Raw genomic sequence first — 192,216 nt, forward strand, 5'->3', positions numbered from 1 at the left:
GTGGAAATCCAGCTAGTGGTGAAGGCGGGAGCCTTGCCATGGGTTGCGAACGGGGCAACGCTTCGAGGCAAGGCCGGCGTGGAGTTGAAGGTGATCCGCGTGTGGCAACGAATGCCAATTCGAGGAGGAAACGACGGTCGAGTTGTTGTGGAAGCCGAGGCCTCACCAGAAACAACCCGAGGTCCCTTCTCCCTCAAGCTCTGGGAGGAAGACGGGCCGCGCACTGTCGTGTTTGGCAACGTGATGTTCCCCTGATGGAGCCCGTTGCTGAGTCCTGGCCGTTACCTGCTGTGCAGTAACGCAGCGGTAACGCAGTCGAGTGGACTGGTCTGGACGCGCCTGGACGCAGCAGGGTACGGTATCCGCAGGGCAGATGGGGCGTAACCCCTTGGAAACATTGGCGGTAGGGCACGGGAATCGAACTCGCCAGGGACTGCTCTCGCAGCCCCTCACCGGTTTTGAAGACCGGGCCGGCCACCAGGTCCGGAGGCCCTACCGCTTCCGATTACCGCCGCTCCGTGCCGGTCCGTCAACCACCGTCACGGCTTGCGCGCGAACACCACGGCGTATTCATCGCAGTTGAACAGGGCGGGCCACTGGAGCTGCTCCAGTGTCATCCGCATCGCCTTGTGCACGTCCGCGCGCACCTGGTGCAGGGAGGTGCTCCCCGGCCTCTGCTCCAACTGCGTCATGCCCCGCAGCGCCACCAGCGCCGTGTTCACCGCCGGGTACACGTCGTCCGCGATGGACTCCACCTTCGCGTCCTGGAACCCCGCACGCCGCAGCTCCGACAGGTAGCGCTCCGTCGACCAGACGTTCTCCTCCGGGAAGGCAATCCGCCCCCGCCAGTAGCGGTAGCGCAGCCGCGCGCGGAGTCCTGCTCCAGCTTCACGGTCCGTCTTCTGCGCCATGTCCGCCATCACCAGCCGGCCTCCCGGCTTCAACACCCGAAAGGCCTCGCGCAGGAAGTCCTGCCGCGTCCGGAAGTGCATCGCGGACTCCAGCGCGAACACCACGTCGAACGCGCCCGCGGGCCCCGGCAGCGCCGTGGCGGACCCCACCTCCAGACGGACCACGCCCTCCAGCCCCGTCAGCTTCACGCGCTCCCGGCCCACCTTCACCTGGTTCGGCGTGATGTTCACCCCGAGGATGCTCGCGGGTTTGAACTCCTCCGCCCACAGCAGGTCCTGGTCCGCGTACCCGAAGCCGCAGTCCAAGACGGCATCCCCGGGCCCCAGCTTCGCCGTCCTCGCCAACAGGCGCGCCATCTCCGCCTGCGCGGACCGGAACAGCTCCCCGACGCGCTCCACGTTGGTGTCGTCCACCTTCTCCACGTGCTTCCAGTAGCCCAGGTTGATCCAGAAGGGCTCCCGGCCCGTCGTCACCCGGATGTCCCGCGGCGCCGGCAGCCCCGCCACCCAGGCCCCCGTCTCGTTCGTGTAGAAGCGCTCCGGGTCCGCCAGGAACGCACTCTTCAGCCGCGTCGCGACCTGCCTCACGTTGACCATCCCAAGCCTCCTTGGACTTCGCGATGGCCGGGACCTTAGCGTGGAACACACTGGTTCCAGCCCTGGCGTGCATGTCTGGTTTTCACTGGTGAAAAGACGGACGCCGCCTGACGCCTACTGGCAGATGCCCGGGCAGTCCGCGCTGCCCCCGGGCTGGCACGTGTCGGAGGGATCATCCACGCAGGTGTTCCCGGACACGTTCCCCGCGCAGCCCCCGAAGAGCCCGCCACAGCACTCGACGTATCCCTCCGGCACGTCACATGGCGTGGGGAAGGACTTGCACGTCTCGGTGTCCGAGCGCGCGAACACCACCACCTGCGGACACGTGCGCGGCCCTTCGTCGTCGCCGCCGCCCAGGCAGCCCGTCAGGCCCAGCACCGCCATCAGCCCCAGCTTCGTCCATGCATGCATGGCACGCATCAGGGCAGGGGAGCGCGGCGCTAGTCCAGCCCCCGCTCCCACAGGTCGTCTTCATCCAGACCCATCAGGTGCCCGACCTCGTGCATCACCGTGATGCCAATCTGTTCGATGAGCTCCTCGCGGGTGCGCGCGAAACGCTCCAGGTTCCGCTGGTACAGCACGATGGAGGGCGGGAAGTGATCCGCCGCGTCCATCACGCTGCGCTCGCCCACCGGCGTGCCCCGGAACACCCCCAGGATGCACGGCGACAGCGGCGGCTGCTGACCCAGCAGGTCCTCATCCGACGGCAGGTCCTCCACCGCCAGCGTCACGTTGTCCATGTACTGCTTCACCTGCGAGGGCAGGGCGCGCATCGCGTCCTCCACCGCGCGGTCGAACGCCGCCTCCTCCAGGGCCACCGGCGGAGGCAATTCCTCCGGCGCCAGCGCCTGCGCCCGCAGGAAGCGCCGCTTCGCCTCCTTCGCGTCCCCGCGCCGCTCCGCGATGAGTCCCAGGTAGTGGTGCGCCCAGGCCTCGTCCGGCGCGTCCTTCAGCACCCGCTCGAAGGCCTCCTGCGCGGGCGGGAAGCGGCACAGCTCGAACAGCGCGATGCCCCGCTCCAACTGCGCGTCCGGAGAGCGCGGCATGTGCGTCAGCGCCTGGTCCAATATCTTCAGCGCGGACTCGCATTCCCCCAACTGGTTGAGGCCCATGCCCTCCAGGAGGAGGAACTCGTAGACGAGCTCCACGTCGTCGGCGCGCTGCGCCAGCTTCCGCCCCCGGCCGCACCACTCCAGCCCCTCCTCCACCGCCTCGCGGTCCTCGCCGGTGCGGCACACGAGGAACTCCGCCGCGCCAAAGAGGATCTCCAGGTCTTCCGGGGCCACCTTGAGGGCCGCGCCGTAGGCCTTGCCGGCGTCCTCCAGGCGGCCCACCTCCACCAGCGCGGCGGCCCGGTAGTGCAGGGCTTCTGGTGAATCCGGAACGTCCCGGAGCAGGGCGTCAACGCTGGCGATCGCGGCCTCGAAGTCCCTCGCCTCGAAGGCGTCCGCCACCCCCTCCAGCCGCGCGTCCACGTCCCGCGCCTCCCCTTGCTTCGCCGTGCGCTTCGCCATTCGGGCAGGCAGCTAAGAAGCCGCCCTTCGCGTTGTCAACGACCGGCGTCGCTGTTACCTTCCAGCGCCCCGTTTCGGCCCAAACCCCGTGAACATCCTGGTCGTCGACGACGATTACGAGCTGTGCACCATGCTCTCTCGCTACCTGGAGATGCATGGCTACACCGTGTTCTCGGCGTCGGACGCGCTCCAGGCCCTGGACATCATGGAGCGTCACCCCGTGGGGCTGGTCATCACCGACTACCTGATGCCCCACCTGGACGGCATCCACTTCACGGAGATGCTGAAGGCGGACCCCCGCTTCCAGAACATCTCCGTCCTGATGATGACCGCCAGCACGGACGCCAACATCTCCGACCGGGGCCTGCGCAAGGGTGTCGCCATCACCCTGCAGAAGCCCCTGGACATGGGGCAACTGCTCAACCTCGTGCGCTTCGCGGAGTAGGTCCTTCCCGGGCGTCCCGGGCCCCCCACCCGGGCGGGCCGGAAGGCGTCCTCAGGCCCACACGCCTGCCCCTTTCCGTTGACATCGTCGATGCGACCCTTATGTTGGCGCTCGACATGGCCGAGTGCTAACGGCCATCCCCATTTGTAGAAATTCCCCAAGTATTATCGGAGGTTACGATGGCAGCGAAGGAAATCTTCTTCCATCAGTCGGCGCGCGATTCCATCCTGCGCGGCGTCCGGGTCCTCGCGGATGCGGTCGCGGTGACGCTCGGTCCCAAGGGCCGCAATGTCGTCATCGAGAAGAGCTTCGGCTCGCCCACCATCACCAAGGACGGCGTCACCGTCGCCAAGGAGATCGATCTCGAGAACCGCTTCGAGAACATGGGCGCGCAGATGGTGAAGGAGGTCGCGTCCAAGACCTCCGACAAGGCCGGCGACGGCACCACGACGGCGACCGTGCTCGCGCGCGCCATCTATGAGGAGGGCCTGAAGCTGGTGGCCGCCGGCCACAGCCCCATGGACCTCAAGCGCGGCATCGACAAGGCCGTGGAGGTGGTGGTCGCCGAGCTGAAGAAGATGTCCAAGACGACCACGGACAAGCAGGCCATCGCGCAGGTGGGCACCATCTCCGCCAACGGAGACGAGACCATCGGCCAGACCATCGCGGACGCGATGGAGAAGGTCGGCAAGGAGGGCGTCATCACCGTCGAGGAGGCCAAGGGCCTGGAGACGACGCTCGACGTGGTGGAGGGCATGCAGTTCGATCGTGGCTACGTGTCGCCGTACTTCGTCACGAACCGCGACCGCATGGAGGTCGTCATGGACGACCCCTACATCCTCATCAGCGAGAAGAAGGTCTCGTCGATGCAGGACATGATCCCCGTGCTGGAGCAGGTGGCGCGCTCGGGCAAGCCGCTGCTCATCATCGCGGACGACATCGAGGGCGAGGCCCTGGCCACCCTGGTGGTGAACAAGATCCGCGGCGTGCTGAACGTGGCCGCGGTGAAGGCGCCGGGCTTCGGCGACCGCCGCAAGGAGATGCTCAAGGACATCGCCACGCTGACGGGCGGCATGGTGGTGAGCGAGGAGCTGGGTCACAAGTACGAGAACCTGACCCTCACGGACCTGGGCCGCGCCAAGCGCATCACGGTGGACAAGGACAACACCACCATCGTGGACGGCGCCGGCCAGAAGGCGGACATCGAGGGCCGCATCAAGCTCATCCGCACCCAGATCGAGACGGTCACCAGCGACTACGACCGCGAGAAGCTCCAGGAGCGCATGGCGAAGCTCGTGGGCGGCGTGGCGGTCATCAACGTCGGCGCGGCGACCGAAGTGGAGATGAAGGAGAAGAAGGCCCGCGTGGAGGACGCGCTGCACGCGACCCGCGCGGCCGTCGAAGAGGGCATCGTCCCCGGCGGCGGCGTGGCCTACATCCGCAGCCTCAAGGCGCTGGACGGCCTGAAGCTGGGCGGCGAGCAGGACTTCGGCGTGGAGATCATCCGCAAGGCGCTGCAGGAGCCGCTGCGCAAGATCTCCAGCAACGCCGGCATCGAGGGCGCCGTCGTCATCAACAAGGTGAAGGAAGGCACGGGCGCGTTCGGCTTCAACGCGCGCACGGAGGTCTACGAGGACCTGGAGAAGGCCGGCGTCATCGACCCGACGAAGGTCGAGCGCACCGCGCTGCAGAACGCCGCCTCCGTGGCGTCCCTGCTGCTCACCACCGAGGCGATGATCGCCGAGCGCCCCAAGAAGAAGGCCAAGGGCGGCGCGGGTGGCGGCGCCATGCCGGAGTACGGTGGCGACGACATGGACTACTGAGCCGGCGTGACGGCTCCGTAGCCCCGTAAGGGTTTTTCCGGCCCCGGTGGGCCTCGCGAGAGCGGGGCGCCCGGGGCCGGAGTCTTTTCAGGAGGCGGTCTTCTTGAAGGCCAGGGCCAGCTCGCGGCTGAGCGCCGGGGTGTCGGAGAGCAGCTTGGGCAGGCACGCGGCGGCCCCGGCGCGCAGCGACGCCAGCGCCGTCTCCATGGTGAGGTGCTCCGCCAGGACGACGAAGGGCGCGCCCTGGCTCAGGCCCCGGGCCAGCTCCAGCGCCTTCTTGCCGTAGGCCGGCGCGAAGTCCCACGACACCACCACGCCCACGGGCGGCTCCAGGGTGGCCACCTCCGCGCCCGCGATGATGCGCGCCTCCAGCCCCAGCAGCGACAGCGCCTCTGAAATCAGCCGCGCGGTGGCCGGGTTGTCCTCCAGCACGTCCACCCGGCGCACGCCAGCGCTGGGGGCCGGGGCGGGCGGCGCGGACGGCGTGTACAGCGCCTGCCGCAGCAGCGCGCGCACCTGGCGGATGTCGTCGAAGGGCTTGAGCAGGTAGTCCACCACGCCCAACTGGAGCGCCTGCTGCGTCGTCACCAGCGAGGGGTAGCCCGTCATCAGGATGACGCGCGACGCGGGGTCCAGCTTGCGCGCGTGCTGGGCCAGCTCCAGGCCGGAGATGCCGGGCAGGTTCTTGTCCGTGACGATGAGGTCCACGCGCGACGCGCGGAGGATTTCGAGCGCGGCCTCGCCCGTGGCCGCTTCGATGACCTCGCACTCCTTCACCATCAGGTCCTTGAAGACCATCCGGATGATGCCCTCGTCGTCCACCACCAGCAGGCGCTTGCGCGGCGGGCGCGGCGCGTCCGTGGGCGGGAAGAGCACGCGGAACACCGTGGCGGGGGGCGGCACCTCGCGCAGCGTCGTGGGCGGCACCAGCGCAATCTGCGCCTGGTGCTCCTGCGCGATGCGCCGGCAGACGGCGAGCCCCAGGCCCGTGCCGCGCTTGCTGGCGGAGACGTAGGGCTCGAAGATGCGCGTCTTGAGCTCGTCCGGGATGCCCGGTCCCCAGTCGGCCACGTAGAGGGCCGCGGAGTCGCCCTCGCGCGCGAGCGTCACCTTCACGCGGCCCCGGCCGGACATGGCGTCGCGGGCGTTGTTGAGCAGGTTGAGCGTGAGCTGCTCAATCAGCCGCGCGTTGCCCTGGATGGTGAGGTCCTCGGGGGCCTCCACCTCCAGGGAGATGCGCGCCGAGTCCGGGTTGACGCTGAACACCTTCGCCGCCGCCCAGATGGGCGCGGCCAGGGCCAGCCGCTGCTGCGGGGCCGGCCGCTCGCTGGCCAGGCGGATGAAGTCGGAGACGATCTGCTCCATCCGCTCCACCTGCGCGAGCAGCAGCTTCAGCGGGCCGCTGGAGCCCCCCTCCTCGGCCAGCAACTGGGCGTAGGCCTTCGCGCCCAGCAGGGGCTGGCGCAGCTCGTGGAGGACCTCCGCGGCGACCTGGTGGGTGTGGGCGTTGGCGCGTTGCAGCGCCACGGCCGCGAGCCGTGCCTTCTCCAGGTCCCCCGCGTCCAGGGCCTGGAGCAGTTGCGCGAGCGGCGAGGGGGTCTCCATGCGCGGGAGCATGACGGAGGCGGGTGTTCACGCGCAACGCACCCCCCGCGGGATTCGGTTGACCGCGCTCGCGGCCGAACGGATGCTCACGCACGCCCTCCAGCCCGGCCCTGGTCGCCGAGGTCCTCATGCCGCAGACGAACCCGTTCCACTCGCTGGTGCCCCGGAAGCTGACGGACTCCGAACTGGCCCGCTCCATCCGGCTCAACATCGAGGCGGAGCTGGACGCCATCAACCTCTACGCCGCGCACCTGGACGCGACGGACAACGAGGAGGCGAAGGCCATCCTGCGGCACGTCATGGACGAGGAGCGCGAGCACGCGGCCCTCTTCTGGCAGCTCATCGCGCGGTTGGATCCGGAGCAGGCCCAGCACGACCGCGAGGCGTCCCAGAAATACCGCCTCATCACCACCGGCGCGTCCCACGAGGAGGTGGAGGCGGTGGGTGAGGGCGGCGGCAGCGCGCCCGCGGAGGTGGAGCTGCCCAAGCGCCTCACCGTGGGCAGCCTGCGCAAGTAGCGCGCGGCCCGCTCCTCAGCCCTGGCCCTGCGGGGGCGGGGGATTCTGACGGCGCTCGGCCGGGGTGGCTTCCAGGTCCTGCGCCGCCATGTAGACGACGTTCCGGGTGCCCCGCTTGCCCCGGTACATGGCCCGGTCGGACAGGTCCAGCAGGTGGTCCTTGTCCTGGGCGTGCTCCGGGAAGCTGGCCACGCCGATGCAGGTGGTGAGCTTGAGCGCCAGCCCCTCGCGGCCCAGGAACTGGTGGGTCTCCATGGTGCGGCGGATGCGCTCGGCGACCTTCAGGGCCCCGCCGGAGTCCGTGCCGCGCAGGAGCACCACGTATTCGTCGCCGCCGAAGCGCGCCACCACGTCCGGGTCGCGCACGCAGCCCTTGAGCACGCGCGCGGCCTCCACCAGCACGCGCGAGCCCACCAGGTGCCCGTGCGTGTCGTTGATGGCCTTGAAGCGGTCCAGGTCCAGGAACAGCAGGGAGAAGGGGCGCTCCGTCTGGAGGGCCTCGTTCACCTCGCGGTCCAGCACCAGGTGCAGGTAGCGCGTGTTGAACAGGCGCGTGAGGTCGTCGACGTAGGCCAGGTCCTCCACGGCGGCGAAGCGGCCCAGGTTGCGCAGGGCCAGCGCCCAGTTGCGCACGAGGAAGCCCACCGTCTCCGCGTGGTGCTCCGCGGGCGCGCTGTCGTGGAAGAGCACCGCGTGGCCCAGCACCAGGTCGCCGTCCACGGCGGGGAAGGAGAGGGTGCGCGGCCAGGGGACCTGGAGTCCGTCGAGCGCCACGGGCGCGCGCGTGCCGGAGAGCCGCTCGATGAGCTGCGGCACCAGGGCCTCGTGCAGGTCCACCGGCAGCCCGCGCATGCCGTGCGAGCGGAAGCCCGTGCCGTTGGGGTCGCGCTCCAGGAGCATCACCGCGGAGGCGTTGGCCATGGACTCCAGCGCGTCCGCGGCGGCCGTGGACAGCCGCTCGCGATCGAGCGTGGTGGCGATGCGCTGGCCCGCCTCCAGGAGCGCGACGTGCTGGCGCAGGGACGCGTTCTCGCGCATCAGGTCGCGCGTGGTGAGCGCGCGGCGCAGCGCGTGCTCCAGGGCCTCCGGCGCCACGGGCTTGACCAGGTACTCCGCCGCGCCGCTCTTGATGGCGCGCACCGCGGGGGCCACCTTGTCCAGGCCGGTGATGACCAGCACCTCCACGCCGGGGTAGCGCTCGCGCACGTGGCGGAGGATCTCCATGCCGTCGCCGCCGGGGAGGATGAGGTCGGTCACCACCGCGTCGAACCGCTCCGCGGAGAGGGCGGCCTTGGCGTCCGCCACGGTGGGGACCGCCGTGACGAGGTGTCCCGCGGCCGTGAGGTAGTCGCCGTAGAGGTTGCGGGCGATCTTTTCGTCGTCGACGAGGAGCAGTCGCGCCATGACTGTTCAGGGCTTAGCACCCAACGCTGGAAGGCTGCTAGGGTCCCCGGCCGTGCCCTTTGAAAGCGGACGGCGGCTCTGCCTGCTGGTGGAGGCCGGTGAGACGCGCTACGCGGTGGAGGCCACGTCCGTCATCGAGGTCGCGATGCCGGGCGCGCGCGGTGCGAGCCTGCGCGGCGTACTGGAAGTGAAGGACCTCTCCACGCTGCTCGGCGGCCTGCCGGAGGACGTGCCGGGCATGGTCGTGGTCCTGGACGTCAGCCCCACGCTCGCGGTGCGGGTGCGCGCCGTGGTGGAGGTCGCGGATGTCGCGAGGGATCCGTTCTTCCTCTTGCCCCCGGGCCTGGCGGACTCGCTGGCGCCGTTGAGCCGGGGCGCGGTGCTGCACAAGGACCGGCTGTACCTGGAGCTGATCGTCGAGGCGCTGCCGCACCGGGCGGGCCCCCGCGCGGCCCCTCCGGAGCCCCGGCCCGTGCACTGGGCGGACGAGCCCCCGGAGCGGGCGCTGGTGCTGGAGTCCCAGGGGGTGCTGTTCGGCGTCCCGCTGGGGTGCGTCTCCCAGGTGGTGCCCCGGGGCGAGGCGTTCAGCGTGCTCCCGGTGCAGAGCGGGCCGGTGGCGGGCGTCTATCCGCACGCGCAGGCGCTGTGGCCCATCTGTTCGATTCCAGCGCTGCTGGGGGCGCCGGCCCGGGTGGAGGAGCTGTTCGTCCTCACGGAGATGGCGGGGCGGAACGTGGGGCTGGCGGCCACCCGGGTGCTCGGTGTGCTGCAGAAGTTCAAGCCGGCCGAGCTGCCCGGGACGTTCCGGGCGCCCGGGCTGCCGGATCCGGTGATGTTACTGGACCTGCAGCGCATGTTTTCTTGATCGGCCCAAAGCGCGAATCCTAAGCTTCTCCGATTGACACAGGGCGTGCAGGCAGGCTTGCTCGCCCGAAATCTCAAACGAATTCAGGGGGGTATGCGCCCCCCGAGGCCGGAGCCGATGCCCAAGAATCTACTGATCGCCGACGACTCGCTCACCATCCGCAAGGTGATCGGGATGATCTTCGCGACGGAAGACTTCCAGGTGACCGCGGTGGACAACGGGCTGGACGCCATCTCCCGCACGCGCGAGCTGCGTCCGGACGTGGTGCTCGCCGACGTGATGATGCCGGGCAAGAGCGGCTACGAGGTCTGCGAGGCCCTCAAGAGCGACCCCGCCACGCAGGGCATCCCGGTGCTGCTGCTGGCCGGCACCTTCGAGGCGTTCGACGAGAACCGCGCGAAGGCCGCCCGGGCGGATGATCACATCACCAAGCCCTTCGAGAGCCAGATCCTCCTGGACAAGGTGAAGGCCCTGGTGGGCCAGAAGTCCAACACGATGCCCGCGTCCGCCGCGACGCGCGTGCTGCCCCAGACCGCCGCTCCGGTGGCCCCGGCCGCCCCGCCGCCCGCCGCCGCCGCGCCTCCGGGGGCGCGTCCCGCGGGTGCGCCGCCGCCGGGCGCCATGCCTCCGGGCGCGCGTCCTCCGCCGGGTGCCGTGCCTCCGGGCGCGCGTCCCCCGGGCGCGGGGGTGCCGCCGCCTCCGGGCGCCGCGCGTCCCCTCCCGGGCGCCGTGCCTCCGGGCGCGCGTCCTCCGGGTGCGCCGCCGCCGGGCGCCATGCCTCCGGGCGCGCGTCCTCCGCCGGGCGCCGTGCCTCCGGGCGCGCGTCCTCCGGGTGCGCCGCCGCCGGGCATGGCCGCGCGTCCTCCGGGCCCCGGCGCCCCGAACATCCCGGGCGGCTTCCCGCGTCCTCCGGGCGCCGCGCCGCTGCCGTCCGCCCCTCCGCCCGCCGCGGTGCCTCCGGCCGCCCGGGCGCGGGATCCGTTCGGGCTGGGCGCTCCGGCCGCGCCCGCCGCGCAGGCCCGCACGGAGAGCATCCGCATCGAGGACTCGCTGCCCGAGCCCAGCGGCGCGGAGGAGATCTCCCTGGACATCGGCGGTCCCTCGCCGGCGACGCCGCCCGCGCGCGCCCGTCCGGCCGCGGACGGCGGCGAGGCGCTGCTGCGCGAGGCGCTGTCGAAGGCGTCCCGCGAGGTCATCGAGAAGATCGCCTGGGAGGTCGTTCCGCAACTGGCGGAGACCATCATCCGGGAAGAGCTGGAGCGGCTCATCAAGGACCGCGAGACCCAGCATTGATTCGCAGTCCCCCCTGATTCCCCGCCGGCCCCGTCGGGGGCCGGCCGCTTGCAATGACTGACACGACTGAACTGTCCAAGGCCTACGAGCCCTCCGAGGTGGAGGCGCGGTGGTACAACCACTGGCTGGAGCGTGACTACTTCCGCGCCCAAGCCCCTTCCTCCAAGCCGCCGTTCAGCATCGTGCTGCCGCCGCCCAACGTGACGGGCAGCCTGCACATCGGCCACGCGCTCACCGCGACCATCCAGGACATCCTCACGCGCTGGAAGCGGATGAGCGGCTTCAACGCGCTCTGGCTGCCGGGCACGGACCACGCGGGCATCGCCACGCAGATGGTGGTGGAGAAGGAGCTCAAGAAGACGGAGGGCAAGAGCCGCCACGACCTGGGCCGCGAGGCGTTCCTCGAGCGCGTCTGGACGTGGAAGGGCAAGTTCGGCGCGCGCATCGGCGAGCAGCACCGCTACCTGGGCGCGTCGCTGGACTGGAGCCGCGAGCGCTTCACCATGGACGAGCAGTCCTCGGCCGCGGTGCGCGAGGTGTTCGTCCGGCTGTACGAAGAGGGCCTGATGTACCGGGCCCAGAAGCTCATCAACTGGTGCCCGTCCTGCCGCACGGCCCTCTCCGACCTGGAAGTGGAGCACGAGGAGAAGAACGGCTCGCTCTGGCACATCCGCTACCCGGTGAAGGGCACGGAGCGCTTCCTCACCGTGGCCACGACGCGCCCGGAGACGCTGCTGGGCGACACGGCCGTCGCCGTGCACCCGGAGGATCCGCGCTACCAGGACCTCATCGGCAAGAGCGTGGCGCTGCCGCTCACCGACCGCGAGATTCCGGTCATCGCGGACGCCGAGCTGGTGAACATGGAGTTCGGCACCGGCGTGGTGAAGGTCACGCCCGCGCACGACTTCAACGACTACCAGACGGGCCTGCGCCACAAGCTGCCGATGCTGTCCATCCTGGACGAAGCGGCGCGGATGACGAAGGACACCGGCAAGTACGCGGGCCTGGATCGCGCGGAGGCGCGCAAGCAGGTGCTGGCGGACCTGACGGAGCAGGGCCTGCTGGAGAAGGAGGAGCCGCACAAGCTGAGCGTGGGCACCTGCCAGCGCTGCGCCACGGTGGTGGAGCCGCGCCTGTCGCCGCAGTGGTTCATCAAGATCGAACCGCTGGCCAAGCCGGCCATCCAGGCGGTGGAGGAGGGCCGCACGAAGTTCGTCCCCGAGTCCTGGACGAACACGTACTTCCACTGGATGAACAACATCCACGACTGGTGCGTGAGCCGCCAGTTGTGGTGGGGCCACCAGATCCCCGCGTGGTACTGCGCGGCGTGCACCCCGGCGGAGGAGCGCTCGAAGGACACGGCGGACGTCATCGTGTCGCGCACGGCGCCGGAGTCCTGCCCCAAGTGCGGCGGCAAGGAGCTGACGCAGGACCCGGACGTGCTGGACACCTGGTTCTCGTCCGCGCTGTGGCCGTTCTCCACGCTGGGCTGGCCGAAGCAGACGGCGGACCTCCAGACCTTCTACCCGACGTCCGTGATGGAGACGGGCCACGACATCATCTTCTTCTGGGTCGCCCGGATGATGATGATGGGCCTGCACTTCATGAACGACGTGCCCTTCCGCACCGTGTACCTGCACGCGATGGTGCGCGACGAGAAGGGCGAGAAGATGTCCAAGACGAAGGGGAACGTGATTGATCCCCTGGACGTCATCCTCGGCGCGAAGGCGGAGTCGCTGCAGCCGTCCCTGCGCAACCGCTTCCCGCAGGGCATGCCCGCGCACGGCGCGGACGCGCTGCGCTTCACGCTGGCGTCGCTCACGCAGCAGGGCCGTGACATCAAGCTGTCGATGGACCGCCTGGGTGGCTACAAGGCGTTCTGCAACAAGCTGTGGAACGCCAGCCGCTTCGCCCTGATGAACATGGGCGACTTCAACCTGGACAAGACGCCGCTGGAGGGCCGCAAGCTGACGCTGGCGGACCGGTGGATCCTCTCCCGGCTGCAGAAGGCGACCGCGGAGACGCGCGCGTCGCTGGAGGCGTTCGGCTTCGCGGAGGCCGCGTCCACGCTGTACCAGTTCCTGTGGGCGGAGTTCTGCGACTGGTACATCGAGCTGGCGAAGGGCTCGCTGTACGGCGACGACGCGGAGGCCAAGGACACCACGCGCGCGGTGCTGGTGACGTGCCTGGACCGCATCCTGCGGCTGATGCACCCGTTCATGCCGTTCATCACCGAGGAGATCTGGCAGAAGCTGCCGATGTCCCGGCCCACGGAGAGCATCTGCATCGCGGCGTATCCGGAGCCGGAGGCGGCGCGGGTGGACGCGGCCGCGGAAGGCGAGATGGCGCCGGTCATCGCGGCCATCGAGGGCGTGCGCACGCTGCGCGGCGAGAGCAACCTGCCGCCGTCCGCCAAGGTGAAGGCGGTGGTGCAGTGCCCGGACGCGACGACGCGCGAGCTCCTGGAGCGTTGGCGCGCGTACCTGCTGCCGCTCGCGGGCCTGTCCGAGGTGGTGGTGGGCCCCCCGGGCGCCAAGCCTCCGCAGGCGGCGGCGTTCGTGAGCGGCAACCTGGAGATCTACGTGCCCCTGGCGGGCCTGGTGGACCTGGACGCGGAGCGCGACCGCCTGAAGAAGGAGATCGCCCGCGCCGAGCAGGAACTCGCCGGTTTGCAGCGCAAGCTGGACAACCCGAACTTCGTGGCCCGTGCTCCGCTGGACGTGGTGGAGAAGGACAAGGCCCGGGTGGCGGAGCTCCAGGAGCGCACGGTCAAGCTGCAGGATCACCTCCAGCGCATCGCCCCGGAGCCCCCCATGTCCGAGACGCCGTCACCGTTACCGGGCAGCACCGAGTCCGAAGCCCCTGAAGCGTCCGAGTCCGTCGCGCCCGAGACCGCCCAGGTGAAGGTGGCCGCCGAGCCGCAGGCACCGAAGGACGATGCGGTGAACCTGGGCCAGGAGCTGAAGGGCGAGATTGAAGCCGAGGAGGCCGCGCAGGAGCCCCAGGCCGCGGATCCGGTGGTGGAGGAGGCGCTCAACAAGCTGCGCGAGGGCACGAAGGAAGGCCTGTCCGCGGCGGACCACCACGACCTCGGCGTCGCGTATATGAGCATGGGCCTCGTGGACGACGCGATGCGCGAGTTCGACCGGGCCAAGGAGGGCGGCGACACCCGCGAGGCGCCGGAGGGTGCGGCCAGGGCGGTGAAGAAGGCCCCGGCGAAGAAGGCCTCCGCGAAGAAGGCCTCCGCGAAGAAGGCGGCGGGCAGGAAGACGGCCGCGAAGAAGGCTCCGGCGAAGAAGGCCTCCGCGAAGAAGGCGGCGGGGAAGAAGTCCGCCGCGAAGAAGGCTCCGGCGAAGAAGGCTTCCGCGAAGAAGGCGGCGGGCAAGAAGACGGCCGCGAAGAAGGCGGCGGTGAAGAAGGCCCCTGCGAAGAAGGCTTCGGCGAAGAAGGCGGCGGGCAAGAAGTCCGCCGCGAAGAAGGCCGCGGCGAAGAAGACCACTCGGGGCAAGCCGGCTCGCAAGGCGCGCCGGTAGGAGGCGGAAGTGCAGCAGGATTATCTCGATCGGCTCATCGCGCTGTCCCTCGACGAGGACCTGGGTGCCGCGGGGGACGTCACCTCGCTGGCGGTGGTCCCCGCCGAGGCGGAGGGCAGCGGTGAGCTGGTCGCGAAGGAGCAGATGATCGTCGCCGGCCTGGACGCCTTCGTCCGCGTCTTCCACATGGTGGACGCGGAGGTGGAGGTGGAGGTCCTCAAGCGCGACGGCGAGGAGATCAAACCGAAGGTGGTCGCCGCGCGCGTCCACGGCAAGCTGCGCTCGCTGCTGGCCGCGGAGCGCACGGCGCTCAACCTGGTGCAGCGCGCCGCCGGCATCGCGACGCTGGCCCAGCAGGCGATGACCTCCGTGCGAGGCTCGAAGCTGCGGGTGCTGGACACGCGCAAGACGCCGCCGGGCATGCGCGGGTTGGCCAAGCACGCGGTGCGCATGGGCGGCGCGTCCAACCACCGCTTCGGCCTCTTCGACGGCATCCTCATCAAGGACAACCACATCGCGGCGGTGGGCGGAGACATCACCGAAGCGGTGCGCCGCGCGAAGCTGAACGGCCCCCGGCTGGTGAAGATTGAAGTGGAGGTCACCAACTTCAAGCAACTGGAGGAGGCCATCGCCGCGGGCGCGGACGTCATCATGTTGGACAACATGGACGACGCGCAGATCCGCGAAGCGGTGAAGCTGACGGCGAACCGCGTGCCCATTGAAGTCTCGGGCGGCGTCACGCTGGACCGGCTGCCGCGGCTGGCGAAGCTGGGCGTGGACTTCGTGTCGATGGGCGCGCTGACGCACTCGGCGCGGGCCATGGACCTGTCGCTGGAGATCGCGACGACGAAGAAGTCCGCGCGCAAGCCCCGCTCCGCGCAGGGCTGAAGCGACCGCGCAGGAGATGGGCAGGCGGGCCGGTGAAAGCCGGCTCGACCTGCCCTCTGCTTTTCAGCCCCGGGGGCCGCTCATCGCGCGCCTGTGAGCGCCTCCACGCGAGGCTTGCCCTCCGCCGACGCGGGCATCCCCATCTCCAGCAGCGCGGACAGGGTAGGGGCCACGTCCACGGGGTTGATCTCCTCCAGGTACAGCCCCGGCTTCACGCCCTTGCCCGCGAACACCACCGGCACCTGCGTGTCATACGAGTACGGCGTGCCGTGGTTCGTGCCGCGCGGATAGTCGCTCACGACCTGGAACGGCTTCGCCATGAACAGCACGTCACCGCTGCGCACCGGGTAGTAGCCACGGCGCGTCGCAGCCATGAGGCCTCCCGGGTCCGGTGCCGTGTCCAGGTCGTCCTTGGCCACCGCCCAGACGGCATAGGGCTGCTTCGCCAGCCACGCCGCCGCCGCGCGCCGCACCGCCGCCGCGTCCACCTTGCCGTCCTCCAGCGCCTTGCCGCCCAGGTACACGTCCAGCTCCAGCAGCTTCACCGTCACGTCCACGCCGAACTTCGCCTTCAGCTCCTGCGCCAGCCCCTTCGCCGCCTCCACCGGATTGAGCCGCGCCGCCGGCACGCCCGCCTGCGCCCATGCCTCCGGGATCTCCGCGCCGCCGTGGTCCGCCGACAGCATGATGACCAGGTTCGCCTTGCCCCCGGCCGCGCGCTCGGCGGCGGCGATGAGCTCCCCCATCGCCTGGTCCAACCGCAGCATCGTGTCCTGCATCTCCCACGAGTACGGCCCGAACGCGTGGAACACCGCGTCCGTCCCGCTGAAGCTCACCGCCAGGATGTCCGGCACGTCGTCCTTGCCCAGCCCCTCGCCCTCCAGCGCCGCCTTCGCCGCCTGCACCAGCAGGTCGTGCGAGTACCCCGACACCGCGAACGCCCGGTACGACGCCGGCCCGGGCGCCGGCTGCCCGCCCTTCAGCGCATGGGGGAACACGCGCCCCATGCCGTAGGCCTCCGGCTCCATGGGGCGGTCGTCCTCGCCCACGTACTCGGAGCGTGGGCGCAGCAGCTCCCACGTCTTGCTGAACCCCGCGTCCGCCAGCTTTCGCGCGTTGAACGCCTGCATCCACGCGGGCTCCGTCTGGGCGTACCAGGTGCTCGTCACCATCCGCCCCGTCGCCTCGTCGAACCACCAGGCCTGGCCCTGGCGGCCAGCCAGCGGGATGGCCGCCCGCGACTTGTAGGACAGCGCCACCACCTTGCCCCGGCCCTGCGTGGACACGCGCAGCCGGTCCGCCAGCGTCTCCGCCAACAGGTTCACCGGGCTGGTGTCCGACCCCGGGGGCGTCTCCCCATTGAGCACCGGATGCGTCGGGTCCGTGTAGACCTGCACCGCCTGCCCGGCCGCGCGGTCGTAGATGTCGTTGTCCACGATGCCGTGGCGCCAGGGGTTCGCGCCCGTGGCCAGCGTGGCGTGCCCCGGGGCCGTCCGGGCCTCCGCGTAGGCGTACCGGGCGTAGGGGTAGAACGCGCCCGTGGAGAGCAGCCGGCCCAGCCCCCCCGTGAGGCGCGGACGGTTTCGCAGCAGGACGTCGCTGCCCATGGCGTCCACGCTGATGAACAGCGTGAGCTTCGGAGCCTTGGCGGAGGCGGGCAGGGCGAACAGGACGAGGAGGGCGGCAATCAGGCGCGACATGGTGCGGCAGCCTCTCCGGCCGGATGCACAGAAGCAACCAACATGCGCGCCCGCCGCTTGGACACGTCACCCCGCCCTGATATGGGCGCCTCAATGGTCGAGGCACGGCTGCGCGTCATCTACGGCGACACGGATCAGATGGGGGTCGTCTACTACGCGAACTACTTCCGCTACTTCGAGTTCGCCCGCAGCGAGTTCTTCCGTGCCCACGGAGGCAGCTACCGCGAACTGGAGAGCACCGGGCTCCTGCTGCCCGTGGTGGAGGCCAGCGCCAACTACAAGGCGTCCGCGCGCTACGACGACATGCTCCTCATCCGCACCACCCTGGGCGGGTTGCGCCGCGCGTCACTCGTGTTCACCTACGAGCTGCTGCGCGACGGTGACTCCCCCACGCTGCTGTGCACCGGCCGCACCCTCCACGCCTGCGTGGGGCGCGACGGCAAACCCCAGCGGCTGCCCGAAGCCATCGCCCGCCTGAAGGCCGCGGACGACTCCGACACCTGACGCTTTTTCCCTTCCCGAAATCCCGAACGAGGAGCACCCGACAAATGGATCGCAACCTGGCAATGGAGGTCGTGCGCGTCACCGAGATGGCGGCCATCGCCTCCGCCCGCCTCATGGGCCGCGGCAACAAGGACGAGTCCGACCAGGCCGCCGTGGACGCGATGCGCCGCGCCTTCGACGCGCTGAACATCGACGGCACGGTCGTCATCGGCGAGGGCGAGCGCGACGAGGCGCCCATGCTCTACATCGGTGAGAAGGTCGGCCGCCGCGACGACGGCGCCCCCGCGGTGGACATCGCCCTGGACCCGCTGGAGGGCACCAACCTGTGCGCCTACGGCCGCCCGGGCTCCATCTCCGTCGTGGCCATGTCCAGCCAGGGCGGCCTGCTCAACGCGCCCGACACGTACATGGAGAAGCTGGCCGTGGGCCCGCGCGCCAGGGGCGCCATCGACCTGCGCAAGTCCCCCACGGAGAACCTGCACTCCATCGCGGAGCGCATGAAGCTCTACGTGGAGGACCTCACGGTCATGATCCTCGACCGCGAGCGCCACGCCGACCTCATCAAGGAGGTCCGCGCCGCGGGCGCGCGCGTGCGCCTCATCGAGGACGGTGACGTGGCGGGCGCCATCGCCACCTGCTTCGAGGGCTCCGGCGTGGACGTGCTCATGGGCATCGGCGGAGCGCCCGAGGGCGTCATCGCCGCGGCCGCCATCCGCGCCACCGGCGGCGACCTGCAGGGGCGGCTGGTGCCTCGCAACCAGGGGGAGATCGAGCGCGCCAAGAAGATGGGCGTCACCGACATCCACAAGATCTACACCGCGGAGGAGCTGGCCCGCGGCGAGGTGATGTTCGCGGCCACCGGCGTGACGAGCGGCGACTTCCTCAAGGGCGTGCGCTTCTTCGGCGGCGGCTGCGAGACGCACTCCGTCGTCATGCGCAGCAAGACGGGCACCGTCCGCTTCATCCAGTCCGTCCACAAGTTCGACAAGAAGCCGGGCTACGCGCCGTAAGCTGTCCGTCAGCCTCGTCCGTTCCCCACGCCTCCCGGAGACACCGCCATGGCCGGCGCCACGCGCACCATCACCATCAACGCCCCCGTCGAGAAGGTCTTCGACGTCATCACCAACTACGACCGCTACGGCGAGTTCCTCCCGGAGGTGAAGAAGATCTCCACCTCCCAGCGCCAGGGGAACACCGTCCAGGTGCACTACGAGGTCGATGTGGTGAAGCGCATCCGCTACACCATCCGCGTCACCGAGGAGCGCCCCAAGCGCATGTCCTGGACCTTCGTCGAGGGCGAGGTGATGAAGGACAACAAGGGCAGTTGGACGCTGGAGCCCGAGGGCGAGGGCAAGACGCGCGCGACCTACAACGTGGAGATGGCCCTGGGCGCCCTCATCCCCAAGGCCATCATCAACACCCTGACGGAGACCCAGCTCCCCAAGATGCTGGAGGCCTTCAAGCGCCGCGCGGAAGCCCCCTGACGGCTTTCGTCGACGCCCTCCGTCACCGCTGACGTCGCGCGTCAGCTCTCCGCCCGCCTGCCTGTCATCCCGTACGGCCCGTGCCGTGCAAGGGAGCAGGAGGGCGGGCGGGCCCTTTTCGGCTGGAGCCGTGCCACGCGAGGGGCGGGGGGCCACCTGAAATGAGTCGTGTTGCGGCGCGCGGTGGGCGCATTAGGATCAGGCGAATTTTGAACGTCCACGGACGCTCCCCTGACATCCGTGGCACGGTTGCCCTGTCCCGGATGTCGGGAGCTGGACGAGCAGCCATGCGGAATCAGGGTCGCGTCGCCAGAAAGAAACCGGGGTTCTTAATTTGCATCAAAGAGATGTGGAAGTGGTAAGGGGGCGGGACGGCGGGCGTACATTGGGGTACGTAGGCTGAGGGAGAAACCGAACCCATGCTCGACGCGTTCATCATTGAAGAGATCAAGCGCCGCGAGCGGCTCCGCCGCGAGGATTACGAGCGGCCGGTGGTGGAGCTCCCACTGCCTGCACCCGATGACCGTCCCCACCGGAGGACGGACACCGAGGAAGAGAAGCCGTCACGAGGCGTCGTCGTCATCGACCTGCTCGGCTGATGACCCATCCCACCCGTGGCCCCGGAGCCACGGCGTAGCGCCAGGCCCGCGGTCGGGCCGTCCCTCACCGGACGACCCCCGCGGGCTTCGCATTTGCGGGCTTCCTCTAGGCCGGGGCCAGGAGCAGCAGGTGCCGGGGGTGGTACACCTCCCACAGCACCGTCCCCTTCTGGAGGGGGTTGTAGGGCTGCAGGGCCAGGAGGACCTTCTCGCGCCACTCCTCCGGCAGCGCCCCCTCGCCGTGGAAGGCGCCCACCAGCGCCCCGGTGACGGAGCCGTGGACCTCCGTGTCTCCGCCCCGGTGGACGACGTCCAGGAGCGCCGCTTCCGCGGTGGGGACGTGGAGCAGCTCCCAGAAGGCCAGCCGGAACGCGGCACGCACCGCGTTATTGCCGGGCCGGTGCATGTGCAGCTCCGGGCCGTAGAGCTGCGGGTCGTCCTGGGCCGCCAGGGCCAGGTCCTCGCGCAGGAGCTTCGCGGCGAAGGTCACCTCCTGGACGTAGTCCTTCTCCTGCTTCCCCAGGGCGGCGGCGGCCAGGGAGATGCCCACCTCCGCGGCGGGCAGCAGGTCCGCGGCCTTCAGGTTCGGGCCGCCCGTCACCGCCTTGGCGATGGCCGCGCACAGCCCCGCGCCGGCAAGCTGGCTGCGCGGGTCGAAGTGGGTGAGGGCGGTGTCTTCCAGCGCCGCCTTCGCCAGGGCGAAGGAGTCCTTCGCCAGGTGCACGCCCAGGGGCACCACGCGCGGCAGGGCGCCCGCGGGGGCCAGGCGCCGGTGGTTCCTCTGCCACACGCGCTTGCCGGCGTCCTTCACCACGGGCGGGAGGCTCGCGTCGCACTCCTGGAACAGCTCCCGCATGGGCTCGCTGACGGAGATGGCGTGCGGCTGCCAGGCCCGGTAGCGCTTGAGGGCGTCCCCCGCGTCGTAGCGCTTCAGGTCCCGCAGGCTCAGGGCCAGCGCCACCGCGAGCTGGGTGGGCTCCGTCACCTGCCCCTTGCGCAGGTCATGCGGGCCGCCTCCGTGCATGCCCTGGTAGGGCCCCTCGGCGAGCTGGGGGAAGGCCGGCGCGTAGAAGGGCCTCCCCGCGGTGGGGACGGCGAGGGCGTTGCCGATGGCGAGGCCCAGGAGGGCGCCCCGGGCGCGCTGCCCGGGGAGCGGGTCGGGGCCGGTGGCGCGGCGCTTGGGAGGAGGAGGCATTCGACGGCTGGACACTGTAGCAGGCAGCCGGTGCGAGCGTGCTTGCCCGTTCCGCCCGTGCTTCGTACAACCGGCGCCCTATGACCGAGATCGCTCAAATCCTGGCGCGTGAAGTGCTCGATTCCCGTGGCAATCCGACCGTGGAGGCCGAGGTGCTCCTCGTGGGCGGCTCGCGTGGCCGCGCGACGGTGCCCTCCGGTGCCTCCACCGGCGAGCACGAGGCGCACGAGCTGCGTGACGGCGACAAGGGCCGCTACCTGGGCAAGGGCGTGAAGAAGGCCGTGGACCACGTGCGCGACACCATCGGGCCGGCGCTCATCGGCATGGACGCCGTGGAGCAGGTGGCCGTGGACCAGCGGATGATTGAGCTGGACGGCACGTCCACCAAGTCCAAGCTGGGCGCCAACGCCATCCTCGCCGTCTCCATGGCCACCGCGCGCGCCGCCGCGGACGCGCACGGCCTGCCGCTGTACCGCTACGTGGGCGGCCTGCAGGCGCGCACGCTGCCCGTGCCGCTGATGAACATCCTCAACGGCGGCGCGCACGCGGACACCCGCGTGGACGTGCAGGAGTTCATGGTGGTGCCCGCCGGCGCGAAGACGTTCGCGGAAGGGCTCCGCTGGGGCGCGGAGGTGTTCCACGCGCTCAAGAAGATTCTCAAGGGCCGCAAGCTGGCCACGGGCGTGGGCGACGAGGGCGGCTACGCCCCGGACCTGCCGGCCAACGAGGAGGCGCTCAAGCTCATCATGGAGGCCATCGACGCGGCGGGCTTCAAGGCGGGCGAGCAGTTGTTCCTGGCGCTGGACGTGGCCGCGAGCGAGTTCTTCGACAAGGGCTCCAAGAAGTACAAGCTCAAGGGCGAGGGCAAGGAGTACGACTCGCAGGGCCTGCTGGAGTACTACCGGGGCCTCACCCAGAAGTACCCCATCATCTCCATTGAGGACGGCATGGCGGAGGATGACTGGGAGGGTTGGAAGAAGCTCACCGACGCGCTGGGTGACAAGGTCCAGTTGGTGGGCGACGACCTCTTCGTCACCAACGTGGAGCGCCTGTCGAAGGGCATCGAGACGGGCACGGCGAACTCCATCCTGGTGAAGGTGAACCAGATTGGTTCGCTCACGGAGACGTTCGACGCGGTGCGCATGGCGCACAAGGCGGGCATGACGTCCATCATGAGCCACCGCTCCGGCGAGTCCGAGGACACCACCATCGCGGACCTGGCGGTGGCGCTGGACTGCGGGCAGATCAAGACGGGCTCGGCGTCGCGCTCCGACCGCGTGGCCAAGTACAACCAGTTGCTGCGCATCGAAGAGGAGCTGGGCGTCGGTGCGCGGTACGCGGGCCGCACCGCCTTCCGCTCGCTCGCGAAGAAGCAGTGACCGTGAGCACCTCTCGTCCCCGCATCCTCGTCTCCAACGACGACGGCTACTTCTCCGAAGGGCTGCAGACGTTGGTGGAGGCGGTGAGCCCCCTGGGCGAGGTGTGGGTGGTGGCGCCTGACCGCGAGCAGAGCGCCGCCTCCCATGCCATCAGCCTGCACCGGCCGCTGCGCCTCAAGGAGGTGCGCGAGCGGTGGTTCGCCGTGGACGGCACCCCCACGGATTGCTCGTATCTGGCGGTGAACCACCTGCTGAAGGACAATCGTCCCCAGCTCATGGTCTCCGGCATCAATCACGGCGCGAACCTGGCGGACGACGTCACCTACTCCGGGACGGTGGCGGCGGCCATGGAGGCCGCGTTCCTGGGCATCCCGGCCATCGCGTTCAGCCTGGTGTCGCGGGGGCCGTTCGACTTCGGGCCGGCGGGCCGCTTCGCGCGGGCGCTGGTGACGGAGGCGCTGTCGCGGCCCCTGCCGCCCCGGATGCTGCTCAACGTGAACATCCCGGGCGGGGTGGAGCCGGACGGCTACGTCATCACCCGGCAGGGGCGGCACTCCTACGGCAACAAGGTCGTGGAGAAGGAGGACCCGCGCGGCCGCAAGTACTACTGGATTGGCGGCACGGAGTACGCGCACGACGACATCCCGGGCAGCGACTGCAACACCGTCATCGACGAGAAGCGCGTGTCGGTGACGCCGCTGCACTTCGAGATGACCGACCACGGTCGCATCCCCGAGCTCTCGGGGTGGAACCTGCAGGGCTTCAAGCGGCACGGTTCGGGCGGCGGTGCCTGAGGTTGGGGCCGGGCGGCTCCAGCCGAGCGGGCAGGGCGCTCTGGGTGTTGCTCGCGGCCGCGCTGTTGAGCGGCTGCGTGGGCACCCAGGCCGCCTCCTCCTCCCAGTTGGACACGGCGGGCGTGCATCCCGAGTCCACGAGCAACGGCAAGCCGCTGTCCTTCGCGCTGAGGCCCACGCACGAGGAGCCGGAGCTGGTGGCGGTGCGCCACCGCGTGGCCGCGGGCGAGACGATGTACCGCATCGCCAAGACGTACGGCATCACGGTGGAGGAGCTGGCCCAGGCCAACGGCATCAAGGATCCGCGCGAGCTGGCGGTGGGCCGGGAGCTGCTCATCCCGGGCAGTGAGCCGCCGAAGTACGGCGACCCGGGGCCGCTGTCCGACGAGGAGCCGGAGCTGGTGCTCTCCAAGCCGGGGCAGGCGCCGGTGTCCACGCCGCGCCGCTCGGTGCCGGCGGTGTCGCGCCGCGAGGACCCGCCGCGTGCGCGCGTGGTGTCGGGGCGTCCGGGAGCGCCGTCGCGTCCGAGGCTCGCGACGCAGGGGATGCTCGACTGGCCGCTGCGGGGCGTGCTGTACGGCCGCTTCGGCAAGAAGGGCAAGGAGCCGCACGACGGCATCGACCTGGCGGCGCCCGCGGGCACCCCCGTCAAGACGGCGCAGGAGGGCACGGTCCTCTACGCGGGCGAGCAGAAGGGCTACGGCCTCATCGTCATCGTGGAGCACGCGGCGCCGCTGATTACCCTGTACGCGCACAACCGCGACCTGCGCGTGAAGACGGGGCAGAAGGTCCGGCGCGGGCAGGTCATCGCCACGGTGGGCGAGTCCGGCCGCACGTCCGGCCCGCACGTGCACTTCGAGGTGCGCGTGGACGGCAAGCCGGCGGATCCGCTGGAGTACCTGGGCGTGATGCCGTCCGCGTCGGATTAGGTCGCTTCGGGAGCGGGCGGTGTCGCGCGGGGCGGGTAGCCTCCGGCGTGACGCGCACGCTCGCGCACCAGGGCGAGGATGTTCTCGCAGGTGGGCATGGGCTTGCCAGTGAGTTGCCCCAGCTCCACGACGGCGCCCAGCAGCGCGTCGATCTCCATGGGGCGCCCGCGCTCCAGGTCCTGGAGCATGGACGTCTTGTGCGCGCCGACCTGGGAAGAGCCCTGGATGCGCTGGTCCACGTCGATGAGGAAGCGCGTGCCCAGCGTCTCCGCCACCGCCTGGGCCTCCAGCATCATCGTGCGGGCCACGGCGCGCAGGTCCGGCTGGCGGGCGAGGACGTCGAGCGTCGCGCCGGTGAGCGCGGACAGCGGGTTGAAGGCGAGGTTGCCCCAGAGCTTCACCCAGATTTCATCGCGGATGCGGGGGCGCACGGGCGACTTGAGCCCGGCCTTCATCATGAGCCGCGACAGGGCCTGCGCGCGCGGGCTCTTGCTGCCGTCGGGTTCGCCCAGCGTCACGCGGTCGTTGGACGTATGCACGATGACGCCGGGCGAGACGACCTCCGCGGCCGGGTACACCACGGTGGCGATGACGCGCTCGGGGGGCAGCGTGCGCAGGAGCACGCCGCCGGGATCCACGCTCTCGATGTGGCGGCCTTCGTATGGGCCTTCGAGTCCGTGGAAGTACCAGTAGGGCACGCCGTTGATGCCGGTGACGAGCGCCGTCTCCGGGCCCAGCAGCCGGGCGACTTGAGGCGCGGCGGCGGGCAGGGCGTGGGCCTTGAGCGTGAGGAAGACGTAGTCCTGCGGGCCCGCGTCGTCGGGCGAGTCCGTGCAATGCGGGCGCACCGTCACGGTCTCGCCGCCGCTGGTGAGCGTGACGCCGTGGGCGCGCATCGCGTCCAGGTGGGCGCCTCGCGCGATGAAGGTCACGTCCGCGCCGGCCTGGAGCAGCTTGACGCCCAGGAAGCCGCCGATGGCGCCCGCGCCGAAGATGGCGATCCTCATGACGTGAGCCCCAGCCGCTCCGCGAGCCCGATGCGCTGCACCTTGCCGGTGGGGCCCTTGGGTAGCTCCGTGAGGAAGACGATGCGGCGGGGCACCTTGAAGTCCGCCACGCGTGAGGCCACGAAGTCGCGCAGCTCGCGCTCGGTGGGCGTGTGGCCCTCGCGCGGGACGACGGCGGCGGCCACGTCCTCGCCGAGCTTGGGGTGGGGCAGGGCGAACGTCACGGCCTGCTGCACGGCGGGGTGATCCAACAGCACGGTGTCCACCTCCAGCGGGCTCACCTTCTCCCCGCCGCGATTGATCAGCTCCTTCAGCCGTCCGGTGAGCCGCAGGTAGCCCCGCGCGTCGAGCGTCCCCTGGTCGCCCGTGCGGAACCACCCGTGGGTGAAGGCGCGCGCGTTGGCCTCGGGGTTGTTCACGTAGCCGGACATGACGTTGGGGCCGCGGATGACCACTTCGCCTGGCGCGCCTGGAGGCAGCAGCGTGCCCGCGTCGTCCATGATGGCGATCTCCGGCCCGGCGGCGACCCCCACCGAGCCCGCGTACCGGGGACGCGGCGGCAGCGGGTTGGAGGCCATCTGGTGCGCGGCCTCCGTCATGCCGTAGCTCTCGATGACGGGCACGCCGAAGACGCGCTCCAGCTCCTCCATCACCTGCGGCGGCAGCGACGCGGAGGAGGACCGGATGAAGCGCAGGCGGTGGTCCTTGAGGCCGTCCGCGTTGCGGCGGGCGCGCTCCAGCAGCGCCTGATGCATGGTGGGGACGGCCGTGTACCAGGTGGGGCGGACCTCCTGGAACCAGGAGAAGAAGCGCAGGGCGTTGAAGCCGGGAGTGCACACCACGCGGCCTCCGGCCCCCAGGCTGGACAGCACCGCCGCCACGAGCCCGTGGATGTGGAACAGCGGCATGATGTTGAGGCACGCATCCGTGGGGCCCAGGCCCAACATCGCGCCGATATGCCGCGCGGAGGCGCACAGGTTCGCGTGCGTCAGCGGCACCTGCTTGGGCCGAGCCGTCGTGCCCGACGTGTGCAGCACCAGCGCGACGTCCTCCGCGCTCGCCGGCCCGGGACGGAGCGCCGTGCCCGAGAAGGACTGTCCGGCCACGAGCGTGAAGTGCCCCGCGGGCCCCTCCTGCGCCGGACGCAGCTCGATGAGCGGGAGTCCGCGTGCGCGCGCGACCTCGCGGGCCGGTCCCTCCGCTCCTTCGAGCACGATGAGGGCGCGGGCCTGGAGGTCATCCAGGTAGAACGTGAGCTCGTCCGCGCGGTAGGCGGGGTTGAGCGGCGCGGTCGTCGCGGCACCGGCCACGGCGAGGAAGGCCGCCGCCATCTCCGGCCCGTTGGGGAGCACGAGCGCGACGCGGTCTCCCTGTCCCAGGCCCCACGCATTCAGTTGCTCACGGACCCTGGCGGTGAGCTCCCGCAGCGCGCCGTACGTCATGCCCTGCCTGCCGGGCGCACCGAGCGCCACGTCCTCCGTCCGTCCGTGTGCGAGCAGCGCTTCGAGGGTGTCCATCCGCTCCATGCCGGGCTCCACGTCCTCGGGGTTCCCTTCCGAATATGGCCGGGGATCCCCCGGGGCAACCGCTTTGTGCTCGGGGCTGGGCCTCCTGTGCGCGAGCCCCAGGGGGGCTGCTATATCGGCCCTCCGGGAGGCATCACCATGTCGCGGAAAGTGGCGCTCATCACTGGCGCGTCGGCGGGGCTCGGAGAGCGGTTCGCGGAGAAGTTCGCGAAGGATGGGCACGACGTCATCCTCGTCGCGCGCGGCGTGGCGAAGCTGGAGGAGCTGGCCCGGAAGTTGGAACAGGCGCATGGCGTGAAGGCGCACGTGCTGCCGGCGGACCTGGGACTGCCCTCCGCGCCGGAGCAGCTCTTCGCTCGCGTGCGGGAGCTGGGGCTCGCGGTGGACTTCCTCGTCAACAACGCGGGGTTCGGTTCCTCCGGGCCGTTCCTGGAGCAGGACCTGGGGCGCGAGGCGGAGATGGTGGAGGTCAACTGCGCCGCGCTGCTCAAGCTCACGCACCTGTTCGCGCGGCCCATGCGCGAGCGCAAGCAGGGGCGCATCCTCAACATCGCGTCCACCGCGGGCTTCCAGCCGGGGCCGTACATGGCCACGTACTACGCGACGAAGGCCTTCGTGCTGTCCTTCACGGAGGCGCTCGCGGTCGAGCTGGAGGGCACGGGCGTGACGGTGACCTGCCACTGCCCGGGCGCGACGAAGACGGAGTTCGCCGGGCGCGCCGGCAACGCGGAGTCGCGCCTGTTCAAGCGGCCGGGCGTGGCGGAGGCGCCCGAGGTCGCGGGCCACGCCTACGCGGCGATGATGAAGGGGCGGGTGGTCGCCATCCACGGCGTGCTCAACTGGCTGGCGGCCTTCTCGGTGCGGATCAGCCCCCGCGTCGTGGTGCGTTCCATCGCGGCGAAGCTCAACCAGCAGGAGTGAGCGGGCAGGGAAGCGGCCACGGAAGGCCTGGGCGCGGGCCGGGAGGAGGGTAGAGTGTCGGCCGTGTCCCGCCTCCCCTGGCTTCTCCTGGTCTGTTTCATGTCGCTGGCGTCGCCTGTCTTCGCCCAGGAAGGGGCGGCCGTTGCCGAGTCCTTCACGGTGGCGGTGCTGCCCCTGGCGGCCAACGCGGCGGGGAAGGACGCCGCGCAGGGCATCACGTCGCTCATCTCGGGCCGGCTCGCGGAGTCACCCCGGCTGCGTGTGCTGTCCCAGCGGGAGCTCCAACAGCGGGTCGGCGCCGAGCGCCAACTGGAGCTGGTGGGTGACGGCCCTTGCGAGAAGGGCGAGTGCGTCCAGGCGCTGTCCTCGCTGACGGGGGCGCGCTACGTGCTTACGGGCCGGTTGGACCGCTTCGGTGGGCAGTACCTGCTGGCCGCGAGCCTCGTGGACACCCAGGATGGCCGCACCCTCGCCCGGCCGCGCGCGGAGGCCTCGGAGGACGGCGAGCTGTTGCGCACGGTGGTCGCCGTGTCCGACGAGCTGAGCATCGCGCTGGAGTCGCCCGGCGAGGTCGTTCCGGCCCGGCCGCTCCTGGGCGGCGCGGTCGCGTCGTCTCCGGGGGGCGGGCTCACGCTGGGGCTGCGCTTCAACAACAGCTTCATCGACAAGCTGTCGTCCCTGAACCCGGGCCTGGACCTGGAGCTGGGCTACTGGTTCCACCCGGAGTGGCAGGGCTTCGTCCAGGTCGGCTTCACCTGGGTGCATGCCGGCGGCAACGTGGAGGGCGAGCTCAACGTGCTGCCCAGCATCGTGGGGGCCCGGCACTATCACCGCCTGGAGAAGGACCTGCGGCCGTACTGGGGCTTCGGCCTGGGCGTGCAGTTGTCGTTCGGCGACTACGGCATCTTCCAGAGCACGGGGCCGCTGCCGTCCGTCGTGGGGTTCGTGGGGTTGGAGTACCTGCTGGTGGGCCGCGTGGGCTTCCAGTTGGAGCTGGGGACGAACATCGCGCAGGCGGTGCTGGGGCTCGCGGACGACGGCGCGGGCGACGGCCTCAACTTCGATGTCAACGCCGGCATCGCGTATCACTTCTGAGTCTTCCGGAGCCTTTCATGACCTCGCGTCTGCGTGCCCTGCCGCTCATCGCCCTGCTGGCCTCCGGGGCCTGCACCGAAACGCCGAAGCTCGACCCGAAGGACCAGGCGGAGGGGCTCTACCTCCAGGGCAACTCCGAGTACCTCAAGGGCAACTTCGACGCCGCGCTCAAGTCCTTCGACGAGATGAAGACGTTGACGCCGGCCGACCCGCGCCTGCCCGCCGCGAGGGGCGAGGTGCTCCTGTCGATGAGCCGGCTGGAGGAGGCCGCGAAGGAGTTCGAGGTTGCGCTGCGGCTGGACGCGAAGCGCTCCACCAACTGGAGCCGGCTGGGGTTCATCCAGGCGCAGTTGGGCAAGAAGGACGAGGCGCGGCAGTCGCTGCAGAAGGCGCTGGCGCTGCATCCGAAGGACTTCAACGCGCTGGAGCAACTGGGCGAGCTGGCCGAGGAGCGCGGAGACCACGACGAGGCGGTGCGCGACTTCACGCAGGCGGCGGAGGCCGCTCCGGATGCATCGAAGGCCGACCTGCTGGTGCGGGCGGTGGACGTGCTGACGAAGCAGGGGCGGCAGGACGAGGTGCTCGGGCTGTTGCGCAAGGTGACGGGGCAGGGCGTGCGCACGCCGGAGGTGCTGACGGCGCTGGGAGACGCGGAGGTGCGCGCGGGCCGGTTGCCGGAAGCGGCGGCGGCGTACGAAGAGGCCGCGAAGAAGTCGCCCAAGGATCCGACGCTCTGGGAGCTCGTGGCGGAGATCCAGCTCAAGTTGAACAAGCGCGAGGAAGCGCTGAAGGCCTACGGCGAGTCGCTGAAGGTGAAGGACCGCGCCGTCGTGCACGTGGCGCTCGCGAAGGCGCACCTGACGGTGGACGACCGGGCGGCGGCGGAAGGGGAGCTTCAGAAGGCCCTGGACACGGTGTCGGGCGCGGACGTGGGGGAGATGCAGGAGCTGGCGGACCTGCTGTCCGCGATGGGGCGCAAACAGGATGCCCTGCGCATCCTGACGAGCCTGGGCTCGGAGCCGGGACATGCGAAGAACATGGAGTTGCAGTTGTCCACCGCGAGGCTCGCGCGTGACCTGAAGGACACGGCCACCGTGCAGGCCGCGTGCGCCCGCGTGGCCTCGGCGGCGACGGATGGTGGCGTGGTGAAGTGCCCGTAGGCATGCGTCGTGGGTGGCATTGCCTGCTGTTGCTGGTCTTCCTGACGGGCTGTGGGGCCGTCCGGGTGGTGCGGTTGGACACGGGGCGTGCGGACCCGGTCGTCGTGACGCCTCGGGTGGAGGAAGAGGCTCCGTTGGAGGACGCGGAGCTGACGAAGGGCGAGTTCAAGAGGTCCATTTCGGAGCTCGCGCGGGAGGTCCGTCCGTTCGCGCATCCGCTGCGGGACGCGCGGACGTTGTTCGGCATGCCGGAGCGCAGTGGCGTGTTCGGCTACGAAGCGCGCACGCATCGGATCCATCCCCTGGGGGAGGAGGAAGCGCGGGAGCTGCACCTGCTGGACGATGCGTCGGCGGAGTTGACCCGCGGCTATGGGCGCTGGTGCGAGCGCAAGCGGCAGGGGCGGGACTGCCTGTCGTTGCTGGAAGAGGGGCCGCTGCTCGGAAGCGATGGGCGGTATGCGCTGGCCCTGGCGTTGGCGATGGACTCGGTGTGGGAGGAGACGGCGGAGGCGCTGCGGAGTGTGGTGAATCCGCAAGCGGTCCTGGCCACCGTGACAGCCTCGGTCACGGTGTACCTGCTGTTGTGGTCATTGCCGGAGCCGGTGTCGAAAGGCATCTCGGCGCTTTTGACGGCGACGGCCATCGCCTATCTGGGCGTGGACACGGTGTGGGGGCTGCTGAACGGGTGGTTGACGCTGGTGAAGCAGGCGGACCGCGCGCTGACGTTCGACGATTTGCGCGAAGCAGGGGAGGGGTACGGGAAGGTGCTGGGGAAGAACGCGGCGCGGGTCTTCGTGATGCTGGCCACGGCGGCGGTGGGAAACACGGTGGGGCTGGCGGCGAAGACGCAGGTGCTCCCGGGCTCCGCGCAGGCCGCGCTCACGGTGGAGGCGCAGGCGGGTTACGCGTACGCGAGCATTGGAGGCGTGCGGTCCGTGGCCATGACCGCGGATGGCTTCACCCTCGCGCTGGCGCCCAACGCGGTCGCCATGTCGTCACGCGATGGGAGCCAGAAGCACCATCTGGCGACCCTGCGGAACAAGGTGTCTACGTTGCGCGGAGGGCCGTGGACGCCCCGCTTCCAGCGCATCTTCAAGAAGGCGGGCATGGAGCTGAAGGACCCGCAGAACGTCGTCGAGGTTCCAGGGCATCGCGGACCCCATCCCGAGGAGTATCACCGCATCGTGTACAAGCGCTTGTACGAGGCGACCGACGAATGCCGCACGGTGACGACCTGCCGAACGGCACTTGAAGAGGCCCTCAGACGATTGGCCAGAGAGGTCGCGACTCCTGGAACCGACCTCAACCTTCTAGTGACACAAGGTGCTCGACCCTGACTGTCGCCATGACCTCACGCTTCTTTGAACTCTCGGATGACGTCTCCTGGCCGGGGCGCTGGCACCTGGATGACCCCATGGATGCGGGTCTGCAAGAGCTGGAAGATGCTCGGATCTTCAATCGCGGGCATCGCGTCCAAATCGAGGGGCGCCTTCGGATCCCTGTCGAACATCCCGGACAGGCGCTCGACTTCACCCAGACCGCGTCGATGGTTCCGGTGGTCGGTCGCCGTGTCGCGGCGATTTTCGCGGACATGGCCCCCAATGACGTTCAGCTCATTCTCGCCAACGTCGAAGGGGAAAGAGATCCCTTCCGCATCCTGGTGGCGACCCGGCTGATCCGCTGCATCGACGAGCCGCGCTCGCGGGTCCAATTCTGGACCGCCGAGGACGGACTGCCTGAGAAGGTCGGGAAGTACTACGCCGTGGATGATCTGCACATCGATCCAACCCGGGTCGGAGAGGCCAAGGTGTTCCGGCTGGAGGGATGGGCCGGAACCCTCATCGTCTCCGAGGACATCAAGCTCGCCCTGGAACGCATCCGCGCCACGGGAATGCAGTTCACCGAAGTCTGATTGCCGGGCGCTGCAGGGAATCTTCAGGGGGGATGGCTCATGCATTGGATAGGTCTACTGTTCCCGGGACTGGTGCTGAGGAGAGCATGCCGGACCTCTGTGGCGATGCAGTGCTCATAGGTGCGCGGATGCTTCGTGGATGGCTCTGCCTTCTTCTCCTCCTGACGGGCTGTGGGGCCGTCCGGGTGGTGCGGTTGGACACGGGGCGTGCGGACCCGGTCGTCGTGACGCCTCGGGTGGAGGAAGAGGCTCCGTTGGAGGACGCGGAGCTGACGAAGGGCGAGTTCAAGAGGTCCATTTCGGAGCTCGCGCGGGAGGTCCGTCCGTTCGCGCATCCGCTGCGGGACGCGCGGACGTTGTTCGGCATGCCGGAGCGCAGCGGCGTGTTCGGCTACGAAGCGCGCACCCATCGCATCCATCCCCTGGGGGAGGAGGAAGCGCGGGAGCTGCACCTGCTGGATGATGCGTCGGCGGAGTTGACGCGCGCCTATGGACGCTGGTGCGAGCGCAAGCGGCAGGGGCGGGACTGTTTGTCGTTGCTGGAAGAGGGGCCGCTGCTCGGAAGCGACGGGCGGTATGCGCTGGCCCTGGCGTTGGCGATGGACTCGGTGTGGGAGGAGACAGCGGAGGCGCTGCGGGGTGTGGTGAATCCGCAAGCGGTCCTGGCCACCGTGACAGCCTCGGTCACGGTGTACCTGCTGTTGTGGTCATTGCCGGAGCCGGTGTCGAAAGGCATCTCGGCGCTTTTGACGGCGACGGCCATCGCCTATCTGGGCGTGGACACGGTGTGGGGGCTGCTGAACGGGTGGTTGACGCTGGTGAAGCAGGCGGACCGCGCGCTGACGTTCGACGATTTGCGCGAAGCAGGGGAGGGGTACGGGAAGGTGCTGGGGAAGAACGCGGCGCGGGTCTTCGTGATGCTGGCCACGGCGGCGGTGGGAAACACGGTGGGGCTGGCGGCGAAGACGCAGGTGCTCCCGGGCTCCGCGCAGGCCGCGCTCACGGTGGAGGCGCAGGCGGGTTACGCGTACGCGGGCATTGGAGGCGTGCGGTCCGTGGCCATGACCGCGGATGGATTCACCCTCGCGCTGGCGCCCAACGCGGTCGCGATGTCGTCAAGCGGTGACAGTCAGAAGCATCACCTCGCGACCATCAGGAACAACGTGTCCACGAATCGTGGAGGACCGTGGACGCCCCGCTTCCAGCGCATCTTCAAGAAGGCGGGCATGGAACTGAAGGATCCGGAGAACGTCGTCGAGGTTCCAGGACATCGCGGACCCCATCCGCAGCGATACCATCAGCGCGTCTACGATCGACTGGAAGAGGCGACGCGCGGATGTCGCAGCGTCGAGCAGTGTCGCGAAACTCTTGTCGCTGAGCTCAGGAAGTTGGCACAGGAGGCCACAACGCATGGCTCAGGCCTCCACAAGCTGCTCATGCGAAGCGAGTGAATCCGGAGCCATCCATGCCACAGCGCTTCTTTCGCCTTCTTGATGACGTCACCCTTCTCGGGAGATGGGAACTGGGCATCCCTCTGGATGCGGGTGGGCGCGAGGTCGAAGACCCGTGGATGTTCAGGGAAGGCCGACCCGTTTCTCCTCAACAGGAGATGCTCGTTCCCGTGGAGCATCCGGGAACGCCCCTCGACTTCTCCCTGGCTGGGTTCAGTACGCCCGTCGTGAGCGCGCGGGTCGCAGCCGTTTTTTCAGAGCGGGCAGCGCAGGACATCCAACTCGTGCCCGTGGACGTCCAGGGACATGAGGGGCCGTACGTCATCCTCGTGGCGACCCGGCTCATCCGCTGCATCGATGACGAAGCCTCCGAAGAGGTGATCCGGTGGACGGCTCAAGATGGCCGGCCGGAGCGGGTAGGGCAGTATCGCGACGTCGATGGCATGCGCATCGACCCGGCCCAGGTCGGTGAGGCACAGGTGTTCCGGACGTGGGGCTGGTCCATCGCCCTCATCGTCTCCGAGGACATCAAGATCGCGCTGGAACGCATCCGCGCCACGGGAATGCAGTTCACGGAAGTCTGATTGTCATGCCGTGAAGGAGCGCCGAGGGGGAAGAACCATGATGCGGCTGTGCCATCTGCTGGTCCTGGGCCTGACGCTGGCTTGCGCCGAGCGACCACCCCCTCCTGGCACGGAGGTCGGCCTGTGGATGACCCTTCCCTGGGAAGGCCCGACCCTGTCTCGCGGGGCTGAGTTCAAGCGCGCGCAGGCTCGCGAGCTGGGTCCCAAGGGCAGGGGCGTGAACATCCAGACCCCCTCCGCTGAAGCCCCCGTCTCCTCCTACCTCTCGGTGAGAGTGCTCGAGGAGGCGGTCCGGGGCCGCTGGCCCATGAACGGCATCCACGCGCCCGAACTCTGCGCCAGCATCCACGTCGCCTGTGGCTTCAGGGAGACCGCGTTCGGCCGCATCGACTGCGGCGTCTGTCCCCAGGGCCAGACCTGCACCGCGGACAACACCTGCTGCACGCCCGCGACCTGCGCCTCGCTGGGCCGCTCCTGCGGCACCGTCGTCCCGGACGGCTGCGGCCATTCGCTCGACTGCGGCGCCTGCCCCGTCCGTTGACGCCTCCCGCCCGGGCTCACCGTGCCCGGGCGGCAGTGCCACGAGCTGCCTACGTCCGGCCGCCCTGCAGCTTCCGGTACACGCCCACCACCTGCCCCAGGATCATCGTGGAGCGGAAGTCCGAGCGGTTCACGTAGATGGGCTGCATCGTCGCGTTCGCCGGCTGGAAGCGGATGCGGTCCTGCTCCGGGTAGTAGCGCTTCACCGTGGCCTCGTCCTCGATGAGCGCCACGACGATCTCCCCCGGCTGCGCCGACGGCGTCTTCTTCACGAAGAGGTAGTCCCCGTCGTGGATGCCGTCGTCGATCATCGACTGGCCCTTGACCCTCAGCGCGAACACCTCCCGGCCGTTCACCCCGCCCAGGAGGAAGCTGTCGATCTTGACCGAGTCCTCCATGTGCTCCTGCGCCAGCGCCGGCGCGCCCGCCGCCACCTTGCCCAGCAGGGGGATTTCAATCATGCCGGACTCCCGGCTCTTCATCCCCAGGCCCAACAGCAGCCTCGCCCGCTTGGTGGGCACCAGCGAGCGGCTCTGCTGCTCGCCCCGCGTCAGGTAGCCCTTGCGCTCCAGGGCCTTCAGGTGGTCGTTCACCCCGTTGGTCGACCGGATGTCCATGTGCTCCCCAATCTCCCGGATGGTCGGGGGGAAGCCTCGGACCTCCGTCTCCTTCACGATGAAGGTCAGGATTTCGCGCTGGCGCTCCGTGAGCTCTTCCATGGCCGCACTCCTTCGCTCGGTCGCCCGCCTGCTCTGGCGGTGATGGGCAACAGAATTTCAGTGGCCCATGCTCCCTGAACATACGTGTAGAGTCAATCTGTTCAGTACCCCCACCCATACCCGCCGTGCAGCCCCCCGCCCGCCCTGCTCGCGGCTTGAGGAGGCGCGTTGATCTCGGCGTACACTTGGCGCCGCCGTGTCCGACCTCCGCCACACGCTGCTCTTCGTCGATGACGAGGCCGACGTCCTGGACATCCTCAGCCGGATGTTCCAGCGGCGTTACCGCGTCCTCACCGCCCCCCACGGCAAGGCAGCCCTGGAAATCCTGCGAACCGAGTCCGTGGACGTGCTCGTCACGGACCAGCGCATGCCGGAGATGACCGGCATCGACCTGGTCAACGCCGCCCGGGCGGAGGGCATCGACGTCACCACGCTGCTGCTCACCGCCTACACGGACCCGCAGGACATCATCGCGGCCATCAACCAGGGCCAGGTGTACCGCTACGTCACCAAGCCCTGGGACGTGAACGACCTGCTCATCACCGTGAAGAACGCGGTGGAGTTCGCCCAGCTCAAGAAGGACAAGGAGAAGCTCATCCGCCAGTTGCACCAGCGGGTGGAGGCCCTCTTCGTCCTCTACGAGGTCAGCCGCGCCAGCGCGAACGACCCCGCCAGCTACGACGCCATCATCGACCGCGTGCTCACCGCCGTGGCCCGCGTGCTGCCGTACGACTGCGGCGCGGCCCTCATCGCGCCGGACGGTCAGCGCGGCGCCACGCTGCGCCTGCGCTGCGTGGGCAACGTGGGGGAGGAGGCGCTCCTGGGCGTCAAGGAGTCCATGCTCGGCGCGTACCGCAAGAGCAGCGGCCTGCCGCTGCCGGAGGACCGGGTCATCACCCGCGTCACCGGCACCACCACCCAGGACTCCGCGTCCCCCGTCGTCTACCCCAACCAGCTCACGGTGAACCTCACCGCCGCGGGGAAGCCCGTGGGCATGCTGTCGCTGTTCTCCCACCGCGCGGACGCGTTCACGGAGGACGACGGGCTGCTCCTGGACGTGCTCGCCAACCAGACGGCGGACGCCATCCAGTCGCTGCGCTCCGCGGAAGAAGAGGCCCGCCACCGCATGGAGCGCATGGTCGCGTCCATGGCGGACGGCGTGGTGCTCACCGACGAGAAGAACGACATCGTGGTGATGAACCCCGCGGCCCGCCGCATCCTGCACGCGGGGGAGGAGGGGCAGGGGCCCTCCAACCGGCTGTTGGAGGAGCGCCTGGGCTTCCAGCCGTTCCAACTGGTCCGCAACCTGGAGTACAGCGGCCACCAGGTGCTGCGCGAGGACGTGAAGCTCTTCGACCGCACCGTGCAGACCACCGTGACGCCCGTCAACGACGCGCGCGGCACCCTGCGCGGCGTGTGCGTGGTGCTGCGCGACATCACCGACCAGAAGCGGCTGGAGGAGCGCAAGGACACCTTCGTCTCCATGGTGAGCCACGAATTGCGCACGCCGCTCACCTCCATCACCGGCGCGCTGGACCTGGTCCTCAACCGGATGGCGGGGGACATCAACGAGCGGCAGCACCGCTACCTGTCGCTGGCCAAGGACTCCGCGGAGAAGCTCAACAGCATCGTGGACGACCTGCTGGACCTGTCGAAGTACGCGCAGGGCCGGCTGAAGATGAGCTTCGAGCGCATCTACCTGGAGGAGCTGGTCCAGCGCGTGGTGGAGAAGTACGGGCCCGCCTTCGCGGAGAAGCGCATCCGCGTGGTGCCCCTGCTGCCGCAGCACCCGCTGCGCGCCATGGTGGACCCCAACCGCGTGAACCAGGTGCTCAACAACCTGCTCAACAACGCGGTGAAGTTCACGCCGGAGGGCGGCGAGGTGCGCGTGGAGCTGCGCGCCACGTCCAGCCTGCCCGGCTACGTGGTGCTCTCCTGCTGGAACAGCGGCGACCCCATCCCGGAAGAGAGCCTGGAGCGCATCTTCGACCGCTTCGAGCAGGCCCGCACGCAGGCGAACCGCACCGTGCGCGGCACCGGCCTGGGCCTGCCCATCTGCCGCAACATCGTGGAGGCCCACGGCGGCCGCATCTGGTCCGAGCCGTCCCACAGCGGCGTGCGCTTCATCGCCGTGCTCCCGACGGAGCCGCCCCAGGACGTGCTGTCCCAGGCGGCCGTGGACACGCTCCTGCCGTCGCCGCAGCCCATCCGCCCGGACTCGCGCGGCAAGGTGCTCATCATCGAGGGCGAGCCCGAGGTGGGCCACATCATGAAGGCGCTGCTGGGCGCCCGGGGCTACCGGGTGCGCCTGGCGGCCTCCGCGGAGGAGGGCCTGGCCGCCGCTCGCAACCTCCACCCGGACGTGGTGCTGGTGTCGGTGCGCCTGCCGGACGTGGACGGCCTGCGGCTGGCGGAGATCCTCCGGAATGATCCGGAGACGCGCCGCGCGCCGCTGCTGCTCACCTCCGCGTTCGACGAGCGCCAGCGCGCCTTCCGGGCCGGCGCGGACGCGTTCCTCGTGCGCCCCCTGGCGGGCGACAAGCTGCTGGCCACGGTGGACTCGCTGGCGCGGGGCCGCGCCGGGGCCCAGCACGGGCGCGTGCTGGTGGTGGACGACGACGCGAAGATCGCCTCCATCTGCCGCGAGGTGCTGGAGGGGCTGGGCTTCGAGGTCGGCGTCGCGCACACCGTGGAGGAGGGCCGCCGCTCCCTGCGCGAGCGCAGGCCGGACGCGGTGCTGCTGGACGTCACGCTGCCGGACGGCGACGGGTTCGCGTTCCTGGAGGAGATCAAGGCCGAGCGCGCCAGCGGCCACATCTCCGTCATCTTCATCTCCGCGCGCACGGAGACGTCGTCCAAGGTCCGCGCGCTGAAGCTGGGCGGGGACGACTACATCACCAAGCCCTTCGACGCGCTGGAGCTGGGCGCGCGCGTGGAGAGCATGCTGCGGCGCAAGGAGCAGGAGCTGTCCTCGTCGCCCACCACGCAGTTGCCCGGCTCCACCGCCATCGAGCGCGAGGTGCAGCGCCGGCTGGGCGCGCGCCAGCCGTTCGCGTTCTGCTACCTGGACCTGGACAACCTCAAGGCCTACAACGACTACTACGGCTTCGCGAAGGCGGACGGCGTGGTGCGCCAGACGGGCGACCTGATGCGGGAGGTCTTCCAGCAGGAGGGCGCCCCGGGGGACTTCCTGGGCCACGTGGCCGGGGACGACTTCGTCTTCATCACCTCCGTGGAGTCCGTGGACCGGGTGTGCCAGCGGGCGATTGAACAGTTCGACCGCATCATCCCGCTCTACTACGACCGGCAGGACCGGGAGCGCGGCCACATCGAGGCGGAGGACCGCTTCGGGGAGAAGCGCCAGTTCCCCATCATGAGCGTGTCCGTGGTGGCGGTGATGACGGACGGCGTGGCGCATGATCACGCGGAGCTGGCGCGCCGGGCCGCGGACATGAAGAAGAAGGCGAAGGCCATCTCCGGCTCCGTCTTCCTGCGCAGCGACCTGGAGCGCGTGGTCCGGTCCGTCACCGGATGAGGCTCTACCAGCAGCTCATCCTCTTCATGCTCGCCGCGACGGTGCTGCCCCTGGCCATCGTCGGCTTCCTGCTGTTGTCTCGCTCGGAGCACGCGCTGGCCCAGCGCATCGACGAGCAGCAGCGCGCGCTCGCCACCGCCACCGCCGAGGCCGTGGAGGCGAACCTGATGGAGGTCGTCAACGGCCTGGCCCGCTCCGCGGAGCTGCTGCCCTGGGAGCACGCCACGCCCGAGGAGGTGCGCGGCATGCTGATGCTCCTGTATGGCCAGTCCACCTCCGTGAGCGCGGTCATCCAGGCGGACGCGAAGGGGCAGCCCCTGGGGCCCGCCGTGTTCCGGAGCGCGGAGCCGCTCGAGCGCCACCCCGCGTTCGACGCCGCGAACGTGCGCCAGCTCGCGCACGCGGTGCCGGTGGAGAACTTCCGGGAGGGGGGCAAGGGGCAGGCGGCGCTGGGCAGCGCGTACGTGCACGCGGGCTCGGGCGCGGCCGCCGTGGCGGTGGCGGTGAAGCTGGGGGCCTCGGAGGAGGCGCCGTACGCCATCGCCGAGCTCGTCTTCACCCAACTGGAGGCGCTGCTGGCGCGGCGCGCGAACGAGGGGCAGCGCCTGGAGGTGGTGGACACCGAGGGGCGGGTCCTGGCCAGCTCCCAGCCCGCGCGGCGCATGGCGGTGCTGGAGCCCGAGCTCCGCGAGGCGCTGGAGTCCGCGGTGGATTCGGCGGGCGGGCGCAGCTTCCAACTGAAGGACCCCGCGCGCCGGGTGAGCGTGGCGTGGGTGAACACGCTGGAGATGGGCATCGTCGTGACGGAGGACGAGGCCCTGGCGCTGACGCCCGTGCGGGAGCTGCGCACCACGGTGCTCGCGTCCGTGGCGGGCGCGCTGGTGGTGCTCCTGGCGCTGGGCGCGCTCTTCACCCGGCGGCTGGACCGGCGGCTCGCGGAGGTGGTGCAGGGCGCGGAGGCCTATGGCCGCGGCGAGCTGGAGCGCCGCCTGCGCGTGGAGGGCCACGACGAGCTGAGCGAGCTGGCGTCCACCTTCAACCGCATGGGCGAGGAGCTGGAGGCGTCTCGCGCGCGGCTGATGAGCTGGAACGACGACCTGCGCGTCCGGGTGGAGGAGGCCACGGCGGACCTGCGCGCGGCGCAGCTCCAACTGGTGGAGGCGCAGAAGCTGGCGGCGGTGGGCCAGTTGGGCGCGGGCGTGGCGCACGAAATCAACAACCCGCTGGCCGGCATCCTGGGCAACGTGCAGTTGCTGCTGCTGGACCGCGCGCCGGACGACATGGACTTCGAGACGCTGCGCAAGATTGAACAGAGCGCCAAGCGCTGCAAGGACATCACCCAGAACCTGCTGCGCTTCTCCCAGCAGCGCGAGCGCCCGGACCTGCGGCCCGTGGACCTGAACGCGGTGGTACGCGACGCGCTGAGCCTCACGGAGAACCAGACGCGCGGAGAGGGCATCGACCTGGTGACGGAGCTGGGCGCGGAGCTGCCCCGGGTGAGGGCGGATCCCGGGCACCTGTCGCAGGTGGTGCTGGCGCTCCTGTCCAACGCGCGCACCGCGATGCTGAAGGTGCCGGTGAAGCGGCTCACCCTGCGCACGGGTGAGCGTGACGGGATGTGTACCCTGGAGGTCGAGGACACCGGAAAGGGCATCGCGGAGAGCATCCGGCCGCGCATCTTCGAGCCCTTCTTCACCACCAAGGATGTCTGGTCCAATGTGGGCCTGGGCCTGAGCGTCGCGTGGCGCATCGTCACGGAGGCCGGGGGGACGCTGGAGGTCCGCTCGGAAGAAGGGCGGGGGGCCCGGTTCACCGTGGTGCTGCCCCGGGCATGAAGCCCGCGGCGTGTGGTAGCTAGGACCTTCGCATGGCCGCTCCTCCCTCTCGCAGGCGACAGGCTCCGTTCCTCGCCGGGCTCGTGCTCATCCTGGCCGCGCTGCCGGTGGGCTGGTTCGTCTTCCTGCGGGAGCCCCCCGCGCCGCTGCCGCCCCCCGAGCCGCCCCGCGCCGCCGCGCCGGTGGAGGTCAAGAAGGCGGTGGAGCTGGTGCTGAGCTCCTTCGAGGGGACCGTGGAGGTGAAGCACGGCGAGGCCGGGGCCTGGGAGCCCGCGCGCAAGGACATGCCGCTGCGGCCCACGGACGTGGTGCGCACCGGTCGCGGCTCCTGGGCGGTGGTGCTCAACGGCGAGTCCGTGGAGCTGCGCATGGAGGCCGACACGGAGATCTCCGTGGAGGAGATCTCGAACGAGCTGTCCAAGGTGATGCTGGGCAGCGGCCTCGCCACCGCCACCGTGCGAGGCCGGCCCAACGTCCGCCACACCTTCATCCTGAAGGCGAAGAACGGCGACGCGGAGGCCAGCACCTCGCAGGGTACCTTCACCATGAGCAACAACGGCAAGGGCACCGTGAGCGTGGGCACGCGCGAGGGCGACGTGAAGCTGACCGGCAAGGAGGGCCGGTTCGTCATCGTCCGCGCCGGCCAGCAGTCCATCGTCCGCCCCGGCAAGGCCCCCACCGAGCCCGCCCCCATCCCCAGCAGCGTGTTCCTGAAGATGCAGTGGCCCAAGGGCAGGACGCAGCGCACGCAGGAGGTCGCCATCTCCGGCAGCACGGTTCCCGGCAGCCGCGTGACGGTGAACGGCGCCAGCGTGCTGACGGATGAAGAGGGGAACTTCAAGCTCGGGGTCCCTCTCGAGAAGGGCAAGAACACCGTCCATGTGAGCGCCGTGGGGGTGGGCGGCGCGCGCCAGGAGGAGCAGCGCGAGCTGGTCCTGGACACGCCCCCGCCGAAGAAGCCGGGGACGCTCAAGGTCGATACGAACGTCTTCCAGGAGCGCGTCGGCGGCACCTCGCCCTGATCCACCCGGCGGGCCCGCGGGTCGTCCAGGAGCGGGCCCACCCGCCGGGTGGGGTGGGATGCTGGAGGTGTCCGCGGGTTCGACGCAGGGGCCCTTCGCACGGCCAGCACTACCAAAGTGGTGCAGTCCCGGCGGAGGGCCTTGTAGAGTCGGGAAGCCCTGGAACGTCTCCTGCTCTCCGCGATGGTCTTGGTTTGTGCCCCGGTCTGGGCGGCTTCGCTGGAGCTGCTCGGCCCGGACGTGCCCGTGCCGCCCGAGGGCTTCACGGTCGCGGTGGTGCGCCGGGACGCCGGGGGACAACCGGTGGCGTTCACCCCGTCGTCGGTGACGGCGGAGGGCGCGGAGCTCAAGCCCGGACCGGAGTCCCCGCCGCTGCGCACCTACGTCGTCGTGCCCCAGGCCCGGGCGCGCGAGGTGGTGGTGCGCGTGAAGGGCGACGGCGAGGAGGCCCAGGCCCGCTATGACGTGGGGCCGCCCGCGAGCCGCATGGAGCTGTCGCTGGAGCCCGCGCTGCCGGTGAAGGGGCGCGACACGGAGGCGACGCTCACCGTGAAGCGGCTCCGGCCGGACGGGACGCCGGATGACAGCGGCGCGCCACCGGTGCTGCGCGCGAGCACCGGGCAGGTGGAGGGGCTCCAGCGCACGGGGCCGGGCACGTACACCGCCCGGTACGTGCTGCCCCCCACGCGCCTGCCCGAGGCGGCCATCCTCGTCGCGCTGTCCGCGTGGCCGCATCCGCAGTCGGTGCACGGGGCGTACGGGCGGCTGCTCGTGCCGCTGGCCACGTCGGTGAACCTGCCCGGCCAGAGCGAGCCCGGAGGCCAGGTGTCGCTGGAGGTGGCGGGGACGCGCTTCGGGCCCGTGCCGGTGGACGCGCAGGGGCGCTTCGTGCTGCCGCTGGTGGTGCCTCCCGGCTACTCGCTGGCGCGGGGCGAGGTGAAGGACGAGTCGGGCCACGTGGAGCGCCTCAGCATCGACCTCCAGTTGCCGCCCACGGATGGCCTTGCGTGCGTGCTCAACCCGCAGCGGCTGCCCGCGGACGGCGTGTCCCAGGCCCGGCTCCTGTGCGCGACGAGCGATCCGAAGGGGCAGCCCGTCGCCGACGCGCGCGTCACGGCGAAGGCGAAGTACGGCCGGCTGGAGGGGCCCCAGCGCGACGCGAACGGCATGCTGGAGTGGCGCTACACTGCGCCGCGCACGCTCGCGGCGGATGAGCGCATCGACGCGGCGTGGCCGCAGCGGGGCCCGGGCTCGCGCGAGTCGCTGCCGATGCAACTGGTGCAGGGCCCGGTCCGCGACGTGACGGTGTCGCTGCCCGAGCCGCTCGTGCACGCGGGCTCGGTGGCGCGGCTGGTGGTGACGGCGCGGGACGCGGCCGGACAGCCCCGGCCGGAGGCGAAGGTGGTGGTGACTTCGCCCCTGGGGACCCCCGGCCCGGCGGTGGAGTCCCCGCCGGGGACGTTCACCGTGCCGTGGACCGCTCCGGAGAGCGGGTGGGGTTCGAGCACGGACGTGACGGTGGCCGCCTATGGACCTGTCGGGACGGAGCCCGCGCGGCTCGCGGTGTGGGCTCGGGGACCGCTGCTCGTCGCGGGCGTGGTGGACCTGGCGGGCTGGCCGGTGCCCCGTCAGCCGCTGCGGGTGAACGGCTTGAACCGGTCCACGGGCGAGGACGGGACGGTCATCCTGGGAGGGCGGATGCCTGGCACGTTGCGCGTGTCGCACGCCGTGTGGCCGGGGCTCGACGTCACGGTGCACGTGCTGGGGCCGCAAGGGCCGGTGTTCCCGGACTCCGCGCCGCTGGTGCCCGCGCCCGTTGTGCAGCGCGTGGAGTTGGCGCCGCCGCTGCCGGTCAACGTGCGGGTGCGCGTGGAGGGCGCCCGGGTGACGTGCTGGGTGGAGGACGCGAGCGGGCAGGTGCTGAAGGACCGCCCGGTGCACATCGCCCTGTCGGAGGGCGAGCGCGGTGACCTGTCCGTGCAGGACGGGCTCACGCGCTTCACGGTGCAGGGCGTGAAGGGCCCCGTGAGCGTGTCCGTGGCGGACGTGCGCACCGGCGTGACGGCGGTGGAAGAGGTGCGGCCTTGAGCGCGGGGGCGTGGCGGAGGGCCGCGCTCCCAGGCGCGAGCGGGGGCTTCCTGCTCGCGCTGCTCCTGGTGTCGTCCGTGGCGTCCGCGCAGTCGCTGTCGTCGGACCTCCCGACCCAGGCCTCGACCGTCGCCGGGCGCGTCTGCGTGGACGTGGACGCGGACGGGCTCTGCGGACCCGACGAGCCCGGGCTCGGGGACGTGCGCCTGGTGCTGGCCACCGGCCGTGAGGTGCGCACGGATGCCTTCGGCCGCTACCACCTCACCGGCGTGGACTCGCGCGTGCCGGACCTGTCCGGCGGCCCGCACCTGCGCCCCGGCCGCCATGCGCTGAAGGTGGATCCGCGCAGCCTGCCGCCGTCCAGCCAGGTGTTCCCCCGCGTCGCGACCGTGGAGGTGCCCTGGGGCGCCGCCGTCCTCCAGGACTTCTGCGTGCGCCTGCCGCCCTCGCGGCCTCCCGCGGCCCCCGCCGCCGCCCCCGCCCGTCCCCCCGAGGCCCGCGCCGCCAACGGCGGACTGCGCTTCCTCATCAGCGGTCACGCCTCGCCCGGCGACCGGGTCCGCGCGGGCGACGTGGACGCGACCGTGGAGGACTCCGGCGCGTGGCTGGCGACGGTGCCGCTCCAGCCGGGCCCGAACGTCATCACCATCACCGCCACCTCACCGGGCGGCGCGGTGGAGTTCACCCAGCAGTCCTTCGAGGTGGTGCGGCGCGGTGAGCGCGGCTGGCTCGTCATCCCTCGGGAGAAGGCGCGCCTGGGCGCCGTGCGCGGGCTCTCCGCGGACGCGCCGCTGCCCGCCGGAGAGACCTTCCTGCGGCTGGAGGTGGCCCCCGGCACCGCGGTGTCGACCCCCGACACCCAGCTCGTCGCGGGGCCCGAAGGCGAGGTCCGCCTTCCCGTGCGGCTCGTGCCAGGGCGCAACTCCGTCCGCGTCTCGCTGGCGCCGCCAGGCCAGCCCGCGAGCGCCGTGACGGTGTCCGTCGAAGCGCGTGCCCAGCCCTTCGTCGTGGGCCTGCTCGACGTGGAGGGCAGCATCGCGCCCGCGGGCGGTGGCTTCCGGTTGAGGGGGCGCGGCGCGCTCCACGGCGAAGCCCAACTGGGGCCCGTGCAGGTGGTGGGCGAGCTGGACCTCACCGACACCGACCTGCGCCAGTTGGACGACGCGCCGCTCGCGGACTGGCTGCGTCCCCGGAGGCCCGAGCGCTTCGACCGCTGGCCCGACCCCGACCTCGCTCCGGCGGAGTGGGGCGACACTTCCGTGTCCCTCACGCCGAACCCCACGGAGGGGCGTCTGCGCCTGGAGGCCCGGCACGAGCAGTACGGCCGCGCGGGCTTCGGCACCTACCGCGCGCTGCTGCAGGACCGCGAGGTGGGCCGCTACCACCGCCCGCTCTTCGGCCCCTACGCGGAGCTGACGGAGCAACTGGGCCCCGTGAGCGTGGGCCTGGACGCGTTCGCCGGCGGGCTGGTGGACCCCACGCGAGGCCTGGCCGCGACGCCCGCGCACGAGGAGCTGCGGGCCACGGGCGGCAGCCTCTACTACCTGGGCGGCGGCACCGTGGCGGAGGGCTCCGAGCTGGTGCGCGTGGAGGTGCGCGACGGCGTCACCGGCCTGCCGCTGGGCGAACAGCACCTCGTCCGGGGCCGCGACTACGACATCGACTACCTCGCCGGCCGCATCCTCCTCGCGCGCCCGCTGTCGTTCCTCTCCGGCGCGGCGCTCCTGCGCACGGACGCGCTCACCGAGGCGCCGGAGCCGGTGCTCGTCGTGGACTACGCCGTGCTGCACGCGGGAGATCCGCGCGACTCGGTGGGTGGCGAGGCGTGGGCGCGCTGGCGCGACACCACCGTCGGGCTGTCCGCCGTGCGCGAGCGCCGGCTGGGGGCTCCCTTCCAGCTCCTGGCGGGGCGGGGCCAGACGCGGCTGGGGGGCTACTCGCTCCTCGCGGAGGCCGCGAGCAGCCGGGGCATCGCGGTCGAGCCCAGCGTCTTCGGCGTGTCGGACGACGGCGGCCTGTCCTTCCTCCGTCCTGCGGGTTCGCGGGACGACCACGGCGGCGCGGTGACCCTGCGCCTGAGCGGTCCCGGCGTGCTGGGGCCCGGCCATGGCGGCACCGTGGACGCCGCGTGGCGCGAACGTTCCCGGGGCTTCTCCGACGGCGCGCACCTGGACGCGGCCCGCTTCCGGCAACTGTCCCTGCGCGTGACGCAGCCCGTGGGCCCGGTGGCGCTCACGCTCCTGGGCGACGAGCGGCGCTCCGCGGATCCGCGCCTGCCCTTCGAGGACACGCCCTTCGGCGCCCGCACGCTGGGCGCCGCCGTGGCCTATGAGCGCGACGAGGGCGGCGTGCGCCTGGAGCTGCGCGATAGCTGGCTGCGCGCCACGGTGGTGCCCGGCCAGGGCGACGCGCTCGAGGGCGGCCGGACGTCCCTGGGCGTGGCGGGGCACTACGCGCTGAGCCCCCGCCTCACCCTGTCCGCGGGCCACCGGCAGCGGCTGCACGAGCGCGGCGATGGCCCGGGCCGGATGAACGACACGTTCACCTCCGCGGGCGTGGAGGTGAGGGTGGACAACGACGCGTCCGTGGGCGTGAAGGGCGGCTGGGGCCCGGAGCTGGGCCCGCAGGCCTGGCTGGACGCGCGCGTGCGGCGCGGGCGCGAGACGTACTACGGCGGCTACTCCGTGGACGTGGACGGTCCGGACTTCGGCGCGGGCCGCGCGGTGACGGGCGCGCGCACGGAGGTCGGGGACGGCACCACCGTGTTCGTGGAGGACGTGAGCGCGCACGACGCGCAGGCGATCCGGCGGGCCCGCGCCGTGGGCTTCCAGTGGGCGGCGGGACAGAGCGGCTTCAGCGCGGGCGCCCGCTACGAGCGCGGCGTGCGCAACCCGCTGGACATCCAAAGTGACCTCACGCGCGACGTGGCCAGCGTGTCCGCGCAGTGGCTGCGCGAGCGCTTCCGCGCGGACGTGCGCGCCGAGCTGCGCCACGAGGAGGGCACGCCCGCGCGCGGCGGCTCGGGCCCGGTGGACCGCACCCAGGTGGTGCTGGCGCTGGCCGCCGAGGGCCAGTTGATGAAGGACGTGACGGCCTCCGGACGGCTGGACTTCGCGCACACCGCGGGCCGGGAAGGGCTGGAGGCCCGGTTCGCGGAGGGGTTCGCGGCGCTCGTCTGGCGGCCCGGTCCCTGGCTGGTGGTGGCCCGCTACGGCCTCACGCGCGAGCTGTCCCCGGGCGCCCGCTTCGCCTTCGGGGACCGGGTGCTCCAGACGGTGTCGCTGATGCCGGCGGTGCGGCTGGGCGAGCGGCTCTCCGTGGCGTCCGGCCTGCACGTCGGACGCTCCAGCCTGGGCGAGTCCGCGCGCTGGGTGTGGACGGGCACGCTGCGGCCCTCGGTGCGGGTGCTGGGCGGACTGGAGGTCGCGGTGGAGGCGGCCCGGCGCACGTCGGCGGCGGACGACCAGGGCCTGACGGCGCTCCGGCCCGAGGTGGCTTACCGGCTGGACGAGCGCCTGCGGGTGGCCCTGGGGTACACCGTCCTGGGCTTCAGCGGTTTGGGTCTGGAGGCCGAATCGGACCATGCTCCGGATCGCCTCTATCTCCGGGCGGAAGTGGCCTGGTAGGCGCCGGGCGGAGGGACGTCGAACGTGCGAGTCGGGTGGATCATCCTGGGGCTGGGGTTGTGCGCGGGAGCGGCTCGCGCGGAGTGGACCTACATCCAGACCCAGGCGGGGACCCCGAGGGACGTGACCGTCTTCCGGCCCGGCTTCTTCGCCGTGGCGACCGACGGCCAGCTCTACGTGTCGCGCGATGGCGTCGTGACGACCGTGAACGTGGGCATGGCGGGCAGCTTCCTGCGCGGGGCCAACTGCGTGGTGGGCATCCGTCTGGACGGGACGCTCCAGAGCGTGGGCGGCTGCTCCCCCACGGATGACGGCAAGCGCCTGTTCCCCGACGACGGCAATGACTACGCGGTGCGCGCCGTGCGCGTCACGGCGGACGCGGGCGTGGGCTACGCCGTCGCCGCCGAGGGGCCCTTGCAGACGCCGCAGTTCCGCAGCTCGCTCCTCCCGAAGGAGGGCACGGCCGAGTGGGGCACCCTGATGACCCCGCAGACGGACCTGAGCGCCCAGCCGCAGCTCGCGGTGCTGCCCCCCCAGTCGGATGGGCTCCCCCAGGCGCTGTTCTCCGTCTCCGCAATCAAGGCGAACTTCCTCTGGTATCGGGGCACGGGCGCGGTGTCCTACATCGCCACGGGCATCGCCGCTCCGAACTGGGCCCGCAGCGTGGCCCTGCTGCCGGGCCCGGTGGCGGATCAGCCGCTCGCGTTCTTCGGCAACGATTCGGGGCTGTTCCGGGGCACGCTGGGCGGCTCCACCTATCCGTTCGATCCCATCCTGCTGGCGCCGGGTTCGGTCGACGCGCTCGCGCTCGACGTGGCGAGCGGCTCCAGCGCGGGGACGGGCTTCGGGCTGCTGCTGCTCAAGCAGAAGTCGGACGGCAAGGTGGCGGCGTACAGCGCGGAGCCGGTGGTTCCGCCCGCGCTCCCGGGCACGGTCTGGCGGCAGAACACGGAGCTGCCCGCGGGCATCACCCACTCCGCTTCGCGGATGGCCTGCGCGGACGCGTCCTACTGCGTCGCCATCCTCGACGGGCCCGCGCAGAACGTCCTCATCTACCGCAACGCGAGCCCACCCACCGTGAGCGAGCTGCCCGCCAGCATCAGCGTCGACGAGGGGACGACCCAGGACGTGCAGCTCAAGCTGCGCGATCCGGACGGCGACGCCGTGCGGCTGTCGGCCACGGTGCGCGCGCCGGGCAGCCCCATCACCGTCGTCCCGTCACCGCTCGACTCGCGCGAGGACAGCGGGCTCAAGCTGACGCTCACCGCGCCCTCGGGCATCTGCGCGTCCCAGACGTCGTTCCTGGACGTGGTGGCTTCGGACGGCCTGCTCGCGCACGACACGCCGAAGGCGGTGTCGCTGGTGCTGAACCACACCGTGAAGCCGGGCGCGCCCCAGGTGGCTGTCAACGCGGAGGACGGCAACGACTTCTTCATGGGAGGGCCCTCCGGCACCTTCACCGCCACGCGCGGCGCCACCGGCTGCGAGCCCGTCAGCTACACGTGGACGACGCCCGCCGGGGCACCCAGGCTGGACGCGAAGGCGGGCGTGGCCACGTTCACGCCTCCCTCCACCCGGGAGGACCGCTGCAAGCCGGGCACGGCCGCCTTCGACTACGCGGTGCGCGCGAGCGACGGCGAGCTGGAGTCCCCGTCCACGACCGTCCCGGTTCGACTCCATCCGTGGGGCCCCCCCGAGGCCCCGTTCAGCAGCGCCGCGCGTGACGTCTTCTCCGGCGCGGCCTTGATTCCCCAGGCGACCCACCTGTGCGGAGGCTCTCCCGGGACGCCAGGGCTGCCGCCGGTGTCCACGTTCTGGTCCGTCCTGGAGAACCCCGCGAACGTGTCGGTGACGGCGCTCCAGGGGAACGACCGGCATCCCGTGGGACAGAACCCCACCGAGGGCAACTCCGTGCTGCTCGCGGGGGCGACGTGCGTGGACACCCTGAAGCTGAAGCTGCGCGCCTTCAACCGCATCACCGTGGACGGCTTCGCGCTCGACAGCCCCGCGTCCGACGTGGAGGTCGCGGTGAAGCCGCGCTGGGTGCCCCTGGAATCGGTGAGGACCCTGGTGGAGCTGGCCCCCGCGGAGGAGCGCATGCTGCGCGGCCACGTGAAGACGGATCCGCCGCTCAACTGCACGGGCATGCGCCCCCTCACCACGGTGGTGACCCTGGAGGACCCGGCCGACCCCGGCAAGGTGTTCGACACGTGGACGTCCACCGGCGGCGGAGGCGACTTCGCGCTGGACCTGCCCCCCACGTGCGGCAGCGCCCACTACACCGTGCGGGCGCGCGTGCACGAGGCCCTGGCCGAGGGCGCCGTCATGGCGCCGGAGGCGACGACGGACTTCTCCCGCCTGGCGCGCGACGTGGTGCTGGGCGAGCTGAGCGGTGAGCTCATCGCCACCTGCGGCGTGGGCGCCCGGGGCACGCTGCGCCAGACGATCCCGGAAGGGGCGTGCTCGGCGGTGGACCTGACGTGGGCCCGTGGCGGAGGGCCGGAGCTGGAGCCGCTCGTCGCCGAGGGGGACTCGGTGTCGCTGGCCACGGTGGACACGCAACTGGAGTCCCTGGTGGGTGAGCTCGTCACGCTGAACGTGTCGGCCGTGGGCGAGGGCGCCAGCGGGGCGGCGCGCGAGCACTCGGTGCGCATCGGCGCGCGGCCCTTCGTGACGGTGGAGCGGCGCACGGAGACGGGCGAGGGCATCAACGCCGGCCAGGTGGGCGTCACGGTGACGCTGCGCAACGACACCGCATGCGACGTGAGCTCCATCCGCTACCAGGAGACCGTCACGGGCGCGCAGTGGGTGCCCCAGAGCGTGACGTTGAATGGCCGGCCGGTGACGCCGGCGGAGGCGTCCGCACAGCACTTCGCGGTGGAGCCGGTGCCGCTGCCCGCGGGCTCGACGGCGAAGCTCACGTACGTGGTGCGCACGGCGCTCCTGGCTCCGCCGAAGTACTCGGGCACGGCGTCGCTGCGCGAGGTCGTCGTGTCGCGCGCGGAGCCGCCGCCTGACTCCACGTCAGGGTGCGGGTGCTCCGGCGGGGGCTCGGGCGTGACGGCGTTCGGGCTGGGCGCGCTGGCGTGGGCCGCGCGGCGGCGGCGGGGCGTCAGAGCCCGAAGCTGATGCGCTGGCGGCGGTTGGGCGTCTGCTGCCGCTCCTCCAGCACGCCGGACAGCTCCAGGCCGCGCAGGGTGGACAGGGCCTCGCGCTCGGACAGGTCCGTGAGGGCGAGCAGGTCCTCCACCGTCTTCGTGCCGTCCGCGAACGCGAGCAGCATCGCCTGGGGCCCCGCCAGCTTCAGCTCGTGCAGGCCGTAGGGCGGATCCGCCGTGGGGAACAGGCGGCGTCCGGGCGCCATGCGCTGGCGCAGCGCCACCAGCGTCTCCGTGCGCGCGACCCCCTCCAGGATGAGGTCGCCGGGGAAGAGCGACAGCGGCACCAGGTCCGCGCGCTGCGGCCGCATGGGGCTGAAGCCGTAGCCGCCCTCCGTCCACGCGAACGTGGACCAGAGGATGTCCTTCACCTGCTCCTCCAGGAGCTGGCGGCGCTGCTTGGGGCTGAGCAGGCCGCGCTTGAGCAGGGCGTCGCCGGTGCGCAGCGAGTGCTCGCGCGCGTAGCCCGTGGCCTCCGCGAGCTGGGCCTCCGTGAGCGCGCCCTTGCGCAGGCAGAAGCGGCCGAAGCGCTCCGGGGCCAGGTTGGAGGCGGCGTACACCACGCGGCCCGCCTCGAAGTAGACGACCTTGAGCACGGTGCCCTGGCGCAGCTTCAGCTCGCCGTGGTGGCGCGCTTCGTAATAGGCGTTGAGCAGCCGCGGCACCGACGTGTGCGCCAGGTCTCCGCCGAGCGACCACTCCGGCAGTTGGCGCCGCTGACGCACGGGCGCGGGCGCGGCCTCCGTCCACACGGCGTCGCGCTGCGCGAAGGGCAGGGGCAGGGCCTCCGATACGCCGGGGGCCTCTTCCGGGGGCGCGGGTTCGGCGGGCTCGGGCGGGGAGAGGACGGACGCGAGCGCGGGGTCCTCCGCGGGCGGCTCCTGGACCAGCTCCTCCAGGACGAGCAGGTCCACCTCGTCGAGCAGCTCCCCGTGCGTCACGGGCGGCACGCCCGCGGCCTCCTCCAGCGCGCTGATGACGACGTCCAGCTCGAAGGGCTTCTCGAAGAAGGCGCAGGCGCCGTGGACCTTCATGGCCTCCTGGGCGAAGCGGTCGCCCTTGTAGACGCCGCTGACGGCGATGGCGGGGATGCCGTGCGCGCGCAGGGCGCCCAGCACCTCGCTGCCGCGGATGTCCGGCAGGAGCAGGTCCACCAGCGCGGCGTCGAAGCGCGAGTGGGGGCCCAGCGCCTCCAGCGCGGACTCGCCCGTGAAGACGGTGAGCGCCTCATGGCCCCGGGTCTCCGCGACCGTGGCGATGAGGGAGGCGAGTTCCTGGTTGTCCTCCACGATGAGCAGTCGCGCCATGGGCCGGCAGACCCTACCATCAACTCCATGACGGACGTTCAGGGCTTCCACCACGTGGCGATTCAGGCGAGGGACGTCGAGCGCGTGACAGCGTTCTATCGGGACCTGCTGGGCTTTCCGGAACTGAAGCGCCACCTGCGGGAGGACGGCACCCTGCGGAGCGTCTGGGTAGGCGTCCCCGGGGGCGCCTTCCTGGCCATCGAGGCGGTGGACGGGACGCCGGAGGTGGTGCCCTTCCGCCATCCGGCGCCGGGGCTGCTGATGCTCGTGTTCCGGATACCCCGCGAGGCGCGGGGTGGGGTGGTGGAGACCTTGGCCCGCGCGGGTGTGCCGTTGGAGCACGAGACGCGCTGGACGCTCTACGTGAGGGACCCGGAGGGCAACCGGGTGGGGCTGAGCCACCATCCGGACGACTAGGGGCGCGTGCCCGGCCGGGTGCTTGCGGAGGGTCACGGGGCATGGCTACAAGCGGCCCCATGCGCCTGGGTGAACTGCTGGTGAAGGACGGCCTGGTGTCGGCGGCGGGGCTGGAGGAGGCGCTGGAGTCGCAGGTGGTCCATGGCGGCCGGCTGGGGACGAACCTGGTGGAGCTGGGGCTGTTGTCCGAGCAGGACCTGGCCAAGGCGCTGGGCCGGCTGCACAACTGCGCCTACGCGTCCGGGGAGATGGTGCCCGACCCGAAGGCCGTGGCGCTGGTGAACCCCAACGAGGCGGACGACAAGGAGTACCTGCCGATGCGGGCGGACGCGACGCGGTTGAGCGTCGCGGTGGTGAACCCGCACGACTTCACGACGTTGGACGCCATCGCGTTCAAGACGGGCAAGCGCGTGGTGCCGGTGGTCATCCCGGAGTTCCGGATGAACCAGTTGCTGCGGCGGCACGCGAAGGCGTTCCGGCAGTTGCGGGCCATCGACATGAACGCCGTCCGCCCGAGGCCCGCGAAGGGCGCGGCGGCGGAGCTGCAGAAGGCCGCGGAGCGCCCGCCGGACCTGATGAGCGAGGAGGAGTTCCAGTCCGTCTACGCGCAGGCGCTGCGCGGCGGTTCGGACGCGGAAGCGGACGTGCTGGAGGGGGAGATCATCATCACCGGCGAGGAGGTGGTGGAGGCGCCCGTGACCGCGCCGCCCCAGGGCCGGCCCGCGATGCCGGCGCAGGCGCGTCCCACAGCGCCCGTGCCGCCGCGAGTGGACATCCCCGCGCACATCGCTCCGTCCGTCCCGGCGCAGGGAGTGCCCGCGCAAGCGGCCCGTGCCGCGAGCACGGCGGGGCAGGGCGCGGCGAAGCAGGGAGTGCCCGCGCACGTCGCGGCGCAGGCGGGAGCGCAGGGCGTGCCCGCGCACGTCGCGGCCCAGGCCGGTGCGGCGGGCGCGATGCCTCCGGGAGCCGCGCCGACTCCGCCCGTGGCCGCGAAGCCGGTGGCCCCTCCTCCCACGCCGCTTACGTTCCCGGAGGCCCAGGCGGAGCTGGGACGCAGCTCGGACCGCGAGGACGTGGCCCGCACGGTGCTTCGCTTCGCCATGGGCAAGTGGCGCCGGTGCCTGCTGCTGTCCGTGCAGGGCAACCTCGTCACCGGCTGGCACGGCATGGGGCAGGGCGTGAGCGACGAAGGCGTCCGCCGCATCGGCGTGCCGCTGCGGGACCAGAGCACGTTCCGCCTCGTGCGCGACCTGCGCTCCCACTTCGTCGGCCCGGTGAAGCGCGACGCGGCGATGGGCATGTTCTACCGCCTGATTGGCGGAGGCTTCCCCTCGACGGCGGTCATCCTGCCGCTGCTCGTGCGCGGCAAGGTGGTCCACCTGCTCTACGTGGACAACGGCGCGGAGCAGTTCACCCCGCCGGACGTGGGCGAGCTGCTCATCCTCTCCCAGGGCGTCGGCCGTTCGTACGAAGCGATGATGCGGCGTCGCAAGAGCGCGTAGCGCGGCCCCGCGCGAAGGCTCAATCGCTGCCGGTGGACCGCTCCGGCGTGCGGGTCAGTACGGGCAGCGCATCCGGACGGTCCCACAGGACGAAGTGGCTGCACCCGTCCAGCTCCACCACCTTGAGCCCCGGCATCGCGCGCCCGGCGCTCTCCCGCATGGACGCGGACTCCAGCACCCGGTCCTTCCCCGGGACGAGCAACGTGCCGCGCCGCACGTTGCCGAACAGGGACGCATCGCGTGCCTGGCTCCACGCTTCGATGTCCCGCAGGTTGGCCATCATCGTCGCCACCCGCCTGGGGTTGAACGGGAAGGCCATGATGAGCTCGCGTTTGCGAGCATTCTCCAGCGGCCCCCACGCGCCCCGGTTGTGCTTCGCGATGGGCGCGAGCCGCCACAGCGGGATGAGGAACGGCAGCAGCCACAACTGCGAGGGCGTCAGGCTCCGGTAGGGGCGGGCCTGCGGGAGCACGGGCGCCTCCAGCACCACCTCCACCCGTTCGAAGAGGTCCGGCCGCAGCTTCGCGGCCTCCAGCACCACGGCGCCTCCGCGCGAATGTCCATGGACGCGCACGACGTCCGTGCGGGGCAGGTGCTCCAGGGCCTGCACCAGCACCGCGGCGTCATGGGCGATGGTGCCCTCCGGCTCCACCGGCACCTTCGCCCAGGGGGCGGACGCCTCGCGAGGGTCGGTGATGGGCAGGTGGTAGTCGCAGCTCGTCAGCAGGATGAGCTGGAGGTCGGGCTCGCGGTAGTGGTGCGTGAAGTAGCGCATGTCCGCCACGAAGCCGTGCATGACGATGACCGTGGCGCGGGGCTGCTCGCAACGACGCTCCGCGATGACGGCCTTGCCCACCCGGTAGACGTGTCCGTCGAAGGGCTCGCTCGCGCGGGGCGTGCCCACCCGGTGCATCAACCACCAGCGCGCGGTGGGCACCAGCACGGCGGCGCCAGCGAGGACTCCAAGAGCGACGAACATGCATTCACCCGGGGCGGGAAGGGCAGCCGTGCCTCGCGGCGGACGGTCCCGTCACACAGCGGCCATCATAGAGGGGAAGGCCTCGCGCGCCCTACCTGACGACGCTGAGGGTCCGGATCTGCGCGTTGATCCACGGGATGTAGTTGGAGCCCCACTGTCTCGAAGGGGGCCTGCTCGGCCTCCAGACCACCGCACCCGAGAAGACCGACCGCTACGACGACTCCGCTCATGAAGCGCATGCATGCTCCTGTTCAAGTGCGGAGCGGGACCGCAATCTGCGTGCCGCGTTCATGCGCCCTGGACGTGCGACGGCCCGTCGCCGTGTGGCATGGCAGCGGAGGTTCATGACGCGTCAGCGGATGGCCAGACTCAGGGGGCCATGGGGAGGAGCGCGTCGCGTGCGAGGTCCCTGGAAGGCCCGCGCACCACCAGCCTGCGGGCCTTCTGGAACAGCGGCACGGGCGGATCCTCCACCACGTACACTCCCCAGTAGTACTCGCCGGGCGCCAGGCCGGGCAGCACCACCTGTTGAGGACTGCCCTCGCGCGCGAGCACCGGCTGCCGCAGCTCCCGGTCGCGCGCGACGACCAGCCGGTATCGCGGCGCTCCACCCGTGGACTGCCACGCGAAGACCAGGTCCTCGGAGGCCGAGCCAGCCGGGGCCACGTAGCCATCGCGTGGCGTGACGAGCAGCCCCCGGGGCCGCTGGCGCTCCACGAAGATGCGGCGGGCGAAGCCGGGCTCACTGGGCCGTCCCTCCGCGTCCAGCGCGGCCACGCGCCAGACGAACATGCCGGGCTCTGGCGGGACGAACGTGAAGTCCGAGCCCTGCACCTGCGCATCCACGATGCGTTGGGTGAAGCCCAGGTCGCGCGCCACCAGCACCTGGTAGCTCCGAGCGCCCTCCAGCGGCCTCCAGCTCAACGGGATGCGCAGCTCCGGACTCCACGCGATGCGCGCGTCCACACCCGGGGAGAGGCTGGTGGGGAAGGGCGGCCCGTCGTGTTCGGCGTCCTCCAGGCCGCGCGCGACGTCCAGCCAATTGCCGGCATCGAGCGTGCGGCGGTGCGCGCCCTCGGACAGCAGCAGCCGGCCTCGCGAGACGCTGAGGTGCATGCCGCGCGGGGTGCGGGTGACGCGGAACTCCGCGGGGCCGGCGTGCGCCTCCACCGTGAGCGCCACCTGCCGCCCGTTGTCTCCGCGAAGCACGAGCGGCCCGTCTGGCGGCGCGTCCTCGGGCAGCAGCCCCCGGGCCGTGCCTGACTCCAGCGCCACCACCGAGCCGCCGCCCGCCGGGGCCGAGGGCCGCTCCACCCTCACCACGGTGCGCTCCTCCAACTCGATGCGGCCACCGCCCCGAAGCTCGATGCGCGTGGACGCGTCCGGCCCGGTACGTACCCAGTCGCCGGAGCGGAACGTGGCGCCCGCCTCGAACGGCTCCCAGTACGCGTTCGTCGTGCGCAGCGTTTCGACCGGGCCGCGCGCGACAGCGCAGGTGGCCACGATGGCGGACAGCTCCCGCGATACGGCCTGCCCCGCACCTTCTTCGTCCGAGGTCCGCGAACAGCCCGCGACCATCAGAAGCAGGACGCACCCCAAGGCACTTCGACGCGGAGATCCCGACGCTCGCATGACCTCATGCCTACGGAAACCCGACGTCCGGCGGATCTCCAGCGACGCCGCGCCCTCATGCGCAAGGGGCAGGCTCATCGCCCCAGCCACCCCAAGGGCGTCTTGCCAGCCGGTTCGTCCAAGAACCGGCTCCGGCCGCGCGCAGTGCTCCGCTCCGGTCGCCGCGCCCGCATGGGGAGCGCTCATCGCACCCTCCAACCCGAAGGGGTCCTGCGCAGCTCCTCCTCCAAGAACCGAAGCTGGACGCGGGGCGCGCTCCGCTCGGGTGCCGCCTCCAGCGCGGCGCGCAGGTGCGCCATCGCCTCCGTGAGGTCCCCTCGCTGCGTGGCCTCCGCCGCCAGTCGCTCGAACGCATCCGCCAGCGCCGCCAGCCGCGAGCGCACGCGCGGATCCTCGGGCCGCAGCGCCCGCGCGGCCTGCAACTGCGCCAGCGCCGTGTCCTCCCCCGCGCCCGACAGCTTCGCCACCGCGATGAGCCGGTCCGCTCGGGACAGGCGCCCGGCCAGCTCCACCTCCCGCGCGCGCAGCGGCCACAGCAGCGCCGCGCCCGTCGCGCAGAGGACGGTGAGCGCCAGCGCGCCCCACCGCAGCGCGGTGCCATGCCGCGCGACCGCCAGCTTCGCGGCCACCGGGATGCGCTGCTCCACGGCGACGCGCCACCGGCGGTAGCGTGGGAACGCGTGCGGCCGGTCCCTGCCCCGCGCGGTCCCCATCAGCACCTCCGTCTCGCGCCGGGTCCGGTCCAGGGCTTCGCCGAACAGCTCGTGCATCGTCTGCACCAGGTCGAAGGGCGGCAGCGCGCTCCGCACGCGCTCCAGCGCCTGCCGCAGCACCTTCGCGCTGGGCGCCCGGGAGGACGGCTCCGGCGCGGTGGCCCACTGCACCAGCCGCTCCAGCTCCGGCGTCACCTGGAAGTTGAAGTGCGACGGCTTCAACAGCCCGGGCGGCCCCTCCGTGCCGCCGGCGGCCTCCGACGCCCGGTGCAGCGTGAGCAGCTCGTAGAGCACCAGCCCCATGCCGTGGATGTCCCACGCGGGATCCGGTCGCCCTCCGGCGGCCTGCTCCGGCGCCATGTACGCGCGCTTGCCCACCACCAGCAGATCATTCCCGCTGGCGATGCTGGCGGACGCCACCCCCATGTCCACCAGCTTCACCTCGCCGTGCAGCCCCACGAGCACGTTGCCCGGGCTCACGTCACGGTGCACCAGATGCAGCGGGCGCCCGTCCAGGTCGCGCTGCCCGTGCAGGTACTCCAGCGCCTTGCCCAGCTCGATGGCGATCGACACGGCCAACGCCACCGGCGGCGGACGCCCGCGCTGCCGCAGCGCCTGCACCAGGTCCGCGCCGTTGCGGCCGTGCACGTACTCCATGGCGATGAAGGGGCGGCCCGCCGCGCTGCCCACGTCGAACACCTGGATGACGTTGGGGTGCTGCAACGTGGCGCTCAGCCGCGCCTCGGTGAGGAACAGCTCCGACAGGCGCGGGTGCCGCGCGTACTCCTGGAACACCAGCTTGAGCGCGACCAGCTTGTCCACGCCCTCCACCATCGTGCGCCGGGCGAGGAGGACCTCCGCCATGCCGCCCGCGCCCAGCCGCTGGAGCAACTGGTACGGCCCGAACGCGTCGAACGGCCGCAGCCCGCCCTGCCACGCCTCCGGGTCGCGCGCGTGCAGGAGCTCCAGGTGCGAATAGTCATTCAGCGCGGACGCGCCATCCACCGTCGAGCGCGGCCGGATGCCCACCGGCGTCGGCTCCTCCCGCCATGACGCCTCGTTGCCTCCGGGCGCACCGTCGGACGTGCTCGCGGCGGGCGTCCCCACCGCCGAGGGCGCGGGCGGCTTGCGAGGGCTCAGGGGCAGCGGAAGGCTGCCCGCGTCCAGCGCGACGAACTTCACGAAGTAGCCGCGCACCCAGCCGGACACGCCGTGCTCCATCACCCGAACGCGGCCGGAGACGGCGGGCCCGTCCCCCAGGAAGGCCACCTGGAGCGCGAACTCCGTCCCGATGGGCCGTGGCGTGTCCGCGGGAACGAAGAGGCCGTGCTCCGTCATGCTCTTGCACAGCCGCGCGCGCGACTCCGGCGCATCCGCGAACGGCAACCGGAACAACCGGCCCTTCTTCTCTGGCAGCTTCACGCCGGTCCTCCCCCTTGGATTGACGGTGCGCTTCGCGTCACGGCCCGCGTCGCGTCACGGCGAAGCGGTCAACGTCACCTGGATGGGCTCTGGCCGGTCGCCCACCATCACCTCGGCCCGCCACGTGGCGTGGCCCTCCAGCCGGACGCTCACCTGGTGGACTCCGGGCGAAAGCGGCAGCAGCGTCCCCAGGTGCCGCGCGAGCCCCATCGCGCGGCCGTCCACGAAGACGCGCGCGCGGTCCGGCATCACGTCCAGGCGCAGCCCCGTCGTCACCGGCCGCTCCACCCGCGCCGCACGGGGCGCCGGCATCGGCGGGCGGATGGACTCCACCCGCAGGGCCGCCAGGGCCTCCACGTCCCGCGACACGGACGCGCGAGCACAGGCGCAGGTACCAGCCAGGAGGAACGTGATGAGCAGACGTCTCGCATGCGGAGGCATGACAGGGATTGGAGCGCGAGCGCGGGGGCCTCCGTCAAGGCACCGGCCCCCGCGTCGCAATCGCTGTTCCCACCCGTACAAGCCGGTGAAAGCAGCGCTCCCGGAGGTGTCTTCCAGACCCACCGGTCCGGGTCATTTCCGTGAGGGAGGCTGGGATGTCTCCAGGTGGACGGATGGCCTCCGTCCCAAGGCGTGTGTCCCCGCGCGCGGGCGTGACGGTGCGTGTGTGCCGGGCGACCTGGGAGGTGGCTGGGTTTGAGAGGCATTGCACCCGGGTCCGGGTCCGGGGGGATCCACGCATGTCAGACGGCACCCGTAGCCTGCGACACGTTCCAGCCCGACTCCCACCCATGACGACCCGACATCCCATGCCCGCCACCGCGCCACGGACACCGGCCCCGTCCCCGCCACCCAGACCCTTCACCTCCGCGCGGGACGGGCTCGTGCGCCGTCAGCCCCAGCGCTTCGCGGACATCCGGCCGCTCAAGCTGGAGGACTTCGTGTCCGGCACGCCGCGCCAGCGGGAGTCCTTCGCGCGGCGGCTCATCACGCACCTGTCCGAGCGCGGCTTCTTCTACCTGGAGCGCCCCACGGCCCTGCTGGAGCGCCACGCCCTGGCGGGGAGCTACGAGCGCTACGAGGCGACCTTCCAGCACGCGCTGCTGGCGCACCCGTACCTGCACGCGCTGCTGCCCGCGGCCACGGTGTTCGAGACGGGCTACAACGCCACCTGGTACCCGGAGTCGCCGGTGGTGCGGCAGCCCATCGAGGCCTTCATGGCCAAGCCCGCGACGTGGACGGTGTTCCGCCGCCGCGTGGTGCCGGAGCCGGTGCGGGAGCTCCTGGAGGCCTCGGAGGACGCGTATGACGCCTGCCACGCCGTGGGCGTCGTGCTCCTGGAGGCGCTGGAGCTGGGCTACGGCCTGCGCCCCGGGGGGCTCACGCGGCTGTTCCGCCGCCGCACGGAAGGGGCGGTGCGGTTCGTGAAGTACCACGCGCCCAGCACCGCGCGGCGCAGGCGGGAGGTGGTGGCGCACGCGTCGGAGCCGCACGCGGACAAGAGCTTCTTCACCTTCAACCTGGGGGAGTCCCGGCCGGGGCTGGTGTGGCTGGACGGGAACACGCCGCGCCTCATGCCCAACGACGCGGGGCACTGGCTCGTCACCTCCGGCCGCTTCTCCGAAGGGCTGACGCGCGGGCTGGACGCGCCGGTGCGGGCGTTCCGGCACACGGTGCACAACGACGGCGAGCGCGTGGTCGTCCTGGGCTTCGTGACGCCCGAGGGCGACCTGCATGACCTGCCGCTGGACGCGTGGCCCGCGCCGCCGCTCGCGGGAGGCACCCGTGGCTGAGCGCTCGCGCGACGCAAGGGACGAGGGGCCGGAGCACGTCTTCTTCTCCCCGCACCCGGACGACGTGGCGCTGGGGGCGTACGCGAGCCTGCTCGGCGTGCCCCGGGGCATCGTGCCCACGCTCGTCACGGTCTTCTCCCAGAGCTGCTGGGAGTTCGTGCTGCCGGTGGACCCGTCGCGGGCCATGGCGGTGACGTCGCTGCGGATGGGCGAGGACCGGAGGTTCGCGCGGGCGCACGGGCTGGACCTGGTGCACCTGGGCTTCCGCGACACCAGCCTGCGCACGCCACCGGGCGGCCCCTCGGAGCCGGAGGAGGCGCGGGCGGCGCTGGCCTCGCGCGTGCTGCTGGCGCTGGGCGAGGTGCTGGCGAGCGTGTCCCGGGACGCGGTCTGCTACGTGCCGCTGGGCATCTCCAGCCACGTGGACCACCTGATGGTGCGCGACGCGGTGCGGGCCCTGCGCGGCGGGCACAACGTCGTCTACTACGAGGACCTCCCGTACTCCGCGCACCACCCGGAGGATGAGATCGTCGACTACGCGTGGGCGCTCGGGCTGTCCCCCCGGTGCCTGGACGTGACGGGGCTGTGGCCCGCGAAGCTGCGCGGGCTGTCCTTCTACGCCAGCCAGCTCGAGCCCCGGACGCTGCCCGCGGTGGAGGCGCACGCGCGGCGGCTGGGCGCGGGCCGGGGGATGGCCGAGCGCGTCTGGACGGTGGCGCCATGAGCGCGCGCGAGCCGTGGGCGGAGGGGGACCTGCTGGTGCACCTGTCCTACGAGGCCACGCGCACGGTGGGCGGGATGGGCGTGGTGCTGGAGCACCTGCTGTCCGAGCCCGAGTACCGGCGGGCCTTCCCGCGCACGCTGCTGGTGAGCCCCACGGTGCGGCCGTGCGGCCTGGGGAGCTACGCGCCGGAGGAGTCGCTGGCGCGCGACCTGGAGGCGCACGGCGAGGTGTTCTACAGCGGCCTGCGCCGGGACAACCCGGAGCGGTGGGCGCGCGTCTTCCAGCCGGTGGAGGCACGGCACGACGTGTCGTTCATCTACGGGCGGCGCGACGCGCCGGGCGGTCCGGTGGAGGTGCTGCTCGTGGACCTCACGGACGTGCTCCGGGGCTACCGGGTGCGGATGGGCACGCTGCCGGGGTTCCTGGCGCGGCTGCACACGCTGCTCGGCGTGGACCTGCCGTTCGACTGCCGGGGGCCGCGTCCGGCGGCGTGGCGGGGGCTGTCGCGGGTGTGGCGCCAGCGCTTCGGCACGCGGCTGGGCGCGGCGCCCTGGGTCAACCGGCTGTTCCGCAAGGCGGTCCGTCACGGCCTCATGGACGCGCCCGCGCTGGACCATGACGCGATGCTGGCCATCGTGCTCGCGGAGCCTGTCTTCGACGCGCTGGAGCGGCTGCGCCCCAAGGACGGGGCGGGGACGGTCATCCTGGCGCAGGAGCACCTGTCGCTGCCGCTCGCGTACAAGGCGCTGCTCGACGGGCGGCGCTGGTGCCGCACCGTGTACTACGCGGGCGAGGTGCGCACGCCCCGGGTGCTCGTGGAGTACGGCGAGGGAGGGCAGGGGGCGTCCGACGCGCGCTTCTACAACATCCAGCGCCTGGGGCTGGAGCAGGGGCGGACGCTGGACCAGGTGTACCCCGTGGGCACCTGGCCCAACTTCCAGATCCTGCGCAACGGCCACCTGTGCGACCGCGTGGGCGCGGTGAGCGCGTCCGTGGCGGACGAGCTGCGGTTCCTGGACGCGCGCTACGCGCTCCAGCCGGTGACGGTGGTGCCGCACGGGCACCGGCCCGTCGACACGGGCTGGGACGCGAAGGAGGCCTCGCGGGCGAAGGTGCTGGCCCACGCGCGCAAGGCGTGGGGCAGGGACTTCCGCCTGCTGCTCACGCACATCGCGCGGGACGAGGTCTGCAAGGGGCTCTGGCGCGACGTGGACGTGTGCGAGCACCTGGCCCCGCGGCTGCCACCGGAGCGCAAGCCCGCGCTGCTGGTGATGGTGACGGAGTGGAACGAGGCCGAGCCGTCCGACAACCTGCGCGGCCTGAAGGCGCGGGTGGACGCGTTCAACGCGAAGGACACGGGCCTGCACATCGCGCTGGTGAACCAGCCCACGTGGCCCGAGGGCCTGGACTTCACGCGGGACGACCTGCACCGCGCCACGGACGTGTCCCTGGGGCAGTCGCTGTATGAGTCCTATGGCCTGGCGCAGTTGGAGGCCCTGGGCTGCGGCGCCATCTGCGTCATCTCCGGCGTCAGCGGCGCCCGGCGCGCCCTGAAGGCCGTGTGCGAGCGGCAGGGGCTGTCGGAGGCCGCGCATCCGAACCTCGTGGTGTCGGATCCGGTGGCGGATGCCCGGGCCGCGGGCCTGGCGGACTCGGTGGAGGGCTGGAAGGCGCTGCCCGCCAGCGTGCTGCGGGAAGAGGAGCTGCGCACCGCGGAGCGCGTGGCGGAGGAGGTGGTGCGCCGCCTGCCGCGCGACGCGCACGAAGGCCGCCTCCTGCTGGCGACCGGCTGGGCGCTGTCGGAGCGCCTGCGCTGGGAGCCGCTCATCCGCGAGCAACTGCTGCCGCTGCTGCGCTTCCCCAAGGAGGCGGCGGAGGAAGCGTCCGACTGGAGCGCGGCCCATGGCTGAGCCCCCACGCTCGCCGTCACGTGAAGCCGGGGCCGTGCTTCTGGAGCGCGTATCGCCCGGCGCCCAGGCCCCATCCCTTTCAGAGTGGAGCGCGGAACATGGCTGAGAACGAGCAGGCCCCGGCGCTCATCGTCGTGGCCCACCCGGAGGACGCGGTCCGGCTGTTCAGCACGGTGGCGCCGGGAGCGGACCTCGCGGTGGTGACGGAGGACGGGAGCGCCGGCCGGGAGCTGGAGGCCGTGGGCCGGGCCCTGGGCGCGAGGAGCACGCACCTGTTGCTGTCCCCGTCGGAGGTGGGGCCGTGGTGCCGCGAGCAGCGCATCCGAGGCGACACGCGCGTCTACACGCACAGCCCGCAGGAGGACGCCCCGCTGCACCGCGAGGTGGCGCTGCTCGTCAGCCGCGTCTTCGAGCGGCTGTGGGTGCCCGCCACGGGCGCCAGGCCCACGGCCTGCACGGTGCTGGACGACGCGGCCTGGCAGCGCAAGCTGGCGCTGCTCAACTCGCTCTACCGGGAGCGCCCGGACGGTGCCGCCTCCGGCGCGTGCACGGACCCCGTGCGTGACGGGCCCGGCATCGAGGCCTTCACCCAGGTGCGGGCCGGGGACGTGGTGCGCGCCCTGTCCCTCACGAAGCCGGAGGTCTTCGCGGAGCTCGTGGACCCCTGGGGCTTCGCCCATTCCACGTACGAAGGCGAGCGCTTCGCCCTCACCGCGAAGGTGCTCGGGGCGCTGCGCCAGGAGGGACCGCCCCGGCGCGTGGTGGACGTAGGCGCCTGCGAGGGGATGATGACGGAGCACCTGCTGGCGCTCTTCCCGGACGCGACCCTCCAGGCCGTGGAGTCGGAGCCCCGCTTCGTCGCGCGCCTGCGCGAGCGGCTGGGGCGCCACGCGCGCGTGCGCATCGTGGAGGCCCGCGCGGAGGACGTGGCGCTGGACGCGGACCTGGTGCTGCTGGCGGAGGTGCTCTACTACCTGTCCGAGGACGCCAGCCGGAGCCTGCTGGACCGCCTGCGCGCGTCCCACCTGCTCACGTCCTACGGCGGAGGCTTCGGCGCCCAGGTGCACGCCGCGCTCGCCGCGCGCGGCTGGAGGTGCGTCCGGTCCGCGACACTCCCGGGCCGCGTCGAGCCCGTGGACGGCGCCTCGAGCCCGCTGCTCGTGCGCCGCGCGGGCACCGAAATCCGGCTCTGGAAACGGTGATAACAAGAATTCAGGGTGGGGAGCCCCGGCTCGCCCGATGGGCGGGGGCGCTTCTCTCCCGGAAGGGGACGACACCTGGGTTTGTCGTCATTCCAGGTATCAGGTTTGTATAGCCTTGCCTGCTTGAATATGCGTTGCCATTGGCACGGGAACTCTTCAGCATGACCGTGCATGGCCTCCCCGGTTGTTTCGCATGACTCAGCGGATGCCCCGGCCCGGGCGTCCCCTGAGGCGGGTCTGAAACACGGCGCGCTCCGGCGCCGGGCGCTGCCGTGGTTGGTGGGCGGCTGGCTCGTGGCGAGCGTGCTGGGGCTGGGGCTCGTGTGGTCTCACGCGAACGCGGCGGGGCTCTCGGCCACGCCCCCTGTCCGGCTGCCGGAGCGGTTCGCGCGGGCGCCGGGCACGTGGACGCTGCTCGTCTTCCTCCACCCCCAGTGCCCGTGCTCCCGCGCGACGCTGGCGGAGCTGGCGAAGCTCCTGGACCGGCACGGCGCGCGGCTCTCCACGCGCGTGTTCGTCTGGGCGCCGCGTGAGGCCCCGCCGGGCTTCGAGCGCTCGGAGCTGTGGACGCGCGCCGGGGCCCTGCCTGGGGTGGAGGTGGTGGCGGACGTGGACGGGCAGGCGGCGCGCGAGCTGGGCGCGCGCACCTCGGGACAACTGGTCCTCTTCTCGCCGGACGGCGTGGAGCGCTTCAGCGGGGGCATCACCCCCGCGCGAGGCCACGAAGGCGACAGCGAGGGGGGCAGGGCCCTCCGGGCGCTCCTGGATTCGCAGGTCTCCAGCGCCGCCCCCGCGCCTGTTTTTGGCTGTGCCCTGGAGACACCCCCCGCCTCCGCCGGTGATGACACGTGATGAGAATCCAGTTGTCCGAAGCCGCCGTGTCCGAGCGCGCGAACCAGTTGTTCGCCGCGCAGTGTCTGTCATTGGGCCGGCGGACCGACCGGACCTTCGTGGTCCTGATGGTGTTGCAGTGGCTGGGCGGCGTCGCCGCGGCGGTGTACCTGTCGCCCCGGGCCTGGGAGGGCCTGGAGAGCACGGTCCACTCCCACGTGCTGGCCGCGGTGGGGCTGGGCCTGGTGCTGGGGAGCCTGCCGGTGGTGCTCGCGCTCACGCGGCCCGGCCGTGAGTCCACGCGGCACGTCATCGCGGTGGGGCAGGCGCTGATGTCCGGGCTGCTCATCCACCTGATGGGCGGCCGCATCGAGACGCACTTCCACATCTTCGGCTCGCTGGCGCTGATAGCCATCTACCGGGACTGGAAGGTGCTGCTCACCTTCAGCGGCGTGGTGGCGGCGGACCACTTCCTGCGCGGCATGCTCTGGCCGGAGTCCATCTTCGGCATGCACGCCCGCGAGTCCTGGCGGTGGATGGAGCACACCGCGTGGGTGGTGTTCGAGGACATCTTCCTCATCGCCTCCTGCGTGCAGGGCCAGCGCGACCTGAAGGAGGCCGCGCGGCGCGAGGCGCAGTTGGAGCTGTCGCGGAGCGCGGTGGAGGAGCAGGTCGTCCGTCCGCTGATGGGCTCCGCGGACGCGCTGCGCGACTCCGTGCGGACGCTGACGGAGTCCACCCGCGAGCAGCGCCAGGAGCTGACGCGGCAGGCCCGCGCGCTGGAGGAGACGCGGGTGACGGCGGAGGAGATCCGCCAGACCTCGCTCGTGGCCTCGGCGCAGGCCGAGCGGGTGCTGGAGGCCACGCGGGAGGCCGGGGACGTGGGCGCGGCGGTGGAGGAGGCCATCGGCCGGAGCGTGGAGGGGCTGGCGGACCTGCGCGCGCAGACGGCGGACCTCTCCGAGCGCGTCCAGGGGCTCGCCACGTACACCGAGCGCATCGCCGGCATCACCCGGACGGTGCAGGACCTGGCGGACCAGTCCAACGTGCTCGCCATCAACGCGGCCATCGAGGCGGCGAGGGCCGGGGAGGTGGGCCGGGGCTTCGCGGTGGTGGCGCGGGAGATGCGGGGCCTGGCGTCCCAGTCCGTGACGGCCACGCAGCAGGTGCGCGCGGTGCTGGAGGACACGCGCTCCCGAATCCAGGGGGTGGTGGATCTCACCCACCAGGGCGGCGAGCGCATGGGCCGGGGCATCGAGACCATCCGCGCCTCCGGCGAACGGCTGGGCATGCTGTCCGGGCTGGTGAAGGGCAACGCGGACTCCGTCCGCCAGATCTCGGCGTCGGTGAGCCAGCAGTCGGCGGGCGTGTCGCAGATCTTCAACGCCGTGTCGGACCTGAACGCGGTGATGCAGGCCTCGGTGGCCCGCGTGGAGGCCACCCACGCGGCGGCGGACCGCCTCCAGCAGGTCACCGACCAGGTCCACGGCGTCATCGCGCTGTATCAAGAGAGGACCTGAACGGTCACCGACACGCGGCCCGTCTTGGAGTACATGGACGCCATGAACTCCAGACTCCGTCGTTTTCTGTCGTTTTCCTCGGTTCCCCTCCTCCTGAGCTGCGGCGCCGCCGCGGTGTCGGACACCCCGGCCGAAGCGCTGGCGGTGCAGGCGCAGGAGCTGGCCACGGGCACGCCCGCGGGCATCGGGGTGGTGCTGTTCCTCAACGAGTACTCGCTGAGCTTCAACGTCCTGGACACGCAGGTGCCGCTCAACTCGCAGGCGGCGCAGAGCATCATCAACTACCGCTTCGGGCCGGACGGCATCCCGCACACGGCGGACGACAAGCGCTTCGTCTCCATCGAGCAGGTGGACGCGCTGCCCTACGTGGGGCCCGCGGCGCTGACGGCGCTGGAGACGTACGCCCGGGGCACGGGCCGGGTGGAGCTGCCGGTGGACGGCTGGGTGGGCACGTTCCAGGGCGTGTCCTTCAACGTGGCGGAGGCCCGCCGCGTGCTGGCGGTGGTGAACACGCAGCCGCTGGCGGCGCTGCAGTCCACGTACAACGTCCCCGCGGCGGCGGCGAACGCCATGGTGGCGGCGCGGCCGTTCTACGACATCCTCAAGCTGGGCCGGCTGCCGTCCGTGGACGCGACGGCGCTGCAGAACCTCAAGACGGCCACCCAGCAGGGCGAGGAGGGCGACCCGTGCACGGGCGCCGGGACGTGCGGGCCGAACCTCCACTGCGAGGGCAAGCCGTATGACGGCTCCAGCGCCTACGGCCGCTGTGTGACGACGGTGAGCATCCCGGGCGACGGCGCGTCGTGCTCGCGCTTCGTGCCGTGTGAGGAGGGGCTGGCGTGCCACGGCCTGGACTCGGGCGCGACGGAGGGCTGGTGCCGGCCGGCGTGGATGTCCGGCGAGTTCACGGCGTACGCGGACCTGACGCTGCAGGGGAACACGACGCCGCAGACGGCGACGCAGCCGGTGGTGGGTCTGGCGACGGTGCCGGAGGACATCACGGTGGAGCTGGACCTGGCGCACAACAACCCGTCCAAGCTGGTGCTGACGCTGGAGGATCCGGGCGGTGAGACGGCGCTCCTGTGGGACGGCCCCAACGAGGGCACGCCGCCCAAGCGCATCCCGGTGACGCGCGGCATCCCGCGTGACGGCTCCGTCAACGGCCTGTGGAAGCTGCACATCGTCAACCCGTCGGGCGTGGGCAACGGCACGCTGCGCGAGTGGAAGCTGAAGCTCACCAGCCGCTGGGACTGACGCGCGTCCTTCGAGCCCCTCGAAGGATGCGTTGACGCCCGCGAGCCCCGTGCTCGCGGGCGTTCTATCGGGGAATCCAGGCGACGCGACGGACGAGACCGGCCGCGACGTCATCGAACGGGGGGCTCCACCTTCGCGGGCGAGGAGTGAAGACATGCATCCAGTGACAGGGAACATGGGGCCTCCGCTCGTCGCGGGCGTCGTCTGGTATGCCATTGGACGCTTCTACGAGGCGCTCGATGGCACGGTGCAGGACGTGGGCTACTTCGCGCACCTGGGAGGCGTGGAGGGGCCGCTCTTCAACGGGCCGCCGGGGGAGGCCACGGCCTTCTTCACCTTCCGCGCCGAGCCCTTCACGCCCCAGCACCTGACCAACGGCGACCTCACCGTGGCGTTGGATCCGGTGGGCCGCTTCACGCTGTATTTCAACCCGGAGCCCCGCGGAGACTTCTCCGCGCCGGAGAGCTTCGCGGTGGGCCAGCCCATCGCGACGCTCCAGCGCCTCTCCACGGTGGTCGGGACGGCGGTGGGGCCGCTCTCCAGCAACCTCTTCTCCGCGGTGCTGTGCTCCAGCGAGGACTTCGTCTTCCGTGGCCGGACGTGGAACCTGGGGCGCTTCCTGCCTCGCGGCATCACCCAACTGGGGACCGGAAGCACCGCCGCGCTCCAGCCGACGCCCGAGGGCTACCGGAGCGTCACGGCCTTCGTCGGCTCGGCGATGGCGCTGGGCGGCGAAGTGCGCGCGCCATGAGCTCCCGCCGGAAGGGATTCTTCATCGTCCTCGGCGTGCTGGCCTGTTCGTGCCTGGGCGTGGTGGCCGTCAACACGGTCCGCCACTTCGTGCGCTTCGGTCAGCGCGCCCGCGCGGCCGAGTGCAGGTCGAACCTGCGGGCCTGGTACAGGCTCCAGCGCCGCCACTTCCAGGACACGAAGACCTACGAGCCCGTCTTCGCGAAGGTGGGCTTCGCGCCCGAGCGGGGCAACCGCTACGCGTACTTCGCGGGCCGGGGACCGATGGAGGTCCGCGACCGGGAGCGGAGCGAAGCTCCAGAGGGAGCGGTGGCCATCGGCGCGGACACCTTCCAGTTCACCTACCTGCGCCCCTTCGACGTGGAGGCGCTTCCTCCGTCATTGAAGGCCCGGCTCGGCGTCTCCGGCACGTGCCCCGCCTGCGCCATCACCCTGGCGTGCGTGGGGAACACGGACGAGGACGCGACGCTGGATGTCTGGGTCCTCTCCACCGGAGCGCTGGACCTCCAGGACGTGGACGGAGAGGCCGCCGGGCCCGGTGTCCCCGTGCAGCTCGTGGACGACACGAGGGACTGACGCCCCGGGGGTCGTAGCGGAAGGGCGGCCGGTATCAGCTCAAGGGGAACGCGGGGGGGACCATCACCCGCTGCGACAAGCCCTCGGCGTTCGACCTGACCTGGGAGATGAACGGCGGCATGAGCTGGGTGACGGTCCGCCTGTCGCCGGAAGGGAAGGGCACGCGGCTGACGCTCGAGCACATCGTGCACTCGGCGGACGTGGAGCAGTTCTGGAGCCAGTTCGGTCCTGGCGCCACGGGCGTGGGCTGGGACCTGGGCTTCCTGGGGCTGGGCCAGTACCTGGAGACGGGCAGGGACGTGGCCGCGGAGGCCGCTGCGTCCTGGGTCGCCTCGGATGAAGCGAAGGCCTTCATGCGCGCCAGCGCCCAGGCCTGGGCCGACGCCCACGTGGCGGGCGGAGAGGCGCCGGACGTGGCTCGCGGGATGGCCGAGCGCACGGCCGCGTTCTATACAGGGGGCTGATGCACGCCTTCGACGTCCTCGGCGATCCGGTCCGCCGCCGCATCCTGGAGCTGTTCGCGGAAGGCGAGCACGCTTCGGGCGAGGTCGTGGACGTCATCCAACGTGAGTTCGGCATCACGCAGTCCGCCGTCTCGCAGCACCTGAAGGTCCTGCGGGACAACGGCTTCGCGACGGTGCGGGTGGATGGCGCGCGGCGCCTCTACGCCGTGGACGCCGCGCCGCTGGCGGAGGTGGACGCCTGGTTGGAGCGCTTCCGGGCGTTCTGGACGCCGAAGCTGGACGCCCTGGCTACAGAAGTCGCGCGGGGGAAGAAAAAGCGGGGCGAGTAGGGCAGGCGACCTCCGCGGCCCACGCCGTGTCACTGGACGCGGCGAGCCGCCCTCGGCAGCTTCTCGCTCCGGCTCCCTTCCCCCTGGAGCCCAAGGAGTCTCACGGATGAAGCTCAAGGCGCTCTGCATCGCCGTATCGCTGCTGGCCGTCCCGGGCGTGGCCTCCGCGCAAAGCCCCTTCGATTCAATCAAGAAGGCCGCGGGTGACGCCGGCAAGTCCACCGTGGAGAAGCGCGTCAACACGAAGCTCACGGAGGAGGGCCGCAAGAACCAGTGCAGCTTCAAGACGGGCACCGCCGAGCTGGCCCCCGGCTGTGACGCGAAGCTCAAGAAGCTCACCAACGCGCTCGTGGACGCGAAGAAGCAGCTCGTCGCCGCGGGGGTCAAGAGCTACAAGTTCGAGGTCTCCGGCCACACCGACTCGACGGGCGACGCCGCGAAGAACAAGGCGCTCAGCGAGCAGCGCGCGGAGGCCATCGTCAAGGAGCTGATCGCGCGAGGCATCCCCCGCAACGAAATCACCGCCGTGGGCTATGGCTCCGAGCGCATGCTGGTGAAGCCGGACAACACCGAGGCGAAGAAGGCGCAGAACCGCCGCTACGAGCTCCAGGTCCGGCTGTAATCCCTCGCGGGCCGTGACGGAGGGCGGCGCCGGTGGCGCCGCCCCGTCACTCAGGCCTTCACCGCCTCGATGATGCTCGTCCCGCTCTGGGTGGGGATGAGGCGGTGGACCTTCCAGGCGGTCGCGCCGAGCAGCGCCTGGAACTCGTTGTAGGTGCGCTCGCGCCCGTTGGCGACCACCAGCATGTTGAGGTCCATCAGGTGGGTGATGTCGGGCGTCCGGTTGTCCGGGATGACCATCTCCACCACGAAGAGCCGCGCCCCGGCGGGGGCCGCCTCGTGGAGCCGGCGCAGGAGGGTGGTGCAGGCGTCATCCTCCCAGTCGTGGAGGATGTGCTTGAGCAGGTAGGCGTCGGCGGCGGGGATGCCGGGCTCGAAGAAGTTCCCGGTCACCACCTCCACCCGGCTGGCGAGGCCCCGGGACGCCAGGACGGGCTTCGCGCTCTCGGCGACCTGGGGCAACTCGAAGAGGATGCCCCGGCAGGAGGGATGGGCGCGCAGCACCTGCGCGAGCAGGTCGCCGTGGCTGCCCCCGATGTCCGCCACGCGGGCGAAGGCGGAGAAGTCGACGTGCCGGGCCACCTGGCTGGACACCATCTCGGACCAGTCCCCCATGGACCGGGCGAAGTGCTCCGCCTCGTCGGGGTTCTTGGCGAAGTGCTCCCAGATGTCGGAGCCCAGCGCGGCCTGGATGGGAGCGCTCCCGGTGCGGATCGCCTCGGTGAGGTGTCCCCAGGGCAGCCAGTGGGAAGGGCTGCTCTGGATGATGGCCAGCTCCCGCAGGGAGCCAGGGGTGTTCGAGCAAAGGCCCTCGCCCATGGGGGTCAGGGCGAAGGTCCGCTCGGCGAAGGCCACGAAGATGCCCGTGGCGAGGCCGGCGCGCATCAGCCGGAACAACGCCTCTGGGTGGACGCTCAGCTCGCTCGCGAGCGAATCACTGTCACGGGCCCCATCCGCGAGCAGGTCCGCGATTCCCAGACGGGCCACGGTGCCAATGACCTGGGTGCGCCAGTAGCTGGTGATGGCCAGGTGGAGCTGCTGCGTAGGGGAAGGACTCTCGCCATGCGCGTTTTCCATGGCGCGAGTCTACCGCCTCAGCGGCCCTGGAATTTGGGCGGGCGGCGCTCAGCGAAAGCGGAAAAGGCCTCCGTCAGGTCCAGCGACTGGAGGAACGCCGAGTTCCACACCGCCACGTAGCGCAGCCCGTCCGCGATGGACTTGTCCGCGCAGTACTCCATCACCTGCTTGGCGCCCTGGACCACGAGCGGCGGGTTGTCCGCGATGCGCCTCGCCGTCGCCCTCGCCTCCGTGAGCAGGGCCTCGGGGGAGGGGAAGACCTCGTTGACCAGACCCATGCGCAGCGCGCGCGCCGCGTCCACGTCCCCGCCGGTGTAGGCCAGCTCTCGCGTGTTCCCCTCGCCGATGATGCGTGGCAACCGTTGGAGCGCGCCCAGGTCCGCGACGATGCCGACCTTCACCTCGCGCAGGGAGAACTTCGCCTCCTGCGAGCAGTACCGGAAGTCACACGCGGCGATGAGGTCCATCCCTCCGCCAATGCACCAGCCATGCACCGCGGCGATGACGGGCTTCCTGCACCGGGCCATCCCTTCCGTGGCCTGCTGCATCTCCCCAATCAGCTTGAGCAGCCGGCTGCGCTCCAGCGCCAGGTTGCTCTCGCCGGTCAGCAGCGGCCCCAGGGACTCCATCATCCCCATCAGGTCCAGGCCGTAGGTGAAGTTCTGGCCCTCACCGCGCACCAGCAGCACGCGCACGTCGTCGTCGGCGTCCAGCGCGCGGAGCGCCTCGGGCATCTCCCGCCAGAAGTCGGGGCCCATGGCGTTGCCCTTGCCCGGGCCGGTGAGCACCAGCTCGGCGATGCCGTCGGCCTTCTCGATGCGCAATGACTTGTAGGTGCTGTCCATCCAGTCCCTCCCAGGAACGTGAGCGGATGGCACTTGAGCAGATGCCGCTCAGGCGGGCCAGAACCGGTGGCACTCCGCGCTCCATTCGGCACGGCGGGCGCGGTCGAATGTCCAGGTCTTGTAGCGGTAGTCGTGACGGCTGCGCTTCTGGAAGTAGAAGGACCAGCGCCCCGACTCCCGCACCCCGAACACGGTGCCGAACTGGATCAGCTCGTCCTGGTCCACCTTCCAGAACGACCGGAAGGCATGGGTGCCCACGTGGTACCAGGAGGCGCCGCTCACGCCGCGTTCATATTCGAGCTGCGCGGTGCCCGCCGCGCTCAGCATGCCGGGCATGTAGTCATGCATCGACGCGGAGGCGGACGACTGCTGGCTGCCGCCCATGACCTTCCGGGCGGCGTTGAAGCGGGCCTCCATGACCTGGACCTTCGCCTGGTACCTCGCCGCGTCGTTGGGCGCGTTCGCTCCCGCCGAGTTCGCGTTCAGGTGGTACACCGTCGGCGAGGCCGGATCTCCAGTGACGAAGATGGAGCACCCCTGGAGGGCGGCGGTGACGAAGTAGTTCGCGTGCGAGCCCAGCCGCACGCAGTGGGTGCTGTCGAAGCCCCAGTGCAGGTAATAGAGGTCGAAGGACTGCGCCACCACCGGGCCCCCCACCTCCAGCGACAGCAGGTTGTGGTCCCCGTTGAAGAGGATGCCGGTGCCCGGTTCGGTGATGGGGTTCGTGTTCTCCGACAGGTCAACGGCCTCGTGCAGCGCTCCGCTGAGCACACAGCCCTGCGTGTCGTAGACCGTGGCCTCCAGCCCGTGCGGGTCCAGGTTTCGCGCGTGCATCAGCCGCTTCAACCCGACCAGGGACCGTTGCTGGGACGGCGGTGGCGCCACCCTGAGGGCCGGGAAGACGGCCTGCTTCGAGGCCTTCTTCACCAGGTCCTGCGGCTTGTAGAGGGGAACGAGCGCCAGGGGCCATCTCCGGGTTGGGGGCCGCGTGAGCATACCGCCCGCGGGGCAGCCCTGGCGTCAGGGCACGTCCATGGCCGTCGGGTCGGCCTTCCAGCGCTGGAGCTGCTCCTTGGAGGGAAAGCCCGTCACGCGGTAGCGCTCCGGGTACACGCCCAGCTCGGGCATCAGCAGCGTCCCCGCGTCGCGCACCACCAGGTCCCACCGGACCGAGGCCACCGGGGGCGCGTCCGGGCCCAGCGCCGCGTCCACGAAGAGGATGACGTCCGCTCGCGGGAGCAGCGACTCGCCTTCATTGGACCAGACGGTCTGACCGAAGTAGCGCCCCCGGGCGTCCTTCTGCGGGAGCAGGCTGGCGACGAAGACGTCGCCTGGCTCCTCTTGCTTCCGGAGCCGCTCGGTCTGCTCCTGGTAGCCGCGCACCCGGCTGGCGAACGCGAGGTTCTCCAGGATGCTCCGCGACGGGCTCTCCCGGCTGGGGAGGAAGGGCTTCCATCCGTCGGCGGTGAGGCGCAGCGCGTGCCCGTCCACGGGGCGTGGCGCCTGGACGCCCTCCAGCGCGGCTTCCGCCAGCGTGAGCAGGCCCGTGGCGTCGTCGGCGCCCGTGATCAGCACCGTGTCCCGGTTGGGGACGACCACCACCGGATCTCCCTTCACCTCGCAGCCGCGCACCACGTCGTCCAGCAGCAGCCGTGAGGCACCGTAGCTGTCGTTCGTGAAGAGCGCGCAGGCGCCCAGGGTCAGGTTCCTGAGCGGCGCGGCCTCCATGCGCCGCAGGTTGGCCATCGCGTCCGCGCGGGCCTGCTCATAGGTGATGCCCCAGCGCGCCAGCTCCTCCGTGGGGACGTAGCGCATGGCGTCCGGGGTGTCCTGGACGAGCGCCTCCGCCAGCACCTCGCCCACCGGCCGCCAGGACACCGGCGCGGATCCACCGGCCTGCTGGGAGAACGCCTCGAAGGTGTCGCGGGAGCGCACCACGAGCATCAGTTGGGAGCGCGCCTGCGCGTACGTGGCAGGGGCCTCCGGGAGGACGCCCGTCCGTCCCAGTCGCGCGAGCGCCTCGCCGCGCCGCTCGGGCGGGGCGTCCTGGTACTCGCGGTAGAAGTTCGCGAGGTTGAGGGTCATCCCCAGGCCGCCGTCCGGGGCGAAGCGCTGGATGAGGAACTGCTCCGGGTCGTACTTCCATTCGCCCGTGGGGTCCGCGGCGCGGAGGGCCCCCAGCGCCAACTGGGCGTAATCCTCCCGGTCGCTCGCCTCCAGGGACAGCGGTTCATGGACCTTGGGTGTTCCGTTGGCGAAGACCAACGCGGCGACGAGCACCAGGGCCGACACACCGAAGCCCGCCACCTTCCACTGCGTGTTGCGTGACATGGGCCCGGCAGCAGACACCTGCCGGGCCACGTTGTGCAACATTCCTACGCCGCCCGAGCGCGGCGGCGGCGCAGCAGCAGGGCCAGGGGCAGCAAGCCCCAGAGCGGCGAGCCCGCGGACGAACATCCGCAGCCGGAGTCCTCGGGCGCCTCCGGGGTGTCCGTACCCGCGTCGACGGTCGGACCCGCATCGACCGTCGCGCCCGCATCCGGCCGCGTGCCGCCGTCCATGCCTGCATCCACACCGCCGTCCGTGCCCGCGTCGCTGCCACCATCCGTGACGCCACCCCCACCGTCGGTGCCTGCATCCACGCCGCTGTCCAGGCCCGCGTCACCGCTGCCGGCGTCCGGCTTGTCTTCTTCCGGCGTGATGCTCAGCACCCGCCCGTGCACGCGGTTCATGTAGAGGCCGGGGCCCGAATCGAAGCGCTGGTAGACGATGACCGCCTTGTGGGGCGCGAGCAGGGCCATGCCCGCCGGGTTCGCGTTGTCCTCCGCGCGCCAGACGTCCAGCGGCGCGGGCGTCAACACCGTCCCGTCCAGCGACACGCGCGCCAGCTTGGGACCCATGAATGCATCCGACCCCTGCTGCCAGAGGAGGGTGAAGCCAGAGCCGTCGAACATCGGCTGCGCGTAGCGCTTCATCGAACCGTTGGGGACAACGACCTTTCCGTCCGGGTCCTTCAGCGTGCCGTCGCTCGCCACGCGCGCGGCGCGGAGCTCCGGCCAGCCCCCTCCCTTGCGGTAGTCCGACCAGGTGACCAGGAAGTCGCCATGCGCGGCGACGTTCGGCTCGTACTGGTAGGACGCCGCGGCGGAGATGATCCGCGGTGTCGCATCCACCAGTTGCCCGGTGGGGCTGACCCGGGCGGCATGGATGTCGTAATCGCCGTTGTAGTTCGTCCACACGACCAGGAAGTGCGTGCCATTGAAGGCCACCTTCGGCTGGCTTTGTGTCTGGGAACTGGAGGCAGGCCTGGGAAGCGGGATGGGGCTGGACACCGAGCCGTCCTCGCGAACCATCACCCCGGTGATGCGGCTGCCCGCCGCCTCCCAGACGACGAAGAAGGAGTCTCCCGCGCTGGCGATGGAGGCGGGGCCGGAAACGGTGGACGTGGCGAGCGTGAGGGGCTGCGCGTCGATGAGCGTTCCGTCCGGCCGCACCCGCTGGGCCTTGATGTCATGGCTGGAGCTCCCCTCACCCCAGGCCACCAGGTAGATACCGTCGCCGTCGCCCACCGCCGGTCTGACCACGTAGGTCGAGGAGGAGAGGACCCGGACGTTGCCCGTGGGCTGGCCGTCGGCGTTCAGCGGCTGGATCCGGATGCTGGCGGTCCTCGCGGCCTCCTCGCCCACCTGGTCCCGCCACGCCATGAGCCCGGTGCCTCCCGATGAGGCCACGCTCGGGATGTCCTGGACGTTGGCGCCCCAGGCGAGGAAGCGGCCCTCTCCATCCACCGGGGTGCCGTTCGTCTCGAAGCGCCCGGACTTGAGGCCGTACGCGCCGACGTACTCGGCCCACACCGCGCGCAGCCGCGTGCCGTCGAAGATAAGGTCAGACAGCGTCTTCTGCCCCGAGTGGGTGAAGAGGGGCACCCGCGCGGTGTCCTTCACCACGCCGTCCTTGCCGAAGCGCACTCCATAGAAGCGCTCGTCGTAGGAGCCGGTCGCGGCGCGCCAGACGACCCACGTCTGCGTCCCGTCGAAGGCGAGGGCCGGGCCCTGCTTGTAGTCGCTGCTGGGCGGCGTGATGCGCACGCCGGTGCCGTCCAGCGGTTCACCCGCGACGCTCACCCGTCCCCCGTAGAAGTCGCCGTAGGAGGAGTTCCGGCCGTCGCCCCACAGCACCTGGTAGTTCGTCCCATCGAAGAGGGCCCGGGGATACGTCTGGTAGCTCGAGGCGAGGACGCTCACCGGGAGGCCCGCGGCGTCCAGCACTTCGCCGGAGAGCGCGACACGCGTGGCGTAGATGTCCCACTCGAGGGTCTCGCCCACCTGGTGGCGGCCATCCTGCCAGGCCACGAGGAAGCCATCGGGCCCGCCCGCGAGGGTGGGGCTGCTCTGATTGCCTGCCCTTGAGACGACCACCCGCGGAGTGGCGTCCAGCACGGTGCCGTCGTCGCGGATGCGGGCCGCGAGGATGTCGTGGTCGTAGACGCTGCGGGTGCCGCGCTGCCACACCACCAGGCTCACCCCTCCGGAGGAGGCCACCTGCGGTTCGTCCTCCCACTCACCGTCAATGGCGGGGATGGGGGCGGACGCTGGTCAGCAGCCGCCCGTACCGGGGCGGCTCCAGCGAGAACTCGTTGGACAGCTCCGTTGCTCCCACCACTGACGCCCACAGCCCCATCACCAGCACGGCGCGCATCGACACCTTCCCCCTGAAGAGGCCGGCATCCTCCCCAATTCGAATCCCCTCGCGCCAGCTCAGGGCTCGTTGAAGATGAGCAGGCCCCGGGAGGTGTCCACGACGTACACGTGGCCGTCTCCGGGAACGCGGATGCCAATGGCGCCTTCGAGCAGGTCATCACCCCGGTTCAGGTCGGACTCACGGAAGGTGTTGAACCAGGCGATTTCGCGCGGCCGAGGGGGGACGGAGACATCCAGCACGCGCAGCCCCTCCTGGTAGTAGGCGATGTAGAGCCGCTGGTCCTTGAGGATCATGTTGTGGATGGAGGTCTGCGGCCGCAGCTTGTAGCGCCCCATGAGCTGGATGTTCGTGGGGTCCGTGACGTCCAGCACGCGCAGGTGGGCGCCCTGGTACTCGCCTCCCTCGAACGCGACGGTCTTCCCCGCGAAGGTGCCCACCGCGCTCGCGTGGCTCGTCGAATAGCTGTTGTCGGTCTCGAAGGTGTAGTGGCCCAGCTCCCGTGGGCTCATCGGGTCCTTCACGTCGTAGACGACGTAGCCCGCGCTGAAGTGGTTGACGTAGAGCCGGTCCTGATAGGCGAAGGAGTCATGCGCCGAGGGAAACGCGGACTCCGTGTCGGCGGCGGTGAAGCGATTGAGCAGGACGGGCTGAAGCGGCGTGGAGATGTCGAAGACAAGCGTCTCTCCGGTGGGGGCGGGACCCGGGGACACGGCATACAGCCGGTTGCCCTCCACGAACATCGTGTGGACATCGATGGGGCCTCGACCGGGCACGCTGCGCACGAAGACCGGGGCCGAGGGGTCGCTGATATCGAAGACGATGACGCCCGAGCTCTTGCTGGCGATGTAGAGCGCGTCGTCCTTGGCCCAGGCCGCGTTCCAGTACGAGTCTTCCGTGAGGGTGATCCGCTTCGTGATGACGGGATGGCTCGGGTCGCGGACGTCAACGACCGCGAGCCCTCCCGGGGCCTGGGTGAGCGGGTCGTCGATAGAGACGACGTAGGCGTGGCCCCGGTGGACATACACATCCACCGGGCGCACCGTCTGGACATGGGTCTCGGAGAGGAGCCGCAGCCCTCCCGAGGATTCGGACTCGCCCCGCGCCCAGGTCATCCGCGCGGCTTCGAAGGTGCCCGAGGTGGCGACCTTGCCATCGGTGCAGCGGGCGAAGCACCCCGTCACCAGCCCGGGCCCGGTGACGCCGCAGCCCGCGAAGACCAGGTTCCGGACGGTGTCCCGGAAGGTGTACCGCGCGGAGAAGCGGAAGCCTCCCTGGAGCTGCTGCCGCGCGACCGGAGCGCTCCGCATCGTCGGGAGGTAGTTCATGGTCGCGGTGCCGCCATCCGCGGGGATCCGGATGCCGGCGAAGTCCGCGAGACCCGACGCGTGGCGCATGTCCACCTGGTAGATGCCATGCGGCTCCAGGGCGGCGAGCGAGGCGGTGTCACACTTCGACAGGTCGAAGAGGGATGGGTCGTCGCAGTCGGCGACGGTCCCCGGAGGCGGTGTGAAAGCGCAGGGCGCGTACTCGCCCCGGTCGACCCAGTCCGATGGGTCGACCCGGGGTGTATAGGTCCCGTCCCAGGGGTCTTCTGGAGGAGGCGGGGGCGGAGGTTTGGATGTGTCCGAGCAAGAGGAGGACAGCAGGGCACAACCGAGGATGACTGCACGAAGGGCAGGGGACTCGAGGGCCATGCCAGGGAGTGTATAGCGTTGCGCCGGGTGAGAGGGATTCACACCCTGTCTTCCTGGTTCAAATGCTCAGGCCTTTCGCACTGTCTTCGCTGCCTCGGCGACCTGGGGCGAAGTGCTCCCAGATGTCGGAGCCCCGTGCGGCCCGCACGGGGGCCCTTCCGGTGAGGCCGCCTCGCATCCGCCGGAACAAGGCGCCTGGGTGGACGCCAGGCTCCGCCGCCAGCGAATCACTGTCGCGGGGGCCTCCCACGAGCAGGTCCGCGATCCCCAGCCGGGCCCTCGAAGGATGTCTGCATTTGACCAGGAGTGTGGCTGGTGGAGGACCTCGCCGACCGTCCATCCGTCGTGGCACCTCAGCGCCGCAGCCGTACCGAGATGGGCAGGTGGTCGGAGGGCTCCTGCTCCGAGGGCAGGGGCGTGCGCTCGTCCAGCGCTGGCAAGGGGTCGGGCGAGGCTCGCAGCGCGGCCGGGTGGAAGAGGAAGTCGATGGTCTTGGGCAGGCCGTTCGCGTTGCAGGTCGGCTGATGCCGCCCCGCGTAGGCATCCCGCAGCCCGGCCGCTTCGAACGCCTGGACCAACGGCTCTCCGGGTTGGGCGTTGAAGTCGCCGCACACGATCCACAGGGCCTCTGGATCCTTCCGGACGAGCTCGTCGATCAGCTCGGTGGCCTGCCGCATGCCCTGGTGTTGCTCCACCGGCCGGTCGGGCCGGTCCCAGCGCAGGTGCGTGCACGCCACGCGCAGCCGCGCTCCGCCGACGTCGAAGTCCACGACCAGCGCCAGGTGCCCGGAGATGCGTCCGTCCTCCAGCCGGTCCTGGAAATGGTGGGCCCGGTGCCCCGGACCCTGGCCCAGGCGGTGGAACACGGCGCAGCCATCCGGGCGGCCTTGCCCCTTCTGGGCCATCACCCCCGTGTAGCCGTGCGGCTTCAGCCCTTCCTGGAGCGCGGCGAAGCTGTCGGGTTCCACCTCCTGGAGGCAGACGATGTCCGCGTCCAGGTCCCCGATGCGGCGGACCCACAGTGCGTGGCGGCTTCGCGGCCGGAGCAGGTCCGCGGGCGTGTGCGGGAACCACTCGGGCTTGACGTAGGCATCCGCCAGGATGTTGTAGGAGGCGATTCGCAGGTCCACCGTCATGCCGTCCATGCTGTCACGCGCGGCGGACGCTCGCGCGCGGACGTGAATCTTGCGAGGCTCGGGGAGCCCCCTAGGCTTCGCCGACCATGTCCACCCTGTCCCCGCTGCTGGAGCAGTTCAAGGTCCACCTCGAAGGTGAGAAGGGCGCGTCGCCGCACACGGTGCGCAACTACCTCATCGACCTGAAGGACTACGAGCGCTACCTGGTGGAGCGGATGAAGCTGTCGCTGCTCGCGGGCACGCACGCGGCCATCCGTGGCTACCTGGGCACGCTCGCGGTGGACCACGCGCCCACGAGCCGCGCGCGGCGGCTGGCGAGCATCAAGTCCTTCTACAAGTACCTGGTGCGGCAGAAGCTCCTGTCCGCCAGCCCGGCCAAGCTGGTGAAGAGCCCCAAGCTGCCCAAGTCGCTGCCCAAGGTGCTGCCGGTGGAGGAGGTGTTCGCCATCCTCGACATGCCGGACGTGAAGACGGTGCTGGGGCTTCGCGACAAGGCCATCCTGGAGATGCTGTACGGCGGCGGCCTGCGCATCAGCGAGCTGTGCGGCCTGGACCTGCTGGGCGTGGACCGCGGCAGCCGCATCGTCCGGGTGATGGGCAAGGGCAGCAAGGAGCGGCTGGTGCCGCTCAACGTGAAGGCCATCCGCGCGCTGGAGGCGTACCTCGCGAGGCGCGGCGAGCTGCTGGCCGAGGTGCGCGAGGGGCAGGACCCGGACGCGCTCTTCCTCAACTTCAAGGGCGGCCGGCTGACGGCCCGCAGCATCGCCCGGCACCTGGACGCGTACGTGCTGAAGCTGGCCCTGGCGCGCAAGGTGAGCCCGCACGCGATGCGCCACTCGTTCGCCACGCACCTGCTGGGCGGCGGCGCGGACATCCGCAGCATCCAGGAGCTGCTGGGCCACGCCAGCCTGTCCACCACGCAGAAGTACACCCACGTGACTTTCGAACAGTTGCAGGAGGTCTATGACGCCGCCCACCCGCGGGCGTGAGCGGCAAGGGGTTCGGTAGCAAACGGCGGGTGAATCCCTCCGAACAACGGGCGTCCGGCGCGCGCGCCTCCGGCCTACCGTTCCGGCATGACCGACGAAATGAAGTGCCCCGTCGCGCACGGCCCCCGCCGCGCGCGCACCAACGCGCAGTGGTGGCCGGAGCAGCTCAACCTCGCGATGCTGCACCAGCATTCCTCGCTGTCGGACCCGATGGTCGAGGGCTTCGACTACGCGGCGGAGTTCCAGACGCTCGACCTGGACGCGGTGGTGAAGGACCTGCACGCGTTGATGACCGACTCGCAGGACTGGTGGCCGGCGGACTACGGTCACTACGGCCCGTTCTTCATCCGCATGGCGTGGCACGCGGCGGGCACCTACCGCATCTTCGACGGCCGCGGCGGCGCGCGCTCGGGGGACCAGCGCTTCGCGCCCCTCAATAGCTGGCCGGACAACGGCAACCTCGACAAGGCGCGCCGCCTGCTGTGGCCCATCAAGCAGAAGTACGGCCGCAAGTTGTCGTGGGCCGACCTGATGATCCTCACCGGCAACGTGGCGCTGGAGTCCATGGGGCTCAAGACGTTTGGCTTTGGCGGCGGCCGGGAGGACATCTGGGAGCCGCACTCCATTGACTGGGGTCCGGAGTCCACCTGGCTGGGCGACGAGCGCTACAGCGGCGAGCGGGAGCTGGCGCACCCGCTGGCGGCCGTGCAGATGGGCCTCATCTACGTCAATCCAGAAGGCCCGAACGGCCGTCCGGATCCGGTCGGCTCCGCGCGCGACATCCGCGACACGTTCGCGCGCATGGCGATGAACGACGAGGAGACCGTCGCGCTCGTCGCCGGTGGCCACACCTTCGGCAAGTGCCACGGCGCCGGCCCGGTGCACCACGTCGGCGCGGAGCCGGAGGGCGCGAACGTCGAGGAGCTCGGGCTGGGCTGGAAGAGCACCTACGAGAGCGGCGTCGGTGAGCACGCGACCACCAGCGGCCTGGAGGGCGCATGGACGCCCACGCCGACGAAGTGGGACATGACCTACTTCGAGACGCTGTTCGGCTACGAGTGGGAGCTGACGAAGAGCCCGGCTGGCGCGCACCAGTGGAAGCCCGTGGGCAACAGCGGTGACGGCACCGTGCCGGACGCGCACGTGCCCGGCAGGCGCCACGCGCCCATGATGACCACCGCCGACCTGGCGCTGCGCTTCGACCCCGTCTACGAGCGCATCTCCCGCGACTACCTGGCCCACCCGGCGAAGTTCGCGGACGCCTTCGCGCGCGCCTGGTTCAAGCTGACCCATCGCGACATGGGGCCCAAGGCGCGCTACCTGGGCCCGCTGGTGCCGAAGGAGGACCTGCTCTGGCAGGACCCGATTCCGGCCGTCGACCATCCGCTGATCGACGCCGCGGACATCGACGCGCTCAAGGCCGAGCTGCTCGGCTCCGGCCTCGAGCGCCAGCAACTGATCAAGACGGCCTGGGCCTCGGCGTCGACGTTCCGGGGGAGTGACATGCGCGGCGGCGCGAACGGCGCGCGCATCCGCCTGGCGCCGCAGAAGGACTGGGAGGCCAACGAGCCCGCCGAGCTCGCGAAGGTGCTCGGGAAGCTTGAAGCCATCCAGCAGCGGTTCAACGCCGCGCAGCGCGGCGGCAAGCGGGTGTCGCTGGCGGACCTCATCGTGCTGGGGGGCACCGCGGCCGTCGAAGCCGCCGCGCGTGACGCCGGCCACGAGGTCACCGTGCCCTTCACGCCGGGCCGCATGGACGCGTCGCAGGAGCAGACGGACGTCGAATCGTTCCTGGTGCTCGAGCCGGCGGCGGATGCCTTCCGCAACTACGTCCGCGCGGGGGCCGAGGCGACGACCGCCGCCGCGCTCATCGACCGTGCCAGCCTGCTCACGCTCACCGCGCCGGAGATGACAGCGCTGGTGGGCGGCCTGCGCGCGCTGGACGCCAACCACGGCCACACGCCGCACGGCGTGTTCACGAAGCGCCCCGGCAAGCTGACCCCGGACTTCTTCGTGAACCTGCTCGACATGCGCACCGCGTGGAAGCGCTCGGAGAAGGCGCCGAACCTGTTCGAAGGCCGCGACCGCGCCACGGGCGCGCTGCGCTGGACGGCGACGATCGCCGACCTCGTCTTCGGCTCGAGCTCGCAGTTGCGCGCGCTGGCGGAGGTCTACGCGGCCCACGACGGCGAAGCGCACTTCGTGCAGGACTTCATCGCCGCGTGGACCAAGGTGATGAACCTGGACCGCTTCGACCTGCCGGGGAAGAAGACGATCTGAGCGGCGGGTGGGCGAGCGGCGCGACCCCTGGTGGAAGGGGGGCCGCCGCCTGCTCGCCCTGTTTCAGGTGGCCAGGCAGAGGGCGCAAGGTCGGCGTGTCCGCCGGATTCCGGGTGACGTAGAGTGCCCGCGCGATGGACACCCCCTTCGACGGGGACTCCGCGAACCCCCCGCGGCCCCCGAAGGGTGGGCGCGCCTGAAGGACTGGAACATGAGCGACACCGCCCCGACCGCGGGCCTGGAACGGAGTGCCTCCCCTCGCGCGTCTTCGGTTGCACGGTGGGTGACCGCGGTGCTCGGCCTGGGCGTCATCCTGCTGGTGCTGCGCGGAAGTGCCCTGCCGGCGCCGGTGCCCGCCTCCGCGCCCGCGGAGCGGTTCTCCGCCGAGCGCGCCCGGGAGCACCTGCGCTTCATCGGCGCGGAACCCCACGCCGTGGGGACGCCCCGGCACGCGGCGGTGCGCGACTACCTGCAAGCGCGCCTGCGCGACGTGGGCGCGGAGGTCCAGCTCCAGCGCGAGGCCGTCTTCGCGCCCGCGCAGGGCATCCCCCGGCCCGCCGCGAACGTGGAGAACGTCGTGGGCCGGCTGCGCGCGAAGGACGGCGCGAAGGGCACGGCCGTGATGCTGGTGGCCCACTACGACTCCGTGCCCACGGGGCCGGGCGCGTCCGACAATGGCGCCGCCGTCGCGTCCATCCTGGAGGTGGCGCGGGCGCTCCAGCAGGGGCCGGCGCTGACGGGCGACGTGCTCTTCCTGTTCACGGACGCGGAGGAGCAGCACCTGCTGGGCAGCACCGCCTTCGCCGCCTCCCACCCCTGGGCTCGCGAGTCAGGCGTGCTCCTCAACGTGGACGCGCGCGGCAACGCGGGGCCGCTCCTGATGTTCGAGGTCTCCCCGGGCGGCGGCTGGCTCGTGCGCAGGCTCGCCGAGGAGGCCCCGGACGTCGGGGCCGGTTCGCTCTTCACGGCCGTGTATCAGCGGATGAAGAACGCCACGGACTTCACGGCGCTGCGGCAGGGCGGGTGGCAGGGGCTGAACTTCGCCAACGTGGAGGGCACGCAGGCCTACCACTCGCGCAAGGAGACCGTGGACGCGGTCTCCGACGGGCTCCTCCAGCAGCAGGGAGACACGCTGCTCGCGCTCACCCGGCGCATCTCCCGGGAGCCGTCCGTGCCGGAGGGTGAGGAACTCATCTACTTCAACGCGGGCCCGCTGCGCGTCCACTACCCCCGGTCCTGGGCCGTCCCGCTGGCGGTCCTCTGGGGCGGCCTGTTCGTGTTCGCCATCTTCCGGGCGCGCCAGCGCAAGCAGTTGCGCCTGTGGGCCGTGTTGAGGGAGGCGGTGGTGCTGTTGCTCGTGGGCTTCCTGGCCAGCAGCCTCGCGCGGCTCGCGTGGCCGCTGTTGCGCGCCCTCCAGCCCGGCTTCCGCGCCCTCAGCCGCTCGGAGACGCAGGACAACGGGCGCTTCATCCTCGCGGTGGTGCTGTGGGTGATGGCGGCGATGGGCGTGGGGCTGTACCTGCGCCGCCGCGCGCCGGTGATGGAGCTGGCGGCGGGCGGCTGCGTGCCGTGGGCGGTGCTCTGCATCGCGGTGAGCGTCGTGTTGCCGGGCGCGAGCGCGCTGTTCCTCTGGCCCCTGGCGGGCATGGTGCTGCTGCTCTTGTGGCTGGGCGGCCGGGGGACACCTCCGCCCACCCCGTGGCTCGTGCCGCTGTGGGGGCTGGCGGCGCTGCCGCTCCTGCTGTTGCTGCCCGACGTGCTGGCCACCTTCTACACGGTGCTGCCGCTGGAGCGGGCCGCGGTGCCGTCCGACCTGCTGATGCTCGGCATCTGCCTGCTCGCGCCCGGCTGGCTGTGGTTGGCGGGCCGGGCGCTGCCGTGGGCCTCGGGCGGGGCCGCGCTGCTGGGACTGGGGCTGCTGGTGTCGCTCGCCGCAGGTCAGCGCTTCGACGCGCGAAACCCGCGCCCCACGGGCCTCTTGTATCTGGTGGACGCGGACGCGAGGACGGCGCGCTGGGTGTCGTCGGATGCCGTGCTCAATGACTGGACGCGCGCGTACCTGGGCGGCGACCCGAAGCGGGAGGCCGTGGACGCGCTGCCGGAGGTGAAGGGGCCGTTCTGGTACGCGCCGGCACCCGCGCCCGCGGAGGACCTGCGGGGCCCCGCGGTCGAGACGCGGCGGGAGGCAGGGGAGGGCGGGCGCCGGAAGGTGTCGCTCCACATCACCCCGTCGCGTCCGGACGCGGCCTTCGTGGACGTGCAGGTGCTGCCCGGGGACGCGGTGCTCTCCGCGCGGCTCGCGGGCCAGCAGGCCCCGGGCGACACGCTGCGGACCCGCAACGCGGCCCAGGGCGTGCTGCTGCGCTACTGGGTGCCGTCCACGGAGGGCTTCGACCTGGAGCTGGAGCTGACTCCAGGCGGCAGCCCCACCGTGAGGGTGGGTGAGCACACCTACGCGGTGCCCGCCTCGGTGTCGCAGGGGCTGCCCGCGCGCCCGGAGGACAGCATGCCGGTGCCCTTCGGAGAGGGCCTGGACGAGGGCACGCGCGTCACGCGGACGCTGCGGCTGGAGGACTCGGCGCCGCAGGTCTCTCCCGGCCCCGTGCCCTGACGGCCTGGCGCCGGGACGACGGGCCTCCGCGCGGGGCGGAGGCCCGCCTCACCTGGCTCAGGGCACGGTCACCGTCACCGCGTTGCTGCGCCGGCTGTTGCCCGCGCGATCGTAGGCGATGGCCACGATCGTGTGCGTTCCCGACAGGCCCGCGGTGTTCCAGGTCCGGGTGTACGGGCTGGCCCCGGCGAAGAACGTCGCCACCCCGTCGATCTCGAAGATGACCTGGAGCATCGCCTGGGTGTCGCTCGCGCTGGCGCTCAGCGTGACATCGCCGCTGACCACCGCCCCGTTGACGGGCGCGAAGAGCAGGGCCGAGGGCGGCACGTTGTCGACGGTGAGGCTGCGGCTGCTCGTCTGGACGTTGCCCGCCTTGTCCGTGGCACGAATGGCCAGCGTGTAGGCGCGGTTGGCCAGCACCCGCGTGTCCCAGGTGAAGTTGTAGGTGTAGCTGGAGGTGCCGGGCGCCGTGGCCTTGACGATCCCCTCCTGCAGGAACTCCGTCAGCGCCACGCCGGAGAGGCCCTGGTCCGTCACGGACCAGCCCACGGTGACGAGGCCACGCACGTAGTTCTGGCTGATGGGGTTGTACTGGGGGACACCGGTGATGATCACGGGCGCGTAGTTGTCCACCATCGCCGTCACGGCGCTGGACGTCGTCGCGTTTCCGGCCGCGTCGAAGGCCTGCGCCGTCAGCGTGCGGTTGCCGGAGGTCGCGCTCGTGGTGTCCCAGCTCACGCTGAAGGGCGCGGCGAAGGAGGAGCCGATGAGGGTCGTGCCGTCGTAGAAGTCCACCCGGGCGACGCCCACGTCGTCGGAGGCGTTCGCGGTGACCACGAACGTGCCGCGCAGGAAGCTGGCCGGGGTCGGCGAGCTGATCGCCACGGCGGGCGGCGTGGTGTCATCGAGCAGCAGGGCGCCCTCCTGTTGGCGCGGGGCCGGCGAAGCCTCCGCCTCCGGGGCCGTGCGCGCCGGATCATCCAGCACCGCCGCGTCCTGGATGACGAGCCCGTGCTCGGCTCCGTCGGCGGACGTCTCTTCCGGGGCGCCGTCCACCGGACGGACCTGGGACGGGGTGTTCTCCTGCTCGGCGGGGAGCTCGCCACAGCCCGCGGAGACCCAGGCGCCCGCGCCGACCAGCGCGACGGCGAGGCGACGGGCCCTTCTTGAAACCATGCTCATGGGGGTGTTCCTTTCGGAGCGCGGCGCCTGCGAAGACGCGGCACCGGCGGGTGCGCAATATCAGACTCCACCGGGCCTCAGGGAGAGTCAGTAATTACGCGTTCCCGGGTGTCCAAGGACTCGCCGTGTCTGGGAAGGCATGTGAGGGTTTGGCGTCACCCTCCAGTGCGATGGACAGCCATTGCCCGCTAGCCCACCGCGAGCCCCCGGGGCACGGTGGACTCGAGCGCGGCGAGGAGGCGGAGCGCGGAGTCTCCGACCTCCTTCCTCCAGGCCATCCGCCAGGGCCGCCGCAAGGGCCCGGACGCGAGCCGCTTCACCACGAGCTCGCCCCTGCCGAGGTGCGGGGGAGCGGCACCTCACCGGACGCGAGTTCCTGCTGGAGCGCTTCAGCGTCGCGGACGCGTACCTGGTGACGGTGCTCGGCGGGTGCGTGGCGACGCCCATCGACCTGAAGAAGTGGCCCGCGCTCAGCGCCTACTTCGCGCGGTTGCGGGAGCGGCCCAGCGTCGCGAAGGCCTTCTTGGAGGAGCGGGCGCTCTACGCGGCCCAGCAGAAGCGCAAGCCGCGTGCGTGACGGCGGCCGCGCGGTTCGCGGACAGCGACTCCCTCCTCCGCCTCCTGGAGCGATGGAGGCGGGGAGGGAGTCTTCATCCCGGACGGGCGTCCGTCAGGCCAGGGGCTGGGTGCCGCCGACGCCGTTCTTCAGCTCCTTGCGCACCGCCTCGGCGACGCGCTCGCGCACCATGCTCGCCATGCGCTCGCGGAGGTCCTCGCCCACGCGCTCGCGGATGGCGGACACGAGCGTCTCCGTGTCGACCTGGCCGGGGCCCTGGGCCTGGTAGCCGCCCATGTGCTGCTCACCGTACCCGCCCCGCATCGCGTGACCCACCCCGCCCATGGTGCCCATCGACTCGCGGATGGCGTCACCCAGCCGCTCGCGCAGCGCGTCCTGCAGGTGCTCGCGGAGGTTGCTGGCCAGCCGCTCGTGGAGCACGTCGACCAGGCGCCCGCGGAGGGTGTCGGCGATGCGCTCGGGGTCCACCATCCCGATGCCCTGGGGCTGGAAGCCCATGTAGCCCTGGGCGCGCTCCGTCAGCCGGGCGCGCAGCTCGTCGCCCAGCCGCTCGCGCAGCGCGTCGCGCACGCGCTCACGCAGGCCGCTCTGGACGCGCTCGCGCAGGGTGTCCGCGATGCGCTCGCGCACGGTGTCGGCGAGGCGCTCCGGGTCGATCTGCCCCATCTGCACGCGGCGCTCGGACAGCGCGGAGCGCAGCGTGTCCGTCAGCCGCTCCTTCAGCGCCTCGCGGACGCGCTCGCGCACCACGGAGTGGATGCGCTCGGACACGGCGTCGGCGAGCCGGGTGCGGAGGGTGTCGGCGATGCGCTCGGGGTCCATCCCGAAGCCCTCCATGCCCATCCGGCGCTCCATCATCGCGGAGCGCAGCGCCTCGCCCAGCCGCTCGCGCATGGCGTCGCGAACGCGCTCGCGCACGACGTTGCCCAGCCGCTCACGCAGGGCGTCCTCCAGCCGGATGCGCACGCGCTCGGCGATGCGCTGCGGGTCGAAGTGACCGTGCCCCTGCTGCATGCTCATCCAGTTCTCCGCCAGGGCGGAGCGCAGCGCCTCGCCCAGCCGCTCGCGGAGCACCTCGCGGGCGCGCTCGTGCACGCCGCTGACGACGCGCTCGTGGATGACGTCGGTGAGGCGGTTGTGGATGGCTTCAGCGATCTGCTCCGTGTCGTACGGCATTCCGGCCCCCTCCCCCTGCTGCATGCCCGTCATGCGCTCCCGCAGCGCGCCGCGAATCGCGTCGCTGACGCGCTCGCGGATCTCCGAGCCGATCCGCTCCTCCAGACCGGACACGACGCGCTCGTTCACGGCGTCGACGATCCGAGCCTTGAGGGCGTCGGCGAACATCTGCTGCCCCTGCATGGAGAACTGTTCCTGGTTCATTCAGCTTCCTCGTGGGTACCGCGGGTAGAACGGCGGCGCGGAAGGCGCTCCTGGGCCCGCCACGCGAGGCGAATGGATAAAGCCCGTGGCCCCGCGCGAATACAGGGCCCGGGTCTCGCGCGAGCGTTGGCGCGGGCATTCCAGGCCGTGCTCGCGGGAGGGGCAGGCGTGGACATCAGCCAATGGTGAACTGTGCGGCCTCCCGGCCATGCAGGCATGGGCGTCATCCCCGTGGAAATCCCGGGCTTCCCACGGCGTTCGTTGCGGGAATGACTCAGTCCTTGCGGCGAGACCCAGCCCGCCCGGCCGTATGGCTGGGGGCGCTCCTGATGCTCGGCTCCCTGACCGGTTGCCCCATCATGCCGAGCTATTCCGACGCGGAGGGGCCTCGCTACAGCGGAGACTACCGGCCCGTGCAGCCCACCGCCGTGGAGGCCCCCTCCTCGGTCACCGTGGTGACGTACAACCTCGCCTTCGCCGAGCAGGTCACCGACGCGGTCACCTCCCTGTCGAGCCCTCCGCTCGCGAACGCGGACGTCATCGCGATGCAGGAGATGGACGCTCCGGCCGTGGAGCGGATCGCCCGGGAGCTGGGGCTGTCCTACGTCTACTACCCGGCCTCCGTGGCCAAGGACGGGGATGACTTCGGGAACGCGGTGTTGAGCCGGTGGCCCATCACGGCGGACCAGAAGATCAACCTCCCCCACGACGACCCGTATCACCAGCAGCACCGCATCGCGGTGGCCGCGACGGTGGACATCCGGGGGACCCCCTTCCAGGTGGTCTCCGTGCACGGCGCGACCCCCATCGTCGGGCTGGGCGCGCGGTTGGAGCAGGCGGAGACCGTCATCCACGCGGTCGAGGGCGCGGCGCCGGCGCAGGTCATCGCCGGGGACTTCAACACCTCCGACCCGGGGAGCCTGACGCAGACCGTGAAGCTGTTCTCGCAGTGGGGTTTCCAGTGGGCCTCCGAAGGGGTGGGGGACACCGTGGACTCCGTCATCGGCGGCCTGGCGCTCGACTCCGTCTTCGTCCGGGGGCTCACGCCGCTGGAGCGCGGCGTGGACCCGCGCCCCTCCGGGAGCGACCACCAGCCGGTCTGGGTGCGCTTCGCATGGCCACAGTGATGCCGAGGCCCTTCCTGCGGGCCCTGGGGATGGGGGCGCTGCTCCTGGGCGCGCCCGGCTGTCTGAGCGGAGCGCGCAACCTGGGCGCGGCGACGACCCCGGTGGGGACGACCGAGGTCGGCGTCTCCGTGAACACGATTGCCTTCGAGCGCGGCCGGGAGCGGGCCTATCTGCCCAACCCCGAGCTCACCTTCCGCAAGGGGGCCGGCGAGAACTGGGACTGGGGCGGCCGCCTCACCCTGCTGGGCCTGGAGCTGGGGACCCGGCATCGGCTGGTGGAGCGCTCCCCCTGGACCGTGTCGGTCGCCCCGAGCGCGGGCCTCTGGTACGTGCCCGTCACCAACAACACCACGGAGCCCGTCAACTTCCGCCTGGGAGCCCAGACGCTGGTCGACTATCGGCTCAATCCCCGGTGGACCCTGACCGGAGGCGCCTCCCTGATGGGGGCCTTCGCGGGCCCGCTCACCGTCTTCCAGGGCAGGTTCAATGGCTCGCACCTGCTCATCGCGCCGGGCGGCTCGCTGGGCGTGGCGTACCGGCTCAATCCCTCGCTGGAGCTGCGGGCGGAGGGCGGCATCGAGCTGCCGTTGGATTTGCAGGGCGGCCGCCGTCAGCCGACCGGTTACGCCGGACTGACGCTGCGTTGGGGACGCACCTCCCGCCGCTGAGGGGGGAGGCCGCGCGCGCCCGGCCCTCTTCGGCTGGGGTGTCGCGTGTAAGGTGACAGCGGCCCGGAGCCCCGGGACGGATGGCCGGAAGGAGTGGAGGCACCAGCTTGCGCCCACTCTTTTCGCACCCGTTGGAGGGGGCTCCATGTCCTTGCCGCGCCGCTGGCCGGATCCGTTCGCCGTCTGTCTTTGTCTCGGGCTGGGCTGGGTGTTGCTGGCGGCGGCCAGGGCGCCGGAGCCCGCCGCGCGGGCCCTTCCGGGAGGCTTCTCGTCCGAGCTCGTGGTGGGCGGCCTGCACTACCCCACGACGTTCGCGCACCTGCCGGACGGGCGCATCCTCGTCGCGGAGAAGGCGGGGGTGGTCCGGATCGTCAAGGACGGTGTCCTGTTGCCCACGCCCTTCCTGGACGTCAGCGCGCGGGTGAACAGCCACCATGACCGGGGCCTGCTGGGGCTCGCGGTGGACCCTGGCTTCGCGCAGAACGGCTACGTCTACCTGCTCTACACCTACGACGACGACGCCACGGACGACGACGGGCCCAAGACGTCGCGCCTGGCGCGGTACACGGCGGAAGGGGACACGGCCTCGCCCGCCAGCGAGTCGGTGGTGCTGGGCACCGCGGTGGCCGGCTCCTGCAAGGACCTGCCTCCCGGGGCTGACTGCATCCCTTCCGACAGCGCCTCGCACTCCGTGGGCAACCTCCGGTTCGCGCCGGACGGCACCCTCTTCGTGTCGCTGGGGGACGGGGCCCGCTTCGACGTCGTGGATGACGACGCGCTGCGGGCGCAGGACCTGGACTCGCTGGCGGGCAAGGTGCTGCGCATCACGCCCACCGGCGAGGGCGTGCCGTCGAACCCGTTCTGGAACGGGAATGGCCAGGCCAACCGCTCGAAGGTGTGGGCGCTGGGGCTGCGCAATCCCTACCGCTTCAACCTGCGGCCGGGCACGGGCACGCCCTACGTGGGGGACGTCGGCTGGAACGACCACGAGGAGATCAACGTCGCGACGCCGGGCGCGAACTTCGGCTGGCCCTGCTACGAGGGCCCGGGGCGCCAGCGCGGCTACGAGCCCAAGGCCGCGTGCCAGGCGCTGTATGCCCGGGGGCCGGACGCGGTGCGGCCGCCGCTGTACTCCTGGACGCACGCCGAGGGCCAGTCCGTCACGGGCGGCGCCTTCATCCAGGATCCGGCGTTCCCGGAGCAGTGGCGGGGCGCCTACTTCTTCGCGGACTACGTCCAGCAATGGATCCGGGTGCTGCGGGTGGACGCCAATGATCAGCTCGTGCCGGACAGCGTGGCGGTCTTCGCCACCGAGGCGGGCGGCGTCGTCAACCTGAGCAGCGGGCCCGATTCCCAGCTCTACGTCGTGGACATCCTGGCGGGAGAGCTGCGCCGCATCCGCTACCCGGGCACCAACACGCCGCCGGTCGCGGTGGCCTCGGCGACGCCGCGCGAAGGCGGGCCGCCCCTGCGGGTGTTCTTCTCCAGCGCCGGCTCCCGCGACGCGGACGGCGACGCGCTCCAGTACGTGTGGGACTTCGGGGACGGCAGCTCCGTGTCGGGCGTGGCGAACCCGGAGCACCTGTACGAGGTGGCCGGCCTCTACGTGGCCCGGCTGACCGTCAGTGACGGACATGGCGGCAGCCACACGGCCTCCGTGTCCATCTCCGTGGGGAACCTGTCGCCGGTGGTGTCCATCCATTCGCCGTCGGAGGCGTTCCGCTTCAAGGTGGGGGACGTGGTGACGTTCGCGGGCTCGGCGAGCGACGCGGAGGACGGCGCCATCCCGGGCGACCGGATGGCGTGGTCCCTCACGCTGGTGCACTGCACGCCGGGCGCGTGCCATTCCCACCCCTATGACGAAGGCCAGGGCCCCAGCGGGACCCTCACCATCCCGGACCACGGCGACGACGTGCGCTTCGAGCTGACGCTGACCGCGACGGACTCCGCGGGGCTGACGGGCAGCCGGACGGTGACGCTGCTGCCCCTGAAGGTGCAGGTGACGGTGGAGACGTCACCGCCCGGGCTGGAGGTGGTGTTCGACGGGACGGCCAGCCCGGCGCCGTTGGTGCGTTCGGTCGTCGCGGGCTCCTCGCACGCGATCCTCGCGCCGTCACCCCAGGGCCTCTACGGCTTCGTCGGCTGGTCCGACGGCGGGGCCGCGGAGCACACCATCCAAGTGGGCACGGAGGCCGTGGGCGTCACGGCGTTCTTCGAATCCGTCGCGCCGGCGGAGTGTCCGCGGGGGCAGTACCGGGCGGAGTACTTCGCCAACCGGGAGCTGGCGGACGCCCCGGTGAACGTGCGCTGCGAGGGGGCACCGCTCATGCACTTCTGGGGGGCGGGCAGCCCCGTGCCAGGTGTGGGCGCGGATGACTTCTCCGTGCGCTGGACGGGGCGGTTCTACTTCGCGACGGGCCTCTACTTCTTCCTGGCCCAGGCGGACGACGGCATCCGGGTCTTCGTGGACGGCAGCCGCATCATCAACGGCTGGAAGGACCAATCCTCCACCAGTTACGTGCACGCGCGCTGGATGCGCGCGGGGGAGCACTCCGTCGTCATCGAGTACTACGAGCACGGCGGGGACGCCGTGGCCGGGCTCCGGTGGACCCGGTAGCCCTTCAACTGGCCGCGCGTCGCCCGCCGCGCTGACGGCACAGGCGGGCGACGAGCGCCTCGTAGCCGGCGTAGGACAGCGGCAGGAGCAGGGCGAAGAGGAGGGTGAGCGAGGGCAGGGCGGGGTGGGCCAGCGGGTCCTTGACATGTGAGGCCATGGCCCGCAGGAGCCGGTCCGGCTCCGACAGCACGTCCCAACTGTTCCAGCGCTCCACGCGGCCCAGGTAGATGCCATAGCCACACAGGCCGGACGTGATGGCGACGAAGGCCCATGCGGTCGTGGGCCCCCAGCGCTCCTCCAGCCACCGCTTCCAGATGTCCAGCGACAGCAGGCCCAGCAGCCACCCCGTGGCGGCGAACAGGGCCAGGAGCGCGGCGTCGAACCAGAGCGGAACCACGGGCCGCTGACGCAGGTGGATGAAGTCGGTGACCAGGTAGGGCGCGTTGGGAAACAGCGCGAGCCAGCCGAGCGCCAGCGGAGCCAGGAGCCACGGGCGGCCCAGGCCTCGCACCATGAGCCCCCGCGCGACGAGCGCCAGGGTGTACGGCGCCCAGGCCAGGAACAGGTTCCACGACAGGAAGGCGAAGCTGGCGCGCTCGCTCCAGTCGAGCCGCAGGGCCAGCAGGTCCACCGCGAGCAGGCTGCACACGATCGCGGGCAGCAGGCCGTGGCGGCTCGGGATGGAGGGGATGGGGGAGTGCGGTCGGGACATGGTGGCGTGTGGCGCCACAGCCGCGCACCGTGGCGCCATGACCACGGTGCGACGGCTCCGGGAAGGGCGTGGACCCGGGGAGCGCCGTCAATGGAGCCCTCGGGTCTGGCCTTCAGCAATGCGCGGGCCAGGGCTGGACGCCACCGGCCACGCCTGGCGCTCAACAGTCGATGTTGAACGTCTTGATCTCGTCGTTCGGCGCGGTGACCCGAGCGGTGTTGGTGCCGTCGAACGTGGTGGTGAACGTCCCTTCGGTCGTGTCCACCTGCACCATCCCCGCCGTGGGGCACTGGTGGTCGCAGCGCTGGTAGCCGGACACGGTCGACGTCGAGTTGAGGCCGCCCTTCGTGGCCTGGGTCGTGCTGTCCACGGTGATGCACCCGCTGCCCCCCGTCCAGGTCACCGTGCTCTGGGACGTGCGCGAATCGAAGCGATTCGGCGAGAAGCTGTTGGAGGTGACGGTCACCTTGCGCGTGTCGCCATCCGGCGGCTGGCCGGCGATCTGCAGCGAGAGGTTGTACGGCTCGCCGTTGATGGTGAGCTGGTTGGAGGTCGCCGTGGCGGCGAGCTGCCCCTGGTTGTCAGAGAGCACCAGCTCCACGTTGCCGGAGATCTGCGTGAGGGAGACCGGCGCCGTGCAGTTGTTGAAGGCGTAGTTCACCGTCGCGCCCGTCGCGGTCGCGGTGACGCAGCCGGCGGGCGTGAAGGCGGTGGAGGCATTCGCCGCGAGCTGCGAGGCCGCCGTGTTGGGATCGACGGTGGCCATGGCCTGCACGTTGCCGATGGCGTAGTACCAATAGCCGTAGACAGGGTCGACCCAGGTATAGGCCCAGGCCGCGTCATACGCCCCGTAGTACGGATCGTAGTAGACGGTGTCGTAGTAGTACGGGTCGTAGGTGGTGGCACAGCCCATGCCCGCGCCCGCGCCCAGCGACAGGAACAACAGCGCCGCTTTCATCCGTTTCATCCGCGCCCCTTGTGTGTGGGTTCTTCCAAACGGGCCCAAGGTGGGGCCCGGTGGTGGGCGGGTGTACTGGCCTGGGGAACAGCCCGACTGCGCGCTGCTGGTCCGCGGGCTCACCTGTTGATGCGGTGTCTTCCCCGGGTCTGCATGTCGTGGTCCTCCGCGATGACCTCCTCGGCCTTCAGCTCACCGCCGACCCGGAGCGTCGCGTCGTTGCCGTGCCCCCGGACGGACCGCGCCTCCAGGTCCTGGCCCACGAGCAGCTCTCCATCCGTGTCCACGCGGCTGGCGCGAAGCGAGCCCCCCACCACGAGCAGGCCTTCGGGCCCTGCGTTGCTCAGCACGCCTTCCACCGTGAGGTTCCCCGTCACCAGCAGCGGCCCGTCCACGTGCAGGTCGCCCTTCACCATCAGGTCCCCGCGCACGAAGCGTGGGAGCTTGGAGAGGGAAGGTGCCATCGACTCCACCGGCAGCGCTTCCCGGGCAAGCTCCACCAGGGCCATGGCCGTCCAGGGAGGCATGCCCTGCACCGCCGCCGCGAGCGCGTCCCACGACGTGGCGCCCTCCAGCGCGAGCCGGTTCAGGACCTGCTCCACGGAGGCCACGTCCTTGTCCTCGGAGTACCAGGCCTCGAGCAACGCCTTCCGCTCGCGGGCCAGCGCGTCCAGCATCGGCCGCACGTCAATCGCTCCCGTCCTCCCCACAGGGGCCTTGGCGCCCATGAGCTGGGCGAGGTGCGGGTTGCCGTGCTCCAGCGCCTCCTGCACGGGCGTCTGTCCCGCGGCGTCCTTGCGCGCCACCTCCGCTCCGGCCTGGAGCAGGACCTCGATGACGGGCCCGCGCTCCGGGATGCGCGCGTGCTGGTGCAGCGGCGTCCAGCCCTTGCCCGCGTTGGGGTTGGCACCCGCGTCGATGAGCGCTCGCGCCACGTCCGCCCGCCGCGCGTTGAAGAGCGCCGTGCGCCCCGCGCTGTCGAGCGCGTCCACGGGGACGCCGCCCTTCGCCAGCAGGGCGATGCAGGCCGCGCTCGCGTGCTCGGCCGCCGCGTGCAGGGGCGTGCCCTTTGCTGAATCCATCACGTCCGCGGGAGCGCCCAGCCGCAGGAGCTCCTTCACCAGCGATGCGTCGCCCACCATCGCGGCCAGGTGGAGGACCCCGCGCTTGTCCCTGTCCCGGGCCTCCAGGTCGGCTCCCAGCGCCACCAGGGCCAGCACCCGGCCGGTGCGCCACTCCCCTTCGAACCCGGGGCCGAAGAAGGGGGCCGCGTCGAGCCCCGCCGCCTGGAGGAGCGCGTCGTCCAGGGCCTTGGCCCTGCGCGCCGCGGGACGCGGCGCGGGCTTCTGCTCCCGCAGCCACGCGTGGAAGCCTTCGTCGGAGAAGGCGCCCTCCAGGCCCTGGAAGGCGAACGGATCCTCGTGGCCCTCGTCGTCAGGGGCGCGCGGGTCGGGAGCGGCCTCCACCAGGGCGAGCAGCTTCCGGTAGCCCTGCTCCGGAGCACCCCGCCTCAGCGCGTGCCACGCGTCCAGCCCCCGCCGTGCGCGGGCGTGCTCCGCGATGTCGCGCAGGGCCAGGGCCTCCTCCAGCGCCGCCTCCGCCTGTTCGAGCTGCGCGTCCGTCGGCTTGCGCCGCACCAGGTCTTCGGCCCACTGGCTCAGCGCCAGCGCGCGCGCCTTCTGCCCGGTGGACAGCGTGCCGCCGGGCTTCGTGCCTCGGGTCAGCTCGAGGACGCGGTCGCGAACCCGCCAGTGCTCGGCCTTCAGCTCGCGCTCCCAGCGGTGGGGCTCCATGCGCCGCGCCGGGTCCAGGGCCCAGTTGAGCGAGTGCAGGGCCAGGAGGTGCTCTGGATCCGCCTCCACGATTTCGCGCAGGAGTCGGATGGCCTGCTCCAACTGGGGCGGCATCTCATCCAGGAAGGCATCCGCCTTCTTCATCAGCGCGGCGGTGTCGGGCTTCTTCGTCGACGGGGAGCGTGGCATGGCCAGGCACCTTGCCAGCACGCGTGGTGGAGTGCCCGGATAAACCACGGCGCCACACGAGGGCGCTGACGGCCCGTGCCTCAGGGCGTCCAGCGCGCCCTGCGCACCAGCCAGGAGCTGCCGCCGCGCCCGTCCCGCACCACGGCCCAGAACGTCACCTCCTGGGCCGCCGCGCCTGCCGTCGGCTCCCACTCCACGCGGTGGCGTCCCTGCTGGCCACCGAAGTCCGCGCCGCCCGTCTCCGACAGGCTGAACTCGCCCAGCGTGGTGTACCAGGCGATCTCCCAGGCCTCCTTGAGGTTCACGGCCTGCAACCGCAGGCCCGGGACCACGTAGGCCTCCTCCCGGTCCGACACGTCGTCGGCCGTCACCACGAAGGGGCCGGGGCCGCTCAGCTCCAGCGGCTCACCCTCCGGCCAGGGGACGTCGTCCACCCGCAGGCCCGGGAGCACCGGCTGCTCGTTGGCCTTCATGCCCTCCACGACCGGGCACCAGAAGACCATCAGCTTCTGCGCGTAGACCTCCTCGCCGCCCGCCGCCACCCTCAGGACGAGCGGCATGCGGATGCCGCCCAGCCCCTGGTAGGCGTCCTCCTCCAGCACGCGCTCCAGCAGGAGCTTGTCCTCCGCGACCCGGGCCGCGCCGGGACGGATGGGCAGCGTCAGCTCGCCCGCGGAGGTGGTGCCCTCCGCGAGCAGGGCGCGGTCCGCCGCGTTCGCGCATGTGCGGTCGTCCTGATCCGCGCAGGCCCACAGTTGGTACTGGAGGGGGCGCCCCTCGCCGGCGGGGTCCACCAGCAGCGCGCGGTACGTCACCTCCGCGGCGAGCTCGTCGAAGGCCTCCGGGGTCTGCTCGCAGGTGGAGGCGAGCAGCTCGGGCTGCTCCGTGGACACGCCGAGCACGCGGAGGTCGTGCACGCTCGACGGCTTGTCCTCGGGGTCGACGCAGGCGATGGCCGCCAGGCCCCACAGCAGCAGGACTCCGGTGTTGAGCAGGGTCTTCATGTCAGAAGCTTCCTTTCACGCCCACCACGGGGAGGATGGGGATGCCGGGCACCTCGTACTCGCGGCGCTGCCGGTAGTCGTTGAACGTGAACTCGGTGTTCTCCGCGTTGTAGAGGTTCTGCACGTCCAGGTAGACCCCCAGCGTCCAGCTCTGGAACTGCCAGCCCTTGTCCACCCGCACGTCCAACTGGTGGAAGCCGCGCATGCGCGCGGACGCATAGGGGCCGTACATGCCGCTGAAGCGGTTGCGGTCCACCTGGTACTGGTCGAAGGTGTGGTTGAGCGGCGTCGTGGGGCGGCCGGTGGTGTATCGGAAGCGCCCGCCCAGCTCCCAGCCGTTGCCCAGGACGTAGTTGCTCACCAGCGTGAGGATGTGCGTCTGGTCGAAGGGGCTGAGGCCATACGCCGTGTCGTCGCCGGTGGGCCCGAAGCCCCCGAAGCCTCCACCGCCTTCGGGGAGGGGGCCCGCTCTCCCGTCGAGCGACTGGCTGAAGGTGTACGACAGCCAGCCGGACCACTTGTCCGTCGCGGACGCGCGCTGCTTCTTCACCATCACCTCCACGCCCAGGGCGCGGCCGATGCCGTCGTTGGAGTACGGCACCTGGAACACGCCTCCGCCCGGCAGGGAGATGATCTGTCCGGGCGCGACGATGTTGCTGAAGCGGCGGTTGAAGAAGCCCGTCACGTCGACGTTGAACACGTCCGTCAGCCGGTGCTCCACGCCGAGGCTGCTCTGGAACGCGCGCTGGTAGGACAGGTCCGGGTTGCCGTACGGCAGGGTGATGAAGCGGAACGTCTCACCCGGCTGGCTGTAGAGGCCGAGCGAGCCCTTGAGCTGGGTGCGCTCGGTGGCGTTGAAGGCCACCCACAGCCGGGGATCCAACGCCACGTTCCGGGCGTCGCCCGCGCGCTGGTAGTTGGCGCGCACGCCGGGGGTGAAGATGAACTTCCCCACCTTCAGGTCCGCCTCCACGAAGAGCGCGCCGTCGAACGAGCCGAGGCCGATGTGCTCCACCAGCAGCTCGCCCACGGACTCGGCGCCGGGGAAGGCCACGTACTCGAAGTTCTCCGGGGCGGGGAACTCCACGTCGAAGGACTGGTGCTCGTAGACGAGGTCCAGGCCCGTGCGCACGGTGAGGCGGGGGGACAGCTCCAGGCCCAGCACCTCGCGCGCGCCCACCGTGTAGCCCACGCCGTCCTGCTTCGCGATGCCGAACTTGAAGCTGGTGCCGTCATAGCCCACGTACGGCGTGAAGACGGACGTGAGCGCGCCCTTGCGGTACGTCCAGTCTCCCTTGATGCGGTGGAAGAGGGTGTGCGTGTCCACCGTCAGGTCGCGCTCCGTCTCCGGGCCTCCGGTCACCAGGCGGAGCTGGTCGTCACTGCCGAAGGCCATCACGTAGCCGGTGCTGCGCGCGCCGCCGGCCAGGGCCTGGGCCTCGTCCTCCGAACGGGCGTCCCGCTTCGCGCCGAAGTCCACGCGCAACTGGTAGTCCCAGTACTTGGGGACCACGGACAGGGTGCTGCCTTCGTCCTTGGGCAGGACGGCGGGCAGGAGCGTGTCGATGTACGAGCGCCGCGCGGCGGCGGCCACGCTGATGCCGTCCTTCACGGGGGCTTCCAGGAAGAAGCCCGCGTCCAGGAGGTCCACCTTCACGGAGCCGTGGAGCGTGTCGGCGGCGCCCTTGCGCGTGCCCACCTCCACGATGCCGCCCACCGCGCGGCCGTACTGGCTGCCGTAGCCGCCCGGGAAGAAGTCGAGCTGGTCGATGAACTCGGCGTTCACCACCGAGGGGCCGCCGAGCAGGTGGAAGAGGAGGGGGATGCCGACCCCGTCCATCATCGTCGCCGTCTGGCCGGGGTTGGAGCCGCGCACCAGCAACTGGCCGGAGATGAAGGGCGCGCGCGCCACGCCGGGCAGGGTCTGGATGACGCGGATGGGGTCTCCGAAGGTGCCCGGCGTCCGCTGCGCCTCCTGCCGCGTGATGGTCCGGCGCACGACCTCCTTCTTCGGCCGCTCGGAGCGCACCACCGTCTCCAGCGCGCCGCCGGTGGGGGCGAGGAAGAAGTTCACCTCCGTCGTCTCGTCCTCCTGGAGCAGCTCCTTCGTCTGGTAGAGCTGGTAGCCGGACGCCACCACGCGCACCGCGCACTCGCCCGGGGGCACGTCGAGGCTGAAGCGGCCGTCCGCGTCCGACACGGCCTCGGGCGCCTCCGGGTCGTCACCGCAGCGCACGGTGGCGCCGGCCACGCGCGAGCGGCTGCCGCGTGAAATCAACTGCCCCTTGAGCGTGGCATTGCGCGCCACCGGGGCCTGCTCCGGACCGGGGGCCTCCTGGGGCGGGGCGTCGAGGGTGAAGTGGTAGATGTATTCCACCTGCACCGGCGCGGGCACACCGTCCACCTCCGCGGGAGAGAAGCGGAACTGGCGCACCGCCGCGATGGCCGCCTCGTCGAAGCCATGGCCCGCGGGCTCCGTGGGCAGCACGTCCGACACGGAGCCATCCGCGGCGATGGTGATGATGAGGCGCACGGAGGCGGTGAGTCCCTCCGCGAGCGCCTCGGGCGGGTAGGGGGCCTCCACCTGCTGGAGCAGCTCGGGAGGCTTCGTGATGACGGGCTGGGCCTGCGCGGGCGGGGCCGCTTCCGCGGGCGGCGCGCCGTCCTGCGGTGCCTGCGCCAGGGCCGGGGTGCCCAGCAGGAGCGAGGCCGCGACGAGCGCGCTTCGGGCGTTCAGGGACGGGGACATGGGGCGCGGAGCATACGGGATGCGGCCCCGGCTTCGCGCGCCCCCCGCCCCGCGTTCCGGCGCGGTCGGGACGTGTGCCATCGTGGGCCGGTCCTCACCCATCCGTGAGCAGAGGGAGTCCACACCGTGTCACGGTCACAGCCACATCCGTCGCGGCCTTCCCTCGAAGCGATGGCGGACGCCGTGCGCTCGCCCGACGCGACCCGGGCGGACACCGACCTGCTCATCGCGGCGCTGGGTCAGGCCCCCACGGGAGCGGAGACACCCCGGGCGCGAGCGGATCTGCTGCTGGCGTTGATGGCGCCGGGCCAGCCGTTGGGGGGCCGCGCGGGCCGCGAAGGGGTGACGGTGCGGCAGGCGGCGAAGGACGCCTTGATGGCGCTGGGCCATCCCTACGCGCTGGAACTGCCACCGGAGCTGGTGGGGCGGGACGCGCGGCCCCGGACGCGACCCGGAGGGTTCGGGGTCGCCGTCGCGACGGCCGCGATGCTCTACCAGACGGGCCTCTTCTACGGGGTGCTGCTCCACGACGGCGTGGTGCACACGCAGTACTCCATCCACAGGCCGCCCGAGCAGCTCACGGCGGAACGCGTGGTGCCGTGGGCGCTGTTCACCCTGAGCGGCGTGTTGCCGTGCCTGCTGGCGCTGGGCGGCCATGCCTTGAAGCGCCGGCGGCTCCAGCTCACCGGCTGGCTGCTCATCCTGGCGCAGGCGCTGCTCTGGACGGGGGCCGTGGGTCTCTCCTGGGCCAGCATCGGCCCGTCCGCCTTCACCCTGCTGGCGCCCTGGCACGTAGCCGGGTTGAGCGCCTGGGTGACCCGGCCGCTGCCGAAGCACTCCCGTGGCCTCGGTTGAGGTGACGCTCAGAGCATGGGGGAGAAGGGCTTCTTGAGGGTCAGCGTGAGCCCCACCTCCCGGCCATACGGGAGGCGGCCCGACAGGTCCCGTCCCTCCTGGAAGGGGACGCTGACGCGCACGCCCACGGAGCCGTAGACGAAGCCGAGGAAGGGCGCCAGGTGGAGGGACGTCGTGGGCCGGTGGGCCGCCGTCCCCGTCTCGTGGGCCACGCCCGTCTCCAGCCCGAAGATCAGGAAGGTGCCCTGGACTCCGCCACACAGGCGCGCGTGGTCCCCGTCCATCCACTGGCCCTGTCCGAAGACGCCCACGGAGCCCGACCTGAAATCGCGCATGCGGTTGTTGTGCATCACCACGTTGAGCGTGGACTCCAGGCCCACGCCCCAGGCGGTGTCCTGCTGGCGGCGGCTCACGCTCAGCAGTGGGCCCACCGTGAACCAGGGTTGCGGCGAGCCGTCGTCGTGCGGAGCGGCCGGGATGACCAGGGCGAGCAGGGCCAGGGCGTTCATCCCGCCAGGATACGCGGGAGCCCCTCCAGCGCTCGGGCTCCCTTGCGGACACTGTCCACGCGAGGCGCGTGCCTACCGGGGAATGAGGATGACATCCTCATCCTGTTCCAGCCGGTACGTCCCGTCAGGCTGCTGGCAACGCTCCGCATGCGCACGGATGCGCGCGTCGAGCCTCTCCGCTTCGTCCGGCGTCAGGGCGGCCAGTTGCGCGGCCGTGTAACACCCCTCCAGGACGAGGAAGCGGCAGAGCGTGTACATCTCCTCGAAGGTCTTCGCGGCGAACCCGCTCATCGTCGCGATCGCCTCGTGGGGCAACTGCTTGCGCCGCACTTCGGCGGCGACGTCCTCGCTGAAGTGCAGGGTGTCGCAGAACTCACGGCACATCGCATGGGTCGGTCCCCGGGCGGCGGCCATCACCAGCAGACAGCTCCCTCCCGGCCGCACGAAGCCGAGCAGTCTGTCAATGAAGCCGCCCCATTCAGAGACAGGGACGTGATACAGGACGTGTGAACAGACGACCAGGTCATATCTGTCATTGGAGGCGTACCGCTCCAGGGGGACAGGAATGACCGTCGCCTTCTCATGATGGAAGCCGGCGCTCTGCTCGGGATGGGGTTCGAGCAGGGTGAGCGAGTCGAAAAGCGGCGCGAGCCGCTCCGAGACCTTGCCCGCCCCCGCTCCGACATCCAGCAGGGTGGGGTGCTCGGGGAGACCTGGGAACAGCCGCTCCGTGACGATCTGGTGGATGTTCGTCGGATGCCTTGCGGACGCAGCGAGCAGGCGGAACGCCGTGGCGTACTCCTGCGGTGACATCGTGATCGCCATGATTTCCCCCCGTGCCGGGACGACTGCCGGGGGGACGCTATCATTTCAGGAAGAGCGCTTCTGGGAGCGCGCCCGAGCCGGCTCGGAGGCCTTCCCAGACGCAGCCTTCGACGCGCCGACGAACTCCGCCAGGTGCTTGCCGGTCAGCGTCGACTTCGCCGCGACCAGGTCGGCCGGCGTGCCTTCGAACACGATGCGTCCGCCGTCGTGGCCCGCGCCCGGTCCCAGGTCGATGATCCAATCCGCGTGCGCCATCACCGACTGATGGTGCTCGATCACGATGACCGACTTTCCGGAGTCGACCAGCCGGTCCATCAGGCCCAGCAACTGCTCCAGGTCGGCCAGGTGCAGGCCCGTGGTCGGCTCGTCGAGTACGTAGATGCCGCCCTCCTCCCCCATGTGCGTCGCGAGCTTGATCCGCTGCCGCTCGCCACCCGACAGCGTGGTGAGCGGCTGGCCGAGCCGGAGGTAGCCGAGGCCCACGTCCGCCATGCGCTGGAGGATGGCCGACGCGGCCGGCGTCTGCGCCTTGCCCGAGCCGAAGAAGCCCACCGCGTCCTTCACGGGCAGGTCGAGCACCTGGGCGATGTTGAGCCCGCCGAGCTTGTACTCCAGCACCGACGCCTGGAACCGCCGGCCTTCGCAGTCCTCGCAGACCGTGGTGACGCCGGCCATCATCGCCAGGTCGGTGTAGATGACGCCTGCGCCGTTGCAGGTCGGGCAGGCGCCCTCGGAGTTGGCGCTGAACAGGGCCGGCTTCACGCCGTTGGCCTTCGCGAAGGCCTTGCGGATCGGCTCCAGCAGGTCGGTGTACGTCGCGGGGTTGCTCCGCCGCGAGCCGCGAATCGGCGACTGGTCGACGGAAACCACCCCTTCCCGGGTGCTCACCGAGCCATGGATGAGCGAGCTCTTGCCGGAGCCCGCCACGCCGGTCACCACCACCAGCACGCCGAGCGGGATGTCGACGTCGACCTTCTTCAGGTTGTGCGTGCTGGCGCCGCGCACCTTCAGCACGCCGGACGGCTTTCGCACGGACGGCTTCAGGGTGGCCCGGTCGCTCAGGTGGCGCCCGGTGAGCGTGTCGCTGGCGCGCAGGGCCTCGACGGTGCCCTCGAAGACCACCTCGCCGCCGGCGGTGCCGGCCCCGGGGCCCAGGTCGACGACGTGGTCGGCGATGGCGATCAGCTCCGGCTTGTGCTCCACCACGAGCACGGTGTTGCCCTTGTCGCGCAGCCGCAGCAGCAGCTCGTTCATCCGCTGGATGTCGTGCGGGTGCAGTCCGACCGTCGGCTCGTCGAAGACATACGTGACGTCGGTGAGCGAGGACCCGAGGTGGCGGATCATCTTGGTGCGCTGCGCCTCGCCGCCCGACAGCGTGCCGGCGGGCCGGTCGAGGCTGAGGTAGCCCAGGCCGATCTCCACGAACGATTCGAGCGTGTGCCGCAGCGACGCCAGCAGCGGGGCGACGGACGGCGCGTCCAGGCCGCGCACCCACTCGGCCAGGTCGCTGATCTGCATCGCGCAGGCGTCCGCGATGTTGATGCCCTTGATCTTGGAGGACCGGGCGGCCTCGCTGAGCCGGGTGCCCTTGCATTCGGGGCAGGAGGTGAACGTGACCGCGCGCTCCACGAACGCACGGATGTGCGGCTGCATCGCGTCCACGTCCTTGGACAGGAACGACTTCTGGATCCGAGGGATGAGCCCCTCGTAGGTGAGGTTCATCTTCTCGACCTTCACCTTGGTCTGTTCCTTGTGGAGGAAGTCGTGCAGCTCCTGCCTGGTGTACTTGCGGATCGGCTTGTCCGGGTCCAGGAAGCCCGAGGCCCCGAAGATGCGCACGAGCCAGCCGTCCGCGTTGTAGCCGGGGATGGTGATGGCGCCCTCGTTGAGCGACTTGCTGTCGTCATACAACTGGGTCAGGTCGATGTCGCTGACCGTGCCCATGCCCTCGCATTTGGGGCACATGCCGCCGGTGACGTTGAAGACCTTCTTCTCGGTCTTGCCTTCGCCCTTCTCGACGGTCATCTCGCCGGTGGCGCGGACCGACGGGACGTTGAAGGAGAAGGCGTTGGACGAACCGATGTGCGGCTTGCCCAGGCGGCTGAACAGCACGCGCAGCATGGCATTGGCGTCCGTCGCGGTGCCGACGGTCGAGCGCGAGTTGGCGCCCATGCGCTCCTGGTCGACGATGATGGCGGTGGTCAGTCCTTCGAGGACGTCGACCTCGGGCCGGCCCAGCGTGGGCATGAAGCCCTGGACGAACGCGCTATAGGTTTCGTTGATCAGCCGCTGCGACTCCGCCGCGATGGTGCCGAAGACGAGCGACGACTTGCCGGAGCCGGAGACGCCGGTGAAGACGGTGAGCCGCCGCTTCGGCAGCTCCACGCTGACGTCCTTCAGGTTGTTCTCCCGAGCGCCCTGGACGCGGATCAGGTCATGGCTGTCCGCGAGGCTCGAGCGGCGCTGGGAGGCGGTCTTGTCGGAGGAGGTCATGGGTCCATTTTCTCCAGCAGTTGTTCGAGGCGGTCGACGTGCTCCGACCAGAACGCGCGGTAGTGCGCGAGCCAGTCGATGAGCGGCTTCATCCCGCGTGGATCCACCCGGTAGTAGGTGCAACGTCCTTCACGCCGGCCCTTCACCAGACCGGCGTCCTTCAACGCAGCGAGGTGCTGGGAGACCGCGGGCTGCGAGATGTCGAATCGCGCCGTGAGGTCCTTCACCGCCGCTTCGCCACGCGCGAGTGACGCGAGAATCGCCCGGCGGTTCGGGTCCGCCAGCGCCTGGAAGAGCTTGTTCTCGGCCACGGCCACGCGCTGCATGCGCGACGAATAAGTTGCTGCTTATGGATAGTCAAGCGCGGGAGGCACTCCCGCGTCGTGAGCCCATTTGCGTCAACAACACACATCGAAGACCGTTGTCCTGGGAGTCCATGGGCAGAGCCTTTCATGTAGGATCGCACTGCACGCGAAAGTAAGGAGAGGTGCCTGATGAAGCGTCTGCTGATTTCTTCCCTCGCGGTCCTTTCCCTCCAACTGGCGGCCTGTGGCGCTGGAATGGAGGAGGGTGAAGGCCAGACTCCTCCCGCTCCGGCCGTGGATGACACGACCCAGCTCGGGCCCATCGGCGGCCTCCAGTATGGGACGCACGTGAGCTACTACACCGACAGCTCCAAGACGGTGCTGGTGGGCGAACGCGAGTGGGGCTGCCCGCCCTCGACCTATCTGATCAACTGGGGCGCGACGTCCGCCTACTCGCTCACCTGGAAGTTCCTCTGCGCGCAGGAACCGCAGCAGGTGCAGTAGGGCGAGCGGCTTTCACGGCCGTCACGAACCTCATCCGATGGGAACCGGCGAAGGCGGACCGCCGATGAAGCTCACGGGCGTCAACAGGTAGTGAAGGCAGAGCGCGGAGAGTCCGCCGAACAGCAGCAACGCCAAGGCCAGCGCGGCTCGCTGCCGCGCTGGCGTGTCCAAACGCGAGCGGAGGAGCCTCGTGGGGCCGGAAGCTCCCACCGCCAATACGATGACCAGACAGGTGAGTGAGGTCCCGAGCCAGACGGTCGCCAGCAGTCCCAGTCGCTCCGGGCCGGGCATCAACGTGAAGCCTGACAAGACCCAGAGGATCATCAGCAGGCCTCCCACCGAGAGCGTCGATCCCAGCCGCCTGAGCCACATGAACCCGTGGAGCCGCGCGAACGCCTCCAGGCCGAGGTCCAGGGTTGCTACGAGCAGCAAGGGGGCCACCATCATGGCGAAGGGGGACGGAAACGCGAAGAGCGCGTTGAAGGCGACGACATAGACCCACGGCGCGATGAGCAGGCCCAGCAGCAGCGCGCCGAGTCCGACCGCGCCCGCGTCCTTCCAACGAGTGGTGGTCATCGGCGTGTGCCTCCTCCAGGAGGAACGGGGACCCTGAACTCCCGCTCGAAGGCGATTCGGGTGATGAGCGGCGCATATCCATGTTGGAACTGAAGCTGCCACCAAGCCGTAATGCCTTGTGACGCGTTGCTGTCAAGGCCGCCATCCGCGCCATACTCTCGAAGGTCGTCATCATCCAGCCCGAACACGTCGTAGAAGAAGTATTCCAGCTTGATGAAGTATTCACTCCTGGCACGGTCGAGCCGATACTCCTTTGCGACGACGATGACGTGCTGGATGCCATTGATCATCACTCCCAGCCCATTGCTGAAGTCACCGGTGTGCAATGCCGGGCTTCCGTCATTGAACGCAGGTACGCCCAACCCCGTCACGGGAGTGAGCGCATTGATGTCCCAGCCGACCTTCTCGAGCGCCTGATGGATCCGCACCTGTCCTGCTGTGCGCTCCGGCGAGTTTGGTGCGGACAGTGCACGATGGACGAAGGTGGTGATGTTGGGATGGGCCTGGGCATCCGCGGTGAGGCCTGTGTCACTCCAGAAGCGCAAGGCGCGCTGTGGCTCGAACTCCCGGCTCAGCGTCATGCTACCACCCGCTTCCTGCGCCAGTAGGGGTAGTCTCTCCCGCATGTCGCTGAAGGTGATGACGCTCAACATCCTGATGGGAGGCGAGGAGCGGATGCCGCTGCTCCTGGCCCTCATTGCCCGTGAGCGCCCGGACGTGCTCGTGCTGCAGGAGTGTCTGGGGTGGGAGGACGGCGAGCGGCTTCGTCAGGTCGCCGCCGCGCTCGGGCTCCCCGCCACCGACGCCCACGTGCGGCTGGGCACCGCGCGTCCCCGTCCCAGCGGCAGCCGCTACCATGTCGCCGTCGCCAGCCGCCTCCCCCTGCGCTCGGTCCGCGCCCACGCCAATGCCCACTTCATTGGCCACTGCCTCCTCGAATGCGAGCTGGAGACGGGCGCGGAGCCGCTGACCGTCTTCGCGGCCCACTTCGACTCCCACCATGAGTCACTTCGCTTCGTGGAGGCGCGCTACCTGCGCTCCCTCATCGAACCAGCGGCTTTCGGTTCGCGGGACTTCATCCTGGCGGGAGACCTCAACTCCCTGTCCCGCGCCGACCCCTATCCCGTGGACCTCGCTGACCGCGTCCGCCGCGCCAGGGTCGACAAGTATGGCCACCCGCCACGCTTCGACGTCATCGACGACCTGGAGAACTTCGGCTGGCTGGACACGCTGCGCCTCAAGCCGGGCTCCTCCCAGTGGGCCACCGCGCGGCGCCACCGTGAAGGGGAGGTCATCGACTTCCGCACCGACTACGTCTTCGCGTCACCCGCGCTGGCCCGGCGGCTGCTCGCGGCGCAGGTCGTGGACGTGGGCACGGCCTCCGACCACCACGCCTTGACCGCGAGCTTCAGCGACGCGTGAAGCCCCTCACGCCAGCTCGTGGCGCTGGAGCGACTCCGCCTCCGCCACGATGGCCGCGCGGACCTTCCCCTTGAGGGTCGCCTCGCTCTTGAGCACGTCCTTGAGGGCGGCCGTCTTCCCGTAGAACACCCAGGTGGAGGAGTGGCTGCCTCCGCTGGGGGTGGAGACCCGCACCTCGAGGAAGCGCTCCTGCTTGCCCTTGTCCCCGCTCGGCGCGGCCACCCGGAGCTCGACGTCGCCCACGCCGGCCACGAACTCGCCGCCCGCGAAGCGGGTGCTCAGCGCGGTGAAGGCCCCCGTGTCGGGCACGCCCTGGAGCGCGCGCCCCGCCAGCTCGTGGAGCGCGGCGCCAATCGCCTGCTGCAGCTTCTGTTCATTCAGGACGATCTGCATGGGCTCCTCAGGGAGACTTGTACCTGGCTTTGATGGCCGCGATGGAGCGCTCCAGCGCCTGGATCCGTTCGATGCTCAAGACCGGGCTCAGCCCCGGAGGTAGCGGGGGCGTGGTGGACGCCTGCCCCAGCTCCATCATGCGGGCGTGGATGTAGGCTTGGTTGAGGTACTGGAGGTATTGCGCTTGCTGCGCCTCGGTCAGCGCGGACATGGCGGTCTCCACGGGCTTGACCAGGTTCTGGAGCTCGACCTCGGCGGCCTTCGGCACGTTGCGCACGAGCGGCTTGCCCAGCATCACGTCGTACGGGATGTGCTCGGCGTTGGCGATCGTCAGCACCTCCTTGCCGATGATCTGCAGCTCGCCCCGGACCCCGTTGCCGTGCTTCAGGTAGGCGCACACCACCGTGTAGCCGCTCTCCATCAACTTCGACTCGGTGATGCGCAGGGGCGGCTTCCCACCTTCCAACGCGGCGATCTGCAACGCCTCCAGGTGCTCGGGCGTGAAGTAGGGCTTTCCTCCGGGGCCGTGGAGGTTGTTGATCTCGATGACCTCCACCTCCCCCAGCCGGATGGCCTCCGCGAGCCGGTTCACCACCCGCGTCATCGCCGCCGGTGACGTGTCCGACAGGACGAGCCGCGTCCCAATGGCATCCCAGAGGTTGGCGATGGCCTCCTGGACGGTGGAGACCTTCGCCCCGAACCTGTCGACCGCGCGCTGCAAGCGATTGGCCGCGGAGACCGGGTCCTTCGCGCGCGCCTGCACGGAGCCCATCTCCTTGAACACCCGCGCAATCAGGTTGCGAGCAGGCACCAGCTCCTTCTCGTAGAGGGGCGCGGCCTGCTCGGCGAGCTCCGCGATGGTCGGGGAAGGGGGCTTCTCGCGCTCACGCAGGCGCCTGACGACCTGGCGGGGGCCGGGCACCGGCGACTTGCCCGCGGAGTGATTGGCGGCGCGTTCCTTGAGCCACGACGCCAGGCGGGTCGAGCCGAAGGCCTTCTCCACCGCCGTGCCCTTGAGCGCCTTGAGCGCGGCGCCGACGCCCTTGGCCGCGGCCCACATCGCCAGGACCTCGACCAGGACGCCCGCGAGGACCCCGATGGTCTCGGCCAGCTCGCGCGCCGCCTCGTCCAGCCGCTGCGCGTTGCCGCGCGCGTCCCACACCTTGCCGAAGAACTTCGCGAACGCGGCGCCGACCTTCTTGAGCGAGTCGAAGATCCACTTGGCGAGGAAGGCCAGCCCCATCCACTCCAGGAGCGCGAGCCCCACCTCGAACCCCACTGCCGCGCCCGGCGCGGCACCCGCACCGCCCGCGAGCGCGCCCAGCGCGGCGCCCACCGCCGTGCAGATGGCGAGGAAGAGGATGGCGCCCACCGCCATCTCGAGGAGCGCGATGAGGACCGTGCGCAGGGCCTGCTCGACGTGCCGCGTGACCGCTTCGGGGATGTACTTCAGCGACAGCTTGATGGCCTCCCAGATGTCGCTCAGCAGCTCGGACACGCGCTGGAAGCCGGACGCGAACGCGTCCACCACGTTGAAGCTGTACGAGCCCGAGTTGACCGAGCCGCGCAGCCCCTTGGCGAACTCCTTGCTGGGGATCCAGATGTACGTGTCGGCCTTGAACTCGAGCGACTTCCAGCCCGCCGTGGTGTTGGGAATGGCCCGCCGGTTGACCTGGGCGAGCACGGCCACGAAGAAGCGCAGGTCCGCGCCCCACGCGTGCGCGACGTCGCCGTAGTAGGCCTCCGCGATGGCGATGGCCGTACCGCTCACGCCCCGGGTGACGCGGTGGAGGCGGGCGTTCGGCTCGGGCATCGGGTGGCGCGGCGCGGACCAGACGTAGTCGGCGGAGACGAAGCCCACGCGCCCGTCCCGCGTGCTCACCGACAGCCAGCCGCCGGGCATCTGCGCGATCACCTGCACGGGGGTGTTGAACGCCAGGCTCCCGAGGACGTTGTCGCCCTGCTCGGGGCTGGAGCGCAGTTGCAGGGCCGGCGCCTTGTTCCACATGACGATGCCCACGCCGTGCGCGGGCCGGGCCTCCGCGTCCAGCGGGCGGACGGGGAGGGCAGGCGCGGGCTTGATGACCGTGGGGGCGTTGGCGCGCGTCAGCCCCACGAGCTTCCCCGTCTTGAACGCATCCGACAGGCGCTGCTTCATCACGGGGTCGGCCGGCCACGTCGCGGAGCCCGGGGTCGCCGCGCAGGCGGTGTACATCTCCCGGACGGCCTGCCGGTGCGTGCGCATCCACCCGTCGATGCACATCTGCATCACGGCGGGCGCGACCCGGCGGCTCGCGTTCTTCGCCTCCGCGTCGTTCCAGAGGACGACGACGTAGGTGGCCCCGCCGCCGGAAAGTACCCACTGCTTCGACATGGCTTCCCTTCACGTGACGGGAGCCCCGGATGCTAGCCAGTTGACCGGGGGCGGGCCAGGGGCGGGCCCCCAGCACCCCGCGGCGCCCTGTTCCAGCCCAGGGAACGTTTGACGCGAGCGCGGAGGCTTGATCCTCTCCCCGGATGAGCGCTCACCCCATCGAGTTCGACCCCCAGTTGGCCGCCCTCCTGCCCGCGCTGGAGGGGTATGTGCCCCGGCGGATGACGCTGGATCAGTTGGAGCACTTCCGGGGCCTGAGCCGCGTGACCCGGGAGGACCTGATGGGAGACGCGAAGGTCCACTGCGTCGACTACGGCATCCCCGGCTATCAGGGCGCGGAGATCACGGTCTCGGTCATTGCCCGGCAGGGCCACTCGGTTCCGGGGCCGGCCGTCTATCACATCCATGGCGGCGGGATGGTGATGGGGACCCGCTTCGCGGGAGCGAAGCCGCTCGTGGACTGGGCGCTCCGTCATGATGCGGTCTGCGTGACGGTCGAATACCGGCTGGCGCCCGAGCACCCTGCGCCGACCCTGGTGGAGGACTGTTACGCCGGGCTGGTCTGGATGGCGGCGAACGCCGACCGGCTGCGGTTTGATCCGAAGCGGCTCGTGATCTTCGGCGGGAGCGGTGGCGGCGGGCTCGCGGCCGGAACCACGCTCCTGGCGCGGGATCGACAAGGCCCGAAGCTGTTGGGGCAACTGCTGCAGTGCCCCATGCTGGACGACCGCAATGAGACGGAGTCCGCCCGCCGGTATGACGGCGTCGGGGTCTGGGACCGCACCAGCAATGTGACCGCCTGGAAGGCGGTGCTGGGCGAGCGCTGGGGAGGCCCGGACGTGTCTCCCTATTCCGCGCCCGCGCGCGCCACGGACCTGCGGGGGCTGCCGCCGACCTTCATCGACGTCGCGGAAGGGGAGACGTTCCGGGACGAAGCCGTCGCCTACGCGCGCGGAATCCTGGCGGCAGGGGGCGAGTGCGAGCTGCACGTCTGGGGCGGAGCCTTCCACGGTTTCTACGACATCGCCCCTCGGTCCGACGTGGCGCGCGCCTGCATTTCGACGCGCGACGCATGGCTGGGACGGATGTTCGCCCGAGGGGCCACCCCGCCTGTCCCGTGACCGTGCTCAGGGTTGCGCGATGCCCGTCTCGTAAGCCTTGCGGACGGTCTGGGCACAGGCGCGTGACTTCTCGCCCTCCTCGTTGCCGAGCTGCCGGCTGCGGGCCAGGACCATGTACCGGGTCCTGGCGGCGTTCACCCAGGGGTAGAACCCGAAGGCCCCCGGCGACGAGTGGCCCGTCACGGTCCAGGTGCTGCTGACGGGCTCGCCCTCAATCCAGTGCCCGAGCCCGTAGTAGACCTCGCCCGCCGCGGTCCACGGCGTGAAGGCCACGTTGGGGCCTCCCGACCAGGCGGGGACGGAGTCCACGGTCAGCTTGGAGGACAGCGCGGTCTGGCCGTTGAGCAGCTTCTGGAGGAAGACGCGGTATTGCGCCGCGCTGCCGGAGAAACCCCCCGCCACGGCGACGTCGCTGTCGGACTCCGGGAAGGTGGTGCCCAGCAAGGGGTTGAGCCAGTCCATCACGCTCAAGAGGCCCGTGCCCTTGCGCGCGCCGATGTCATCCAGGGCCAGCTTCTGCATGTGGCCGCCGTTGTAGAAGAAGCGGCCGTTCTGGAGCGGGCGGTAGGTGACGTCCTTGAAGGAAGGCCCGTAGCACGCGGAGACGGTCGTCCCGGCGGCGTCGCACAGGGTGGTGTTCTCGTCGATGTAGCCGCTGGTGAAGTTGAGCCGCTTCTTCTCATCGGCGGTGAGGCTCGCGTACCCCTTGGACTGCACGTAGGCGCCCACGTACAGCCACTTGCTCGCGGACGCGATGGGCATCACCGTCGTGGCCGTGACGCCGCTGCCTTTCGTGAGGCCGTAGAGCGGCCCGGACCCGTCGCCAATCTCCCAGTAGAAGTTCCCGAGCGGCTTGCAGCCCGCCGCGTTGTTGGCCGTGTCCAGCGCGGCCTGTTCGTACACGGTGAGGGCCGCCTGCGACGTTCCCCAGGTCACGCCATCGATGGACTCGCCCGCGTCCCCCGGGCTTCCACAGCCAGCGGTGCCCAGGGTCCACAGCGCGCACGCCCAGATGAACTGCGTCACATTGCTTCGCTTCATGGGGAATTCCTCCAGGAAAGTCCCCCATGAACCCGGCCCGCGCGCGGAAGTTGCGCGGGAAACGCGCGGCTGTCCCGGCCCGCCTCGACTGCTCGAGGCGGGCCGGGGGTGGGTCAGAACGTCTTGTCGAGCAAGGCCTCACACGTCGAGGGGAGGACCCCGTCCTTCACGTGGAGCGCCACCGGGCCGGAGGCCGCACCGGGCTCCCACTGCGTGCGCACGAAGCACTTGCCCCCGACGTTGAGGACGTGGAGCCGCGAGGCCACCGCGCCCTCCGGCAGCGCGTCGAACACCAGCACCCCGTCTTGCTGGGTCTTCAGCGCCTGCCGCAGCGCGGCCGGCGTGTCGCTCCGCCCGTAGAAGCGGCCCGGCTTCACGCCCTCGGGAAGCGCGCCCAGCGACTCGCGCTCCGTCGCGGGAAGGGAGACCCGCACCGTCGCGGCGTAGCGCCGCACCTCGTCGAGGACGGCGGAGGGCGTGCCGCCGCGCAGCACCTCGTGCCGCACCGAGGCGCCCGTCAGGTCGACGCGCCCGTTCTCCCCCCGCAGGAGGACGAAGGCCCCCGGGACGAGCGGTGAGCGCCGCAGGAAGAACAGGTGCGTGCCTCCGCCCGGGCCCGCGATGTGGGCGCGCCCCGTGGTGAGGTCCGTCCCCGCCGCGGGCACGGAGACGACCAGGCGCGGGCTCCGCTCGCCGGGAGCGCGCTCCGTGTTCCGGTAGAGCTCCTCGTCCACCTCGAGCTCGAGCTGGTGCGAGTACCGCGGGCTCTTGCTCCCGGCGGCGAACGTCCGTGCGTCGAGGACCCCGGTGATGCGGCCCGTGACGATGACGTCCGACTGGGCCACGTACCCCTCGGGGCCGAAGACATACTCGCCATGGTCATCGTGGATTTCTCCCTGTGTCACCACGGGCCCGGGCCGGGCCTGCTCGGGGAGGAACCCTGTCGCCACGCCGGTGGCGCCCACACCCAGGACCGCTCCAAGGACGAGCGTCATTCCCTGCTTCTTGAAAGGCATCATGTCTGGCTTGCTCCAAAAGTCATTCACAGTGAGGTGTCGTGACAGGCCTGCGAGCGCCGCTCATGGAGCCGCCGTCACCAGCTTCGTGCTCGAGATGCCGCCGCCGACGTACGTCCGCTGATCCAGGGGATACGTGGAGTCCGTGCACCCGCTGCTGCAATCACGGACATACATATACGCGGTGCGGTTGTTGTCCGTGGCCCCGTGGATGATCTCCAGGCGGTTGCCGTTGATGATCTGGAGGTCCGGCGCGATGTTGAGGGTCCAGCCCCCGGCCACGTAGGTCCCGAGGTGCACGTAGCCGCCGAAGGCGTTGATGTAGCCCTCCGCGATGCGCAGCATGTGGTTGCCGTCCGCGGAGGGGAAGGCCATGAAGCAGCGGTTCGCGCCGGCCGGCGCCCAGTACCCGCAGTCGATGCCGACGGGCGCGTCGGTCCACTCCGTGTTCACCTGCGTGGGCGTCGTCCACGTGCCGGAGCTGGTGGAGGTGGAGATTCGCAGTTGGCCCGTGTTCCGGTCGATGAAGGCCATCACCAGCCGGCTGGTGCCCGCGTCGTACGCGAGGCTGGGACGGCGCCGGGACGACATCGTCGTCAGGGTGCGCGTCCCTTTGATGCAGCCCAGCAGGGCAGGGTAGATGTCCCGGTAGACGAGGATCTGTCCTCCGTCGTTGGCCGCGAGGAACGCCTTCGCGAAGCCACCCGAGGTGTCCTCGGAGACGGCCACGCCGTCGTACGTCCACTCATCCCAGTTGATGCACTCCGGGCTGACGCCGCCGGTGGAGGAGATGGCCAGGTGGGCCACGTTGCTGGTGGTGTCGCGGGTGGGGTCCGTCTCATAGGCCACCAGGGACCAGCCATCCGCGCGGGTCGCCACGCCGACGCTGCCGGACGTCTTCGCCACCTGGGTCCAGGCGCCGCCGGTGCGATCCCGCACGCGGATGGGGTAGTCCGCGATGTACTGCGCGTTCTGCCCGCCCGTCTTGTCATCCACGCGCGGGAAGCGCTTGGGATAGGCCTCGAAGACGTACTGCCCCTGCTTCATGATGGCCTCCTCCGGGTTGGAGGGATGGCCCAGCCCCAGGCAGTGCCCGAACTCATGAGAGAGGATGGACTGGATGTCCCAGGTGCTGGTGCGGTCGTCCGAGTAGCTCTGGGGGCTGTTGGTGTTCTTGTAGATGTCGAGGGCGCAGTTGTCCGAGAGCGGGACGTTGGTCGCGCGCCCGAGGCACCCCGAGGTGCAGTCGCCATCGCAGCACGTCTTCGCCTCGATCTCGATGTCCGACGCGCTGGGCGTCGTGTTGTAGAACGCGAGGTTGGTGGCGAAGCCCACGCCCACGTTCATCCAGGCCTGGAGGCCCGAGCGCGCCATGTGCATGGTGCGCGTGGCGTCCAGCCCGAAGTGGGTCTGGAACGGGCCGGCGATGACGTCAATGACATAGGGATTGTCACTCCACCGGCCCCCCGAGTTGAACACATAGGCGCTCACCGTGGCGGCGGGCAGGAATCCCATCAGGAAGACTGCGGTCAAGCCAGGTCGTTTCATCATTCCCCCACTGCGGCGTTCATGGCTCCCGTGCCCCGGAAAAGGGGCGAGGACGGGATGAACGAGATACGCAAGGACGCACCCTTCCTGGTCGCGTGGGGTGCGCCTGACGGGGACCGGCGGCGCGACAAGCGAGGCCCTCTTCCCAGACCTCAGTGACCGGGACTGGCGCGGGCCGACCTGCTTGCCTGGAGCCGTCTGGCTCCGGCCTTGACGAGCGTCCGCGCACCTTCCGCCGCGCAAACGCAGAGGGCCGGGAGGAGGAGCAACTGGTATTGCGGCCACTTCGTCGGCCACAGCAGCAGGAAGACGAAGCCGACGCCGGCCCAGACCGCCCACACCGGACGCGCGCGTGCCGTCGCCCGGGCTCCGGCGAGGGCCAGGGGGAGCAGCACCCAGGCATTGAGGCCGGTCGCGAAGACGCCGGCATGCCAGCGGGCGGGGCCGGGATGGATCAGATACATGAGCGGCTGGAACCAGGGCAGTTGCAGCTTCTGTACGTCTTCACCGTGGTTCGAGTAGGCCCAGTGGAACGTGACGGATTCCCACAGGGCTGACAGGGGCGCGGGCCAGAGCGCCGGGTCCGCCAGGAGGAACACCGCGACGGTGGGCATGGCGAGCGCGGCCCAGGCGCGCACCGGTGCCCGCGCATGCAGGAGGAAGGGCAGGAGCGTCAGCCCCACCACGAGGCCGTAGGGATATTTCCCCGCGGCGGCCAGACCCAGGAGGCTGCCCGTGGCGGCAAGCCATCCCTGACGCAGCGGTTCGCCGGCGGCGCGTGCCCGCTCGAAGGCCTGCACCGCGAGCAGCGCGAAGAAGCCGGGCACTGCCTCCAGGTACGCTTCCGCCGTGTAGGCCGCGTGGTAGGGATCGAACGCCAACAGCAGCGCCCCCAGGGGCGATACCGCCGCCGTGAGCGCGACCTGGAGGATGCCCGCAGCCGCCGACAGCCAGCGCGTCACCCGGAAGGCGGGCCAGGCGGGCTCGGGGACGGGACCGCGCGCCTGGAGGCTGCTCCACTCCGGTTCGGGCGCGCCGCTCGCCCAGAGCGCGGACGCGAAGAGCAGCTTCACCAGCGGCGGGTGTTCGAAGTTGCCCCGGTAGGCGCTCACGTCGCGCCAGTGGCCCGCCTTCAGCATCTCCGCGTAGTCGTAGGCCGCGGGCAGGTACACCAGCTCGTCGTGGTCCACGGGAAGGCGTTGCACCGCCTGGGCCCGCTGCCACGTCGCGCAGAGGGTGGCCAGGAGGATCAGCGCGAGCGCCCACCCTCGCTTCATTCGACCCTCTGTCATCGCGGCATCACCGGTTCGCAGGTGGGAGCCAGGGATGGCTCATGCCGCGGCTCACGCTCCCCAGGAGCGTCCAGCATCACGGCGAGCGCGCCCACGTACATCCAGAAGAACAGCGCGAGCGAGGAGATCCACAGCGTGTAGTCCGTCAGGGAATGCACCAGCGCGGCGAGGATGCCGACGACAAGCGCCTGGCCCAGGGGGCTCAGGTCTGGCGCGCGGGCCGCGCGTACGAGCAGCAGGCCCAGGGGGAGCGCGAACGCGACAAGCCCCAGCGGCCCCAACTCCGCGAACACCTGGAGGAACATGTTGTGGGCCTGCTCGTGCGCGACCCGTCCGGCGATGCCATGCGGGTAGAAGCCCCCCAGGTCCTGGAAGAAGTTGCCCAGCCCCACGCCGAACAGCGGGCTGTGCTGGAGCATGTTGAGGGCGGCCCTGAAGAGGAAGTAGCGACCGTCGGAGGTGGTGTTGAGCTGTTCCGGGGACCAGGTCGCCAGCAGGAATCCGCCCAGGCACGCAACCCCTACCATCGCGGCCCCGATGAGCAGGCGTGACGTCCGCGCCCAGCGCGTCTTCGCGGGCCGGAAGAAGACCGCGTAGAGCAGGGGCGCGATGAGGGCGCCCAGCAAGGCCCCCTCCGAACGGGACAGGTAGAGCATCACCGCTCCACCCACCGCGCTCACGATGGCCACCCCCCGGGCCATGCGGCTCCGCGCCGTGAGGGCGAGCCCCACCGCCAGGGGGAGGATCAGCAGCAGGTAGGTCCCGAACTGATTGGGTCCCGAGAAGACGGACATGGCCCGGTTCACGCCCTGGAAGTACCGGGAGTTGTCGGCCACCACGAAGAAGAGCGCGCCCAGGCCCATCACCACGACCGCGGACCCCAGCAGCGTGAGGGCGAGGGTCTCCACGTCGTCTCGCGTGAGGTTCGCCCGGACGAAGCCGAACAGGAGGAAGGCTTCCAGGAAGATGAAGAGCTGGCGGAGCGGGAACAGCAGGGCGAGCGGCGGGTTGCGGAACACGATGGCGTCCAGACGGAAGTCGGAAAGCGTCGCGCCCTCGGTCCAGACGCGCGCCGTGCTCGCCGCGAGCGCCGAGCTGGTGGCCACCGCGAGGAACAGCAGGACCGAGCCATCGACAAGCCCCGCGTCAGGCAGCGCCGCGCGGCCTTGGAGGGCCCACGCGAACCAGAGCAGGAAGAAGGCCAGCAGGCAGACCTCCAGCCCGGGGGTGATCATGTACATCTCCCGGGTGCTGCCGAACTGCAGGAAGGGGAGCGCGAAGGCCAGGGCGAAGAGCGGCTGTTTCATGTTCCGGCGCGACAACAGCGCCAGCACCGCGAACACCGCGAGCAGCCAGTAGCTCTTCGAGTGTTCAAGCTGGCCCACGATGATGGGCACGAACAGCGCGGCCAGTAACGCGATGGCGGCCCGGGCCATGGGCCCCGGAGGCCGCGTGGGACCCGACTTCATTGTCGCAATCATGTGGGAGGCCAATGCGTTGAAATTTGAATAATCTGCCATAGTAGATATTCATGTTCAACCCGTTGAGCCGCCGTTCGCGCCTTCAGCCGAGCGCGCGCAGCGTGTCCGCCGCCCGGCGCAGGTCCTCTTCGATGTGGATTCGCGCCTGGGCCCGCGCCCGCTCGTCCGGCATGCGCAGGAGCGCCGAGTAGCGGGGCGTCACGGCCAGAAGCGGACCAGCCCAGGCTCTGGCACCGTCTTCGCGAGCAGACAGCCATTCGGCTCGCGGATGAAGCCAGACACGGAGTTCAGCCGGACGTCCAATCGGACGAGGCCGTTGACGCCAAACCCCGGGTCCACCGCCCCGTGCCGGGTGAAGCGGACCACCGCCAGCCCTCCACCCGCCTCAATCTGTCCCACCGTGTAGGGCGTGCCCGCGTCATCAAAGAACAGCTCATTGGCCGAGCCGAGGGCGAGCTGGCGCGGCGGCATCGTGGTGCTTCCCGTGCCCAGGTAGATGCGCGTGCCGGTCTCGTCGTACCACTGCACGAGGAGCTCATAACCTGGGGCATTCGAGTTGAGGAGCGAGACGAACCGGCCGTGCCCGTCCGTGGCGACGTTCCGATGGAGATTGGGGCTGCTCTCCACCGACCACTCGGCCTTCCCCGTCTTTCCGTCCATGCGGACGAACCCCAGTCCGTGGTTGCCCGGGCTGACCGTGTCGAAGAGCGAGACGGCGATGACCACGGTTCCGTCCTTCCGCTGGAGTGCCTCGCGGAGCTGGGTGAAGCGCTGTTCATAGGCCGGGAGCGCGTACGTGGCCCGCCCCTCCGTCCCGAACCCCGCGACGGGCCTGCCATCCGCATCCCACCGTTGCACGGCGAAGACGTAGGGACCGCTCTGGGTCGGGTCGTAGTACGTCAGGGCCACCGACACTCGGCCCGCCTTGTCCACGAGGAGCTTCACGAGGGAACGGGAAGCGGCGTTGAAGCGCGTTGACGCGACGCCCTCATCATGGCTGGAGGCCCAGTCGATTCACCGCTACGGCTTCGCTGACCGAGCTGCTCAGCGCTGGCCCGGGTGCGGTCCGCAACGTCACGTTCGCCGTCGGTCTAGCGGCCCAGGAGGGATATGTTCCTCCCATGTCGCGGCCACGCGCATCACTGACCGTTACGAGCCTGCTGCTTGCTCCCCATGTCGAAGTCGCGCGCAGGCACGACGTTCCGCTTGACGACCTCTACAGCGCGCATCACGTCGAGCCAGCGCACCTGCAGGACCCGGAAGTGCGCGTGCCGCTCGCACTCGTCTATGACATCTGGCGGGAGATGGGGCGCGGGAGGGGCGAGCCGCATCTCGGCCTGCGCCTCGCCGCCGAGTACGACTCCAGGCGTTTCGATGTCATAGGCTACGTGGTCGCGAGCGCGCGGACCGTCGGCGAAGCGCTCGACGCCATCCTCCGCTATCAGCGGCTCCTGTTCAGCTTCCAGCCGCTGTCCCTGGTCATTGACGGCGACGAGGCCCGCTTCGTCACCCAGCCTCCCCCGGCGGGCCCCGGGACTTCGATGCCCGGCGACCTCGAGGACTTCACCCTCGGCGGCATCCTGACGATCCTGCGGCGGCTGTTGAGGAGGGACGTGGTGCCCCGGTCTGTCCGGCTGCGCCACCCGGCTCCCGCGGACACGCGCCCCTACCGCCGCTTCTTCAACACGGAGCCGGAGTTTGGTGCCGAGGTGAATGAGTTCGCCTTCGATGCCGGCCTGCTGTCCTCCCCGGTGCCCGGCGCGGACCCGAGCCTCCACCGCGTCGTCGCGCGCCACGCCGACGACCTGCTGGCGCGGGCTCCGAGCAGCCTTCACTTCGTCGACGAGGTGCGGCGCCAGGTCCTCCAATCCCTCCGGCTGGGCATGCCCACCGCCGCGGACGTCGCGCGGGGGCTCTCCCTGAGCTCGCGCAGCCTGGCGCGCCGCCTCGCCGATGAGGGCACGAGCCTCTCTTCCCTCATCGACGAGGTCCGCCGTGAGCTGGCGCTCACCTGGCTCCGGCAGGCCGACCGCAAGACGCTCGACATCGCCTTCATGCTCGGCTTCTCGGAGGTGAGTGCCTTCCACCGCGCTTTTCGCCGATGGACCGGCACCACCCCCGCTGAATTCCGCCGGGCTCACGCCGCCGGGTGAGGGCGGGGGCTACCCCGCGGCTGCAGCCGCGAGCCGGGGCTCGGGACTCGCGTCGTTCACGACCCAGGTGCTGAGCGCGCCAAGAATCAGGGTCGTGAGGTCGCCGGCCATGTCGAAGCCGGCCACGATCGCGCGGAACATCTCGGAGTCCTTGATGAGCCGGATCGGCTTGGCGATGAACGGGACCACGCTGGCGATGTCGGCGATCAGGATCAACCCGCCCTTCCCCATATAGGAGTCGGGACGAAGGACCGCGAGGAACACGTAGAACCCGACCATCCCAATGCCATAGGCGCACGCGTACCAGGGCGTGAACGTGTTGGCGCATGAGAAGAACAACGGGATCAGCTCCAGGATGACCAGGATGAAGTCGGAGATCTCCAATTGACCCCACGGCAGCCCCAGGAAGATGGTCATCGTCCCCGCCGCGTAGGCGAACAGCGCCATGCGGTTATAGAGGGGATTGTCTTGTTTGGAGTCCTGCAGCTCGACCATCGCATCCAGGGGCGTGTACAGGGTGTACGCGAACGTGTACGCGAGCGGAATCAGCATCTGGAGCCCGTCGGGCGAACCCGCGGACGCCGTGCGGTGAAGCGCACGCGCGACGATCGTCGTCGGGATCGCGACCACCAGCGTGCACGCATCCAGGGCGCTCAGTTCGCTGCCGACGAGCTTCTTGTAGATGGACGAGATCACCGGGACGCGCACCGGCTGGTCCAGCAGCGCGAGGAGCTGGCCGGCGAGCCCGCGCATCATCACCATGAAGGCCTCCGCCATCGCCGTGGCCAGCCCGAGCAGGACCTTGGCCAGGTCGCGGAACACGCTCAGCAGGTCGGCCAGCGTGGTCTGGAGGAAGCCCGCGGGGTCGGTGACCAGCCGCTCGAAGTCATGGAACACCGCGGTGACATCGGCTCCGAGCTGCGGCAACTGGTCTCCCACGTTCTGCTTCACCGCGTCGATGAACGTCCGCACGGCGGAGACGATGGGCTCGAACGGGGATGCCCCCATCTCGAGCGTGGCGTCCTTGAGCTTGGACATCGCCCAATGGCTCTGGACGTATGACTTCGCGCCGCCCGCGCTGAAGTAGAGCATCGGGTCGGTGTGGCCGGCGCGCTCCGACTGGCAGCTCTTGTCCTTGAGCTCCGAGATGACCTTGTCGAAGAACCCATCGATGCCGTCGTCCGCGTCGCGCAGGAGCTGCTTGACGCCGGAGATGCCGCTCGTGATCTCGTCGTCGATCCACTTCTGGAGCATCCCGACGCGATCGCGCAGGTACGACTTGAGCTGATGGTGGGTCTCGATGAACGCCGGCCAGTCGAAAAGGTAGCTCAGCCACTGGACCACGGCTTCGATTCCGGACACGAGGTCCTTGAGCACGCCCAGCACCACGTCGAGCGCCTGCTCGACGGTGTGGACCGTGAACTTGTAGAACCCCTTCGCGACGCTGACGACCGCCTCCGCCGACTCGACAGCGAAGTCCCACGCGACGCTCGCGACGTGCTCGGCGCCATGGACGACGTTGCTGACGAACTCCTTGAAGCCTCCGAGCAGCCCTCGAGACGCCTCGGCCCCGGCGCGCAAGGTCTCGCGGCGCGCCCCGATGAGCTGCGAGAAGCTCACCTGGCCGCCGGTGAGGTTCAGATCCCAGTGCGCGATGGCGCCCGGCGAGAGCGGGCGGGACGTCCCGCCGCCACGGGCCTCGTACACGGTGTTGGGCATGGCGCTGGGGTACGCGAGGTAGCGCGTGCGATCGTTCGTGCGGCGAGCATCCAGCCGCTGGGTCCCGAGCGTGTTGCGGATGAACTCCGCGATCCCGTGCCGCTGCGCCTCCGGCTGGTACTGGTCGAGCAGCACCGGGTTGCCGCGGAAGTCCCTCGCGGCCTCCGGCGCGAGGTCCTTGGACTGCACCGTCGCCAGCCGCGCCAGCACCTGCTCGTCCGGGTAGATGACGATCGACTCGTTGGGGAGCATGAAGCCCGACCACAGCATCAGCGCGGGCGACGAGACCTTGAGGGGCTCCGTGATGAGGGTCAGGTCGCCCGAGGCGCCCGTCGTGACCCACACGGGCTTGTCGGGCGCGACGTCGTGCCACGTGCCTTCGATCCGCACCCGGACCGGCATGCTCGCCGTGACCTGGACGGTCTGGAGCGGTCGCGGGACCTTGTCCTCGTCCATGAGCACCACGTGGGTCCGGAACGAGCTGGTCAACGGCACGGGCGTCGGGCTCTCGTCGTCGTACTCCTCGACGATGAGCTCCGACTCCACGAGGAACTCGCGGATCGTCCCCGTGAGGTTCACCGCCGTCAGCAGGTCCTGCCGGCCCGCCTGGAAGAAGTACGTCACGCCGCCCTGCAGCGTCAGCGGCGACAGGGTGGTCACATCCGGAGGCAGGGTGTAGACCATCGCCTCCTGCCCATGGCTGACCAGGTCGACCGCGATGACACGCGCGGGCAGGCCGCTCGTCGGCTCGGCCGCCAGGTACAGCAGTCCGTCGCGCGCGATGAGCGGCGTGTTGAGCGTGGCCTCCGCATCGAAGCTGAACGACGGGACGCGCTGCCCGGACACGGTGTCGAGCGCGAAGAGGGCACCGGTCTTCGTGGCGCAATAGACCGCGCCATCGGCGACCACCAGGGACGGCAGCAGCAGGTCGGGCTTGCCCGCCGCGTAGGCCCACTTCAGCGCGCCGGTCGTGAGGTCGAGCGCGCGCACCGAGCCGTCGGTGAAGCCCAGGACCACCATCCCATCCCCCGCGGCGGGGGCCGTCCACGGGAAGGTACCGGCGTCGTAGTACCAAAGGAGCGTCCCGCGGTGCAGGTCGAAGCAGAACACCATGTGAACGCCGTCGGCGCTAACGCTCATGATGAGCGATTGGCCCACGGCGATCGCATCCGAGTCGGCCTGCGAGACATCACCGATGATCAGGTACTTCCAGGCGAGCGTGCCGCTCCGGTCCACGGCGTAGATCGTGGCTCCGAGCCGGAACACCACGAGGCCGTCGAACATGTAGAGCTTCGGCGTGTCGGACGCGATGGTCCCGGTCGCGTAGCGCCACACCTCGCGCCGGGAAACGACGTCAATGGCATGGAGCACGTCGGTGTCCTTGCCCACGACATACGCCACGCCGTCGCTGACGAGCAGCGCGTCCGTGAACAGCATGCCGGCCGGCGTCGTGTAGAGCGGGGTCTCCTCGCGCGACCGGAGATCGACGGACAGGAGGGCCGAGTTGGTCGGCCGTTGCATGGAGTCTACGAGCTGCCTGAGAAGGTAGAACCGCCCGTCCGAGAGCACGGGCGCGTGCGAGCCAAATCCAACCGGGAGCTGCCAGACATCGGTGACATCCGAAATGCGCTGTGAACCCATCATCGCCTCCATTGAGAAGTGGAAAAGCGAGAGGGAGATTAGGGATTGGGACCTGGGGCCTCATTGACCGCGCCTGCCAAAACCTTGACCGGGACCGCCATGCGATGGTCGAACCCGCGCTTTCACCCGAGCGCGCGCAGGGTGTCCGCCGCCCGGCGCAGGTCCTCCTCGAAGTGGATTCGCGCCTGGGCCCGCGCCCGCTCGTCCGGCATTCGCAGGAGCGCCGAGGGGTGGAAGGTCGCCATCCATGCCTTCGCCCACGGTGTTTCGAAGACCTGGCCCCGGCTCAGGTTGATGCGGAAGCCCGGCCCGAGGAAGGACTGCGCCGCCTCTGGCCCGCGGGGGCGAACTTCGGCGCCTTGGGGCTCTCCTGGCGCTCCGCCCGGGATTGCTCCACCCGGGCGGAGATCTCCTTCATCGTCCCGCCGGTGACGGCGAAGCTCTTCTCCGGCGCGAGCTTCTTCAAATCGCCGTCCGTCGGCAGCTCGATGTTGGCGCTCAGCCGGTCCGCGTACCGCCCCGCCGCGTCGATGAGCTCCTGGGACGCGCCCGGCACCGCCTTGAGGTGGATGTAGCCCTGGAAGCCGTGCACCTCTCGCGGCGTGCGCGCCACCTCGATGAGCTGCTCCATCGTGTAGTCCGGGCTCTTGATGACACCGGAGCTCAGGAACAGCCCTTCGATGTAGTTGCGCTTGTAGAAGTCGAGCGTGAGCCGCACCACCTCCGCGGGCGTGAAGCGCGCCCGGGCGGTGTCGCTGGAGATGCGGTTGATACAGTACTGGCAGTCGTAGATGCAAAAGTGGGTCAGCAGGATCTTGAGCAACGACACACACCGGCCATCCGGCGTGTAGCTGTGACAGATGCCCATGCCCTCGACGCTGCCGAGCCCGTCCTTCCCCGCCTTGCGCTTACCGCCGCTGCTCAAGCACGAGGCGTCGTACTTCGCGGCATCCGCGAGGATCTCCAGCTTCTTGCGCACGTCCATGGAGCCAGAACCTGGCAACCGTCCCTGACGTGACGACGCAAAGGCATACAGCAGGCAGGGCGTTCGGGTGCTCGGCCGCTCCGCGAGCGCTGAAGCGTCACGCCGCGCGCACGAAGCGGGCCTTGTTGCGTTCGATCCACCGGGCCAGCGGCTGCACGTGGGGATTCAACTCATGGGTGACGCCGGGGTCCCTGGCGGCGCAGTACTCCGGAGCGAAGTCCCGCATGAACTGGAACATGTTCGCGAGCTCCGGCGCGCCGGGGAAGTTGAACGTCCGGTAGACCTCCGGCTCGATGGAGTGGAAGACGACCTCCTGTCCCAGCACGTGCTTCAGCGTCCGGGCGATCTCCTGGCCCGTCAGGTGTTCGCTGGCCAGTCCCACCGTCCGCCCCGCCCAGGACTCCGGCCCGCGCTGGAAGAGGCCGTGGACGCATCCGCCCACGTCCTCCGTCGCGATGCCGGGCAGCTTCCGGTCCTCCGTGGGCAGCACGAAGTCGAACGTGCCGTCGGCGTTGCGCTTTCCTCCCAGGCCGAATGACAGCAGGTTCTCCCAGGAGAACGACGTGCGCACGAACGTCACCGGCAGGTCCAGGCCGCTGAAATACGCGTCGGCCGCGCCCTTCACGTCGAACTGCGGCACGCGGTAGTGCCCCTTGAGCAGCGGCATCCGCTTGTCCTCCGGAGGGATGAAGCGCCGGGTGTCCTCCTGGGTGGACCAGATGACGTGCGCCACCCCCGCCTCCTTCGCGGCGTGCGCCATCGTCCGCGCCTGGGCCAGCTCTCGCTCCGGGTCGGGCTTCTCCCAGTAGCTGGTGACGCAGAAGGCGCCGTGCGCTCCGGTGAACGCGGCCTTCAGGCTCTTCGCGTCGCTCACGTCCGCCGCGACGACCTCCGCGCCCAGCTTCGCCAGCCGGCGCGCCAGCTCCGAGCCCGGCTTGCGCGTGAGCGCGCGCACCCTGAAGCCGCCCTGCGTGTCCGCGAGGATGGCGCGCGCGAGGCTGCCTCCCTCTTCGCCCGTCGCTCCCACCACCGCGATGATCTTCTTGTCCATGGTCATGTCCTGTCGTCCTGAAGTCTGGGGATGAAGCCGGCTCAGCCGCCCACGGCGGGGACGGGCGGGGTGGGGCACAGCGCGGGGACGAAGGCGCGCGCGAGGCCCGCGTAGGCGTGCAGCAGCCGCTTCTCCCCGCGCCGCAAGAGCAGGCAGTTGCGCGCGTTGCGCGACAGGTCCGCCTCCTGGAGCAACCGCTCGTCCTCCTCCAGCGTCGTCTCGAAGCCCGCGAGCCGCGCCTCGCACGCGTCGTGGAGGGCGCGGAAGACGCGCTCCTCCGTCTCCGCGCTCAGCGGCGGCACCTCGCCCAGGCCCTGCTCCTCGCGGGCCTCCTCGGCGAGTTGGGCCAGCTCCCGCGCGTTCGCGCACGCCACGCGCAGGAAGGAGAACATCGCCACCGTGGAGGCGTGCCCGTACTGCAGCGGCACCTCGAAGCGGCGCCGCGACGGCGGAGTCGCCAGCGCGAGCAGCTCCCGCTTCCCCTCCGCCTCCTCGGCGTCCTCGGACACACCCAGGTAGAGCACAAGCGTGTCGTCCGGGTTGTCCTCCGGCACGAAGCCGTAGCTCAGGAGGAACCGGTAGCTGGGCTTGGTGCCATAGCTGATGTGCAGCTCCTCGCCCGCGGCCACCGGCTCCTGCGCCACCAGCACGAAGGACTCACCGTCCTCCGAGTTGCCCCACACCAGGCGCGGCGAGGCCCGGTGGTTGAGCATGTCCGCCACCGGCACGAAGCACCGCGTGAGCTTGCCCGCCACCGTCAGGCCGAAGGTGCGGCTGATCAACACGTGCTGCGCCCAGAGGTACGCGTCCGGCGTGAAGCGCGTGAAGCCCGGCACCCGCTCCGCCAGCGTGGCGTAGCGCGCGAGCAACATCTCCTTCCACCGCGCCACCTCGCGCAGCGCGGACGAGCCCTGGAGCAGCGACAGCTCCTGCGCGTCGAAGAACAGCGGCAGGTGCGGGAACGCGCGGGGCAGCACGTCCAGGTAGGGCCTCCAGACCGAGTCCTCGCGCTCCTTCTCCTGGAGCAGGAACGCCGCCAGGTAGCACTCCTCGCGCGTGTCGGGCGCGTGCGCGTCGATGAGCCGGCCGATGTCCGACGCCCTGGCGACGTCCAGCGTCACCAGGCACGCGCGCGGCACCCGCAGCACCTCTTCTCCCGCCGCGATGGGCGCCCTGGCGAAGACGCCGCGCTCGTCGCCCTCCAGATGACCCACCCACAACTTCGGGAAGCTCGCGCCCGCCTGCCTGCTCCACTCGAGCGCGAGGTGTTCCTTCAGGGGGTTCTCTTCCTCGAGGGTGTCCTGCTCCGCTTCCTGTCGCGCGCTCATTGGCTCCGCCGTGCGTTCGGGGGGTGAACGCCGGGAAGACGCGGGTCGCTACGACTTGTGATTTCCCGTGGATTTCCTGGGTGACCTTTTCAGGGAGGGTTCAAGGGGTATTCACAGACATCTCGCTGCGCCGTTTCCAGATGCACTTTTGGAGCCCTGGAAACCGTGAGAGAAAACAACAATCCCTCTTTCTGGCGTGTGTGGGAGCAGCACAAGGAGCCGTTGTTCCAGCAGGCGCTGCGGCTGATGGGAGGGAACGTGGTGGACGCGGAGGACGCGGTGGACACCGCGATGCTCCGGGCCCACCAGAACTACGTGTCGCCCGGGAAGATCCTCAACCCGAGGGCCTGGTTGGGACGCATCCTCCACAACGTCTGCATGGACATCCACCGCGAGCGGCAGCGCTGGGGGGACACCGAGGAGTGGATGGAAGACCTGGAGCCCGCGGAGCTCCAGACGCAGGAGTTGCCCGACGCGGGCCTGCTCCAGAGCGAGAGCGCCGCGGCGGTCCACGAATGCATCCAGGCGCTGCCCCCCAACCTGCGGGTGCCCCTGGTGATGCGCTACCTCCAGGACATGTCCTATGCCGACATCGCGGAACAGCTCCGGTTGACCAGTTGCAACGTGAGAAAGCGCATCCAGCTCGCGTACGGAATCCTCCGGACCACCCTTTCGCAAGAGCCGTGCCCCCGCTGAGCACGGCTCGCGCAGCTCATTCCGGGAGGAGGCGCGAGCGCACGTAGCGCCCTGGCGCCGCTTCGATGATGCGCGCGCCTCCCTGTCCGGGGACCCGGGCCGGGACGCGTCCTCCCGAGCGCTCGGACTGCCAGGCATCCCAGTCCGTCCACCACGAGCCCGGGCGCTCCACCGCGTCCTGAAGCCACGCATCCGCGTTCGCGTGTGACGCAATCCCATCCGCGTCCGATTCAATCCCATCCGCGTTGAGGGCGGACGCGGCTGCGTTCCCGGAAGACGCAGCCGGCCGGAGCTTCGGGACCCAATGGCGATACCGGTTCGCGGACGGCGGGTTGATGACGCCCGCGACATGGCCCGAGCCCGCGAGCACGAACCGCACCGGCCCCTGGAAGTGCCTTGCTCCCCGGTACACCGAGCGGAAGGGCGCGATGTGGTCCTCCCGGCAGGCTTGCACGTAGAGGGGCGTCTTCACGCGGCCCAGGTCCAGGGGGATGCCCGCGAGCGACAGCGCGCCCGGCTGGACCAGGCGGTTGTGCAGGTACAGCTCCCGCAGGTACGTCGCGTGCGCGCGCGCGGGCATGCGCGTGGGGTCGGTGCTCCACGCCAGGAAGTCGCTGGGGGCCGGCTCCCGGCCGAGCAGGTAGTTGTTCACCACGAAGGGCCAGACCAGGTCCTTCGCCCGGAGCAGGTTGAAGGTGGTCATCATCTCCAGCCCGTCCAGATAGCCGCGCCCGCGCATGCGGGCCTCCAGCCGCTCCAGTTGTGGCGCGTCGATGAAGGCCCCCAGGTCCCCGGGTTCGCTGAAGTCCACCTGCGTGGTGAGCAGCGTCGCGCTGGCGATGAGCGCGTCATCCCGGGCGGCGAGCCACGCGAGCCCCGACGCCAGCAGCGTTCCTCCGATGCAGTAGCCCAGCGCGGAGACCCGCTCCTCGCCGGTGACGCGGCAGACGGCCTCCAGCGCGGCGATCAACCCGTGCACGAGGTAGTCCTCCCAATCCACCTCCGCGTGCGTTTCGTCGGGGTTCACCCAGGAGATGAGGAACACCGTGTAGCCGCGCTCCACCGCCCAGCGGACGAACGAGTTCTCCGGGCGCAGGTCCAGGATGTAGAACTTGTTGATCCACGGCGGCACCACCAGCAGCGGCTGACGGTGGACGGTGGGCGTGGTGGGCCGGTACTGGATGAGCTGGAACAGGCGCTCCTCGTGGACCACGTCGCCCGGCGTGGTGGCCAGGGTCTCTCCCAGCCGGAACGTCCGCCGGTCCGTCATGCGCGTCGCGAGCTGGCCCTGGCCCCGCGCCAGGTCCTCGCACAGCGCCTGGAGCCCCTTGAGCAGGCTCAGGCCATGGGACTCGCGCGCGGCGCGGAGCACCTCCGGGTTGAGCGCGGGGAAGTTGGACGGCGACAGCGCGTCGGTGAGCTGGCGCGCGTAGAAGCGCGCCTGGTGCGCGGTGTGCCGGTCCACGCCCGGTGCTTGCGCCACCAGGTCCTCCAGCCAGCCCGCGCCGGTGAGGTACGCGCGGCGCAGGCCGTCGAAGAGGGGCTGCTCCCGCCACGCCGGATCCCGGAAGCGGCGGTCCGGGGCGGGTGGGGCGGGCTCCGGTGGGGTGTCCCCGCGCAGGGCGCGTCCCCACAGGTCGAGTCCCGCCGCGAGCATCCGCTGGGGATCCAGCGCCAGCCGGAGGAGGACTTCCAGGAAGGCGCGCCGCATGGGCTCCAGGGATGCGTGCATTCGCGGGCTCCTTCAGTACATGTGCTGCCCACCATTGATGGTGAGCGTGGCGCCGGTGATGAAGCCGGCCTTGTCGGAGGCGAGGAACGTCACGGCGCGGGCGATCTCGTCGGCGCGCCCCAGGCGGCCCACGGGGATGCGCGCGCGGATGCGCACCAGCTCGTCCGGAGGCACGGAGCGCACCATGTCCGTGTCGATGTAGCCCGGCGCGATGAGGTTGGCGGTGACGCCGCGGGCGGCGCCCTCGCGTGCCAGCGCCAGGGTGAAGCCGTGCATGCCCGCCTTGGCCGCCGCGTAGGCCGTCTGGCCCAGTTGGCCCGTCTGCCCGTTGATGGAGCCGATGTTGATGATGCGGCCGAAGCCCCGCTCGCGCATCGGGCCCACCACCACGTTGCACAGGTTGAAGCACGAGGTGAGGTTCGTCTGGATGACCTCGTTCCACTGCTCGGGCGTCATCTTGTGCAGCATGGCGTCCCGGGTGATGCCGGCGTTGTTCACCAGCACCTCGATGGGGCCCAGCGTCTCGACGATCTTCTTCACGCCCGCGACACACTGGGCGGTGTTGGCGGCGTCGAAGCGGAACGCCGGGATGCCGGTGCGGCCCGTGAAGTTCTGCGCCGCCTGCTCATTCGCATAGTAGGTGACCACCACGCGGTACCCCTGCTGCCGCAGGGCGTCGGCGCTCGCGGCGCCAATGCCGCGCGTTCCTCCCGTCACCACTGCCACGCGTCCACTCATGTCTGTCTCCAGGGTTGAAAGCTGCGCCTGAAGGACGCGGACGCCCGCCGGGTGTGAATGTCGTCACTTCAGGGCCGGTGTGGATTCACAACCGGGCGCGCGCGGACGTCCCAGGAGCGCCGCCCTGGGGAGCGGGGGACTGGGAAGGGTGGATTGGGATCCATCAGCCCTCCGCTCCTCCGGGGCGGCACTCCACCGCAGCACCCGCGAGAGGACATCCATGACACAGCCGCAAGCACCCCAGGAGCGCCCGCAGGTCATCGTCGTCTTTCAAGGCGGTGGGGCCCTGGGCGCCTACCACGTGGGGGCCTATCAGGCCCTGGAGGAGGCCGGCCTGCGTCCGGACTGGGTCTCCGGCATCTCCATTGGCGCCTTCACAGCCGCGCTCGTCGCGGGCAACCGCCCGGAGCAGCGGCTCGAGCGGCTGGAGGCGTTCTGGCGCGAGGTGTCCTGGCCGGGCAGTGAGTGGGGCTCGCTCTTCAAGGGCCGCCTGCGCCAGCTCTTCAACCTGGGCAGCCACATGACCAGCCTGCTCTTCGGCCAGCCCGGCTTCTACGCGCCCCGCGCGGTGTCCCCGCTGCTGGCGGCGCCGGGCACGCCGGAGGCGCTGAGCTTCTACTCCACCCGGCCCATGCGCTCGACGCTGCGGAGGCTGGTGGACTTCGACTACCTCAACTCCCGCGCGACGCGGCTGAGCCTGGGGGCCACCCGCGTGAGCGACGGCCACCTGGTGTTCTTCGACAACACGCGCGGCGCCCTGGGGCCGGACCACGTGCTCGCCAGCGGCGCGCTGCCGCCCGCCTTCCCGCCCAGCCTCATCGACGGGGAGCTGTACTGGGACGGCGGCTGCGTCACCAACACGCCGCTCAACGCCATCCTGGACGACCCGCCCCAGCGGCACTCGCTCGTCTTCATGATTGATTTGTTCGAGGCGCGCGCGCCGCTGCCCCAGAACCTGGACGAGGCGAGCTGGCGCATGAAGTCCATCCAGTTCGCGGGCCGCACGTCGCAGCAGGTGGACCAGTTCGCGACCGTGTGGAACCTGCGCCGGACCGCGACCCAGGTGACGCGGCACATGTCCGCGTCCTCGCCGCTCGCGTTCAGCGACGAGCCCCTGGCGAAGCCCGCGCCCCGGCTGGACATCATCCACCTGACGTACCAGCGCGGCGCGCACCAGATCTCCAGCAGCGACGCGGAGTTCTCTCGCGCCTCCATCGCGGAGCGCCGGGCGGACGGCTACCGGGACATGAAGCGCGCCCTGGAGACCTCTCCGTGGACGCAGTCCATGGCGAGCGGGCCCCAGGCGTTCGGTGACGAGGACCTGTCGCCGGCCGAGGCGGGCGCCGTCGTCCACCGCCTCTAGCGCAACCCCGCTGTCTTGACCCGAAGGAGCAATGCCATGACCGAAGCGAAGAGAGTCGATCCGTATGCCCACCTGATGGACCTGGGGCGGGGCGCCCTGCACCAGGCCATCGCCGCCCAGCGCTCCGCGCTCGAGTACTCCCGCCAGTTCGTGGAGGGGGACGCCGCCGCGAGGCCGCTGCGCGCGCAGCACGAGGAGTGGGTGCGCAAGGCGCTGGAGACCCTGGCGCCGCTCTACGCGCTGGAGCAGGTGGCGCGCGAGCAGTGGGTGAAGGCGCAGGCCAGCCTCTTCGAGCTGGCCGACGACACCCTGCGCAACCTCACGCTGCACGGGGTGGAGCGCGGCGGGCACCGCTCCGCCTGAGGTCCGCGGGCGTCGCGAAGCTCGAACCCCGGGGGGCCTTCGCGCGCCGCCCGGGGTTCTGTCGTTTCCAACCGTCAGCGCGGGGCCAATGGCAGACGCGCGGCCGGGTCGCCCAGGAGCACGTAGCCGCCCAGGTCCTGACGGAGCATCCACAGGTGCGAGCGCCGCAGCGGATCCACCGGGGAGGGCTTCCCGGCGCTCCGGGCCGCCTCCTCCTGGTCATACAGCGTGGTCAGCTCCAGGTTGGCCTGGTGGCCCCCGCGCAAGAGCCAGCTCAGCCCCAGGCCCACGCGCCGGCCTCGCGCCAGTTGCTGGAGCGGCTCCAGGAAGCGGGACACCTTGCCCTGGCGGTGGTCGCGGTCCTGGAAGCCATACGTCCACGCCAGGTCCACGTGGCCGATGACCGCCAGCGGGCCCTGGGGGTTGGCCAGCGCGGACTGCGGCAGCGCCGCGACGAAGGGGCGCTCTCCGGGCCGGGGCAGCGCCGCGGTGAGCGACTCCAGCCTCCCGCTGAACTGGCCTCCCGCCTGCAACTGCTTCAGCCAGTGATGGAAGGCGCTGCGCGACGGCGTGCCCGCGCCGAAGCACGCGAAGAGGAACCAGATGCCGCCGGGCAGGAAGGGCCGTTGTGCCAGCGCCGCGCCCTCCAGGTGCTGGCCTTCCCCCAGGCAGAGCGCCCCCTGGAGCGCGAGCTTCGCGTCGGTGCTCCGCCAGCCCGCGCGGGGACTGCCCAGGCCGTGGCTCATGGAGAAGAGGAGGGTGGGCTCCTGGTGCGCGGCCTCGGTCAGCAACCCGTCGGCGCCGGGCTCTCCCGGCACGCCCAGCTCCAGCACGTCCCGCGCGGGGAAGCGGCCCAGCTCCCGCGCCTGCCGGGCCGACGCGATGGCCGGGGCCACCAGCGACTGGTAGCCCGTCCGCGTCGCGGCGGTGCCGTCGTGGACGGTGAAGAAGAGCGAGCGGGGCTGGCGCTGCGCGGACGGCGCGCCCTCCCAGCGCAGCACCTTGTCCACGTAGGCCGCGTAGTCCTCGTCGCGCCGGAAGGCCAGCCGCCCCACGTAGGCGTCGTGGGCCGCGGCCTGCTGCAATTCGAAGGGCACCTGGTGGAAGTCCCCCAGGAAGAGCAGGTAGCGGGGCCGGTCCTCCACGGGCACCGCTTCGTCGTCCAGCACGACGCGCACCCAGCGGGTGAAGTCCTCCAGGTTCCGCCCCTCCGCCGCCAGCTCCGCGCTCACCCGGTAGACGCGCACCGGGTGGCCGTCCTGCTGCTCCTGCCGGTGCTGGCGCAGGGGCTCCACCAGCGCGAGCAGCCGGTCTCCCTCGGGCCCCTCCGGCGCGACCAGCCCCCAGCGCTGCGCGGGCAGGGAGTTGGGGTCTTCGCCGTCGTCCCACAAGTGGCTCTCCTTGCGCCCGGGCGCGTCGTCGTCGCGCGCGGCCCGTGACACGGCGTCGGCGGGCAGGCCGTCGGGGGCCACCGGCTCGTGTGAATCGGCGTGGGACAACAACAGCTCGACGTTCCGTGTGTTCATCTTCGGGGTGGCTCCTGGCGTGCGCGCCCGGGAAGTCGGGCGCGTGACGGCAGGACGCGCCGGGTGGCGGCCGTGTGAGTCCGCGATGTCTGGCGTTGGCATTCACACACAAATGGCGTGCGGCGTCCTCTGGACGCAGTGCCCGGCTTATCGCCGTCAACCCAATCCCAGGAGCAAACCCATGCAGTCCGCCGCCCAGTTGTCCGCGTACATCATCGCCTTCGCGGGTGCCGCCCGCACCGCGCAGCGCCTCATGTCGTCGGGCATGGATCCGATGACGATCGCCGAGTACTACTTCGAGGTGAACCTCACGAGCGACTTCGAGATCAAGAGCGAGACGGACGTTGCCCTCAACGTCTGGCGCATGAGCATCAAGGAGAAGCTCACGCTCGACTACAAGGAGCACATGGGGCTCACGGTGAAGTGCACCATCAAGCCCGCGGCGGTGCTCGCGGCCCAGGGTGGCAGCACCGGCGGCGGCGCCTGACGTTGGCCTTCCGTCTCCACGGAACCCGCTGAAGCAAGACACACCCGCCGCCGCCGGTGCTTCGCCTTGAAGCACCGGCGGCCGCGGCTCGCCATCCACCCTTCCTTGTTCCATCCCATCCCATGGCAAAGCCCAATCCCACGCCTGACCACGCGCAAGTCCTCATCCACGACCTCATCCTGGCCGTCCAGTCCTCGCTGGACATCGCGGAGGAGACGGCCCGCAAGCACTACTCCTTCTCCGTGGCGGAGCTGGAGGTCTCCGCCAGCTTCGACTTCGAGATGACGGAGCAGGACAGCGACATCCCCGAGGACAAGCCGCAGCCCAAGCGCTGGTTCTCCCTCTTCGGCGGCGGGACCAAGAAGGAGCACACCCGCCTGCACGACCTCAACGAGAAGGACTCCAGCAAGCTCACGGTGCGCATGTTGTTCCGCCCCGGCGGCAAGCACCTGGCGGGCGGCACCGCCGAGTCCGACAGCGCTCCCGCGGAAGAGGAGGCGGCGCCCGAGCCCGCGCCCGCGAAGCGCAAGTAGGTGGCATGAAGACTCCGAGCCCGCGGCCTCCGACAGGTCGCGGGCTCTTCGTGTTTCAGGGGGGCGCTTCCTACTTCTTGTCCAGCACCCGCATCGCGCGCTGGTAGTAGGTGTCGCGCGAGGCCTTGCCGTTGTAGCCGCCGTTGATGCGCCGGGTGATGGCGTCGAACTCGCCCTTGTCGGCGTGCTTGTTGAGGTCGCGGCTGTTCCAGAACCAGGCGGCGGTGCGGAAGCCCACGTCCAGGTCGGCCGCGCGGGTGGGGTTCTCCTCCAGCTCCAGCTCCAGCGCCCTGCCCGCGGCGCGGTAGTTGGCGCGGCCGGTGATCTGGATGGGCCCGCGGCCCTTGTAGCGCGCGCCGTCGCCCGGCTTGACGTTGCCCAGGTCCTTGCGCCGCTCGTAGGCGCGGCCGGACGCCAGCTCCTCGAAGTAGCGGAACTCGGCGCTCTCGTGCGCCAACTGCGCCAGGAACGCGGCCTGCCGGCGCGGCGTATTGATGCCCGCCTCGGACATGGCGTCGTTGAGGTGCGGCAGGACCTCTTGCGCGCGCGCCTTGGGGAGCCTGGGCAGGAAGGAGCGCAGTTGCTCCAGCGTCAGCGCCTGGAAGGTCTCGCCTTTCGGCTCGGCGGATTCGTCGGACTGCGAGGACTTGGGGGACTTGGAGGACTTGGAACCAAAGCCAAAGAAGGCCATCGGTGGGCTCCCGGGTTGTGGGTGTCTGGAAGACGCCGGGTGTCTGGGAGTTGTGAGGGCCGCTGAAGGGCTTCAGGGCTCGTCCGGGAGCGGTGCGCGCCCGTGCTGCTGCTCACACGCGGCGTTGGCCTCCAGCGCCTTCGCGGGCAGGTCGCCCAGCAGGCCGCGCCGCTCGCCGGGCGTCAGGCACGCGGAGCTGGTCGCCTGGAGCTTCTCCTGGAGCCGCTCGATGGGGAGCGGCTCGCGCGGACGCCACACGCGGGCGCTGCCGTCCGTGGAGCCGGTGACGAGCCGGGGCTCCTCCGCGCGGGGGCTGAACACGGCCGAGGTGACCTCGCCCTCGTGCGCGGAGAGGACGAGGTACGGCTTCCCGGGCGCGTCCGTGAGCCAGACGCGGGCGCGGCCGTCCGCGCACGCGGTGACGACGCGGCCCCCCTCCGGGCTCCACGCGGCCCAGGGCACCGGCGCGTCGTGGCGCAGGAGCGCGCGCACGCCGCGCACCCGGCCGTGCTCCACGGTCCAGAGGCGCGCCGTGCCGTCCTGCGAGGACGTGAGCACCTGGGTGGCGTCCTTCGGGTGGAAGGCGGCGGAGAGGACCCAGTCGTCGTGGCTGTAGAGCGTGGCGGTGAGGCGCCCCTCCGCGCTCCAGATGCGGGCGGTGCCATCTTGTGACGCGGTGATGAGGCGCTGGCCGTCCGGGCTGAAGGCCACGGAGCGGACCTGGTCGCCGTGGCCCTCCAGCGCGACGGGTGGCCGCGTCCCATCCACGCTCACGATGCGGGTGGCGCGCGGGCTGGAGGCGAGCGCCACGCGCTGACCGTCCGGGCTGAAGGCGGCGCCGAAGAAGGGCTCGCGCTGGGACGCCAGCACGCGCCGGCCCGCGGTGCTGCCGTCCGCCGGCCACAGGCGCGCGGTGCCGTCCAGCGAGGCCGTCAGCAGCCACCGGCCATCCGGGCTGAAGACCACGGAGCGCACGTCCCGCGCATGGCCCTTGAGGACGTGCGTGGCCCGGCCGTCCTCCGACCAGAGCCGCACCGCCCCGTCCTGCGACGCCGTGGCCACCTGCGTGCCGTCCGGGCTGAAGGCCACGGACCAGAGGAAGCCTCCGGACGTCTGGAGCGGGAGCGAGTCCTGCGGCGCGTCCAGGCGCCACACCCGCGCGGTGGCGTCCACGGAGGCGGTGACGGCCTGCTTGCCGTCCGGACCGAAGCCGCCCCACAGCAGGGTGGACCGGTGGCCGAGCAGCAGCCGGGGTGGCATGTCCTCGCGGGTGGACCACAGGCGCGCCGTGGTGTCCGAGGAGACGGTGAGGATCCACTCGCCCAGCGGCCCCCCGAAGGTGGCCAGGCGCACGGCGCCCTGGTGTCCGCGCAGCACGCGGGGCTCGCCGCGCCCGTCGGCCCGGAAGACGCGCGCGGTGGTGTCCACCGACGCGGTCACCACCTGCTGCCCGTCCGGGCTGAAGCGCGCGGTGGTCAACTCACCCTGGTGGCCCCGCAGCGCCACGGGGGCGGGGGCGCCGTTGACGGGCCACACGCGCGCGACGCCGTCGCGGGCCACCGTCAGCACGTGCGTGCCCTCCGGGTCGAAGACGGCGGAGGTGACGGGGGCGGGGTGGGGCAGCTCGCGCGGGCCTTCCGTTCCGTCCACGGGGATCAGGCGCGCGGTGCCGTCCAGCGAGGATGTCAGCAGCCATCGCCCATCCGGACTGAAGGCCACGGTCTGCACGGCGCCCCGGTGCCGCACCTCTCGCGGCGCTCCGGTGCCGTCCACCCGCCACAGCCGCGCCAGCCCGTCCCGCGAGGCCGTGGCCACGAGCTGACCGTCCGGACTGAAGGCGCCCCACTGCACGACGCCGCGGTGCCGGAACGTGTGCAGCAACGCGCCGTCCGCCGTGTTCCACAGCCGCGCCGTGCCGTCGTGCGAGGAGGTGAGCACGCGCTGCCCTCCCGCCGGGCTGAAGGTGGCGTGGTAGACGGGCCCCGAGTGGCCCGTGAGCACCACCGGCGCTCCCTCGCCGCTGGTCCGCCACAGCCGCGCGGTGCCGTCCTTCGACGCCGTCACCACGCGCTGCCCGTCCGAGCTGACCTCCACGTGGACCACGGCCTGCGTGTGTCCGCGCAGCACCGCGCGGCTCAGCGGCTCCTGGAGGACACCGGACACGTCCTGCGCCCAGCCCTGGAGCCGGGCGGGCTCCTGGACCTCGCGAAGCATGAGCAGCGCCAGCGTGGGATTGTCCCGCCGCAGCTTCCGGGCCACGTCCAGCAGCACCAGATCCCTCGCGCGCTGGGCGTGGTGCCGCGCCTCCTGCCGCTCCCGCTGCGCCCGCGCCTCCAACTGACGCGCGTTCCACGCGAGCCCCGCCATGCCCACCGCCACCACCAGCGCGGCCACCAGCATCCGCACCAGACGCTGGCGCGCCGACGCGTCCTGGGCCTCGGCGGAGGCGATGCTGGCGTCCAGCAGTTGGAGCACGTCCTCTCCCGGCTCCTCGCTGTAGCGCCGCAGGATGTCCTGCGCGTAGCCCAGCCGGCTTCCGGACAGCAGGTAGGGCGCGCCGCCGTCGGGGGCGCTCCGGTGCGCGATCCAGTCCTGGGCCCAGGTCTCCAGCTCGCGGAAGTGCTGGATGCGCTCGCGGTCCGCGCGGGCCCACTCCTCCAACTGGGGCCAGGTGCGCAGCAGGGACTCGTGAGACAACTGCAACCACTCCACGCCCGCCGCGTCCTCCTCCCGGGTCAGCAGCCGCGCGGTGAGCAGCACCCGCAGCACCCGGTCGAAGTCCGCGCGGGGCTCCGGCAGGGTGGGGCGCAGTTGCTGCGAACGCACCCGCCTGCGCCTTCCATGCGAGGGCCCACCCTGGAAGTCCACCAGCTCCACCAGCAGCCGGCGCGCCTGGGCCCGGGCGCTCGGGGGCAGGGATTCATGGAGCCGGTTCGCCGCCCGCTTCAGCGCCCCCGCGACGCCGCCCAGGGCCGCGTAGGCGCGGTGGGTGAGCTGCTGCCCCTCGCGCTCCTCCCAGAGTTGATCCAACGCGTACTGGAGCAGCGGCAACGACCCGGGCTCCTGCCCCACCTCCTGGAGCAGCCGGTCCACCAGCCCGGCCTCGAAGCGCAGCCCCACCTTGTGCGCGGGGCCCTCGATGGCCGCTCGCAGCGCGTCGCCCTGGAGCTCCGTGACGAAGAGGCGGTGGGCGTCCGAATACACGGCCGCGTCCAGGCGCGTGCCCTCCGCGTCCACCACCAGGTCGCCGCAGCGCCCCAGGTAGTCCACCTGGAGCGTGGCCAGCACCACCACCCGGCGCTCCGGGTCCTTCGCGAGGCCCCACAGCGCGGTGGCCAGGTCGCGGCGCGCCGGGGACTCCATCGCGGTGAACAGGTCCTCGAAGGGGTCCACCAGCAAGAGCTGCCGGCGCTCCGGCGGCGCCTCGCGCACCTCGTGGAGCACCTCCGCCGCGCCGTGTCCGGGCTTGAGCAGCCGCACCTCCCAGTCCGCGGCCCGGAGCTCCTGGGGCAGGCCCGCCAGGGCGAGCGAGGACTTGCCGCTGCCGGAGACGCCGGCCAGCACCTGGAAGCGGGGACGCTGGCCCTCCACCGCCTCGTGGACGCGCTGGAGCAGCTCCTGCTGGAGCGACTCGCGGCCGAAGAAGAAGCGGCGGTCCTCCTGCTGGAAGGGCAGCAGGCCCCGGTAGGGCCTCAGCGCCACCGGGCGCGTGTCTCCGCCGTGCTCCGCGCGCGCATAGAGCTGGAGCGAGACGTGGTCCAGCGCGGTGGTGTCCAGCGCCAGTTGCCGCCGGGCGTCCCCCACCGCCTCCTCCAGCGACGCGGGCGTCACCAGCAGCGCGCGGTAGAGGGCGCGCGTGAGCACCACGGAGCCCGGCACGGAGAGCAGCAGGCGCGAGGCCACCACCGCGGGCAGCCCCGCGCGGTGGAGCGCCTGGGCCACGCTGCCCAGGTGGTTGTCCGTCGCGCCCGCGCCGCTCTGGCACGCGCACAGCACCACCAGCCGCAGCGTCGCCGCGTGGGGCATGAGCAACTGGCGCAGCGTCGCGCCGTCCACGAGCTCCGGCTCGCCTCCCTCCCAGGACGCGTCCCAGAGCAGCCCGTACGTCTGCCCGCGCCGGCCGCCGTGGCACAGCAGGTGGAGCACGGACACGGGCTCGCCGGGGCGCTGGAGCGCCTCCGACAGCGACGCCAGCGAGACGTGGGGCAGGACGTCCCGCTCCGGCTCGAACGGGTACGCGCCCTGCCGGCAGGCGGTGCTCAGCTCCTGAAGGTGCGCCCGGGCCGGCACCTGGCCTCCGGCGGCGGACCAGGCGAAGAGGACGCGGCCCTGCTGCGAGGTGCCCGGCGTGGGCACCTGTCCGGACGCGGGCCATTCGTAGCGGATGTGGACACCGGGCAGCTCCGCCACGGTGCGCCCGGAGGTGCCCAGCGTGAGCAGCTCCCAGGGCAGCGCGAAGAGCTCCGCCGCGGCGAAGCGGAAGGTGAGGTGCACCGGGCGCCCCACCTGGACGGCGGCGGCGATGTCGTTCGCCTGGGCGTCCCAGCCCACGCCCTCCAGGAACGCGCGCAGCCGCTCCCCCAGGCGCTGCACGACGTTGCGGTCCGGCTGGGGCTTCTCCAACTCCGCCAGGTCCGACAGGAGCGCCGGCTCCCAGTCGAGCGCCGCGCGCGCGTAGCTGCCCCCGGCGCGGCGCAGGAGGTACTCCTGCGGCTCCATCCGGAAGTGGAACGGGTCGCCCGCCTCGTGCGCGCGCACTAGCTCCAGCAGCAGCTCCAGGGGCGCGGGCCTCGCGACGCCAGCGCTCATGGCGGGGCCGCCGGGGCGGACACGGCGGGCTGTCCGTCCTGCCGCACCAGCCGGCCATCCAGGTCGTAGAGGGAGCTGGCCTGCTCCAGGAAGTGGAAGGGCAGCTTGATGTCCAACTGCCGCGCCCGCCGCAGGTGGATGGCCAGGTCCGGCGGGGAGATGACCCCCATGGGCAGCCGCGACGCCGGGATGCGCGAGCCCAGCACCTCCAGCATGTAGCGCGCGCCCAGTTGGCCGGCGCTCTTGAAGGGCACGCCAATGGACATGACCGCGCTGGCGTTCCCCTCGCGCACGGCCTCGCGCACGGAGCCCAGCACCGGGATGCCCTCGGAGTACCGGTCGATGCGCTCCAGCTCGTCGTACACCGCGGAGGAGGTGGTGACCCAGAAGAGGCTGTGCCGGCCGCCGGGGTCTATCTGCCGCATCGCGCGGGCCATGCGCGGAAGCTGTTCGGAGAGCGTCTCCTCCGCGCCGCGCTTGCCCTCCACCGCCAGCTCCAGCAGTTGGAAGCCGTCCCGCGCGGACAGCCGCCGCATGGCCTCCGCCTCCACCTCCACGGTGCTCTGGTTGCGGCGGTCGTACACCACCGTCAGCGCCTTCAGCGGGCCCAGCAGCTCCTGGAGGTAGTGCAACTGCACGTCGGGCGAGAGCGACAGCGAGACGAAGGCCATGTTGTCCGGCTTGGCCTGCTGGGAGGCGCCCTCCTCGAAGCCCAGCCACAGCTCCGGCGCCTTGCACAGCGCCACCACCGGCGTGGGCTGGTTGCCGAAGCGGTTGTAGAGAAAGCGCGTCGCGTCCGAGCCCATGGCGACGACCAGGTCGAACTGGCCGGAGTCCGCCAGCGCCAGCATCCGCTCCTGCTCCTCGCGGCCCGTGCCGAGCTTGTAGAGCGTGAGGCCCACCCGCACGCGCGAGGTGCGCAGCACGGGCAGCATGCCCTCCAGGATCCAGTTGAGGCTGCTCTGGGCCACGGTGAGCAGCACCAGCACCTCGCGCGCCTGGACCTGGGGCGTGGGGGGCTGCTCGGGGGTGATGAGGATCCGCTGCGCGCTCGCCTCCACCCGCCAGCCGCGAAGCGTCTCCGGCGGCAGCGCCACCCAGGCGGAGAGGTCATCCGTCTGGGCCTGGCCCGGACAGGGCACGCACAGCAGCAGCAGCAGCGACAGGACCCGCAGCCAGTCACGCATGGCGCACCTCGCGACCGGACGGGGGCCGGGTCATCCAGGAGTGGGCGGCCCCCAGCAGCAGCACCGCGACGCCCAGCCCGCCGAGCACCGGCAGCGGAGCCTCCGGGGGCCTCCAGAAGGCGCTGACGAGCAGCGGCCCCACGCACTGCCCGAGCGCGCCGAGCAGCGGGGTGACGGAGGCCCAGGAGCGCCCGCGCGCGCCCTCCGCCGGCGCGCCTTCGACGGGGTGCTCGAGCGGGACGAGGACGAGCCCGAGCGACACGCCCAGCAGGCAGAGCACCAGCGCGCGAACGGGCTCCAGCGCGCCGAACGCCGCGAGCGCGAGCAGTGACAGGCCGCAGCCCAGCACGCCCCCCTGAAGCAACCGCCGGCTCCCGTCGAGGCGCGGCGGCAGGGCATGGGGAAGCAACGCGCCCAGCGCGACGAGGGCGAGCAGTTGGCCGATGCGGTCCGTGTCCTTGCCCTCGCCCACGAGCCACAGCGGCACCACGAGGCCGGGCACGCCCCCGCGCATCAGCCACGCCGGCAGCCCGACGAGAAGCAGCGCCCGGCGGCGCTCGCGCGGACTCCACGCCCCTGGAGGCGGGGGCGGAGGCGTGAGGGAGGCCCGGAAGGCACGAGGCCCGGCGGACCGCTCGCGCGCCTCCAGCGGGGGCAGCCAGAGCCGCGCATACGCGAGCGCGCCGAGGCCACAGAGTGCCGCGAACAGGAACACCGGGGACGGGCCCAGGTGGGCCGCCACGAGCGCGCCCAGCACCGTGCCGGCGAGCAGGCCGCCACCCCGCGCCAGGGTGAGCCGCGCGAGGCGCCGGGGCGGCGGCCCCGGGGGAAGCGCGGCCATCAGATACGCCCGCGCCCCGGCGGCCAGCGCCCCCAGGCCGAACCCGCAGAGCCCGCGCAGCACCAGCCACGCGCGCAGGTCCGAGGTGAACGCCATCAACGCGAAGGCCGCGGCGGACACCCCCAGGGCCACCCCGAGCCAGCGCTCGAGATGCCCCCGACGCGCGTAACGCTCGGACGGCACGAGCGCGAGCGCGCAGGCCCCCTGGAAGGCCACGGCGAGCAGCGCGGCGCCGCCGCCCGGGGAGAGGGCCTCCGCGGCGACGGGGAGGAAGGCGAAGGGGAGCCCCTCCAGGAAGCCCCCGAGGAAGGCGAGGGGCTGGAGGCGGCCCACCGTCCGCGGTTCGAAGGCGCGAGCGCCCGAGCCGCGCCGGGGCAGCGGCGCCAGGGCTCCGAGCACCAGCAGGCCCAACAGGCTGGAGGCGGCGAAGAGGGCGAGGAAGCCCGGGACGGTGCGCCAGAGCCGCGCCTGGAGCGCGCCCTTCGCGGCGTCCACCTCCAGGCGCACGGGGAGGTTCCACGGGCCCTCCGTGAGCTCCAGGTCGATGGTGTACTCGAAGCGCTCGTCCCCCGTGCGCCCCGCGCCCGCGTCCACCTGGACGAGCACCCGTTCATCCGCGATGAGCGCCAGCGAGCCCAGGTCCGCGTTGGTGCGCTGGTACTCCTCCAGCAGGGTGTCCAGGCCCCGCAGGTGGGAGAGCGTCAGGCCCAGCCGCGCCGCCTCGTTCAGCCGCCGCGCCAGCGAGTGCGCCAGGCTGCTGGTGCGCTGGTGCAGCCCGTCCGAGTAGAGCTCCGCCAGCGCCACGGACGTGGCCAGCGTCAGGCCCAGGAAGCTCACGCAGAACGCCGCGCCCAGCCAGCGCCGGGGGCGCCGCATCCACAGCCGCTGCGCGCCCGCCACGAAGGCCCCCAGGAACAGCAGGCATCCCCCCAGCAGCGTGAAGAGGGGCTGGCAGCGCCGCAGCACCCGCTGGGACACCGCCTCCCGGGACATCACCAGCTCCAGGCGGCCCACCTCCCCGAAGCGGTCGGACAGCGGCAGCGACACGCGGAAGGCGCGCGCGTCCTCCGTCACCGCGAAGCGCTGGTGGGGCAGGGGAGGCACGCGCCGGGCCGCGGGGGCCGGGAGCTCCGGGCCGGGGGGCTCGGAGAAGAGCAGCCGGCCCTGGTCGTCCAGGACGCGGACCGCCTCCAGCGTGGGGTCCGCCTCGCGCAGCGTGCGCGCCAGTTGGGTGAAGCCGGTGAACTGCTCCAGCGCCATGCCCACGCGCAGGAACATCTCCACCGGTCCCTGGATGATCGCGCCCTGCGCCGCGAGCCGCTCGAACTGGAGGCGGGAATCCCCGCGCCACGCCTCGCCCAGCCCCAGGGCGACCACCCCTCCGAGCGAGGCGGTCAGCACCAGGAGGAGGGCGCCAAGCCGGGCCCGGCGCAACCCGCGCCCGTGCCGGAGGGAATGGACAGACATGGTTCACTCGCGAAAAAGCGGCTTCGTGCGCCGCGCCCTGTCTCCCTGGACGGCCCGCCCTTCGCGATGTGAACGGTTCACAAAGGCATCCAGGCCGCCGTCCCATGGGCATGCCCACACCCCACCTGCGTGTCCTTGTCTGGATGTCTGTCTTTGTTTCAATATTCCTGCTGCCCCTCCGGGCCCGCGCGGAGGCTTCGCCGCCCACGGGGGCCACCGTCCTCCAGAGCCGTGACGGCCGGTCCGCGCTGCGCGTGGGCATGGGCCTGCAGACGGACCTGCGGCTGACGCCCACCGACGATGGGCTCGCGAGCACGTTCCTCGTCCGCCGCGCGCGCATCAACCTGTCCGGCACCCTGGCGCCCTTCGCCGACGTGCGGCTCATCACCGACGTGGGCCTGCGCGACACGCCCCTCTACCAGGACGCATGGCTGGAGCTGCGCGCCGCGCCCTGGCTGCGGCTGCGCGCGGGCCGGCTCAAGGTCCCCTTCGGCTACGAGTGGCTGGAGACCTCCTCCACCTTCCTGGACTTCGTCGAGCAGTCCCTCCTCTTCTCCCTGGTGCTGCCCCGGTATGACCAGGGCCTGGCGCTCCACGGAGAGCTGGCCGGCAACCACGTGGAGTACTGGCTGGGCCTCTTCAACGAGGCGAGCAGCAAGGCGCGCGACGAGGACCGCGGGAAGATGCTGGCGGGCCGCCTCGCCGTGGTGCCGGCGGAGGGCGTCTCCTTCGCGGTGAGCGCCACCCACGCGCTGGGCGAGAACCTGCCGGAGGAGCCGCGCGGCAAGCTGGCCACGGGCCTCTCCTTCCTGACGGCGCCCCAGTACAAGGTGACGTACGCCACGGGCGCCACGGGCCTGTTCGTCGCACCCCCCGAGTGGCGCCTGGGCGCGGACCTCGTCTCCTTCCAGGGGCCCACGTCGCTGAAGGTGGAGTACGCCCGCTTCTTCTCGCCTTCGCGCGAGGGCTGGCTCACCGCCGCGGACCAGGGCCGGGAGGACCGGCGCGTGCACCTGACGGGGCTGCGCTCCCAGGCCTTCTACGCGTCCGGCACGTGGGTGCTGACCGGCGAGAAGAAGCAGGAGCGGGGCGTGGAGCCGGAGCGGCCCTTCGACCCGGGCGCGGACAGGTACGGCGCGGGCGCCTGGGAGCTGGGGCTGCGCTACGGCTTCGCGCGGCTGCGCTTCGAGGGGCTGCCCGACCACGACGGGCCCTCCGAGGAGCGCCTCCAGGAGCTGACCGCCGGCCTCAACTGGTACCTCAACGCCAACACCCGCTGGATGTTCAACGCCAGCCGGTACGTCTTCGCCGGAGGGCGGACCCCCTACGACGAGCTCCTCATGCGCATCCAGTGGTTCTTCTAGAGGGGAGCGCGGGGCCATGAGTCTGTTCTTCAAGCTGGGGGCCGCGACCGCGGCCATCCTGTGCTTCTCCATCGCGCTGATCGTCCTGCTCAACTTCGCCAAGTTCGAGACGACGCTCGGGGAACTCCAGCGGTCCCGGCTGCGCGTGCTGGCGCTGGACGCGAAGGCCTCCACCGAGGCGGCCATCGACCTGGGGCTGGCCCTGCCCGCCGTCCGCGACGCGCAGCAGATCCTCACCCGCGTGTCCGGCATGGACCCGGACATCCGGGGCGTCGCCATCCTGGACCGCCGGGGCACGGTGCTGTTCCAGAGCGGGCTGCACGCCACCACGCACCTGCCCGGCTCCGCCCGGGAGCGGGCCGCCTGGTTCGAGGCCGCCGCCGCCGCGCACGGCGGCACCTGGAGCCACTCGGACCGAGAGGCCCTGCTGGTGGGCGCGCCCATCCTCAACCCCTTCAGCCAGCCCGTGGGCCTGGTGCTCATCGCCTATGACCGCAAGGCGCTGGATGCGCGCGCGAGCGCCTTCCTCCACACCTTCGCCCGCCAGGCGCTGTGGCCGCTGGCCATCGGCTTCGCGCTCGTCTGCGCCCTGATGTGGCTGTTGCTCCGGCCGCTGGGCCAGCGCTTCCAGGCGATGGAGCAGGCCTTCCGGAACATGGATGGCCCGGCGCACGTGCCCCCGGCCGACGAGGCGCTGCGCGCCTTCGACGCGCGCTACCAGGAGGCCTCCGGGGCCCTGGCCCGCGCGGAGCGCTCGCTGGAGGGCCCGGCATGAGCCCCACCCCCACGAACGACCAGAGCCTGTCCCGGGGCCGCGTCTGGAAGGTGAGCCTGCTGCCCATGCTGCTCATCGTGGCGACGCTGGTGGCGGCGTCGCTCCAGGCCTCGCGCCTGTTCGAGGAGTCGCTGCGGCCGGACCTGCGCGCCAAGGCGGAGACGCTGGCTCAGACCGTGGCGCTCCAGTTCCACCGCGCCGCGGACCTGGGCATCCCGGTGAACCGGCTGGGCGCGGCGGACGCCTACCTGGATGACGCGGCCCTGGGCCACGAGGAGATCCGCTACATCGGCTTCGCCTCGCCGGACGGCCGCCTGCTGTACGCGTCCAGGGATTTGAGGGCGAAGCCCGCGTCCTTCTTCGACAAGGTGCTCAGGGCCCACACGCTGGAAGAGGCGCGCGGCCTGGCGCGCCTGGACGGGGAGCTGGACCTGGTCCACCCCGTGGAGTCGCGGGGGCGCGTCATCGGCCACCTGCACCTGGGCATCGACGCGACGTACGTCGAGCAGCGGCTCCAGGAGATCCACACCGACATCCTCATCACCCTGTTCGTGACGGCGCTGGTCACCGTGGAGGTGCTCATGGCGCTGATGGGCCTGCTGGTCCTCCGGCCGCTGCGGCTGCTGCGGCGCCTGCTGGAGCTGGGCGGGGAGGGGGACTTCACGCGGCAGGCCCGGGTGCGGCTGCACGACGAGGCCACCCGGGCGCTGGCCGCCGCGGGCAGGCTGGTGCGCGGCCTCAACCGCCGGCACGCGGCGCTGGACGCGCGCGCGGCCCGCACGCTGGGCGAGCGCTTCCGCTTCGGGGACCCGAAGGCCCCCGCCCCGCTGGAGGAGCCCGGGACGAGCGACCTGCGGCTGCCGCTGTTCGTCTTCCTCTTCGGCTCGGAGCTGTCGCGCTCGTTCTGGCCGCTCTTCGTCAAGCGGCTGTACCAGCCCGGCCCCTACTTCTCCGAGAGCTTCATGGTGGCGCTGCCCATGTCGCTGTGGGTGACGGCGATGGTGGTGTGCACGCCGCTGGCGGGGCGCCTGCTCAATACCCGCAGCAGCCGCGTGGCGATGCTGGTGGGCATGGTGCCCGCGGGCCTGGGGCTGTTCATGACGGGCCTCGCCTCCAGCCTCACGGAGCTCTTCCTCTGGCGCGTCGTCACCGCGGGCGGCTACGGCGTCGTGACGACCACGGCGCTGCTGCACGTGGCGCGCACGTCGAAGCAGAGCCACGGCGCGCGGAGCATGGGCGTATTCGTGGGCGCGTCCACGGCCGCCAGCGTCTGCGGCACCGCCATCGGCGGCATCCTCGCGGACCGCATCGGCTACGCGGCGACGTTCGGGGTGGCCGCGGCGCTGGTGTGCCTGGCCATGGCGCTGGTGCTGCTGCTGGCTCCGGACCTGGGGCCCGTCCGCGCGCGGGAGGAGGGCGCGGCCCGCCCGATGGCCGCCTACCTGGGCATCCTCAAGCGCGGGCGCGTGCTGCTCTTCATCCTGCTGGCGGCCATGCCGGCGCGCCTGGTGCTGACGGGCTTCCTCTTCTACCTGACGCCCCTGCGCCTGCATGAGATGGGCTTCACGGAAGCCGCCATCGGCCGGTTGATGATGGGCTACTTCATCGTCACGGTCTTCGCCACGCCGGTGGTGTCGCTGCTGGCGGACCGCCATGGCTGGCACCGCGGGATGATGCTCGTGGGCGGCGGGCTCTCCGGGCTGGGCGTGCTGCTGTTCGCGTCGGCCGGCGGCTCGTGGCCGCTGTTGGCCGCGGTGCTGCTGGTGGGCCTGGGACAGGCGCTGGCGGCCACGCCGCTGCTCGCCAGCATCCCGCCGCTCTTCGCCGAGGAGTGCGCCGGGTTCGGCCTGGACTCGCTCTTGTCCGTCTTCCGGATGATCGAGCGCGTGGGCAGCCTCGTCGGCCCGCTGCTCGCCGCCGCGCTGCTGGGCGCCAGCGGCTTCGTGCGCAGCACGCACGTCATCGGCGTCGGGATGCTCGCGCTCACCGCGGGCCTCGCCGCCTACCTCTTCCTGCGTTCCCTTCCACCCATCCCTCCCACACCGAAAGCCCCATGACCGCCATCACGCAGAACCTGTTGAAGCTGACGCCCACGCAGCGCGAGCGCCTGGACGTGTTGTTCCTCGCGCAGTACGCGCCGGACCCCGGAGCCCCCTGGCCCGAGCCGCACCCGGAGCACGGCGTGCTGCCGCGCTACAACCACGAGCTGTTCCACACGCTGCTGGGCCTGGGGCTGCGGTGCACTCCGTGCCGCTCGCTGGAGGACCTGGTCCACATCCGCAGCGAACCCAACTACGTCTTCACGCTGCTCAACCGCGCGCCGGTGCGCAACTCGGAGGTCTTCACGTCGGCGTTCTGCGAGTGGTTGCAGGTGCCCTACCTGGGCGCGCCCCCCAACATCCGCGCGCTGGCGGAGGACAAGCACCTCACCAAGCTGATGGCGCGCTCGCTGGGCATCCCGACGGCGCCCTGGGTGACGAGCCCGGCGGAGGGGAAGCTGCCGCCCGCGCCGGACTTCCGGGGGCCGTGGATCATCAAGCCGCGCTTCGGCGCCGCGTCCGTGGGCATCTCCGAGGACAGCATCCAGGAGACGGAGGCCGGGCTGCACGCGCGCCTGCGCCTGTTCCAGGACCTGGGCCAGGCCTGCCTCGTGGAGCAACTGGTGCCCGGCGTGGACCTGACGGTGCCGGTGCTGGGCGGCGAGGAGCCCCTGCTGCTGGGTGTCGCGGAGGAGACGTCCTCGCTGCCCCACGGCATCGTCACCCACCGGCAGAAGCGGCTGCTGGAGGGCGGGCGCGAGCGCCGCATGGCGCCGGAGGGCCCGGTCGCGGAGCGCCTGCGCACGTACGCGCTCCGGCTGTGCGCCGCGGTGCGGGACTTCGACTACCTGCGCGTCGACTTCCGCCAGCACCGCGACACCGGCGAGCTGTTCCTCCTGGAGTTCAACATCGGCTGCAACCTGGGCAGCCACGCGGCGGTGATGTTCACCGCGCGCGACGCGGGGCTCCAGCAGGCGGACGTCATCGAGCACATCCTGCGGCACAGCCTGGACCGCCAGGGCCGGATGTGGCGGCACGCGTCCGCCCGCACGGAGGCGGGGCGATGACGGCCCGCGCCTTCCTCGCCGGGCTCCTCCTGCTGTCGGCGGCCACCGCCTCCGCCGCGCCGTACCGCGTCTTCATGGTCATCCACCGCACCGGCGCGGAGGCGGACCAGGGCTTCCGGGACTACCTGCTCAGCGCGGGGCTGGAGGTGGAGTTCACCGTCCGCAACATCGAAGGCGACGCGAACCGGCTGCCGGCGGTCATCCAGGAGATCCGCGCGCGGCGCCCGGACCTCATCTACGCCCAGAGCACGCTGGTGACGGAGGGGCTCGTGGGCCGGGTGGGGGAGGTGGACCCCGCGCGGCACATCACGGACATCCCGGTGGTCTTCGCCATGGTGTCGGACCCCATCGCCTCCGGGCTGGTGACGCGGCTGGAGGGCTCCGGGCGCAACCTCACCGGCGCCGTGCACGTGGCCTCGCTGCCCGTGCAGCTCAAGGCCATGCAGTCCTTCATGCCGCTCCAGCGGCTGGGCGTGGCCTACAACCCCTCCGAGCCGTCCCAGCGCAACATGTTCGACAAGCTCAAGCAGCTCACCGCGCAGGCGGGCATCGAGCTGGTGGCGGTGCACCCGCTCGGCAAGGACGGGAAGCCGGACGCGGCGCGCCTGCCCGCGATGATGCAGGCGCTGGCGGCCCGGAGGCCGGACCTGGTGTACCTGCCCCCGGTGAACTTCTTCGCGCCGCACAGCCAGTTGCTGATGGACGAGGCGATCCGCCTGGGCCTGCCCACCTTCTGCGCCATCGAGGTGCAGTTGGAGGCGGGCGGCATGATGGGGCTGGTGGCGCCCTTCTACAACGTCGGGGGGCTGGCGGGCTTCAAGGCCACGCAGGTGTTGCGTGAGCACCGCTCACCGGCGGAGCTGCCCGTGGAGACGCTGTCCCGCTTCTCCTTCGAGGTGAACATGCCGGCCGCGCACGCGCTGGGGCTGTACCCGCCCATGCACATCCTCAGGTACGCGCGGATTCGCGAGCGGTAGCGCGGGCCGCCGCCACGGCGCCCAGGGGCAGCAGCTCCTGCAAGAGGTCGAGCAGGAGCTGCTGTCCCAAATCGTGGCCCACCGCGTGCGAGAAGCAGGACGCCAGCCGCAGGGCGTCCCAGCGCTGCGCGAGGGTCGCGGGCGCGAGCGCGATGTCCGTCAACTGCCGGCACAGCGCGTCCAGCGGCGAGGCCACCTGGGAGCCGAAGGCGATGCGGCGCAGGAGCTGGCCGGTCAGCTCCTGGAGGAGGGGCGCGTCCTCCCGTGACGCGTCCAGCGCCAGCGTCTCCGCCTCCGTGAGGTGGGCCTCCAGCCCCGCCGCGAGCAGCACCGCCTCCAGCACGCGGGCGCGCCGCGGGTGCGCGGGCTCCGCGGCCAGCGCGACGGGGGAGATGCCGTCCAGGAGGCCCAGGCGCATGTCGCGCGCCTGGGCCTGGGTCAGCCCCAGCTCGCGGCACAGCATGGCCAGCGGCAGGTGCACCGGGCCCTGGCGTCCGCCGTGCAGGGTCGCGGCCCGCAGCGCCAGGCCATAGGCCAGCAGGCGGTTGGGGGTGTCCGGCAGGCGCATGCGCAGCGACGCGAAGAGGGCGCTGCCCTCCAGCGGGGCGCCGGTCCGGCGTGCCAGGCGCTCCGCGAGCGACTCTCGCCGCGGATCGCGGACCTCGGGATCGCCCAGCACTTCGTGCCAGGCCTCCCGTTGTTTCGCCTGGGTGACGAAGAGCACCGCGTCCAACAGCGCCAGGTCCCTGGCTTCACAGGCCTCTGAGATGTGCGTTCGGATCATGCCGCCAGGACGGCGCCGGCGGCGGCGCTGTGATTCCCGGCGGAAATAAAAGAAGCCCCACGGGGCGGCTGCCCCGTGAGGCCTGTCGGAAGTCACCGGCGTCCAGCCGGGAACCGCCGCATGTGTGTGATTACTTGAGGGCCCGGTCGATGCGCCTCACCTCGCTGTCGTGGACCGTCACGGCGTCCAGGAGGAGGTTGGCGTAGGCCTGGGCCGCGGTGGCTGGCGTCTTGTTCACGCCGTTCGGACCGTTGAGGTAGAGGTCGAGCGCGCCCACGCTGGCCTTCCACTCGTCCTTCACCTGGGCCGGGGCCTTCTTCAGGCACTGGAGCCCCGCGTCGATGATGGTCTTGCAGTAGTCCTGCCACTGCGTGTTGCACGCCTGCCAGGCCTTGTGCTGCGTGGTGGTGGAGCCGGGGGGCGGGAACAGGGGGCTCCAGGACTCACCGCGGCCCAGGTGCGTGGAGGAGGCCGGGTGGCCGGTGGCCTCCATGAAGACGCTGCACGGGAAGCAGGAAGCGAGCTTCGTGGTCTTCTTGCCCACGGCGATCTCATACGGCGTGCCGGGGTTGTAGGGCGTCTTCTTGTTCGGGCTGGTGTCGTTGGCGAGCTTGTGGAAGTGCACGTCGTAGATGGCCTGGATCATCCCGTGCGTGTACGCGCAGATGTCATGGCCGCGCTGGGGCGTGGGGCCCTCGAAGTGCATGCCCTGCTGCTTGAGGCCCTGCTTCTCCGGGTCGCGGTCCTCGTGGTCCTGCATCGCCTCGGAGCCGATCATCCCCCAGGGCCGGTCCGCGGGCGCCTCGGGGGGGTGCCACCGCCGGCCGTAGGTGATGTCGAACGGCACGTTGTGCCGGAAGGTGCTCATCAGGCCGGTCTGCCCGTCGGTGCGGCCATCGATGAACCCCGTGTAGGCGCCGCGGCCCTGGTAGCCCAGCTTGTCCGCGGTGGCCGGGTTGGTGGCCATCAGGAACAGCTTGGCGGCATACCCATCCGGCAGCGGCGGGTTGTAGCGGTAGGCGTCGTTGGGGCTCTTGTCGCCGCTGCCGCCGGTGATTCGGCCACCGGTCGTCCAGATGGGCGTCGTGCCCAGCTCCACCTTCTGGTCGGGCTTGAGCCCCGACGCATGCAGGAGGTTGTTGAGCTTCTGGATGGCGGACAGGTGGGTGGGGTCCACCGGCTTCTCCCGCAGCTCCTGCTCGGTCAGCTTGTGGGCGTCCTCCACCTCGAAGTCGACCCGCGCGTGCCGCTTGTTCACGTCCGCGTTCGTCAGACGGCTCCACGCCCACCCGAGGACCGCCGCCGTCATGATGACGTCCGCGTCCTTGGCGTACTGCGTCCCCGGACTCAGGATGCCCTGCTGCTTCACCAGGCTCATCGAAGACCTCTCCCTCTGGAGCTTTGAGCGCCCGCTCCCATAGGCGTTGGAGCCAGGACGCGGAGCTGGAGCCCGTTGTGAAGGAGAAGGGGCCTCAGGGCCTCAGGGGACAGCGGGCCGGGGAGGGGGCACGCACGTGAGGTAGCCGAAGGTTCCAAGACGAACCTGGGGGCTACCTCTGAAGTTCACGTCGCGCGCCCACCGATCTCCGGGAAGCGCTCATAGGCCCGAAGGAGCGCTTCCAAGTGGGCGGGGTTGTCCAGGTCGAGCGGCGCGTCGGTGAGCCGCACGATCCACCCGCCCGACTCCGTGCGACGTGCTCGCGAGAGAAGTTCGGCGTCGCGATTCGGGTCCGGGAATCCGATGGCCTTCGCAGCGTTGACTGACCAGTAGTTCAGCCATCCGAGGCGATGCGGAATCTCAGGCGAACGGAGCTTCTCTGGGAGCTTCAACACAGGCAGCCCTCGGGGGGGAGGCTGCGGATTCGCTGCCCAGTTCTTCGTTTGACGCGCAATATCCGCCCCCGCGCTCGACGGCGTCGCCTGCCCCCACGATGCGCGTGCGCTTTCCGCTACGGCCTCCAACACGTCCGTCACCACCGTGAGTCCTGCTGCATCCGAGGGCATTTGCACATGGACCTCGAATTGTGCCTGGCCTCCGGGCGAACTGGCTGCTGGTAGTTCCAACCCGTAAATCATCACAGGATGATTCTCGTCGCCATTGCACACGAGAGAGAACCCCCCGTTCTTGGTCTCTTCCACGAGCCACGCGTCACGTTGTGGCAATGCGACGGGGTGCCCGTCTGCGGTGATCCTCCAATTCAGACGCAGGGAGGGGAACACTTGCTCCATTCCGTGAACCACCGACACAGGTCGACTGTCATTGCCCGCGAGCGCAGGTGCATATACGATCAGGGTCATTTTTTGCTTGGCTGTCATCTCAGCACCAGTCCATGACGACGATTAGATCACTGAGATCCGGAGCTTGTTCTCCCAGCGCTTCCTTGTGCGCTTCGCTGCGTACTCCGATCCGGAAGTCAAATCCGCAGGCACGCGCGAGGTCTCGCTCGATCCGCATCTCCGCCACCTGAGCACTGAGCACCCGTCCCCGGAGAAAGTCACTGTACGTGTTGAAATTGTCAGTTTTGACCTCCCACAGTGTACGTGTTGTCAGTTGCAGGGCGTCGAAGTTCTTCCCATTCACGAACACATCCCAGCCGGGAAAACTGTTGTTCGGGACTCTGTCGGCGCATTTGTTGTGTGGGTCATTGCCGCCACGGTGATTGACCCTTTGAGGTTTGCACTCCGGATGGTGTCCGCGATCTCGAGGGTTGGGAGGTGCCGGAGGAAACCAGTCCTGTCCCGCGGGATCGGGCTCCGTCATGGGCTTGCGTTGCGCTTCAACGTCCCGGGATAGCACCTTCGTTCCTCGTGAGGTCCCTGCCTCCTCGGGGTAGGCGTGGCGGAGTTCATATGCATCCAGCGCTTCCTTGATGGCGACGCCGACCACCACCACGCCAAGCACGATCACGGCTCCCACGGCAATCTCGGGAGCCGCCAGCACGCAGAACCCGATTCCCACGGCAACAGCGTCAGTAGAGGCAACCGCGCATCTTCCCGTGGTGTCGTGGAATTCGAGCCGGTCATGATCGAGGGTTCGATAACACCTCTCCACCAGAACCGGCCAGGGTCGGGATGCCTCGCGGACCACGCACTGCCCTCCGTCAGTCCAGGGCAGCTTCGCCGCCCGCTGGAGGTTGGTGAGTCTCTGGCTCCGCGTTCCGTGTATGCCGGGAGCCGGTGTCGACGTGGCGCACGCCGAAAGGAAGAGTAGGAGTGCGATGCAAGCGCGGAGTCGCATGGTCACGCCCTTTCAGTCGAGCCAGCGCTCCGCGGGGCAAGGCTGGCTGAATGTGGATCATGCCATGAGTCATGAATAGCCAGGACGCCTTGGGTTCCGCAAAGGTGCGGCCGCATGGCCCGGAGCGCAGGAGCGGAGCGATGAAGCTCGGACGTGAAGTCACCTGCGCTTCCTTACGTCACGTCGCCGGGTACAGCACCTGTCGCCCCCGCACTTCCGCGAAGGCCGTCAGCCGGTGCGGCTCCACGCGGGTGGGGCTCGTGATGTGCGTCACCAAAACACCCCGCGCCCAGAGCGCGTCCGCCACCAGCGAGCGATGGCAGCGCCAGCGCAGCGCCTCCGCGCACATCAGGGCCACCGGCCCCCGCAGCGCCACCTCGCGCAGCGCCTCCAGCCCCTGCGCGAAGTCCTCCGTCAGCATGTAATCCGCGTAGCCGCGAAAGCTCAGGTTGCGCCAGGCCGCGTTGGGCGAGTCCTTGCGCGGACGCCGCAGCCCTCCGAGCGCTGGCAGGTGCAGGTGCTCGACCCCCACCCGTGCCAGCGTCTTTCCCAGCACGTCCACGTTGAACTGCGGGTTCGTGCGGGAGCGCGGCACCGTGCGGATGTCCACCAGCGTCCGCACGCCGTTCGCCCACAGCATCTCCACCAGCTCCTCGATGGTGCGCGTGGAGTGGCCCAGCGCGAACACCTGGACGCCGCCCCATCCTCGCGCCCGCCTTGGCATCCTCATGGCCCGCTTCAATGTGGGGCGGAGGCCAGCGCCCGACAAGGCGCCCCGGTGCTACCGCAGCGCCGCGAGCGCCGTGCCCACCTTCGCCACCGTCACCGACACGGGCGTCGTCACCTCCGGCGCGAAGATGGCCACGCGGAGCTCCTCGAAGGCCCACCGCAGCTCCTGCGCCGCCGCCTGGTCACGGACGGTGGCGCTCCTGGCGAGGAAGCTCTCCCACAGCGGGGTGAAGGGCGCCGCCTTCCCCGCGTCCTTGCCGGGGTTCGCCACCGCGCGCGCCAGCCGCGCTTGGGCCGCGCGGAGGTAGCGCGAGTAGTTCAGCAGGCGCGAGAGGGGAATCCACTCGATGAGCTTCGCGGGGAACAGTTGCGCGAGCTGCGAGCGGATGTCCCGCACGGCCGCCGCGCCGCTCGGCCCCTTGGACGCTGCCTTGAGCGCGGCGAGCGTCTCCGCGAGGTCCGCGGAGGTGGCGACGACGACGTTCGCCCAGTCCCGGGCCGATGGCTCGATGCGCGGCGAGCCCTCGCGGACCAGCGCCTCGAAGGCCGCCTTCGTGCGGGGCAGCGGCGCACCCGGTGCGAGCTTGAACGCATCGTCGACGCCGCGCGCGAGGACCTGCGCCCGGAAGGCGTCGGCCTGGCCCCGCGCGGGCGGCGCGCCGTCCAGGGACGGGAAGGGCGGCGGCATCCGCGCGGCGCTGACAGCCACGTGTCCGCGCGCGGCGAGCATCAGCAGCCGGCGCAGCCCCGTGCGAGTGGCCGCGTCCGCGGCGGCGGCGGTCTCGAGCAGCGTCAGGTCCACGGTCGCGCCCCGGTCGACGAGCGCGGGGTAGGTGCGGACTTCGAGTCCGCCGACCCGCCGGGTGACCACGGCGGGCAGCTCGCCAAACGTCCAGCCGGTCAGCCCCTTGCGCTCCCACTCCGAGGTCGGCGCCGCGCTGCGCAGCGCCGCCCGGGCATGTCCCCCGTGCTGCTCGAGCAGCGCGTCGGCGTCGCGGCTCCGCGCGATCTCCTTTCCCCGCTCGTCGAGCACCCGCAGCGTGACGCGCAGGTACGGCGCCACGGCATCCGCCCGGAAGGACTCCTCGGTCACGTCCACGCCGCACAGCCGCGACACCGCGCGCGCGAGCGCGGGAAGCAGCGGCCCGCGGAAGGGCACCAGCTCCTTCTCGAGCCGGTCGACCAGTTCCGGCACCGGCCCCAACTGCTTGCGCTGGGCGCGTGGGAGCTGCTCGAGCAGGGCGGTGAGCTTCTCCCGCTGCCACCCGGGGATGGTCCAGTCCAGCTCACCCGGGACCACCTGGGCGAGCAGCAGCAGCGGCACGCTCAGGGTGATGCCGTCGTCCTCGGCCGAGGGGTCGAAGGTGTACGTCACCGGCACGGAGGCGCCGTGCAGGGAGATGGCATCCGGGTAGTGCGCCGGAGACAGGCCCGGGTCGTGCGCGAGGGCGTCCTCCATCGACAGGACGAGCACGTCGGGGTCGGCCACCTCGGCCTTGCGGCGCCAGGCCTCGAAGCTCGCGCCGTCCGCCACGTCCTCCGGAACGCGCTGATCGAAGAACGTCAGCAGCGCCTCGCTGTCGAGCAGCTCGCTGCGCCGGGCCTTGTCCCGCAGGCGCGCCACGCGATCGAGCACCTGGCGGTTCTTCTCCTGGAACGCGCCCCGGGTGCGGTACTCGCCGCGCACCAGGGCATGCTCCAGGAACATCAGCCGCGCCCGGGCCGGGTCCAGGTGCTCCAGGGCCACGGGGCGCTCCTTGAAGACCTGGAGCCCGAAGAGGGTCGCGTTCTCCTTCACGATGGCGCGCGCGGACTTCTCCGACCAGTGGGGGTCGGAATAGCTGCGCTTGAGCAGGTGGGGGGCCGCCGCCGCGAGCCACTCCGGGTCGAGCTTCGCCACGGTGCGCGCGAACAACTGGGACGTCTCCACGAGCTCGAACGCCATCACCCAGGCAGGGGGCTTCTTCGCGAGCGCCGACGAGGGGTGGACCATGAAGCGCGTCTGCTTCGCGCCCGTGAAGTGGCGCTGCTCCGGGTTCCACTGGCCGATGCGGGACAGGAGCCCCGTGAGGAGCGCCTGGTGCAGGACGTCCCCGCGCGCCGGGGCGCCCCGGCCCTTGCGAGGCAGGCGCAGCTCGCGGACGGTCTCCTCGAGCTGGCGCTGGACGTCGCGCCACTCGCGCACCCGCAGGAAGGACAGGAAGTTGTCCCGGCACACGCGCCGCAGATGGGACGTCCCCCGGCCCTCGGCCTCGCGCACGAACGCCCACAGCTTGAGCAGCCCCGTGAAGTCCGAGTGCTCGTCACGGAAGCGCGCGTGCGACGCGTCCGCCTTCTGCGCCAGCTCCCGGGGCCGCTCGCGCGGGTCCTGCAGGTTGAGCGCCGCGGCGACGATGAGCACCTCGTCCAGGCACCCATACTCGGCGCCGGCCAGGATCATCCGCGCGATGCGCGGGTCCACCGGGAAGCGCGCGAGCTGGTGCCCGAGCGGCGTCAACGTACGCTCCTTGCCCTCGATGGCCCCGAGCTCCTCGAGCACCCGCCAGCCCTCGGCGATGGCCTTCGGCTGGGGCGGGTCGAGGAAGGGGTAGTCCTCGACGTCACCGAGGCCCAGGGACTTCATCCGCAGGATGACCCCCGCGAGCCCGGTGCGCTTGATCTCCGGGTCGGTGAAGGCGGGGCGCGTGGTGAAGCTCAGCTCGTCGTAGAGGCGCACGCAGATGCCCTCGCGCACGCGGCCGCAGCGCCCCTTGCGCTGGTCGGCGCTGGCCTGGGAGACCGCCTCGATGTGCAGGCGCGTGGTGCCCGAGCGCGGCTCGTAGCGCGACAGGCGCGCCACCCCCGTGTCCACGACGTACACGATCCCCGGGATGGTGACCGACGTCTCCGCGACGTTGGTGGCGAGGATGACCCGGCGCTGGGGGATGGTGGCGAAGACGCGTGACTGCTCGCCGGCCGACAGGCGCGCATACAGCGGCTGCACCACCGTGCCGCGGAGCTCGCGCGCGTTCAGGGCATTCTCGGCCTCGCGGATCTCCCGCTCCCCGGGGAGGAACACGAGCACGTCCCCGTCCGGGTCGAGCGAGAGCACGTTCGCCACCGAATCGGCGACGGCGTCGGCGAGCTCGGAGTCCTCGGGGGGCGGCTCGTAGAGCACGTCCACCGGAAAGGTCCGGCCCTCGACCTGGATGACCGGAGCCCCGCCGAAGAACTGCGAGAAGCGCTCGGTCTCGATGGTGGCCGAGCTCACCACCACCTTGAGGTCGGGGCGCCGGGGGAGGATGCGTTTGATCCACCCGAGCAGGAAGTCGATGGTGAGGCTGCGCTCATGGGCCTCGTCGAGCACGATCGTGTCGTAGCGGCTCAGGAGCGGGTCGCCGTGGATCTGCGCGAGCAGGACGCCGTCGGTCATGAACTTCACGGCCGTCTGGCGGGAGGAGCGGTCCTCGAAGCGGATCTGGTAGCCGACGTCCGACCCCAGCTCCGTGCCGAGCTCGCGAGCCACGCGCGCCGCCACGCTCGTCGCGGCGATGCGCCGGGGCTGGGTGACGCCAATCTGGCGCGGGCGGCCACGCCCCATGGCGAGCAGGATCTTCGGCAACTGCGTTGTCTTCCCCGAGCCGGTGGCCCCCGCGACGATGACCACCTGATGGGCGGAGATGGCCGCGGTGATGTCCTCCACCCGGCTCGAGATGGGGAGCTCGGGGGGAAAGCGCAGGGTGGGCAAGCCGCCGGGGGCGGGGACAGGTGATTCGCCGGACATGGGGGGATGAACTAGCACTGAAGGGCACGCTTCGCCCCTGACGAATCGTGTGGATGCCTGCTCCCTGCGCGCCAGGACGCGCCGGCATGCGGGTGAGCAGGCTCTACCAGGCACCCTACGTCCCCTGGCGTCGCGCACGGTCTTCTGGGCGTTCGCTCTCCATGCGCGCCTTCTCGCGGACCATGAGGTCGCGCACGTGGTCGCGCAGGGCGTGCACATCCCCCGCGAAGTCCGCGGGGGCGATGGGCTCCAGCACGCGCACCCGGGCGTGGACGGTCTTCTGGAAGACGAGCGGGTGCTTCGGCAGGGTCAGCGCGGTGCCGCTGAGGACCATGGGGATGAGGGGGCAGCGCTGCTGGACGCAGAGCGTGAAGGCGCCGTCCTTGAAGGCCTTCATCTTGCCATCCCGGGCGCGGGTGCCTTCGGGGAACATCAGGATGGGGACGCCGCGTGACAGCCAGCGCTCACACCCGGCCATCATCCGGACGACGCTGGCGTGGTCTCCGCGGATGAGCGGCACGTAGCCATTGAGGCGCATGTTCCATCCAATGAGCGGCAGCTTGAAGTTCTCCGCCTTGGAGACCCACTTGAACGGCCGGTAGAGACCAAAGAGGACCAGGATGTCCCCCAGCGACTCGTGGTTGGACACCAGCACCGCCGCGCCCCTCCAGGGCAGGTGCTCACGGCCCTCCACCCGCAGGTGCCACCACGGGTTCACGTAGAAATACACCTGTGCCCAGAAGCACGAGTACAGGTGCAGCGCTCGCCCGTTCGCGTCGAACGGACGGGTGAGCGCCCACAGCAGGAGCGCTCCCAGGAAAAGCGCCGCGCTGGACAGCGCGAGGAAGGCCCAGAGCGCGCTGGAGAGGAGGACCCGAGCGGTCCCCGGTCTGTCATGGATGGAAGGCTCCACGCCCATCAGGTTCGCACTGCCACGGGACGAATGGCAGCCCCCATCCCCCGGGTCGTGGTCCGTGCGCGCGCTTCCTGACAGCCCGCTGACGCGTCAAGGACCGGTCCTGACGTGTCAGCGGGGCATTCAAGGCATCCTGGTATTGCTGGAATTGGTAGTGATTCCAGCGCCTTGCGGCGTCAGGTGGCTGGCATTGCCTTTGCGATAGGCCTGTCGTGCAGGAAGAGAGACCTGACTGGCATGCGCGAGGCCCGGGACCGCGCGCGTCGCCACGAAGTCTCTTGCTGACCCACAACAGCCCTTGGATGCAGTGCGGAGGCACGTATGTCGCTCGTGAGTTGCAATGCGCAGAACCAGCTCTTTCAACAAGGCATCATGACGGTCAAGGTCGCCTACAACATGGCCGACGCTGTCGCCAAGGCCGCGAATGAGCGCCAGATCGCCGCGTACTCGGGCATCTCCGGCCTGCCGGACCTCTCCTCCCCCCTGATGGTGGAGAACGTCACCAACCTCAAGAACGGCTCCCTGGTGGACAACGGCAAGGGCGTCATCGTCCCCCCGGATACCTACCTGGCCTTCCAGATTGGCTTTGGCTGCCAGGTGGGGTTCGGCTTTGGCATCGAGATCCTCCCGAGCTCCATTTCCATCGTGGACAACAACTCCCTGATCCTGCCCCGGTCGTCCGTGCCGGCCACCAACGAGTGGGCGGTCGCGGGCCAGTACGCGTTCTTCGCCAACAACAGCTACAACCAGGACATGATCTATGTCTATGACAACAACTTCGGCTCGCACTCGCTGGACCAGGCGATAGCGGCCAACTCCTATCAGATCCGGATCACCTGCACGCCGGTGCGGTCCTGGACCGACAGCGACGGCAACACGTACTCCGTGGACCGGCCGAACCTGGATCCCCCCTCGAACCCGCCGCGGCTCCCAGGCGTCCTGGCGGAGGGGGACGGCATCAACGTCCACGGCGGCACGGTCACCGGGTCGGGGACCTCCGGCGAAAAGTATGGCGGTTGCCGGGGCTACAGGATGGACAGCCAGTCTGTCTCCATGGTGTTCGACGTCTTCGTGGTCAATCAGAAGTTTTACAACACGCAGACCTATCAGCTCTTCCAGTCGGGTGGCGGCGACGGGCTGAACGACTAGTGATGCCGGGTGGATGTCTTCACGCCGAATCGACACTCCTGCAAGGAACCAAGACAATGCCGAAGCTCAAGAACGCCGACCTGCCCAGCGATCCGCATGACTTCACCGCCCAGGACTGGCTCCACCTGTTCGAGGACCGTGGCCTCTTTCACGCCATGGTCATCACGCAGGAGCAGAACCCCACCAACGTCTTCAGCATCCACCAGGGTCTGCAGCTCACCGGGGACCTCGTCCTCCCGGACCCGCTCCATCCGGACAACCACGCGACGTTCCAGTGGCTCGTCCCGAACATCACCGCCCAGCTCCACACGGTGGAGACCTTCTTCCAGACGGTGCACACCTACCACTCGCAGGGCTACGACGTGGAGAAGGCGGACATCGGCATCCCCGGCATCTTCAGCGTCAACTTCCAGCACGAGCACCAGTACTCGAATGACCAGTCGTTCTCGGAGACGGACTACTACGTCACGAGCATGTACCGCGTCCCCAAGCTGCAGATCGGCTTCAGCGACGGCGCGATGACGCTGACGGCGGACTTCCTCCAGGCGCTGGCGCAGGCGGTGGAGCCTGGCGTCAACGACCCCCGCAGCTACGACAACCTCACGAAGGTGTTGAACGCGTGGGGCCACTACTACGTGAAGCAACTGGACCTGGGGGGCCTCCTGTACGGCACGGACACCCGGAAGATCACCAGCATGAGCCAGGGGAGCAGCTTCTCGGACAGCGTCTCCGCGGGCTTCCAGGCCAACCTGGAGCTGGAGGACGTGCCCATCTCCGGTGGCGGCAGCGGCGGCCACGGCCACGGCTCATCCTCGAACGACAGCTCCACGCAGGCGGACCAGAACGTCACCATCAATGTCATTGGCGGTGATGGCTCGTTGGTGGGCAAGTACCCGGCCTGGGCCGCGTCCTTGAATGGCAACTACGTGAGCTGGCACATCATCGATACCCTCGTGCTGGAGCCGGTCATCAACCTCATCCCCGACCAGGCCCTGCGCTACAAGGTGGCGAACACCATCACCGCCAGATACGGCGTCACGCCGTACACGCAGGCCATCTCCAACGCGGAGCAGGGCGACCTGAACGACTGACGGCTCCCCGGGGGCGCACGCCTGTGCGCCCCCTCTGCCTCCTGCCCTGGTGACGACCGCCATGAAGTACGATACCGAGCACCTGCTGATGCCTGTCTCCCCGGACGCGTTCCTGAGAACGTACTTCGAGCGGGAGCGCCTGCTGATCCGCCGGGGAGACGCGGGATACTACTCAGACCTCTTCACCCTCGAGGAGATGCTGTCGTTCCTGCAGAAGGAGAACAACGTCTATCCCAACGTGCGGATGGTGAAGGAGGGGCGTGAGACGGCGTATAGCGAGTTCTCGTCGTCCCTGTCCTACAAGGAGGCGCGGGTCAACTTCAACCATGTGATCAACCGGGAGCGCGTGTCCCGCCTGTTCCTGGAACAGGGTCACTCGGTGATTGTCTACCAGGCGCAGACGGCCTTGGAGCCCCTCCGGAGGTTCTGCGACACGCTGGAGCGGGAGTGGCGGGTGCGGGTGCAGGCGAACCTGTACATGACGCCCGCGGGCAGCCAGGGTTTCACGCTCCACTACGACACGCATGATGCCTTCATCCTCCAGCTCGAGGGAGAGAAGCGCTGGCGGTTGTATGACAAGCCCATCCACCTGCCCTATGACGGCGAGCCGATGCAGAACCCGGAGCAGCACAGGCCCTCGCTGACCTGTGTGTTCGACGAGGTGCTGCGCAAGGGCGACCTGCTGTACGTGCCCCGGGGGCATTTCCACGACGTGACGGCCACGGACGTGCACTCCCTGCACGTGACGGTGGGCCTCCTGACCAGCCCCTGGCAGGCGCTGTTCCGGCGGGTGGCGGAGGGGCTCGAGAAGGAGGACTTCATGCGCAACACCGTCCCGCTGGCGGTCTGGCAGCAGGGGGAACTGGCGGCGTTCAAGGACCAACTGAAGGCCGCGGTGATGGCGGGGATGGACGCGAAGCTGGAGGGGCTGCTGGACGAGTACCTGGGCCGGCACGCGAACGGAAATGCTTCCGCCGGCATCCACAGGCTGGCGCGCTCCTTCGCGGAGCTGGAAAAGCCCAGGCTCCGGGCAGTCGCGTCCGGGGGAGGGTGACATGGAACGCGTCCCCGTCCCCACCCGCCTGTACGTCCAGGAGGGACAGGCCATGGTCCAGACCACGGAGCTGCCTGCCTCGGTCTACGCCGCGCCCTTCTTGTCGGACGGCCTGCGCCAGGCCTTGTCGGAAGGGGAGGGACGGCGCTCGTCCTCGTGTCCGGTGACGGACCTGCCGGAGGAGGGGCCCCTGCCGGTAGGCCTCCTCTTCCACGTCTCGCGGTGCGGGAGCTCGTTGGTGACCGGGATGTTGGGGACGCTCCCAGGCGTGCGGGGCGTGAGCGAACCGGAGGCGCTGTCGCTCTACCTTCTCCACTGCGCCCAGGGCGCCTGCGTCTTCGACGCGGAGGCGTTCCGGCGATTGATCAAGGCCTTCGGGCGAGGGGTCGGGCCTGGCGGCCGGTATGTGATCAAGTTCTCCTCGTGGAACCTGCTGTTCCTGGACTGGATCCGCGACGCGCTGCCGGACGTGCCCTGGGTGTTCCTGACGCGGGACGCGACGGAGGTGATGGCCTCCAATTTCAGGAGCCCTTCCGCGCCGTTGCGGTGGTACCGGAGCCGGGAGCCGTGGTTCAAGGCGTGTTTCCCGGATTGGCCCGGCGAGGCTCGGGACACGCCTGAAGCGTTCTTCGCGGGGTGTCTGGCGCACTACGCGCGGAAGGCGGGGGAGCACCAGGGGCCTCTGTGTCTGAGGGCGGACTACGCCCGCCTGCCCGGCCTGGTTCACGAACAAATCCTTCCGCACTTCGGGTTGGAGGCGGATGCGAAGCAGCGCGCGCGGATGGAGGAGAAGAGCCGTTACCGGTCGAAGGGAAACACGCAGGAGGTCTTCGTGCCGGACGGGGAGCAGAAGCGCGCGGAGGCGACGGAGGCCATCCGGGCGGCCGTGAAGGTCGCGGCTGCTTCCGACACCACCTCTCGGACGCAGCTCCTCGTGGCGCTCGCCCCGTAGCTTTCCCCGGACGCGAGTTGGCACGGCGTTTGGAATAGGGCAGGGCCGTGATGGAACCCCACCTCGACCTCCCCACGCCCTCCGAAGAGTTGCTGGCCCGCTACAACGTCGCCGGCCCTCGCTACACCAGCTATCCCACCGCCCCCGAGTGGCGCGGCGACTTTGGCCCCGACGCCCTCGCGGAGCGCCTCACCCTGGCCAGCGCGCGGGAGGCCACCCAGCCCTTGTCCCTCTACGTCCATCTGCCCTTCTGCCGCAGCCTCTGCTGGTACTGCGGCTGCAACGTCGTCATCAGCCAGGACCCGGGCGCGGCGGACCGGTACATCGACCACCTCGTCATGGAGATGGACCTCGTCGCGCGGCGGCTGGGCGCGCGGCGGACGCTGTCGCAGATCCACTGGGGCGGCGGGACGCCCACCTTCCTCACCGAGGCGCAGTTGGAGCGGCTGTGGACGGAGCTCACCCGCCGCTTCACGCCGCTGCCGGACGCGGAGGTGGCCATCGAGGTCCACCCCGCGCTGACCACGCCGGGCCAGTTGTCGCTGCTGCGCCAACTGGGCTTCAACCGCGTGTCCATGGGGCTCCAGGACTTCGACCCCCAGGTGCAGCGGACGACGAACCGCCTCCAGACGCCGGAGCAGACGCGCGCGCTGCTGGAGCAGGCTCGCGGGCTGGGCTTCACCGGCGTGAACTTCGACCTCATCTACGGCCTGCCCCACCAGGACGCGGCGAGCTGGGCCCGCACGCTGGAGACGGTGCGGGAGATGCGGCCGGACCGGCTCGCCGTCTACTCCTTCGCCTTCATGCCGGACGTCCTGAAGCACCAGAAGCGCATGCCCGCGGAGGCCATTCCCGGGGCACGCACCAAGCTGGAGCTGTTCCGCGCCGCCTGCGAGGCCTTCGTGACGGCGGGCTACCGGCCCATCGGCATGGACCACTTCGCGGTGCCCGAGGACGAGCTGGCGCGCGCGCAGGCCGAGCGCCGCCTGGGCCGCAACTTCCAGGGCTACACGGTGAAGGCCGCGTCGGACGTGGTGGCGCTGGGCAGCACCGGCATCAGCGACGTGGGCGGGGCATACGCCCAGAACGTGCGGCCGCTGTCGTCCTACTACGCACGGGTGGCCGAGGGGCGCCTGGCCACCGAGCGAGGCGTCGTCCTCACCGAGGATGATCAGCGCCGCCGCGCCGTCATCACCCAACTGATGTGCAACTTCTGGACGGACCTCGGCGCCGACGGTGGGACGTACTTCGCCCCAGAGCTGGAGCGGCTGCGCGCCTTCGAGGCCGACGGGCTCCTGGTCCGCGACGGGACGCAGTTGGAACTCACGGCGCTCGGCCGCCTCTTCGTGCGCAACGTGGCGATGGTGTTCGACGCCTATCTCGCCAGGGCCGCGAAACCCCGCTTCTCCCGGACGGTCTGAAACTCGCGGCGCGGGGGCCGGTTGGGCCTCAAACCGCCGCGCTGGAGCGCAGAAACTGCGCGGGCCCCCCATGGCGCCGCGCAGGGCTTGCGCGGACGCAAGCGAGCATCCGAGGCAGGGGGAACGGCTGGGGGATTGCAATGACGCCTGGGCGTCATGACCAGCCTAGAACTCGCGCGGTGGCAGTTCGGAATCACCACGGTCTATCACTTCATCTTCGTCCCCCTCACCATCGGGCTCGCACCGCTCGTGGCGCTGCTCCAGACACTCTGGGTGGTGACCCGGAAGCCGGGGTGGCTCCGGCTGACGCGGCTGTTCGGCAAGCTCTTCCTGATCAACTTCGCGCTCGGCGTGGTGACGGGCATCGTCCAGGAGTTCCAGTTTGGAATGAACTGGAGCGAGTACGCGCGCTTCGTGGGGGACGTGTTCGGCGCTCCGCTCGCGATGGAGGCGCTGGCGGCCTTCTTCATCGAATCCACGTTCCTGGGGCTCTGGATCTTCGGCTGGAAGCAGCTCCCGCGCGCGCTGCACCTCGCCTCCATCTGGCTGGTGGCGTTCGCCGTGAACCTGTCGGCCTACTTCATCCTCGCGGCCAACTCCTTCATGCAGCACCCCGTCGGGGCGCGGTTCAATCCCGCCACGGGACGCGCGGAGATGACGGACATCCTGGCGGTGTTGACCAACAACACGGTGCTGGTGGCCTTCCCCCACACGGTGACGTCCGCCTTCCTGGTCGCGGGCACCTTCGTGGCGGGCGTCTGCGGCTGGCTGATGGTGCGCTCGAGCCAGTCGGGTGAATCGGTGGCGGCCCAGACCTTCCGCAGCGGGCTCAGGCTCGGCCTGGTCACCGTCGTGGTGTCCGGCATCGGCGTGGCGGTGAGCGGGGATGCCCAGGCGAAGCTGATGTTCGAGCAGCAGCCCATGAAGATGGCCGCGGCCGAAGCGCTCTGCGACGGACGCGCCGGGGCGCCCTTCTCGCTGCTCGCGGTGGGAGACCTGACCAACGACTGCCGGGGTGTGCGCCACCTGCTGGAGATTCCCGGCCTCACGTCCTACCTCGCGCGCGCGGACTTCCAGGCGCCGCTCGAGGGCGTCAATGATGTCCAGAAGCGCTACGAGGACCTCTACGGGGCGGGGCCGGACTACGCGCCCAACCTCGCCGTCACCTACTGGTCCTTCCGCTTGATGATCGGCCTGGGCGTGGGGAGCGCTGCGCTGGCGCTGGTCGGGTTCTGGCTCACGCGCGGAGGCGCGGCGAGCAACTCGGAGCGGTTCGCGCGGCTCAGCCTCGCGGCGCTGCCCACTCCATTCCTCGCGTGTTCCTTCGGTTGGATCTTCACGGAGATGGGACGGCAGCCCTGGCTGGTGGCGCCCAACCCCACCGGGGTGGACGCGCTCCGCCTGCTGACGGCCAGCGGCGTGTCCACCGCCGTTTCCCCTGCCATGGTCTGGACGACGCTGATTGGCTTCACCTGCGTCTACGGCGCGCTGGCGGCGGTCTGGTTCTACCTGATGCGGCACTTCGTCCGTGCGAGCCTGAAACATCCGGCGACCCTCGCGAGCGAGGACAGCCACCCCGAGACCGCGCCGCTGTCGTTTGGTTATTGAGTTCCCGGCCCTCTTTCCTGGCATCGATAAATCATCATGGAACTGAATACACTCTGGTTCTGTCTCATCGCTGTCCTCTGGACGGGCTACCTCGTGCTCGAAGGTTTTGATTTCGGCGTGGGGATGTGGCTCTCCGTCCTGGGCAAGACCCCGGCCGAGCGCCGCGCGGTGCTGCGCACGATTGGCCCGGTCTGGGATGGCAATGAGGTGTGGCTGCTCACCGCCGGGGGCGCGACGTTCGCGGCCTTCCCGGAGTGGTATGCGACGCTCTTCTCCGGCTTCTACCTGCCGCTCTTCCTGATCCTCGTCGCGTTGATCGTCCGCGGCGTCGGGCTCGAGTTCCGCTCCAAGCTGGACAGCCCCACGTGGCAGCGCCGCTGGGAGCAGGCGATCCAGGTGGGGTCGTGGATCCCCGCACTGCTCTGGGGCGTCGCCTTCGCGAACATCGTGCGCGGGGTTCCGCTCGACGCGAATCACCAGTTCACCGGGACGTTCCTCGGCCTCCTCTCCCCGTTCGCGCTGCTCGGCGGCCTGGCCACCACCTTGCTCTTCCTCAGCCACGGCGCGGTCTTCATCGCGCTGAAGACCCAGGGTGAGCTGCGGGCGCGGGCGCTCGGCTGGGCCCGGCGGATGGCGCTGCCCACGCTCGCGGTCAGCGGTGCCTTCGGGCTGTGGACGCAGGTGAGTTACTCGGTGGCCTGGACGTGGCCGGTGCTGGGGTTCGTGGCCCTGGCGCTGGGGGCGGCGTCGCTGAGCGTCTGGCGGGAGCGGGAGGGCTGGTCCTTCACCTTCAGTTGTCTGGCCATCGCGGGCGTGGTCGTGCTGCTCTTCGGCTCGCTCTTCCCGGACGTGATGCCCGCGCTCGAACCGGCGCACTCGCTCACGGTCCAGAACGCCTCGAGCACCCCCTACACGCTGCGGATCATGACCTACGTCGCCGTCGCGCTGGTGCCGTTCGTGCTGGCCTACCAGGGGTGGACCTACTGGGTCTTCCGCCAGCGCGTCACCGTCGACGAGCTCAACCCGGCGCTGGGGGAGGGCTGACCGTCCGATGAAGCCGCTCGACCCGAAGCTCCTGCGGCACGCGAGCGCCGCGCGGCGCTATGTGCTGCTCACCGCGGGCCTGGGGCTCGGGATGGTCGCGCTCACGGTCCTGCAAGCGCGGGGGCTGGCGGGGCTGCTGGGGCATGCGCGCGAGGTGGCCGGGGACCATGGGCGGCTCCTGCTCTGGCTCGCCGGTGTGTGGCTGCTGCGCGCGGCCCTGGCGGGGCTCCAGGAGTGGGCGGGGAAGCGGAGCGCGCACCGGGTCATCGCGCAGTTGCGGGAAGGCCTGCTCACACGGCTGGCGTCCGGATCGACGGGGGAGCGCGCCCCGGCGGGCGGGGTGGCGCAGGTGGAGCTCGCGACCCGCGGACTGGACGCGCTGCAGCCCTATCTCGAAGGGTACGTGCCGCAGTTGCTGCTCACGGCGCTGGCGACCCCGGCCCTGCTCGTCTGCGTGTGGCGCGAGGATCCGGTCTCCGCGGTCTTGATGGCGGGCTCGCTGCCGCTCATCCCGCTCTTCATGGTCCTGGTGGGCCGCTTCACGCGCGAGGCCACGGTGCGGCAGCTCGCGAGCATGCAGCAGTTGAGCGCGCGGGTGCTGGACCTCATCACCGGGCTCGCCACGCTCCGGGCGCTCGGCCGGCAGCGCGGCGTCGCGGACCAGGTCCTGCGGCTGAGCGAGGCGCACGCGCGCACCACGCTCCGGGCGCTGCGGCGGGCCTTCCTCTCCAGCTTCGTGCTGGAGCTGATCGCCACGCTCTCCATCGCCAGCGTGGCGGTGGGGATTGGCCTGCGGCTGCTCGAAGGGGCGATATCGCTGGAGACGGGCCTCTTCGTGCTGCTGATCGCGCCAGAGGTCTATGCGCCGCTGCGCCAGGTGGGCGCGCTCTTCCACGCGTCCGCGGAGGGCGCCGAGGCGGCGGCGCAGGCCATCGCGCGGCTCGAAGCCCCCCAGCCCGCGCGCGGCACGCTCGCCGCGCCACCGCTCACCTCCGGGGCGCTGGAGCTGCGGGACGTCTCGGTCGCCACGCGCGACGCCGGGTGCAGCGCACCGGAGGGGCTCTCGTTCGTGCTGCCGTTGGGGCAGGGGCGCATCCTCGGGTTGCGAGGGGAGAGCGGCGCGGGCAAGAGCACGGCGGTGGCGGTGGCGCTCGGGCTCCTGCCGCCCACGCGCGGTGGAGTCTTCCTGCGGCCTGAAGGCGCGGCGCCGCTCGCGCTCGGGTCGCTCGACCTGACGACGTACTGGTCCCAGCTCGCGTGGCTGCCCCAGCGGCTCCACCTGGAGCCAGGCACGGTGCGCGAGAGCGTCTGTCGAGGTCGCGTGATTCCGGCCTCCGCCCTGGCAGCCGCCGCGGAGGCCACCGGCTTCGATGCCGTCGTCGCGCGGCTGCCCGAAGGCTGGGACACGCGGTTGGGGCGGGACGGGCAGGGCCTCTCGCTGGGACAGCGGCAGCGGCTCGCGCTCACCCGGATCCTCGCGGGCGACGAGCGGCTGCTGCTCCTCGACGAGCCCACGGCGCATCTCGACGAAGTCTCCGAGCAGCGCGTGCTCGAAGCGCTGAAGGAGCGCGCACGGCAGGGGACAACGCTGCTCGTGGTCAGCCACCGCGCGCGGACGCTGGCCATCGCGGACGAAGTCGTCACGCTCCACTCGACCGGGGCATCCCTGGACACCCTCGCGGAGGCCGCATGAGCCCCCATCCCTTGCGTCAGGTGCTGCCGGGGCTCGGGCTGCGTCCCCGCACGGTGGCCTTCGCGGTCGCGCTCGGGACGGGCGCGCTCTTCGCCTCGACGGCGCTGGGGGCGTTGTCCGCGTGGCTGATCGCGCGTGCGGCCGAGATGCCGCCCGTGCTCGACCTCACGCTTGCCATCGTCGGCGTGCGGGCCCTGGGGCTCTCTCGCGCGGGCCTCCGCTATGCCCACCGGCTCGTCGCGCACGAGCTGGCCCTGGGGGGCGTGGCGCGGCTGAGGGCCCGGCTCGTGGACGCGCTCGCGCGGGGGCCGCTCCCCCGGGTCCTCGGCCTCAAGCGCGGAGACCTCGTCGCGAGGCTCGGCGGTGACGTGGATGCGGTGGGCGAGGCGGTCATCCGCTCGCTCGTGCCCATGGCCATCGCGGCCGGTGTCGGCGTGGGCAGCGTCGCGCTGCTCGCCTTCTTCCTGCCTGTGGCGGCAGGGGCCCTGGCCGTGAGTCTGGCCGTCGCGGGGGGCGTGGCGCCCTGGATGAATGCGCGCGCGCTGGCCCTCGCGGAGAAGGCGTCGTCGGCCACCCGGTCGCGGCAGTTGGCCACCGCCCTGGAGCTGCTCGAAGGCGCGGCGGAGTGGAGGGTGTCGGGACGAGCGCCGGTCCTGCTGGGAGCCTTGCGCGAGGACGACCTTCGTCTGGAGCGCCTCTCCGCGCGAGCCGCTCGCTGGACCGCCGCCGCGACCTTCCTGCTGCATGGCGCGTGGAGCGCGAGCGTGGGGGCGGCGCTCGTCCTCGGCTTCGCGGCGCTCGGACGCGGAGCGCTCTCCCAGGTGGAGCTCTGTGTCGTCGTGCTCGTGCCGCTCGGTGCGTTCGAGGCCCTCCAGTCCATGCCCGCGGCGCTGACCCAGTTGCTGCGCTCGACCGAGGCGGCCCGGCGGCTGCTGCCCTTCCTCGAGGCGCCCGAGGCGGAGGCTCCGGCCGCCGCGCTCCCAGCTCCCGCGCCGGCCGGCCCCCTGCGCGCGGAGGGACTCGCGTGTGGCTGGCCCCATCGAAGCGCCGCGATCTCGGGCATCGACCTCACCGTGCGGCGGGGCAGGTCGCTCGCCCTCACCGGGCCCAGCGGGAGCGGGAAGACGACGCTGCTGCTCAGCCTGGCGGGGCACCTCCCTCCGAAGGAGGGGACGGTGAAGCTGGGCGAGGTCCCGCTCGAAGACGTGAGCGAGCAGCGTCGGGTGGAGCTGCTGCACTACTGCGCCGAGGATGCGCACCTGTTCGACACCACCCTGCGAGAGAACCTCCGGGTCGTGCGCGCGACGCTCACCGACGACGAGGCCATCGCGGCGCTGCGCAAGGCGGGCCTGGGGGACTGGTACGCGCGGCAGCCGCAGGGGCTCGACACGCCCCTGGGCCGCGGGGGCGAAGCCATCTCTGGAGGCGAGCGGCGGCGCGTCCTCCTCGCGCGCGCCTGGCTCTCGGAGGCCCCCTGGCTCCTGCTCGATGAGCCCACCGAGCATCTCGACCCGCGCACCGCGGCCCGCGTGATGCGAGACCTCGACGGGATGAAGGCGCACGGGCGCGGCCTGGTGGTCGTCACGCATGACGCGGACGTGGCGCGCGCGCTGGACAGCGTCCACGCGCTCGCGCCGGCCTGACGCCCGTGCTCCCTCACTCCGGTCCGCGTCCTCAGCGCTTGGGCGACGTCGCGGAGGCGGGCACCGGCACCGTCATCAGGTTCTTCGCATCGGCGGGGTCGAGGAACTCCGTCTTCCCGTCCTCGCTGTTGATGACGCCCACCGTGAGGTACGTGTCGGTGAACTGCACGAGCAGGAAGGTGTGCATGTCGGAGGAGCCGCTCAGGAACACGGGGATGTTCGTCCCTGGCACCTGGGTCCTGAAGCCATGCCGCTCATGGATGTGACCGGCGAAGACGGCCACCACGTTCTGGTTGGCGATGGCCTTCAGGAACGCCGGGTCGTCCTGCTTCATGTGATCCCCGTAGTCATGCAGGTTGAGGACGATCTTGCGGCCCGCGGCGGTGGCGGCGGCCAGGTCCTTCTTCAGCCAGTCGATGGACGGGGAGACGTCGATGGCCTTCGCCGAGTAGGTCGGGTAGTTGTGGAGCTGCACGAAGTGATAGCTCCCCTGGTTCCACGAGTACGCGAGGCTCTGCTTGTCGAAGCTCTGGATGAGGGAGGCCGGGAAGTTGGGCACCTTGTCGCAGTGGATCATCGTCTTGATGAAGTCCCGTGCGTTGGCCGCCGCGCCGTTTTCCCCGAGCGTCAGGTAGTAGAGCGGCTCGCGCCACCAGCCGTCCCCCAGGTTGTTGGCGTAGTCGTGATTGCCCAGGCCGACGAAGAGCGGCCAGCGCAGGGTGCCCGGCAGCGTGTAGTAGCGCTCGAAGAGTTCCACCTGCCAGTCCTGCCAGAACGCCGTCAGGTCCCCGTTGATGATGACGCCCAGGGGCTTCTGGATGGGCGCGCCGCCCCCCTGGATGTCCGGCCTGGAGGGCCACGCTCCGGGGGCGCCCGGCTGGAGCGGATTGGACGCGCGTTGGATGTCATTCATCGCCCGGACCTGGTCGCGGTTGGCGCGCTTGGAGTTGCGCTTCGTGCAATCCTTGTCGCCGTCACAGGGCGGCGAGTCCTCCCACCAGGGGAGCTGGGGGTCGGAGGCGATGATCATCGTGAAGGCGTTGAGGTCCGACACTGGCGGCACCGTCTTGGTGAAGCTCGGCGTCGCGCAGGTCGGGGGGACCGTCCCCGCGCCCCGGCCATAGGAGTCCTTCGGGATGATGTGCGGGTCCTTGCGGCACAGCGCGCCGTCGTCCTTGTAGCCGTCGGGGCAGTCGGCCCAGCAGACCGGTCCCACTCCCGTGAAGTCTTCCTTGCACCGCTCGTAACAGAGTCCGGCCTGGTAGAGCTTCCCGCGGTTGCAGGTCGTCTCCACGTTGCGAGGCTCTTCTTCCGCGCCGGAGCGGACTGGCACCCCCACGCACAGCATCGCGAGCAGCAGCCACTCGATCTTCATGTTGCGTCCCCCTCAAGGGGCCCCGTGCACCGGGACCCGGATGGGACGCCGGCAAAGCAAGGCGGGCGCCAACCCGCGGCTCAGGGCGGTCCAGGGTGTTTCATCGGGCCGGTGCCGCGCGCCGCGCTCCCGCTGCGTACGCCCTGAACGCGACACGCGTCGCATCCGCACGCAGTCGCGCTGGCGGTCAGCCAGCCGGGGGCAGGTCCAGCGGCAGCACCGTGGTGAAGGTGGCGCCTCCGCCCTCCGTGGGCTCCAGGTGGATGCTCCCCCCGTGGGCCTCCGCGATGTGGCGGGCCATCCACAGGCCCAGCCCGAAGCCGCCGTGGTGGTTCGCGGGGACCGCGCGCTCGAAGCGCCCGAAGACGCGCTCCTGGTCCTCCTGTCCGACCCCTTCGCCATGGTCCCGGACCGCGAGGCTCACCCGTCCCGGCGCGCTCGCCACGCGGACCTCCACGGGCCTGCCCGTCCCGAACTTGAGCGCGTTGTCCACGAGGCTGTCGAGCAACTGATCCAACCGCGCGCGGTCGTAGTGCCCCACCACCGGCAGGGGCGCGTCCAGCGTCAGGACGCAGTCCGCGCGAAGGGCCTTCTCCCGCGACCGCTCCACCACGGCGGCCGCGAGCTGCGCCAGGTCGACCTCCTCGCGTGACAGGTCCAGCGGCCCGGTGACGAACTCCGACACGTCCACCAACTGCTCCACCAGGCGCGCCAGGCGCTGGAGGTGCTTCTCCGTCGTGCGCGCCTTGAGCCGCGTGGTCTCCGGCGTCACGTTCGCGGCCGGGACGTCCAGGCTGCGCACCAGGGACTGGATGTTGAGCGACAGGGCGCTCACGGGCGTGCGCAGCTCATGGCTGACCAGCCGCAGGAACTCGTCCCGCGTCCGCACGGACTCGCGCAGCGCGTCCCGCTCCACCTCGTTGCGGACCACCTCCCGGCGCACGCGGGCCATCTCCAACTGGGTGCGCACCCGCCCCAGCAGCTCGCGCGCGGAGAAGGGCTTCACCAGGTAGTCATCCGCGCCGCTCTCCAGGCCCTCCACCGTGGCCTCGTCGCCCGCTCGCGCGGACAGCAGGATGATGGGGATGGCGCGCGTGCGCTCGTCGGCGCGCAGCGCGCGCACCAGCCCGAAGCCATCCAGCACCGGCATCATCACGTCGGAGAGGATGAGGTCCGGCGGCCGGACGCGCGCCTGCTCCAGCGCGTCCTGTCCGTGGCGGGCGGTCTCCACGTGGGGGAAGCCGTGCTTGAGCAGCCCCGTGACGTAGGTGCGCAGGTCGGCGTTGTCGTCCACGAGGAGGATGCGGGAGCGCGCGAGCTCCGGGGGAACCTCCGGCGCCAGCGCCCCGGACTCGGGCGCGGCCACGGCGTCCGTGGCGATGACGTCCGTGGACCAGCGGCGCGCCTCCTCGACGAAGGGCGTGGCGCCCGAGTGCACCGGAGGGGGCCGGGACGTGTGCTCCACGCGCTCCAGCGGCAGGTGGGCCGTCCCCCGGGGCAGCCGTACGGTGAAGGTGGTGCCCGCTCCCAGTTGGCTCGCCACCGCGACGCCGCCCCCGTGCAGCTTCACCAGCTCCTGCACCAGCGCCAGGCCGATGCCCGTCCCCTCGTGGCTGCGGCCCTGGGTGACGCGCACGCGGTAGAAGCGCTCGAAGACTCGCGGGAGCTCCTCCTCGGGAATGCCCACGCCCGTGTCCTCGACGCGCAACACGGCCTGCGCGTCCTCCCACCGCAGGCTCACGCGGATCTCCCAGCGGTAGGTGTACTTCACCGCGTTGGAGAGCAGGTTGAGGACGACCTTCTCCCACAGCTCCGGGTCCACGTAGAGGGGCTCGGGCAGGGGCGGGCAGTCCACCTCCAGCCGCAGGCCCGCGCTCTCCACCGCGGACTGGAAGGCGCTCGCGAGGCTCGTGGTGAAGGCGGACAGGTCCACGGGCACGTAGCGGGCCTGGGCCCGGCCCGCCTCCATCCGGGAGAAGTCGAGCAGCGTGTTGACCATCTTGTAGAGCCGCAAGGCATTGCGGCGCACGAGCTCGAGCGGCTCCCCCTCCAGCGCCTTCGCCGGCCTCGCCAGCGCGTCCTCCACGGGGCCGAGGATGAGCGTGAGCGGCGTGCGGAACTCGTGGCTCACGTTGCTGAAGAACGCCGTCTTGGCCGCGTCCAGCCGGGCCAGCTCCTCGGCCCGTTGCTTCTCCTGCTCGTAGGCGCGGGCGCTGGAGATGCTGGCGGCCAACTGCCGCGCCAGGAGCTGGAGGAAGCCCCGGTACTCGTCGTCCAGCACGCGCAGCGGGCTCAGGCCCGCCACGAGCACGGCCATGTTGTCGGTCTCCGCGCCCATGGGCACCGGGAGGAGCAGGGCGCGCGTCGTGGGCTCGGGCCAGGGGCCGCCGGGGAGGGGACCGAAGCGCTGGGCCAGGTCCTCCAGCAACAGCTCCTGCCGCGTCTCCGTGACGCTCGCGAGCGGCCAGGAGGACGTGGCGCCCGCCGCCAGCGTCACGGGCGCGGCGGCCGTCCCGCGCTCCAGGCCCGCGCAGCAGACCAGGCGCGCCTGATCCGCCTTCACCAGGTAGAGCAGCGCGAAGGGCACGTCGTGCGCCGCCTGCGCGAGGACGTCCTCCAGCGAGCGGAAGATGCCCTCCACGGTCTTGTCGAGCGCCGTGCGGATGGACAGCTCGCGGAGGATGGCCAGCCGGCGGTCTCCCACCACCTGCCGCGTCGTCTCGCTCGCGATGGCGAACATGCCGGCGATCTCTCCCGACTCGCCGATGGTCGGGTTGTAGGACCAGGTGAAGTAGGACTCCTCCCGGAGGCCGCCAGGGCGGCGCGCGAAGTTGACGTTCCCGTCCTCGATGTAGATGGGCTCGCCCGTGTCCTGGGCGCGCTGGATCAACGGGCCCAACTGCCCCCACTCCTCGACGAGCGCCTCGCTGCCGCGCGCGCCCATCGTCCGCGGATGCTTCGCCCCCAGGATGGGCCGGAACGGGTCGTTGTAGAGCATCCGCAGCTCGGGGCCCCAGAAGAGGATGATGGGGTAGGGCGAGCGCAGCATCGTGCTGACGGAGGTCCGCAGGGACTGGGGCCACTGCTGCAACGGGCCCAGCGAGTTCGTGGACCAGTCATGCGCCCGCATCATGGCGCCCATGTCGCCGCCCTGCTGGATGAAGGGCTCCTCCTTGGCCGGGAGCGCCGACGGCGTGGACCGCTGCGGTTCAACGCTCGGGGCCGGCGCGGCGAGGGCCCCGGACCCCGGTTCGCGCGGAAGGGTGAAGTGGAAGGTGGTGCCCTGGCCGGGCTCGCTCTCCACCCAGATGTGCCCGCCGTGGCTCTCCACGATGCCCTTCGTGATGGAGAGGCCCAGGCCATGTCCGTCGCGCCGCCGCTGCGACGCGTGCCAGTAGCGGTCGAAGAGGTGCGGCCGCACGCTGGCGGGGATGCCCGGCCCGGTGTCCGCCACGCTGAAGCGCAGCGCGTCCGTGCCGGGCTCGCTCCCCACCCGCAGGTGGAGGCTGCCGCCAGCGGGGGTGAACGTCAGCGCGTTGGACAGGAGGTTCCCGAGCGCTTGAAGCAGACGCTCCCTGTCGCACCACAGGGTGAGCCCGGGCTCCTGCTCCACGACGAACCGCAGGCCCTTCTCCGCCGCCTGGGGCTCGAAGAGCTCCCGGGCGTCGCGGAGCAGCTCCGCCACCGACTGCGGGCGGACTTCGATGGCGAGCGTCCCCGTGTCGATGCTCGCCAGGTCGAGCAGGTCCTCGATGAGCCGGTTCATCCGGTCCACGGAGCGGCGGATGGCGTCGGCCTGCTTGCGCGCGCGGGCGGTCGCCTCGGATTCGGGCGGCAGCCGCTGGAGCAGCTCCGTCGCGGCGCGGATGGCGGTCAGGGGCGAGCGCAGGTCGTGACTGACGACGGCGAGCGTCTCCTCGCGCATGCGCGTGGCGCGGCGGGAGGCCTCGAGCAGCCGCTGGGTCTCCGCCGCGTGCGCGCGCTCCGCGGCCAGGGCCTCCTGCCTCAGCCGCGCGACCGCGAGCTGGGCGTTGATGCGCGCGATGAGCTCGTTCGCGGAGAAGGGCTTGACGAGGTAGTCGTCCGCGCCGCTGTCGAGCCCCGCGATGGTGGCCTCCTCCCCCGCGCGCGCGGACAGCAGGATGATGGGGATGGCGCGCGTGCGCTCGTCCGTGCGCAGGGCCTGGACCAGTTGCAGGCCATTCACCCCCGGCATCATCACGTCGGAGAGGATGAGGTCGGGAGCCTGCGCGCGCGCGGCGGCGAGCGCCGCGCTGCCTTCGTTCACCGCCTCCACGCTCCATCGGGGTTCCAGGAGCCGCGTGAGGTAGGCGCGCATGTCCGCGTTGTCGTCCACCACCAGGATGCGGGCGTCCGCGCGGTCGGTGCGCCGCGGCGCCGCGGTCGCGGGTCCGCTCCACTGGGAGATCTCCGCGAGGAACGCGCCGGGGCCGATGCCGGTGGCCGGGAGCGCCGGCGCCAACGTGTCAGGCTTCCGGGGCAGGTGCGCGGAGCCGGTGGGCAGCAGCACGCGGAACGTGCTCCCCTGGCCCGGCGCGCTGGTCACCGTCACGCGTCCGCCGTGCAGGTGCACCAGCTCCCGCACCAGCGACAGGCCAATGCCGGTGCCCTCGTGGCTGCGCCCCCGCGCGCCCTCCACGCGGTGGAAGCGCTCGAAGACGCGGGGCTGCTCCTCCTCCGGGATGCCAATGCCCGTGTCCTGGACGGTGAACTCCACCTGCTCGCCAAGCCACTTCAGCGCGAGGCGGATCTCTCCCTCGAAGGTGAACTTGAACGCGTTGGAGAGCAGGTTGAGGACGACCTTCTCCCACAGCGACGGGTCCACGTAGACGGGCTCGGGCAGCGCCGGGCAGTCCACGCGCAGCGCGAGCCCGGCGGCGGTGGCCGCGGCGGTGAAGTTGCTGGCGAGGTCCGCGGTGAGCGCGGAGAGGTCCGTGGGGACGAAGGACACCTGGGCGCGCCCCGCCTCCAGGCGGGCGAAGTCGAGCAGCGTGTTGACCAGCTTCTGCAGGCGCAGGCCGTTGCGGCGCACCACCTCCTGGCGCTCCCGCTGCGCCGGAGGCAGGGGCTGCCGGTCATCCGCGAGGCCGTCCTCGATGGGGCCCAGCATCAGGGTCAGCGGCGTGCGGAACTCGTGGCTCACGTTGCTGAAGAAGGCCGTCTTCGCGCGGTCGAGCTCCGCCAGGGCCTCCGCCCGCTGCTTCTCCTCTTCGTAGGCGCGGGCGTTGCCGAGCGCCGTCGCGAGGTGATCCGCCACCAGCCCCAGGAACCCGCGGTAGTCGTCGTCCGGGGCGCGCCTCGCGCTCACCCCCGCCACGAGGAAGCCATAGGGGCGCTCGGCGCCGGCCCGCGTGATGGGGAAGAGCCACGCCGTGCGGGGGGACTCCGGCCACTTCCCGCCGGGCAGGGGCCCGAAGCGCGCCTGCACGTCCGGGACGAACCTGGGCCCCTGGGCGTCGTTCGCCTCCGCGAAGGGCCACGCCGCGCCGGCCGTGTCCGCGCCGAAGAGCGCGGCGGGCGTGGCGGTGTCCTGCCCCCAGCCCGTCGTCGCCACCAGCTCCAGGCCCTGGTCCGCGTCCCCCTGGCGGTACAGCAGGGCGAAGGGGATGTCGAAGCCGTTGCTCTCCAGCGCGAGCGCCGCTTCGCGCCAGGCGTCCTGCTCCCGCTTCACCGTCCCCGTCCGCGCCGCCAGGTCCCGCAGCGTCCGCAGCCGCCGCTCGCCCAGCACCCGGCCGGTGGTCTCCGTGAGGGTGACGAGCACGCCCCCGACGCCGCCGGTCTCATCCCGGATGGGGCTGTAGGAATAGGTGAAGTAGCACTCCTCGAGGTAGCCGTTGCGGTCCAGGGGCAGCATCCAGTCCTCGGAGCCGACCGCCGTGCCCTGTCTGACGCCCTCGAACATCGGGCCGATGATGTGCCAGCTCTCCGCGAACGTGCTCTGCGCGCCGTGGCCCATGGCGGCCGGGTGCTTCGTCGCGCCCAGCACCGGCCGGTAGCCGTCGTTGTAGAACTGGACCAACTGGGGGCCCCACGCGACGTACATGGGGAAGCGCGACTCGAGCAGGATGCTCACCGCCGTGCGCAGGGACTGGGGCCATGTCCCGGGCGCTCCCACGGGAGTCCGCGTCCAGTCGATGGAGCGCATGAGCGCGCCCATCTCGCCTCCACCTTCGAGCACCGCTGCCGCCTCGCGGCGGTGAACGTCCGTCGTCGTGGGTTCGCTGGGGGCCGTCGTGCCCGTGCGGGTCGAGGAGCTCATCAAGAGCCTTCGCTAACACACGTGAAGCAGGGCCAGGCGGAGCCTGGGGTGCGAAGGTTGGCCCCTCGACGTGGGCCGGGATGGCGACCGTCTGGAACCCCTCATCGGAGCGGCCGCTCGCGTGCCCGTGCCCTGTCCTTGCGTGCCATCCACTCGCGTGCTAGTCACTGAGCCATATGGTTCAATATTCAAGTGCGGGCCTTGATGCTTCGTTCGCCGCGCTCTCCGACGCCACCCGACGCGGTGTCCTGGAGCAGCTCGGGCGCGCGGAGGCCTCCATCACGGACCTCGCCGAGAAGTTCAACATGACCCTCACGGGCATGAAGAAGCACGTCGGAGTCCTGGAGCGGGCCGGGCTCGTGATCACGGAGAAGGTCGGGCGCGTGCGGACCTGCAAGATCGGCCCGCGCCGACTGGAGGAAGAGATGGCCTGGCTCGAGAGCTACCGCCAGCTCTGGGACGCACGCTTCGACGCGTTGGACAAGGTCGTCGAGGAATTGAAACGCAAGGAGCAGGTCGATGGACGCAAGAAGAGAGAGTGAGCCCGCACCCATGAAGAACCGCACGACCGTGGAACGGAAGTCCGAGCGTGAGACCGTCGTCACGCGAACCTTCGATGCTCCGGCACGCATCGTGTTCGAGGCGTGGACAAAGCCCGAGCTGTTCAAGAAGTGGTGGGTGCCGAAGTCGATGGGAATGACCCTGGTCTCCTGCGAGATGGATGTTCGTACCGGGGGCACGTACCGTCTGGTGTTCGGCCAGGGGATGGCGTTCTTCGGTACGTACACCGAAGTGACACCGCACTCGCGCCTCGTCTGGACCAATGAGGAAGGCGGTGACAATGGGTCCGTCACCACGGTGACCTTCGAGGAGAAGGAGGGCCGGACGCTGCTGGTCGTGAGCGAGCTCTACGCCTCGAAGGAAGCGCTCGACGCTGCGGGCGGGGCGGCGGAGGCGCTGGTCGAGACGTTCCAGCAACTGGACGAGCTGCTCGTCACCCTGGGCGCGAGCGCAGGACGGGCATGACGTCCTCGCGAACCCCGGGCTGATGGACAGGTCCCGCGGACCGCTGTCGCGGCTCAGCCATACAGCTCGCTCAGCGGTCCCGGCGCGATGCGCGTGCTGCCCTCCTGCCCGAAGGTGTTGAAGTCCGCGTCTCCGAACGCGTGGCCGAGCGTGTTGAAGAGGTTGGAGACCTGCCGGTTCCGGGGCGCGTCGTACTTCGGGTACACGACCGTGCGCCCGTCGGTCTTCAGGCCCAGCGCGTTGCCGCCCACCACGAGCTTCGGCCACTCCCGCGAGGTGGAGTGGTGCTGCTCGCCGTTGTCGGACATGAAGACGATCGCCGTGTGATCCAGCATCGAGCCGCTCGCGCCGACCTCGGGCGTGGCGGCCAGCGTCCTCGCCAGGTTCGCCACCAACTGCACGTGGCGGCGGGTGACCTCGGCGACCTTCTCCCAGTTCTGCCCGGCATCCAGGCCGTGCTGCAAGCTGTGCCGCGGGACGTCGCTCACGTCCGGGCCGTAGGCCACGTCGAAGCCCGAGGTGCCCGTCGCCAGCACGACCGTGTTCGTCAGCCCGCCCAGGAGGGCCGCCGTGGCGATCTGGAACTGGGCCTCGAACCACTTCAGCGAGTCGGGCGGTGAGCCCGCGCCGGTGAGGAGCGGGTTGTCCTTCGGCGCCACCGGCAGGTAGGGCCGCACGCGGTCCGCCATGCCCGCGAGCTGATCCTCCCGCGTGCGCAGCGACTCGAGCGAGGAGACGTAGCGCTCCAGCTTCAGCCGCTCGTTGGAGTTGCCCCTGAACTCCGCCAGCGCCTTGCGCGAGTCGGTCAGCGCGAAGTCGAAGAGCATCTTGCGGTCGCGCCCGTTCGTCGAACCGCCGAGCAGCGAGCCGAAGGTGCTGTCGAACGCGAGCGACGGGTTGACGATGATGCCCGCGGGCTTGCGGGGGCCGAGCGCGCAGGTCTCGTACACGATCGACACGCGCGCGGAGCTGGTGCCCAGGCGCAGCACGTCGAACGGCGCACCCCGGCGCAGGCGAGGTGCGATCACCGCGTCGAAGGTCGCGCCCGCGCCGTTCACCGCGCAGCTCAGCCCGCCCGTCCCGCTGGAGTGCCCGCCGCCCGCGATGAGGTTCGAGAGCCCGAGCAGCACGGCGGAGCGGTTCACCAGGTCGAGGTTGCCCGAAGACGCCGCCAGCGGCCCGAGGCTGATCGCGCTGGCGAGGTTGTCGCCCTCACGCACCAGCGGCGTGTCCTTGTACGCGTCCCAGAAGAGGCGGTCGGAGGTGTTGGCGCGTCCCCCCAGCGCCGCGCGGGTGCCCGTGCTCAGGAGCGCGCGGGGGTAGACGCCATTGCACTCGAGGACCAGCACCAGGCGCGCCGGCAACGCCGACGACTGGGCGTAGACGTCGCGGAAGTAGGGCGCGAAGAGGCCGGCGGCCATGCCCTTCAGGACGGTTCGTCGCGAGAACATGGCAGTCACTCTCCAGCCTGCGGCACACGCCGCGTCTTCCAGGTGTCGCTGGTCATCAGCGTGGTCAGCATCTTGGAGAACGAGCCGTTGTTCTGATCATAGGCCTGCTCCATCTGCGTCAGCGTGCAGGCGTCGCTCAGGTTCTCCGGGCGTCCCATGAAGTAGCGGAAGGCCTGTCGCACGAAGCAGCGCTTCACGTGCCGCGAGGTCGCCAGGCGCTCGCTCAACTCCACCGCGTCGCGCACCGGACCGTCCAGCGCGGGGTCCGGCATCGACGTGAGCGTCGAGCTTCCGTCCGGCGTGGTCCAGCCTCCGCTGGGCGAGTGGTCCCGCGCGCGCAGGAAGCCCGCGTGGTTGTAGATCTCGAAGGGCAGCCCGAGCGGCTCCATCAGCCGGTGACAGCCCTGACACTGCGAGCCGGCGGTCGCCTCCTGCAGGCGGCGGCGCGCGTTCTTGTCGGCGGCGTGAGCGCCGACCTGGGCCGCCACCTGCACGCTGCTGAGCGGCGGGACGAAGCCGCACAGGAGGTTCTCGCGCACCCACTTGCCGCGGTGGACGATGGACGGATCGTCCTCGAAGTTGCCGCCGTGCGAGGCCAGCCACACCGGGTGGGTCAGCACCCCCGCGCGCTCCGTGGCAGGCAGCGTCTTCCAGCGGCCCTCGACGGTCGCCGGGAGGATCTCGCTGACGTTGTAGGGGTGCGACAGGCCCTTGTGCGAGTCGTAGGCCGCGTTCTGCATGGAGGGCACGTAGAAGGTGCGGGTGGTGAGCAGGTTCGCCAGCACGTCCCGGTCCTCGACCACCACCCGCGCGATCAGATCGTCGAACTGCTGGATGAACGTTGGCTCCAGCGGATGGAAGTTGGTGAGCAGGTTGTCGTAGGAGACCGAGCTGATGTATCCGAGCCCTTCGACTTCGAAGCGCGAGGTCGCCGCCGGGGACTCCTTGAACACCGCGGACACGTGCCCGTAGCCGAGCCACTCGCGGAAGAAGCCCGCGACGCCGTCACCCAGCCAGTACTGCCCGCGCTTGGAGCGCTGCTCCTCGTTGTAGTCCTGCACCAGATCGAAGCGGGGTGTCCCGTTCTGGTTGGCGTCGACGCCGCCCAGGTGCTTCTGGATCAAGGCGGTGGTCGTCGCATCCTGCGTGAGCGAGCCATCCTTCGCGGCAACGGCCACGTCCGCCAGATGCCCCTCGAGGGGCGCGGAGTAGTACGGCCACACGAAGCTCGGCGTGGCCGAGGGCGCGCGCCCTGCCAGCGCGTAGGCGAGCTGCGAGCCCAGCTCGAGGCTGGTCAGCTCCACGCGACCGTCGGCCGGATCTCCGCCCATCTCCCGGCGGAACATGGCGCCGGTCATCATCCACGCGGCGTTGGAGATCCGCGTGATGGAGTCCGCGCGGTTCTCCGGGGAGTAGCTCGGCTCCTGCGCGATGACTGCGGTCGCGAAGGCGGTGAGGCGGGTGAGCTCATCCTCGGTGGGCGGGCGGAAGAAGACGCCGAACTCGAGCATCTGGCCCAGGTGGAAGCGCTTGCAGGCGTCGCTCGGGTTCGCGTCGTTGAACATGCACCTGAAGCGGCTGTCGGTGAAGACACGCTCCATCCGGTTGCCGTCCGGGTAGTTCATCGTCCACGGCGAGGCGGCCGCGCCGACCACCGGCAGGAAGAGCTCCACCGTGGCCTCGTCCAGCGTCTCGTCCGTGGCCCAGGAGCTGTACTGCTCGATGGCGCTGGGATCGAGCGGGTTGTCGTAGAAGCTGAACCCGGTCCAACTGCGCTCGACGGAGCCGCCGACGTTGCGGGTGAACTCGCGCCGGTTCATGCGGCGGATGCGCGTCGGCGCATCCGAGCGCACGCCTTGGGTGCAGGTGAAGAGCGCGGACTGATCGAGCAGGTTGGGCTCGGCCACGACGGTCACGGGCGGCCCGTCCGTGCCACTGCAGAGCGGCATCCCCTCCTTGATCCAGGTCTCGAGCGCGGTGCGCTCGGCCGCGCTCGCGCGCTCATGCGGGGCTGGCGGCATGGGAGACGCGTCGTCGCGCATGCGGATGAGCGCGCGCTGGGCGTTGCTGAGCTTCCCATCCATCGCCGAGCTCACCCGCATGTCGTGCAGGGTGCGCAGCGGCATCGTCGCCCCCTGGGTCGGCATCGCGCCGTGACAACTGGCGCAGCGATTGGCGAGCACCGACTGCACCACGCACGCGGCGCCCACGTTCCCCGCAGGATCCCCGGGGTCTTTGGTGCCGCCGTTGTTCGTGTTTGGCCCGATGTTGCCCTTGCACGCAACGAGGCTCAACAGTCCGGCCAGCAGGAGGACGCGGTTCATCCGGCCAGTCTGGCACGGACGAAGGGTGGAGCAGCAAGGGGGGCCGCCAAACGGGCTCAGCCGGGACTGGCTCCCAGCCTGATCAAGCGGCTGCATGACTGCGGCGTTGCAGAGGGCGAGCGTGCGAAATTTGGTGAAGGCCCAGTGTTCGCTGAGTCGCAGGGCGCGGAGGTCGAGCACGTGCTGGCCCGTTGTTCCGTCCAACGGCTGCCATGCGCCACGCGCACGTTTCGCTTGCCGGAGACATGCAACTTGGTGGCAATCGCCAGACGGCACCGGGACGGTCGAGCAGGTCTATCGCCATGCGGTGAGGTCCAGGATGCCCATCACGGGCCCGCCGTTCACACCGGCGTCCTCGACGCCCGCATCGAAGGGCTCGGCCACGACGATGGGCAGGCCCGCGTCGAAGGTCTGCACCGTCATCGTGCCCTGGGGCTGGACGATGACCGCGCCCGCGCCGAGCGTCAGCATCGGACCGCCCACTACGAAGGGCCCTCTGGAGCGTGACGGCTTCTGCTCAGCCACCGTCTGCACTGTGGGGCTCGCCGCGCCGCCGAAGTTGGGGCCCGCAGGCCACCTCTCTGTGGAGGCAGATGGAGCAGGGGAGGGCGTCACCGGCTGCGCCGTGTCGCAATGCGTGACCGGGATCGCGGCCGCGCTTTGCGCCGGGGCGCAGAGGCGGAGCCAGGGCTGGAGGAGGAGCGCCTCGCGTTTGTCTCGACGGTGGAGGAGCCGAGGAAGGAGCGCACACCCCGTTTGGACTGGGTCGGCTGCTGAAAAAGACGTTCGCCCTGGATGTGTTCGCGTGCTTGAGGTGTGGAGGAAATCTTAAGGGTGTTGGCGTACGTGAAGGACGCAGGAGGGAGAGCGATTGTGGAGCACCTGAAGTTGGCTACGGCGAGTGTGCACATTGCCCCTGCGCCAGGGCTGCCCCAGAGCGCGTGGTGTTGAATCTCAAGCCTCGGTGGCAAGGCTAAAGTGACCGAGGGGCCCTTCGCCGAGGCCAAGAGGAGGTGCTCGGCGGCTACTGGATGAGCCAGGTGAAAGTCACTTGAGGAGGAGATCGAGTGCGCCTCGCGCCGACCAGTCTTGGGGAACGAGACCATCGAGGTACGCCAAGTGCAGGAGTTCTCGGACATCCCGGCCGATGTTCAGGAAGTCGTGGACCAGTTCCCCGCGGTGAATAAGCTCGGACAGGTCAGCGGCGCGTGACACGGTCTCCAGATGCTGAATGAGCGGGAAGCCGATGGCGCCAGCAGCCCACATGGTGCTGGACGCACCGCTCTACTGGTGCCATCATACCTCCCGTTTTTTTGCCACCCGGGGGGGAGCCGTGGCCGACGAACCTGTCAAAAACGACATGCTGCTGCTGGCGCTGCAAGGGCTCGCTGGAGCCACCCGAGGCCATTCGCTTGAGTCGGCGAGGGGGACGATACGTCAGGTGGACGAGTTGGCTGCGGACGTGTTGCAAGCGCGAAGGCTCGACTCGCTCGCCGCATCTGTCGAAGGATCGCTGCACCAGTCCGCGCTCATTGCCGACCTGCTGCCCGCTGGCACGCTGGCGAGCGCGACGCCCGAGTCGGTGACGAAGCTGACCGCTGAGTTCCTTCGCAAGACAAGCGGTGTCCTCGCCACTGCTCGCGACAAGGTCCAGTCCATCTCCATCTCGACGGAGCAACTCCGGGGACTTGAGGCGATCATCCGCCTCACCGGTCGGCCGTCGTTCCTCGTCCAAAACGGAACCGTGGACAAGCTCGCTGCGGAGACGCAGTGGCCCACACTGGTTCTTAAGTCGGTCCAGGAGCGTTACGAGGCTGTCATTGCCAGCGTCGGACGCGTGTATGTGACGCTGCCGGGCCGCAGGGCGGTCGGCCTTGGCACCGCCTGGGTAGCTGGCGATGGCATCGTGGCGACCAACCGGCACGTCGCGGAGGAGTTCGGCACGGTCGGTACCAATGGCAAGACGTGGAGCCTCATCGAAGGCGCGAAGGTCCATGTCGACTTCTTGGTGGAGGAGAGGCGGCTGGACGCGCTGGAGTTCAATGTGACCTCCATCCTGCACGTCGAGCCCAAAGACGGGCCGGATCTAGCGCTGCTGCGCATCGAGAAGATTCGCGCGGACGGGCGACAGCTCCCGCCACCGCTCCGCCTAGCGAAGAACACGGCCGAGGTGAGGGACTCGAGCGACGAGGTGTTCGTCGTCGGGTACCCGGGCCTCGATCCGGACGCAAACCGCGAAGCGCTTGAGCGAATCTTCACGGGCATCTACGGCCGCAAGCGGCTTGCCCCTGGTTTCGTCATGGAAGTGCACCTGGGCTCGTCGGCGCTCATTCACGACTGCACGACGCTCCCCGGCTCTTCCGGCTCCTGCGTGGTCCGGGCGGCGACCGGCAAGGTGGTCGGCCTGCATTTTCTCGGAACCCAGCAGGTCGAGAACGAAGCGGTGCTCGTCGCGGGCGTGCAGCAACGTCTTAGCCCGTTCGCTCTGAACTGGGCAGACTGAGGGCGGTGCGTGGCGGACATCGCGCTCACTCCTGCGGAAAGGGCTGACCTCTCGCGCATCCTCGCCGACGACTTCGAGGCAGCGCGGCTTCGGGCAATGGCCGAGGCGTGGTTCGCTTTGAATCTCGACCTCATCGCACCCGGCGCGGCTGCGGCGGAGGCGGCCGAGAAGTTCGTCGCGTGGGCCGATCAGAGAGGAAGGACACTCGAGTTGCTCGCACGCCTGCGGCGGGACGCGCCGAAGTCACTTCGGCTCCTGGCGTTTCTGGCGACAATGGCGAACCCGGGTGCTAGCTCTCCATTGCAGGCGCTCACCCAGCTGAACCTGCCAATGGCGCAGTGGATACCGTTCGCGACCTCGATGCTGCTGCGAGGCCGCCAGATCTGCCGCGTGGAGGTCGGCGGCGTGGCGCTGGGAACTGGCGTCCTCGTCGGCGAGGACCGCGTGCTCACCGCCTTTCACGTCGTGCGCGGCTGCATCGACACCGCAGCTGTGCCGCTCGTGGCGCTCCCGGGACAGGGCCGGCGGATCATCTGCCGCTTCGACTATCTGGAGGACCAGAACAAGCCGTTGGGCGACGGGATCCCGGTGCGAGCTGCTGACGACTGGCTGCTGGCGGCTTCTATGCACCACCCCCGGGAGGGAGAGCTCCTCGACCTACCTGCCCCGCCGGACTGTTCGCAGCACCTTGACTACGCCCTGATCCGGCTGGAGCGCGCGGTTGGCAAGGAGCCGGTGGAGCCCGGCGGCGGCGGACCGAGGGATTGGGTACCGTTCCCGGAGGGCGAGGTGTACCCCAATCAAGCGCTCGTGATTGGGCAGTGCCCGGGAGGGCAGCCCTTGCACATCGACGTCGGGCGGGTGGAGTCGCTGGATCAGCGTAAGAGCCGCGTGCGGTACCGCCTGGATACCATTCTGGGTTCCTCTGGCTCGCCGTGCTTCGACCTCGAGTTCAATCTCGTCGCGCTTCACAACAGCTCGCTCCGGGATCCCTCGCTCACGGTGCCGCTGAACCAGGGTGTCTCGATTCGCCAGATCCGTGACCACCTGCAGGCCGCGAACAGCCTTCAGTCGACTCCGCCGCCGGATTTCATCCCGCTGTGGCAGCTCCCCAGCGGCGCGCCCGTCTTTGGTCGCGAGGACTTCCAGCACAGCGCTTGGTCCATGCGTCTTCCAGCGTCCAAGCAGCGGTTCCTCGCCATCAAGGGCGGGGACGATCAATCACGACGCTTCACGATCGAGCTCGCGAAGTCGATCCTTGCCGGGCGTGCCGATGTGGTGATCGACTACGACATGGTGGCGATCCAGCTGAAGTCGGCGGACGCGTTCCTGCTGGATCTAGCGACGGACCTCAAGCTGCCCACGGAGAATGTCCCCGCGCGACCGGTGGACCGCCAGTCATCGCGGTGGGCCAGCACGAAACTCTTCGATTGGTTCAAGACTGCGTTCAACGCCAAGTTCGTGACGACACCCGATGCGCCGCTGTCGGTGTGGATCGCGCTCGACAACTATGACCGCGCCGCCTTCCGCGACCCCGAGACCACCGATGTCCTCCTTTCGCTGATGCGCGCGCCCGAGGAACTCCCATCTCTGCGATGGTTGTTGATCGGCGCCGCTCCCGATCCTGCGGCAGTCCCCCCTCAGCTCGTCACCGAGGATGTGATCCAGCCGCCAACCCCGGAGGACGTTGGCCGGTACCTGCAGCACCATGCCGAGCACCACAACAAGCGGCCGACGCCCGCGACACTGCAGCAGGCCGCCACCACCGTCTTCAATACGGCGCAGTCCTTCTCCACCTCCATGAAGCAGCCTTTTCTCGTCATCCTCGCGACGTTAGCTGGCGAGTTCGCGAACAACCTGCCTTGAGACGCCACGATGGACCCCAAGAACCCCATCGACGACGCGTTGAAAAGAGTTCCGGCGGAACTGCGCGAGGCGATGCGTTCCGCGATCGAGCGGACGCTTTCGCGGGCTGTGCGCACCGGGGGCGAGCCGTACGAGAGCGTCCGCCGCCAAGCGGCCGTCCGCGGCGCGTTTGAGCCCAGCGCGCTCATCTCCCGCGAGGCCCCCAGCGTCGATCCCGCCGGACTGCTCGACCAGCTCCTTCGCGACTCAATGGTCATTCCGCAGCGCGGTCGGCGGTTGTGGATGATGAAAGACGACGCGCGCCGGGAGATGCTCGGACAGATGTCCGCCGAGGACCTCACACGCGAGGCGGAGCGAGCGGCTCCCGAGGACGAGATAGCCGAGCTGATGAAAGAGCTGGTATCCGGGCAAGCGCCGCCGCTTGAGTTGCAGAGCGTTGACCAACTGCTCAACACTGCCCGAGTCGCCGAATGGCTTGAGGGAATGAAGACAGCCGCCCCGTCGGTCGAGAGGGTCCACGAACAGCTGGGGTTCGCTCAGATGCTCAAGCCCTTCGACGAGCTACTCAAGAATGGCTTTGCAGGACGGACGAACGAGCTGCGGCGGCTCCGCGATTACGTCGGCGTCCAGCCACCAGAGTCCCTGACCGGCTGGAGCCGTCGCGGCCTGAGTTCCTTCGCTAGGCGGGTCCGCGGGTGGAGATCGTACCAGCCGTTCCTGATTCACGGCGCCGGCGGAATGGGGAAGTCCACGCTCGTCGCCCAGTTCATGAGGGAGCACGCGCGACTCCCACGGCATTTGCGCTTCCCCTTCGCCTACCTCGACTTCGATCGCAGTTCGCTGATCCCGCGTCAGCCCCTTACTCTCCTGAACGAGATCGCCTCGCAGCTGTCGTTCCAGTTCCCGTCCGCCGCGCGGCGCCTCTCCCGCTCGGCAAGCAATCATCGTGCGATGCTCGAGCGTCTCATGCATGAGCGTCGAAAGTTCACCCAGACCGCGAGCGAGCCCTCCGCCAGCAAGTTCGACGAGAGCGCGCGTGACCCGCACCTGCTCTCCTCCGCCGCGCACGAGATCCGCGAGTGCATCCGGGATCTCGGAGAAGAGGGGCGTCCGTTCCTGATCGTACTCGACACCTTCGAGGAGGTTCAGGAGGCGCTCGACTCGTCCGTCGAGGACGTCCTCGCGGTGCTGCGCCTGATCTCGCAAGATGGCGACTGGGAGGCGCTGCGGATTGTTATCTCGGGCCGGGCGCCTCTCAAAGGAGTGGAGCTCGCGGAGGAACTCGAGCTCAAAGAGCTCGACGCGGCGGCGGCAACCGAACTCCTGAGCAGGGAATTGAAGGAGCTCCCGAAACGCGCGCTCACCCAGATCCGTCAGCACGCTGGCAGCTCGCCGATCGCGCTGAAACTCGCGGCGGCAATCGTCCGCCGCGAGCTCGAGTCCGGACACAGTGAGCCCGACATCGCCCGGCTATTGCGAACGGACCGAGCGCTGCTGGCGAAGGCGTTGAACCTCTACGACTCCGAGCGGACCACCGTCCAGCTGTACAGCCGGACGCTGGAACACATGCGAGACAAGCAGCTCGAGAAGCTCGCCCACCCTGGGTTCATCTTGCGGCGCATCACCCCAGATCTGATCCAGCACGTCCTGGCCAGGCCTTGTGAGCTGGGCGAGCTGACCAGGGAGGACTCCATGGGGCTGCACAGGCGGCTCGCCGCGAAGGTGTCTCTGGTCACACGCGAAGGCGAGGCGCTGGTGCACCGCGCCGACGTGCGTGCGCCGATGCTGGAGCTGATCCGAGCCGATCTCGCGAAGAAGCGGCCCGGACTCTTCGAGGAGGTCAACGCGCTCGCCGTCGCCTACTACGAGGACCCCAGGACCGCAGATCCCGTCGAGGCGATGTACCACCGTCTCCTCGGTGGTGACATCCTGGCTGCCGACGCATCCGAGTGGTCGGCCGAGCTCATTCGTGGCCTGCGCTCCGCGCGTCGAGACTTGACGGGGCGCGGCGCGACCATGCTGAAGGCGTGGCTTGGAGTCGACATCCCGCCGCGCGAGGTCCGAGAGTTGCCGCAACGCACCGGCGCCGCATACCTGCGCAAGGTGGTACCGCGCTACCTGAGTACAGGCGACGCCGACCGCGCCGTCGCTCTCTTGACGGAAACGGCCGATTGGTTCGCGGTACGGACCGCGAGCGATCTGCTCCGTCTTCGTGGCACTGCGCTGTTCGAGCATGGAGAGCTCCACACCGCGGTCGCGATCTTCGACGGAGGATGCAATATCAGCACTCACGGCTCCCCGGACGAGATGTACCGGCTCCTCCTCACGCGGGCAGAGTACCTGCTCCGGCTCGGCCACCCAGAGGCGCTGCGTGCATTCGAGGAAGCGTACAGCAAGGATTCGCGGCGCAGGCACCTCGAGATCGAGGACGTCGAGCTGTGGCTAGGCATGGCGATGGCGGCCCGGAGAACCGGGGACGTGTCGACCGCGCACGAATTCGAGGAGCGCGCCACCCATGCGGCACGGCGGAACAATCGAGACCTAGAGCAGCAGGCGCTTGGCGTACTGCGCCGCTTGGCGCTGAACGTCTCCTTCGAAGTCGCACCAGAGTACTTGCGGCGCTACTTCTCCGCCGCGCCGGTCCGGTCGCTCAACCGTCGCGAACTGCTGGCACTCAAGCAGTTGCTGCACCGCTTCCCGTACGAAAAAAGCTTGCACCACCTCGCGAACGTGGCCACCGAGGAGCTCCAGCTCAGCGCGGTGATGACGCTGGATGACCAGGACCAAGCCCTTCTAGGTAACTACCTCATGTCATCGCCGCTGCTGAGCGAGCTCGACGTGGAGACGATCCAGCTCGCGCGAACGCTGCTGTCGACTCGGCACCACGAGTGGCGGTCGCCGGCAACGTTCTCCTTGCTCCGGTCCGGCATCGACCTGTCCACGCCTGCCACCAAGCTGCTGGACGAGGAGCAGCAGATGGCGTTCGCCCGGGCGACGCCCAAGAATCGAGCGCGGCTGCTCGTGAACGTGGCGGATGACGGTGGTGAACTCGCCATGCTCTTGAACAGCCACTGGGTCCAGGCGGCGAAACACCACGACCTCCTTCACGTCGCCGACGCGACCACGAGATGGGACAACTTCCTGAATCAGCGTCAGGCATTTACAGCTGCCTGACGTTCACGCAGCACCCAACCGGAGGAGAGCCACATGGCAGAGCAGATGAGGCGACTGTCCGACATGAAGGCGCTGGCGGACCTGTTGAACGCGCCGCCACCGAAGCCCGGTGAGGAGGTGGGGAAGGTTCACGAGGCGGACTACTTCGAAGGCCGCAGCGGGTACTCGGCGAACTTCCTCTATGACTTCGTAGTGAAGCTGCCGGAACTCTCACCCGCGCTGCAAGCGGACGTCGTCCCGCTGAAGACCAAGCCCTCCGAGCACGTACTCCACTACGAGAACTTCTCTCTAGTGATGTCCAAGTCGCGCCGGCTGGCCCTCTATACAGCCTGCAACATCGAGGGAGAGCAGAGCGAGCGTGACCGGGTCGCACGCTCAGGAAAGGACCAGTGGTTCTACGACTCGCGCATCGAGGAGAAGTACCAAGTGGGCGAGGAACTCTACTGGGACAATGAGCTCGATCGTGGCCACTTGGTCCGGCGTGAGGACCCCGTGTGGGGCAAGTACGCGTTGCAGGCCAACGACGACACCTTCCACTTCACGAACTGCTCTCCGCAACACTCAGGCTTCAACCAGAAGACGTGGCTCGGTCTGGAGAACTACATCCTTCTAAACGCGCGGAAGCACTCGCTGCAGGCCAGCGTCTTCACCGGCCCTGTGTTCACCGATCGCGATCCGTTGTACCGCAGCGTGCGGCTACCCCGCTCGTACTGGAAGGTCGTCACTGTCGTGACCGACGGATTCCGCTCGGCGACCGCGTACCAGATTAAGCAGGACGACCTGCTGGAGAAGCTGGAGTTCACCTACGGCCGATACAAGACATACCAGATCAGCGTCCGGAAGGTGGAGCGCATGACGGGGCTGTCGTTCGGCGACCTCCACCAGTATGATGGGTTCTCAAACGAGGAGAGCGCGGTCGGCAATGACATCGAGCTGCCCGTATCTGACTGGCGTGCGGTTCGCATCTAACCCAAGGCTCGTTTGACGCGATCGTCGAGGCTTGATCTTCTCTGGAGATGAGCGAAGGACATCCCACCCCGGAGAAGCTGCGACGGGCCATCGTGCGGGCCTTCCACGACGAGGGCCTGTCGTATGCACAGATTGCCCACCTGCTGAGCATTGGCGAGGCGACGGTCAGCCGCGTCCTGCGGCTGTACCGAGAGACAGGCGACGTCGTTCCACGGCCCAAGGGGGGCGGCAGGCTCTCGCCCATCCGGGGCAAGGTGGCCAGCGAGATCAAGCGGCTCGTGGCCCAGAGGCCGGACGCGACGGTGCGCGAGCTGATGGCCGAGTTGACGGCCCGCACCGGCGTGGCGACCAGTCGGCCTTCGATGCAGAGGGCCATGCATCGACTGGGCTTCTCACACAAAAAAACTACGTCGGCAAATATGGCCTGAGCGTCTCTTCGACGCCTCGGAGGTAGCCGTCCGGGTCGTCGCGAAAGCGTCGGC

Annotated in this window: 148 protein-coding genes, 1 tRNA gene and 2 pseudogenes; 81 read left to right on the forward strand and 70 right to left on the reverse strand. The window is 70.7% G+C overall.

Going from position 1 to position 192,216, the window contains the following annotated elements:
- On the forward strand, positions 1-255 hold a 255-nt coding region (locus tag K8556_RS21195; RefSeq protein WP_223741893.1), incomplete at its 5' end, for a DUF2381 family protein.
- Positions 256-398: 143 nt separating this feature from the next.
- Here the strand turns inward: K8556_RS21195 and K8556_RS21200 are convergent.
- The 4 genes from K8556_RS21200 to K8556_RS21215 all read right to left on the reverse strand — a co-directional run bounded on the left by K8556_RS21200 (position 399) and on the right by K8556_RS21215 (position 3,022).
- Positions 399-497 (reverse strand) — tRNA-Sec (locus K8556_RS21200).
- Between the two features lie 42 nt (positions 498-539).
- Positions 540-1,508 (reverse strand): cyclopropane-fatty-acyl-phospholipid synthase family protein, encoded by a 969-nt coding sequence (locus K8556_RS21205; protein ID WP_223741894.1) that lies wholly within the window; start codon positions 1,506-1,508, stop codon positions 540-542.
- 114 nt (positions 1,509-1,622) lie between these two features.
- A complete protein-coding gene (locus tag K8556_RS21210; protein ID WP_223741895.1) occupies positions 1,623-1,919 on the reverse strand; it encodes a hypothetical protein in 297 nt (98 codons plus the stop codon).
- 29 nt (positions 1,920-1,948) lie between these two features.
- Entirely contained in the window at positions 1,949-3,022 is a 1,074-nt protein-coding gene (locus tag K8556_RS21215) for a metallopeptidase family protein (protein WP_223741896.1), read from the reverse strand.
- Positions 3,023-3,110: 88 nt separating this feature from the next.
- Here K8556_RS21215 and K8556_RS21220 point away from each other — a divergent pair, with 88 nt between their 5' ends.
- Complete coding sequence (locus K8556_RS21220; RefSeq protein ID WP_120546639.1) at positions 3,111-3,467, forward strand: response regulator; 357 nt, start codon at positions 3,111-3,113, stop codon at positions 3,465-3,467.
- A 179-nt stretch (positions 3,468-3,646) separates the two neighbouring features.
- Positions 3,647-5,290: a chaperonin GroEL gene (groL, locus tag K8556_RS21225; protein ID WP_223741897.1), complete on the forward strand. Its 1,644-nt coding sequence runs from the start codon at positions 3,647-3,649 to the stop codon at positions 5,288-5,290.
- A gap of 87 nt (positions 5,291-5,377) precedes the next feature.
- Here groL and sinK read toward each other — a convergent pair whose 3' ends face one another.
- Positions 5,378-6,895: a hybrid histidine protein kinase/response regulator SinK gene (sinK, locus tag K8556_RS21230; protein ID WP_223741898.1), complete on the reverse strand. Its 1,518-nt coding sequence runs from the start codon at positions 6,893-6,895 to the stop codon at positions 5,378-5,380.
- A gap of 128 nt (positions 6,896-7,023) precedes the next feature.
- Between sinK and K8556_RS21235 the strand changes: the two genes are divergently transcribed.
- Positions 7,024-7,413, forward strand: coding sequence for a demethoxyubiquinone hydroxylase family protein (locus tag K8556_RS21235; RefSeq protein ID WP_223741899.1), 390 nt, complete (start codon positions 7,024-7,026; stop codon positions 7,411-7,413).
- Positions 7,414-7,428: 15 nt separating this feature from the next.
- On the opposite strand, the gene K8556_RS21240 is transcribed toward K8556_RS21235, so the two are convergent.
- Complete coding sequence (locus tag K8556_RS21240; protein WP_223741900.1) at positions 7,429-8,817, reverse strand: diguanylate cyclase; 1,389 nt, start codon at positions 8,815-8,817, stop codon at positions 7,429-7,431.
- On the opposite strand from K8556_RS21240, the gene K8556_RS21245 reads away from it, so the two are divergent.
- The 4 genes from K8556_RS21245 to nadC all read left to right on the forward strand — a co-directional run bounded on the left by K8556_RS21245 (position 8,816) and on the right by nadC (position 15,396).
- Positions 8,816-9,682, forward strand: a complete 867-nt coding sequence (locus tag K8556_RS21245) for a chemotaxis protein CheW (RefSeq protein WP_255651997.1) — start codon at positions 8,816-8,818, stop codon at positions 9,680-9,682. The two genes, K8556_RS21240 and K8556_RS21245, sit on opposite strands and share 2 nt — an antisense overlap.
- 117 nt (positions 9,683-9,799) lie before the next feature.
- The gene (locus K8556_RS21250) at positions 9,800-10,975 is read left to right on the forward strand and encodes a PleD family two-component system response regulator (RefSeq protein WP_223741902.1); all 1,176 of its coding nucleotides are present in this window, start codon (positions 9,800-9,802) and stop codon (positions 10,973-10,975) included.
- Positions 10,976-11,028: 53 nt separating this feature from the next.
- On the forward strand, positions 11,029-14,508 hold the full coding sequence (locus tag K8556_RS21255) for a valine--tRNA ligase (protein ID WP_223741903.1): 3,480 nt from the start codon (positions 11,029-11,031) through the stop codon (positions 14,506-14,508).
- A gap of 9 nt (positions 14,509-14,517) precedes the next feature.
- Positions 14,518-15,396: a carboxylating nicotinate-nucleotide diphosphorylase gene (gene nadC, locus K8556_RS21260; protein ID WP_223741904.1), complete on the forward strand. Its 879-nt coding sequence runs from the start codon at positions 14,518-14,520 to the stop codon at positions 15,394-15,396.
- Between the two features lie 80 nt (positions 15,397-15,476).
- Here the strand turns inward: nadC and K8556_RS21265 are convergent, their stop codons facing one another.
- Positions 15,477-17,096, reverse strand: a complete 1,620-nt coding sequence (locus K8556_RS21265) for an alkaline phosphatase family protein (RefSeq protein WP_223741905.1) — start codon at positions 17,094-17,096, stop codon at positions 15,477-15,479.
- Positions 17,097-17,189: 93 nt separating this feature from the next.
- On the opposite strand from K8556_RS21265, the gene K8556_RS21270 reads away from it, so the two are divergent.
- The 4 genes from K8556_RS21270 (at position 17,190) to K8556_RS21285 (ending at position 19,683) form a co-directional block, all read left to right on the forward strand.
- Positions 17,190-17,600 (forward strand): thioesterase family protein, encoded by a 411-nt coding sequence (locus K8556_RS21270; RefSeq protein ID WP_223741906.1) that lies wholly within the window; start codon positions 17,190-17,192, stop codon positions 17,598-17,600.
- 44 nt (positions 17,601-17,644) lie between these two features.
- Entirely contained in the window at positions 17,645-18,610 is a 966-nt protein-coding gene (gene glpX / locus K8556_RS21275; RefSeq protein ID WP_223741907.1) for a class II fructose-bisphosphatase, read from the forward strand.
- A gap of 48 nt (positions 18,611-18,658) precedes the next feature.
- Positions 18,659-19,084 (forward strand): type II toxin-antitoxin system RatA family toxin, encoded by a 426-nt coding sequence (locus K8556_RS21280; protein ID WP_223741908.1) that lies wholly within the window; start codon positions 18,659-18,661, stop codon positions 19,082-19,084.
- Between the two features lie 419 nt (positions 19,085-19,503).
- Positions 19,504-19,683 (forward strand): hypothetical protein, encoded by a 180-nt coding sequence (locus K8556_RS21285; protein ID WP_043321424.1) that lies wholly within the window; start codon positions 19,504-19,506, stop codon positions 19,681-19,683.
- A gap of 106 nt (positions 19,684-19,789) precedes the next feature.
- Here K8556_RS21285 and K8556_RS21290 read toward each other — a convergent pair whose 3' ends face one another.
- Positions 19,790-20,878 carry an ADP-ribosylglycohydrolase family protein gene (locus K8556_RS21290; protein WP_223741909.1) on the reverse strand — a complete coding sequence of 363 codons (1,089 nt, stop codon included), beginning with the start codon at positions 20,876-20,878 and terminating at the stop codon, positions 19,790-19,792.
- A gap of 80 nt (positions 20,879-20,958) precedes the next feature.
- Here K8556_RS21290 and eno point away from each other — a divergent pair, with 80 nt between their 5' ends.
- The 3 genes from eno to K8556_RS21305 are packed head-to-tail and all read left to right on the forward strand — an operon-like array spanning position 20,959 to position 23,980.
- Complete coding sequence (gene eno, locus K8556_RS21295) at positions 20,959-22,257, forward strand: phosphopyruvate hydratase (protein ID WP_223741910.1); 1,299 nt, start codon at positions 20,959-20,961, stop codon at positions 22,255-22,257.
- A gap of 2 nt (positions 22,258-22,259) precedes the next feature.
- Complete coding sequence (gene surE / locus K8556_RS21300; RefSeq protein ID WP_223741911.1) at positions 22,260-23,051, forward strand: 5'/3'-nucleotidase SurE; 792 nt, start codon at positions 22,260-22,262, stop codon at positions 23,049-23,051.
- A 44-nt stretch (positions 23,052-23,095) separates the two neighbouring features.
- Entirely contained in the window at positions 23,096-23,980 is an 885-nt protein-coding gene (locus K8556_RS21305) for a M23 family metallopeptidase (RefSeq protein WP_223741912.1), read from the forward strand.
- Here the strand turns inward: K8556_RS21305 and K8556_RS21310 are convergent.
- Together K8556_RS21310 and K8556_RS21315 are read right to left on the reverse strand one after the other, a co-directional pair.
- Positions 23,977-24,987 carry a 2-dehydropantoate 2-reductase gene (locus tag K8556_RS21310; RefSeq protein ID WP_223741913.1) on the reverse strand — a complete coding sequence of 337 codons (1,011 nt, stop codon included), beginning with the start codon at positions 24,985-24,987 and terminating at the stop codon, positions 23,977-23,979. The genes K8556_RS21305 and K8556_RS21310 overlap by 4 nt on opposite strands.
- Positions 24,984-26,504, reverse strand: coding sequence for an acyl--CoA ligase (locus K8556_RS21315; protein ID WP_223741914.1), 1,521 nt, complete (start codon positions 26,502-26,504; stop codon positions 24,984-24,986). Before K8556_RS21315 ends, K8556_RS21310 begins: the two co-directional genes overlap by 4 nt.
- Positions 26,505-26,651: 147 nt before the next feature.
- Between K8556_RS21315 and K8556_RS21320 the strand changes: the two genes are divergently transcribed.
- The 8 genes from K8556_RS21320 to K8556_RS21355 all read left to right on the forward strand — a co-directional run bounded on the left by K8556_RS21320 (position 26,652) and on the right by K8556_RS21355 (position 34,177).
- Positions 26,652-27,434 (forward strand): SDR family oxidoreductase, encoded by a 783-nt coding sequence (locus K8556_RS21320; RefSeq protein ID WP_223741915.1) that lies wholly within the window; start codon positions 26,652-26,654, stop codon positions 27,432-27,434.
- A 63-nt stretch (positions 27,435-27,497) separates the two neighbouring features.
- Positions 27,498-28,529 (forward strand): hypothetical protein, encoded by a 1,032-nt coding sequence (locus K8556_RS21325; protein ID WP_223741916.1) that lies wholly within the window; start codon positions 27,498-27,500, stop codon positions 28,527-28,529.
- A 17-nt stretch (positions 28,530-28,546) separates the two neighbouring features.
- Complete coding sequence (locus K8556_RS21330; protein WP_223741917.1) at positions 28,547-29,689, forward strand: lipopolysaccharide assembly protein LapB; 1,143 nt, start codon at positions 28,547-28,549, stop codon at positions 29,687-29,689.
- A gap of 2 nt (positions 29,690-29,691) precedes the next feature.
- Positions 29,692-31,026: an AHH domain-containing protein gene (locus K8556_RS21335; protein WP_223741918.1), complete on the forward strand. Its 1,335-nt coding sequence runs from the start codon at positions 29,692-29,694 to the stop codon at positions 31,024-31,026.
- Between the two features lie 8 nt (positions 31,027-31,034).
- The gene (locus tag K8556_RS21340) at positions 31,035-31,601 is read left to right on the forward strand and encodes an imm11 family protein (protein ID WP_223741919.1); all 567 of its coding nucleotides are present in this window, start codon (positions 31,035-31,037) and stop codon (positions 31,599-31,601) included.
- Positions 31,602-31,729: 128 nt separating this feature from the next.
- Positions 31,730-33,052: an AHH domain-containing protein gene (locus tag K8556_RS21345; RefSeq protein WP_223741920.1), complete on the forward strand. Its 1,323-nt coding sequence runs from the start codon at positions 31,730-31,732 to the stop codon at positions 33,050-33,052.
- Between the two features lie 14 nt (positions 33,053-33,066).
- Entirely contained in the window at positions 33,067-33,636 is a 570-nt protein-coding gene (locus tag K8556_RS21350) for an imm11 family protein (RefSeq protein WP_223741921.1), read from the forward strand.
- 127 nt (positions 33,637-33,763) lie between these two features.
- Complete coding sequence (locus tag K8556_RS21355) at positions 33,764-34,177, forward strand: hypothetical protein (RefSeq protein WP_223741922.1); 414 nt, start codon at positions 33,764-33,766, stop codon at positions 34,175-34,177.
- A gap of 49 nt (positions 34,178-34,226) precedes the next feature.
- Here the strand turns inward: K8556_RS21355 and lexA are convergent, their stop codons facing one another.
- Positions 34,227-34,895 (reverse strand): transcriptional repressor LexA, encoded by a 669-nt coding sequence (gene lexA / locus K8556_RS21360; RefSeq protein WP_014396152.1) that lies wholly within the window; start codon positions 34,893-34,895, stop codon positions 34,227-34,229.
- A gap of 196 nt (positions 34,896-35,091) precedes the next feature.
- Here lexA and K8556_RS21365 point away from each other — a divergent pair, with 196 nt between their 5' ends.
- The 6 genes from K8556_RS21365 to K8556_RS21390 all read left to right on the forward strand — a co-directional run bounded on the left by K8556_RS21365 (position 35,092) and on the right by K8556_RS21390 (position 50,130).
- Positions 35,092-38,430 (forward strand): response regulator, encoded by a 3,339-nt coding sequence (locus K8556_RS21365; RefSeq protein ID WP_223741923.1) that lies wholly within the window; start codon positions 35,092-35,094, stop codon positions 38,428-38,430.
- On the forward strand, positions 38,427-40,265 hold the full coding sequence (locus K8556_RS21370) for an ATP-binding protein (RefSeq protein WP_223741924.1): 1,839 nt from the start codon (positions 38,427-38,429) through the stop codon (positions 40,263-40,265). The genes K8556_RS21365 and K8556_RS21370 overlap by 4 nt, the downstream gene beginning before the upstream one ends.
- A gap of 32 nt (positions 40,266-40,297) precedes the next feature.
- Positions 40,298-41,287, forward strand: coding sequence for a FecR domain-containing protein (locus tag K8556_RS21375; protein ID WP_223741925.1), 990 nt, complete (start codon positions 40,298-40,300; stop codon positions 41,285-41,287).
- 183 nt (positions 41,288-41,470) lie between these two features.
- Positions 41,471-43,375 (forward strand): Ig-like domain-containing protein, encoded by a 1,905-nt coding sequence (locus K8556_RS21380; protein WP_223741926.1) that lies wholly within the window; start codon positions 41,471-41,473, stop codon positions 43,373-43,375.
- The gene (locus K8556_RS21385) at positions 43,372-47,001 is read left to right on the forward strand and encodes a flagellar motor protein (RefSeq protein WP_223741927.1); all 3,630 of its coding nucleotides are present in this window, start codon (positions 43,372-43,374) and stop codon (positions 46,999-47,001) included. The genes K8556_RS21380 and K8556_RS21385 overlap by 4 nt, the downstream gene beginning before the upstream one ends.
- Positions 47,002-47,025: 24 nt before the next feature.
- A complete protein-coding gene (locus K8556_RS21390) occupies positions 47,026-50,130 on the forward strand; it encodes a hypothetical protein (RefSeq protein ID WP_223741928.1) in 3,105 nt (1,034 codons plus the stop codon).
- Here the strand turns inward: K8556_RS21390 and K8556_RS21395 are convergent.
- On the reverse strand, positions 50,114-51,466 hold the full coding sequence (locus K8556_RS21395) for a response regulator (RefSeq protein ID WP_223741929.1): 1,353 nt from the start codon (positions 51,464-51,466) through the stop codon (positions 50,114-50,116). The genes K8556_RS21390 and K8556_RS21395 overlap by 17 nt on opposite strands.
- A 27-nt stretch (positions 51,467-51,493) precedes the next feature.
- On the opposite strand from K8556_RS21395, the gene K8556_RS21400 reads away from it, so the two are divergent.
- Positions 51,494-51,883 carry a VOC family protein gene (locus tag K8556_RS21400; protein WP_223741930.1) on the forward strand — a complete coding sequence of 130 codons (390 nt, stop codon included), beginning with the start codon at positions 51,494-51,496 and terminating at the stop codon, positions 51,881-51,883.
- A gap of 59 nt (positions 51,884-51,942) precedes the next feature.
- Entirely contained in the window at positions 51,943-53,385 is a 1,443-nt protein-coding gene (locus tag K8556_RS21405) for a general secretion pathway protein GspE (RefSeq protein WP_223741931.1), read from the forward strand.
- 19 nt (positions 53,386-53,404) lie between these two features.
- Here the strand turns inward: K8556_RS21405 and K8556_RS21410 are convergent, their stop codons facing one another.
- The 4 genes from K8556_RS21410 to K8556_RS21425 all read right to left on the reverse strand — a co-directional run bounded on the left by K8556_RS21410 (position 53,405) and on the right by K8556_RS21425 (position 58,572).
- Positions 53,405-54,364 carry an alpha/beta fold hydrolase gene (locus tag K8556_RS21410; protein ID WP_223741932.1) on the reverse strand — a complete coding sequence of 320 codons (960 nt, stop codon included), beginning with the start codon at positions 54,362-54,364 and terminating at the stop codon, positions 53,405-53,407.
- A gap of 369 nt (positions 54,365-54,733) precedes the next feature.
- Positions 54,734-55,942, reverse strand: a complete 1,209-nt coding sequence (locus tag K8556_RS21415) for a hypothetical protein (protein WP_223741933.1) — start codon at positions 55,940-55,942, stop codon at positions 54,734-54,736.
- Between the two features lie 236 nt (positions 55,943-56,178).
- Positions 56,179-58,131: a serine/threonine-protein kinase gene (locus K8556_RS21420; RefSeq protein ID WP_223741934.1), complete on the reverse strand. Its 1,953-nt coding sequence runs from the start codon at positions 58,129-58,131 to the stop codon at positions 56,179-56,181.
- Between the two features lie 54 nt (positions 58,132-58,185).
- Positions 58,186-58,572 carry a PEGA domain-containing protein gene (locus K8556_RS21425; RefSeq protein WP_223741935.1) on the reverse strand — a complete coding sequence of 129 codons (387 nt, stop codon included), beginning with the start codon at positions 58,570-58,572 and terminating at the stop codon, positions 58,186-58,188.
- 443 nt (positions 58,573-59,015) lie between these two features.
- Here K8556_RS21425 and K8556_RS21430 point away from each other — a divergent pair, with 443 nt between their 5' ends.
- The 12 genes and pseudogenes from K8556_RS21430 (at position 59,016) to K8556_RS21485 (ending at position 70,106) form a co-directional block, all read left to right on the forward strand.
- Positions 59,016-59,924: a hypothetical protein gene (locus tag K8556_RS21430; RefSeq protein WP_223741936.1), complete on the forward strand. Its 909-nt coding sequence runs from the start codon at positions 59,016-59,018 to the stop codon at positions 59,922-59,924.
- Positions 59,917-60,648, forward strand: a complete 732-nt coding sequence (locus tag K8556_RS21435) for a PIG-L family deacetylase (RefSeq protein WP_223741937.1) — start codon at positions 59,917-59,919, stop codon at positions 60,646-60,648. The genes K8556_RS21430 and K8556_RS21435 overlap by 8 nt, the downstream gene beginning before the upstream one ends.
- On the forward strand, positions 60,645-62,558 hold the full coding sequence (locus tag K8556_RS21440; RefSeq protein WP_223741938.1) for a glycosyltransferase: 1,914 nt from the start codon (positions 60,645-60,647) through the stop codon (positions 62,556-62,558). Before K8556_RS21435 ends, K8556_RS21440 begins: the two co-directional genes overlap by 4 nt.
- A 98-nt stretch (positions 62,559-62,656) precedes the next feature.
- On the forward strand, positions 62,657-63,760 hold the full coding sequence (locus tag K8556_RS21445) for a class I SAM-dependent methyltransferase (protein WP_223741939.1): 1,104 nt from the start codon (positions 62,657-62,659) through the stop codon (positions 63,758-63,760).
- Positions 63,761-64,039: 279 nt separating this feature from the next.
- The gene (locus tag K8556_RS21450) at positions 64,040-64,612 is read left to right on the forward strand and encodes a RedB protein (protein ID WP_223741940.1); all 573 of its coding nucleotides are present in this window, start codon (positions 64,040-64,042) and stop codon (positions 64,610-64,612) included.
- The gene (locus K8556_RS21455; protein ID WP_223741941.1) at positions 64,612-66,111 is read left to right on the forward strand and encodes a methyl-accepting chemotaxis protein; all 1,500 of its coding nucleotides are present in this window, start codon (positions 64,612-64,614) and stop codon (positions 66,109-66,111) included. Before K8556_RS21450 ends, K8556_RS21455 begins: the two co-directional genes overlap by 1 nt.
- A gap of 42 nt (positions 66,112-66,153) precedes the next feature.
- The gene (locus tag K8556_RS21460) at positions 66,154-67,365 is read left to right on the forward strand and encodes a proprotein convertase P-domain-containing protein (protein ID WP_223741942.1); all 1,212 of its coding nucleotides are present in this window, start codon (positions 66,154-66,156) and stop codon (positions 67,363-67,365) included.
- 154 nt (positions 67,366-67,519) lie between these two features.
- A complete protein-coding gene (locus K8556_RS21465) occupies positions 67,520-68,116 on the forward strand; it encodes a hypothetical protein (protein WP_223741943.1) in 597 nt (198 codons plus the stop codon).
- A complete protein-coding gene (locus K8556_RS21470) occupies positions 68,113-68,691 on the forward strand; it encodes a fimbrial protein (protein WP_223741944.1) in 579 nt (192 codons plus the stop codon). Before K8556_RS21465 ends, K8556_RS21470 begins: the two co-directional genes overlap by 4 nt.
- A 29-nt stretch (positions 68,692-68,720) precedes the next feature.
- Positions 68,721-69,155 (forward strand): annotated as a pseudogene (locus tag K8556_RS21475) (SRPBCC domain-containing protein); the annotation flags it as partial.
- Positions 69,155-69,484, forward strand: a complete 330-nt coding sequence (locus tag K8556_RS21480; RefSeq protein ID WP_223741945.1) for a helix-turn-helix transcriptional regulator — start codon at positions 69,155-69,157, stop codon at positions 69,482-69,484. The pseudogene K8556_RS21475 and the gene K8556_RS21480, both read left to right, overlap by 1 nt.
- 106 nt (positions 69,485-69,590) lie before the next feature.
- Complete coding sequence (locus K8556_RS21485) at positions 69,591-70,106, forward strand: OmpA family protein (RefSeq protein WP_223741946.1); 516 nt, start codon at positions 69,591-69,593, stop codon at positions 70,104-70,106.
- Positions 70,107-70,156: 50 nt separating this feature from the next.
- Here the strand turns inward: K8556_RS21485 and K8556_RS21490 are convergent, their stop codons facing one another.
- The 8 genes from K8556_RS21490 to K8556_RS21520 form a co-directional block, all read right to left on the reverse strand.
- Positions 70,157-71,182 carry a methyltransferase gene (locus tag K8556_RS21490; RefSeq protein ID WP_223741947.1) on the reverse strand — a complete coding sequence of 342 codons (1,026 nt, stop codon included), beginning with the start codon at positions 71,180-71,182 and terminating at the stop codon, positions 70,157-70,159.
- Between the two features lie 17 nt (positions 71,183-71,199).
- Positions 71,200-72,027, reverse strand: coding sequence for a crotonase/enoyl-CoA hydratase family protein (locus K8556_RS21495; RefSeq protein WP_223741948.1), 828 nt, complete (start codon positions 72,025-72,027; stop codon positions 71,200-71,202).
- A 48-nt stretch (positions 72,028-72,075) separates the two neighbouring features.
- Positions 72,076-73,023, reverse strand: coding sequence for a hypothetical protein (locus K8556_RS21500; RefSeq protein WP_223741949.1), 948 nt, complete (start codon positions 73,021-73,023; stop codon positions 72,076-72,078).
- Positions 73,024-73,047: 24 nt separating this feature from the next.
- The gene (locus K8556_RS21505; protein ID WP_223741950.1) at positions 73,048-74,358 is read right to left on the reverse strand and encodes a DUF1444 family protein; all 1,311 of its coding nucleotides are present in this window, start codon (positions 74,356-74,358) and stop codon (positions 73,048-73,050) included.
- 44 nt (positions 74,359-74,402) lie between these two features.
- Entirely contained in the window at positions 74,403-76,568 is a 2,166-nt protein-coding gene (locus K8556_RS21510) for an MYXO-CTERM sorting domain-containing protein (protein ID WP_223741951.1), read from the reverse strand.
- Between the two features lie 25 nt (positions 76,569-76,593).
- Complete coding sequence (locus tag K8556_RS39180) at positions 76,594-76,725, reverse strand: hypothetical protein (protein ID WP_255652001.1); 132 nt, start codon at positions 76,723-76,725, stop codon at positions 76,594-76,596.
- A gap of 59 nt (positions 76,726-76,784) precedes the next feature.
- The gene (locus K8556_RS21515; protein ID WP_223741952.1) at positions 76,785-78,422 is read right to left on the reverse strand and encodes an LVIVD repeat-containing protein; all 1,638 of its coding nucleotides are present in this window, start codon (positions 78,420-78,422) and stop codon (positions 76,785-76,787) included.
- 353 nt (positions 78,423-78,775) lie between these two features.
- Positions 78,776-79,567, reverse strand: a complete 792-nt coding sequence (locus tag K8556_RS21520) for an endonuclease/exonuclease/phosphatase family protein (protein WP_223741953.1) — start codon at positions 79,565-79,567, stop codon at positions 78,776-78,778.
- A gap of 77 nt (positions 79,568-79,644) precedes the next feature.
- Between K8556_RS21520 and K8556_RS21525 the strand changes: the two genes are divergently transcribed.
- From K8556_RS21525 to K8556_RS21535, 3 genes are all read left to right on the forward strand, one after another.
- Complete coding sequence (locus K8556_RS21525) at positions 79,645-80,547, forward strand: tyrosine recombinase XerC (RefSeq protein ID WP_223741954.1); 903 nt, start codon at positions 79,645-79,647, stop codon at positions 80,545-80,547.
- Between the two features lie 99 nt (positions 80,548-80,646).
- Positions 80,647-82,827, forward strand: coding sequence for a catalase/peroxidase HPI (katG, locus tag K8556_RS21530; RefSeq protein ID WP_255652002.1), 2,181 nt, complete (start codon positions 80,647-80,649; stop codon positions 82,825-82,827).
- Positions 82,828-83,038: 211 nt separating this feature from the next.
- Positions 83,039-85,438, forward strand: coding sequence for a M20/M25/M40 family metallo-hydrolase (locus tag K8556_RS21535; RefSeq protein WP_223741955.1), 2,400 nt, complete (start codon positions 83,039-83,041; stop codon positions 85,436-85,438).
- A gap of 57 nt (positions 85,439-85,495) precedes the next feature.
- On the opposite strand, the gene K8556_RS21540 is transcribed toward K8556_RS21535, so the two are convergent.
- Positions 85,496-86,620 carry an Ig-like domain-containing protein gene (locus K8556_RS21540; RefSeq protein ID WP_223741956.1) on the reverse strand — a complete coding sequence of 375 codons (1,125 nt, stop codon included), beginning with the start codon at positions 86,618-86,620 and terminating at the stop codon, positions 85,496-85,498.
- A gap of 188 nt (positions 86,621-86,808) precedes the next feature.
- Positions 86,809-86,943, reverse strand: a complete 135-nt coding sequence (locus tag K8556_RS39185; protein WP_255652003.1) for a hypothetical protein — start codon at positions 86,941-86,943, stop codon at positions 86,809-86,811.
- Positions 86,944-86,990: 47 nt separating this feature from the next.
- Here K8556_RS39185 and K8556_RS21545 point away from each other — a divergent pair.
- Positions 86,991-87,197, forward strand: a pseudogene (locus K8556_RS21545) (glutathione binding-like protein); the annotation flags it as partial.
- A 93-nt stretch (positions 87,198-87,290) separates the two neighbouring features.
- On the opposite strand, the gene K8556_RS21550 reads toward K8556_RS21545, so the two are convergent.
- Complete coding sequence (locus tag K8556_RS21550) at positions 87,291-88,577, reverse strand: hypothetical protein (protein ID WP_223741958.1); 1,287 nt, start codon at positions 88,575-88,577, stop codon at positions 87,291-87,293.
- Between the two features lie 359 nt (positions 88,578-88,936).
- On the opposite strand from K8556_RS21550, the gene K8556_RS21555 reads away from it, so the two are divergent.
- The 3 genes from K8556_RS21555 to K8556_RS21565 all read left to right on the forward strand — a co-directional run bounded on the left by K8556_RS21555 (position 88,937) and on the right by K8556_RS21565 (position 92,989).
- Entirely contained in the window at positions 88,937-89,704 is a 768-nt protein-coding gene (locus K8556_RS21555; protein WP_223741959.1) for an endonuclease/exonuclease/phosphatase family protein, read from the forward strand.
- Entirely contained in the window at positions 89,692-90,372 is a 681-nt protein-coding gene (locus K8556_RS21560; protein WP_223741960.1) for a hypothetical protein, read from the forward strand. The genes K8556_RS21555 and K8556_RS21560 overlap by 13 nt, the downstream gene beginning before the upstream one ends.
- Positions 90,373-90,517: 145 nt before the next feature.
- A complete protein-coding gene (locus K8556_RS21565) occupies positions 90,518-92,989 on the forward strand; it encodes a PQQ-dependent sugar dehydrogenase (RefSeq protein ID WP_223741961.1) in 2,472 nt (823 codons plus the stop codon).
- Positions 92,990-92,993: 4 nt separating this feature from the next.
- On the opposite strand, the gene K8556_RS21570 is transcribed toward K8556_RS21565, so the two are convergent.
- The 5 genes from K8556_RS21570 to K8556_RS21590 all read right to left on the reverse strand — a co-directional run bounded on the left by K8556_RS21570 (position 92,994) and on the right by K8556_RS21590 (position 100,394).
- A complete protein-coding gene (locus K8556_RS21570) occupies positions 92,994-93,701 on the reverse strand; it encodes a DUF1361 domain-containing protein (protein ID WP_223741962.1) in 708 nt (235 codons plus the stop codon).
- A gap of 160 nt (positions 93,702-93,861) precedes the next feature.
- Positions 93,862-94,668 (reverse strand): hypothetical protein, encoded by an 807-nt coding sequence (locus K8556_RS21575; protein ID WP_223741963.1) that lies wholly within the window; start codon positions 94,666-94,668, stop codon positions 93,862-93,864.
- Positions 94,669-94,778: 110 nt separating this feature from the next.
- Positions 94,779-96,641, reverse strand: a complete 1,863-nt coding sequence (locus K8556_RS21580; protein WP_223741964.1) for an ankyrin repeat domain-containing protein — start codon at positions 96,639-96,641, stop codon at positions 94,779-94,781.
- A gap of 80 nt (positions 96,642-96,721) precedes the next feature.
- Complete coding sequence (locus K8556_RS21585; RefSeq protein WP_223741965.1) at positions 96,722-97,645, reverse strand: hypothetical protein; 924 nt, start codon at positions 97,643-97,645, stop codon at positions 96,722-96,724.
- Position 97,646: 1 nt separating this feature from the next.
- Positions 97,647-100,394: a TonB family protein gene (locus tag K8556_RS21590; protein WP_223741966.1), complete on the reverse strand. Its 2,748-nt coding sequence runs from the start codon at positions 100,392-100,394 to the stop codon at positions 97,647-97,649.
- 171 nt (positions 100,395-100,565) lie between these two features.
- On the opposite strand from K8556_RS21590, the gene K8556_RS21595 reads away from it, so the two are divergent.
- Positions 100,566-101,249, forward strand: coding sequence for a hypothetical protein (locus K8556_RS21595; RefSeq protein WP_223741967.1), 684 nt, complete (start codon positions 100,566-100,568; stop codon positions 101,247-101,249).
- 8 nt (positions 101,250-101,257) lie between these two features.
- Here the strand turns inward: K8556_RS21595 and K8556_RS21600 are convergent, their stop codons facing one another.
- From K8556_RS21600 to K8556_RS21615, 4 genes are all read right to left on the reverse strand, one after another.
- The gene (locus tag K8556_RS21600) at positions 101,258-101,758 is read right to left on the reverse strand and encodes a hypothetical protein (protein WP_223741968.1); all 501 of its coding nucleotides are present in this window, start codon (positions 101,756-101,758) and stop codon (positions 101,258-101,260) included.
- Between the two features lie 72 nt (positions 101,759-101,830).
- On the reverse strand, positions 101,831-102,583 hold the full coding sequence (locus K8556_RS21605) for a bifunctional 2-polyprenyl-6-hydroxyphenol methylase/3-demethylubiquinol 3-O-methyltransferase UbiG (RefSeq protein WP_223741969.1): 753 nt from the start codon (positions 102,581-102,583) through the stop codon (positions 101,831-101,833).
- A 45-nt stretch (positions 102,584-102,628) separates the two neighbouring features.
- A complete protein-coding gene (locus tag K8556_RS21610; protein WP_223741970.1) occupies positions 102,629-105,076 on the reverse strand; it encodes an excinuclease ABC subunit UvrA in 2,448 nt (815 codons plus the stop codon).
- Positions 105,073-105,387, reverse strand: coding sequence for a metalloregulator ArsR/SmtB family transcription factor (locus K8556_RS21615; RefSeq protein ID WP_223741971.1), 315 nt, complete (start codon positions 105,385-105,387; stop codon positions 105,073-105,075). Before K8556_RS21615 ends, K8556_RS21610 begins: the two co-directional genes overlap by 4 nt.
- A 183-nt stretch (positions 105,388-105,570) precedes the next feature.
- On the opposite strand from K8556_RS21615, the gene K8556_RS21620 reads away from it, so the two are divergent.
- Positions 105,571-105,885: a hypothetical protein gene (locus tag K8556_RS21620; RefSeq protein WP_223741972.1), complete on the forward strand. Its 315-nt coding sequence runs from the start codon at positions 105,571-105,573 to the stop codon at positions 105,883-105,885.
- Between the two features lie 30 nt (positions 105,886-105,915).
- Here K8556_RS21620 and K8556_RS21625 read toward each other — a convergent pair whose 3' ends face one another.
- Together K8556_RS21625 and K8556_RS21630 are read right to left on the reverse strand one after the other, a co-directional pair.
- Positions 105,916-106,461: a hypothetical protein gene (locus tag K8556_RS21625; RefSeq protein ID WP_223741973.1), complete on the reverse strand. Its 546-nt coding sequence runs from the start codon at positions 106,459-106,461 to the stop codon at positions 105,916-105,918.
- A complete protein-coding gene (locus tag K8556_RS21630) occupies positions 106,458-107,042 on the reverse strand; it encodes a hypothetical protein (protein WP_223741974.1) in 585 nt (194 codons plus the stop codon). Before K8556_RS21630 ends, K8556_RS21625 begins: the two co-directional genes overlap by 4 nt.
- Before the next feature lie 43 nt (positions 107,043-107,085).
- Between K8556_RS21630 and K8556_RS21635 the strand changes: the two genes are divergently transcribed.
- On the forward strand, positions 107,086-107,883 hold the full coding sequence (locus K8556_RS21635; protein ID WP_223741975.1) for an endonuclease/exonuclease/phosphatase family protein: 798 nt from the start codon (positions 107,086-107,088) through the stop codon (positions 107,881-107,883).
- A gap of 6 nt (positions 107,884-107,889) precedes the next feature.
- Here K8556_RS21635 and K8556_RS21640 read toward each other — a convergent pair whose 3' ends face one another.
- Together K8556_RS21640 and K8556_RS21645 are read right to left on the reverse strand one after the other, a co-directional pair.
- Positions 107,890-108,276, reverse strand: coding sequence for a hypothetical protein (locus K8556_RS21640; RefSeq protein ID WP_223741976.1), 387 nt, complete (start codon positions 108,274-108,276; stop codon positions 107,890-107,892).
- 7 nt (positions 108,277-108,283) lie between these two features.
- Entirely contained in the window at positions 108,284-110,650 is a 2,367-nt protein-coding gene (locus K8556_RS21645; RefSeq protein ID WP_223741977.1) for an SH3 domain-containing protein, read from the reverse strand.
- Between the two features lie 143 nt (positions 110,651-110,793).
- Here K8556_RS21645 and K8556_RS21650 point away from each other — a divergent pair, with 143 nt between their 5' ends.
- Positions 110,794-111,771, forward strand: a complete 978-nt coding sequence (locus K8556_RS21650) for an alpha/beta hydrolase (RefSeq protein ID WP_223741978.1) — start codon at positions 110,794-110,796, stop codon at positions 111,769-111,771.
- A gap of 6 nt (positions 111,772-111,777) precedes the next feature.
- Here K8556_RS21650 and K8556_RS21655 read toward each other — a convergent pair whose 3' ends face one another.
- The 6 genes from K8556_RS21655 to K8556_RS21680 form a co-directional block, all read right to left on the reverse strand.
- The gene (locus K8556_RS21655; protein WP_223741979.1) at positions 111,778-112,812 is read right to left on the reverse strand and encodes a hypothetical protein; all 1,035 of its coding nucleotides are present in this window, start codon (positions 112,810-112,812) and stop codon (positions 111,778-111,780) included.
- A gap of 113 nt (positions 112,813-112,925) precedes the next feature.
- Positions 112,926-113,831: a hypothetical protein gene (locus K8556_RS21660; protein ID WP_223741980.1), complete on the reverse strand. Its 906-nt coding sequence runs from the start codon at positions 113,829-113,831 to the stop codon at positions 112,926-112,928.
- Between the two features lie 60 nt (positions 113,832-113,891).
- On the reverse strand, positions 113,892-115,361 hold the full coding sequence (locus K8556_RS21665) for a matrixin family metalloprotease (protein WP_223741981.1): 1,470 nt from the start codon (positions 115,359-115,361) through the stop codon (positions 113,892-113,894).
- 167 nt (positions 115,362-115,528) lie between these two features.
- A complete protein-coding gene (locus K8556_RS21670) occupies positions 115,529-116,653 on the reverse strand; it encodes a phospholipid carrier-dependent glycosyltransferase (RefSeq protein WP_223741982.1) in 1,125 nt (374 codons plus the stop codon).
- An 11-nt stretch (positions 116,654-116,664) separates the two neighbouring features.
- Positions 116,665-118,137, reverse strand: coding sequence for an O-antigen ligase (locus K8556_RS21675; protein ID WP_223741983.1), 1,473 nt, complete (start codon positions 118,135-118,137; stop codon positions 116,665-116,667).
- Positions 118,138-118,347: 210 nt separating this feature from the next.
- Positions 118,348-119,064 carry a hypothetical protein gene (locus K8556_RS21680; protein ID WP_223741984.1) on the reverse strand — a complete coding sequence of 239 codons (717 nt, stop codon included), beginning with the start codon at positions 119,062-119,064 and terminating at the stop codon, positions 118,348-118,350.
- A gap of 206 nt (positions 119,065-119,270) precedes the next feature.
- Here K8556_RS21680 and K8556_RS21685 point away from each other — a divergent pair, with 206 nt between their 5' ends.
- Positions 119,271-120,302 (forward strand): AraC family transcriptional regulator, encoded by a 1,032-nt coding sequence (locus K8556_RS21685; RefSeq protein ID WP_223741985.1) that lies wholly within the window; start codon positions 119,271-119,273, stop codon positions 120,300-120,302.
- A gap of 9 nt (positions 120,303-120,311) precedes the next feature.
- On the opposite strand, the gene K8556_RS21690 is transcribed toward K8556_RS21685, so the two are convergent.
- The 5 genes from K8556_RS21690 to K8556_RS21705 form a co-directional block, all read right to left on the reverse strand.
- On the reverse strand, positions 120,312-123,542 hold the full coding sequence (locus K8556_RS21690; RefSeq protein ID WP_223741986.1) for a PQQ-binding-like beta-propeller repeat protein: 3,231 nt from the start codon (positions 123,540-123,542) through the stop codon (positions 120,312-120,314).
- A gap of 242 nt (positions 123,543-123,784) precedes the next feature.
- A complete protein-coding gene (locus K8556_RS39190; RefSeq protein ID WP_255652006.1) occupies positions 123,785-123,907 on the reverse strand; it encodes a hypothetical protein in 123 nt (40 codons plus the stop codon).
- 41 nt (positions 123,908-123,948) lie between these two features.
- The gene (locus K8556_RS21695) at positions 123,949-124,647 is read right to left on the reverse strand and encodes a hypothetical protein (protein ID WP_223741987.1); all 699 of its coding nucleotides are present in this window, start codon (positions 124,645-124,647) and stop codon (positions 123,949-123,951) included.
- Positions 124,648-124,744: 97 nt separating this feature from the next.
- On the reverse strand, positions 124,745-125,704 hold the full coding sequence (locus K8556_RS21700; RefSeq protein ID WP_223741988.1) for an NmrA/HSCARG family protein: 960 nt from the start codon (positions 125,702-125,704) through the stop codon (positions 124,745-124,747).
- Positions 125,705-125,739: 35 nt separating this feature from the next.
- A complete protein-coding gene (locus K8556_RS21705; RefSeq protein ID WP_223741989.1) occupies positions 125,740-127,026 on the reverse strand; it encodes an SET domain-containing histone-lysine N-methyltransferase in 1,287 nt (428 codons plus the stop codon).
- A 165-nt stretch (positions 127,027-127,191) separates the two neighbouring features.
- On the opposite strand from K8556_RS21705, the gene K8556_RS21710 reads away from it, so the two are divergent.
- A complete protein-coding gene (locus K8556_RS21710; RefSeq protein WP_223741990.1) occupies positions 127,192-127,722 on the forward strand; it encodes a sigma-70 family RNA polymerase sigma factor in 531 nt (176 codons plus the stop codon).
- Between the two features lie 16 nt (positions 127,723-127,738).
- On the opposite strand, the gene K8556_RS21715 is transcribed toward K8556_RS21710, so the two are convergent.
- Both K8556_RS21715 and phbB read right to left on the reverse strand, forming a co-directional pair.
- A complete protein-coding gene (locus tag K8556_RS21715; RefSeq protein ID WP_223741991.1) occupies positions 127,739-129,454 on the reverse strand; it encodes an alpha/beta hydrolase in 1,716 nt (571 codons plus the stop codon).
- A gap of 12 nt (positions 129,455-129,466) precedes the next feature.
- Entirely contained in the window at positions 129,467-130,192 is a 726-nt protein-coding gene (phbB, locus tag K8556_RS21720) for an acetoacetyl-CoA reductase (RefSeq protein WP_223741992.1), read from the reverse strand.
- A 220-nt stretch (positions 130,193-130,412) separates the two neighbouring features.
- On the opposite strand from phbB, the gene K8556_RS21725 reads away from it, so the two are divergent.
- Positions 130,413-131,555: a patatin-like phospholipase family protein gene (locus K8556_RS21725; protein ID WP_223741993.1), complete on the forward strand. Its 1,143-nt coding sequence runs from the start codon at positions 130,413-130,415 to the stop codon at positions 131,553-131,555.
- Positions 131,556-131,591: 36 nt separating this feature from the next.
- Positions 131,592-131,918, forward strand: coding sequence for a hypothetical protein (locus K8556_RS21730; protein WP_223741994.1), 327 nt, complete (start codon positions 131,592-131,594; stop codon positions 131,916-131,918).
- A gap of 74 nt (positions 131,919-131,992) precedes the next feature.
- Here the strand turns inward: K8556_RS21730 and K8556_RS21735 are convergent, their stop codons facing one another.
- Entirely contained in the window at positions 131,993-133,444 is a 1,452-nt protein-coding gene (locus K8556_RS21735) for a hypothetical protein (protein ID WP_223741995.1), read from the reverse strand.
- A 181-nt stretch (positions 133,445-133,625) separates the two neighbouring features.
- Here K8556_RS21735 and K8556_RS21740 point away from each other — a divergent pair, with 181 nt between their 5' ends.
- Both K8556_RS21740 and K8556_RS21745 read left to right on the forward strand, forming a co-directional pair.
- Positions 133,626-133,931 carry a hypothetical protein gene (locus tag K8556_RS21740; RefSeq protein WP_223741996.1) on the forward strand — a complete coding sequence of 102 codons (306 nt, stop codon included), beginning with the start codon at positions 133,626-133,628 and terminating at the stop codon, positions 133,929-133,931.
- Between the two features lie 122 nt (positions 133,932-134,053).
- Positions 134,054-134,464, forward strand: a complete 411-nt coding sequence (locus tag K8556_RS21745; RefSeq protein WP_223741997.1) for a hypothetical protein — start codon at positions 134,054-134,056, stop codon at positions 134,462-134,464.
- 70 nt (positions 134,465-134,534) lie between these two features.
- On the opposite strand, the gene K8556_RS21750 is transcribed toward K8556_RS21745, so the two are convergent.
- The 4 genes from K8556_RS21750 to K8556_RS21765 form a co-directional block, all read right to left on the reverse strand.
- Positions 134,535-135,155, reverse strand: a complete 621-nt coding sequence (locus K8556_RS21750) for a glycoside hydrolase family 19 protein (RefSeq protein ID WP_223741998.1) — start codon at positions 135,153-135,155, stop codon at positions 134,535-134,537.
- Positions 135,156-135,227: 72 nt separating this feature from the next.
- Complete coding sequence (locus K8556_RS21755; protein ID WP_223741999.1) at positions 135,228-139,964, reverse strand: CHAT domain-containing protein; 4,737 nt, start codon at positions 139,962-139,964, stop codon at positions 135,228-135,230.
- Entirely contained in the window at positions 139,961-141,151 is a 1,191-nt protein-coding gene (locus K8556_RS21760) for an ABC transporter substrate-binding protein (RefSeq protein WP_223742000.1), read from the reverse strand. Before K8556_RS21760 ends, K8556_RS21755 begins: the two co-directional genes overlap by 4 nt.
- The gene (locus tag K8556_RS21765) at positions 141,144-143,459 is read right to left on the reverse strand and encodes an MFS transporter (protein ID WP_223742001.1); all 2,316 of its coding nucleotides are present in this window, start codon (positions 143,457-143,459) and stop codon (positions 141,144-141,146) included. The genes K8556_RS21760 and K8556_RS21765 overlap by 8 nt, the downstream gene beginning before the upstream one ends.
- Before the next feature lie 104 nt (positions 143,460-143,563).
- Between K8556_RS21765 and K8556_RS21770 the strand changes: the two genes are divergently transcribed.
- From K8556_RS21770 to K8556_RS21790, 5 genes are read left to right on the forward strand one after another with little or no spacing between them, the layout of a single operon-like run.
- Positions 143,564-144,823, forward strand: coding sequence for an OprO/OprP family phosphate-selective porin (locus K8556_RS21770; protein ID WP_223742002.1), 1,260 nt, complete (start codon positions 143,564-143,566; stop codon positions 144,821-144,823).
- A 16-nt stretch (positions 144,824-144,839) separates the two neighbouring features.
- Entirely contained in the window at positions 144,840-145,598 is a 759-nt protein-coding gene (locus K8556_RS21775; RefSeq protein ID WP_223742003.1) for a hypothetical protein, read from the forward strand.
- The gene (locus tag K8556_RS21780; protein WP_223742004.1) at positions 145,595-147,655 is read left to right on the forward strand and encodes an MFS transporter; all 2,061 of its coding nucleotides are present in this window, start codon (positions 145,595-145,597) and stop codon (positions 147,653-147,655) included. The genes K8556_RS21775 and K8556_RS21780 overlap by 4 nt, the downstream gene beginning before the upstream one ends.
- Positions 147,652-148,704 carry a hypothetical protein gene (locus tag K8556_RS21785; RefSeq protein WP_223742005.1) on the forward strand — a complete coding sequence of 351 codons (1,053 nt, stop codon included), beginning with the start codon at positions 147,652-147,654 and terminating at the stop codon, positions 148,702-148,704. Before K8556_RS21780 ends, K8556_RS21785 begins: the two co-directional genes overlap by 4 nt.
- The gene (locus tag K8556_RS21790) at positions 148,701-149,681 is read left to right on the forward strand and encodes an ABC transporter substrate-binding protein (protein WP_223742006.1); all 981 of its coding nucleotides are present in this window, start codon (positions 148,701-148,703) and stop codon (positions 149,679-149,681) included. The genes K8556_RS21785 and K8556_RS21790 overlap by 4 nt, the downstream gene beginning before the upstream one ends.
- Here the strand turns inward: K8556_RS21790 and K8556_RS21795 are convergent.
- From K8556_RS21795 to K8556_RS21825, 7 genes are all read right to left on the reverse strand, one after another.
- The gene (locus K8556_RS21795) at positions 149,653-150,465 is read right to left on the reverse strand and encodes a hypothetical protein (RefSeq protein ID WP_223742007.1); all 813 of its coding nucleotides are present in this window, start codon (positions 150,463-150,465) and stop codon (positions 149,653-149,655) included. The genes K8556_RS21790 and K8556_RS21795 overlap by 29 nt on opposite strands.
- 130 nt (positions 150,466-150,595) lie before the next feature.
- The gene (locus tag K8556_RS21800; protein ID WP_223742008.1) at positions 150,596-151,843 is read right to left on the reverse strand and encodes a hypothetical protein; all 1,248 of its coding nucleotides are present in this window, start codon (positions 151,841-151,843) and stop codon (positions 150,596-150,598) included.
- 185 nt (positions 151,844-152,028) lie between these two features.
- On the reverse strand, positions 152,029-152,781 hold the full coding sequence (locus K8556_RS21805) for a DUF5953 family protein (RefSeq protein ID WP_223742009.1): 753 nt from the start codon (positions 152,779-152,781) through the stop codon (positions 152,029-152,031).
- Position 152,782: 1 nt separating this feature from the next.
- Entirely contained in the window at positions 152,783-153,703 is a 921-nt protein-coding gene (locus tag K8556_RS21810; protein WP_223742035.1) for a DUF6310 domain-containing protein, read from the reverse strand.
- Between the two features lie 178 nt (positions 153,704-153,881).
- Positions 153,882-154,433, reverse strand: a complete 552-nt coding sequence (locus K8556_RS21815; protein ID WP_223742010.1) for a DUF488 family protein — start codon at positions 154,431-154,433, stop codon at positions 153,882-153,884.
- A gap of 51 nt (positions 154,434-154,484) precedes the next feature.
- Complete coding sequence (gene hrpA / locus K8556_RS21820) at positions 154,485-158,195, reverse strand: ATP-dependent RNA helicase HrpA (protein WP_223742011.1); 3,711 nt, start codon at positions 158,193-158,195, stop codon at positions 154,485-154,487.
- A 115-nt stretch (positions 158,196-158,310) separates the two neighbouring features.
- Complete coding sequence (locus K8556_RS21825) at positions 158,311-159,114, reverse strand: 1-acyl-sn-glycerol-3-phosphate acyltransferase (protein WP_223742012.1); 804 nt, start codon at positions 159,112-159,114, stop codon at positions 158,311-158,313.
- Positions 159,115-159,483: 369 nt separating this feature from the next.
- Here K8556_RS21825 and K8556_RS21830 point away from each other — a divergent pair, with 369 nt between their 5' ends.
- The 9 genes from K8556_RS21830 (at position 159,484) to cydC (ending at position 170,766) form a co-directional block, all read left to right on the forward strand.
- Complete coding sequence (locus K8556_RS21830) at positions 159,484-160,260, forward strand: hypothetical protein (RefSeq protein ID WP_223742013.1); 777 nt, start codon at positions 159,484-159,486, stop codon at positions 160,258-160,260.
- Between the two features lie 56 nt (positions 160,261-160,316).
- Positions 160,317-161,351, forward strand: a complete 1,035-nt coding sequence (locus tag K8556_RS21835) for an MAC/perforin domain-containing protein (RefSeq protein WP_223742014.1) — start codon at positions 160,317-160,319, stop codon at positions 161,349-161,351.
- A 61-nt stretch (positions 161,352-161,412) separates the two neighbouring features.
- Positions 161,413-162,405 (forward strand): cupin domain-containing protein, encoded by a 993-nt coding sequence (locus K8556_RS21840; protein WP_223742015.1) that lies wholly within the window; start codon positions 161,413-161,415, stop codon positions 162,403-162,405.
- A 1-nt stretch (position 162,406) separates the two neighbouring features.
- The gene (locus K8556_RS21845) at positions 162,407-163,357 is read left to right on the forward strand and encodes a hypothetical protein (protein WP_223742016.1); all 951 of its coding nucleotides are present in this window, start codon (positions 162,407-162,409) and stop codon (positions 163,355-163,357) included.
- 50 nt (positions 163,358-163,407) lie between these two features.
- Entirely contained in the window at positions 163,408-164,778 is a 1,371-nt protein-coding gene (gene hemN / locus K8556_RS21850; RefSeq protein ID WP_223742017.1) for an oxygen-independent coproporphyrinogen III oxidase, read from the forward strand.
- Between the two features lie 156 nt (positions 164,779-164,934).
- Entirely contained in the window at positions 164,935-166,386 is a 1,452-nt protein-coding gene (locus K8556_RS21855; protein WP_223742018.1) for a cytochrome ubiquinol oxidase subunit I, read from the forward strand.
- Positions 166,387-166,422: 36 nt separating this feature from the next.
- Positions 166,423-167,430 carry a cytochrome d ubiquinol oxidase subunit II gene (gene cydB / locus K8556_RS21860; RefSeq protein ID WP_223742019.1) on the forward strand — a complete coding sequence of 336 codons (1,008 nt, stop codon included), beginning with the start codon at positions 166,423-166,425 and terminating at the stop codon, positions 167,428-167,430.
- A 7-nt stretch (positions 167,431-167,437) separates the two neighbouring features.
- A complete protein-coding gene (cydD, locus tag K8556_RS21865; RefSeq protein ID WP_223742020.1) occupies positions 167,438-169,123 on the forward strand; it encodes a thiol reductant ABC exporter subunit CydD in 1,686 nt (561 codons plus the stop codon).
- Positions 169,120-170,766: a thiol reductant ABC exporter subunit CydC gene (cydC, locus tag K8556_RS21870; RefSeq protein WP_223742021.1), complete on the forward strand. Its 1,647-nt coding sequence runs from the start codon at positions 169,120-169,122 to the stop codon at positions 170,764-170,766. Before cydD ends, cydC begins: the two co-directional genes overlap by 4 nt.
- A gap of 31 nt (positions 170,767-170,797) precedes the next feature.
- Here cydC and K8556_RS21875 read toward each other — a convergent pair whose 3' ends face one another.
- On the reverse strand, positions 170,798-172,141 hold the full coding sequence (locus K8556_RS21875) for a metallophosphoesterase (protein ID WP_223742022.1): 1,344 nt from the start codon (positions 172,139-172,141) through the stop codon (positions 170,798-170,800).
- Between the two features lie 187 nt (positions 172,142-172,328).
- On the reverse strand, positions 172,329-178,421 hold the full coding sequence (locus K8556_RS21880; protein WP_223742023.1) for an ATP-binding protein: 6,093 nt from the start codon (positions 178,419-178,421) through the stop codon (positions 172,329-172,331).
- A gap of 176 nt (positions 178,422-178,597) precedes the next feature.
- Between K8556_RS21880 and K8556_RS21885 the strand changes: the two genes are divergently transcribed.
- Together K8556_RS21885 and K8556_RS21890 are read left to right on the forward strand one after the other, a co-directional pair.
- Positions 178,598-178,963 (forward strand): helix-turn-helix transcriptional regulator, encoded by a 366-nt coding sequence (locus tag K8556_RS21885; RefSeq protein WP_223742024.1) that lies wholly within the window; start codon positions 178,598-178,600, stop codon positions 178,961-178,963.
- 10 nt (positions 178,964-178,973) lie between these two features.
- Complete coding sequence (locus K8556_RS21890) at positions 178,974-179,447, forward strand: SRPBCC family protein (protein WP_223742025.1); 474 nt, start codon at positions 178,974-178,976, stop codon at positions 179,445-179,447.
- 53 nt (positions 179,448-179,500) lie between these two features.
- Here K8556_RS21890 and K8556_RS21895 read toward each other — a convergent pair whose 3' ends face one another.
- From K8556_RS21895 to K8556_RS21905, 3 genes are all read right to left on the reverse strand, one after another.
- Complete coding sequence (locus K8556_RS21895; RefSeq protein WP_223742026.1) at positions 179,501-180,898, reverse strand: DUF1552 domain-containing protein; 1,398 nt, start codon at positions 180,896-180,898, stop codon at positions 179,501-179,503.
- 5 nt (positions 180,899-180,903) lie between these two features.
- Positions 180,904-183,222, reverse strand: coding sequence for a DUF1588 domain-containing protein (locus K8556_RS21900; RefSeq protein ID WP_223742027.1), 2,319 nt, complete (start codon positions 183,220-183,222; stop codon positions 180,904-180,906).
- Between the two features lie 294 nt (positions 183,223-183,516).
- Positions 183,517-183,693, reverse strand: coding sequence for a hypothetical protein (locus tag K8556_RS21905; protein WP_223742028.1), 177 nt, complete (start codon positions 183,691-183,693; stop codon positions 183,517-183,519).
- A gap of 793 nt (positions 183,694-184,486) precedes the next feature.
- Between K8556_RS21905 and K8556_RS21910 the strand changes: the two genes are divergently transcribed.
- Genes K8556_RS21910 through K8556_RS21930 form a run of 5 tightly spaced genes read left to right on the forward strand, consistent with a single transcriptional unit; the run spans position 184,487 to position 192,162 of the window.
- On the forward strand, positions 184,487-185,725 hold the full coding sequence (locus K8556_RS21910) for a serine protease (RefSeq protein ID WP_223742029.1): 1,239 nt from the start codon (positions 184,487-184,489) through the stop codon (positions 185,723-185,725).
- Positions 185,726-185,734: 9 nt separating this feature from the next.
- Positions 185,735-187,591, forward strand: coding sequence for a serine protease (locus tag K8556_RS21915; RefSeq protein ID WP_223742030.1), 1,857 nt, complete (start codon positions 185,735-185,737; stop codon positions 187,589-187,591).
- Positions 187,592-187,600: 9 nt separating this feature from the next.
- Positions 187,601-190,765, forward strand: a complete 3,165-nt coding sequence (locus K8556_RS21920) for an ATP-binding protein (protein ID WP_223742031.1) — start codon at positions 187,601-187,603, stop codon at positions 190,763-190,765.
- 33 nt (positions 190,766-190,798) lie between these two features.
- Complete coding sequence (locus tag K8556_RS21925) at positions 190,799-191,734, forward strand: DNA/RNA non-specific endonuclease (protein ID WP_223742032.1); 936 nt, start codon at positions 190,799-190,801, stop codon at positions 191,732-191,734.
- 47 nt (positions 191,735-191,781) lie between these two features.
- A complete protein-coding gene (locus tag K8556_RS21930) occupies positions 191,782-192,162 on the forward strand; it encodes a helix-turn-helix domain-containing protein (RefSeq protein WP_223742033.1) in 381 nt (126 codons plus the stop codon).
- The last annotated feature ends 54 nt before the right edge of the window (positions 192,163-192,216 follow it).

It is taken from the genome of Corallococcus sp. AS-1-12, from assembly GCF_020036995.1.
Classification (GTDB): Bacteria; Myxococcota; Myxococcia; order Myxococcales; family Myxococcaceae; genus Corallococcus.

Coding starts and splice junctions, on each gene's coding strand:
- K8556_RS21205 (WP_223741894.1), bottom strand. CDS start 1,508: ATGGTCAACGTGAGGCAGGTCGCGACGCGGCTGAAGAGTGCGTTCCTG.
- K8556_RS21210 (WP_223741895.1), bottom strand. CDS start 1,919: ATGCATGCATGGACGAAGCTGGGGCTGATGGCGGTGCTGGGCCTGACG.
- K8556_RS21215 (WP_223741896.1), bottom strand. CDS start 3,022: ATGGCGAAGCGCACGGCGAAGCAAGGGGAGGCGCGGGACGTGGACGCG.
- groL (WP_223741897.1), top strand. CDS start 3,647: ATGGCAGCGAAGGAAATCTTCTTCCATCAGTCGGCGCGCGATTCCATC.
- sinK (WP_223741898.1), bottom strand. CDS start 6,895: ATGGAGACCCCCTCGCCGCTCGCGCAACTGCTCCAGGCCCTGGACGCG.
- K8556_RS21235 (WP_223741899.1), top strand. CDS start 7,024: ATGCCGCAGACGAACCCGTTCCACTCGCTGGTGCCCCGGAAGCTGACG.
- K8556_RS21245 (WP_255651997.1), top strand. CDS start 8,816: ATGACTGTTCAGGGCTTAGCACCCAACGCTGGAAGGCTGCTAGGGTCC.
- K8556_RS21240 (WP_223741900.1), bottom strand. CDS start 8,817: ATGGCGCGACTGCTCCTCGTCGACGACGAAAAGATCGCCCGCAACCTC.
- K8556_RS21250 (WP_223741902.1), top strand. CDS start 9,800: ATGCCCAAGAATCTACTGATCGCCGACGACTCGCTCACCATCCGCAAG.
- K8556_RS21255 (WP_223741903.1), top strand. CDS start 11,029: ATGACTGACACGACTGAACTGTCCAAGGCCTACGAGCCCTCCGAGGTG.
- K8556_RS21265 (WP_223741905.1), bottom strand. CDS start 17,096: ATGTCGCGCCTGATTGCCGCCCTCCTCGTCCTGTTCGCCCTGCCCGCC.
- K8556_RS21270 (WP_223741906.1), top strand. CDS start 17,190: ATGGTCGAGGCACGGCTGCGCGTCATCTACGGCGACACGGATCAGATG.
- glpX (WP_223741907.1), top strand. CDS start 17,645: ATGGATCGCAACCTGGCAATGGAGGTCGTGCGCGTCACCGAGATGGCG.
- K8556_RS21280 (WP_223741908.1), top strand. CDS start 18,659: ATGGCCGGCGCCACGCGCACCATCACCATCAACGCCCCCGTCGAGAAG.
- K8556_RS21285 (WP_043321424.1), top strand. CDS start 19,504: ATGCTCGACGCGTTCATCATTGAAGAGATCAAGCGCCGCGAGCGGCTC.
- K8556_RS21290 (WP_223741909.1), bottom strand. CDS start 20,878: ATGCCTCCTCCTCCCAAGCGCCGCGCCACCGGCCCCGACCCGCTCCCC.
- eno (WP_223741910.1), top strand. CDS start 20,959: ATGACCGAGATCGCTCAAATCCTGGCGCGTGAAGTGCTCGATTCCCGT.
- K8556_RS21310 (WP_223741913.1), bottom strand. CDS start 24,987: ATGAGGATCGCCATCTTCGGCGCGGGCGCCATCGGCGGCTTCCTGGGC.
- K8556_RS21315 (WP_223741914.1), bottom strand. CDS start 26,504: ATGGACACCCTCGAAGCGCTGCTCGCACACGGACGGACGGAGGACGTG.
- K8556_RS21320 (WP_223741915.1), top strand. CDS start 26,652: ATGTCGCGGAAAGTGGCGCTCATCACTGGCGCGTCGGCGGGGCTCGGA.
- K8556_RS21330 (WP_223741917.1), top strand. CDS start 28,547: ATGACCTCGCGTCTGCGTGCCCTGCCGCTCATCGCCCTGCTGGCCTCC.
- K8556_RS21335 (WP_223741918.1), top strand. CDS start 29,692: ATGCGTCGTGGGTGGCATTGCCTGCTGTTGCTGGTCTTCCTGACGGGC.
- K8556_RS21340 (WP_223741919.1), top strand. CDS start 31,035: ATGACCTCACGCTTCTTTGAACTCTCGGATGACGTCTCCTGGCCGGGG.
- K8556_RS21345 (WP_223741920.1), top strand. CDS start 31,730: ATGCTTCGTGGATGGCTCTGCCTTCTTCTCCTCCTGACGGGCTGTGGG.
- K8556_RS21350 (WP_223741921.1), top strand. CDS start 33,067: ATGCCACAGCGCTTCTTTCGCCTTCTTGATGACGTCACCCTTCTCGGG.
- K8556_RS21355 (WP_223741922.1), top strand. CDS start 33,764: ATGACCCTTCCCTGGGAAGGCCCGACCCTGTCTCGCGGGGCTGAGTTC.
- lexA (WP_014396152.1), bottom strand. CDS start 34,895: ATGGAAGAGCTCACGGAGCGCCAGCGCGAAATCCTGACCTTCATCGTG.
- K8556_RS21370 (WP_223741924.1), top strand. CDS start 38,427: ATGAGGCTCTACCAGCAGCTCATCCTCTTCATGCTCGCCGCGACGGTG.
- K8556_RS21375 (WP_223741925.1), top strand. CDS start 40,298: ATGGCCGCTCCTCCCTCTCGCAGGCGACAGGCTCCGTTCCTCGCCGGG.
- K8556_RS21380 (WP_223741926.1), top strand. CDS start 41,471: ATGGTCTTGGTTTGTGCCCCGGTCTGGGCGGCTTCGCTGGAGCTGCTC.
- K8556_RS21395 (WP_223741929.1), bottom strand. CDS start 51,466: ATGGCGCGACTGCTCATCGTGGAGGACAACCAGGAACTCGCCTCCCTC.
- K8556_RS21400 (WP_223741930.1), top strand. CDS start 51,494: ATGACGGACGTTCAGGGCTTCCACCACGTGGCGATTCAGGCGAGGGAC.
- K8556_RS21405 (WP_223741931.1), top strand. CDS start 51,943: ATGCGCCTGGGTGAACTGCTGGTGAAGGACGGCCTGGTGTCGGCGGCG.
- K8556_RS21410 (WP_223741932.1), bottom strand. CDS start 54,364: ATGTTCGTCGCTCTTGGAGTCCTCGCTGGCGCCGCCGTGCTGGTGCCC.
- K8556_RS21415 (WP_223741933.1), bottom strand. CDS start 55,942: ATGGTCGCGGGCTGTTCGCGGACCTCGGACGAAGAAGGTGCGGGGCAG.
- K8556_RS21425 (WP_223741935.1), bottom strand. CDS start 58,572: ATGCCTCCGCATGCGAGACGTCTGCTCATCACGTTCCTCCTGGCTGGT.
- K8556_RS21440 (WP_223741938.1), top strand. CDS start 60,645: ATGAGCGCGCGCGAGCCGTGGGCGGAGGGGGACCTGCTGGTGCACCTG.
- K8556_RS21445 (WP_223741939.1), top strand. CDS start 62,657: ATGGCTGAGAACGAGCAGGCCCCGGCGCTCATCGTCGTGGCCCACCCG.
- K8556_RS21455 (WP_223741941.1), top strand. CDS start 64,612: ATGAGAATCCAGTTGTCCGAAGCCGCCGTGTCCGAGCGCGCGAACCAG.
- K8556_RS21460 (WP_223741942.1), top strand. CDS start 66,154: ATGAACTCCAGACTCCGTCGTTTTCTGTCGTTTTCCTCGGTTCCCCTC.
- K8556_RS21465 (WP_223741943.1), top strand. CDS start 67,520: ATGCATCCAGTGACAGGGAACATGGGGCCTCCGCTCGTCGCGGGCGTC.
- K8556_RS21470 (WP_223741944.1), top strand. CDS start 68,113: ATGAGCTCCCGCCGGAAGGGATTCTTCATCGTCCTCGGCGTGCTGGCC.
- K8556_RS21480 (WP_223741945.1), top strand. CDS start 69,155: ATGCACGCCTTCGACGTCCTCGGCGATCCGGTCCGCCGCCGCATCCTG.
- K8556_RS21485 (WP_223741946.1), top strand. CDS start 69,591: ATGAAGCTCAAGGCGCTCTGCATCGCCGTATCGCTGCTGGCCGTCCCG.
- K8556_RS21490 (WP_223741947.1), bottom strand. CDS start 71,182: ATGGAAAACGCGCATGGCGAGAGTCCTTCCCCTACGCAGCAGCTCCAC.
- K8556_RS21495 (WP_223741948.1), bottom strand. CDS start 72,027: ATGGACAGCACCTACAAGTCATTGCGCATCGAGAAGGCCGACGGCATC.
- K8556_RS21500 (WP_223741949.1), bottom strand. CDS start 73,023: ATGCTCACGCGGCCCCCAACCCGGAGATGGCCCCTGGCGCTCGTTCCC.
- K8556_RS21505 (WP_223741950.1), bottom strand. CDS start 74,358: ATGTCACGCAACACGCAGTGGAAGGTGGCGGGCTTCGGTGTGTCGGCC.
- K8556_RS39180 (WP_255652001.1), bottom strand. CDS start 76,725: ATGCGCGCCGTGCTGGTGATGGGGCTGTGGGCGTCAGTGGTGGGAGCA.
- K8556_RS21515 (WP_223741952.1), bottom strand. CDS start 78,422: ATGGCCCTCGAGTCCCCTGCCCTTCGTGCAGTCATCCTCGGTTGTGCC.
- K8556_RS21520 (WP_223741953.1), bottom strand. CDS start 79,567: ATGGACGGCATGACGGTGGACCTGCGAATCGCCTCCTACAACATCCTG.
- K8556_RS21525 (WP_223741954.1), top strand. CDS start 79,645: ATGTCCACCCTGTCCCCGCTGCTGGAGCAGTTCAAGGTCCACCTCGAA.
- katG (WP_255652002.1), top strand. CDS start 80,647: ATGAAGTGCCCCGTCGCGCACGGCCCCCGCCGCGCGCGCACCAACGCG.
- K8556_RS21535 (WP_223741955.1), top strand. CDS start 83,039: ATGAGCGACACCGCCCCGACCGCGGGCCTGGAACGGAGTGCCTCCCCT.
- K8556_RS21540 (WP_223741956.1), bottom strand. CDS start 86,620: ATGAGCATGGTTTCAAGAAGGGCCCGTCGCCTCGCCGTCGCGCTGGTC.
- K8556_RS21550 (WP_223741958.1), bottom strand. CDS start 88,577: ATGAACCAGGAACAGTTCTCCATGCAGGGGCAGCAGATGTTCGCCGAC.
- K8556_RS21555 (WP_223741959.1), top strand. CDS start 88,937: ATGCCGAGCTATTCCGACGCGGAGGGGCCTCGCTACAGCGGAGACTAC.
- K8556_RS21560 (WP_223741960.1), top strand. CDS start 89,692: ATGGCCACAGTGATGCCGAGGCCCTTCCTGCGGGCCCTGGGGATGGGG.
- K8556_RS21565 (WP_223741961.1), top strand. CDS start 90,518: ATGTCCTTGCCGCGCCGCTGGCCGGATCCGTTCGCCGTCTGTCTTTGT.
- K8556_RS21570 (WP_223741962.1), bottom strand. CDS start 93,701: ATGTCCCGACCGCACTCCCCCATCCCCTCCATCCCGAGCCGCCACGGC.
- K8556_RS21575 (WP_223741963.1), bottom strand. CDS start 94,668: ATGAAACGGATGAAAGCGGCGCTGTTGTTCCTGTCGCTGGGCGCGGGC.
- K8556_RS21580 (WP_223741964.1), bottom strand. CDS start 96,641: ATGCCACGCTCCCCGTCGACGAAGAAGCCCGACACCGCCGCGCTGATG.
- K8556_RS21585 (WP_223741965.1), bottom strand. CDS start 97,645: ATGAAGACCCTGCTCAACACCGGAGTCCTGCTGCTGTGGGGCCTGGCG.
- K8556_RS21590 (WP_223741966.1), bottom strand. CDS start 100,394: ATGTCCCCGTCCCTGAACGCCCGAAGCGCGCTCGTCGCGGCCTCGCTC.
- K8556_RS21595 (WP_223741967.1), top strand. CDS start 100,566: ATGGCGGACGCCGTGCGCTCGCCCGACGCGACCCGGGCGGACACCGAC.
- K8556_RS21600 (WP_223741968.1), bottom strand. CDS start 101,758: ATGAACGCCCTGGCCCTGCTCGCCCTGGTCATCCCGGCCGCTCCGCAC.
- K8556_RS21605 (WP_223741969.1), bottom strand. CDS start 102,583: ATGGCGATCACGATGTCACCGCAGGAGTACGCCACGGCGTTCCGCCTG.
- K8556_RS21610 (WP_223741970.1), bottom strand. CDS start 105,076: ATGACCTCCTCCGACAAGACCGCCTCCCAGCGCCGCTCGAGCCTCGCG.
- K8556_RS21620 (WP_223741972.1), top strand. CDS start 105,571: ATGAAGCGTCTGCTGATTTCTTCCCTCGCGGTCCTTTCCCTCCAACTG.
- K8556_RS21625 (WP_223741973.1), bottom strand. CDS start 106,461: ATGACCACCACTCGTTGGAAGGACGCGGGCGCGGTCGGACTCGGCGCG.
- K8556_RS21630 (WP_223741974.1), bottom strand. CDS start 107,042: ATGACGCTGAGCCGGGAGTTCGAGCCACAGCGCGCCTTGCGCTTCTGG.
- K8556_RS21635 (WP_223741975.1), top strand. CDS start 107,086: ATGTCGCTGAAGGTGATGACGCTCAACATCCTGATGGGAGGCGAGGAG.
- K8556_RS21640 (WP_223741976.1), bottom strand. CDS start 108,276: ATGCAGATCGTCCTGAATGAACAGAAGCTGCAGCAGGCGATTGGCGCC.
- K8556_RS21645 (WP_223741977.1), bottom strand. CDS start 110,650: ATGTCGAAGCAGTGGGTACTTTCCGGCGGCGGGGCCACCTACGTCGTC.
- K8556_RS21650 (WP_223741978.1), top strand. CDS start 110,794: ATGAGCGCTCACCCCATCGAGTTCGACCCCCAGTTGGCCGCCCTCCTG.
- K8556_RS21655 (WP_223741979.1), bottom strand. CDS start 112,812: ATGAAGCGAAGCAATGTGACGCAGTTCATCTGGGCGTGCGCGCTGTGG.
- K8556_RS21660 (WP_223741980.1), bottom strand. CDS start 113,831: ATGATGCCTTTCAAGAAGCAGGGAATGACGCTCGTCCTTGGAGCGGTC.
- K8556_RS21670 (WP_223741982.1), bottom strand. CDS start 116,653: ATGAAGCGAGGGTGGGCGCTCGCGCTGATCCTCCTGGCCACCCTCTGC.
- K8556_RS21675 (WP_223741983.1), bottom strand. CDS start 118,137: ATGAAGTCGGGTCCCACGCGGCCTCCGGGGCCCATGGCCCGGGCCGCC.
- K8556_RS21685 (WP_223741985.1), top strand. CDS start 119,271: ATGTCGCGGCCACGCGCATCACTGACCGTTACGAGCCTGCTGCTTGCT.
- K8556_RS21690 (WP_223741986.1), bottom strand. CDS start 123,542: ATGCAACGGCCGACCAACTCGGCCCTCCTGTCCGTCGATCTCCGGTCG.
- K8556_RS39190 (WP_255652006.1), bottom strand. CDS start 123,907: ATGGCGACCTTCCACCCCTCGGCGCTCCTGCGAATGCCGGACGAGCGG.
- K8556_RS21695 (WP_223741987.1), bottom strand. CDS start 124,647: ATGGACGTGCGCAAGAAGCTGGAGATCCTCGCGGATGCCGCGAAGTAC.
- K8556_RS21700 (WP_223741988.1), bottom strand. CDS start 125,704: ATGACCATGGACAAGAAGATCATCGCGGTGGTGGGAGCGACGGGCGAA.
- K8556_RS21705 (WP_223741989.1), bottom strand. CDS start 127,026: ATGAGCGCGCGACAGGAAGCGGAGCAGGACACCCTCGAGGAAGAGAAC.
- K8556_RS21715 (WP_223741991.1), bottom strand. CDS start 129,454: ATGCACGCATCCCTGGAGCCCATGCGGCGCGCCTTCCTGGAAGTCCTC.
- phbB (WP_223741992.1), bottom strand. CDS start 130,192: ATGAGTGGACGCGTGGCAGTGGTGACGGGAGGAACGCGCGGCATTGGC.
- K8556_RS21725 (WP_223741993.1), top strand. CDS start 130,413: ATGACACAGCCGCAAGCACCCCAGGAGCGCCCGCAGGTCATCGTCGTC.
- K8556_RS21730 (WP_223741994.1), top strand. CDS start 131,592: ATGACCGAAGCGAAGAGAGTCGATCCGTATGCCCACCTGATGGACCTG.
- K8556_RS21735 (WP_223741995.1), bottom strand. CDS start 133,444: ATGAACACACGGAACGTCGAGCTGTTGTTGTCCCACGCCGATTCACAC.
- K8556_RS21740 (WP_223741996.1), top strand. CDS start 133,626: ATGCAGTCCGCCGCCCAGTTGTCCGCGTACATCATCGCCTTCGCGGGT.
- K8556_RS21745 (WP_223741997.1), top strand. CDS start 134,054: ATGGCAAAGCCCAATCCCACGCCTGACCACGCGCAAGTCCTCATCCAC.
- K8556_RS21750 (WP_223741998.1), bottom strand. CDS start 135,155: ATGGCCTTCTTTGGCTTTGGTTCCAAGTCCTCCAAGTCCCCCAAGTCC.
- K8556_RS21755 (WP_223741999.1), bottom strand. CDS start 139,964: ATGAGCGCTGGCGTCGCGAGGCCCGCGCCCCTGGAGCTGCTGCTGGAG.
- K8556_RS21760 (WP_223742000.1), bottom strand. CDS start 141,151: ATGCGTGACTGGCTGCGGGTCCTGTCGCTGCTGCTGCTGCTGTGCGTG.
- K8556_RS21765 (WP_223742001.1), bottom strand. CDS start 143,459: ATGTCTGTCCATTCCCTCCGGCACGGGCGCGGGTTGCGCCGGGCCCGG.
- K8556_RS21770 (WP_223742002.1), top strand. CDS start 143,564: ATGGGCATGCCCACACCCCACCTGCGTGTCCTTGTCTGGATGTCTGTC.
- K8556_RS21775 (WP_223742003.1), top strand. CDS start 144,840: ATGAGTCTGTTCTTCAAGCTGGGGGCCGCGACCGCGGCCATCCTGTGC.
- K8556_RS21780 (WP_223742004.1), top strand. CDS start 145,595: ATGAGCCCCACCCCCACGAACGACCAGAGCCTGTCCCGGGGCCGCGTC.
- K8556_RS21785 (WP_223742005.1), top strand. CDS start 147,652: ATGACCGCCATCACGCAGAACCTGTTGAAGCTGACGCCCACGCAGCGC.
- K8556_RS21790 (WP_223742006.1), top strand. CDS start 148,701: ATGACGGCCCGCGCCTTCCTCGCCGGGCTCCTCCTGCTGTCGGCGGCC.
- K8556_RS21795 (WP_223742007.1), bottom strand. CDS start 150,465: ATGATCCGAACGCACATCTCAGAGGCCTGTGAAGCCAGGGACCTGGCG.
- K8556_RS21800 (WP_223742008.1), bottom strand. CDS start 151,843: ATGAGCCTGGTGAAGCAGCAGGGCATCCTGAGTCCGGGGACGCAGTAC.
- K8556_RS21805 (WP_223742009.1), bottom strand. CDS start 152,781: ATGACAGCCAAGCAAAAAATGACCCTGATCGTATATGCACCTGCGCTC.
- K8556_RS21810 (WP_223742035.1), bottom strand. CDS start 153,703: ATGCGACTCCGCGCTTGCATCGCACTCCTACTCTTCCTTTCGGCGTGC.
- K8556_RS21815 (WP_223742010.1), bottom strand. CDS start 154,433: ATGAGGATGCCAAGGCGGGCGCGAGGATGGGGCGGCGTCCAGGTGTTC.
- hrpA (WP_223742011.1), bottom strand. CDS start 158,195: ATGTCCGGCGAATCACCTGTCCCCGCCCCCGGCGGCTTGCCCACCCTG.
- K8556_RS21825 (WP_223742012.1), bottom strand. CDS start 159,114: ATGGGCGTGGAGCCTTCCATCCATGACAGACCGGGGACCGCTCGGGTC.
- K8556_RS21830 (WP_223742013.1), top strand. CDS start 159,484: ATGACGGTCAAGGTCGCCTACAACATGGCCGACGCTGTCGCCAAGGCC.
- K8556_RS21835 (WP_223742014.1), top strand. CDS start 160,317: ATGCCGAAGCTCAAGAACGCCGACCTGCCCAGCGATCCGCATGACTTC.
- K8556_RS21840 (WP_223742015.1), top strand. CDS start 161,413: ATGAAGTACGATACCGAGCACCTGCTGATGCCTGTCTCCCCGGACGCG.
- K8556_RS21845 (WP_223742016.1), top strand. CDS start 162,407: ATGGAACGCGTCCCCGTCCCCACCCGCCTGTACGTCCAGGAGGGACAG.
- hemN (WP_223742017.1), top strand. CDS start 163,408: ATGGAACCCCACCTCGACCTCCCCACGCCCTCCGAAGAGTTGCTGGCC.
- K8556_RS21855 (WP_223742018.1), top strand. CDS start 164,935: ATGACCAGCCTAGAACTCGCGCGGTGGCAGTTCGGAATCACCACGGTC.
- cydB (WP_223742019.1), top strand. CDS start 166,423: ATGGAACTGAATACACTCTGGTTCTGTCTCATCGCTGTCCTCTGGACG.
- cydD (WP_223742020.1), top strand. CDS start 167,438: ATGAAGCCGCTCGACCCGAAGCTCCTGCGGCACGCGAGCGCCGCGCGG.
- cydC (WP_223742021.1), top strand. CDS start 169,120: ATGAGCCCCCATCCCTTGCGTCAGGTGCTGCCGGGGCTCGGGCTGCGT.
- K8556_RS21875 (WP_223742022.1), bottom strand. CDS start 172,141: ATGAAGATCGAGTGGCTGCTGCTCGCGATGCTGTGCGTGGGGGTGCCA.
- K8556_RS21880 (WP_223742023.1), bottom strand. CDS start 178,421: ATGAGCTCCTCGACCCGCACGGGCACGACGGCCCCCAGCGAACCCACG.
- K8556_RS21885 (WP_223742024.1), top strand. CDS start 178,598: ATGGTTCAATATTCAAGTGCGGGCCTTGATGCTTCGTTCGCCGCGCTC.
- K8556_RS21890 (WP_223742025.1), top strand. CDS start 178,974: ATGAAGAACCGCACGACCGTGGAACGGAAGTCCGAGCGTGAGACCGTC.
- K8556_RS21895 (WP_223742026.1), bottom strand. CDS start 180,898: ATGTTCTCGCGACGAACCGTCCTGAAGGGCATGGCCGCCGGCCTCTTC.
- K8556_RS21900 (WP_223742027.1), bottom strand. CDS start 183,222: ATGAACCGCGTCCTCCTGCTGGCCGGACTGTTGAGCCTCGTTGCGTGC.
- K8556_RS21905 (WP_223742028.1), bottom strand. CDS start 183,693: ATGCTGACGCTCGGCGCGGGCGCGGTCATCGTCCAGCCCCAGGGCACG.
- K8556_RS21910 (WP_223742029.1), top strand. CDS start 184,487: ATGGTGCTGGACGCACCGCTCTACTGGTGCCATCATACCTCCCGTTTT.
- K8556_RS21920 (WP_223742031.1), top strand. CDS start 187,601: ATGGACCCCAAGAACCCCATCGACGACGCGTTGAAAAGAGTTCCGGCG.
- K8556_RS21925 (WP_223742032.1), top strand. CDS start 190,799: ATGGCAGAGCAGATGAGGCGACTGTCCGACATGAAGGCGCTGGCGGAC.
- K8556_RS21930 (WP_223742033.1), top strand. CDS start 191,782: ATGAGCGAAGGACATCCCACCCCGGAGAAGCTGCGACGGGCCATCGTG.